The organism is Microcoleus sp. AS-A8, from assembly GCA_039962225.1.
Classification (GTDB): domain Bacteria; phylum Cyanobacteriota; class Cyanobacteriia; order Cyanobacteriales; family Coleofasciculaceae; genus Allocoleopsis.
Genome location: JAMPKV010000002.1, coordinates 57,672 through 288,357 on the forward strand (window position 1 = coordinate 57,672; position 230,686 = coordinate 288,357).

180 protein-coding genes, 1 tRNA gene and 1 pseudogene (2 of these 182 only partly in view) are annotated in these 230,686 nt (G+C 47.5%); 98 read left to right on the forward strand and 84 right to left on the reverse strand.

Annotated features, from left to right (window positions below; genetic code table 11):
* A protein-coding gene (locus NDI48_03465; GenBank protein MEP0830261.1) for an FAD-dependent hydroxylase crosses the window boundary here: on the forward strand, window positions 1-549 show its 3' end. The gene continues 696 nt to the left of window position 1, outside the view; 549 of the gene's 1,245 nt are visible here — the last part of the coding sequence; its start codon lies off the left edge, out of view; it ends in the stop codon at window positions 547-549.
* Between the two features lie 289 nt (window positions 550-838).
* On the opposite strand, the pseudogene NDI48_03470 reads toward NDI48_03465, so the two are convergent.
* The 5 genes and pseudogenes from NDI48_03470 to NDI48_03490 form a co-directional block, all read right to left on the reverse strand.
* Window positions 839-1,219, reverse strand: a pseudogene (locus NDI48_03470) (SPFH domain-containing protein).
* A gap of 255 nt (window positions 1,220-1,474) precedes the next feature.
* Complete coding sequence (mtnA, locus tag NDI48_03475; GenBank protein ID MEP0830262.1) at window positions 1,475-2,533, reverse strand: S-methyl-5-thioribose-1-phosphate isomerase; 1,059 nt, start codon at window positions 2,531-2,533, stop codon at window positions 1,475-1,477.
* 308 nt (window positions 2,534-2,841) lie between these two features.
* Window positions 2,842-4,749, reverse strand: a complete 1,908-nt coding sequence (gene dxs, locus NDI48_03480; protein ID MEP0830263.1) for a 1-deoxy-D-xylulose-5-phosphate synthase — start codon at window positions 4,747-4,749, stop codon at window positions 2,842-2,844.
* Between the two features lie 683 nt (window positions 4,750-5,432).
* The gene (locus NDI48_03485; protein ID MEP0830264.1) at window positions 5,433-5,642 is read right to left on the reverse strand and encodes an acetyltransferase; all 210 of its coding nucleotides are present in this window, start codon (window positions 5,640-5,642) and stop codon (window positions 5,433-5,435) included.
* Between the two features lie 145 nt (window positions 5,643-5,787).
* Window positions 5,788-6,006, reverse strand: a complete 219-nt coding sequence (locus NDI48_03490) for a hypothetical protein (protein ID MEP0830265.1) — start codon at window positions 6,004-6,006, stop codon at window positions 5,788-5,790.
* Between the two features lie 591 nt (window positions 6,007-6,597).
* Here NDI48_03490 and NDI48_03495 point away from each other — a divergent pair.
* Both NDI48_03495 and NDI48_03500 read left to right on the forward strand, forming a co-directional pair.
* Complete coding sequence (locus tag NDI48_03495; protein MEP0830266.1) at window positions 6,598-7,152, forward strand: hypothetical protein; 555 nt, start codon at window positions 6,598-6,600, stop codon at window positions 7,150-7,152.
* Between the two features lie 29 nt (window positions 7,153-7,181).
* A complete protein-coding gene (locus tag NDI48_03500) occupies window positions 7,182-9,476 on the forward strand; it encodes a polysaccharide biosynthesis tyrosine autokinase (GenBank protein ID MEP0830267.1) in 2,295 nt (764 codons plus the stop codon).
* A 103-nt stretch (window positions 9,477-9,579) separates the two neighbouring features.
* Here NDI48_03500 and NDI48_03505 read toward each other — a convergent pair whose 3' ends face one another.
* Complete coding sequence (locus NDI48_03505) at window positions 9,580-10,389, reverse strand: hypothetical protein (GenBank protein MEP0830268.1); 810 nt, start codon at window positions 10,387-10,389, stop codon at window positions 9,580-9,582.
* A gap of 562 nt (window positions 10,390-10,951) precedes the next feature.
* On the opposite strand from NDI48_03505, the gene NDI48_03510 reads away from it, so the two are divergent.
* On the forward strand, window positions 10,952-11,935 hold the full coding sequence (locus tag NDI48_03510; GenBank protein ID MEP0830269.1) for a polysaccharide deacetylase family protein: 984 nt from the start codon (window positions 10,952-10,954) through the stop codon (window positions 11,933-11,935).
* A gap of 60 nt (window positions 11,936-11,995) precedes the next feature.
* Here NDI48_03510 and NDI48_03515 read toward each other — a convergent pair whose 3' ends face one another.
* Window positions 11,996-16,711 (reverse strand): glutamate synthase-related protein, encoded by a 4,716-nt coding sequence (locus tag NDI48_03515; GenBank protein MEP0830270.1) that lies wholly within the window; start codon window positions 16,709-16,711, stop codon window positions 11,996-11,998.
* An 819-nt stretch (window positions 16,712-17,530) separates the two neighbouring features.
* On the opposite strand from NDI48_03515, the gene NDI48_03520 reads away from it, so the two are divergent.
* From NDI48_03520 to NDI48_03560, 9 genes are all read left to right on the forward strand, one after another.
* Window positions 17,531-19,669 (forward strand): phosphodiester glycosidase family protein, encoded by a 2,139-nt coding sequence (locus NDI48_03520; protein ID MEP0830271.1) that lies wholly within the window; start codon window positions 17,531-17,533, stop codon window positions 19,667-19,669.
* Window positions 19,670-19,934: 265 nt separating this feature from the next.
* A complete protein-coding gene (locus tag NDI48_03525) occupies window positions 19,935-20,363 on the forward strand; it encodes a phosphomannose isomerase type II C-terminal cupin domain (GenBank protein ID MEP0830272.1) in 429 nt (142 codons plus the stop codon).
* Between the two features lie 314 nt (window positions 20,364-20,677).
* Window positions 20,678-21,025, forward strand: a complete 348-nt coding sequence (locus tag NDI48_03530) for an iron-sulfur cluster assembly accessory protein (protein ID MEP0830273.1) — start codon at window positions 20,678-20,680, stop codon at window positions 21,023-21,025.
* 166 nt (window positions 21,026-21,191) lie between these two features.
* Complete coding sequence (gene rpsL / locus NDI48_03535) at window positions 21,192-21,569, forward strand: 30S ribosomal protein S12 (GenBank protein ID MEP0830274.1); 378 nt, start codon at window positions 21,192-21,194, stop codon at window positions 21,567-21,569.
* A 291-nt stretch (window positions 21,570-21,860) separates the two neighbouring features.
* A complete protein-coding gene (gene rpsG, locus NDI48_03540; GenBank protein ID MEP0830275.1) occupies window positions 21,861-22,331 on the forward strand; it encodes a 30S ribosomal protein S7 in 471 nt (156 codons plus the stop codon).
* 163 nt (window positions 22,332-22,494) lie between these two features.
* On the forward strand, window positions 22,495-24,570 hold the full coding sequence (gene fusA, locus NDI48_03545; GenBank protein MEP0830276.1) for an elongation factor G: 2,076 nt from the start codon (window positions 22,495-22,497) through the stop codon (window positions 24,568-24,570).
* A 25-nt stretch (window positions 24,571-24,595) separates the two neighbouring features.
* On the forward strand, window positions 24,596-25,825 hold the full coding sequence (gene tuf / locus NDI48_03550) for an elongation factor Tu (GenBank protein ID MEP0830277.1): 1,230 nt from the start codon (window positions 24,596-24,598) through the stop codon (window positions 25,823-25,825).
* 190 nt (window positions 25,826-26,015) lie between these two features.
* Window positions 26,016-26,324 carry a 30S ribosomal protein S10 gene (rpsJ, locus tag NDI48_03555; protein ID MEP0830278.1) on the forward strand — a complete coding sequence of 103 codons (309 nt, stop codon included), beginning with the start codon at window positions 26,016-26,018 and terminating at the stop codon, window positions 26,322-26,324.
* Window positions 26,325-26,483: 159 nt separating this feature from the next.
* Entirely contained in the window at window positions 26,484-27,125 is a 642-nt protein-coding gene (locus NDI48_03560; protein ID MEP0830279.1) for an LON peptidase substrate-binding domain-containing protein, read from the forward strand.
* A 104-nt stretch (window positions 27,126-27,229) separates the two neighbouring features.
* Here the strand turns inward: NDI48_03560 and pheA are convergent, their stop codons facing one another.
* A complete protein-coding gene (gene pheA, locus NDI48_03565) occupies window positions 27,230-28,093 on the reverse strand; it encodes a prephenate dehydratase (protein ID MEP0830280.1) in 864 nt (287 codons plus the stop codon).
* Window positions 28,094-28,389: 296 nt separating this feature from the next.
* Here pheA and NDI48_03570 point away from each other — a divergent pair, with 296 nt between their 5' ends.
* Entirely contained in the window at window positions 28,390-28,971 is a 582-nt protein-coding gene (locus NDI48_03570) for a DUF1997 domain-containing protein (protein MEP0830281.1), read from the forward strand.
* 69 nt (window positions 28,972-29,040) lie between these two features.
* Here NDI48_03570 and NDI48_03575 read toward each other — a convergent pair whose 3' ends face one another.
* From NDI48_03575 to NDI48_03610, 8 genes are all read right to left on the reverse strand, one after another.
* The gene (locus NDI48_03575) at window positions 29,041-29,700 is read right to left on the reverse strand and encodes a ribonuclease HII (protein ID MEP0830282.1); all 660 of its coding nucleotides are present in this window, start codon (window positions 29,698-29,700) and stop codon (window positions 29,041-29,043) included.
* A gap of 57 nt (window positions 29,701-29,757) precedes the next feature.
* The gene (locus NDI48_03580; GenBank protein ID MEP0830283.1) at window positions 29,758-31,809 is read right to left on the reverse strand and encodes an Rne/Rng family ribonuclease; all 2,052 of its coding nucleotides are present in this window, start codon (window positions 31,807-31,809) and stop codon (window positions 29,758-29,760) included.
* Window positions 31,810-32,324: 515 nt separating this feature from the next.
* Window positions 32,325-33,509: an IscS subfamily cysteine desulfurase gene (locus NDI48_03585; protein MEP0830284.1), complete on the reverse strand. Its 1,185-nt coding sequence runs from the start codon at window positions 33,507-33,509 to the stop codon at window positions 32,325-32,327.
* Window positions 33,510-33,650: 141 nt separating this feature from the next.
* The gene (locus NDI48_03590) at window positions 33,651-35,528 is read right to left on the reverse strand and encodes a bifunctional serine/threonine-protein kinase/formylglycine-generating enzyme family protein (GenBank protein MEP0830285.1); all 1,878 of its coding nucleotides are present in this window, start codon (window positions 35,526-35,528) and stop codon (window positions 33,651-33,653) included.
* 24 nt (window positions 35,529-35,552) lie between these two features.
* The gene (locus tag NDI48_03595) at window positions 35,553-37,658 is read right to left on the reverse strand and encodes a serine/threonine protein kinase (protein ID MEP0830286.1); all 2,106 of its coding nucleotides are present in this window, start codon (window positions 37,656-37,658) and stop codon (window positions 35,553-35,555) included.
* Between the two features lie 599 nt (window positions 37,659-38,257).
* Window positions 38,258-40,381, reverse strand: coding sequence for a serine/threonine protein kinase (locus NDI48_03600; protein ID MEP0830287.1), 2,124 nt, complete (start codon window positions 40,379-40,381; stop codon window positions 38,258-38,260).
* Between the two features lie 72 nt (window positions 40,382-40,453).
* Window positions 40,454-42,562 (reverse strand): protein kinase, encoded by a 2,109-nt coding sequence (locus NDI48_03605; GenBank protein MEP0830288.1) that lies wholly within the window; start codon window positions 42,560-42,562, stop codon window positions 40,454-40,456.
* 225 nt (window positions 42,563-42,787) lie between these two features.
* Window positions 42,788-43,699 (reverse strand): WD40 repeat domain-containing protein, encoded by a 912-nt coding sequence (locus NDI48_03610; GenBank protein ID MEP0830289.1) that lies wholly within the window; start codon window positions 43,697-43,699, stop codon window positions 42,788-42,790.
* A 251-nt stretch (window positions 43,700-43,950) separates the two neighbouring features.
* Here NDI48_03610 and NDI48_03615 point away from each other — a divergent pair, with 251 nt between their 5' ends.
* From NDI48_03615 to NDI48_03645, 7 genes are all read left to right on the forward strand, one after another.
* Complete coding sequence (locus NDI48_03615) at window positions 43,951-44,406, forward strand: CAAD domain-containing protein (protein ID MEP0830290.1); 456 nt, start codon at window positions 43,951-43,953, stop codon at window positions 44,404-44,406.
* A gap of 201 nt (window positions 44,407-44,607) precedes the next feature.
* Window positions 44,608-45,141, forward strand: a complete 534-nt coding sequence (gene folK / locus NDI48_03620; protein ID MEP0830291.1) for a 2-amino-4-hydroxy-6-hydroxymethyldihydropteridine diphosphokinase — start codon at window positions 44,608-44,610, stop codon at window positions 45,139-45,141.
* A gap of 66 nt (window positions 45,142-45,207) precedes the next feature.
* Window positions 45,208-45,756: an NUDIX hydrolase gene (locus NDI48_03625; protein ID MEP0830292.1), complete on the forward strand. Its 549-nt coding sequence runs from the start codon at window positions 45,208-45,210 to the stop codon at window positions 45,754-45,756.
* Window positions 45,757-45,835: 79 nt separating this feature from the next.
* Window positions 45,836-46,693 carry an ADP-ribosylglycohydrolase family protein gene (locus NDI48_03630; protein MEP0830293.1) on the forward strand — a complete coding sequence of 286 codons (858 nt, stop codon included), beginning with the start codon at window positions 45,836-45,838 and terminating at the stop codon, window positions 46,691-46,693.
* An 85-nt stretch (window positions 46,694-46,778) separates the two neighbouring features.
* The gene (locus tag NDI48_03635) at window positions 46,779-48,215 is read left to right on the forward strand and encodes a deoxyribodipyrimidine photo-lyase (protein ID MEP0830294.1); all 1,437 of its coding nucleotides are present in this window, start codon (window positions 46,779-46,781) and stop codon (window positions 48,213-48,215) included.
* Between the two features lie 254 nt (window positions 48,216-48,469).
* Window positions 48,470-49,756 carry a phosphoribosylamine--glycine ligase gene (gene purD, locus NDI48_03640; protein ID MEP0830295.1) on the forward strand — a complete coding sequence of 429 codons (1,287 nt, stop codon included), beginning with the start codon at window positions 48,470-48,472 and terminating at the stop codon, window positions 49,754-49,756.
* Window positions 49,757-49,988: 232 nt separating this feature from the next.
* The gene (locus NDI48_03645) at window positions 49,989-51,935 is read left to right on the forward strand and encodes a cell wall metabolism sensor histidine kinase WalK (GenBank protein ID MEP0830296.1); all 1,947 of its coding nucleotides are present in this window, start codon (window positions 49,989-49,991) and stop codon (window positions 51,933-51,935) included.
* Between the two features lie 64 nt (window positions 51,936-51,999).
* Here the strand turns inward: NDI48_03645 and NDI48_03650 are convergent, their stop codons facing one another.
* From NDI48_03650 to NDI48_03660, 3 genes are all read right to left on the reverse strand, one after another.
* A complete protein-coding gene (locus NDI48_03650) occupies window positions 52,000-52,371 on the reverse strand; it encodes a zinc ribbon domain-containing protein (GenBank protein MEP0830297.1) in 372 nt (123 codons plus the stop codon).
* Between the two features lie 66 nt (window positions 52,372-52,437).
* Complete coding sequence (locus tag NDI48_03655; GenBank protein MEP0830298.1) at window positions 52,438-52,752, reverse strand: TIGR03792 family protein; 315 nt, start codon at window positions 52,750-52,752, stop codon at window positions 52,438-52,440.
* Window positions 52,753-52,827: 75 nt separating this feature from the next.
* The gene (locus NDI48_03660; protein MEP0830299.1) at window positions 52,828-54,069 is read right to left on the reverse strand and encodes a transposase; all 1,242 of its coding nucleotides are present in this window, start codon (window positions 54,067-54,069) and stop codon (window positions 52,828-52,830) included.
* Window positions 54,070-54,300: 231 nt separating this feature from the next.
* Here NDI48_03660 and NDI48_03665 point away from each other — a divergent pair, with 231 nt between their 5' ends.
* Both NDI48_03665 and NDI48_03670 read left to right on the forward strand, forming a co-directional pair.
* Entirely contained in the window at window positions 54,301-54,624 is a 324-nt protein-coding gene (locus NDI48_03665) for a phasin family protein (GenBank protein MEP0830300.1), read from the forward strand.
* Window positions 54,625-54,650: 26 nt separating this feature from the next.
* Window positions 54,651-55,211, forward strand: a complete 561-nt coding sequence (locus NDI48_03670) for an FKBP-type peptidyl-prolyl cis-trans isomerase (GenBank protein MEP0830301.1) — start codon at window positions 54,651-54,653, stop codon at window positions 55,209-55,211.
* Between the two features lie 35 nt (window positions 55,212-55,246).
* Here NDI48_03670 and dnaB read toward each other — a convergent pair whose 3' ends face one another.
* The 3 genes from dnaB to gloB all read right to left on the reverse strand — a co-directional run bounded on the left by dnaB (window position 55,247) and on the right by gloB (window position 58,168).
* Window positions 55,247-56,593 carry a replicative DNA helicase gene (gene dnaB, locus NDI48_03675; protein ID MEP0830302.1) on the reverse strand — a complete coding sequence of 449 codons (1,347 nt, stop codon included), beginning with the start codon at window positions 56,591-56,593 and terminating at the stop codon, window positions 55,247-55,249.
* A gap of 188 nt (window positions 56,594-56,781) precedes the next feature.
* On the reverse strand, window positions 56,782-57,240 hold the full coding sequence (gene rplI / locus NDI48_03680; GenBank protein ID MEP0830303.1) for a 50S ribosomal protein L9: 459 nt from the start codon (window positions 57,238-57,240) through the stop codon (window positions 56,782-56,784).
* A gap of 154 nt (window positions 57,241-57,394) precedes the next feature.
* Window positions 57,395-58,168: a hydroxyacylglutathione hydrolase gene (gene gloB / locus NDI48_03685; GenBank protein MEP0830304.1), complete on the reverse strand. Its 774-nt coding sequence runs from the start codon at window positions 58,166-58,168 to the stop codon at window positions 57,395-57,397.
* A 210-nt stretch (window positions 58,169-58,378) separates the two neighbouring features.
* On the opposite strand from gloB, the gene NDI48_03690 reads away from it, so the two are divergent.
* Window positions 58,379-58,585: a hypothetical protein gene (locus tag NDI48_03690; protein ID MEP0830305.1), complete on the forward strand. Its 207-nt coding sequence runs from the start codon at window positions 58,379-58,381 to the stop codon at window positions 58,583-58,585.
* 129 nt (window positions 58,586-58,714) lie between these two features.
* On the forward strand, window positions 58,715-60,748 hold the full coding sequence (locus tag NDI48_03695; protein ID MEP0830306.1) for an ABC transporter ATP-binding protein/permease: 2,034 nt from the start codon (window positions 58,715-58,717) through the stop codon (window positions 60,746-60,748).
* 64 nt (window positions 60,749-60,812) lie between these two features.
* On the opposite strand, the gene NDI48_03700 is transcribed toward NDI48_03695, so the two are convergent.
* From NDI48_03700 to NDI48_03725, 6 genes are all read right to left on the reverse strand, one after another.
* Entirely contained in the window at window positions 60,813-61,556 is a 744-nt protein-coding gene (locus NDI48_03700) for an HAD family hydrolase (GenBank protein MEP0830307.1), read from the reverse strand.
* Between the two features lie 132 nt (window positions 61,557-61,688).
* Window positions 61,689-62,702 carry a 30S ribosomal protein S1 gene (locus tag NDI48_03705; protein MEP0830308.1) on the reverse strand — a complete coding sequence of 338 codons (1,014 nt, stop codon included), beginning with the start codon at window positions 62,700-62,702 and terminating at the stop codon, window positions 61,689-61,691.
* Window positions 62,703-62,905: 203 nt separating this feature from the next.
* Window positions 62,906-63,466: a transcriptional regulator NrdR gene (gene nrdR / locus NDI48_03710; protein ID MEP0830309.1), complete on the reverse strand. Its 561-nt coding sequence runs from the start codon at window positions 63,464-63,466 to the stop codon at window positions 62,906-62,908.
* A 255-nt stretch (window positions 63,467-63,721) separates the two neighbouring features.
* Entirely contained in the window at window positions 63,722-63,817 is a 96-nt protein-coding gene (locus NDI48_03715) for a photosystem II reaction center protein T (protein ID MEP0830310.1), read from the reverse strand.
* Between the two features lie 238 nt (window positions 63,818-64,055).
* Complete coding sequence (gene psbB / locus NDI48_03720; GenBank protein MEP0830311.1) at window positions 64,056-65,585, reverse strand: photosystem II chlorophyll-binding protein CP47; 1,530 nt, start codon at window positions 65,583-65,585, stop codon at window positions 64,056-64,058.
* 401 nt (window positions 65,586-65,986) lie between these two features.
* Window positions 65,987-66,310, reverse strand: coding sequence for a hypothetical protein (locus NDI48_03725; GenBank protein MEP0830312.1), 324 nt, complete (start codon window positions 66,308-66,310; stop codon window positions 65,987-65,989).
* Window positions 66,311-67,008: 698 nt separating this feature from the next.
* Here NDI48_03725 and mnmG point away from each other — a divergent pair.
* The 5 genes from mnmG (at window position 67,009) to NDI48_03750 (ending at window position 77,009) form a co-directional block, all read left to right on the forward strand.
* Entirely contained in the window at window positions 67,009-68,913 is a 1,905-nt protein-coding gene (gene mnmG / locus NDI48_03730; GenBank protein MEP0830313.1) for a tRNA uridine-5-carboxymethylaminomethyl(34) synthesis enzyme MnmG, read from the forward strand.
* A 487-nt stretch (window positions 68,914-69,400) separates the two neighbouring features.
* Window positions 69,401-70,732, forward strand: coding sequence for a hypothetical protein (locus NDI48_03735; GenBank protein ID MEP0830314.1), 1,332 nt, complete (start codon window positions 69,401-69,403; stop codon window positions 70,730-70,732).
* A gap of 402 nt (window positions 70,733-71,134) precedes the next feature.
* Window positions 71,135-73,906: an S-layer family protein gene (locus NDI48_03740; GenBank protein ID MEP0830315.1), complete on the forward strand. Its 2,772-nt coding sequence runs from the start codon at window positions 71,135-71,137 to the stop codon at window positions 73,904-73,906.
* A 403-nt stretch (window positions 73,907-74,309) separates the two neighbouring features.
* Window positions 74,310-74,744, forward strand: coding sequence for a hypothetical protein (locus NDI48_03745; protein ID MEP0830316.1), 435 nt, complete (start codon window positions 74,310-74,312; stop codon window positions 74,742-74,744).
* Window positions 74,745-74,774: 30 nt separating this feature from the next.
* The gene (locus tag NDI48_03750; GenBank protein ID MEP0830317.1) at window positions 74,775-77,009 is read left to right on the forward strand and encodes a pentapeptide repeat-containing protein; all 2,235 of its coding nucleotides are present in this window, start codon (window positions 74,775-74,777) and stop codon (window positions 77,007-77,009) included.
* Window positions 77,010-77,012: 3 nt separating this feature from the next.
* Here NDI48_03750 and NDI48_03755 read toward each other — a convergent pair whose 3' ends face one another.
* Window positions 77,013-79,178 (reverse strand): S8 family serine peptidase, encoded by a 2,166-nt coding sequence (locus NDI48_03755; protein ID MEP0830318.1) that lies wholly within the window; start codon window positions 79,176-79,178, stop codon window positions 77,013-77,015.
* A gap of 202 nt (window positions 79,179-79,380) precedes the next feature.
* Between NDI48_03755 and NDI48_03760 the strand changes: the two genes are divergently transcribed.
* The 4 genes from NDI48_03760 to NDI48_03775 all read left to right on the forward strand — a co-directional run bounded on the left by NDI48_03760 (window position 79,381) and on the right by NDI48_03775 (window position 86,881).
* Window positions 79,381-82,038, forward strand: coding sequence for a CHAT domain-containing protein (locus tag NDI48_03760; protein MEP0830319.1), 2,658 nt, complete (start codon window positions 79,381-79,383; stop codon window positions 82,036-82,038).
* Window positions 82,039-82,301: 263 nt separating this feature from the next.
* Window positions 82,302-83,063 carry a DUF928 domain-containing protein gene (locus tag NDI48_03765; GenBank protein ID MEP0830320.1) on the forward strand — a complete coding sequence of 254 codons (762 nt, stop codon included), beginning with the start codon at window positions 82,302-82,304 and terminating at the stop codon, window positions 83,061-83,063.
* 131 nt (window positions 83,064-83,194) lie between these two features.
* Window positions 83,195-86,206, forward strand: coding sequence for a CHASE2 domain-containing protein (locus NDI48_03770; protein ID MEP0830321.1), 3,012 nt, complete (start codon window positions 83,195-83,197; stop codon window positions 86,204-86,206).
* 96 nt (window positions 86,207-86,302) lie between these two features.
* Window positions 86,303-86,881: a TIGR04376 family protein gene (locus NDI48_03775; protein MEP0830322.1), complete on the forward strand. Its 579-nt coding sequence runs from the start codon at window positions 86,303-86,305 to the stop codon at window positions 86,879-86,881.
* A gap of 165 nt (window positions 86,882-87,046) precedes the next feature.
* On the opposite strand, the gene NDI48_03780 is transcribed toward NDI48_03775, so the two are convergent.
* Together NDI48_03780 and NDI48_03785 are read right to left on the reverse strand one after the other, a co-directional pair.
* A complete protein-coding gene (locus NDI48_03780) occupies window positions 87,047-87,394 on the reverse strand; it encodes a hypothetical protein (protein MEP0830323.1) in 348 nt (115 codons plus the stop codon).
* A gap of 212 nt (window positions 87,395-87,606) precedes the next feature.
* A complete protein-coding gene (locus NDI48_03785) occupies window positions 87,607-88,611 on the reverse strand; it encodes a phosphoribulokinase (protein MEP0830324.1) in 1,005 nt (334 codons plus the stop codon).
* A 543-nt stretch (window positions 88,612-89,154) separates the two neighbouring features.
* On the opposite strand from NDI48_03785, the gene NDI48_03790 reads away from it, so the two are divergent.
* The 4 genes from NDI48_03790 to NDI48_03805 all read left to right on the forward strand — a co-directional run bounded on the left by NDI48_03790 (window position 89,155) and on the right by NDI48_03805 (window position 96,279).
* The gene (locus tag NDI48_03790; protein MEP0830325.1) at window positions 89,155-90,387 is read left to right on the forward strand and encodes a ferredoxin-NADP reductase; all 1,233 of its coding nucleotides are present in this window, start codon (window positions 89,155-89,157) and stop codon (window positions 90,385-90,387) included.
* Window positions 90,388-90,928: 541 nt separating this feature from the next.
* Window positions 90,929-92,815, forward strand: a complete 1,887-nt coding sequence (gene ftsH2, locus NDI48_03795) for an ATP-dependent zinc metalloprotease FtsH2 (GenBank protein ID MEP0830326.1) — start codon at window positions 90,929-90,931, stop codon at window positions 92,813-92,815.
* A 460-nt stretch (window positions 92,816-93,275) separates the two neighbouring features.
* Window positions 93,276-94,469 carry a CapA family protein gene (locus NDI48_03800; GenBank protein ID MEP0830327.1) on the forward strand — a complete coding sequence of 398 codons (1,194 nt, stop codon included), beginning with the start codon at window positions 93,276-93,278 and terminating at the stop codon, window positions 94,467-94,469.
* A gap of 418 nt (window positions 94,470-94,887) precedes the next feature.
* Window positions 94,888-96,279, forward strand: a complete 1,392-nt coding sequence (locus NDI48_03805; protein ID MEP0830328.1) for a hypothetical protein — start codon at window positions 94,888-94,890, stop codon at window positions 96,277-96,279.
* Window positions 96,280-96,309: 30 nt separating this feature from the next.
* Here NDI48_03805 and NDI48_03810 read toward each other — a convergent pair whose 3' ends face one another.
* The gene (locus tag NDI48_03810) at window positions 96,310-97,152 is read right to left on the reverse strand and encodes a pentapeptide repeat-containing protein (protein MEP0830329.1); all 843 of its coding nucleotides are present in this window, start codon (window positions 97,150-97,152) and stop codon (window positions 96,310-96,312) included.
* Between the two features lie 27 nt (window positions 97,153-97,179).
* Between NDI48_03810 and NDI48_03815 the strand changes: the two genes are divergently transcribed.
* The gene (locus tag NDI48_03815; protein ID MEP0830330.1) at window positions 97,180-98,115 is read left to right on the forward strand and encodes a phosphodiester glycosidase family protein; all 936 of its coding nucleotides are present in this window, start codon (window positions 97,180-97,182) and stop codon (window positions 98,113-98,115) included.
* A 149-nt stretch (window positions 98,116-98,264) separates the two neighbouring features.
* Here NDI48_03815 and NDI48_03820 read toward each other — a convergent pair whose 3' ends face one another.
* From NDI48_03820 to NDI48_03830, 3 genes are all read right to left on the reverse strand, one after another.
* Window positions 98,265-98,924: an alpha/beta hydrolase-fold protein gene (locus tag NDI48_03820; GenBank protein ID MEP0830331.1), complete on the reverse strand. Its 660-nt coding sequence runs from the start codon at window positions 98,922-98,924 to the stop codon at window positions 98,265-98,267.
* Window positions 98,925-99,937: 1,013 nt separating this feature from the next.
* Entirely contained in the window at window positions 99,938-100,177 is a 240-nt protein-coding gene (locus NDI48_03825) for a hypothetical protein (GenBank protein MEP0830332.1), read from the reverse strand.
* 15 nt (window positions 100,178-100,192) lie between these two features.
* The gene (locus NDI48_03830; GenBank protein ID MEP0830333.1) at window positions 100,193-100,729 is read right to left on the reverse strand and encodes an HAD-IIIA family hydrolase; all 537 of its coding nucleotides are present in this window, start codon (window positions 100,727-100,729) and stop codon (window positions 100,193-100,195) included.
* Between the two features lie 456 nt (window positions 100,730-101,185).
* On the opposite strand from NDI48_03830, the gene NDI48_03835 reads away from it, so the two are divergent.
* Together NDI48_03835 and NDI48_03840 are read left to right on the forward strand one after the other, a co-directional pair.
* Complete coding sequence (locus tag NDI48_03835) at window positions 101,186-102,217, forward strand: hemerythrin domain-containing protein (GenBank protein MEP0830334.1); 1,032 nt, start codon at window positions 101,186-101,188, stop codon at window positions 102,215-102,217.
* A gap of 120 nt (window positions 102,218-102,337) precedes the next feature.
* The gene (locus NDI48_03840; protein MEP0830335.1) at window positions 102,338-102,733 is read left to right on the forward strand and encodes a hypothetical protein; all 396 of its coding nucleotides are present in this window, start codon (window positions 102,338-102,340) and stop codon (window positions 102,731-102,733) included.
* Between the two features lie 92 nt (window positions 102,734-102,825).
* On the opposite strand, the gene NDI48_03845 is transcribed toward NDI48_03840, so the two are convergent.
* Window positions 102,826-103,542: a Crp/Fnr family transcriptional regulator gene (locus NDI48_03845; protein MEP0830336.1), complete on the reverse strand. Its 717-nt coding sequence runs from the start codon at window positions 103,540-103,542 to the stop codon at window positions 102,826-102,828.
* Between the two features lie 1,048 nt (window positions 103,543-104,590).
* Between NDI48_03845 and NDI48_03850 the strand changes: the two genes are divergently transcribed.
* Together NDI48_03850 and NDI48_03855 are read left to right on the forward strand one after the other, a co-directional pair.
* The gene (locus NDI48_03850) at window positions 104,591-106,123 is read left to right on the forward strand and encodes an MFS transporter (protein ID MEP0830337.1); all 1,533 of its coding nucleotides are present in this window, start codon (window positions 104,591-104,593) and stop codon (window positions 106,121-106,123) included.
* A 163-nt stretch (window positions 106,124-106,286) separates the two neighbouring features.
* Window positions 106,287-107,864 (forward strand): MFS transporter, encoded by a 1,578-nt coding sequence (locus NDI48_03855; protein MEP0830338.1) that lies wholly within the window; start codon window positions 106,287-106,289, stop codon window positions 107,862-107,864.
* Between the two features lie 511 nt (window positions 107,865-108,375).
* Here NDI48_03855 and NDI48_03860 read toward each other — a convergent pair.
* The 11 genes from NDI48_03860 to NDI48_03910 all read right to left on the reverse strand — a co-directional run bounded on the left by NDI48_03860 (window position 108,376) and on the right by NDI48_03910 (window position 116,767).
* A complete protein-coding gene (locus tag NDI48_03860; GenBank protein MEP0830339.1) occupies window positions 108,376-108,639 on the reverse strand; it encodes a hypothetical protein in 264 nt (87 codons plus the stop codon).
* 178 nt (window positions 108,640-108,817) lie between these two features.
* The gene (locus NDI48_03865; protein MEP0830340.1) at window positions 108,818-109,216 is read right to left on the reverse strand and encodes a hypothetical protein; all 399 of its coding nucleotides are present in this window, start codon (window positions 109,214-109,216) and stop codon (window positions 108,818-108,820) included.
* Between the two features lie 9 nt (window positions 109,217-109,225).
* Window positions 109,226-109,621 (reverse strand): hypothetical protein, encoded by a 396-nt coding sequence (locus NDI48_03870; protein ID MEP0830341.1) that lies wholly within the window; start codon window positions 109,619-109,621, stop codon window positions 109,226-109,228.
* Window positions 109,622-109,947: 326 nt separating this feature from the next.
* Complete coding sequence (locus NDI48_03875; GenBank protein ID MEP0830342.1) at window positions 109,948-110,964, reverse strand: SDR family oxidoreductase; 1,017 nt, start codon at window positions 110,962-110,964, stop codon at window positions 109,948-109,950.
* Window positions 110,965-110,969: 5 nt separating this feature from the next.
* Window positions 110,970-111,569 carry a hypothetical protein gene (locus tag NDI48_03880; GenBank protein MEP0830343.1) on the reverse strand — a complete coding sequence of 200 codons (600 nt, stop codon included), beginning with the start codon at window positions 111,567-111,569 and terminating at the stop codon, window positions 110,970-110,972.
* A gap of 322 nt (window positions 111,570-111,891) precedes the next feature.
* Window positions 111,892-114,063 carry a P-loop NTPase fold protein gene (locus NDI48_03885; GenBank protein ID MEP0830344.1) on the reverse strand — a complete coding sequence of 724 codons (2,172 nt, stop codon included), beginning with the start codon at window positions 114,061-114,063 and terminating at the stop codon, window positions 111,892-111,894.
* Between the two features lie 418 nt (window positions 114,064-114,481).
* Window positions 114,482-114,769 carry a hypothetical protein gene (locus NDI48_03890; protein ID MEP0830345.1) on the reverse strand — a complete coding sequence of 96 codons (288 nt, stop codon included), beginning with the start codon at window positions 114,767-114,769 and terminating at the stop codon, window positions 114,482-114,484.
* Window positions 114,770-114,947: 178 nt separating this feature from the next.
* Window positions 114,948-115,166, reverse strand: coding sequence for a hypothetical protein (locus tag NDI48_03895; GenBank protein ID MEP0830346.1), 219 nt, complete (start codon window positions 115,164-115,166; stop codon window positions 114,948-114,950).
* 6 nt (window positions 115,167-115,172) lie between these two features.
* The gene (locus tag NDI48_03900; protein MEP0830347.1) at window positions 115,173-115,889 is read right to left on the reverse strand and encodes a Crp/Fnr family transcriptional regulator; all 717 of its coding nucleotides are present in this window, start codon (window positions 115,887-115,889) and stop codon (window positions 115,173-115,175) included.
* 244 nt (window positions 115,890-116,133) lie between these two features.
* Window positions 116,134-116,319 (reverse strand): helix-turn-helix domain-containing protein, encoded by a 186-nt coding sequence (locus NDI48_03905; GenBank protein ID MEP0830348.1) that lies wholly within the window; start codon window positions 116,317-116,319, stop codon window positions 116,134-116,136.
* Between the two features lie 175 nt (window positions 116,320-116,494).
* On the reverse strand, window positions 116,495-116,767 hold the full coding sequence (locus tag NDI48_03910; protein MEP0830349.1) for a hypothetical protein: 273 nt from the start codon (window positions 116,765-116,767) through the stop codon (window positions 116,495-116,497).
* Between the two features lie 36 nt (window positions 116,768-116,803).
* On the opposite strand from NDI48_03910, the gene NDI48_03915 reads away from it, so the two are divergent.
* Window positions 116,804-117,607, forward strand: coding sequence for an alpha/beta hydrolase (locus NDI48_03915; GenBank protein ID MEP0830350.1), 804 nt, complete (start codon window positions 116,804-116,806; stop codon window positions 117,605-117,607).
* 95 nt (window positions 117,608-117,702) lie between these two features.
* On the opposite strand, the gene NDI48_03920 is transcribed toward NDI48_03915, so the two are convergent.
* Complete coding sequence (locus NDI48_03920) at window positions 117,703-117,951, reverse strand: hypothetical protein (GenBank protein ID MEP0830351.1); 249 nt, start codon at window positions 117,949-117,951, stop codon at window positions 117,703-117,705.
* A 215-nt stretch (window positions 117,952-118,166) separates the two neighbouring features.
* Window positions 118,167-119,030 carry an HPF1 family protein gene (locus NDI48_03925; protein MEP0830352.1) on the reverse strand — a complete coding sequence of 288 codons (864 nt, stop codon included), beginning with the start codon at window positions 119,028-119,030 and terminating at the stop codon, window positions 118,167-118,169.
* Window positions 119,031-119,236: 206 nt separating this feature from the next.
* Between NDI48_03925 and NDI48_03930 the strand changes: the two genes are divergently transcribed.
* From NDI48_03930 to NDI48_03950, 5 genes are all read left to right on the forward strand, one after another.
* The gene (locus NDI48_03930; GenBank protein ID MEP0830353.1) at window positions 119,237-120,445 is read left to right on the forward strand and encodes a Coenzyme F420 hydrogenase/dehydrogenase, beta subunit C-terminal domain; all 1,209 of its coding nucleotides are present in this window, start codon (window positions 119,237-119,239) and stop codon (window positions 120,443-120,445) included.
* 385 nt (window positions 120,446-120,830) lie between these two features.
* Window positions 120,831-121,334, forward strand: a complete 504-nt coding sequence (locus tag NDI48_03935) for a RimK/LysX family protein (GenBank protein MEP0830354.1) — start codon at window positions 120,831-120,833, stop codon at window positions 121,332-121,334.
* Window positions 121,331-122,257, forward strand: a complete 927-nt coding sequence (gene rimK / locus NDI48_03940; GenBank protein ID MEP0830355.1) for a 30S ribosomal protein S6--L-glutamate ligase — start codon at window positions 121,331-121,333, stop codon at window positions 122,255-122,257. The genes NDI48_03935 and rimK overlap by 4 nt, the downstream gene beginning before the upstream one ends.
* A gap of 317 nt (window positions 122,258-122,574) precedes the next feature.
* Complete coding sequence (locus tag NDI48_03945; protein ID MEP0830356.1) at window positions 122,575-124,599, forward strand: protein kinase; 2,025 nt, start codon at window positions 122,575-122,577, stop codon at window positions 124,597-124,599.
* A 299-nt stretch (window positions 124,600-124,898) separates the two neighbouring features.
* On the forward strand, window positions 124,899-125,126 hold the full coding sequence (locus NDI48_03950) for a hypothetical protein (protein ID MEP0830357.1): 228 nt from the start codon (window positions 124,899-124,901) through the stop codon (window positions 125,124-125,126).
* A 184-nt stretch (window positions 125,127-125,310) separates the two neighbouring features.
* Here the strand turns inward: NDI48_03950 and NDI48_03955 are convergent, their stop codons facing one another.
* The 3 genes from NDI48_03955 to mgtE all read right to left on the reverse strand — a co-directional run bounded on the left by NDI48_03955 (window position 125,311) and on the right by mgtE (window position 129,752).
* Complete coding sequence (locus NDI48_03955) at window positions 125,311-127,191, reverse strand: NB-ARC domain-containing protein (protein ID MEP0830358.1); 1,881 nt, start codon at window positions 127,189-127,191, stop codon at window positions 125,311-125,313.
* A 106-nt stretch (window positions 127,192-127,297) separates the two neighbouring features.
* Window positions 127,298-128,293, reverse strand: a complete 996-nt coding sequence (locus tag NDI48_03960; GenBank protein MEP0830359.1) for an aspartate carbamoyltransferase catalytic subunit — start codon at window positions 128,291-128,293, stop codon at window positions 127,298-127,300.
* A 103-nt stretch (window positions 128,294-128,396) separates the two neighbouring features.
* Window positions 128,397-129,752 carry a magnesium transporter gene (gene mgtE, locus NDI48_03965; GenBank protein ID MEP0830360.1) on the reverse strand — a complete coding sequence of 452 codons (1,356 nt, stop codon included), beginning with the start codon at window positions 129,750-129,752 and terminating at the stop codon, window positions 128,397-128,399.
* 1,179 nt (window positions 129,753-130,931) lie between these two features.
* On the opposite strand from mgtE, the gene NDI48_03970 reads away from it, so the two are divergent.
* A complete protein-coding gene (locus tag NDI48_03970) occupies window positions 130,932-131,531 on the forward strand; it encodes a sporulation/spore germination protein (protein MEP0830361.1) in 600 nt (199 codons plus the stop codon).
* Between the two features lie 19 nt (window positions 131,532-131,550).
* Here NDI48_03970 and NDI48_03975 read toward each other — a convergent pair whose 3' ends face one another.
* A complete protein-coding gene (locus tag NDI48_03975) occupies window positions 131,551-132,153 on the reverse strand; it encodes a DNA-3-methyladenine glycosylase (protein MEP0830362.1) in 603 nt (200 codons plus the stop codon).
* Window positions 132,154-133,055: 902 nt separating this feature from the next.
* Here NDI48_03975 and NDI48_03980 point away from each other — a divergent pair.
* On the forward strand, window positions 133,056-134,693 hold the full coding sequence (locus NDI48_03980) for an MBL fold metallo-hydrolase (protein MEP0830363.1): 1,638 nt from the start codon (window positions 133,056-133,058) through the stop codon (window positions 134,691-134,693).
* A gap of 469 nt (window positions 134,694-135,162) precedes the next feature.
* Here the strand turns inward: NDI48_03980 and NDI48_03985 are convergent, their stop codons facing one another.
* Window positions 135,163-135,474 (reverse strand): hypothetical protein, encoded by a 312-nt coding sequence (locus NDI48_03985; protein MEP0830364.1) that lies wholly within the window; start codon window positions 135,472-135,474, stop codon window positions 135,163-135,165.
* Window positions 135,475-136,206: 732 nt separating this feature from the next.
* Entirely contained in the window at window positions 136,207-136,416 is a 210-nt protein-coding gene (locus tag NDI48_03990; protein MEP0830365.1) for a hypothetical protein, read from the reverse strand.
* Window positions 136,417-136,764: 348 nt separating this feature from the next.
* Between NDI48_03990 and NDI48_03995 the strand changes: the two genes are divergently transcribed.
* The 3 genes from NDI48_03995 to fba all read left to right on the forward strand — a co-directional run bounded on the left by NDI48_03995 (window position 136,765) and on the right by fba (window position 139,030).
* Entirely contained in the window at window positions 136,765-137,640 is an 876-nt protein-coding gene (locus tag NDI48_03995) for an aldose epimerase (GenBank protein MEP0830366.1), read from the forward strand.
* A 67-nt stretch (window positions 137,641-137,707) separates the two neighbouring features.
* A tRNA-Lys gene (locus tag NDI48_04000) sits at window positions 137,708-137,779 on the forward strand.
* A gap of 171 nt (window positions 137,780-137,950) precedes the next feature.
* Window positions 137,951-139,030: a fructose-bisphosphate aldolase class II gene (gene fba / locus NDI48_04005; protein MEP0830367.1), complete on the forward strand. Its 1,080-nt coding sequence runs from the start codon at window positions 137,951-137,953 to the stop codon at window positions 139,028-139,030.
* 428 nt (window positions 139,031-139,458) lie between these two features.
* Here fba and aspS read toward each other — a convergent pair whose 3' ends face one another.
* Window positions 139,459-141,246 (reverse strand): aspartate--tRNA ligase, encoded by a 1,788-nt coding sequence (gene aspS / locus NDI48_04010; protein MEP0830368.1) that lies wholly within the window; start codon window positions 141,244-141,246, stop codon window positions 139,459-139,461.
* Window positions 141,247-141,622: 376 nt separating this feature from the next.
* Complete coding sequence (locus tag NDI48_04015; protein MEP0830369.1) at window positions 141,623-141,871, reverse strand: hypothetical protein; 249 nt, start codon at window positions 141,869-141,871, stop codon at window positions 141,623-141,625.
* A 225-nt stretch (window positions 141,872-142,096) separates the two neighbouring features.
* Here NDI48_04015 and NDI48_04020 point away from each other — a divergent pair, with 225 nt between their 5' ends.
* The 5 genes from NDI48_04020 (at window position 142,097) to NDI48_04040 (ending at window position 147,482) form a co-directional block, all read left to right on the forward strand.
* Complete coding sequence (locus NDI48_04020) at window positions 142,097-142,630, forward strand: orange carotenoid protein (protein MEP0830370.1); 534 nt, start codon at window positions 142,097-142,099, stop codon at window positions 142,628-142,630.
* 410 nt (window positions 142,631-143,040) lie between these two features.
* Complete coding sequence (locus NDI48_04025) at window positions 143,041-143,412, forward strand: roadblock/LC7 domain-containing protein (GenBank protein MEP0830371.1); 372 nt, start codon at window positions 143,041-143,043, stop codon at window positions 143,410-143,412.
* Window positions 143,413-144,064: 652 nt separating this feature from the next.
* On the forward strand, window positions 144,065-144,922 hold the full coding sequence (locus NDI48_04030) for a DUF4388 domain-containing protein (GenBank protein MEP0830372.1): 858 nt from the start codon (window positions 144,065-144,067) through the stop codon (window positions 144,920-144,922).
* Between the two features lie 11 nt (window positions 144,923-144,933).
* Window positions 144,934-145,464, forward strand: a complete 531-nt coding sequence (locus NDI48_04035) for an ATP/GTP-binding protein (protein MEP0830373.1) — start codon at window positions 144,934-144,936, stop codon at window positions 145,462-145,464.
* A 1,142-nt stretch (window positions 145,465-146,606) separates the two neighbouring features.
* Entirely contained in the window at window positions 146,607-147,482 is an 876-nt protein-coding gene (locus NDI48_04040) for a DUF4388 domain-containing protein (protein ID MEP0830374.1), read from the forward strand.
* Between the two features lie 166 nt (window positions 147,483-147,648).
* On the opposite strand, the gene NDI48_04045 is transcribed toward NDI48_04040, so the two are convergent.
* The 3 genes from NDI48_04045 to NDI48_04055 all read right to left on the reverse strand — a co-directional run bounded on the left by NDI48_04045 (window position 147,649) and on the right by NDI48_04055 (window position 151,457).
* Window positions 147,649-148,410, reverse strand: coding sequence for an ABC transporter ATP-binding protein (locus NDI48_04045; GenBank protein ID MEP0830375.1), 762 nt, complete (start codon window positions 148,408-148,410; stop codon window positions 147,649-147,651).
* Window positions 148,411-148,535: 125 nt separating this feature from the next.
* Window positions 148,536-149,753 (reverse strand): ABC transporter permease, encoded by a 1,218-nt coding sequence (locus NDI48_04050; protein MEP0830376.1) that lies wholly within the window; start codon window positions 149,751-149,753, stop codon window positions 148,536-148,538.
* 246 nt (window positions 149,754-149,999) lie between these two features.
* Complete coding sequence (locus NDI48_04055) at window positions 150,000-151,457, reverse strand: efflux RND transporter periplasmic adaptor subunit (GenBank protein MEP0830377.1); 1,458 nt, start codon at window positions 151,455-151,457, stop codon at window positions 150,000-150,002.
* A 423-nt stretch (window positions 151,458-151,880) separates the two neighbouring features.
* Here NDI48_04055 and NDI48_04060 point away from each other — a divergent pair, with 423 nt between their 5' ends.
* The gene (locus NDI48_04060; protein MEP0830378.1) at window positions 151,881-152,165 is read left to right on the forward strand and encodes a hypothetical protein; all 285 of its coding nucleotides are present in this window, start codon (window positions 151,881-151,883) and stop codon (window positions 152,163-152,165) included.
* 78 nt (window positions 152,166-152,243) lie between these two features.
* Window positions 152,244-153,128: a tetratricopeptide repeat protein gene (locus tag NDI48_04065; GenBank protein MEP0830379.1), complete on the forward strand. Its 885-nt coding sequence runs from the start codon at window positions 152,244-152,246 to the stop codon at window positions 153,126-153,128.
* A 281-nt stretch (window positions 153,129-153,409) separates the two neighbouring features.
* Here NDI48_04065 and NDI48_04070 read toward each other — a convergent pair whose 3' ends face one another.
* Window positions 153,410-153,811 carry a response regulator gene (locus NDI48_04070; GenBank protein ID MEP0830380.1) on the reverse strand — a complete coding sequence of 134 codons (402 nt, stop codon included), beginning with the start codon at window positions 153,809-153,811 and terminating at the stop codon, window positions 153,410-153,412.
* 135 nt (window positions 153,812-153,946) lie between these two features.
* Between NDI48_04070 and NDI48_04075 the strand changes: the two genes are divergently transcribed.
* From NDI48_04075 to NDI48_04085, 3 genes are all read left to right on the forward strand, one after another.
* Window positions 153,947-156,553: a DNA topoisomerase 4 subunit A gene (locus NDI48_04075; protein MEP0830381.1), complete on the forward strand. Its 2,607-nt coding sequence runs from the start codon at window positions 153,947-153,949 to the stop codon at window positions 156,551-156,553.
* Window positions 156,554-156,578: 25 nt separating this feature from the next.
* Entirely contained in the window at window positions 156,579-156,932 is a 354-nt protein-coding gene (locus NDI48_04080; GenBank protein ID MEP0830382.1) for a hypothetical protein, read from the forward strand.
* 446 nt (window positions 156,933-157,378) lie between these two features.
* Window positions 157,379-158,539: an ATP-binding cassette domain-containing protein gene (locus NDI48_04085; GenBank protein ID MEP0830383.1), complete on the forward strand. Its 1,161-nt coding sequence runs from the start codon at window positions 157,379-157,381 to the stop codon at window positions 158,537-158,539.
* 126 nt (window positions 158,540-158,665) lie between these two features.
* Here NDI48_04085 and NDI48_04090 read toward each other — a convergent pair whose 3' ends face one another.
* Window positions 158,666-160,312 carry an FAD-dependent oxidoreductase gene (locus tag NDI48_04090; protein ID MEP0830384.1) on the reverse strand — a complete coding sequence of 549 codons (1,647 nt, stop codon included), beginning with the start codon at window positions 160,310-160,312 and terminating at the stop codon, window positions 158,666-158,668.
* Window positions 160,313-160,637: 325 nt separating this feature from the next.
* Between NDI48_04090 and NDI48_04095 the strand changes: the two genes are divergently transcribed.
* From NDI48_04095 to NDI48_04120, 6 genes are all read left to right on the forward strand, one after another.
* A complete protein-coding gene (locus NDI48_04095; protein ID MEP0830385.1) occupies window positions 160,638-160,817 on the forward strand; it encodes a chlorophyll a/b-binding protein in 180 nt (59 codons plus the stop codon).
* Window positions 160,818-160,870: 53 nt separating this feature from the next.
* Window positions 160,871-161,050: a chlorophyll a/b-binding protein gene (locus NDI48_04100; protein MEP0830386.1), complete on the forward strand. Its 180-nt coding sequence runs from the start codon at window positions 160,871-160,873 to the stop codon at window positions 161,048-161,050.
* Window positions 161,051-161,189: 139 nt separating this feature from the next.
* A complete protein-coding gene (gatB, locus tag NDI48_04105) occupies window positions 161,190-162,674 on the forward strand; it encodes an Asp-tRNA(Asn)/Glu-tRNA(Gln) amidotransferase subunit GatB (GenBank protein ID MEP0830387.1) in 1,485 nt (494 codons plus the stop codon).
* A gap of 642 nt (window positions 162,675-163,316) precedes the next feature.
* Window positions 163,317-164,558 (forward strand): bifunctional ornithine acetyltransferase/N-acetylglutamate synthase, encoded by a 1,242-nt coding sequence (gene argJ, locus NDI48_04110; protein MEP0830388.1) that lies wholly within the window; start codon window positions 163,317-163,319, stop codon window positions 164,556-164,558.
* Between the two features lie 215 nt (window positions 164,559-164,773).
* The gene (locus tag NDI48_04115) at window positions 164,774-165,316 is read left to right on the forward strand and encodes an adenylate kinase (protein ID MEP0830389.1); all 543 of its coding nucleotides are present in this window, start codon (window positions 164,774-164,776) and stop codon (window positions 165,314-165,316) included.
* Between the two features lie 59 nt (window positions 165,317-165,375).
* Window positions 165,376-165,750, forward strand: a complete 375-nt coding sequence (locus NDI48_04120) for a hypothetical protein (GenBank protein MEP0830390.1) — start codon at window positions 165,376-165,378, stop codon at window positions 165,748-165,750.
* Between the two features lie 6 nt (window positions 165,751-165,756).
* Here the strand turns inward: NDI48_04120 and NDI48_04125 are convergent, their stop codons facing one another.
* A complete protein-coding gene (locus tag NDI48_04125) occupies window positions 165,757-166,380 on the reverse strand; it encodes a methyltransferase domain-containing protein (GenBank protein MEP0830391.1) in 624 nt (207 codons plus the stop codon).
* A gap of 111 nt (window positions 166,381-166,491) precedes the next feature.
* Between NDI48_04125 and hemH the strand changes: the two genes are divergently transcribed.
* Window positions 166,492-167,655 carry a ferrochelatase gene (gene hemH, locus NDI48_04130; protein ID MEP0830392.1) on the forward strand — a complete coding sequence of 388 codons (1,164 nt, stop codon included), beginning with the start codon at window positions 166,492-166,494 and terminating at the stop codon, window positions 167,653-167,655.
* 159 nt (window positions 167,656-167,814) lie between these two features.
* Here hemH and rpsU read toward each other — a convergent pair whose 3' ends face one another.
* From rpsU to dusB, 3 genes are all read right to left on the reverse strand, one after another.
* On the reverse strand, window positions 167,815-167,994 hold the full coding sequence (rpsU, locus tag NDI48_04135; protein MEP0830393.1) for a 30S ribosomal protein S21: 180 nt from the start codon (window positions 167,992-167,994) through the stop codon (window positions 167,815-167,817).
* A 267-nt stretch (window positions 167,995-168,261) separates the two neighbouring features.
* Window positions 168,262-168,543, reverse strand: coding sequence for an RNA-binding protein (locus tag NDI48_04140; GenBank protein ID MEP0830394.1), 282 nt, complete (start codon window positions 168,541-168,543; stop codon window positions 168,262-168,264).
* A 231-nt stretch (window positions 168,544-168,774) separates the two neighbouring features.
* Window positions 168,775-169,821 (reverse strand): tRNA dihydrouridine synthase DusB, encoded by a 1,047-nt coding sequence (gene dusB / locus NDI48_04145; GenBank protein MEP0830395.1) that lies wholly within the window; start codon window positions 169,819-169,821, stop codon window positions 168,775-168,777.
* A 521-nt stretch (window positions 169,822-170,342) separates the two neighbouring features.
* Here dusB and dnaK point away from each other — a divergent pair.
* On the forward strand, window positions 170,343-172,262 hold the full coding sequence (gene dnaK / locus NDI48_04150; protein ID MEP0830396.1) for a molecular chaperone DnaK: 1,920 nt from the start codon (window positions 170,343-170,345) through the stop codon (window positions 172,260-172,262).
* Window positions 172,263-172,540: 278 nt separating this feature from the next.
* Here the strand turns inward: dnaK and NDI48_04155 are convergent, their stop codons facing one another.
* From NDI48_04155 to hemW, 5 genes are all read right to left on the reverse strand, one after another.
* Window positions 172,541-173,743, reverse strand: coding sequence for a trypsin-like peptidase domain-containing protein (locus NDI48_04155; GenBank protein ID MEP0830397.1), 1,203 nt, complete (start codon window positions 173,741-173,743; stop codon window positions 172,541-172,543).
* A gap of 113 nt (window positions 173,744-173,856) precedes the next feature.
* Window positions 173,857-176,136 (reverse strand): CBS domain-containing protein, encoded by a 2,280-nt coding sequence (locus tag NDI48_04160; GenBank protein MEP0830398.1) that lies wholly within the window; start codon window positions 176,134-176,136, stop codon window positions 173,857-173,859.
* Window positions 176,137-176,603: 467 nt separating this feature from the next.
* Complete coding sequence (locus tag NDI48_04165; GenBank protein ID MEP0830399.1) at window positions 176,604-177,554, reverse strand: fused MFS/spermidine synthase; 951 nt, start codon at window positions 177,552-177,554, stop codon at window positions 176,604-176,606.
* Window positions 177,555-177,676: 122 nt separating this feature from the next.
* Window positions 177,677-178,111 (reverse strand): hypothetical protein, encoded by a 435-nt coding sequence (locus NDI48_04170; protein MEP0830400.1) that lies wholly within the window; start codon window positions 178,109-178,111, stop codon window positions 177,677-177,679.
* 330 nt (window positions 178,112-178,441) lie between these two features.
* On the reverse strand, window positions 178,442-179,704 hold the full coding sequence (gene hemW, locus NDI48_04175; GenBank protein MEP0830401.1) for a radical SAM family heme chaperone HemW: 1,263 nt from the start codon (window positions 179,702-179,704) through the stop codon (window positions 178,442-178,444).
* A 361-nt stretch (window positions 179,705-180,065) separates the two neighbouring features.
* Between hemW and NDI48_04180 the strand changes: the two genes are divergently transcribed.
* On the forward strand, window positions 180,066-181,145 hold the full coding sequence (locus tag NDI48_04180) for a PIN/TRAM domain-containing protein (GenBank protein MEP0830402.1): 1,080 nt from the start codon (window positions 180,066-180,068) through the stop codon (window positions 181,143-181,145).
* Between the two features lie 97 nt (window positions 181,146-181,242).
* Here NDI48_04180 and NDI48_04185 read toward each other — a convergent pair whose 3' ends face one another.
* From NDI48_04185 to NDI48_04210, 6 genes are all read right to left on the reverse strand, one after another.
* The gene (locus tag NDI48_04185; GenBank protein MEP0830403.1) at window positions 181,243-184,590 is read right to left on the reverse strand and encodes a hybrid sensor histidine kinase/response regulator; all 3,348 of its coding nucleotides are present in this window, start codon (window positions 184,588-184,590) and stop codon (window positions 181,243-181,245) included.
* Between the two features lie 122 nt (window positions 184,591-184,712).
* Window positions 184,713-187,058 carry a methyl-accepting chemotaxis protein gene (locus NDI48_04190; protein MEP0830404.1) on the reverse strand — a complete coding sequence of 782 codons (2,346 nt, stop codon included), beginning with the start codon at window positions 187,056-187,058 and terminating at the stop codon, window positions 184,713-184,715.
* A gap of 361 nt (window positions 187,059-187,419) precedes the next feature.
* Complete coding sequence (locus NDI48_04195) at window positions 187,420-187,977, reverse strand: chemotaxis protein CheW (protein MEP0830405.1); 558 nt, start codon at window positions 187,975-187,977, stop codon at window positions 187,420-187,422.
* Window positions 187,978-187,993: 16 nt separating this feature from the next.
* Window positions 187,994-188,359, reverse strand: a complete 366-nt coding sequence (locus NDI48_04200) for a response regulator (protein ID MEP0830406.1) — start codon at window positions 188,357-188,359, stop codon at window positions 187,994-187,996.
* Window positions 188,360-188,476: 117 nt separating this feature from the next.
* Window positions 188,477-189,700: a response regulator gene (locus NDI48_04205; GenBank protein MEP0830407.1), complete on the reverse strand. Its 1,224-nt coding sequence runs from the start codon at window positions 189,698-189,700 to the stop codon at window positions 188,477-188,479.
* A gap of 533 nt (window positions 189,701-190,233) precedes the next feature.
* A complete protein-coding gene (locus NDI48_04210) occupies window positions 190,234-191,475 on the reverse strand; it encodes a VWA domain-containing protein (GenBank protein MEP0830408.1) in 1,242 nt (413 codons plus the stop codon).
* A gap of 216 nt (window positions 191,476-191,691) precedes the next feature.
* Here NDI48_04210 and NDI48_04215 point away from each other — a divergent pair, with 216 nt between their 5' ends.
* The 3 genes from NDI48_04215 to NDI48_04225 all read left to right on the forward strand — a co-directional run bounded on the left by NDI48_04215 (window position 191,692) and on the right by NDI48_04225 (window position 194,085).
* On the forward strand, window positions 191,692-192,348 hold the full coding sequence (locus tag NDI48_04215) for an ATP-dependent Clp protease proteolytic subunit (GenBank protein ID MEP0830409.1): 657 nt from the start codon (window positions 191,692-191,694) through the stop codon (window positions 192,346-192,348).
* Window positions 192,349-192,428: 80 nt separating this feature from the next.
* The gene (locus NDI48_04220) at window positions 192,429-193,025 is read left to right on the forward strand and encodes an ATP-dependent Clp protease proteolytic subunit (protein MEP0830410.1); all 597 of its coding nucleotides are present in this window, start codon (window positions 192,429-192,431) and stop codon (window positions 193,023-193,025) included.
* A gap of 424 nt (window positions 193,026-193,449) precedes the next feature.
* Window positions 193,450-194,085, forward strand: a complete 636-nt coding sequence (locus NDI48_04225) for a J domain-containing protein (GenBank protein MEP0830411.1) — start codon at window positions 193,450-193,452, stop codon at window positions 194,083-194,085.
* Window positions 194,086-194,153: 68 nt separating this feature from the next.
* Here NDI48_04225 and NDI48_04230 read toward each other — a convergent pair whose 3' ends face one another.
* Both NDI48_04230 and NDI48_04235 read right to left on the reverse strand, forming a co-directional pair.
* Entirely contained in the window at window positions 194,154-196,559 is a 2,406-nt protein-coding gene (locus tag NDI48_04230; GenBank protein ID MEP0830412.1) for a bifunctional serine/threonine-protein kinase/ABC transporter substrate-binding protein, read from the reverse strand.
* Between the two features lie 165 nt (window positions 196,560-196,724).
* Window positions 196,725-198,371 carry an NB-ARC domain-containing protein gene (locus tag NDI48_04235; protein MEP0830413.1) on the reverse strand — a complete coding sequence of 549 codons (1,647 nt, stop codon included), beginning with the start codon at window positions 198,369-198,371 and terminating at the stop codon, window positions 196,725-196,727.
* A 132-nt stretch (window positions 198,372-198,503) separates the two neighbouring features.
* Here NDI48_04235 and NDI48_04240 point away from each other — a divergent pair, with 132 nt between their 5' ends.
* The 7 genes from NDI48_04240 (at window position 198,504) to NDI48_04270 (ending at window position 207,115) form a co-directional block, all read left to right on the forward strand.
* Complete coding sequence (locus tag NDI48_04240) at window positions 198,504-199,661, forward strand: TPM domain-containing protein (protein ID MEP0830414.1); 1,158 nt, start codon at window positions 198,504-198,506, stop codon at window positions 199,659-199,661.
* Window positions 199,662-199,697: 36 nt separating this feature from the next.
* Complete coding sequence (locus NDI48_04245) at window positions 199,698-200,603, forward strand: prohibitin family protein (protein ID MEP0830415.1); 906 nt, start codon at window positions 199,698-199,700, stop codon at window positions 200,601-200,603.
* Window positions 200,604-200,856: 253 nt separating this feature from the next.
* Complete coding sequence (locus NDI48_04250; protein ID MEP0830416.1) at window positions 200,857-202,179, forward strand: dicarboxylate/amino acid:cation symporter; 1,323 nt, start codon at window positions 200,857-200,859, stop codon at window positions 202,177-202,179.
* A 107-nt stretch (window positions 202,180-202,286) separates the two neighbouring features.
* A complete protein-coding gene (locus tag NDI48_04255; protein MEP0830417.1) occupies window positions 202,287-203,723 on the forward strand; it encodes a TIGR04222 domain-containing membrane protein in 1,437 nt (478 codons plus the stop codon).
* Between the two features lie 272 nt (window positions 203,724-203,995).
* The gene (locus NDI48_04260) at window positions 203,996-204,331 is read left to right on the forward strand and encodes an NfeD-like protein (GenBank protein ID MEP0830418.1); all 336 of its coding nucleotides are present in this window, start codon (window positions 203,996-203,998) and stop codon (window positions 204,329-204,331) included.
* A 27-nt stretch (window positions 204,332-204,358) separates the two neighbouring features.
* The gene (locus NDI48_04265; protein MEP0830419.1) at window positions 204,359-205,762 is read left to right on the forward strand and encodes a flotillin family protein; all 1,404 of its coding nucleotides are present in this window, start codon (window positions 204,359-204,361) and stop codon (window positions 205,760-205,762) included.
* Window positions 205,763-205,852: 90 nt separating this feature from the next.
* Window positions 205,853-207,115: an SPFH domain-containing protein gene (locus tag NDI48_04270; protein MEP0830420.1), complete on the forward strand. Its 1,263-nt coding sequence runs from the start codon at window positions 205,853-205,855 to the stop codon at window positions 207,113-207,115.
* Here the strand turns inward: NDI48_04270 and NDI48_04275 are convergent.
* Complete coding sequence (locus NDI48_04275) at window positions 207,112-208,524, reverse strand: cytochrome P450 (GenBank protein ID MEP0830421.1); 1,413 nt, start codon at window positions 208,522-208,524, stop codon at window positions 207,112-207,114. The genes NDI48_04270 and NDI48_04275 overlap by 4 nt on opposite strands.
* A gap of 103 nt (window positions 208,525-208,627) precedes the next feature.
* Between NDI48_04275 and NDI48_04280 the strand changes: the two genes are divergently transcribed.
* From NDI48_04280 to NDI48_04310, 7 genes are all read left to right on the forward strand, one after another.
* Window positions 208,628-208,888 (forward strand): MoaD/ThiS family protein, encoded by a 261-nt coding sequence (locus NDI48_04280; GenBank protein MEP0830422.1) that lies wholly within the window; start codon window positions 208,628-208,630, stop codon window positions 208,886-208,888.
* A 119-nt stretch (window positions 208,889-209,007) separates the two neighbouring features.
* Window positions 209,008-209,487 (forward strand): antibiotic biosynthesis monooxygenase, encoded by a 480-nt coding sequence (locus NDI48_04285; protein MEP0830423.1) that lies wholly within the window; start codon window positions 209,008-209,010, stop codon window positions 209,485-209,487.
* Window positions 209,488-209,586: 99 nt separating this feature from the next.
* Window positions 209,587-210,891: a threonine synthase gene (thrC, locus tag NDI48_04290; protein MEP0830424.1), complete on the forward strand. Its 1,305-nt coding sequence runs from the start codon at window positions 209,587-209,589 to the stop codon at window positions 210,889-210,891.
* 125 nt (window positions 210,892-211,016) lie between these two features.
* Window positions 211,017-211,292, forward strand: a complete 276-nt coding sequence (locus tag NDI48_04295) for a MoaD/ThiS family protein (GenBank protein MEP0830425.1) — start codon at window positions 211,017-211,019, stop codon at window positions 211,290-211,292.
* 380 nt (window positions 211,293-211,672) lie between these two features.
* Window positions 211,673-212,428 carry a DUF2996 domain-containing protein gene (locus tag NDI48_04300; GenBank protein MEP0830426.1) on the forward strand — a complete coding sequence of 252 codons (756 nt, stop codon included), beginning with the start codon at window positions 211,673-211,675 and terminating at the stop codon, window positions 212,426-212,428.
* Window positions 212,429-212,653: 225 nt separating this feature from the next.
* Window positions 212,654-213,730, forward strand: a complete 1,077-nt coding sequence (acsF, locus tag NDI48_04305; GenBank protein ID MEP0830427.1) for a magnesium-protoporphyrin IX monomethyl ester (oxidative) cyclase — start codon at window positions 212,654-212,656, stop codon at window positions 213,728-213,730.
* Between the two features lie 127 nt (window positions 213,731-213,857).
* Window positions 213,858-214,805: a hypothetical protein gene (locus tag NDI48_04310; GenBank protein MEP0830428.1), complete on the forward strand. Its 948-nt coding sequence runs from the start codon at window positions 213,858-213,860 to the stop codon at window positions 214,803-214,805.
* A gap of 67 nt (window positions 214,806-214,872) precedes the next feature.
* On the opposite strand, the gene NDI48_04315 is transcribed toward NDI48_04310, so the two are convergent.
* Window positions 214,873-215,259, reverse strand: coding sequence for a GNAT family N-acetyltransferase (locus NDI48_04315; GenBank protein MEP0830429.1), 387 nt, complete (start codon window positions 215,257-215,259; stop codon window positions 214,873-214,875).
* A 415-nt stretch (window positions 215,260-215,674) separates the two neighbouring features.
* Between NDI48_04315 and NDI48_04320 the strand changes: the two genes are divergently transcribed.
* From NDI48_04320 to NDI48_04330, 3 genes are read left to right on the forward strand one after another with little or no spacing between them, the layout of a single operon-like run.
* Window positions 215,675-217,012 carry a hypothetical protein gene (locus NDI48_04320; protein ID MEP0830430.1) on the forward strand — a complete coding sequence of 446 codons (1,338 nt, stop codon included), beginning with the start codon at window positions 215,675-215,677 and terminating at the stop codon, window positions 217,010-217,012.
* An 18-nt stretch (window positions 217,013-217,030) separates the two neighbouring features.
* On the forward strand, window positions 217,031-217,468 hold the full coding sequence (locus NDI48_04325) for a hypothetical protein (GenBank protein ID MEP0830431.1): 438 nt from the start codon (window positions 217,031-217,033) through the stop codon (window positions 217,466-217,468).
* 53 nt (window positions 217,469-217,521) lie between these two features.
* A complete protein-coding gene (locus NDI48_04330) occupies window positions 217,522-218,169 on the forward strand; it encodes a hypothetical protein (protein MEP0830432.1) in 648 nt (215 codons plus the stop codon).
* 106 nt (window positions 218,170-218,275) lie between these two features.
* On the opposite strand, the gene NDI48_04335 is transcribed toward NDI48_04330, so the two are convergent.
* On the reverse strand, window positions 218,276-220,237 hold the full coding sequence (locus tag NDI48_04335) for a glycosyltransferase family 39 protein (protein MEP0830433.1): 1,962 nt from the start codon (window positions 220,235-220,237) through the stop codon (window positions 218,276-218,278).
* An 8-nt stretch (window positions 220,238-220,245) separates the two neighbouring features.
* A complete protein-coding gene (locus tag NDI48_04340; protein ID MEP0830434.1) occupies window positions 220,246-221,535 on the reverse strand; it encodes a glycosyltransferase in 1,290 nt (429 codons plus the stop codon).
* Window positions 221,536-222,562: 1,027 nt separating this feature from the next.
* On the opposite strand from NDI48_04340, the gene NDI48_04345 reads away from it, so the two are divergent.
* Window positions 222,563-223,264 carry a TVP38/TMEM64 family protein gene (locus tag NDI48_04345; protein ID MEP0830435.1) on the forward strand — a complete coding sequence of 234 codons (702 nt, stop codon included), beginning with the start codon at window positions 222,563-222,565 and terminating at the stop codon, window positions 223,262-223,264.
* 269 nt (window positions 223,265-223,533) lie between these two features.
* On the opposite strand, the gene NDI48_04350 is transcribed toward NDI48_04345, so the two are convergent.
* Window positions 223,534-223,863, reverse strand: coding sequence for a hypothetical protein (locus tag NDI48_04350; protein MEP0830436.1), 330 nt, complete (start codon window positions 223,861-223,863; stop codon window positions 223,534-223,536).
* Between the two features lie 666 nt (window positions 223,864-224,529).
* Here NDI48_04350 and cofH point away from each other — a divergent pair.
* The 4 genes from cofH to NDI48_04370 form a co-directional block, all read left to right on the forward strand.
* Complete coding sequence (gene cofH, locus NDI48_04355; GenBank protein ID MEP0830437.1) at window positions 224,530-225,696, forward strand: 7,8-didemethyl-8-hydroxy-5-deazariboflavin synthase subunit CofH; 1,167 nt, start codon at window positions 224,530-224,532, stop codon at window positions 225,694-225,696.
* 344 nt (window positions 225,697-226,040) lie between these two features.
* Complete coding sequence (locus NDI48_04360; protein MEP0830438.1) at window positions 226,041-226,187, forward strand: DNA-binding protein; 147 nt, start codon at window positions 226,041-226,043, stop codon at window positions 226,185-226,187.
* Between the two features lie 255 nt (window positions 226,188-226,442).
* Window positions 226,443-230,153, forward strand: a complete 3,711-nt coding sequence (locus NDI48_04365; protein ID MEP0830439.1) for a tetratricopeptide repeat protein — start codon at window positions 226,443-226,445, stop codon at window positions 230,151-230,153.
* Window positions 230,154-230,257: 104 nt separating this feature from the next.
* Window positions 230,258-230,686: the beginning of a DUF3352 domain-containing protein gene (locus NDI48_04370; GenBank protein MEP0830440.1), read on the forward strand. Its footprint extends 1,464 nt past the window's final position; 429 of the gene's 1,893 nt are visible here — the first part of the coding sequence; it begins with the start codon at window positions 230,258-230,260; the stop codon falls past the right edge of the window.

A 230,686-nucleotide genomic window follows, 5' to 3' on the forward strand; every position in this document is an offset into this window, starting at 1 on the left:
AATCGCTGCCAAGTCGTGTGGACGGCACCCCACGCGGAAGCACAAGCTTTAAAAGAGTTGGATGAAAAAGAGTTTCTAGCCTTACTGGAACACCGCACGGGAGGGCTGTTGGGGCATTTGGAATTAGATAGCGATCGCCTCCTGTTTCCGGTACAGTTGATGCAGAGCGATCGCTACACCCAATCCCGACTTGCACTCATTGGTGATGCGGCTCATTGTTGTCATCCCGTCGGCGGACAAGGAATGAACCTCGGTATCCGAGATGCTGCGGCTTTAGCCCAAGTGCTACACGACGCTCATCAGCGGGGTGAAGATATTGGAGACATTCGGATATTAAAGCGCTACGAACGTTGGCGGAAAACAGAAAACCTGGTAATTTTAGGATTTACTGATTTTTTGGATCGCTTATTTTCCAATCGCTGGTTGCCCGTGGTAGCGGTTCGGCGGCTGGGTTTATGGGGGCTGCGAACGGTTCAACCGTTGAAGGTTCTAGCTTTGCGGTTGATGACCGGTCTATTGGGACGCCATCCCCAGGTGGCTCAACACTAACGATGCCATTGGGCTGGAACGGAATCGCGGGTGCGGCTTGATTACTCTGATGAAGCCCACTAGTAATTTGCTGGGTTAAGGACATTAAATCCGACGGCATCATAATCACCGTCGTGGTGTTATTTTCTGCCCCAATTTCGGTGAGCATTTGCAGACGCCGCAATTCTAAGACAGCGGGGTTTTGCACAATCAGCTTAGAGGCTTCGGCTAACTTAATTGAAGCTTCCTGCTCTGCGGCGGCTTTAATAAGACGAGCACGCTTTTCCCGAATAGCTTCGGCTTCCTTCGCCATCGCCCGTTGCATACTGGTAGGAATTTCCACATCTTTCATTTCCACCCGCTCAATTACAACGCCCCAAGGTTCAGTGATTTCATCAACGATTTCTTGAACTTTGGTGTTAATTTTGTCGCGGTTTTGCAGAACATCATCTAGGATATTTTGACCGACGACATTTCGTAAGGTTGTTAAAGCGGCTTGATAAACGGCTAATTGGTAATTCTCAACCTTCGTGATCGCCTTAGAAGGGTCAATAATGCGATAGTAGAGAACAGCATTGACTTTAATGGTGACACTGTCAGCCGTCACCGTTTCTTGGGGTTCAATACTGACTGTTTTGGTGCGGACATCGACTTGAGCTTTTTGGTCAAACACAGGAATAACCCAGTACATTCCCGGTCCCTTAACGCCACTTAAGCGACCCAATCGAAAGATAACACCTCGCTCGTATTCCCGGTCGATTTTGAGTCCGGCAGCGCCCAGAATGATTAAAGCAGCGACGGTACCTACAAGAGCTTCCATATCTTGCTCAACCCAATCTTGGATAACTCTATTCTAGGCATCTAAGAAGATGGGTTGCGATCGCCAAGCGCACTGAAGCGTCTATCCCCGACTTCTTAAAGAAGCCGGGGAGCTAAATCTATTCAATTAAGCGGGCTGCATGACTTGTAAGTTTTGCAACTCACTCGGCGTAACCACACCCTTTTCGGTAATAATTCCCGTGATTAACTTAGCCGGAGTAACATCAAAAGCCGGGTTATAAAACTCGACTCCAGGGGGGCAAACTAACGTCTCGCCAATTTGATAAATCTCCGAAGGATGGCGCTCTTCAATCGGAATTTCCATTCCATTGGATAATTCAAAATCTACGGTAGAGAGGGGAGCTGCTACATAGAAGGGGATATTATGAGCTTTGGCAACGATCGCTAAACTGTAAGTCCCGATTTTGTTAGCCGTATCCCCATTCGCCGCAATCCGATCTGCACCCACAACAACAGCATCAATCATTCCCCGGTTCATGCAATGAGCTGCCATGTTATCGGTAATCACGGTAACGGGTATCCCTTCATGGACACATTCCCAGGAGGTGAGCTTTGCCCCTTGCTGACGAGGACGGGTTTCTGAAGCATAGACTCTTGCTAAGCGTCCTTCCCGCCATGCCGATCGTACCACACCCAATGCTGTACCATATCCAGCCGTAGCTAGCGCTCCAGTATTACAGTAGGTGAGAAGACATAACTGCTGCGGGTTCTTGGGCAACACTTCCAAACCGCGATCGCCAATCATCTGACAAGTTTGTAAGTCTTCCAACTGAATCGCTTGAGCCGTTTTCAGCAACGAAGCTTTTAGGTGTTCCACTGAGCCAATTGTCTCATAGGCCGTTTTGAGCATTCGTGCGATCGCCCAAAACAAATTCACAGCAGTGGGGCGAGTTAAGCGCAACACCTGAGCCACGTCTTCTAGCTGACTTAAGAAAGCTTCGCGCTCTTGTGTCTGAATTTCCCGTGCGCCCAAATACATGCCGTAGGCGGCTGCCACACCAATGGCAGGAGCTCCCCGGACAATCATGGTTTTAATGGCTTCTGCCATATCCTCATAGCGACTGATTTCCACAATCGCGTACTTGGCTGGCAATCGGGTTTGGTCAATCAGTAAAACATGGTCTTCGTGCCAGATTACTGGGTACACGGGGCTTTTAGACATCATCACAAAGTATAAGGTTTTATATGGATGGAACCCACTCTATGAATACTGTATTCTTTATCTTTTAGGTTTGCAGGATTCGTTAACCCCTTTTATTGTTGATTTCCTCTCATTCTCTTCTCGGCGAAGTCTGTGCCTGGAGTGGTTTGTTGCCTCAAATCTAAAAGGGAAGGGGGCTAATCTCAAAGCCTCTCTTCTAGGAGAGATTTTAAAACTGTACCGTACACAACTGAGGACCTCTATAGCTAATAGAGGCGCGATGTATCGCGCCTCTACAAAACTTACCAACAGTTTCTAGACTCAGTGATGAACTACTGACTCATCGCTGCCATCTGGGGAATGAAGGTATTCCGCACACGTTCCGCAATTTGTGATGGTGTCAGCCCCAATTCTGCCTTCGATTCCTCCGGTTTGGCGTGCTCGACTAAGAGATCGGGAACACCCAGCCGCATGACGGGCACTACAACATTATGATCCAGCAACGTTTCGGCTAAACCCGAACCAAAGCCGCCCATGATACAACCTTCTTCTAAAGTCACCACTCGACCAATCCGCTGTGCTAAGGGCAGAATTAATTCGGTATCCAGAGGCTTGGCAAAACGGGCATTAATTACCGTGGCTTCAATCCCATGTTCGCTCAAAATTTCGGCGGTTTGCATCGCGGTATGAACCATCGCCCCATAACCCACGATCAACACATCATCCCCGTTCCGCAAGATTTCTCCCTTGCCAATGGGTAGCGCTTCCCATCCTTCCTCCATCAGGGGAACACCATAGCCATTGCCACGAGGGAAACGCATGGCGATGGGGCCATCTGTGTAGTTGACACCCGTGACGAGCATTCGCTGGAGTTCAGCTTCGTCTTTGGGTGCCATCAACACCATGTTGGGCAAGCAGCGCAGGTAGGCGATGTCGTACATACCTTGATGGGTGGGACCATCCGCACCGACAATTCCTGCCCGATCCAAGCAGAAGAAGACGGGGAGGTTTTGGATACACACGTCGTGAACGATTTGGTCGTAGGCGCGTTGCAGGAAGGTGGAATAGATAGCGACAATGGGGCGTATGCCTTCACAAGCCAAACCTGCCGCCAGTGTAACGGCGTGCTGTTCGGCAATACCTACATCAATGTATTGTTTGGGGAGTTTGGCATGGAGTTTGTCTAAACCCGTGCCTGTTGCCATTGCTGCCGTAATGCCGACAATCTTGGGATTGTTTTCGGCAAGCTTGACGAGGGTGTGGGCAAAAACTTTGGAGTAGCTAGGAGGCTTAGGTGAATTGGCAGGGATGGCTTTGCCGGTGGCGAGGTCGAAGGGACTTTGGGCATGGTAGCCGACTTGGTCTTTTTCTGCGATCGCATATCCTTTGCCTTTTACGGTTGCCACATGCACCAGTACGGGGCCATTGTGGCTGTGTGCGGCCTTGAAGGTAGAAATCAAATCTTCCAGATTGTGACCATCCACGGGTCCCATATAGGTAAAGCCGAGTTCCTCAATTACCGCCCCCACCTTCGGTACCGCCAGACGCTTCATTCCTTCCTTGACGCGTGCCAACTCTGGGGACAATGATTCGCCGACAAAGGGCAGATGCTTAAACTGCTCTTCCAAATTGTCCGTCAGGAACTGTATTTGTGGGCTTAAGCGCACCTTATTCAGGTAGCGGGAAATCGCCCCGACGTTGGGGGAAATCGACATTTCATTGTCGTTGAGAACCACCAAAACATTGGTGTTGGGCATATGTCCAGCATGGTTAATCGCTTCGAGTGCCATACCTCCTGTTAGGGCACCATCACCAATCACAGCTACGACTTTGAAGTTCTCACCCTTGATGTCTCGCGCCATCGCCATTCCCAGCGCCGCAGAAATACTGGTAGAGGCATGGCCCGCACCGAAGTGATCGAATTTATTCTCGCAACGCTTCAAGTAACCGGCTACCCCATCCTTTTGCCGCAGGGTATGGAAGTTGTGGTACCGCCCTGTGAGCATTTTGTGGGGGTAGGCTTGGTGTCCAACATCCCAGAGTACCTTATCGTTCTCTAAGTCCAACGTTTGATACAGAGCAATGGTGAGTTCCACAACCCCTAACCCTGGGCCCAAGTGACCGCCAGTTGCTGCTACTGTTTGCAGATGCTTCTCGCGAATTTGGCGAGCAATTTGCTCTAGTTGACGAATCGACAGGCCGTGCAACTGGTTGGGATGAGTAATTTCACTTATATGCATACTGAGGTACTTTTTGAGTTGCTATTGGAGTTTTTTATCCGTTTTCCACTCTAAAGTATCTAATAGTTTGGCTAACAAGCGTCAAGCTTATTTTCTCGTTGATTTAGGTTTCCTTGCCTCCTTGGCCTTGTCTTTGAGATTCTGGTTACAATGCAAAGAAGTCTCCCTGTCCCCAGAGAGGCTCTGTTCAAGAGTATCAATTAAACCTTCTAACTACATTTTACCTTTTTGCATCACTTCCTGAAGGTGTTGGCGCACTTCTTGAGCTTGCTGCATGTCCTGCTGCTGTAACTTCTTGAATAGAGCAACCCAGGGTTGAGAACCTATGGATTCTGCATCTTCCATATACTTAATCGTATGCCTTAAGTGCTTCCGACTTGCTTTGCAACACGGTGAGCAAATCGTACTCAAGGTTACTGATGGCTTGTGAATTTCCGTTCGTTGCCATTAAAATTCCTCCAATCTAGTTATATAAACCACCTAAGATTGAGTAGTTCTCCCCTGTCTTTCATCTATCTAAAAGAAGAGGAAAACTCAAACGATGGAGGATTTTATCAGCGTCAAAAAATAAATTATTTAACCAAAAATGATCAACTTTATCATTACCGAATGGCGCGGCTACATAGTGGGCATAGCCAACGCCTTGCTTTAGTACAACCGCTTAAACTCTTTCAAGTTTAGCTTTACTCTTTGGGATAGTTGACATCCCTCCAACAGAGCGGTAAATCCTCCCCAGAGGGGAATTTTAATTGTGCTTTATCAAACGTTTCAGGATTCTGCTCTTCTTGTCCAGCTTGAGTTTGTCCAGAAATACTATTTTTATTGGGGTCAATCAAAGCTTGCATGTCAAGAATTTCGACAAGAGTTCCGTCAGTTTTATCTTTGAGAAACATAGGATTTTCCTCCTTGGGTGAGTTGAGATGCCACAAAAGTTAATGGGCTGTTTTTTTAGATTATCGAGATTAGATCATCGAGATTTTAGGAAGTAGCCTGAAATTCCCAAAACCATTACCTTTCCTGACCTGAGAATAAAGAGGATTATTGACCTGATGACTCAACAAGTTTTTTGAGACGCAGGTAAGCTTCCTCTGGCGTATAAGGATCGGTTTTCTTTTCATCAGGAATATAAAATTGCTGGCTATCCGAGAAATAACGCACAACAAAACTCGGAATTAGCCCTAAATCCATTGCTCGTTTACCCAGTTTTACGGCTGTTTCTGATAGAGTAAATTCATCATGAAATGGAGGCTTATCCATTTTTGTTATCTCCCGAAAAGTCAGTAATTATATTCCTAATTAAACATCTCGGTTGAGAATTATGGCTCGACATTGAACGGCAAAAAAGAAAATTTCCGCCGAAGGTGAGGTCTATAGTCTTGCAGGGAGAATCGAACTGAGCAAATAATGCCTCACTGGAGGTTACACACTCTGAGCTATTTACCCAATAAAGCTATGAAAACCTCTTCCCCGTCTCCAGTCCCCAGTTTTAATTAAAATTGGGTCTTTGCCTGATTTTTGAGCCTCAACCGGATTAGGAAAGCGATCGCATTGTAGTCCTGATTGCTTTTCTTAAACCTCTATCTAGAGACATTCGTTTGCCAACCCCTTCCATAAAACGGATGCTCAGGAGCGCAAAAGGCGTAAATTCAAGAGTCTATACAAGCTAGCTCTACTCAAAAAAACTCTTGTACGAAAATCCCCCTTAGCGAACATCTCTCTAAAGTTACGTTCTCCAGTTGGGCGGGACTGTCCAATTGGGAGGAATTTCGAGAGTTTTTGAGAAGATTTTGAGCCAAATCCGTACAATAGATCAATTAAACCAATCACACTTAGGTTGATGTGGGGTGTATGTCTACCAAGTTCTTCAAAGCAATAAGTCCGCCTATGGCGGGTATGACCTTATTGGCTTTGATGGATGCATCTTGGTCTTCCTTGGCTATTACTCAGTTGCCCACCTTAGCTCCAAAGCAACTCCAGCAAGCTCTTGTGAGTAACTCTACCCCATTCCAGACCGCTGACATTTTAGGCGGAGGCGATCGCACTCAAGATTTAAGCTTACGCGATGGAGATACCATCTTTATCCCCAGCGTAACCGCCGTGAATCTTACCCAAACCCTTCAATTATCAACCGTCAGCTTTGCTGCTGCTCCCAATCGAGTACGCCGGACAAATGTCGAACTGATTGGTCTTAACCCGAATGGGGCAATTTCTAGGGAGAACGTATCCGTTGATTTCGCCCAAGGGGCGAATACTGGCAATAATCCCATCCTGTACGATAACGATATAGTTGTGGTAAGCCGCTCTAATACTGCCAGGGTTGCGGATGCTGTGAATTTATATTTAAGTCCTGGTGCTGGGATTATTACCTTGTTTTCGATCCTAGGAATTACAGAATTAGAGTAAGCCTTTGTTGCCAGGGATATGAAAAAAGTATGGACGCCGAAAACGATTATCAAAGGTTTTCACAAAAGCCTGGGGGAAACTTACCGGAGCCTTGGTCTCGCAGCGATGTCCAAGAGCTGGAACCGGAGGATGGCAATACCCTGGATTTAGCTTGGCTGTTCGCTGTGGTGCGTCGCAGAGCTCCAATCATGGCAGCAGCAGCAATCGCCTTGGGGGGAATGGCTGGCGGCTATATCATTTGGCAGGCCAAAAAAACTCCCCCCACCTATAGAGGAGCTTTTAGTGTGCTGGTCGAACCGATCACGGCGGAAGGTAGGCTGGCGAAATTATCCTTATCGGCTCAAACCGGTGCCAATACGGGTGTGGCAGAAGCCTCTCGCGTGGGAATCGAAAACTCTGATTTGATGGATTATGAAACTCAAATCCGGGTGTTGAGAAGTCCCAAATTGATGGAACCCGTCATCAAAGAGTTGCAAGTTCGATATCCCGATATTTCTTACAACTCACTCATGGAGCAACTGGAAATTTCCCGCGTCAGTTATGAAAAAGATGGGAAACAGCAAGGCACCAAAATTTTAAACATTAGTTATCACGATCAAGATGGAAATAAAATTAAATATGTTTTAGAACAACTGGCAAAAACGTATTTAAATTATAGTGTTGATGAGCGTGTAAACAGCTTACGCCAAGGCGTACAGTATATTGATGATCAATTGCCGAGTCTCCAGAAGCGAGTGGATAACCTCCAAGCACAACTGCAAAAACTTCGGCAGCAATACACACTCAATGAGCCAGAATCAACGGGGAAATCCCTGACTGAACAAGCGCAATATCTGAAGTCACAGCGTGTGGATCTGCAAGCCCAACTGGCGCAGGCGAAAGTGACTCTTGCTACTCGACAAAGACAGCTCAGTGAAGGTGATACGACTTCCGTTCTGACCAGTGAAACCAATCAGGTTGGTGCTTACGAGAGACTGATCGGGGAGCTGCAAAAGGTTGAAGCGGACATGGCACTTCAGTCCGCTCGGTTTCGAGAAGATAGTCCATCGATTCGAGATTTACGGGAAAAGCAGCGAAATTTACGAACACTCTTGGCTCAAGAAGCGAAAAAAAGTCTCGATAATGTGGCGAGTCGCATCCGGGAATTAGAGGCTCGCGATCGCTCTCTAGCCGAAGCGGAAAGCCAAATTAATGAAAAAATTAGAGTTTTTCCTGCGGTTATCCGTCAGTACACCGATCTCCAGCGGGAATTACAAGTCGCTACAGATAGCCTCAAGCAATTTTTAGAGAAGCGGGAAACCTTACAGTTAGATGCATCCCAACGGAAAACCCCTTGGCAAATTATTGCTGCACCCGAACTACCCCGTAACAGAAACGGACAATTGATCCCAGCTTCGGCGAGGAAAACCAAGCGGCAATTAGCGATCGCCGGTGTTTTAAGTTTGCTCATGGGAATCGGCATCGGTTTCATTGTCGAAATTCTGCATACGGTATTTCATACCCCTGACGAAATCAAAGCTGCAACCCGACTGCGATTGTTGGGGGTGATTCCCTTTGCCAGAAAGCTCAAAAAACTGGATCGAAATACCCCAAAACTCGCTCCAGCGTTTATGGAGGAAGTCAGTTCCCATGCCTTGCTTCCTTTTGCAGCATCGGCTCACGATGAGCGTTCTGCCGCCTTTCTAGAGGCATTCCGCTCCTTCTATACCAATATCCGTCTCCTCAGCGCCCGTAAACCGATTCACTCCTTAGTGATTGGTTCCGCTGTTCCGGGCGATGGTAAGTCTACCGTAGCAATCCACCTGGCACAAACCGCCGCTTCCATTGGACAGCGCGTTTTGCTCGTCGATGCCGACCTGCGTCGTCCTCAACTCCATCTCCGCTTAGGGTTGCCGAACGAACAGGGACTCAGTGATGTGATCACCACAGACTTGAGTTTGAATGATGCGATTGTGCGCTCCTCTGTGGAGGAAAATTTGTTTGTCCTCACGGCCGGTCATCCTACCTCCGACTCGATCAAACTGCTTTCCTCCGCCAAGATGCAATATCTCATGGAGCAATTTCAAGCCTTTTTCGATTTGGTGATTTATGACACCCCTCCCCTGCTGGGTCTAGCCGACGGCAACATTTTAGCCGCCAATACAGATGGTATTGTTCTGGTGGTTGGACTCCAGAAAACAGACCGTTCTTTACTCACCAAGTCCTTAGATGGCTTAAAGATCTCCGGTGCTTCGGTTCTGGGCGTTGTTGCCAACGGCATCAAGGGGTATATGCCGGACTCCTACATGTCCTATCACCGACAATATCAAACGATCGAGCGGTAGTAGCAGGCGTCTACTCTTGGCTCGATCGCTTCTTCCTGTGGCAGCGCCGCTGTTTTCGCGGTGTCCCACAAGGTCTTTTACCATCCAAACTCTCGACCGCTGATCATCTCACCCCAGTGTTGGGTGAGGCATTCGGTTTTTGACTGGGTGGGGTAAACCTGATCCGAGAGGTTTCCCCAGGCGCAGGAGTGGTGTTGGCGGAGAACTGTTCTATGCGCTGATCTAACTTCCGTGCCAAATCGCCTACCCCGACCAGTGGCTGTTCTCCAGTGGCGTACATAATGCCCGTCAATGCTCCCGTGGCGTTGCGACGGAAGGCTGCTAAATCAAGCCGTAGGGGTTGACCTTGCATCTCTATCCCCAACGTCATCCCTGTTGAAGCATTTGCCAAGTTATTCAGGTCAGGAATCGGACGATATTCTGTAACCTTGATTTCTCCAAAGGATTTTAGCTTCTCCTGCAACACACTCAAGGTTTGTTGTTGAACATCTGGCTGCTTGACCTTGTCGAGACTGGCATCAAAGCTGGTCTGTTCAGATTGATTGGGAAGCTTGCCTGTAAATCCCAAAACAATTTGGAAATTTTTAGGATTAACGAAGGCAAAAAAGTTTTCCGGCTTCATGTTACCTTGTCCCAGCTCTTGTTTGAGCATCTCTAACCGGGAGGCCAGCATTGTGGCTAATTCTGGAGGAAGTTCTGTGAATCCAGGCGGTAAATCTTCAAGAGTCAGAGTGGCTGGTGTGGGTGCCAATTGCTCAGCTGCCATCAGAAGAACCGTTTTTACGGTACCGTGCTTGGCGGTCAGAGGTGGCTGTGATAAAGTCTGTGCTGTAGTGATCGCGGCTTGGGCAGGAACCCCAGCAACGATGACGCCAGCCAACAGGCATAAGCTTACGGAGATTCTCTTTGCCATGTCAGTTAAGAAACAAGCTTTTTGGGTCTTAGGCTATTCGCTCATCCTACTACTGTCTTCTTCGGTGTGACCACGTATAAAATAGGACAAATGTTTTAAAATCTTGCTGGACGATACATTGACCACTCCCAGGTTGGCAAACTAGATGTTCGATGTAGCAAAAGCACACTGCTTTTCATCAGGGAACCATCAGGCTGAGGTTTCACGATCCCAGCGTTTACTCCGTAACAGCTTCAAGCTAAAGTGCATAGGGTTGGAACTCAAGGGTGTTTGTAAAAAACACACACACAGCCCGGACGAGTGGCGATTGCGCCAGTAACTTGCAACAGGATCATCAGCCTTAGAACGAATTCCGATGTCACGTTCAGTCATGGCCTGCTCGTGTACCTTGATATAAAAATGTTTGCCTCCAGCATTTGAGGGGCAGTGGTCGAAACAGAGATTTGCCGTAAAACAGCTTCTCCTCTGTTGGGAGTCATCCTTAACCCCTGCCCATCAAAGCGCCGAGGAATAACAATTGTGACTTGCCGCCTTTGTGTATGAGGAGTGAAGGAGAATTAACGTGGCAGACCGTCACCTATCTATTGGACAGCACAGCCTCTCGCGGGTTGTCTTTGTCGCTGCTCTGACTTTTCTATCGGGCTGTACTTTGCCAGCCGCTCGCTCTGCTAGTCCGAGACATCTTTTGCTGGACATGACACCGAGTCTAAATCGCAAATCCAGCTCACACCCTTCGGAAGAAAAAGTTTTAGTTGCCCAATCTAATCAAGCTTACAAAAAAGTTGTTGCTAAATTAGCCCACCAACAAAAAATAGCACGGCTCAACAAACCGCTCCCAGCTCAGTTCCAAGGGAAAACCTTTAAAAATGTCAAGATAAAGAACCCGATTAAAACCGTTGCTCAAGGAGCATCAGATAAGCGGATTGGGCAAAGTGCAGTGGGAAAACCCATCGCTCTCACCTTTGACGATGGACCCTGGCCTAATACGACAGGACAGGTACTTGATTTCCTTAAGAAAAACAACGTTAAAGCGACTTTTTTTGTAGTAGGAAGACAGGTGCAACACTATCCGCAGATAACTAAGCGGATAGTGACTGAGGGTCACGCGATTGCTAACCATACCTGGAGCCATCAGTATCATCGGTATAACCCAGCGGGTGCGGCTAGTGAAATTGATAAAACAACCGAGTTAGTTTACAAACTCACCGGTGTTAAAACCAATCTTTTCAGGCCGCCGGGTGGCATTTTGAACAATGGGTTAGCTGCCTACGCTCAGCAGAAAAAGTATGGGGTCGTGATGTGGTCGGCGGATTCCCTAGACTGGCGCTATAACAGTCCCCAGATTCTGCGCGACCGCATACTCAGGGAAGCCTCAGCCGGTGGGATCGTCTTGATGCACGACGGGGGCGGCAATCGCGCCAAAACAGTTCAAGCTTTACCGCTAGTGGTTGCTGAATTAAAAAAGCGCGGCTACAAATTTGTAACCGTGCCAGAACTGATGGAAATGCAAGAAAAGAATCAAGAAGTCATGGCGAGCAAGGGTTAGGTTTCAAAGGGTTGAAGGTTCCGAAGACAGCCTGCAACCCCCGAACCACCTTTCAGCGTTCTACTGCACTGAACTCAACACTCTCTCTTCCACAACATCAGGATTGGCTTCTGGAGTATCCGCCTCGGAAGGGGGTACAACTTGCCAGAATTGCGGCAGATACTCAGACCAGTGAGCTAAGATGGTCTTCGCTTTAGGGCTGCCGGTTCGCTCCGCATGAGATTGAATCAGCTCTTTGAGTTGCTGCTCACCGGCTGGCGTCATGACCCGTTGAATCTTGACAATTTCCCGATTGACTTTGTCCTTAAAACTACCTTCTTCATCCAGGAAGTAAGCCAGACCCCCTGTCATACCAGCACCGACATTGCGGCCTACATGACCTAAGACCACAATCACGCCTCCAGTCATGTACTCACAACAGTGGTCGCCGGCTCCTTCAATCACCGCCTGACCTTTAGAATTGCGGACGCCAAACCGCTCACCGGCACCGCCATTAGCAAACAGTACACCGCCCGTCGATCCATAGAGGCAGGTGTTGCCCACAATCACGTTTTGGGCAGGGTCGCAGGCTGCATCTGCGGGTGGCTTAATGATAATTTCACCGCCGTGCATCCCCTTACCCACGTAATCATTGGCTTCACCCTCTAAGACGAGTGTCATGCCCGGAAGGTTGAACGCGCCAAAGCTTTGACCCGCTGCACCTTGGAAGGTTAAGGTAATTTGCCCCTCAAAGCCTGTATCACCATATTGCTTTGCGATCACACCGGCAACGCGTGTTCCTACGCTTCTGTCCGTGTTTACAACACCAACATTTCTGGTTACAGTCCCTTGGTTGCGAATCGCAGCCTGAATCTCAGCATCGGCAAGCAGTTGGTCGTCGAGTACAGGGCCATTACTATGAACAGATTCATGATTGAGCCAGCTACGATTACTCTTGGTATCCGGTAACTGAGTTAGGCAATTCAAGTTCAGGGCATCCGTCTTCGCCAACTTGATCCCCTCCCGTACCTTCAATAAATCAGCCCGACCGATCACTTCTGCCAATGAGCGATAACCCAGGCGTGCTAAGAGCGATCGCACTTCCTCCGCGACAAAGTAGAAGAAGTTGACCACATGCTCTGGGATTCCGGAAAAGCGCTTACGCAGTTGTTCCTGCTGCGTAGCCACACCCACAGGGCAGTTATTGGTATGGCAAATTCGCGCCATGATACACCCTTCAGCAATCATGGCTACAGAGCCAAAACCATATTCTTCAGCGCCCATCAAGGCTGCCATGAGTACATCCCACCCGGATTTCAAGCCACCATCGGCTCTCAGGAGGACGCGATCGCGCAGTTGATTTTCCATCAATACCCGATGCACTTCCGTCACCCCTAATTCCCAAGGAGCGCCCGCATGTTTAATCGAACTTAGGGGAGATGCACCCGTGCCACCGTCATGCCCAGAAATTTGGATGATATCCGCATTCGCCTTAGCTACGCCAGCGGCTACCGTGCCAATCCCAATTTCCGCCACAAGCTTCACTGATACTTGGGCTTGAGGATTAATTTGGTGTAGGTCAAAAATGAGCTGAGCCAAGTCCTCAATCGAATAAATATCGTGGTGAGGCGGCGGCGAAATCAAGGTGACTCCTGGCTTAGAGCGCCGCAGCATGGCAATGTAAGGACTAACCTTCTTACCCGGTAGCTGTCCCCCTTCTCCTGGCTTAGCGCCTTGAGCCATTTTGATCTCGATTTGCTTGCCATTCACCAAATACTCCGGTGTCACCCCAAAGCGACCGGAGGCTACCTGCTTAATCGTTGAACTCGCCGTATCCCCATTCCGTAACCCTTTGAGGTGAGGCAGGGTGGGAGACAGTCCGGCTTGATCAACATCATCCAGAACTTTGTAGCGAATCGGGTCTTCTCCGCCTTCGCCAGAGTTGGATTTCCCGCCGATGCGATTCATGGCGATCGCTAAAACTTCATGGGCTTCCCGTGACAGTGCGCCCAGAGACATCGCCCCTGTACAGAAGCGCTTGACAATTTCCTCGACAGGTTGTACTTCTTCAAGCGGAATTGGAGCGCGATCGCTCGTGAAGTCCAGCAAATCCCGCAGTGCCGTCACTGGACGCCCTGCCAAAGACTGCTTATACATCTCGTAATGGTCGTAGTCCCTGGTGGCTACTGCCTTGTGCAGTGCCTTCGACATTTCGGGACTGTTCATGTGATATTCCCCACCCGGACGGTACTGGACAAAACCAAAGTTTTCCAGTTTCTTCCCTGTCAATTCCGGGAAGGCTCGGCTGTGGAACGAGATGACTTCCTGCGCCAATTCAGCAATGCTTAAGCCACCCAAGCGTGAGGTTGTGCCTCTAAAGCCCAGATTCAATAAATCTGTGCCAATTCCAATCGCCTCAAAAATTTGAGCGCCCTGGTAAGACGACAGCAGCGAAATCCCCATTTTAGAGAGGATTTTCAACAATCCCCCTTCTACAGCCTTACGATAATTTTTCTGGGCTTGTTGTATCGTGAGGCTCTGGATTTTACCCCGTTCCATCAGTTTTTGAGTCTTCGGATCGGCCCACCACTGACGCACAGATTCCAACGCCAGATACGGACAAACGGCTGCCGCGCCATAGCCAATCAAGCAGGCGAAGTGATGGGTACTCCAACACTGTGCCGTATCCACAACTAGGGATGCCTTCATCCGCAGCCCTTGGTGAATCAGATGATGGTGGACGGCACCCACGGCTAGCATCGGGGGAATGTAGCTGTAATTTTCGCCAATTGAACCGCCGACTCTGTCGCTTAAAATCAGAATCTTCTTCCCAGAAGCAACGGCTTGGGCGGCGTGATCGCATAAATTCCGCACAGCCACCTCCAGCCCTTGAGGGCCAGCCGTAATTTCAAATAAGGTTGAGAGTTCAGCCGTTTCAAACCCCGAAGCTTTCACCGCCTCTAAGTCCACCTCGTTGAGCATGGGCGTCTCCAGCTTTAACCTCCGGGCATACTCCGGCTTGGCATCTAAGAGATTCCCTCGTTCACCTAGGTGCATACTCAACGACATCACCAAACTTTCCCGCAGGGGGTCAATCGGTGGGTTAGTCACCTGGGCAAAGCGCTGCTTGAAGTAGTCATAGAGCAATCTGGGCTTATCCGATAGCACGGCTAAGGGAGTATCATCGCCCATGCAGAACGTGGGTTCCTTTGCTTCGATACTCATCGGCTCGATGATCAGATCAACATCCTCTGCCGTGTAGCCAAAGGCGGTTTGCTGGCGCAGTAATACCGATGTCTCTAACCGAGGGCTTTCGACGAAAGGTTGTGGCTGTAAAACAACACGGTGTTGTTGCAACCACTCTCCATAAGGCTTCCGAGTCGCAACCCGTTGCTTAATGTCCCAGTTTTTCAAAATCTCGTGGCTTTCTAAGTCCACAGCAATCATCTGCCCTGGCCCTAGTCTCCCCTTTTCCACAATCTCGGCTTCGGGCAAGTCTACTACCCCGGCTTCTGAGGCGACGACCACATAGCCATCCCGTGTGATGCTGTAACGCGCAGGCCGCAGTCCGTTGCGATCCAGAGTGGCTCCCACAACATTGCCATCACTGAACACTAACAGCGCTGGGCCGTCCCACGCCTCCTGAATTCCTCTGTAGTATTCGTAAAAATCAACAATTTCCGGATATTTCTCCAAATCCGGCTGATTTTGGTACGCTTCTGGTACCATCATCATTAACGCTTCCATCGGGCTGCGCCCGGATTGCACCAATAACTCCAGTACGTTATCTAGCGTCGCGGAGTCACTGTTGTCGGGATTGACAATGGGCTTGAGGTCATCCAATTCGCTGGCTAATTCAGCGGGCGTGCTGAGTGCTGCCTCTTGAGCCTTGATTTCATCCTCCGTCGTTCTCACGCCCCACAGCGGATGAGTTAAGTCAGCCTCACGAGCCATCATCCAGTTGATATTGCCCAACAGCGTATTAATTTCGCCGTTGTGTCCCAACAGCCGCATGGGCTGAGCCAGGGGCCATTTGGGCAGAGTGTTCGTACTAAAGCGTCGATGGTAGACGGCAAAGGGACTTTTGTAAGCTGGATTTTTCAAGTCCGTATAAAACTCGCCCAGTACCTCTGAGCGCACCATCCCTTTGTAGACAATGGTGCGGCTGGAGAACGAACACACATAGAAATTGTCAGACCCTTTCACCGTATCGTCTGACTCTAACGCCTTACTAATGCGACGCATGGCCTTGAACAGAGCACGCTCCAGTTCATCTCCCTGCTTCGTTGGGGATAGAACAATCATCTGTTCAATTCGAGGTTCGTTCTCTTGTGCTTGTAAACCCAGAACCGAGTCTTTCACGGGTACGACTCGCCAGCCCAAAACGGTCAACCCCTCTTGCCCCAACACCTCTTCAACAGTGGCACGGGCTTTGTTGAGCAGAGCCGTATCTTTGGGCAGAAACAACATCCCTACTCCCAACTGTTCCTTGGGCGGCATATCTAGGTTTTGCTCGGCAAACCAAGGCTGCAATACCTCCCAGGGAATAGCGCTCATTAAACCCGCACCATCCCCAGAATCTTGATCGGCGCTACATCCTCCCCGGTGCTCTAAACAACTGAGGGCAGACAAAGCCTGCTCAATCAGTTCGTGGGTGGCACTGCCGCCACAAGAGGCAATGAAGCCAACACCACACGCATCCCGTTCTTCTACCAACCACCGTTGACCTGAATAGGGTTGAGCGCCCTGATTGCCTGAGTAACCTTGTTGATTGACCTTGATGCTCCTGTTATTCATCTGATGATTCACGATTTTTAGGGATACAAATTTACGGATTGAATGCTGTTGAGTTGGTAGTTGATTCTTAGTTCACTTTTACAAAGCCTATTGAAAAATTAGAAACATTGGCCTTAGTGGGTCAATCTACTGACTCTATGGGGAAGCCTACAGGAATACTCTTGGGGTGAGGAGTTGATGAACTCTAGGTTGGCGGCTAACATCAACGCTGAATCCTCAACTTTACAATCGAGGCAATTCAACCTAGAGGCTTGACGAGCAGACCGATCTGAGTGCTTCAATGGTCTAAGGAGTGTAACCCACTTACCGAATGGCGAGAGGGGAGAGCGGAGTTAGCGCTTCGAGAAATACTCTTAAAACCTCATGGAGACACCGACATCTGCCTTTCTTGACAGAGTAGAAATCTTACTAGGAAATCCTCTACTCTAGCAATCCCCGATTTTAGGCCGCGCTATTGTAACTTTAACTACAGAATTTTCCAGGAATTTCTGTAATACGGCTCAACGCGATTGAGCCAGCAGCGATTAAAGGTTTTTGGGCAACGCTGTGTCACTAGCCGTCCCTGTGCCGGAAATATAGTGTCCTCTCCTGTATTGGTAAAGACAACAAGACAACAGGAACGCGAATCTTCCCTGTTGCGTGAGCAATTTCCCACTTGGAGCAGTAAAGTTCAACCCCAGTTGGGGCCTCACTTCTTATTATGAGGCTCAACCTCAGAAGGTGAGCGCCCTAAAGTCATTATTTCTTGATATGCTGCCCAAGACTTCACTTCAATGATTGACTTCTACAGACCCCAATCTTGGTCAAAGAGGCTAGTGGATGAGCAAAAGAGCAAGACCCGAAAAGAGACGTACCGAGTACATCGTTTGGACAACGATTTCTAAGCGCACCCTTGTCCTTTTTATACTATCCCTTGTTGGCTCATCTCTCGCCTTCGCCAGTACCAGCCTCGAAACTCGTGATCCGTCACTCTTACACAGCCATGAAACGAGGCTCAACCCGCCTGCCGTTGTTGCTAAGGCCACACTCCCTCCTCCTCAGGTGGATTTTTTGTCTGAGGGTTCGCCTTTGGTCACCCCGCACAACATCCGCTCTGTTGTGGATAAGCCGCCGTTGAGCGAGCTTTCACCTGTTTCTGAGAAGGCCGTTACGGTTCGTACACCGGAAACGCCGATCGCTGCCCGCTCAGTTTCAATTTTATCACAAGGGGCATCGAAGGGCGCTCGCCAGGGTACTCAGGTGTCTTTAAATGGTCGGGTCTATAAAGTGGCCTGGAGGCAGTGGCAAGTGGGTGCATCGGTTCGCACGGCTATCAGCGATGTAGGTGTGATGCAAAGCTTGGGGCTGGAATTGTTAAGTACTAAGGATTGGACACGACAACCGATACAGTGGTTTTCAGACCCAACCCGAACACCACTGGTTCTGGTCACGCAACGGGATGCGGTTTATCGTTATCTCGATGTGAGCGATTTTGCCAAAATTGCCGGTTTGCGACTAAAAGTAACGGGCGATCAGCTACAGATTACTTCGGTGCCTGCGCGATTAAAAAATATTCAACAAGGAACTCAGGCTTGGGGTTCGCGGATTGTCATCGATCTAGACCGCCCAACGCCCTGGCAAGTCAGCGATGGCGTCACCGAAGGGGTGATTACCCTAGATGCCTCAACTGACCCTTCCCTAATCGAGCGCTTTCAGGCTCCTCCACCTCAGCCACCTCAGCTACCTCAGCCGATGCAAGAGGTTGAGGATATAGCTCCTGTGCCTGTTCAGCCTCCCAGCAATTTGCCTGTTTTTCGCGTGGAAAACGGTCAAAACCAAACCACAATTCGCGTTCAGATTCCAGCCGGTCAGCGAATACAAGTTTTCAGTGTTCCTAAGCCTAATCGCTTAGTGATCGACCTTCGACCCGATGCCCTAATGGAGAAAGAAATCCTTTGGGCACCAGGAATCCGGTGGCGTCAGCAATATGTGAATTTAGGCGACTCCCGATTTCCCGTCGTATGCCTAGAAGTTGACCCAAAAGCTAACCGGATGAGCTTTAGACCGATCTGGAGCAATCGCATGACCCAGGTGGGAACCACTCCACTGATCCAAATGGCTCCTTCGTGGCAAGCTGCTGCGGCAATTAACGCTGGCTTTTTCAATCGCAAAACTCAATTCCCCTTGGGAGGCATTCGTCGCGATGGTCGTTGGTTTTCTGGACCGATTCTCAATCGAGGTGCGATCGCTTGGAACGATCAGGGGCAATTCAAAATTGGGCGTCTCAGCCTGCAAGAAATTTTGGCAACCTCAACGGGGATGAATCTACCCGTCCTTTTCCTCAATAGTGGCTACGTCAAAGCGGGCATTTCCCGTTATACCCCGGAGTGGGGACCGACCTACACGCCGCTTACGGATAATGAAATCCTTGTTTATGTGCAAAACAACCAAGTTACAGGTCAGCTTCCAGGAGGGATGACGGGTCAAACCGCTTTTCCTATCCCCAGCGATGGCTACCTCTTGACTTTAAGGGGCGATGGCACTGCTGCGGCTGGTTTTCTCAACGTGGGAGAACCCGTGAGCCTTGGGCAGGGGACTAGCCCCACTGACTTCGCGACTTACCCCCAAATCTTAGGGGCTGGCCCTGTGCTTTTAGAAAATCGACAAATTGTCTTGGATGCCAAAGCGGAGCAATTTAGTGATGCTTTTAGTCAACAAATGGCGATTCGGAGTGCGATCGGCACCACCGCATCTGGCACTGTGATCATTGCGGCTATCCATAGTCGGGTCGGTGGACGAGGTCCTTCTTTAGCCGAAACAGCTCAGTTGATGCAGCAGATGGGAGCGATCGATGCCCTCAATCTCGACGGTGGCAGCTCTACTGGACTTTATCTAGGAGGTCAACTTCTGGATCGGTCTCCTTCTACAGCCGCCCGTGTTCACAATGCCTTAGGACTTTTTCTTGCGCCCGCACCCTAGTGGTCTTCGCATCAGTGTTGATGGATAGCAATATTCAAAAGCTTTAAACAATTAAAGCTTATTTAAAGTCAACGCTTTATATTGTGAAGACTTGTTATAAATTAACCCCAAAGAGCCGCTTATAGATGACCAGAACCAGAAGGCATTTGCTATGTTGGATTGTGATTGGGTCGCTCTGTTTTTACTAATCTGGCAATAGTGCAATAGTAGTACCCGACAAACAAGTTTTCCCCCGACTTTATAGCCGTTCTCAGGAGAAAAAAGTATGGTTCAGTCTCAAGACGTTTCTCAAGTCCCGGCACTTCCCTTACCCACCTCAATAACGGCTGAACGTGTTGCCGCGACAGAGCTGCGACCTTGGGGTTCATTCACGGTTCTGGAAGAAGGACGAGGCTACAAAATTAAGCGAATTGAAGTCAAGCCCGGTCATCGACTCAGTTTGCAAATGCATTACCATCGGAGTGAACACTGGATTGTCGTTAGCGGTACCGCTAAGGTCATCTGTGGAGATGACGAATTGGTTATTCACCAAAATCAGTCTACCTATGTCCCCCAAGGTAATATGCACCGACTTGAGAATCCAGGGGTTATTCCCTTAGTCTTAATCGAGGTTCAAAATGGAGAATATCTCGGAGAAGACGATATTACGCGATTTGAAGATGACTACGCCCGTAGTAAGGCTCAACAGCAATAGTTAGTGTGCCAGAGTGGACAACCAATAAGTAGGCTAGAACTTGTGGATGTTTGCTGATGTTCACTGACGGCTTAGGGCAGGTTTGTCAACCGACAACTGAATGTAAAATTCAGCTCAACTGAGAATTGATGACTCTTAGATAGGTAGTGTTAAAGAGAGGGGGCTTAATGTCCCCTCTTTTTACGTGATAATATGTCAACCTTACGGCAATAGGACTTACACGGTGTAACGATAGCTCAAGAGTTTGAGAGGCTTCACGCTCACTGTGAATAAGTCCAGGGCTATAGGCTTATCTGCGATGTAGGTGTTACCTGATGATTAATCTGAGTGAAGCGGCTATTGGTGAAATAAAACGTTTACAGTTGAGGCGTCACAAACCAGAAGCACGATTACGCCTGGGTGTTCAAAAAGGAGGGTGTACTGATCTGTACTACACGATTGACTTTGAGGAAGCACCCAAGTCTGGCGATCGCGTCTATGAGTGTGGCGATATTTCTATAGTGGTCGATGAAGTAAGCTTTAACTACATCAGTGAGCTAACACTGGATTACTCAGAAGATCTGATGGGAGGTGGGTTTCGCTTTCATAATCCGAACGCTGTAGAAAGCTGTGGTTGTGGCAACTCCTTTCGAGTCGCGTCAGACGTGTCCACACAACCCTAACCTTCCCAATTTAGGGTTGTCTCCCACATTGAGGAAAAGCAAAGGAAGACTTGCTTCCCAAATTTTGCGGCTTTCGTTGACATTACACTCGAAAGTTAGATATAGTTAGAATTTGTCAATACTTAAACAGTTAAACCGTTTAAGGGAGCTGTACACGCCTTAACTCATGCCCACTATCCAACAGCTCATTCGGAGCGAACGCGCCAAAGCTAAGAAGAAAACTAAGTCGCCTGCACTCAAACAATGCCCGCAGCGTCGTGGTGTTTGCACCAGAGTCTATACGACAACACCGAAGAAACCCAACTCAGCCTTGCGGAAAGTGGCAAGAGTCCGTCTGACTTCGGGTTTTGAAGTGACTGCTTATATTCCAGGGATCGGTCACAACCTACAAGAACACTCGGTTGTGATGATTCGGGGCGGTCGTGTTAAAGATTTGCCTGGAGTGAGATACCACATTATTCGAGGAACCTTAGATACCGCAGGCGTTAAAGATCGGCGTCAAGGACGTTCTAAGTACGGAACTAAACGTCCTAAGGCTAAGTAAGATAAAAGTCTATCTTTCCTGAATAACTCGTGAAAATAGTTTGAACGTTCTCCAACCTCATTAGAGGTTTCAGCTATCCTGAATAAGGAGAGCTTTTTTTCCTGCCGTAGGAGTACTTGATAGAAGTAAAACCTTGGCAAGATGGGGAAAATTCAGCAGGTCAAAGATATTGACGACTTCAAGCTGAAAAAACCCGAAACTTGAGAATTTTGGAGTACCTTGCACCTTCAAGGTATGATTCTGTCCCTGTGTAACTCTTCAACTATCGCTATTATTTCTTAAGGGCTTACTATGTCTCGTCGCACAGTTATCAAAAAGCGTCCTATCCCTCCTGACCCGGTCTACAATAATCGCTTGATCAGTATGATGGTGCGGCGGATCATGCGTCATGGCAAGAAATCTATTGCCAATCGAATTATTTATGACGCCATGAAAATCATTGAGGAACGGACGGGTAACGATCCTCTGGATACATTTGAAAGCGCCGTGAAAAATGTAACACCGTTGGTTGAGGTGAAAGCTCGCCGGGTAGGCGGAGCAACTTATCAAGTGCCGATGGAAGTTCGCTCTGAACGGGGAACAACTTTGGCGTTACGTTGGTTGATCCGATTTTCCAGGGAAAGAGGGGGTCGTTCCATGGCTAGTAAGTTAGCCAATGAATTGATGGATGCCGCTAACGGAACCGGAAATGCGATTCGCAAGCGTGAAGAAACACATAGGATGGCAGAGGCCAATAAAGCTTTCGCCCACTATCGGTACTAATTACTGAACTCTGGCAACAGGCTTGTGATGCCTGTTCGACAGCGTGGGGGGCGGGTTTGTCGGCGACTCAAGTCCGCAAATCACTAAAAATTTAATCAAAGTATAGAATTGTAAAGAGATAGCAACGTGTTAAAGACTGGCGGCAGAGAGGAAGGAGGTAGCTGTGGCACGTACCATCCCGCTTGAGAGAGTACGCAATATCGGGATTGCAGCCCACATTGATGCGGGCAAAACAACAACAACGGAACGAATCCTGTTTTATTCAGGAATGGTTCATAAAATCGGAGAAGTCCACGAAGGAACAGCCGTAACGGACTGGATGGAGCAAGAGCGGGAGCGGGGAATCACCATCACTGCCGCAGCCATCAGCACGAGCTGGAACGACCATCGGATTAATATTATTGATACTCCGGGTCACGTTGACTTCACGATTGAAGTTGAGCGCTCCATGCGGGTATTAGACGGCGTGATTGCCGTGTTCTGCTCCGTGGGAGGTGTTCAACCTCAATCTGAGACAGTATGGCGGCAAGCAGACCGCTATAAAGTGCCCAGAATCGCGTTCATCAACAAGATGGACCGGACGGGGGCGAATTTCTTCAAGGTATACAATCAACTGCGCGATCGCTTACGAGCCAATGCTGTGGCGATCCAAATCCCCATTGGGAGTGAAACCGAACTGAGGGGAATTGTGGATTTGGTTCGGATGCGAGCCAAGATTTATGCCAATGACATCGGAACGGATATTCAAGATACAGAAATTCCCGATGATGTCAAAGAGCAGGCCGAAGAGTACCGCGCCAAGTTAATTGAATCGGTTGCGGAAACTGATGAAGCGCTGATTGAGAAGTATCTGGAAGGCGAAGAACTCACTGAAGAAGAAATTCGGAGTGCCCTTCGCAAAGGAACCGTTACCGGAGCGATCGTTCCTGTACTATGCGGCTCTGCTTTCAAGAACAAAGGTGTTCAACTCCTGCTAGATGCAGTCGTCGATTACTTGCCAGCTCCCGTTGATATTCCTCCCATTCAGGGAACCCTACCCGACGGAACGGTAGCGGAGAGAGCCCCTGATGATTCAGCCCCCTTGTCAGCTCTGGCTTTCAAGATTATGGCAGACCCATTTGGTCGTTTAACCTTCCTGCGGGTTTACTCTGGGATACTCAAAAAAGGTAGCTACATCCTTAATTCCACCAAAGACCAGAAGGAACGCATCTCCCGCTTGATCGTTCTCAAAGCGAACGATCGGATTGAAGTGGACGAGTTGCGAGCAGGCGACTTGGGAGCTGCGATTGGTTTGAAGAATACCTTTACGGGTGACACGATCTGTAATGAAGATTCGCCAGTCATCTTGGAATCTCTCTTCATTCCAGAACCGGTAATCTCCGTAGCTGTCGAACCGAAAACCAAGCAAGATATGGAGAAGCTCTCCAAAGCTCTCCAATCTTTATCGGAAGAAGACCCGACGTTCCGTGTCCACGTAGACCCAGAAACCAACCAAACCGTAATTGCGGGGATGGGTGAGCTGCACCTGGAAATTCTGGTAGACCGGATGCTGCGAGAGTTCAAGGTAGAAGCGAATGTCGGTGCGCCGCAGGTGGCTTACCGGGAAACAATTCGCAGAGCCATTAAGACTGAGGGTAAGTTTATTCGCCAAAGTGGCGGTAAAGGTCAGTACGGTCACGTCGTGATCGAATTGGAGCCAGGAGATCCGGGTACCGGTTTTGAATTTGTCTCCAAGATTGTAGGCGGTTCTATTCCGAGAGAGTACGTTTCACCCGCTGAGCAGGGGATGAAAGAAGCCTGTGAATCCGGAATTTTAGCTGGATATCCGGTCATTGACTTGAAAGCCACTCTAGTCGATGGGTCTTTCCACGAGGTAGACTCTTCGGAAATGGCCTTTAAGATTGCTGGTTCAATGGCGATTAAGGACGGCGTGCTGAAAGCTTCGCCGGTACTGTTAGAGCCTATGATGAAAGTAGAGGTTGAAGTTCCTGAAGACTTCCTTGGAGATGTCATGGGTGACCTCAACTCTCGCCGTGGTCAAATTGAAGGCATGGGTTCTGAGAGCGGTGTGGCTAAAGTCACTGCTAAAGTTCCATTAGCAGAAATGTTTGGCTATGCTACGGATATCCGCTCTAAGACCCAAGGTCGAGGTATCTTCTCGATGGAGTTTAGCCACTATGAGGAGGTGCCTCGCAACGTGGCTGAAGCCATCATCGCGAAGAGCAAAGGGAACGCATAAATAGGAGAAAAGGAACACGTAATTCATGGCACGCGCAAAGTTTGAAAGGAATAAACCCCACGTCAACATCGGTACAATCGGTCACGTAGACCACGGCAAAACGACGCTGACAGCGGCAATCACCATGACCTTGGCAGCGATGGGTCAAGCGCAAGCAAGAAAGTACGATGAGATTGATGCGGCACCGGAGGAAAAGGCGCGGGGGATTACGATCAACACCGCCCACGTAGAGTACGAAACCGAAAATCGGCACTATGCTCACGTCGATTGTCCGGGGCACGCTGACTATGTGAAAAACATGATCACAGGTGCTGCTCAAATGGATGGAGCAATCCTCGTGGTGTCAGCCGCTGATGGTCCGATGCCTCAAACACGGGAGCATATCCTGCTGGCTAAGCAGGTAGGTGTTCCTAGCCTGGTTGTCTTCTTGAACAAGCAAGACATGGTGGATGACGAAGAACTACTGGAACTGGTAGAACTCGAAGTTCGCGAGCTCCTCAGTAGTTATGAATTTGATGGTGATAACATTCCCATCGTTGCGGGTTCGGCTTTGCAGGCTGTAGAAGTCATGACGGGTAACCCGAAAACCCAACGGGGAGAAAATGAGTGGGTTGATAAAATCTATTCGTTGATGGATGAGGTGGATTCTTACATTCCCACACCAGAGCGGGATATTGATAAGCCTTTCCTGATGGCCGTAGAAGATGTCTTCACCATCACAGGTCGTGGAACCGTAGCCACGGGTCGGATTGAGCGGGGCAAGGTCAAAATCGGCGATAAAGTTGTGTTGGTGGGAATTAAAGATACTCGCGAGACAACCGTCACTGGTATTGAGATGTTCAAAAAGAGTCTCGATGAAGGGATGGCTGGTGATAACGCCGGAATTCTGCTCCGAGGGATTGAGAAAAAGGATATTGAACGGGGAATGGTCATCGCCAAGCCAGGTTCAATTACCCCTCATACCCAGTTTGAGTCGGAGGTGTACGTCCTGAAGAAGGAAGAAGGTGGTCGTCACACTCCTTTCTTCCCTGGCTACCGCCCTCAGTTCTACGTCCGCACAACGGATGTGACTGGTACCATTAGTGCCTTTACGGCTGACGACGGCACTACAGCCGAGATGGTGATGCCGGGAGACCGCATCAAGATGACAGTAGAACTGATTAACCCCATCGCGATTGAACAAGGTATGCGCTTTGCTATTCGTGAAGGCGGTCGTACCATTGGTGCAGGTGTCGTTTCCAAAATCCTGAAGTAGCCCATAGTGCTACCTAAGGCTGAGCGGGAGCAGAAAGGCAAAAGCTTTTCTGCTCCTAATTACTCTGTTTTGAGCAATTCGGACGACTGAATTGAAGGTTGAAAGGTTAAAATCTTTCAACTTTTAAATCTTCTTTCCTATCCCTATTCACTAATCTATTCAGAACCTAGACAACTAAAAAATGGCAACGATTCAGCAGCAAAAAATTCGGATTCGTCTTAAAGCCTTTGACCGGCGACTGCTTGACACCTCTTGCGAGAAGATTGTGGATACAGCTAACCGAACAAATGCCACAGCAATTGGGCCAATTCCCTTACCAACACGGCGTCGTATTTACTGTGTTTTGCGCTCTCCTCACGTTGATAAAGATTCACGGGAACACTTTGAAACACGCACTCACCGCCGCATTATTGATATTTATCAGCCTTCCTCAAAAACCATTGATGCTCTGATGAAACTGGATCTACCGGCTGGGGTTGATATTGAAGTCAAACTCTAGTCTGAGTCATTAGTCATTAGTTCTTAGTCTGGGAGGAAGGGGAGTCAGTTCACAGCAGTGAGTTGTTAGTTGACCAACGACTAAGGACTGATGACCAATGACCAATAACATCCGTTAAAGTAGGTAAAGAAGCGCAGTTACCCTTTTCACTAAGGCACAATGGCATCCTCCTCATCAATTGCTGTTAGAGAACTCCCCTTGTTTCCACTGCCAGAAGTGGTTCTTTTTCCTGGGCGTCCTCTTCCTCTACACATCTTTGAATTTCGCTACCGAATCATGATGAACACGATTTTGGATAGCGATCGCCGATTTGGGGTGTTAATGTGGGACCCGGTTCAAGGCCAACCCGCCGCCGTTGGCTGTTGTGCTGAGATTATCCACTTTCAGCGTTTGCCCGATGATCGGATGAAAATATTGACATTAGGGCAGCAGCGATTTCGCGTTTTGGAATACGTTCGTGAAAAGCCCTATCGTGTAGGGCTGGTGGAATGGATTGAGGATAAGCCACCCGAAAAAGACCTAAGAATCATGGCCAGAGATGTCGAGCAACTCTTGCGAGATGTGGTGCGGCTTTCTTCCAAGTTGACTGACCAGAGAATTGAGTTACCCGACGATTTACCCGATCTACCGAGAGAATTATCTTACTGGGTGGCTAGCAATCTTTACGGCGTGGCATCAGAACAGCAAGCACTTTTAGAGATGCAGGATACAGTGAAGCGTTTAGAACGCGAGGCCGAAATTCTGACCTCAACTCGCAATCATTTGGCCGCCCGTACAGCTCTTAAAGATGCCCTGAAATAAGGCATAACATCTAAGTATAATAATCACCCATAACATAAAACTTCAAAAATTATCAAAGAGGCGCGATGCATCACGTCTCTTTGCGCTTTTATCCTGAGTTACTATTAATCCTGACACATGTCTGTAGGCTCAATCACTAAAACCCTATAGCTGCCAAAAATTTTGAGAATTTCTGTATGAGAGGCTAATTCAGAAAGAGCCACTTGCACAGCAGATTTAGAAGCATCGGCTTCGATATCAATAAAGAAAAGGTACTCACCCAGCGATCGCTTAGTCGGTCGAGACTCAATCCGGCTCATGTTAATTCCTCGCATCGCCAGGACTTGAATCGACTCTACAAGCGCTCCAGGTCGATTAGCGGGCAAGCTAAACGCCAACGAAGTATGAGTGCCACCCAGTGAGGGCTGCTTCCCCAGAACCCAGAATCGAGTACAGTTATCGGGATAATCATTAATGGTAGATGCCAGGATCGGCAGATTGTAAAGCTGCGCTGCTCGTTGAGATGTAATCACCCCCGCTGTATAGTCTTCGTCCAAATTTTGTAGCGCCTCTGTTGTCGAGTTCGTCGGAACTAACTGTGCCGAGGGTAGAAATGTTTCCAGCCACTTCTGACACTGAGCCAAAGCTTGTGGATGGGAATAAACAGTTTTGATCGCCTCTAGAGATGAACCTCGTGACAGCAGAGCGTGCCTGATGGGTAACACCAGCGCTTGTTGAATTTGCAGCGTATCCAATTGCCAGAGGGAATCTAGTGTAACCGCCACAGTGCCCTCAATTGAATTTTCCACCGGGACAACGCCTAGATCGGCTTGTCCCTGTGCCACCCCTCGAACAGTTTGGGCGATGCTGGGATAAGGACATAGCAGCGCTTGATGAACGCTATTTTCGGCAAGAGTGTGAACGTAAGCTAGAGCAGCGGCTTCTGCGTAAGTACCAGGGGGTCCGAGATGGGCAATAGAGATTGACATAAACTAAGAGCTTTCAAACTCAGTAAACACTTCTTTTTACTGGTCTGGGCAAGACGCTGTCAACATTCCATGCCAGGGAATCAGCTGGCAGAACCCTACATGCCTCCGACAGCTTTCCTCAGGAAGATGGCGTGTTCTTATATGAATATTTATGATTTAAAAATTCATAAACATCCATTGATGCATCATCGTTGAAACCGCGATACCATTTCAAAAAATAAAAAAATCCTTTCAAAGAGTTAAACTTTGTAAAATAAGATTAATAAAGCCGCCTTAAAGCTGAAGGCTTTTTCCCTATGAACACCCAGTTTGTTGCATCCCAATCCGTTGAAATCACTGTACCGGAAGAACCCGTTCCTATTCAGCATTATTTACGTCAGCCCCAACGCCTAGTTCATGCGATCGCAGACCCAAATTTGATTAAGCCAATCAGTCAAGAGCGATATCAATTGCAACTACGCCCGTTAAATTTTCTGTCCTTAACATTTCAGCCGACTGTCACGCTGAAAGTATGGGCAGACGCTGATGGTACCGTTCATCTAAGCTCTGTAAGCTGCGAAATTCGAGGATTGGATTATATTAATCAACGATTTGCTCTCGAACTTAAGGGAAAACTCTATCCAGTTCAAAACAACGGAGTGACCCAACTTAAAGGCAAAGCGGATTTAAAAGTCAACGTTGATATACCCCTGCCCTTTTCCCTGACTCCTCGGCCCATTTTAGAAACCACTGGCAATAGCTTGCTCAAAAGCGTTTTACTCAGGATTAAACAGAGATTAATGCATCAGTTATTGTTGGATTATCGACAATGGGCGAACCAAGACGCGCCAACCCTGATTCATGCTCAGCCAACAGAAGCTTTCACCGCCAAGGGTTGAAGGTTGGAAGTTAAAACATTGAGAATAGCGATTAACTGACTAAGCTGCCACTGACTCACCTTCAACCTACTATCCAACCCGGCAGGGACGAAAGGACATGCGGTGCAAGGGTGAAGGCCCGTATTGTTGCAATGCTAATCGATGTCGCAGTGTCCCATAACCTTTATTGGTTACCAAATCATAATCTGGATACTTGACGGCTAAACGAATCACCAGTTCATCACGCCAGACCTTAGCCACAATACTAGCCGCGGCGATTTCTAGCGATCGCTGATCGCCCTTCACCATCGGTTGTTGTGGCCAAGGCAAGTTGGGAAGACCCTGATTACCATCAATCAGACAAATATCGGGCTGTACTTTCAGCTTGAGAATCGCCCGTTTCATCGCTAGCAAGGAAGCTTGCAAGATATTAATCTGGTCGATTTCCTGCGACGTGGCATAGCCAATTCTCCAATCCAGGGCTAACCTTTGAACTTCCTTGGCCAGCTTTAAGCGTCGAAGAGGAGACAACTGTTTGCTGTCTTTAACACCAGCCAGAGCAAGCTGCGGCAGGACAGAGATCGGTAAAATCACCGCTGCCGCCACCACCGGGCCAAATAAAGCACCTCGCCCCACCTCATCTACACCAGCAACTAATCTTGGATGACCCGATAAATCAGGTAAGTCACAAAAATTGGATTGCCCCTGAGACTTCGGGGGCAGAACGAGTCCGGTGGTGTCTATCGGCATCCTTTCGGCTCCCTTTCCTCTCAAATCAAGCTTGCCCCTGTGAGGCATGATGTTCGTTTAACTAGCCGTCGAATCCTCACCATCTGTAGCCGAAGAACGACGGCGACGGCGGCGGATCACAGGACGGTTGCTGTCTGATTCACCGATAGCGGTCGAGTCAGATGGCATTTCTAGTTCAGATGTATCAGCCGATGAAGTTACCAGCAATGGTTCTGATGTCTCTGCGTCCTCATCAACGGGAGCCACAGCAGAGGATCTAATCACAGGTGCTGAGTGTTGCGCGGCCTCTGGCGTTAGCGCAAAGCTGGATGGTGCAGAAGACGATTCAGCAACTTCCTCGTTTTCTTCTTCAGTTTGACCTGATTCTCCAGGAAGTACCACTGAAAGAATCACTGATTTAGGATTTCTGATCTCTCGGTTTAACCGCACCAGTGGAGAAATTCCCATCAAAGCATAAACATCTTGCTCCTCTGGAGACATCTCGATGGCTACGACTTCGGGCGGGTCTATCTCTTTAGGGGTCTTGATCAGCTGGGGTTTTACAGTGCGCTCCCCTAGTTCTAACAGCTCACCTTCTGCCACCGGTTCTGACTTTCCGGAGAGGATAGGCGTTGGGCGAGAGATGACTTTCGTCGTCAGTGATTCCTCCTTCGCTACGGGTTCATCGAGACGACGACGGCGGCGACGGCGGTTATTCGGATTATTGGGTAGCCCGCGTTCTTGATAGCTAGGATGATGCACCAAGTCTACGTCCTCAGCGTCATCAACCGGAGAGAGATCGAGAGGCTCAGGAATTTCTGGTGTCCGAGGTTCCCGGAGTATAGCCGGAACAGCCGGCTCAACAAATTCCTTGGCTGGGCGTTCCCGTTCCGCCTCACCGGGAAGCCGGACTGAATGCCCCAAACCCCCGCAGACAGAACAAGTTTGACCAAATAACTCGTAAATATTTTGACCCTGACGCTTGCGGGTGAGTTCGACTAAGCCGAGTTCCGAAAGTTGGGCAATCTGGGGTCTAGCTTTGTCCGATCTCAAGGCTTTGTTGAAGTGTTCTAGTACCTGCAACTGGTCTCGCCTGGAGTCCATGTCAATAAAGTCAACGATAATTACGCCCGCTAGGTTACGCAGGCGCAATTGGCGGGCGATTTCTGTGGCAGCTTCACAGTTTGTCCAGAGTACGGTTTCTCGTGCCGTTGCCGATCGCGTGAAAGAACCAGAGTTAACATCAATCACCGTCAGGGCTTCTGTCGGTTGGATGATAATGTAACCCCCTGAAGGCAAATCTACTCTGGGTTTGAGGGCTTCTCGAATCGCCGCATTCACCCGGAAGTAATCGAGAATCGAAATGCGATCGCGGTGATGGTCAATTAAAACCCCTTCCGGTGATCGACCTCCACTCCAACTGAGCAAGTGCTGCTTGACCCGCTTGACTCCCGTATGGGAATCGACCACAATTCGATTCACATCCGCCGTATACATATCCCGCAGCACGCGCTGAATAAAATCATCATCGCGGTTGAGTAAGGCGGGTGCCCTCGTGGAATTCGCTTCCTGTTGGATGGATTCCCATTGTTTTTGTAGGGCTTCCAAATCCTCAATGATCGCTTCTTCCGCTCTCCCCTCGGCTTCGGTTCGCACCAGCAGCCCCATGCCAGCCGGTTTGATCAGCACGGCAAGCGCTCTCAGGCGGTTGCGTTCGTTATCGTTCTTAATCCGCCGGGACAAATTGACGCCCCGTCCATAAGGCATCAGCACCAAATAACGGCCTGGTAAGCTGATATTGCCAGTCAGCCGAGGGCCTTTATTGCCCGTCGGCTCTTTCATCACTTGAACTAAGACTTTTTGTTGGGGAGTCAGCAGTTCGGTAATCGCCCCCGCACTGCGTTTCAGACGTAAAGGACCTAAATCGGTGACATGAATAAAGCCATTCCGGTCTGGGTCACCAATGTTTACAAAAGCCGCATCTATCCCCGGTAAGACATTTTCTACAACACCGAGGTAAATATCACTCACTTGGTGGTTGCCCGTTGCCACCACAAGTTCTTGAATTTGATCTTCCCAAAAGACAGCAGCAAGACGGTGTTGCTCTGCAATAATAATTTGCTTTGGCATTCAATTTCCTCAAAAATTGGCAGGAAGCTTAGGTACTGAGGCTTTCTATCCCTCTTGCTTCGGCTACCCAAGATAACTGTGTCAATAACTGTGTATGCGAAATCTCTAGCTTCATCTAGAAAAAATAGAGCTTTTGAACCCAAGAGTGACTGAATATAACTCGACACTCCTGTTGGTCAACTTTTCCTAATCGAGTGATTATCCAATAACCTACCCTTCCACAAAGGGTAAACATTGGAATTTTAAAGGCGTGAGCAGAAAAACTGGAAGAGCGAACAAGTTGCGTTCAGAATCTACTGGTAGTTTACAGGGGTGAATCCCTCTGGAACTTTGATCAGCAACTCTTCGTGATCAGCAACTGTTCCTATGATGGTGTATTATACCGCGCTGTTCCTCAGATGCCACTTTATTTGAGTTAGTAGCTGCGCTCTCGATATATTCGCGCCCTTCCTAATATTGCCGCTCTTCGCCCCACGCTGGCTACACTTGGCTTGACCCTTAACCAATACTTTACTTCATTTTACGGCTTTACGAAAAGTGGCAGATTGTGATTGTCGCAGAGACTGAATCGTGGCGATTGTGTGTTGAGCGATACAATCCATTTCATCGGCTGTATTACAGCGCCCAATCCCAAATCGTACCGAGGCATAAGCCAGTTGTTCAGAGTGCCCCAGAGCTAATAGGACATGAGAGGGAGCTGCTTTGACGGAGGAACAAGCCGCACCCGAAGAAACGGCTACGACAGACTGCAATCCCAACAGCAGCGCCGAACCATCAACGTCTTCTATACTAATGTTAAGATTTCCTGATAGTCGCTGAGTCGGATGACCGTTGAGATGAATTCCCTCCAGTTGACTCAAAGGCTGCCACAGGCGATCGCGTAACTGGGTAAGGCGTCTTGACTCCGTTTCTCGTTCTGCCAGCCCTAATTCAACAGCCTTAGCAAACCCCGCAATTTGAGGTGTACATAGCGTACCAGAACGCATTCCCCGCTCATGTCCCCCACCGTGAATTTGGGGGGATAACCGAACTCTAGGGTTACGCCGTCTGACATATAATGCCCCAATTCCCTTCGGGCCATAAACCTTATGGGCGGTTAGGGACATCAAGTCAATTTTCATCCCCTCGACATCTAAAGCTATTTTCCCAATGGCTTGAGCCGCATCGGTATGAAAAAGTACCTGATGCTGTCGGCAAATTGCCCCGATTTCTGCCAACGGCTGCAATACTCCAATTTCGTTATTCGCTGCCATCACCGACACTAAAATCGTATCGGGACGAATTGCCTTTTCTAACTCGGTTAAATCAATTAATCCATCCGGTTGTACCGGGAGAAACGTTACCTCAAACCCTAAAGATTGGAGGTACTGACAGGGGTCAAGAACCGCGTTATGCTCCGTTTGTACGGTAATAATGTGACGCCCTTTGCTGAAATAGGCTTCAGCTACACCCTTAATCGCTAAATTATTCGCCTCTGTCGCACCACTGGTAAAGACAATTTCTTCCGGCGTGGCGTGGATGGCATCTGCCAGGATAGATCTTGCGCGTTGAACGGCGGCTTCAGCCTCCCAGCCATAAATATGACTGTTGCTAGCTGGATTGCCAAAATGTTGTTTGAAGTAGGGCAACATCGCCTCTAATACCCGTTCATCGAGGGGCGTGGTTGCGTGGCAGTCGAGGTAAATGGGGCGATGAGACATGGCGATCGGCGGATGAGATGACCCAGATTCTTTAATATACTCAGAACCTGATATAGTTCATTTTCGCGCTTCCTCAGTGGCTTTACTCAGGATTTCGGCTCGTTGTAATGGTAAATGGGAAGAGGGAAAGGGTTAAGAAGTCTAGGCAGAGGTACACACAACCCGAAAACCGAGACGGCTCATCCGAGCGGTCGATTCACTCCTAAAGCGAGATGCACTACGGCAATACTTCGGCTCGTTAGGCCACGAACCACCGCGCATGATTCGAGCACCTCTATTATTTTCATTAGCCCAAACTCTCCTGTCTGAGGGTGCCCTATTGTAATTATCATGCCAATGGTCAGCACACCATTCCCAGACATTGCCATGCATATCGTATAGGCCAAAGGCATTAGGGTGAAAACAGCTAACTGGGGAGGTTTTCTGTCGATATATTCCTTTTGAGCCAGAACCGTAGACATTATGACCGTTGTAGTTAGCTAAATCAGTGGTAATTGTTTCGCCAAAATGGAATGGTGTTGTAGTTCCAGCGCGACAGGTATATTCCCATTCCGCCTCGCTGGGTAGGCAATAGTTACGTCCAGTTTTCTGTGACAACCTCTCACAGAATTCGACGGCTTCATTCCAGGTGATGCTCTCTACAGGAAGATTTTTCCCCTTGAAGTAGGATGGGTCTGGGTTTAATGCACAATTCACTTGAGGTAAATTAACAACGACTCTCCACTGAGCCTGAGTGACGGTAAACTTGCCCATGTAGAAGGGAGTTACAGTTACTGAGTGGTGTGGGCTTTCATTGCTACTTCGTCCTTCTTCAGAATCCGGTGAACCCATCAGAAAAGTGCCCCCAGGAATCGCTACCATTTCTAGAATTACCCCACTACCCAAGTCTTCAGTAAAAAACTCAGCTTGGCTGCGACGGCGGCTGATTTTCCAAGTGAAGTTGATGCCAAAAATTCCAGATTTTTCCTTTTCAAAGAATGCAACATCAAATTCAAAGCGTTGCAGCCTTAGAGCATTAGTTGGCAACTTACTGGAAACCGTGAGCGGTACTTTTGCCGGATACAACTTTTGTTCAATTTGCTGTAACTCTTGCAAAATCACCTGAGTATTAGCCGGACGTTCTCCTGGTAACCGTGCCATTAAATAATCCAGGAAATCCGCTAGCAGGGATGAGACATTATTCGCAGCAGGATGCCAATTACATTCATCCGTGTAAGGATCATAAAACTGATTAGGGTGTTTCCCCGTTAGTAAATAAACAAACGTGCGTCCTAACGCGAAAAAATCCGATTGTAGAACGGCATGTCCTTTCTGTTGCTCTGGTGCCCCATAATCAGGCGTATAAGCCTGTGTATTTTGACCCCCAGCTATAATCGTTGATGTGATTTCTCTGGCAGTGCCAAAATCAATTAATACTAATGTGCCATCGGGTTGCAGCATAATATTGGATGGCTTGATATCCCGATGAAAAAAGTTATGGCTATGTACCACATCCAGGATAGTTACCAATTCGGCTAGCCATTGTAGGGCTAATTTTTGATTAATTGGGCGATTCTGTCGCTGCTGAAGATACTCCTCTAAATTCATTCCCTCAATGTATTCCATCACCAAGCAGTGAAGAGGTTCAGTGCTATTTCGGGGAAAAACAGTAAAGTACCCGTCTGGCTCAACTTGAGGAATTCCGGGATGATTTAACTTGCTGAGAACTTCTGCTTCGCGCTGAAATAGCTCAACATATTTGGCATCATTATTAGTCAGGAGTTTGAGGACTTTAGGCGTGTTGCGATCGCCGCTTGCAGCAGTGCGCTTTGCGCCATCACTCACTTCATAAGTCTTACCGAATCCCCCCTCACCCAGTTTGCGTGTGGCACGGTAGCGCCCTTCTAGGAGTAATTCTGAACCACAGGTTGGGCAAAATAGCAAGTTATCAGGACTTTCAGGTTTTGGGCAACTGGGGTTGATGCAGAGGCTCATCAGGACAGCAGGTAGCGGCTTGATTGCTAGTTTAGCTTTACCCAATGTTTACTCGAAAGAGAATTGTAGTCAGCGCGATCGCCAAACCTCAATCGTTCCATCCTCACTACCCCCACTCACCAGGGTTTTCCCATCAGGACTGAATGTGAGAGTATGAACTGGGTCAGAAAGTCCGGAAATAGTATCTTGCAGTTTTCCAGTCTGGAGATTCCAAAGCTTGATGCTCTTATCCTTAGTCCCACAGGCGAGAGTCTGACTATCAGGGCTGATGGCGATCGACTCCACAATGCCTAACTTCCCTGAGAACGTCTTCCTCGGACTGCATGACGATGCATCCTTACACCCCGCTAACAAATTCTCCAAGTTCCACAAATTAATTTGGTCATAACTACCACTAACCAGGGTTTTGCCATCCGGACTGAAGGTAACGGAACGAACCATCTGACCTGAAGGGCTAGAAAGAGTGGTAATTAGCTTACCCGTGGGTACATGCCATAACTTGATGGTTTTGTCATCGCTAGCATCGGCAAGAGTTTGTCCATCGGGACTAAATGCCACCGCATAAACCCAGTTGGAATGTCCAGAAAGCGATCGCACCTGTTTCCCCGTGCTTACATCCCAAAGCTTAACCGTCTTGTCCGCACTACTAGTAGCAAGAGTCTGCCCATCAGGACTAAAGACAACCGACAACACGTACTCAGAATGTCCGGAAAGGGGACGCAGAAGTTGTCCTGTTTTCAAATTCCAGAGTTTAATCGATCCGTCTTTACTACCACTGGCGATTATCCCGCCATCGGGACTGATGGCAACCGACATTACCTTATCCTGATGTGCAGACAAGGTTTTCAGGGGTTTCCCATCGGGCATACTCCACAACTTAATTTTTTTGTCAACACTTCCACTCACCAAAATTTGCCCGTCTGGACTGATGGCAACGGAGTAAACTTCCTTGGAATGCCCGATGAGGGTGTTAACGGGTGAACTCTTGTGTCCACTCACTAATAACTGATTAGTGTTCAAAAATTCGGCGTTGGGCAATTTGTAAAATCCCACAGTCAAGGCTGTAGCTGTCACAAGCCCTGCACTAATGCGCTTCAGCCAATAGGATTTCTTATCAAGGGTACTTATAGACGCGTTACTCGCTTGTACCTTGTCTTGAAGAGGTGCTGAAGTGACCAGCGCCTTAGAGGCTGAGGGTTGAGGTGGTAGTGTTGCCGTAACAGCGTTTGCAGTTGAGGCGGGAGGGATGGTTAAGGTGTAGGTGCCAGACGTATCGCCATAGTTTGACGGATTCTTCAGTGATGCAATCGCTTGAAGGGCTTCTGTTGCCGTCTGGAAGCGTTGCCGATAGTCGTAGCGCACCATTTTATCTAACACATCCGCCAACGGCGGACTTACCTCAACCTCAACATCGACTGGCAACGCCTCCCGATTGCGCCATATAATTTCACTGGTTCTGGGGTCTTCGGGTAGCTGATTGGCTGGTATTCCTGTAAGCGCCTGAATCCCCAGCATCCCCACAGCATAAATATCACTACAAAATCGTGGTTTACCGCTGAGTTGTTCGTTCGGCATGAAACCGGGCGAACCAACCGCCACTGTCAACGTTGTCTGTCCTTCAGGATGAACAATCTGAGTGCTGACTTGTTTGACCGCCCCAAAGTCAATCAGGACAATTCTACCGTCCTGTTTGCGCCGGATTAAATTCGAGGGTTTGATATCTCGATGAATGACACCCTTGTCGTGGACAAACTCTAATATTTGTAAAATTTCCTGCAACAGGTCGATAACCTGGGTTTCACTCAACCGCTTGCCAGCAGGGAGTTCCTGCTTGAGTTCACCGCCTTCAATAAATTCCTGAACCAAATAAAACTGTTCATCCTGCTCAAAATCCGCTCTGATTTCAGGGATTCGAGGATGGTTGCCCAACTGGTAAAGAACTTTGGCTTCCCTCTCGAACAAAACTCTTGCTGTCTGCAAGGTATCTGGATTTTTAGACTTGGGCTGAAGTTGCTTAACGACACACGGCGAGTTACTCGGTTGCTGTAAGTCTTCGGCAAGGTAAGTCTGACCAAACCCCCCGCCTCCCAAGTGTTGGATAATTTGGAAGCGATCGCAAAGAATTTTCCCGATGATGGCGTTTGTGCCCTGGCTATTTAGAGTATTACCTTGCATGACCTTGATGCAGTGGCAGATGATAGGGAGCGAACTAAACCTGTATTTATCAAGAATTATTAAAGGGCTTTAACTTTTGCAGTCTAAAGATTGGAGCGACTTGACTGAATTGACTGAAGTAAAATGCACCTTATATTTTTGCAGTTGTAGATTAAAGCGACTTACGGATTCGTAATAAAAACTACTTGCTAGTGTAGCTTGGAGAGTTGGGAAATTTAAAGGCTGGCGCGATCGCCTAAAAAATAGACCTAGCTTGAAAATAAGGCAGAAGGCAGAAGGCAGAAGGCAGAGGGCAGAAGGGATAAGAATTTTCATTTATTCGTTGTGGGCGATCGCCCCTGGGATCTATCTTGAAAGTCTACTTTCATCGCAATGTTCGTGAGCGATCAGCTTTGCTGGTGCACTAGACTTCGTCTCGCTTCGCTAACGCGCAATCGCATCGATGTGGGGTCTCTTGCAAAAGTAGAAATTCACCTGTAATTGATATCTAGTACAGCGCGGCGGAAATAACCCACCAGTTCCAAAAGATTAAAAAGCTTACTGTACACGCAATATCCCTTCTGCCTTCTGCCTCCTGACTTCTGCCTTCTTGCACTAGGCTATGGTACTCGCCAAATTTTAATCGTCTCATCCTTGCTGCTACTCACAAGCGTCTGCCCATCTGGACTAAAGGCAAGGGAATAAACCGGCGCTGAATGCCCTGGCATAGTCCGCAGCACCTTTCCTGTTCTGACATCCCATAGCCGAATTGTTCCATCATTACTGCCACTCACGAGAGTATGTCCATTAACTCTATAGGCGACAGCAATAATCGACGCTGAACCAACTGGCAAGCTTTGGATGAGTTTTCCACTGCCCAGATTCCACAGCCTAACGACTCCATCCTCATTGCCACTGGCAATTGTCTTTCCATTAGGACTGATGGCAACAGCGAAGACGCGGCGAGAATCAGGGGTGGTAAGCGTGTGAATTAACTGCCCCGTCTTGATTTCCCACACCTTGATGGTCTTATCATCACTACCGCTAACGGCAGTTTGCCCATCTGGGCTGATAGCGAGGGAGTTAACTATGGTGGAATGTCCAGCAAAAAAGTTCTGGAGTTCCCTAGTTCTCAAATTTCCAATTGTTATATAGCTGTCCGCATCGCCACACACAAACGTCTGACTATCGGGACTAATCGCTAACGCGCTAATCCAATACGATTTCCCGGAAAGAGTGTGGAGTAATTTTCCCGTGCCGAGGTTCCAAACCTTGATACCGTTGTCCTCACCCCCACTAGCGAGAGTTTTACCATCTGGGCTGAATGCGATCGCTCTAACTGATTTTGAACGCTTATCGGGTGATGGAGGCCCCTTAAGTGTGTTTCTCAGTTTCCCGGTCTGTAAATCCCACAGTTTGATTGTCCCATCCTCACTCCCACTCGCGAGAGTTTTGCCATCTGGGCTGATAGCCACAGGACTAAGAGAGTTTGAATCTCCAGGGAGGGTGTTTGAGAGTGATATCTTTTTTGACCATTGACTTTCTGCCAATGATATGGTTAATCCATGAACGTGGTAGATACCAAAGGCCAGACCTACGGCAGCAACAATACCTCCACCAATCGCGATCAATTTACGATATTTCTTGCGGGACGAAGAAACCAAAGGTGTGATAGTTTCATCAGCAACTTGCCCGTCTGATAAGTTTCCCAAAGCCTTTGAAGTTGGCTGTTGCTGGGAGGGTAGCGCTTGTGTCAGTTCTTTGGATTCAATCGTATCCGTCGGCATATCGGAAACTAGAGGAAGCCGAGGGTAAGTTGTGGTGGGTTCAAAGGGGTCAGCCGATGCGGTGAAGCTAACTTCAGAGATAGAGGCTGTTGTTGAGCCACAGTAAGCCATAGTGAGTTGCTCAAATGCTTGCAGTGTCTCTGTCACCGTTTGGTAGCGCTGGCGGTAGTCGTAGCGTACCATCTTATCTAAAACATCTGCCAGCTCAACGCTGGTTTGTACCTGTTCCGGCGGCATGTTGTGCAGCCAGTTATCGCGCCAGAAAATTTCACTCGTCCTGAGGTCTTGTGGCAACTGAGTAGAAGATAACCCTGTAAGTGCTTGGATACCTAATACCCCAACAGCATAAATATCACTACAGAATTGGGGTTTGCCGCTCAGTTGCTCGTTGGGCATGTAACCCGGTGAGCCAATTGCTACTGTTAAACTGGTGTTTCCTGAAGGGTTAACGGCCTGAGTCGTGACTTCTTTGACGGCTCCAAAATCAATCAGAACAAGCTTTCCATCTTGCCTTCGCCTAATTATATTGGCGGGTTTGATATCGCGGTGAATCACATGTTGCTGATGGACAAACTCTAGTATTTTCAAGATGTCTTGACATAGGACAATGACCTGGGCTTCAGTTAAGCGCTTACCCCGTGGTAATTCTTGCTTGAGATCGTGACCTTCAATGCATTCCTGAACCAGATAAAACTCTTGCTCCTGCTCGAAGTGAGCCAAAAGTCTGGGAATTTGGTCATGGTTGCCCAACTTGTACAGAACTTCAGCTTCTCTATCGAAGAAACGCTTTGCAGTTTGTAAAGTTAATGGGTCAGTAGACCTAGGATTGAGTTGCTTGACGACGCATAAAGGGTTGCTAGGTAGCTGTAAGTCTTCGGCAAGGTAAGTTTGACCAAAACCGCCGCCTCCGAGGTGTTGGACGATTTTGTAGCGACCACTTAGAGTTTTTCCCAACATGGTATTGATGCGCTGTAATTCTCCAATAGCGTATCTTTGTCAAGTCTCCTGTTTGCGATCGCACTTTTACCCTTAAGGCGATCGCCAAATTTTGATCGCCTTATCTTTCCCACTACTCACCAACATCTGCCCATCCGGCGTCATAACCATACGATTAACAGCCTCTGAATGTCCAGAGAGGGTACGTCGCAGTTTATTGGTTTTTAAATCCCACATTCGGATGCTTCCATCTGCACTACCACTGACGAGAGTTTGTCCATTTGCTTTAAAGACAACAGTATCAATTGGAGCTGAATCCGTTTTGAGAATTTGGGTTAATTTACCCGTTTTTAAATCCCAAAGCCGAATTCCTCCATCCCAACTGCCACTGGCAATTTGTTGTCCATTTGGACTAATCGCGACAGAAAAGAAGTGGTGTGAATCAGCCGCAGTAAGCGTGCGAATTAATTGCCCTGTTTTCACGTCCCACAGCTTAATCCTATTGTCCTGACTACTGCTAACTAGAGTTTGTCCATCTGGCGTTACTGCCAGGGACGTAACCAAGATTTCATGACCTGCAAAAGCGTTGATTCTTTCTCCATTTTTCAGGTTCCAAAATTCTATATTGCCAACGCGATCGCCACTAACCAAAGTCTGACTATCCGGCGTCATTACAATCGCACTAATTCCTTTTGAGCGTCCGGAGAGAGTGTGAAGTACTCCCTCCGTATTCAAATTCCAAAGCTTGATACTTTCGTCAGCGCTACCACTCGCCAGAGTTTGACCATTGGGACTGAAAACAATAACATTTACGGCTGATGTATGCCCTTTGAATGTCTTTTTCAGCTCTCCAGTCTGTAAATTCCAAAATTTGATTGTCCCCTCCTCACTCCCAGTAGCAAGAGTTTTGCCATCTGGTGTTATGGCAACGGGATTAGTAGAGTTTGAATCTCCCGTAAGTGTTTTGGATAGCGACATTTTTTGTGACCATTGATTTTCTGTCGCAGATAAAGTTAATCCATGAAAATAATAAATGCCAACTGTCAAAGCCACCGCCGTCGTAATAGCTGCCCCCATTCCGAACAGCTTATAAGATTTGTTTCGGGACGTAGCAACCAAACGAGCCGACGTTTCGTTTCCGACCTTTTCTTGCAATAAATTGACTGAGGCATCAGGAGTTCTCTGCTGCTGAGAGGGCGGCGCTTGTGTCGGTTCTACCATTTCAATTGGACTGTCCGCAGGCGAATCGGAAATTGGAGAAGGTGCAGAGTAAGTGGCAGTTGATTCCGATGGATTTGCTGAGGCCGTAAAAATAACTTGAGAGGCAGAAATAGTTGTTGGGGAGGAATGCGATGGAGTTAATGAGGTCAGTACCTGCAATGCCTCTGCTGCTGTTTGGTAACGCTGGCGGTAGTCATAGCGCACCATTGTATCTAAAACGTCTGCTAGCTTATGACTTGCTTGTACCTGTTCAGGCGGTGTGTTGTGCTGCCACTGATCGCGCCAAATAATTTCACTGGTTTTGGGGTCTTCCGGCAACTGGTTAGGAGGTAACCCCGTCAACGCTTGGATACAGAGCATCCCGACAGCGTAGATATCGCTACAGAATTGAGGTTTTCCCCTGAGTTGTTCACTCGGCATATAACCCGGTGAACCAATTGCTACGGTTAAAGTGGTATGTCCCTCAGAGTTAACTGTTTGCGTCGCGACTTCTTTAACCGCCCCAAAGTCAATCAGAACCAGTTTTCCATCAAGTTTGCGTCTAACGATGTTGGCCGGTTTGATATCCCGGTGGATCACCTCTTGCTGATGGACAAACTCTAAGATTGTTAATAGTTCTTGGCATAGGGCTATCACCTGAGCTTCACTGAACCGTTTGCCTCGTGGTAGTTCTTGTTTCAGGTCATGACCTTCAATGTATTCTTGAACGAGATAAAACTCTTGCTCTTGTTCAAGGTGCGCTAAAAGTCTGGGAATGTGGTTATGATTGCCCAACTTATATAAAACTTGGGCTTCCCGATCAAATAAACGTTTTGCAGTCTGTAACGTTATGGGGTCGGTAGACTGGGGTTTAAGTTGCTTGACGACACACAGAGGGTTGCCCGGTAGCTGTAAGTCTTGGGCAAGGTAAGTTTGACCAAAGCCTCCACCTCCAAGGTGTTGGACGATTTTGTAGCGACCACTCAGTGTTATTCCCAGCATGGCATTAATGTTGTGGTAGTAGGGTGGGCAGTGAATCCCTTACTTACACTAATTTGCCAAGTAGGCTTTCCGATTGCCAAGGTTCAGCTCAATTCTGATTCTTCTCTCGCTCTCTCATCGTTTCTTCTCTGCGTTCTCTGTGCCTCTGTGGTTTATTAAAAAAACCTTGCTCCACACCCCGGTATATAAAAAAAATCCTTTACTCCACATACCCTAAATAATGCCTTATGGCATTTCCCACAACTTCATCACACTATTACGGCTACCACTAACAATGATTCGTCCATCAGGCGTCAGCGCAACCGATAAAGCAGCTTCGACATAATCAGTAAAAGTATGAATTTTTTTGCCCGTCTTTAAATCCCACACCTTGACGGTTTTATCATTCCCACCACTCACTATTTTCTGACCATCGGGTGTCAGAGTTACACAGGTTACACCATCAGCATGAGCCGTGAATGTGTGTCGTTGTTGACCGGTAGCAAAGTCCCATACCTTAATCGTTTCGTCGATACTACCACTAACAATAAATCGGCCATCTGGACTCATTGCAACAGATGTGACACCAGCAGTATGCCCTGTGAGTTTACCGATGTCACCGACCTGAATCGTCGCGTCAGCACAACCACTCACAATCGTCTGCCCATTTGGCGTCAGCACAACCGAAGAAACCCAATCGGAGTGAGGAGTAAGAGTGCGAATTTCTTGTCCACTGCTTAAATCCCACAGCTTGATAGTAGTGTCTCTGCTACCACTGACTAGTGTTTTTCCATCGGGCGTTATAGCAACAGAACATACCGTATCTAAATGTCCCTTAAGGGTGTTAATTTCTTTCCCACTCCTAAGGCTCCAGAGTTTAATCGTCTTGTCCGAACTGCCGCTAACAATAGTTTCACCATCCGGCGTGACGGCAACACAATAAACCCAATCCGAATGTCCTCTCAGAAGGTATTGTTGTTGAGCCGTGTACAAGTCCCAAGATAGAACTGTCTTATCTGCACCCCCACTGACTACGGTTCGACCATCCGGCGTGATCGCGACAGAATATACAGAAGCCCTAGGTACAACCAGCCAAAGCCCTAGGGTATGTTCCACGTCCATAAATAAATTTGCCCTGTGTTTAGCCAATAGTGACATTCTCCACCCCTAAATCTTGCGACTATAGGGGCGGCTTCCCAAATGCCCACGCCATTCCATTCAGGAATATAAGTCTTTAGAGGCATGGCGTTTTTGTCTGACGGATTGAAACTGAGGATGAGAGACTCGGCTGAGAGTGCTTATTATCTCTAAAAGGTAACAAAATGATTTGACAATCGTGTCAATGTTCTGCTGATAGTAAATACAGTACTCAGCAAAGAGTTTTGATTGGTCATTTACGAAAATCGATTATGAATCCTGAAACTGTAAGATCAGACTCGTCAGACTATACAACTGCTGAAGTTGAACAACCCGAAGTCATAGAAATTAATAACGGAGGAACGAAGCTTTTGATGCCCTCAGATTCGTCCACGGAACCCTCTAATGCTCAATGGCAGCAGTATGGGGAACGCGTAGCCACCTTTCTACAAACTTTACCCGGTTACGTTAGCCGCTTTTTTGCCGAAAACAAGGGGCCGTTGGGAACCATTGCTCTGATCATCGGCTCTTTCGTCACGGTCAAACTAATCCTAGCTCTGCTGGATGCGCTCGATGACATCCCCTTAATCGCACCAACCTTGGAGCTGATTGGCATCGGTTATACAGGTTGGTTTATTTACCGCTATTTACTCACGGCTCCCAATCGCCAAGAGCTATCTGAGCAAGTTAAATCCCTTAAAAATCAAGTTTTGGGTACAGATAGCTAACAGCCTGAATCTTCGACTCCTCACTCACAAATGCTTTGAACGCTCAGGAGGTTACGGTGCGTTTTGGCTCCGTCATTGCAACCTTGACCACTTAGCCCCATAGGCGAGGATAATGGCATTGAAACAGCAGGTCTCAGGCAACTTCTGTCTGATTCCGTCTGGGTTGCATTTAACGGCTTGCGCCGTAAGCCTCCAATCCATATGAAATCTGAACAATACGCCTTAGGAGAGTGTTCGCAAAACACGATTGCCCCTGCTAGTGTACAGAGCGCAATTGCTCTGGGTAGCAATCTCGGTGACTCCCGCACCATCCTCGAAAGCGCGCTAAGAATCTTAAATCAGAGCTTAGGAATCTCCTTAAAAGCCCAGTCTAGTTGGTACCAAACAGCCCCGATAGGCCCACCCCAACCGGATTACCTCAACGGCTGTGCCTTGCTAGAAGTGCAACTTACGCCACAGGAACTGTTAGCAACTTTACTGAAAATTGAAGTCCAATTTGGTAGAGTGCGTCAAGAACGCTGGGGGCCAAGAACCCTGGATCTCGATTTATTGCTGTTTGATGACTTAATCCTGAATCTACCCAATCTTCAACTGCCCCACCCTCACCTCACAGAACGGGCTTTTGTCCTTGTGCCTTTAGCGGAAATTTCGCCCGATTGGATTGAGCCAGTTTCCGGACAAGCGATCGCACAACTTGTACAAAGGGTAGACTGTTCAGGAGTCCGCAGACTTTGAATTTCAAGGTTCAGCTAAAAGCAATTCAGGCTTTGAACTTTCCAAACCATAACCTTTTAACTGTTTATGCTAGTAGGTCGCGAACCCCCTCAATTACTGAAACAACGCCTGGTTTATCAGGGTCGTAAATTTAGTTTTGAAGTCAGCAACCTCCGTCTTCCCAACAATTCACAGGGAGATTGGGAATGCATTCGTCACCCGGGTGGTGCCCTGGCTGTACCCGTCACACCTGATGGCAAACTGATCCTATTGCGGCAATATCGTTTTGCGCTCCAAGGACGTCTTTTAGAGTTTCCGGCGGGAACTGTAGAACAGCATGAAGCTCCAGAGGACACCATCAAGCGAGAAATTGAAGAAGAAACCGGCTACCGTGCCCATAAATGGCAAAAATTAGGTAAATTTCCGGTGGCACCCGGTTATTCGGACGAATTCATTTACGCCTTTCTCGCTCAGGATTTGGAAAAGCTGGAAGCGCCACCGAATCGCGATGCGGATGAAGACATGGAAAATGTGTTGATGACACCTCAAGAGTTAGAGGAAGCCATCCTGGCAGGAGAACCGATCGATGCCAAATCCATTTCCAGCTTTTTCCTGGCACGTCCTTTCCTAAAATAAGTAGAGTTCTCCCACCCACCCACCAACGGTCAGCACACTCTGATACAACAGAGGAGAATTCTTTAAACAAGTGAATTAAATGTTGCTGGAGTTGGCAATTGGGGATGCTTACGGCGCAGGCTTTGAATACGCGGATAGCGAATTGGTTCAGCGTTACAACGATTTGAGCCGTTACATACAGCATCCCCGTCATCAAATCAAACCGGGTTGCTACACGGACGACACCCAGATGAGCCTTGCGATCGCAGAAACGTTAGTTGCTGGGGAACCTTGGACACCTGAAGTTTTGGCTCATCGGTTCGTTACTACCTTTAAGCGCGATCCACGAGAAGGCTATGCCGGAAAGTTTTATCGATTTTTGCTCCAAGTCCAGGATGGACAGCAGTTTCTAGAGAATATCATTTGGACAAGTGATAAAAGTGGTGCAGCGATGCGTGCGGCACCGATTGGCATTTTACCCACGATTGAGCAGGTGATTAAAGCCACAACCATTCAAGCCGCAATCACGCACAACACACCCGATGGCATCAACGCCGCGATCGCAGCCGCCTTGATGTCCCATTACTTTATTTACCAGTTGGGCGAAAAAAAGGAACTAGGCAAGTTTCTGGAAACTCATGTCCTCGGTGAATGGTCAAAACCGTGGCAGGGAGAAGTTAGGTCAAAAGGCTGGATGAGTGTCAGGGCGGCGATTACCGCTGTCATCCGGAATGATTCTCTGAGCGAACTGCTCAAGGATTGCATTGCCTTTACCGGAGATGTGGATACAGTCGCTGCGATCGCACTTGCCGCTGCTGCTTGTAGCGAGGAAATCACACAAGACCTTCCTGATCATCTCATCGACGGTTTAGAAAATGGCACCTACGGTAGGGATTATATTATCCAACTCGACAAGCAACTGATGGCTCGACGCGAACCCTATGAGGCAAACGTTTAGAGTCCCATTGTGTCAAGAACTCCTCACAGAGCCTCCATTGCCTCTAAGCTGACAGAAGAAGCCTTCTCTGCTCAGCTTGGATTGAATGTCTGACTTAATTTTGTTCTGGCACCGCCGCGATTTACGCATCTCAGATAATATTGGACTCGCCGCCGCAAGGGCAAACAGCCAAAAAGTGGTAGGAGTCTTCTGCCTCGATCCCAACATCTTGGAACGGGATGATGTGGCTCCGGCAAGAGTAAGTTACATGATTGGCTGTTTGCAGTCCCTTCAACAGCGTTACACCCAGGCGGGTAGCCAATTGCTTATTCTGCACGAAGAGCCGTTTAAGGCGCTCCCAGCCCTCGCAGCCGCGCTCAAGGCGAAAGCCGTTTTCTGGAATTGGGATGTTGAGCCGTATTCTAAACAGCGCGATCGCATCGTTGGTGATGCACTCACCCAAAAGGGGATTGAGGTACATAACCACTGGGATCAACTGCTGCACGCCCCGGAAGAAATTCACTCAAAATCGCAGGAACCTTACACGGTATATACTCCCTTCTGGAAAAATTGGAGTAGCAAAGCCAAAATGGCTCCTGTAGACACCCTCAACCATGCCGAGGGACTCACCCCAGAAGAACAAGAGACAGCGCAACAAGCAGGAGCGATCGCACTCCCAACCGCCAAGGATTTAGGCTTTGTTTGGGACAATGATCTGTTGACGCAACCAGGGGAAGAGGCAGCACAAGAGAAGTTGGCGAAATTTGGCGCTCATGCGATTACTGAGTATGAAGAACAACGCAACTTCCCGGCGATGAAGGGCACATCTGAGCTTAGTGCCGCGCTGAAATTTGGTGCGATCGGTATTCGTACTGTTTGGGCAGCAACGATCACCTGCTTAAAAAATAGCCGTAGTGATGAAACCCAAGCTAACATCCAGGCGTGGCAAAAGGAATTAGCGTGGCGAGAGTTCTATCAACACGCGCTGTATCACTTCCCAGAACTCGCGGATGGGCCTTATCGCCAGACTTTTAAAGATTTTCCTTGGGACAATAAGCCACAGCTATTCCAAGCTTGGTGTGAGGGTAAAACCGGCTATCCCATCGTAGATGCTGCCATGCGTCAACTCAACAGCCTGGGGTGGATGCATAACCGTTGCCGTATGATTGTTGCCAGTTTTCTCACCAAAGACTTACTCATAAACTGGCAATGGGGAGAAAAATACTTTCTGCAAAAGCTATACGACGCCGACCTTTCGGCGAATAACGGCGGCTGGCAGTGGAGTGCTTCGAGTGGCATGGACCCCAAGCCGCTACGGATTTTCAACCCAGCCAGTCAAGCCCAAAAATTTGACCCAGAAGGCGAATACATCCGAGAATGGCTCCCTGAACTGCGGGCTGTTGATACTGAGTACCTGATTAGCGGTGACATCCCCCCTCTTGAGCGCCATGCTCTGAATTATCCTGCCCCGATTGTGGAGCATAAGCAACAACAGCGCTTGTTTAAAGAGCGTTATCAGCGGCAAAAAGTCATGAATGATTAAGTTATGACCAAAACTATGGGATACAAGCCTCTCCTCACTAAAGCTCCGGCTTCTAGGGGGACTTTATTCATAGTATTATTTTGATGTAGGTTTTTCCACGTCAAATGATTGTCTTAGAGTTCAAGGCTAAGGGAAAAACAACTCAATTATCCAACAAGAGGTTTAACATCAACGAGAGTACCCACTAGAGGTAGAGTCGCTGATTGGCAGTGTAAACTCTTGAAAGTTCAATTCTTCTGGAGCATAAAGCTAAGGTGAAGGTTTTGGTGGTTGGCAATGGGGGACGCGAGCATACCCTTGCTTGGAAACTGTTGCAATCTCAGCGCATTCGGCAGGTGATATGCATTCCTGGTAATGGTGGCACAGCGACAACAGAGCGTTGCCAGAATGTTTCCTTACGAGTTGATGATTTTGAGGGCATGGCTCGATTTGCTGTGGTTCAGAATGTGACATTGGTGGTTGTCGGCCCAGAACTCCCCCTATCTTTGGGAATTACAGACTACTTCCAAAAACACAACCCGAACCTCATGGTTTTTGGACCCACCCAGGAAGGCGCACAGATTGAATCGAGTAAATTCTGGGCGAAGTCTTTGATGCAACAAGCGGGAATTCCCACGCCTCGGTGTGAGATTTTCACGAATGCTCAGGCGGCAATGGATTATGTCACAGCTCAAGGCGCGCCCATTGTTGTTAAAGCGGATGGATTGGCTGCCGGCAAGGGGGTGACCGTTGCTGCTACCGTTGAAGAGGCCAAGGCGGCGGTTGAGTCACTCTTCAAAAGTGGGTTGACTCCTGTGGTGATTGAAGAGTGTGTGACGGGTGAAGAAGTTTCGGTTTTAGCGCTGACGGATGGCTTAACAGTACGCCCTTTGCTACCTGCACAAGACCACAAGCGGATTGGAGAGGGCGATACGGGAGAAAATACAGGGGGAATGGGAGTTTATGCCCCAGCACCCATTGTCACACCTGCTTTGATGGAACGCATTGAGCAAGAAATTCTCCAGCCGACAGTGGATGCCTTACGGCAACGTGGCATTGATTACAGGGGGGTTCTCTACGCCGGATTGATGATCACTCCCCAAGGTGACCCGATGGTTCTGGAATTTAATTGTCGTTTCGGCGATCCGGAAACTCAAGCGATCTTACCGTTACTCGAAACTCCCTTGGACGAATTGCTAGTGGCTTGTACCCAACAAAAACTAGCGCAACTTCCACCCATTGCTTGGAAACCCGGTGCAGCAGCTTGTGTTGTTGCTGCCGCTCAAGGGTATCCCGGTGCCTACCCAAAAGGTCAGGTCATTACGGGAATCGAACAAGCTGAACAATTAGGTGCTACTGTATTCCAAGCTGGCACTCAGCTCAAGCACCAACAGCTCTTGACTGATGGGGGTCGCGTACTCGGCGTGACGGCAACTGGGGAAACTTTGGCGGAGGCGATCGCAAACGCTTACAAGGCGATCGATTTAATTCAGTTTGAGGGAATATATTACCGTAAAGATATCGGTCATCGAGCGATCAAATTGGGTTCTTTGCACGATTAAAGGTATATTTGTTGACTCTACTCTCCCTAAATAACGTGAGCTTCCAGCAAATCGTTATATATATATTAAAGGGGAGACGTTTTCTGGGAAACGATTTCTCACAGACCCAAGCATCTCCTGCTACAAGACTGTTCTGTTGATAGTGGTAAACCAACCGAGCTCGGCTTTGTTAAAAACCATACGAGAAGTTATCGCGCATTGGTGGTCGGACTTTACACTCCAAACCCGGCTGATGGCGGCAGCAACACTAGCCGTTTCCTTAATCATGAGTGGCCTGACCTTCTGGGCGGTGAACACGATTCAACAGGATGCGAGGATGAACGATACTCGCTTCGGTCGTGACTTAGGTCTGTTGCTGGCGGCTAATGTGGCACCTCAGATTGCGGAAAACAATCTGACGGAAGTGGCTCGTTTTTCTCAGCGCTTCTATAGCACAACGTCCAGTGTGCGCTACATGATCTATGCAGATGCCAAGGGTCGAATCTTTTTTGGCATTCCGTTCTCTGAATCTGAGGTGCAGAACTCACTCACGATTCAGCGCCGGATTGAGCTGCCGGAAAACTACGCGAGTAACTCTGAGTTGCCCATGGTGCGGCAACATCTGACGCCGGATGGGGAAGTGACGGATGTTTTTGTTCCCCTCAGGCATGATGGCAAGTCCTTGGGCGTTCTAGCGATTGGCATTAACCCGAATAAGAATGTTGTTGCTTCCTCAAATTTGACACGAGATGTGACAATCGCTGTCTTTATCTCGATCTGGGTGATGGTGATTTTAGGTGCTGTGTCAAACGCTTTGATGATTACCAAACCCATCAAAGAACTACTCACTGGGGTCAAAAACATTGCAGCCGGAAATTTCAAGCAACGAATCGACCTGCCTTTAGGGGGAGAACTGGGAGAGCTGATTTTCAGTTTTAATGAAATGGCAGAGCGCCTAGAGCGCTACGAAGAACAAAATATCGAGGAACTCACCGCTGAGAAAGCCAAGTTAGAGACGCTGGTTTCTACGATTGCCGATGGTGCTGTTTTAATTGACACCAATTTACAGGTGATGTTGGTCAACCTGACCGCACGACGCATTTTTGGTTGGGAAGGATGTGACATTGTGGGAGAAAATGTCCTGCATCATCTGCCTAACGTGGTCACGATGGAACTAACGCGGCCTCTTTATCAAATTGCTGGGGGTCAAACCGCTGCCGATCTCGATAGCGATGCCTTGCGGCAAAGCGAAGACCGTGAAGGAGAAGAGTTCCGTATTACTCTTACCCAACCGGCGGCGCGCACGGTTCGTATTCTCTTGACCCGTGTGTTCGATCAGTACCGCGAAACACTCAAGGGAATTGCCATGACGGTGCAAGACATTACCCGTGAGGTGCAGTTGAATGAGGCCAAGAGCAACTTTATCAGTAATGTTTCCCACGAACTGAGGACGCCCCTGTTTAATATCAAATCCTTTATTGAAACACTCCACGAATATGGGGAAGACTTGACAGAAACCGAGCGTCGCGAGTTTCTCGAAACGGCCAATCGCGAAACTGACCGTTTAACTCGTCTAGTCAACGATGTATTGGATTTATCCCGGCTGGAGACATCTTGTCGAATTTATCACTTTGAGCCTGTAGACATTGCTCAACCCGTAGAGCAGACGTTGCGAACCTACCAGCTAAATGTCCGCGACAAAGGCATTGAACTGCTTCACGATATTGAACCCAACTTGCCTCCGGTCTTGGGTCACTATGATTTATTACTTCAAGTATTTGATAACTTGGTGGGTAACGCCCTAAAATTTACGGAATCCGGTGGACGTATAGCGATTCGCGCCTATCTGCTAGAACCAGCACTCAATCATCACAATGAGTCTAAATCTGTGCGAATTGAAGTCTCTGATACAGGTATTGGGATTGATGCAGAAGACCAAGAGGCGATTTTTGAACGGTTCTTCCGTGTAGAAAACCGAGTTCATACCCTGGAAGGAACAGGGTTAGGGCTTTCTATTGTCCGAAACATTATTGAGAAACATCACAGCCAAGTTCACTTATTGAGCGAAGTTGGTGTTGGTACAACCTTCTGGTTTGACTTGGATGTATTTGAGGAAAAAAATACAGGCGTGGAGCAGATGCCACAAGTTGACAGCTCACCAACAAACCAAGCTCCAACAGCGGCTAGCAGTTTGATTTAATGGATTGGCATAGTCCAAGTACACTAAAACATTATTTTGTCAATAAAATTGTTGTATTTTTAATTCATTTAGAGACAATGACCGTCAGCAGAAGACTCACGGCTATCAATCCTACTAGACCGAACAAGGTTGGGTGTTGCTGACAGTACAACCTGAAAGAAGTGATCAAGTCGGACCCGGTATGCTCAGCCGACTCTCTCTCTAACTGACGCTGGTTCCTATTGTCGTAAAGAGTACACTCCTGAGCCAAGGGACGTTGAGGAAAGTTACACGTATCATCCGCATGGTACGTACAGCTATCACACAGGGGTGTATCTCCCACAGCTCGGTGCAACGTAATACCTGGATGACCATAGGCTTTGAGCATCGTTCTACAGTGGGGACAAGTCACCGCGCTGCTACTGACGGATTGGCGGCATTTGGGGCAATTTTGCATGAGTCGTAGCTCTGATCCGCTTACAGATTCCTATAGGCTATCCTACCCAGACAAAGTCCTCTGGCCTTAGCTTGAGGTCAAGGGAAATTTGCGGACTTGATACTCAGCCGCCTCAATAATTTCTTGTTGCTCTCCAAACTCTTGAGTAAATTGCTTTTCAACCTCTTTTAGCCGCTCTGACGGAACCGATTCCCAGGCTTCGCGGCTAGCCCAACGAATGACGATGATCACTTCTGTCGGTGTTTCTGGATTAATCCAGACTTCTTTACCTAAGAATCCTGGATAGGTTGCCAGCATCGATGTCCAGATTTCGGCATCTTTTTGAATAAATTTTTCCCGGAGTTCGGGAGAGACTCTCAGCTTGAGCCACTCAATTACCATGTTGACGAATCTTGCTTGAGGTTAGTTACGACGGCTCGAAAAGAGACATCGCTCTATTGTTTGACACTCCCGGCCCTAGAAGGGCGAGGATTCTTCGTTCATAGACTCAGCTTGCCCTGACAGGATTGCTCCAGCCAAAGTAGAGGTTAAATCTCCCGTTTGCGAAGCATGGTGAGCGAAGCGAGGCAAAGCGTTCGGGTTTAAAACCCAAGTTCCCACATGCCCTGTGGTACTCAAGGCTAACTTCAGAATGTTAATGGCAGCATTCCAGTCTCGGTCTAAGACGAACCCACACTGACAAATATGAGTTCTCATGGATAGAGATTTCTTAACTAGAGTGCCACAGTTAGAGCATTCCTGGGATGTTAATGCCGGATTAACCGCAACAGTTATCTTGCCAAACTTAATCCCGAAATGCTCTAGCCATTTTCTGAACTGATACCAAGAAGCATCATTCATAGACTTGGCTAGAGAGTGATTCTTGACTAAGTTCTGAATCCTCAAGTCTTCATAGGCGACCAAATCGTTAGATTGGATTACGCAACGCGCTACTCTACACGCGTGTTCTTCACGTTGCCTACTTATCTTGAGATGTAATCGCCCTAGTCTATTAATGGCTTTCCTGCGGTTGGCAGAGCCTTTTTTCTTACGAGAAACACGCCGTTGCCGAAACTTCAGCCGTTTCTCACTCTGGCGATAAAACTTAGGGTTAGGTTCCGTGTGACCGTTGCTATCAGTGTAAAACTCAACAAGTCCAACATCTAACCCCAGCATCTTGCCTGTTAGCTCTATGTCTACCTTATTCTCAGCATTCACCAAGAACTGAACGTAGTAGCCATCGGCACGACGCACAATCCTAACCCGTTTTATCTGGTCTTCTTGGTAGAAGTTTAAATCCCATTTTCCTTTGAGTTTAAGCTTGCCAATCCCTTTTTTGTCGATGAAATCAATCTGTTTTCGGTTTTGTGAAAGCTTCCAGCCAGAAGTTTTGTACTCAACACAGCGACAATTTTTCTGAAACTTTGGATAACCTTTTTTGCCCGGAATGGATTTTTTACAATTGCTGTAAAACCGAGTAATTGAGGTATACGCTCTATCTACTGCAACTTGGCAAGCATGAGAGTTCAAGGCTTTCACAAATGGGAACTCCGCTCTCAGCGCTGTGTTGTGACGATACAGCTCTTTTTGCCCTACACCTGGATTCTCCATCCAATATCGGATGATCTTGTTGCGAACAAACTGAGTGGTTCTAATCGCCTCATCGATAGCAGCGTATTGAGTGATTTTTCCCTTAGCCTTGAACTCTAAGACAATCATTTGATGTGGGAAATCCTACATCAAATATCCTAGCATGAAAAAGCCGTCCTGGAAGGACGGCGCAATAATCCCAATTTTTCGGTCATGATTTATCTAAGCGTAGGTTGCCGACAGGTGTTGGGAAGATGTCACAGAATAGAACTGTAGGCTGGAAATCAATCCGGTGTCCGCACCCTTGGGAACAGTCTACGTTAAGCCCCCCAATTAAGCACCGAGTGATAGGAACGACAGATGGATAATAACAATTGGCTCCAGCAGTTATTGATGGTCGGTGTTGGCACGACATCAGTAGTCGCCGACAAACTGCGAACGGTGAGCGATGAATGGGTAAAAGAGGGAAAAATTAACCCCGAACAGGCCAAAGGAATTGTCGATGAGATGGTGCAGCAGATCAAGTCAGAGCATGGTAATCTCGAAGCGCAGATGGAACGGCAGTTGCGTAATATGATGCAAGATTTAGGTGTGCCTCGTCAATCAGAAATGGATGAATTGCGAGGTCGCATCGACCGTCTAGAGCGCCAGGTGCGAGACTTAGAAAACAAGCTCTGGCGTTGAGAAACGTTCAATCGGGAGGATAGATTTTGAAAGAGATTTTAATCAGCTTAGGGCTAGTATTCGCTTTTGGTTTGCTGCTGCTCGTGGCTCAGTTGAGTGGTGGGAAAAGCTCCGCTTACGCTTCCGAACTCACCAACACTCAACCTGCTGTAGTGGCACCCGATACCAGTGCTAAACCGGCTGTTGACAATACAAAACTTATAGCCATGAATAGTGATTCAGAAAGCGCACAGACTACGGGTAGCGATGTCGTGACAACGGACTCAGGTCTGAAGTACAAAGAAATTAAAGCGGGCGACGGAGCCACTCCCCAAAAGGGACAGACGGTTGTGGTTCACTATACAGGAACTTTGGAAGATGGGACGAAGTTCGATAGTTCGCGCGATCGCAACCGTCCTTTTTCCTTCAAAATTGGTGTAGGACAGGTGATCAAAGGCTGGGATGAGGGCGTCGGCTCGATGAAGGTCGGTGGACGGCGTCAACTGATTATCCCAGCTGAGTTGGGTTACGGTTCCCGTGGTGCGGGTGGAGTGATTCCGCCTAACGCCACACTGATTTTTGATGTGGAACTGCTGAAAATTAGCTAGAAAAATATCCTACCTCTCTCAATGGGATTGAATCTTCATCGATTGGGAGAGGCAAGGTTCCGAAAACGAGTAAATTGTGGGTCAAATAACAGCTTCACGACACCCGTCGGGCCATTTCGATGTTTCGTAATAATCACTTCTGCAATCCCCCTGTCCGGTGTATCAGGGGAATAATATTCGTCGCGGTACAACATAATAATTAAATCGGAGTCTTGCTCGATCGCACCCGACTCTCTCAAATCTGACATCATGGGTCGCTTATTGGTGCGGGCTTCCACGCCTCGGCTGAGCTGAGATAGAGCAATTACCGGAACCTGGAGTTCGCGGGCTAATCCTTTCAGACTTCGTGTGATTTTAGATAGTTCTTGGACGCGGTTATCGCTGCCACTCCCTTCCATCAATTGCAAGTAGTCAATCAACACCAATCCCAACTTTTCGCCCTGTTCCGCCTGAAGACGCCGCACTTGCGATCGCATTTGCATCACCGTCTGGTTAGCGGTATCGTCGATATACATCGGCAATTCCGACAGTGTGCCCAGCGCACGACTCAAATCTCCCCACTGATTTTGACTAATCCGCCCAGTCCGCAGATAATTGCTCTCAATACCCGCCTCACTGGCTAAGAGCCGTTGCACTAACTGCTCTTTTGACATTTCCAAGCTAAAAATGGCTACGGGAAATTTTTCAGCAATATTGCGAGCAATCCCAATCGCGAAGCTGGTCTTGCCCATTGACGGGCGACCCGCCACAATAATCAGGTCAGAACGCTGAAAACCGCCCGTCATGACATCTAAGTCATAAAACTCTGAGGAAATACCCGGCAAAGCCGCACCTTCTTGACGAGTTTCAATTTCTTGAAATGTCTGAATTAGGGTTTGAGAAATTGGCACTAAACCTTGTTGAGGACGCTTTTGGGTCAGGCTAAAAATCTTCTGTTCGGCTTGGTCGAAGACGGTTTCTAACTCAATGGATGTCTCATAACCCAGCTCAACAATATCGTTCCCCGCCTGAATCAGTTGGCGACGCAGGTACTTATCCACCACCAAAGCCGCATATCGGTCAACATTGACCGCTGACACGGTGCGCTCCACTAACTCCGCTAACTTGCTCTGACCGCCAACTTTAGCTAATAATTCGTGGTCATACAGCCAGGTGGTCACACTCATTAAATCCACCGGCTTGCTTTGAGTATGCAGCGCTAAAATCGCTTTGTAGATTTCTCTGTGTGTATTGATATAGAAGGCTTCTGGGCGCAGTAAGTCCGCAACCCGACCCATGGCTTCGGGGTCTAATAGAATACCTCCGAGTATTGATTCCTCGGCATCAACGTTTTGAGGGGGTAAAGCGTTACTAAATGCAGAGAAATTCAGGTCGTCAGTCATAGCCAGGGCAATATCGGGAGATAAGATCAGCTTAGCGAACGCGAGGCTTTGGAAATGATCGTGTTTGGGTGAACTAACTTCGTGCGACAAACCTGATCGATCCTACGTTTGCCTACCGTTAAAATTTACAGGCACTAAACCCCGCCCATACTGGGTATGGACGAGGAATGCGCGCCCGAAAGTTCAATTTAGTTAGACGTAACTTGAATCTCTACCGTCGCCGTGACTTCCGGATGTAACTTGATTTCCGCTTTGTAGAAACCGAGTTTGCCGATATCGGGTAAAGTAATGCCCCGACGGTCTACTTCCTGATTCGTGGCGGCTTGAATCACTTCTGCCACTTCCTGAGCTGTAACGGTACCAAAGATGGCCTCGTTTTCACCCACTTGCTTTTGGATAATAAAGCGACCCACCGTTTCCAGCGCCGTTTTGCGGACTTCCGCTTGTTGTTTCTCTTCGAGTAAGCGCTGCCGCTCTTGCTCTCTACGCCGTTCAACTTGCTTGAGAATGCCAGGAGTGGCGATGATTCCTATTTTTTTAGGAATTAGATAATTGCGAGCATAACCAGGAGCAACGTCAACCAGATCCCCGGTTTTTCCTAGCTTGCTAACATCTTGACTTAAAACTAATTGCACGCGTTTCGCCATAGTCGTTATTTCAGGTACTGACTTCCAAGGAACAGTGGTGATATCCTAGAACACTTCATAGTACGAAAATCTGTGTAGCGATCGCAACCCGATGGGAGATAGGCGATGAGAATTTTGACTTTTTGCTGTGCCCATGGGTAATTGTCTGCTGCCGTTAAAACCGATCCTTCATACCCCGCAGCCGTGCAAAAATCTGCACGGGTTCTTGAGACTTGACAGCGGCTTGTAGTTTTGGCTCCTCCCAGCGCAAGAAGGGATTCGTCCGCTTTTCCACGCCCAACAGGGATGGCACGGTTGCCTCCGAACGCTGACGAGCGGATTGAACTTCCGTCAGTCGGCTGTGTAAGTCAGGATTGTCGGTATCTACAGTTAGAGCAAATTGGAGATTTTTCAGCGTGTACTCGTGAGCGCACCAGACTCGTGTGTTATCCGGTAAAGTCCGCAGCTTAGTCAAAGAATCTACCATCTGCGTCGGGGTTCCTTCAAAAAGTCTGCCGCAACCACCCGCAAATAAGGTATCACCGCAAAAGAGTTCTCCCATTTCATCCTCGACGACCGGAGGAAAGTAATACGCGATATGCCCACGGGTATGTCCAGGAACGAACAAGACTTCTCCTATTCTTTTGGCAAATTCGACCTTGTCGCCCTCCTGTAAAAACACCTGTTGTTCTGGGATGCGACCCTGGTCTTGAGCGCCCCCATACACACAGGCATCTGGGAAACGTTGCCTCAACTGCCGATTCCCGCCGACATGATCCATGTGATGGTGGGTATTGAAAATGGCGACCAATTGAGCGCCCAGTTCGTCTAGACGCCGTAGCACCGGAGCCGCCTCTGCTGGGTCAACAACTGCGGCAATGTTTTGTTTGGGGTCATGGAGCAAAAAAATATAGTTGTCAGAAAGGGCTGAAAGCCGATTGACTTGCATGACTTGTCCTGCCTCACTCAAATCAGTTTCTTTTTCGATGGACGAACCGACCCAACCCTCAATATAGAAACGTTTCGACCCACCCTATTCAACCATAGCTCTACGCATCTCTCTGGTGCGAGATGACGTATCCATGCCAAGCAGACTATCTTAGGAGAAAATTAAAGCAATATCCAGCGTGCTAAAACGGGATCGCGTGACCAGCAACTAATGGCAGGAAACAATCAGAATCACTTTAGTCAAACTCTCAAGCCTATCGTGGAGCGCATTCTTAAGACTGGTCAATTGAGCCGTCAGGAACATCTACAACTGGTTACTACATTCCTCTCTGACTACAAAGTTACCGACGATGACCGCAGCCAGATCAATCGCATCTTTGACGACCTGCAAACTGGTCGCTTAAAGATTATTGGTTAATTAACACCGTCCCCCAGGGGCAAGCTTGCTTTGTCTGGGTATTTTCTCTCTTATTGCACTAAAGATGATGCTGGAAAGGTAATCATTAGTGTAAAAATAAGCTTTCTATCTTATCGCATCACCTACTCTATGTCTTCTAATCAGCTTCTCTTGAGATACGCACTACGCTATCCCGGCTGGATTGTTTTAACCATTATTCTCGGTTCATCTAGTGCCCTTTTTAATGGGGTTAGCACAACACTGATTGTGCCATTAGTATTAGGATTTTTGGGGAAAGAGGATATCAACCTGAACGTTGGCCCACCAGCCATCCAAAAAATCCTGGCTTTTTTTGATCGGGGTGATGATCGCACAAGCATTTTGTTCATGGTTGCGGTAGTTGTTTTAGGAATTATTTTAAAGAATGTTGCCGTATATCTGAATGCCATAGTTTCGGCAAATTTATCAAGAAAACTAGTCAGGGATATTAGGGATGAAGGACTTAAACTATTATTAGAAGTTGATATCGTTTATTTTTCTACAACTAAAATTGGCGACATTTTGAATCAGATAGGAAATGAGGTAGGTCGAGCAACCGTTTCTATCCGAATCGCAATTAACATATTTACGACATCCATTAATATTTTAATCTATATTGGCATTCTTGTTTCTATATCTTGGAAACTCACCATAGCTGCCAGCGGCTTATTATTTCTGGTGGCTTTGATTAATCAAGCCTTGATACAACGAGCTAAAAGCTTTGGTCAGGTGCTATCCGAAAAATCCAGCCGATATGCGACAATCCTGGTCGAGATGTTAACAGGAATACGACTCATTAAAGCAGTTGGCAATGAAGAATATGAGTATAAACAACTTGATAAATTTGTTGATGATTTAGAAAAAGTAGATGCCAGATCGCAAGCTAATTATGACGCCATTGGCCCTATTAATGAAATAGTAGGAACCTTGTCAATTTTATCAATTGTCTTTTTGGGGAAAGCTTTCTTTTGGCAGCAGATGGAGTCGCTGTTAACCGTATTACTCATTTATCTATATGTACTCTTCCGGTTACTTCCGGTAGTTAGCCAACTGAATGCCCAAAGAAGCCAATTTGCTAATGCCGCACCGGGTACTCAAATCGTGGCCAATTTTCTGCGGCGAGATGACAAACCTTTCATGACGAATGGTGAAATTTTTTACACAAAAATAAAACAAGGAATTCGTTGGGAAGGTGTGTCTTTTACCTACCCAGGCCATGATGATTTAGTCCTAAAAGGGGTGGATTTATGGATTCCCAAAGGAACAACCCTCGCTTTAGTGGGTGCTTCGGGTGCAGGTAAATCAACGATGGCGGATTTGCTACCGAGATTTTATGACCCGATTGAGGGGCGAATTACGATCGATGGCCAAGATTTAAGAGACTATAACATCCGATCGCTCAGGCAAGGGATGGGAATTGTTAGTCAAGATACGTTTTTATTTAATAATTCGGTTCGTTACAATATCGCCTATGGGCTGAAGAATGTGACGGACGAACAGGTGCTTTTAGCCGCCAAACGAGCGAATGCTTATGAATTTATTATTCAGCTACCCCAAGGGTTTGATACAGAAATTGGCGATCGCGGCGTTCTGTTATCTGGAGGGCAACGACAACGACTGGCGATCGCCCGTGCTCTGCTGCGTAACCCCGATATTCTAATTCTGGATGAGGCAACCAGTGCTCTGGATAGTGTATCTGAGCGCTTGGTGCAACAGGCGATCGATGAACTTTGCCGCGATCGCACTACGATTGTGATTGCTCACCGACTTTCTACGGTGCAAAAAGCCAGTCAGATTGCGGTGCTGGACAAGGGACGAGTTGTAGAGCTGGGTACCCATGAGGAACTACTCAAGAAAGGCGGTTACTATACACGTCTTTACTTAATGCAATTTGACCGTAGCGCGAATGAAGTGATCCATGCATCAGCCAATGAGGCTTTTATCCGAGCCTCTTATGAAATTCGCAATCGTCTAAACCCTATGATTGGTTTCTTGCAGTTGGTGGTTGATGACTTAGTAGAGAGCAGCGGCGAACGGGACGAATTAACGGAAGAAGCGTATAAATCAGCTATTCGACTGCTCAAAAACTTGGAGCTTTTAGAAGAGAATTCTCACCTTGGTGAAGGGTACTGGGTTGAAGGTTGAATGTTGAAGGTTGAAGGTTTTTAACCGACTAACTGTCAACTCTTCTTGGCAATTCTTGTGGGGGTCAAGAATCAACCACTTCGATTTCATCCAGCTGGGAAATCGCAACATCTGCCGCTTCTAAATGTGCAGCTTGCGGTGAACCCCAACAGATGCCAATACAACCTGCCGCACCCGCACGACGTGCCATCTCAATATCTCCCGCAGAATCTCCTACCATGAGAGTAGAAGCGGGTTCAACGCCTAGTGTTTGGCAAGCTTGGAGAAAGAGTGTAGGGTCGGGTTTACTAGGGCCTTCGTCTACTCCTTGCTCTAGCTGAATATAAGGGTCGAGTTGGTGACGTTTAACAAAGGCTTGCACCCGTGATGTTCTCGCCGCTGACAGAATTCCTAGTTTTAATCCAGCTTCTGAGAGGAACTTCAGAACTTCCAGGCTACCGACAAATACGGGTGTAGTATTGGCGGCGTCTTTGAGGTAGCGGTCTGCTTCTGCAAAGGCACTGTGAGCGATCGCTAGAGACTCCAACCACCCTCGACCGGTTTCGGCGACATAGGCAGCCGCAGCAATTTCACTTTCACGACGGCTCCCCACGGCCATCAAACCGGTGGGGTCAAGCTTTTCTCCATTGATGCCAAAGGCCATCAATAACGGCTCTCCAATACCGGGAATTTGGGCGTCAATCAGGCGCGATCGCTTTTGCCCCAGTTCTCTCAAAAAGATTTGCGAATCCTCTAGAGTCCCGTCTTTATCAAAAATGACGGCCTGGATATTTGGGAATCTAACGTCCCGACAGCGAATCGTAACCAAGGGTGAATTCTCCTGTGTACAAACAACAAAAAACATTAGGGCGATTGCCCACCACACCAATAAAAAAAGAGGGAAAATCCCTCTTTATTAAACAGTTGGGTGTTTAAAACCCATCTCCAACACAAAACGTAATTATTCTTCGATCGCAGCGACGACTTCTTCTTCATACTCTGGCTCTAGCTCTGCCTCTGGCTCTAGCTCTAGCTCTGGCTCTAACTCTTCAGTAGCCGTCACTTGCTGCTGTTGAGCCGCACGCATCTTCTCCCGGTACTTTTCTGCCATTTCTTCGGCTTTTTCGTAGACACGATCACGGTTATTGATCATATCCCCCGGTTCTGGCTCTAATTGCTTAGTAGACAGAGAAATCCGACCTCTTTCCGCATCCAAGTCAATGATCATCACCTTCACTTCATCATTGACGTTAAACACGCTGTGAGGGGTATCGATATGGTCGTGGGAAATCTCAGAAATGTGTAGCAAGCCGCTGACACCACCAATATCGATGAATGCTCCGTAAGGTTTGATGCCCCGCACAGAACCGATGACCACTTCACCTACTTCTAGGCGGTTCATCTTACGCTCAACCAGCGCACGACGGTGTGAGAGAACCAGACGGTTGCGGTCTTCATCGACCTCCAGGAATTTCAGTTGGAGTTCTTCTCCTACCAAATCTTCCTTCGGTTTGCGCGTGCTGATATGAGAACCGGGAATAAAGCCACGTAGCCCCTCAATTCGCACTAAAGCTCCACCTCTATTAGTGGCAAATACGAGGGAGCGAACGGTTGCATCTTCAGCTTGCAACTGCCGTACTCGCTCCCAAGCCCGCATATACTCAATGCGACGGATTGAGAGGGTTAGTTGTCCATCTTCATTCTCGTCAGTCAGAATGAAAAATTCCCGCGTTTCGTTTGACTGTAAGACTTCCTCCGGGTTGTCAACCCGGTTGATTGACATCTCCTGAATCGGAATATATGCTGCGGTTTTAGCACCAATGTCAATCAGAGCGCCTCTAGGCTCCAAACTGAATACGGTACCAGCGACGATATCACCAGGACTAAAGTGATAATCATATTTATCAAGAAGGGCGGCGAAATCGTCGTGAGTGAAGCCAATATCTACTGTAGCGGTTCTTTTCTGACTGAGCATGTGCGTTGCGTTTCCTAGTTTTATCTCCGTAATGACTATGCCTCCTGTCGATGTACAAGCACGTCGGCATTGTGCTGCCTACACCTACATCGCGTTGTCCATACCCTATTTTAAAAGATTTAATAAAGTACAGACAGCTAATTATAACTCAGGCTGGATGCCTTAGTAGCGTTTCTTTATCCGTTTCTCGTTGATGAGATAGTTTACACTTTTACTTCTGAATTCTCCGGGAGCCTCATTGATGCCGATGGTTCCTGTTCGTCTATCTCCACATCTGCCGTGCGGGGATTTGGAGTTATCTCAATTAGCTCCCCATTGCTTTTGAGGTGATCTAAAGTTTCAACAAAATCTCGGATGCCTTGAAACTTCCGATAGACAGAGGCAAAGCGGACATAGGCGACTTCACTCTCCTCTCGCAAGTATCGAAGAACTAATTCACCAATTTCATTACTAGTAACTTCTCGTCCGGATTGCTGCTGTAATTCAGCCTCAATTTCATCCACAAATACTTCCAAGCGTCTTTGAGGAATCTCGGTTTTTTCGCAGGCTCGTATAATTCCCCGTAATAATTTGGAGCGGTCAAAAGATTCTCGCTTTCCATCGCGTTTGATCACCGTCAAAGGAATAAATTCGATGCGTTCGTAAGTGGTGAAACGATGTTTACACCGCAAACACTCGCGACGCCTGCGAACACTTTGTCCTGCTTCGGTGGAACGGGACTCAAGAACGCGGCTGTCGGTGTGCTGACAATAAGGGCATCGCATAAAAGTAAAATCCTTTGGGAGCTGGGTGGAGTCAAAGGCAGCTTGCAAGGGAGAGAAAAATCGGAGTCGAATGTAAATATATGCGAAAACCTGAACCGCTCGTCATCTATCTAAATTTCTCAATTAGAGAAGCCGATAGATTCATGAAGGCTCAGGATATCCAAACTCAAGTTTAAAGTTTTGGCACTCACGCGACTACGCTTCGTTTAGGGCGTTAACGCAGAGGCTCCTAAGGAGCCTGCCGTTCGCGTTTAACTACTTTTCAATCCGAGGCGGCTCTCTGAAGGCGATCGCAAAAAACAGCGTAGCGATCGCACAGGTCAAAATCAAGATATAAGCAATGCTTTCCATGTCAATAATTCCTGACTATCTGCTCAACTACCAGTCTAACTCGCCAAGCTAATGAAAAATTCAAAAGGCTCAAAAGGGGTGAAGTGTGAAGGATAAATTTCTCGTGCTTGTCTCCAGAAATAATGAAGCTACCCGATTATTCATCCATGAGCTTGTATAGTTCAGCTTTCCAACTTGACACCTCAAGCTTCACACTTCAGCCTTTAGTCGCCTTTTTACCTTTTACACAATTGCCGTTCTAGACAGCTTCTTTCTTCCGGGTGCTCTTGTCGCCCACTTTCTGGAACAGACCCCACTCGACTTGCTCTTCCATGTCAGCTTCCACCCCAGCAAACACATCCCGGAACAGAGTCCGAGAACCGTGCCAGATGTGCCCAAAGAAGAACAGCAGAGCAAACACCGCATGTCCAAAGGTGAACCAACCGCGAGGGCTGGTACGGAATACACCATCAGAGTTCAGGGTTTCCGTGTCGAACTCGAAGGGTTCACCCAACTGAGCCTTACGAGCATATTTTTTCACGAGGGCCGGGTCTTTAAAGGTTTGACCATTGAGTTCGCCACCGTAGAGGCTAACCGTGACACCCGCCTGCTCAAAACTGTATTGCGATTCTGCGCGACGGAATGGAATATCCGCACGCACAATTCCATTGGCATCCGTCAAGATCACAGGGAAGGTTTCAAAGAAGTTGGGCAGGCGACGAACCGTCAACTCCCGACCTTCAGCATCCTTAAACACCGGGTGACCCAACCAAGTTTGAGCGATACCATCGCCCTTGTCCATCGGACCGGTACGGAACAAACCGCCTTTCGCGGGTGAGTTACCTACATAGTCGTAGAACGCCAGCTTCTCTGGAATTTGATTCCAAGCTTGTGACTGGCTGACTCCAGACGCCAGACTGGCTTGCACGCGGCGGTCAATTTCTTGTTTGAAATAACCTTGATCCCATTGATAACGGGTCGGGCCAAACAATTCGATGGGTGTCGTTGCACTGCCGTACCACATCGTCCCTGCGACCACAAAAGCGGCAAAGAAGACGGCAGCAATACTGCTAGACAGTACGGTTTCAATATTCCCCATCCGCAGCGCTCTAAATAACCGCTCCGGTGGTCTGACGGTCAGGTGGAATAAACCCGCAATCACACCGACAACACCTGCGGCAATGTGGTGAGCGACAATGCCGCCTGGATTGAAGGGGTTAAATCCTTCAGGTCCCCACGCTGGTGCTACGGGTTCAATGTGACCGGTGATTCCATAGGGGTCAGAGACCCACATCCCTGGACCAAAGAGTCCAGTTAGGTGAAACGCTCCAAAGCCAAAGCAGAGAAGACCCGACAAGAACAGGTGAATGCCAAACATTTTTGGCAAATCCAGAGCCGGTTCGCCTGTGCGAGGGTCTCTGAACAGTTCTAAATCCCAGTACACCCAGTGCCATACGGCAGCCAGGAACAGCAGACCGGAGAGGACGATGTGAGCAGCCGCGACGCCTTCCAAAGACCAGAAACCTGGGTCAACTGCGGTTTCGCCCGTGATGCTCCATCCACCCCAAGACTGGGTGACACCCAAACGAGCCATGAAGGGCATGACGAACATCCCTTGACGCCACATTGGGTTCAAAACTGGATCGCTTGGATCAAAAATTGCCAATTCATAAAGGGCCATTGAACCGGCCCAACCTGCCACCAGAGCAGTATGCATCAGGTGTACAGCAATCAGCCGTCCTGGGTCATTCAGGACGACTGTGTGTACTCTGTACCAGGGTAGTCCCATTGACTACGCTCCTCCTCGGATAAAGTTTCTACTTCGACGCTTCTTTTCTGAAGATATTAGAAATTGACGTTTCCTTTGTAGAGTTTTTTTAATGAACTCCAGGTCAGGTAACGTAGTTTGCGGACACGGAGTCCGTGAAACTGAAGATTGTTTAAAGAAGTGTAACTATTGTTAGAACCGATTGCAAGCCAATCTCAGAGTTATGATCCCATGTTTTACCCAATATTGGGTAAACTTTCTTAACAATAATTCACATAGATCACACACAGAGACATCTTTATGCCGCGATGGGGTCGCTGCCAGAGACGTTGACGCTCAGGGTTTTATACATTAGAATGACTCTCTCCGAGCCACGAGAGAGTGGCAAGGGAGAAAGTTCTACTCCTTGAGGTAAGGGAGTGTCATTCTTCCATAGAAAGGGGACTAGACCAAGTCTGTGCCGTTGCCAGCCTCTCTAAGGCTTGCTCGGCAGTAATTAGACGTTTAAGGACAACCTGACCAATATTCTTGGCCGACTCGGACGTGACGTCAGGCGTCGGTTTCACTTCAACCATGAGAACGGCTTCTTCCACCCGATAAAGCCATAGTTTTTCCCCTTGCTCCAGGATACAAAGGTTCATTTGCTGAATTTCGGGTTCCCGTCGCCACGAATGTATGTTCCATAATCCGCCAAACTCCCAAACCCGACCGACCATCCATCCATCGGAGAGAAAAAAGTATTTCACTGACCTTTGTGTCCAACCATATTTTTCGGCATTATGGCTTCTCTTGGCAGAAGTGGGCTAGTATTGTTAATTTTTTTTAAGATATTCGCCTTTAAGGGCCTTTTTTTGTATCTGAGAAAGCCCACCTTGATATTATGAAGTTTCTTTAACAAACGCCTTGCTTATTTTCTTTCGATGGATGAGTAACAAGAAAGGCGATCGCACATACTTAAGGAGATTTTCCTATGTTTGGGCAAAGTAACTCTCCCAACTTCTCTAGTTACTCATGACTGCTGAAAGTCCGCTTTGGAACTCAAATAAGTGATGTTATCCTGAGCCATGGAAATACAGAAATAAAATCAAAAAAATAATTTTTTTTATCTTTCTTAGTTTGATTTTTTGCCTAATTATTTTGCCATTTCAATTTAATTATTTCTGGAAATCTTTCAGGCAAATACGATATTTAATAGGCAAGGTATATTCTCCTAATCGTGATGGATATAAGCTTTGATAGAGTTATTTTTACTAGAATACTGTAGAATTTATTATCCCTTTTTTAGCCAGAAATGCCACAAGAAAAATAAATTGAACCACTTTTTTCCCAACTTGGGTGCAGCACTTGCCAAATAACGCATCAGTGCATCTGTTTCCCGAATTGGAATAGAGGCAATTCAAACAGCTAAAATTAAGCATGAGTCCTCGCTACTCAGACGTTTACCATGACCCTTACTTCCCCTGTAGAATTCCTAGACGCATTTGATGTCATCGTTGTCGGTGCCGGTCATGCCGGTTGTGAAGCCGCCCTGGCGGCGGCACGTCTCGGCTGTCGTACCCTGCTGCTGACACTGACTCTTGACAAAATCGCTTGGCAACCCTGTAACCCAGCCGTCGGTGCACCCGCCAAGTCCCAGTTGGTTCATGAGGTAGATGCCCTCGGCGGGGAAATTGGTAAAATGGCCGATCGCACTTACCTGCAAAAACGAGTCCTCAACTCCTCACGAGGGCCAGCCGTTTGGGCATTAAGGGCGCAGACTGATAAGCGGGAATATGCGGCACTAATGAAAGGAATTGTCGAAAATCAAGAAAATTTGACAATCCGCGAAGGCATGGTTACGGATTTGTTGCTGGGAGCGAATGATCAGGTCATTGGCGTTCAGACTTACTTCGGCGTAGGGTTCCAAGCACCAGCCGTTGTGCTAACAACGGGTACCTTCTTAGGTGGGCGCATTTGGGTGGGGAATAAATCCATGTCAGCAGGACGCGCTGGGGAATTTGCGGCAGTTGGGTTGACGGAAACCTTGAATCAACTCGGTTTTGAAACGGGACGCCTGAAGACGGGTACTCCAGCACGGGTGGATAAGCGGTCAGTAGACTACACTCAGATGGAACCTCAGCCAGGGGATGAGGAGGTGCGCTGGTTCAGTTTTGACCCGGAAGTGTGGGTGGAACGGGAGCAGATGAATTGCTATCTCACCCGCACCACAGCTGAAACTCACCGACTGATTCGGGAAAATCTGCACCTGTCGCCGGTTTATGGTGGTTGGGTGGATGCCAAGGGGCCGCGTTATTGTCCCAGTATTGAAGATAAGATTGTGCGCTTTGCCGATAAGGAAAGCCACCAGATTTTTATTGAACCGGAAGGACGGGATATTCCGGAACTGTATATTCAGGGATTCTCAACGGGGTTACCGGAGGGGTTGCAGTTACAGATGTTGCGAAGTCTCCCTGGATTAGAACACTGTGCCATGCTACGTCCTGCCTATGCCGTTGAGTACGACTATATCCCAGCCACTCAGTGCTACCCGACCCTGATGACTAAAAAGGTAGAGGGGCTATTTTGTGCGGGACAAATTAATGGTACGACGGGTTATGAAGAAGCCGCCGCTCAAGGTCTGCTGGCTGGGATTAATGCCATGCGGTATGTACAGCATCAGGATATGATTGTGCTGCCTCGTGAGGGTAGCTACATGGGTACACTGATTGATGATTTGTGTACGAAAGACCTCAGAGAACCGTACCGGATGCTGACCAGCCGTTCTGAGTATCGCCTGTTGTTGCGATCGGATAACGCGGATCGGCGTTTGACGCCGTTAGGGCGAAATATCGGGCTAATCGATGACCGACGCTGGGAACTTTATACCCAAAAACAAGGGAAAATTGAGGCAGAAAAAGAGCGACTCCAGGAAATCCGGGTGAAGGAACATGAGGAACTGGGGAAAGCGATCGCATCTGATACCCAGCAAAAAATTAAAGGCTCCATTACTTTAGCTGACTTGCTGCGGCGTTCCGGATTCCATTACGTCGATCTGGATCGCTATGGATTGAGTAATCCTGACCTCAACCAGGCGGAACGTGAAGGCGCAGAAATTGACATTAAATACTCTGGTTATCTCCAGCGCCAACAAAATCAAATTGATGCGATTTCTCGCCAAGCCCATCGACCGCTACCCCCCGATTTGGATTACGCAAAAATTGAAACGCTCTCGAAGGAGTCGCGTGAAAAACTCTCCAAGGTAAAACCCCTAACAATTGGTCAGGCATCTCGAATTGGTGGGGTTAACCCCGCGGATGTTAACGCTTTACTGGTTTATCTAGAAATGCGCTCAGTTTCGTTGGTGCCGTAGGCAATAAGGACAAAATCTGGCGGGCGTTAGCAAGTAATAATAAGCTAATCGGCATTTAAGTTGCATTATCGAGGAAGCAAGGCAGAGGACAGAAGGCAGAGGGCAGAAGGGTTAAGAGTTTTGCCCTCATCACGAAGGTGTGCAATTTAAATGCACCTCAGCTTATCTTTGTTAATTGGATCTCGTCTGGCCACCGGGGGCAACGGCGTGGGGGCGTGCCTGTCAATATAGGTATTGCCCGGTACGCCTACAACACAAGCAATTTTGCACTTTTGGGGCAAAATTTAGCCCTGTGAGGGATGTTGGAAGATACAAGGCGAACAAGTTAAAGAGAGCTTTTTAGGAAGCTGATGAGACAGGCCACGTCTGGAATTGAAGATTTTTGGGAAAATTTTCTCTACAATCAGTAGTTTGGCTGCTAATCTAAGCGACAGGAAGTGCCAAGCGAGCCTTTTATTAATTCCGTAGCCACGAGAGTGAGCAATCCATGTCTCAGAACGTCAGTACGAACCCAAAGGAAAGAGAGCCGTCCATCGCTCCCACTCCCATCCAGCCTTGGTCGGCAGAGGCAGAGGCTGATAAGTTGATGGATGAGTTATTTTCAGACCTCGACCAAATTTTGGAGGGCGGCAATCGGTTACCAACAGAACCCGCCCAGCCAGAGTATGTTTCCTTGAAGTCGATTGTAATTCCGCAGATCCCCGCTCCCCCGGCAGTGGTGCCACCTCCGGAGAAGCTCTCGGAAACGCCAAGCCCTGAATCAACGGATTCTAAGTTGAGTGAGAGGGTAGAGACACAGATAGTAGCCACATCGAACTCTCGTCCTAATGGGTTCAGCTTGTCTTTGGAAAGACTCCTATTACTGCTAGGTGTTGTCGTTCTAGGGATGTCGATCATCCTTCTGTTGGTGAAGCAGAAAAGGCTAACTTTGCCGGAGTGGTTCAAGCCGACACCAACACCAACTGTTCATACCAGCCAGGTGTCAGAAGCGGATGCTCAGTTTGCTAACTACATGCTGCGATCGCTAGAGGTGATTGACAACAAAAATAAAGCGAAGCAACAGGCAACAACTCCTCCTGGTGGTACGGCGGCTAACCCACCAGCAGTTCCTTCTGGGAATCCTCCCGTGGCAGCCAGTCCGCCTCAGCGTGTGATCGAAAGGGTCTACATCCCGGTTTACCCACCTCAGAACCCTGGCGCTGCTGTGGCACCCCCAGCAGGTGTCAGACCGCAAGCCCCCACCTTCTCTGCACCAGCGCCATCATCGGGAGCCAAAGCTCCAAGTCCGTCTGCTGCCGTCAGACGTGTGGTACCAAGTCCTTCTCCTGCTGCCAGACGTGCGGCACCCAGTCCTTCTCCTGTTGCCAGACGTGCGGCACCCAGTCCTTCTCCTGTTGCCAGACGTGCAGCACCCAGCCCTTCTCCTGCTGCCAGACGTGCGGCACCCAGCCCTTTTCCTGTTGCCAGACGTGCAGCACCCAGTCCTTCTCCTGTTGCCAAACGGGCGGTACCTGCCTCTCCTCAAGCCGCAGCACCGAGAGCCCTTCCGGCTTTACCACCGTTGCCTCCCTCTGTGATTGTCCCGACGGCACCGGTGACCCAATTACCAACATCTGCTAGCAAACACACCCTTGTCGGAGTGCTGGAACAGGGCGAGCGATCGGCGGCGTTGTTTAACGCCGCCGGTGTTACCCGATATATCTTTGTCGGTGAAGCCATTGGCGATAGTGGCTGGACGTTAGTGTCTATCGCCAACCAGGAAGCCGTGATTCGGCGCAATGGTGAAGTTCGCTCTGTTTATGCGGGGCAATCGTTCTAACCGGGAAGGGCATCAACGTTCTTCGTCGGAAACACGTCTGGATGCTCTGAGAATAGAGAGGCGATCGCCTCTCTAATTCACTGCTGCGATTACCCAGAACCAGACTACCGATTTGGTTACGCTTGAAGTAGCATAGAACACATCACCCTTAAGGACGTAGGGGAAATCTGCAAAAATCAGAATCCACAAGGGTTGTGATTCCCATCGTGGAATTCGGTGGAAGTAAGGGTTTATATCTTTTTCTCAGGTGGATGATAGCGTCTTTCCTAGTGGGACGCTCTGAGTAAACAATAGAACTATGGGCTAATAGCGACTAGCCTAGGTCTTCGTTGTTCAGCCTTTTCAAGACCAGCAGCGTGACATCTACCTTGGCAAAGGTAATAACCAAAAAACTAAAAAATTATGGGCTGTTTTTTAAGGCAATCACGTCATCGTGACTTGTGGCTCACTAGCAGTATTTGCTTGTGTTTGCTCAGTACGAGTAGCCTAGCCCAGTGTCAAGTTATACCCGATATCACCCTGCCGAACAATACAGTGGTCATCCCTAACGGCAACACCAGCCTAATTGAGGGAGGGACTAAAGTCGGTGGGAATTTATTCCACAGCTTTCAGGACTTTTCTATTCCCACAGGTTCAGAGGCTTTTTTTAACAACGCTTCAGATATTCAAAATATCTTCAGTCGGGTTACCGGGGGAAATATCTCCAATATTGATGGCACGCTGCGTTCTCAAGGCACAGCGAACCTGTTTATTTTCAATCCCAACGGCATTATTTTTGGAGCTAATGCCCAGCTCAATCTGGGTGGCTCTTTTATCGCTAGTACAGCTAATAGCGTCAAATTTTCTGATGGCAGTGAGTTCAGTGCCGCCAATCCCCAAGCCCCACCTTTGTTAACGATTAATGTCCCGATTGGCTTGCAATTCGGGTCAAATCTGGGGAAGATTGTCAACCAATCTCAAGGTAGCAGTAATGCCGGTCTTCAGGTGTTGCCCGGTCAAACGCTGGGGCTTGTGGGCGGTGATTTGAGCTTAAACGGAGGAAACCTGACGGCATTCCAAGGACGGATTGAACTGGGTAGCGTCACCAGTCCTGGTTTGGTTAGCCTGACTCCTACCGCAACCGATTTGGTTTTGGGATATGAAGGTATTCAGACGTTTGGGAACATCGAGTTATCGGGTGCGGCAGTCAATGCTAGTGGCTTGGGTGGGGGTACGATTCAATTGCGGGGAGGGCAAGTTACCCTGACTCAAGGTTCCAAGTTGGTCGCGGATACCTTTGGTAATTTTAACGGCGGGGGTATCGACATTCAGGCCAATCAGTTCCGAATGCAAGAGGGAGCCTTTGTCTCTACATCCACCTTTGGTTCGGGTGCGGCAGGCAATCTGACTGTCCGCGCTGATGTCGTAGAACTAACCGGAACGACTCCTTTTCTCACATCGCAGCAGTTACTCACAGGAACATTTAACCCCCTCAGCCTCAGTGATGGCTTGTATAGCTTGAGTGTGGGTAGCGGCAAAGCTGGGGATATCAGCGTTGAGACGAGTCAGTTGAGGGTGCAGAACGGGGCAAACATCATGACTCCAGCCTTGCTCAACGGAAATGGAGGAAATATAACTTTTCAGGTTTCTGAGTTAGCCGAATTCAGCCATGGTTCCCTCGTGTTTACAGGAACCGCGGGCACGGGAAATGCGGGCAATATAGCCCTTACCGCCAAGCAGTTGCGACTTTTAGAGGCCTCCTCCCTCAGTACCACTCCGGGGCCTACCAGTACAGGCACAGGGGGCAGTATTACTGTAACGGCTGATGCAGTAGAACTGAGAGGAACTCCCGCCGGAGTCGCCGTTCCTGGGGGCTTATTTACGACAGCGCTGGGGACTGGGGATGCGGGTGACATCCGTGTTACCACCAGTCAGCTTGTGGTTGCCGACGGCACCCAAATTTCCACCTCGACAGCGGGGGCGGGGCGGGGGGGTGATTTGAGCGTAACGGCTGATACAGTTGAACTCAACGGTATATCAGCTGATGGTCGGTTTGTGGGGGGGTTACTCGCATCTGCATCCCTGGTGACAGTGCCAGGACAGCGTGGGAATGCCTCAGCGGGTGACTTAACTGTTACCACGCGGCGCTTGAGCGTGCAAAACGGTGCTCAAATTTCGGCGGCAACAGGTAGTGGTGGAACCGCAGGAACCTTAAATGTGAATGCGTCTGAGTCTGTTGATGTAAGTGGCTTTGCAACGGGTGTCGATCCCTCTTTAGAAGCTGTCTCCTTCGGCATCATCGGTGATGGCATTGTGCCTAGTGCCATCGAAACAAATACCCGTGGTGCAGGCAAGGCGGGTGACTTGACGATTCAAACCGGGCGGTTAACGGTTCGGAATGGAGCAGAAATCGGTGTCAGAAGTACAGATACGGGGTTACCGGGTGACCTGAAAGTCAGGGCTGACTCTATCTTGCTCGACAATCAAGGACGGATGAGTGCAACCAGTATCTTGGGTCAAGGTGGGGATATTGACCTGCAAGTGAAACAAGACTTAGTGCTGCGTAACGGCAGTCAAATCTCTACTCAGGCTGGTACAGAGGATACAGGAGGTGGCAATGGGGGCAATATTACCATCGAGACAGGCGTTTTAGCGGTGTTTGAGAAAAGCAGTATTAATGCCAATGCCTTCCAAGGCGCTGGCGGGAATATTCGCATCACGACCCAAGGGATTTTTGTGTCCCCGGATAGTTCGATTACAGCGAGTTCAACCCTGGGAGTTAATGGAGTGGTGGAAATTAACCAACTGGGTGCTGACCCCTCTCAGGGATTAGTGGAGTTGCCGGTTGAGGTCGTTGATGTTACAGGATTAGTTGCCACAGGATGCGCGGCTGACACAGGTAGTAGTTTTGTGGTTACCGGACGAGGCGGCTTACCCGAAGACCCGACTCAGACGCTTAGAGGTCAGACCGTTTGGCGGGATTTACGCCCTCAGAGGGTGGCAGGGGGAGAGAATTTCCAGGGGAGACGGCGAGAGTTGCCGATGACTCATCCTCAATCGCCACTCGTTGAGGCGACGGGATGGGTGAGGAATGCCGACGGTCAGGTAGAGTTGGTGGCTCACGCGCCTGATGTTACTCCTCAAAATCCTTGGTCTAGACCCCCAGATTGCCAGACGTTCAACTCTCAACGGTAATTTGGTTGTTAAATAGGATTTTTCAGGAATACGACAAACGGCAGTTGTAGAAAATTCTAAGATAATTTGCATCTAGCATCAATTGCATTACCCGCTTGCGGTTTAATACCAGTTCACTTTTACTGGGCTACACATTGACCTCCTCACTAAAGCTCCGGCTAACCCCCGGAGTTCGGGGGGAACAAGAAAAGCATCTTTAGCAGGCTTTTAGGGAATTGGTATAAACCTCTAACTCACAGTTAAAGTCGTCTAAAGATGGCTGGATAAGAGTTTTAGTCCACTTAAGTGGACTTGAACTATTAGACCGGAGTTTAAACTCCGGGCGGATGATGAGCGTCCGAAGAGAATGGTGCAAGATCTCAGATAACCAAAGCAGAAGAATTAGAGGGAAAGAATAGAGGATATGGATGTTATCGCGCTAACGGCTTTTTTGACTCCTTTTCTACCCTTTCTGATCAAGTTCGGTGAGAAATCCGCCGAAAGTGTTGCGAGTAAAGTTGGTGAAGATTCTTGGAACAAGGCGAAGAAAGTTTGGGATAAGTTACATCCAAAAGTTGAAGCCAAGGAAGATGCCAAAGTTGCGGCTGAACAGGTGGCAGCAAAGCCAGATAGCAAAGCTCGTCAAGCTGTTTTTCAGGAAGAACTGGAAACATTACTCCAAGAAAACCCAGATTTAGTAGATGCGATCGCTCAAATCATGCAAGAGAAACCTGAAGCAACTTCGGGAACATCAATTAATCAAACTATCAACAATACGAAAGGACAGGTAATGGGGCAAATGAGAGGTAAGGCGACTGGTATTAGTATTACTACTGATCAAGGTGATGTAAACCTGTAGTCGCCTGGAGAGATTAAAAGCGATCGCATCATGACAACTCCTCCTGATTCAGAATCACCTTTCCCTCTTGTACCCACTAACCAGATTAAGCAAGATATAGACGAAACTCAGGGACAGGTGATCGCCCAGATGATGGGTGGTTTAGCCATTGGTAAACTCACGGTTTATCTGTCCCATGCCCAAACTGAAGCAAAATCGCCTCAACTAGATACTACGAACTTAGGGGATAATCCCTATCGAGGGTTGCTGGCATTTCGAGAAATCGATGGCGATCGCTTTTTTGGGCGCGAAACGCAAATCGAGCAACTGTGGCAGAAGTTCTGCCATCTCCATGAAGACCAATCGACAGTGCGGGTGCTGCCGATTTATGGGCCATCGGGTTCAGGAAAATCATCCCTGGCACGAGCAGGACTGATTCCAGCCTTGGGTAAAAAAAGCTTGCCAGGTCGAGATCGCGCTCGATTGGCGGTACTTGTACCTGGAACACACCCTCTAGAAGCCTTAGCAACAGTATTGGCGCGGATTGCCACCAACGACCCAACTCCAGTAAAAAAATCCCAGGAATTTGAGGAATCTCTCAAAACCAAGAGTGATAAAGGTAACTATGAAGGCTTAAGGCGCATTGCGGATACATTCCCTGATATCACCTTCTCTCCCTTGATTATTTTGGTGGATCAGTTTGAAGAGGTTTATACCTATACTTTCTCGTTGGAGAAGACTGAGCGAGAGGCGTTTATTGCTGAGCGGGATGCCTTTATTGAGAATTTGCTTTGTGCCGCAGCAGAGCGATCGCAACGGGTATCTGTTATTCTCACGCTACGAAGTGACTTTTTAGGGGACACTCAACAACACCCACGCTTAAACAAACTCTTTTCAACTCAGGGGTTTCTGGTGCCGATTATGCAACCAGAGGAGCTAGAGATTGCCATTGCTAAACCCGCAGAACAGGCCGGACATAAGCTGGATAAAGCGATCGTTACGCTCTTAGTCGAGCAAACACAGGGGCGGGAAGGCACACTCCCTCTACTACAGTTTGCCCTGACTCGGATTTGGGAAGGCTTGCAAAATGGGGTCGATCCGGCAGAAACCTTGCACAACATTGGTGGAGTAGGAGGCGCACTGGCGGGTGAAGCTCAACGTCTGTATCAATCCTTGAGTGCTGAAGACCAAGCGATCGCTCGTTCTATTTTCCTAGCATTGGTGCAATTGAATGAAGATAGCGGAGATACCCGTCGCCGTGCTGCGGTGTCAGAACTAATTGCCAGCGACGGCGACGAAGCCCGTGTTTGGTCAATCATTAATCGGTTCGCAGAACCTAGAGTGCGTTTCTTAGTTCTCTTCTCCGATAAACAATATGGCGAAATGATCGAAATGATCGAAGTCGCCCACGAAGCCCTAATTCGCAATTGGAAACAATTAAAAGATTGGCTCAAGGAATGTCGGGAAGCTCTGCGGAAAAAACGCAAGATTGAAGATGCGGCAGAAGAATGGAAGTACCAGAAAAAGTCTAAGGATTACCTACTTCAGGGGCGATCGCTCCGTGATGCTAGGGAGTTTATGCAAGCCGCTAAGAAGGAGACGGCTTTATCGAGTTTGGCGGCAGAGTTTGTTAAAGCAGGTGTACAACAACAGAGAAGTAATATTTTAAAATTAGCTAGTGGATTTCTTGTCTTTCCCTTAATAGGCACACTAATTACTGTTCATTTGCAAATCATTAGCCGAGCTAACTTAATACTATATCGTGATGATTGCAAACAAGATTCTGAGATTAAAGGTCTGCTGGAATATATGTGGTGGACAAAAAATGCAAATCGACTTAGAGATTTAAAACTGTGCAAAGAAAACATGCGGGGAATTAAACTACCCGAAGTCGTCATAACAACTTCAGATTTTAAAAATGCTAATTTATCCAATATTGATTTTCATAAAGCTACAATACTAAACTCTAACTTTCGTGGAGCTACTATCGCATATACTAATTTTAGTGACGCATTGTTAGCTGAATCAGACTTCCAATGTTCAGATACAGAATGTACTATTTTACTTGGAGCGAACTTTCAAAATGCTAAATTACAAAAAGCAAAACTTCAGAATGCAGTTTTAGTAAATGCCAACTTTAGAGGAGCTGATTTGACGAATGCAAACTTAGATGGGGCAGAAGGGCTAACGACAGAACAATTAGAAACTGCTATACTTTGCCATACGATAATACCAAAATACATTACCATCTCTGGTACTAGGGATTGTTCTGATGAATTGCCCTGATGCTCAATTAGGTTGACAAGGGGTATGTCCGCAAATTTCTTTTTTGTTTTTTGTATCCCATTTACAAAAAACTTTTCTTTGCGGATGACAATATTCATCGCTAAAATCCCTATAATTGAAATCACTTTTACTATTATTATCAAACATAACAATTTCAGAGCTGCACTTCGATAAAGCATCAGAAGCTAGTTTTCTAAGATTCTTAAGCTGTTTTTGTGTTGCTTCAGCTTCTTTTTTGAGTGATAATGTTCTTGATACTAGATTGTCCCTGGTCGTTTCATCAAGTCTTCGTCGTAAAACTTGAGTCAAGACCTCGATGGCTGATCCTTGATACTTACCCAGCTTGAGAAGTCCTTCAGCCGCAGCTATATGTTCCTCGTCAATTTGGTCAGCTTGAATAATTTTTCCTGAGTTATCTAAACAATCATCTAAAATTTCCCGTAAATAATAGGCAGACTTGGTGACTGGTGAACGAGGGATGAAGTTAGCCTCACTGATTCTTAGTTCAACATCCTCTAATCCACATTCATCAATTGTTGCTTGTAATTGCTTTTCAAATTGCCAAAGCAGTTCATCGAGTTTCTTTTGAAGTCTAGGGAATTCAGAAGACATCGGTTTTCTCACTTTTGATGTTAGATAAATGTTTGAAAGATTTTGAGCTGTTCGCTCTGAAGATGCACAATCAACGCAACAATTTTCGTTAGTGAATGCCTTAACAGCCTCTACCGCTTCATACGCATCCGCTAACCCATAACCCGTTGCTAGGTCGAGTCCTTCCCGTGCTCGATGCCCCCCTGTACCTGGATTGCTAAACCCTTCAACCACATCACGAGCCGTTTGCTGCAAAATTTGCTTTACCCTCGCAGGAGACAAGCTCGGATCGACCTGTTTCATCAAAGCACAGATTCCAGCTATCTGAGGTGCGGCGGCTGAAGTACCACTAAATGCAGCCCATCCATCTGAGGGCAGTGTGCCATCACCCACAACAGATAGCACCCGATCGCGCAAACCATCGGGAGGAATCGGCAACATGATATAAGCCCCATCAGGAAGCTGCCCAACCAAACCACACAAATCTGGAACTTGGCGTCGCGGATACACAGGACTGATAAAACTGCTAGCGTAATTGCTGGCTTCCAAACGACCTTTTAACGACCCATCCAAATGCTTGTAAACACCCCCGACTGCGATCGCATCTGGATGTTGGGCTGGAAAACCCCAGCTTCCATTGCCAGCCGCAAAAATAACGACAATCCCCTCACGAACTGCACGAGCAATCACAGCCGCTAAGACTTTGTCTTGAGGAGAAAGTCGAGAGCTTCTCTGATCCGATCCCCAACTGCAAGAAATAATATCAGGTCGTTGCTCAATCGCTCGTTTGAAGGCAGCAACCGAGGTAACGTTCGTGAGTTTACCTTCTAGTGCCACGTCAAACTTAATCATGGTTAGCTCAGCCTCAGGAGCAATCGCAAAAACATTTGCAGATTCTCCTGTTCCATGACCACTATTATCTCGTTCCGGATCAATTGCACCAGGGCTGAGAACAACATTTACTTTGTAGTTATGGTGTCTAAAAAATGGATGGGGATACCACCCAGAGTCAATCATGACGACCCTAACACCCTTACCTGTGATGCCTTGTTGGTGAACCGGGGTTGCATTTAACCCTTGAGCAACATCATCTGGCACATTCAGATATTTCGTCGTTGTTGCTGGTGGAGCTATTGCAGGACTAGGGCGTTGAGAGTAGTAAATCGGTTCGTTAATCGCAATACCATCTAATACCTCATTCCAAATCGTGTCAGAGGTATCAATCTCTCCAAAGGGTTTGTCATCAACTGAATTGATAAATGTTGCCGTACTTGGCTCACCCATTTCTTTGATTACAGGGCGCTCAATTGCCTCCAATCTTGTCTGAAACGATCGCTCATAAACCTCTCGCTCGGCAGCAATGCTGATCAACGCTTTTCCTACATCTAAAATTTCAAATCCTGCTGCCTGTAAGCGTTTAACTGCTAATGTGACTAGGTTCGGTTCTGCCTGAAATTGAACCACGTTCTCGCTAGTGACGAGACTTGAAGAGCGCAACAACGATGCCCCACTCGCTGAACGGACAACAGCCTCAGCGTAAACCTTAGAGGGGAACTCTGGCTGATTCTGCCTACTCATTCAATGGATACATTCATAAAAAACTGTGTGATAAAAAACATTCTACTCTCACAAAACTAGGGAAATTTCAGGACAATCATAGCAAAGGGGCAAGAATAACGCCGTAATGTAATGCGGATTTGGCTGATGAGTTAACAATCATCCGGCTACTTGCTCAAAATAGGGTTAAAGGTTGGAAGGTTGAACGTTGAAGGTTGAAGGCATGACAAGACTTCGCCAATTTTCCCCGATACACAAGAGTTGGTCTATTGTGAGACGGCGTATTTCACACTTTATCCTGGGACTGCTGACCCTATCCCTAATTACAGTCGTCTTACCTGTCGCCGCGCAGCATTCTCCCATTGCCTCAATAGAACAGCACACAACTCATGCTTCAACCCAACTCGAACAAGGCAGAACCCTCTATGAGGCAGGACAGATTGCTGATGCTGTTGCGGTTTGGCAACAGGCAGCTCAGGATTACGAAGCAAAAGGCGATCGCCTCAATCAAGCCCTCAGTCTGAACTATCTCTCGCTAGCTTATCAAGACTTAGGACAATGGCAAAATGCCCAGAAAGCGATTTCCCAAAGCCTAGAACTCATGCCCCCTAAAGAGTCGTTCACTCTTGCCCAAGTCCTCAATACCCAAGGCAGTCTCCAACTCGCCTTAGGAAAAGCCGAAGCCGCTCTCGATACCTGGAAACAAGCCGAACACGCCTACCAATCGGCTGGGGATGAAGTTGGTGTGATTGGCACTCAAATTAACCAAGCCCAAGCTCTACAAACGTTAGGACTGTACAGACGGGCAAAGACTAACTTAGAGCAGGTGAATCAAAAGCTGCAAACTCAACCCGATTCCCTGCTGAAAGCCGCAGGACTGCGAAGTTTAGGTGTTGCCCTGCAAGTGGTGGGAGACTTACAAAAATCTCAAGAAGTCTTAGAACAAAGTTTAGCAATTCAAGAGCGCCTGCATTCTGCCGGGGATACCAGCGCCACGCTCTTTAGTTTAGGGAATACGCATCGAGCTTTACAAGATTATCCAAAAGCCAAGAAACTATATCAAAAAGCGGCTAAAAAAGCAACAAACCCACTCAGCCAACTGGAAGCGCAACTCAACCAACTGAGCCTGCTGGTTCAAACCGAACAGTGGCAAGCGGCGCAAGCTCTGTTACCCACCATTCAGACGAACCTCACTCAACTACCCCCTAGTCGTTCGGCTGTCTACGCTCAAGTGAATCTGGCTGAAAGCTTGATCAAATTGTCGGCGCTCACAGGTAAGGTTGAACGTTCTCCAAACCCTCAGCCATCTTCAACCGCGTTAACGGATATGGCTCAACTTTTAGCCAAAGCTGTCCAACAGGCGAGGATGCTGAAAGACTCAAGAGCCGAATCTTACGCTCTTGGGGAGTTGGCACATCTGTATGAATACACACAGAACTTTCCAGAAGCGCAAAAACTGACTCAAGATGCTCTCAATCTGGCTCAGGCAATTAATGCGTCGGATATTACCTATCGTTGGCAGTGGCAACTCGGTCGAATTCATAAACATCAAGGAGAACTTAAGGGAGGATTAACCCAGCCGCATACGGTTCAAGCGCTTGCTGCGTACACTGAAGCTGTCAAAGCTCTACAATCCCTTCGCAGCGATTTGGTGGCAATTAATCCTGATGTACAGTTTTCTTTCCGGGAGAGTGTTGAACCTATCTATCGCGAACTTGTGGAATTGCTTCTGCAATCCCTGCCTGAGCAAGATCAAGTCTCCAGGCAAGAAAACCTCAAACAAGCCCGCCAAGTGATTGAATCGCTCCAGCTCGCTGAATTAGATAATTTCTTTCGGGAAGCCTGCTTGGATAATAGCAAACCTGAGCAGATTGACCGGGTCGATCCCACGGCGGCGGTCATCTATCCGATTATTTTGTCAGACCACTTCGCGGTTATCCTCTCCCGTCCAGGGCAACCCTTGAGCTACTACCAAACTCAGTTACGCCAAAGTGAAGTTGAAGGCATTCTGGAGCAATTCTTACAATCTTTGAACCGCTCCTTCTCTAACAAACAGCGTTTGCGCTTTGCACAACAAGTTTATGACTGGCTAATTCGACCGGCTGAGGCTCAGTTAGCGGAAAGCGGCGTTAAAACCCTAGTCTTTGTCCTAGATGGTTCTCTGCGGAATCTGCCTATGGCAGCCCTCCACGATGGAAAACAGTATCTTGTGGAGAACTATAGCATTGCTCTTAGCCAAGGGTTGCAGTTGCTAGAACCGCGATCGCTCGCTCGGAATCGCCTCACTGCCTTAACTGGGGGACTGACTGAGGCTCGTCAAGGCTTTGCCGCCTTGCCAGGAGTCAAGTCTGAACTCCAGCAAATTTCCTCTGAGGTGCGTTCTGAGGTGCTGCTTAATCAGGAATTTACTCAGAAACGTCTGGAAAAGAAGATTAGTGAACTGCCGTTTCCCGTGATCCACCTCGCTACTCATGCTCAGTTTAGTTCCAAGGCCGAGGATACCTTTCTCCTCACTTGGGATGGTCGAATTAAGGTCAAGGATTTCGATGAATTATTGCAATCTAGAGAACGGCAAAACCAGAACCCCATTGAATTACTGGTTCTGAGTGCCTGCCAAACGGCAGCGGGTGACAAGCGGGCAACGTTGGGATTAGCCGGATTAGCCGTGAGGTCTGGGGCACGTAGTACCTTAGCCACTCTATGGTCAGTGTCCGACGAATCCACCGCCGAATTCATGGCTGAATTTTATCGAGAGCTATTTCAAACTCAGGTGAGCAAAGCTGAGGCGGTTCGTCAGTCTCAGCTCATATTGTTAAAAAAATCTAAATACGAGCATCCTTATTACTGGGCACCTTTTGTTCTGGTCGGTAATTGGCTTTGATTTTCTCCCGTTACTAAATTGCTTGGTGATGATTTTGCTTTCAAATTAAGCAATTTGATCTCAAGTTAAGCAAGTAGATATCAAATTAAGCCATTTACTATCAAGTTAAAGAATTGGCTTTCAAAGTCAACAATTTTTTTATTTTTTTAAACTAAATCTTACTCAAAGAAAGTTATCTTTATCAGGGTGTACAGATGACGAAAATTGAAAAATACAATACCCTTAAAGATGCCTATATCTATCTTTAGGGAGAGGGCAGAATCATGGCTTGCCAAAATGAACGTCGATCTATAAGTTTTTTTTCAGTGAGTTTATCCTTGAACCTGATGCTGATCGCTGGCTTAGCCATACAAGTAGGGGCGCAGTCAGCTCCAGTGATACCTGGAAAAACTATTGTCAGTGTGACCTTTGAGCCTCTCAGAGATGGCAAACCCGACGATTCAGCGGGAGGGGCATCCCGTAATGGTGGGATATGTCCTCAAGATACACAATTGTTAGGCCCATCCGTTACTCCATTGAGACCGGCGACTCACTCAGAATTGACCGTATCAGAGCATCCCACATTCTTTGTTTATGTGCCTCAAACTTCCGCCGGAAAGGCGCTTTTTGTTCTTAAGGATGACAACGAAGATTATTACTATCAAAAAATAATTCCAATGAATCGCTCTGGGGGTATTGTTAGCTTCAAACTTCCAGAGGATGCTCCAAAAATTGAGGTCGGTAAGACTTATCAATGGTCTTTTGTGATGATGTGTGGAGAGACAATCCGACCGGATAATCCGACTGTAGAAGGTCGAATCCAGCGAATTGCACCGAACCCAGCTTTGAGCAGTCAGCTCAAGAGTTTGTCCGCAGTGGAACGTGCTGCCTTGTATGGCAAAAATGGAATTTGGTACGATACGCTGACCAGCCTCGCCCAACAAAGGCGATCGCAACCGAAGGATTCAACCTTAGCCGCTACCTGGGAAAAGTTGTTAAAATCAGTGGGTCTGGAGGCGATCGCAACAAAGCCGCTATTACAATAGGCATCTATCTGTATTGGGTGCCAGATACTCGATCACAAATGGCTAAAGCTTAATCGTCATTAAGAACGCCAATCAGCATTTAGCAATCAGTCATCGGGGGTTTTCTTGTGTATTCTGGTTACCAATGATACATGTGGCTGAAGCTCAGGCAGCGAATTTGGAAATGGCGTGGGGTATTGATTACCGCCCCTACTGTAGCAGGAGTCATCATTGCTGCGAACTCGACAGGACTATTTCAACTTTTAGAATGGGTAACTCACGATCAATTGGTGCGTCTGCGTCCCAAGGAGCCAATTGACCCGCGCATTACTATTGTTACCATCGATGAATCAGATCTCAATAAAGTTGGCGTCGGGCAAGTGCCTGATGCGGTTCTGGCTCGATTAATTGAGAAACTCAAAGCACAAAAGCCGATCGCCATTGGTTTAGATCTGTATCGAAATTTCCCCGTGGCACCCGGTCATCAGGCATTAGTTGAAGTATTTAAGTCCACTCCCAACCTGATTGGCGTTGAGAAAGTAGTTGGGGAGACGGTTCCACCTCCGCCCACTTTAAGCCAGCTTGGTCAAGTTGGGATTGCAGATTTAGTGTTAGATGCCGATGGCAAGGTGCGTCGAAGCTTATTAACGGTTGAGGATCAGGGTAAAACTCAAGAAAGCTTAGGAACCAAGCTGGCTTTAATCTATCTGGAAAGCAAAGGGGTTCAGCTCCAAGTCGTTGATGCCAGCAAGCGGCATTATCGGTTAGGGCAAGCTGTATTTAAGCCTTTTACGGGAAATGAGGCCGGCTATATCCGTGCGAATTCCGGTGGCTACCAAATTTTGTTGAACTATCGCGGCACCCAAGAAAACTTCCGTACTATTTCGATGACGGATATTCTAGAAAACCGGATACCACGAGACTGGGTGCGCGATGCCTCGGCGGGTGCTTTCGCCGGACAAGTTGTGCTGATTGGGGCCGCAGGACAAAGTTCCAACGACTTTTTTTTGACTCCCTACAGTAGCCGATTGTTCACCTTTTTACCCAGCCCAAAACGCAGCCCGAAACGAATGCCTGGTGTCGTGATTCATGCCAATTTAGCCAGCCAGATCTTGAGTGCCGCTTTAGATGGGCGACCGTTGATTAAGAGTTGGACAGAACCCAGCGAGTGGTTGTGGATTTTAGGCTGGTCGTTCATCGGTGCCACAGTCCGTTGGCTGTTACTTGAGGGAAACCCATTTAGAAATAATGTCTATCATCGCTGGATCATCCTGGGCATTGGCATTCTATCGCCCGTCGGTATTCTGTTGACACTTACCTATGTAACCTTTTTAGGCGGTTGGTGGATACCTGTAATCTCTCCGTTACTGGCTTTGATTGGGTCTACCGTTGCCGTTGCAGGTTACCAGCGCCTGGAATTGCAGCGGGAAAAAGCTGACCTGGAACTGATATTGGAGACGACTACCGAGCACTACGATACCATGACCTGTGAGCTGCAAAACCAGGCAGAGGAAGCTGCCAGAGAAAGTGAGAGAAGGCTAGCTCAATTCCTAGAAGGTGTTTCGGTCGGGGTGGCAGTAATTGATGCCAAAGGCAACCCTTATTTTGCCAATCAGAAGGCACAGGAATTACTGGGCAAAGGTGTAGTTGCGGATACGAGCGTTGAGCAATTGGCAGAGGTTTATCAATACTTTGTTGCGGGTAGTGAGCAAGTTTACCCGGTAGAAAATTTGCCCATTGTGCGGGCGTTGAGAGGCGAACATACTACCGCTGATGATATCGAAATCCACCGGGGAGATAAGAGTATTCCCATCGAAGCTTGGGGAACTCCGATTTATGATGAATCGGGTCATGTAGCTTATGCGATCGTCGCCTTTCAGGACATCACAGAACGCAAACGAGCAGAGGAAGCCCTAAAACAGGCAGAAGAGAAGTATCGCAGTATCTTTGAAAATGCACTGGAAGGCATCTTTCAGATGACACCTGATGGACTTTACCTCAGCGCTAATCCTGCCCTCGCGCAGATTTTTGGCTACGACTCCCCGGAAGAGTTGATATCAACTCTCACTGAGATTGAGCATCAACTTTATGTTGAGCCGCATCGTTGTACCAAATTCATGACCTTAATGCAACAAAACGGTTCGGTGTCTGGGTTCGAGTTTCAAGCTTATCGCAAAGATGGCAGCCTAATCTGGGCGAGACAGAATGCGCGTGCTGTACACAATGCCAATGGGTTACTGCTCTACTATCAGGGCTTTGTTGAAGACATTACCGAACGCAAACGATCAGAAGCAGAGCGGATTAAGTTTATTAATCAGCTCTATCAACTCAACCAAGCGAATGAACGCTTTGTGCCGCGTCAATTTCTCCAGTTATTGAACAAAGACAGCATTATTGATGTCCAATTAGGCGACCAGGTACAGCTAAACATGTCAGTTCTGTTTGCCGATATTCGTAACTTTACGACTCTGTCGGAAAAAATGACTCCGGAAGAAAATTTTCGATTTATCAATGCTTACTTGAGTCAAATGGAGCCTGCCATTCTGGAAAATAATGGCTTTATTGATAAATATATTGGGGATGCGATTATGGCGCTGTTTAGCGGCAGTGCCGATGACGCGGTTAGAGCTGGAATTGACATGTTACATCGGCTGGCTGAGTATAATACAACGAGGAATCGTCCAGAACGTCTACCGATCCAAATTGGTATTGGCATCAATACGGGTTCTTTGATGCTGGGAACTGTAGGCGGCCCTAACCGGATGGATAGCACGGTGATTAGTGATGCGGTTAATTTAGCCTCTCGTATGGAAGGGCTGACGAAAGAGTATGGGGTGTCGATGCTGATTTCTCACCATACGTTTAGGAATTTGCACCACCCTGTGATGTATGCTTTCCGCGTGATTGATCGGGTTCAGGTGAAAGGCAAATCAGAAATGGTGTCCGTCTTTGAAATCTTTGAGGCTGATCCACCTGAACTCCGCGAGAGTAAGCTACTCACAAAATCCACCTTTGAACAGGGTTTATTTCTTTACACGAGACAGGCGTTGTGGGAGGCGGCACAAATGTTTCAAGCTTGTTTGGAACTTGCCCCTGAGGATAAAGTGGCTCAAATCTATCTGAAGCGCTGTCAGCCTAGGGCGATCGCCGCTCTTGCTGAGTAACTCTTAAAAGCGAGCAAGGGAAGCTAAACCTGTACCCTCCCTTGTCTTAGGATTGATAACATAGTTGGACGTACCTGAGCTGATTGAGGGGGAGCAGTGGGTTTATTTGATGATTTCAATCGGTTTCTGGAAGACCGCCTAGAGGAGTTTCTCCGCAATAATCCTCATCTAGAGTTACAGGCACTTGAAGAACAGCTGCGGGAGCAGGAAGAGGACTCACTCAGGCTGATTGCGGACTTAAAGCAGCAGCAAAAAAATTTGCAAGACGAAATTTTAGCGATCGCGCAAGACATCCAGCGCTGGCATGAGCGCGTCGAAAAAGCCCAGTCTCACGGCAGACAAGATTTGGCTCAAGCCGCTCAAGAGCGAGAAGCCACTCTCCTACGTCAGGGGAACCAGCGCTGGGGACAGATGGAAGGCGTCAAACAGCGAATTCAACAATCTCAGGAACTGATTCGTCAGATTCAAACGCGTCGGCAGGAAGTCCGCACCAAAGCCAAAGAGGTAGAGGCGGCGCGTGCTAGTAATCAGGATCAGAGCAAAGTAGAGACTTTTGGTTGGAACCAGAGTAGCAGCCGCCAGAGCTACAATGGCCCAGATCCCTTAGATGACCAGTTTAGACGTTGGGAATTGCAAGAAGAGTTAGACCAGATGAAGCGGAATATGGGTCGCTGAGTTAGGTTTGTAAAATATACGTTCGGGTCTGTGGGGGAGCACAGAAGTAAAGCAGTTCTCAAAGCAGAGGAACTCTGGGAGCATTGATAGATAAACTTTCCTCACCCTTTTTTAGGCGTACACCTTTGAAAGGTTTATACACCCGTCCATTGACACGCTGGAGTGTCAAATTTTGGAAGTCTCCTCGTTCTTGACCGCTTCTGGAGTACGGCGGATGGTGAAGGAAATTTCGCGAGTGGCTTGAGGCAGTGGCTTCGCGGAGGACGGATTAAGACTAGACCCGTTGGATACCTTGGTAAACTTATCCCTCAATGCTGTCTGTAGTGGCTGCATCTGCGATTGAGCAAACGGCGACTGAAAAGACCAGCCTGCGTATTTACCATAATTGGAGGCGATCGCTAACACAGCTCCAGCCAAAATAAATACAGGGAGCGGCAACGTAAAGTTTTTCATCCACTGGTAAAGTTCTACCATCCCAAACACAACCAGAACGCTCGTAATCCACACTCGCATAACGCTAGTCCTCGTCCTATCCAACTGTATTTCTTATTACCAAATCTGCCCTAGAGATGCTATTAAATTTTCCGTCTTTTTTTCTCCCTTGTTGTCTCTGCTTTGAATTAATCGGATTTGGTCTTACTCCTGTCTATCAAAAATAGAGCGCGAGAGGCAACATCAGCCTCTCGCGTACTCAAGAATTTTTATACAAGTCAACGCGGAACGAACTAGACCTTGGCAACCGCTGGGGATTTGCTAGCCGTCAAGCGCTCATAAGTGGCTCGCATTTTTAGCCCAACCAAAACTTGGAACAGTCCAGAGCCATTGTTGGAACCCGGATAATCCGGGTGCTTGAGCATCAGCTCGGTCATCTCACCATAGAACTTGGTCGAGGTATTGCTGAGGTGACTTTCGATGTAGATCATCTCCTCTAGATTGTCAAACTGACCATCCACTTCTAAGACGGAGACATCATGACCGTAGTAAGAATCGGGGCCGTAGAAGAGTTTGATGCCAGGATAAGCACAGGTCAGCTTGCGACCGCAAGGTCTCCAGTCAATGGTTGACCCTTCATCAAACAGATAGACTGGATCGAAGCCTTCCACGTTATCCTTCTGTAGCAGGCGGACGCGCAGGATCTTGCTCTCCTTGTCATCTGGCAGAAGCTGCGTCGGCAAGATTTGAATCACAACGTCAGCGAATTCTTTCTGAGGCTCAATGTAAGCCGAAAAGTCAGGGCGTCTGGCATTAATCGCGGCAATAACATCCTCGTAGCGGTGTCCCCGCTCAGCCATGTCTCGCTGGATTTTCCAGTTGACTTTGACTTCATCACTGATGTCCAGGTATACGCCGAAATCAATTAGCGATCGCACCCGTTCGTCATACAGAGGATGAAGCCCCTCAATCACGATGATTTTATTCGGCTCGACCCGCTCTGGTGGATCAAGTTCGCCCGTTTCATGGTTGTAGATTGGCTTGTCAATGGCTTGACCTTCCTTGAGCGCTTTGATTTGCTCATACATCAGGTCAAAGTTGTTCGCTTTAGGATTTAGGGCGGTCACCCCTTGTTCTTTGCGCTGTTTTCGGTCTAGACAGTGATAATCGTCTAGACAGATAACCGTCATGAACTCTTCGCCAAATAAATCTATCAAGCGGCGCAGAAATGTTGACTTACCGCATCCAGAGTCTCCAGCTACACCAATTAATACCGCGCGATCCGGCTGAGTGGTCATATCTTCCCTCTAACGCAATACATAATTTTCAAAAAAGTTTTCAGCAATCTAAATCCACAGCCTCGGGTCAACCCGTCTGTTTATTGGGTGCCGTTTTCATCCATCATGAAGGCATGATGTACTAAAGTACTATCCCTCAGGGAAGACTCCAGCCCTGCACGGCGTAAGTATTTACTACTAGCTACTAACAGTGGATTTTACCAAAATGAGATTCACGATACAAGGCTTAATGTAAGTCTTCTGATCTCACTCAGTATTTATGCTAAGGTAGCCGGGGTCTTTTGTCTAAAGAAAATATGAAATTGACTCAAGATTGACAGAATTCTCACCAACTGCTGAGTAACCTGAGTCTAGAGGGGTTACGGTTGGTTCGGACAATGACAACCGTGAAACTAGACTGGGCATAGTTTTACAATGTTACGCTAAGAGTGCTGTCTTGGGTTCATTGGGCCTATCCTCCAATCTGGCATTGGAGTCGGCTTGTGGTGACAAGGGCACGTATTAGCAACACGAGTGAAGTCTGGTTTGGAGATTATTGAAGCTATGTACAGTCCTAGCGCGGCTGCGAATTCCGCAAATACTACGGAATTGAGTAATCGCATGTTTGTTTACGAAGTGGTGGGTCTACGTCAGAGCACAGCAACTGACAGCTTGAACTACCCGATTCGACAAAGCGGCAGTGTATTTATCACAGTGCCTTATAGTCGGATGAATCAAGAGATGCAGCGGATTACCCGCCTGGGTGGAAAAATTGTCAGTATCCAGCCTCTCTCGGCTGACAATCAAGCCAACGGAAAGGCCGCCGCAAAAGCTCAACCTAAAGCTGAACCAGGAGCTGAACCACAGCAAGTCCAGTCAGAAGAGAAAGGCAAGCCTATGACTCAAGCAAAATCGAAAGCTGACATTCCTGTCAACATCTACCGCCCCAACGCGCCCTTTATTGGTAAGTGCATCTCCAATAAAGAACTGGTCAAGGAAGGGGGAATCGGTACTTGCCGTCACCTGACCTTCGACATTTCTGCCGGAGATTTACGCTATCTCGAAGGTCAGAGTATCGGCATCATCCCCGACGGAACCGATGACAAGGGCAAACCTCATAAGCTACGGCTGTACTCCATTGCCTCAACTCGTCATGGCGATAATTTAGACGATAAGACCGTTTCTCTTTGTGTTAGACAGCTAGAGTACAAGCATCCCGAAACAGGTGAAACAGTTTTCGGCGTTTGCTCCACGTTCCTATGCAATATTGAGGAAGGCGCAGACGTAAAAATCACCGGCCCGGTGGGTAAAGAGATGTTGTTACCCGACGATCCGGAAGCCACCGTAATTATGATGGCGACAGGAACTGGAATTGCACCATTCCGGGCTTTCCTATGGCGGATGTTCTTTGAGCAACATGAAGATTATAAGTTTAAGGGTCTAGCTTGGTTAATCTTTGGTGTAACCACGACTCCAAACATTCTCTACAAGGAGCAGTTGGAGGAGTTGCAGGAGAAATTCCCAGATAATTTCCGCCTTACCTATGCCATCAGCCGCGAACAAAAAAATTCCGAAGGCGGTAGAATGTACATCCAGCATCGGGTTGGGGAACATGCTGACGATCTCTGGAGCTTGATGCAGAAACCCAATACTCACACCTACATCTGTGGTCTTAAGGGTATGGAAGACGGTATTGATGCCGCACTTACCGTTGCTGCCCAGAAAAATGATGTAACCTGGTCTGACTATCAACGGCAAATGAAGAAAGCCGGTCGCTGGCACGTTGAAACCTACTAGTACAAGAAGGCAGAAGGCAGAAGGCACAAAGGCTTATAGTTTCTACTTTTGGCTTTGTTGTTAACGGGTCACTTATTTCCGCCTGGGCGCACTAGTCATGTAGGTTGGCAAAAGCCTTATACTCGTTTTAGTTTTAGCACCAATGAGGGGAAAAGAGGGAGCTTTTAACGGGTGGGTGATTTCTGCCATGCCCCACTTAGTCGGTTTTGACCGAACCTAATTTGCCACTCACGCTCGTCGAGGATAAAAAGCGCGTCTGTATCTGTTGGCTTAACGCCGAAGATCCAGGCGCGTTCATCATTCTTCCAGAGTCGCTTGCTCGAATCGTGAGAATTACGTTAAATTTAGTTAAGATAACGTTACAAGTACAGGTCTTTGCCGTTATATCGCTCAAGCGCCTAAACTTGTGACCAAAGGACAGATAGCTAGTAACAGTAAAATTTTCTGTTCATGCATTTTTTTAGCTGAGTTTGCTTATCCCTCATGCTCATAGAGGGCTAAAACCAGCATGTATGACCAGTATCTAGAGGTTAATCACAAAATGAAAATTTCCTGGAGAATAATATTACTTTGGACAATACCCGCCCTTGTTATAGGGTTTTTTCTATGGCAGGGAACTTTTTCGACGCCTGCCGCTGATATGGGTAGAAACACGGCGAGCACTCGAATGACCTATGGTCGCTTTTTGGAATATTTAGATGCCGGGAGAGTCACCAGTGTTGACCTTTATGATGGTGGTCGGACGGCAATTGTGGAAGCGGTCGATACAGAACTCGATAACCGCATCCAACGACTGCGGGTGGATCTCCCGTCCAACGCCCCAGAACTCGTTGCCAAACTGAGAGAATCGAATATCAGCCTAGATGCTCATCCCGCGCGGAATGATGGAGCCATTTGGGGACTCTTGGGGAATTTAATTTTCCCGATTCTCTTAATTGCTGGCTTGTTCTTCCTGTTCCGTCGTTCTAGCAACATCACGGGTGGCCCCGGTCAAGCCATGAACTTCGGGAAATCCAAGGCAAGATTTCAAATGGAAGCCAAAACCGGCATTCTGTTCAACGATGTGGCTGGAATTGAAGAAGCCAAAGAAGAACTACAAGAGGTTGTAACCTTCCTCAAACAACCTGAACGGTTTACAGCGGTCGGTGCACGCATTCCCAAAGGGGTGCTGCTGGTTGGCCCTCCAGGTACCGGAAAAACCCTCTTAGCAAAAGCGATCGCAGGTGAAGCCGGAGTCCCCTTCTTCAGCATCTCCGGTAGTGAATTTGTGGAAATGTTCGTCGGGGTGGGTGCCTCCCGCGTCCGTGACTTGTTCAAAAAAGCGAAAGAAAACGCCCCCTGCCTCGTGTTTATCGATGAAATTGACGCGGTTGGCAGACAGCGTGGCGCAGGAATCGGCGGTGGTAACGATGAACGAGAGCAAACCCTCAACCAGTTGCTCACGGAAATGGATGGTTTTGAAGGCAATACCGGGATTATCATCATCGCCGCCACGAACCGCCCAGATGTTCTGGATACCGCTTTGTTACGTCCCGGACGTTTCGATCGCCAAGTAATTGTTGATGCCCCTGACATGAAGGGACGGGTGGGAATCTTGGATGTTCACGCCCGGAACAAGAAACTTGCGCCGGAAGTTTCGATCGAAGCGATCGCACGACGGACTCCTGGATTTACTGGTGCTGACTTAGCCAACCTGCTCAACGAAGCCGCTATTCTCACCGCCCGACGCCGCAAAGAAGCGATCACCATGCTGGAAATCAACGACGCTGTTGACCGCGTTGTCGCGGGCATGGAAGGTACACCCCTGGTGGATAGCAAGAGCAAGCGCTTGATTGCTTACCACGAAATTGGACATGCGATCGTGGGAACCCTGATTAAAGACCACGACCCTGTACAAAAAGTTACCTTAATTCCTCGTGGACAAGCTCAAGGTCTGACTTGGTTTACGCCCAACGAGGAGCAAGGCTTAATCACCAGAGCACAACTCAAAGCTCGGATTTCAGGAGCTTTGGGCGGTAGAGCCGCAGAAGAAGAGATTTTTGGGTATTCCGAAGTGACGACCGGTGCCGGTGGTGACTTACAACAAGTCACTGGCATGGCACGGCAAATGGTCACCCGGTTTGGCATGTCGGATTTAGGCCCGATGTCCCTAGAAAGCCAAGAAGGAGAAGTCTTCCTGGGCGGTGGCTTGACGTCGAGAGCGGAGTATTCTGAAGTCATTGCTTCACGAATTGATGAGCAAGTTCGCGTGATTGTTGAGCATTGCCACGACGATGCACGCCGGATTATTCGGGATAATCGGGTGGTGATTGACCGCTTGGTGGATCTGTTGATTGAAAAGGAAACGATTGACGGTCAAGAGTTCCGTCAAATTGTTGCGGAGTACACAGATGTGCCTGACAAAGAGCAATACGTGCCTCAGCTATAAGCTTGGAACGTTAAGTGAATAAGTCAAAGGAGATGATTGATATCATCTCCTTTTTTTGTTGATTGTGTGATTGGGAGGGATACTCTCGAAGGTTGAAGTGAATTAATCGTAGAGGTCATATTCTGAGGCGCTCGCGGCTCCTTTGCTCAACCCGACATCAGCTTTTGATGAGACATTCATCGTTACAATCTATACCTTCCGCTAAGACCTATTCTAAGAGAGATGATAAGCTGAAAAGCATTTAAGCCATGCTGTTGTCACCCCACAGGGTAACTTTTGGCTCAAGGCTTAAGCTTTGGTGCCCTAGCTCTTAGGCATTTGGCAGGGTCACAGAGACTCCTCCTCTTGCTATCTATTCCTATATATTTCGTGGATGATTAGATCTCGCCTCAGGTATATCAAGAATGTTCTAGCAGGGAGCTGGAACAAAATTTCACTGTCTCGGCAGGAAAGCTATACCTTGTTATCTAAACAAGATGAACCCAAGGGTATTGCCCTGTTTAAGCAAAAAATTCGCAGCAGAACTTCTCTATTAATCGTTCTGGGTATCCTAAGTTTTGTTCTGGGCATAGGCTATAGCTTGATTCACCGCTCCCCAGATGACCTCGAATACGCTGAAGTCGAGGAGTACACTGAAGTTGAGGCGAAATCTAACATCCCTGCCACATCCAAATCTCCTAGCGTTCCATCAAAAGTTAATATCAAAATCAAAGCGGTGGGAGATATTGTCCCAGGCACTAATTATCCAACCAATCGACTTCATCCAGACAAAAAGGTACTCTTTCAATCGGTTAAGCCTCTACTCCAAGGCGCTGATTTTTTATTCGGAAACTTTGAAAGTACATTAACCAACTATCCTCACTCTTCTAAAGGTGTAGGAGGTGGATTAATAGTGCCTTTCCGCACGCCTCCGAGTTATACCCAGATATTGAAAGAAGCTGGGTTTGATATCATGAGCGTTGCCAATAACCATTCCTATGATTTCTATGCTCAGGGATTTAGAGATACCATTCAAAATCTGGAAAAATCTGGAATTAAAGCCGTTGGTAAAAAAAGCCAAATTTTGATAGCTCATTATCAAGGTGTATCGATTGCTTGGATTGGCTTTAGCTACCTTGACTATCACAATTCCATCAATAATTTAGCCAGAGCTAAAGCTCTGGTACAAAAAGCAAGCAAGCGTGCTGATATTGTGGTGATTTCAGTTCATGCCGGTGCAGAGGGAACGGATGCGATGCGTGTCCGAAATAAAACAGAAGTTTTCGCGAGGGAAAATCGGGGCAATCTGGTGAAGTTTTCCCACACCCTGATTGATAACGGTGCCGATCTAATTTTGGGTCATAGTCCTCATGTTCCCAGAGCTATAGAGCTTTACAAAGGCAAATTTATCGCCTATTCTCTGGGAAATTTTCTGGGATACCGCACCCTTTCCACTCAAGCCGAACTAGCCTACTCTCTGGTTTTAGAAGTGGAATTGAATAATAAGGGAGATTTTAAATCTGGCAAAATTATCCCTGTTCACCTGAACCGACAAGGTATACCTTATCCTGATCGTAAAGGTCGGAGTATCAAACTCATTCGCCAACTAACTCAGCTCGATTTTCCCAAGACAGCCCTAACCATCAAAAGCAATGGTCAAATCCTGCGGAAGTAATCTTGAAGAAATGGTTAGTCATCAATCTTGAGGCGTATTCTTAAAAAATAGCTTTTGATTGATAGAGGGTCACACCCCTCATACGAATTGAATATAAATTTGCTATTGAATGTTGGGAAGTCGGTGAAATTAGCCTCAGCCGCTAGATTTTTTTCGGATTACCAGGCAATGAATATATTCGGTAATTCTGTATTAACTTAAGGGACACGTTACTAGAATCTCTCAGCTATAATTTTTCGTATTAACAGTAAATTAAGGCGTCATAGGAATTCTATACCTAACTCAAGGGTTAGGTGTAAGCCTGCCTCGGCCTAAGGCTGATCGTCTTCATACTTTCTTGACAAACGCCTTACAAACTCTTCACACATTCTATCAAAATATCAATCTTTAAATATCCCAAGCTAGTCTGGAGAGCTTTATGAATTTTGACAATAATCATCAACAATGCTTAGACAAGCTAATCTGGGTGACCGAACGTCTAAAGATTAAAGCTCCTTTCCAGCAACTCTCTAAAATTGCTAAGCTTATTGTCCAAACTATGGATAGCCCTTGGCGCTATTTCCATTCAACCGAGCATATTTTTGAAGTGGGTGGAGATGGGGACGCAATTGAAGTCCTAGCAGCTTTATTTCACGATGTTGTATATGTGCAAGTCGATAAAAGTGTAAATTTTAATCTTACCTATTACCTGGCTCCTTTTATCGAGGAGGAGCGGGGCAAGTTGTTCATTCGAGAGCAAAGTGAGTTGCCTGAAGATGCAATCTTTGAGATGGTGACAATGATATTTGGCTTTGTTCCCGGACAAGGACTTTCTCCCTTTGTCGGGCAAAATGAATTCTTGAGTACTCTCGTGGCGGCTAAAACTTTAGAATCCTTTTTAAGTCCGGCGTTAATTGTTCAGGTGGCAGCTTGTATCGAAGCCACAATTCCCTTCCGTTCCAAGACGGAATCGGGTTTCAGCGCTAGCGAACTTTTACACCAACGATTGAAATTAGTTAATCATCAATTCAATCTTCAGCTAACCGATGAAGATGTGATGCAAGCGGTGAAAAGGTCGGTGAGATTAGCCAATCGAGATGTCGGTAATTTTGCTGAACCGAGTTCTGCTGTTTTTTTAACGAACACATGGAGCTTATTGCCAGAAATTAACCATAATCTCCGTAAGTCTGGTTCTTACACCGTTCGCGATTACCGAGAAGCCATGCAAAAAATGTTAGGCTTTTTGAAATTCCTTCAGCCAGAACTTGTTTTTCATCAGTTCCAAGGAGAGCCGGATGACTCTACTTATCAAGACTTGGTTGAGCGAACCCGTAAGAATCTAGAAGTAGCACAGCTTTACTTAGAAAGTAAACTGGTGGCGATCGCCATAATAGAAGCACTGTCGTTACGTTTTGGTTCGGATATTTCTCTATCCACAATGATCGGAGAATTACCGGATTCTGAATTCTCAGTGGGTCGATTGAAAGATTCGTTTCCCCATTTGTCTAACCCCTATCAACCAATGATTCCTGTAGAAAGAGAAGTTTTAAATTTATTAGAGATAGGACGATGGAAGAGTTCGACTTATGATGTGAAAAATTCACCCTTAACGACCTTTGTCGTTAAATTTATCGGCTTTGATGAGATTCGACGCCTGCGGGAGCGCTCACAAGCATTCTTTCAAGAAACTATTTCTTCCGAAGATTTCCTGGCTAGCTGCAATGCTGAGCTAACCAGAATCATCACTAACGGAATCATCAAACTTTTGGAAAATCGCCAAGCCGCATTGATGTCTGGGAATAGTTATCTTCTCGTTCCCTCCAAAGCTTAAATCCCCAGGAGACTCAAGCTCTACCGCCAATTAGCTATAGTCAGAATTGTTAAAACCGACCGCACTTGAAAAATCAGTGTTTTGCAGGATGGCTCTATTAAACTTAGCGTTGGTTAAGTCCGCCCTTCTAAAAGATGTCCCGCACCCATGTCTAATTTCTTGAACCACCAGGGTGAGAGAATTCATCGTTAAACCGATGTAGCCTAGGGATAAAGCACCCCAAAAAACTCCCAAAACGAACTTTTGTACACTCAAATAAGCGATCGCCGTTGCTCCGATGAAGAAGGCAAAGCCATATCCAGCAACGGCTCCGGCAGCAGCAACCGCAACGGCTACAAGCGGGTGGCGAACTCTCAAACAAATGAGCGCCATGAGTAATCCTGCCAATACTGCCCCAGCGATCGCAAATTGGACATTATTGTCCGTGGTACTTCCTCCATAGAAAAAACCCAGTAACGCCCCCGACATCGCACCCGACACAATCGTCGCGATACGCCTCGCCAGCGACTTAGGAGGCATCACCACTCTCAGCCCTGAAAACGTCCCAGAAATCGCCAAACTGACGCCTAAAGCAATCACAAAAGACCAACCTCCCTCTGCGGGTGTTCGACCCAAAAGCCCAAAAATCATTTGACTGAATGAATTTGCTGATATTAAAGCTACGACCACAGCAAGTACCACAGAAGGGATGAACTGCCTAGGGGTTTGACCCGTTTTGACTCGCTCAAAATTAGCTCCCTGCAACAGAGCATGGCTAAAATCACAACCACGAAGATCACAACCGCTAAAGTCTGCTCCATTTAGGTTCTGACCCTTGAACGAGCGGTTTCGCAAGTCCTGATTCGCAAAATTAAGTGGGGATGAGCTTGCCATAATTGAGTCGGTGAAAGCCTTCAAACTATGAATCATCGATACCAGATTGGCATAAAGCAATTGTTGCTGGCAGGGGGAACCGGACTCTTACTATTGCCCCTAATACTCTACGGGTGGCTCCATTTCCAACGCCCACCCCGAACAACTCAAGAGCGATCGCTATTTCAAGGCATTGTCTACAAACGCGAGGTTCGCTCAACACCCCGTCCGTTGATGATTCATATCGTTAGCATTGACTTAACATCACCCGGAGTTAAATTGCTGGTTACGCCAGGAACGTCTGCTCCGGAAAAGACAAAAGTCCCCACCGAAATCAACGCACGAACAACGTCAGAATTTCTCAAAGAGTTCAAGCTGCAATTAGCAATCAATGCCAGCTTCTTCTTTCCCTTTCGTGAAGTAACGCCGTGGGACTACTATCCCCGTAGTGGCGATCGCGCTAATGTAGTCGGACAAGCCATCTCAAATGGCGCGAGTTACTCCTCCCATGAGTCAGACTTGCCCGTATTGTGCTTGATCACGAGCCAAGGACGCAATCGCGTTCAACTCTCCAAGGGTAAAGCCTGCCCTAAAGGTACAGTTCAGGCTGTGACAGGGAATCAGCTCCTAGTTGAGGGTGGCAATCCTGTAGGCTTAAGTGTAAAAGCAAATGACAGAAACAGACCCTACCCGCGTGTTGCCGTGGCGATGGACAAAGCAGGTGAGAAACTTTGGCTGATTGCGATCGATGGCAAGCATCCGCTTTATAGCGAAGGAGCAACGCTAGCAGAGCTGACCAAAATTATTGTGGATTTAGGCGCGGATTCAGCCTTAAATCTAGATGGTGGCGGTTCAACCACCTTAGTCGCAGCCACTTCAGCAGGAGCAACCGTGTTAAATGCTCCCGCTCATACCAAGCTACCCATGCGTGAACGTCCAGTTGCCAATCACATAGGATTTTACGCCTTACCGATACCTGAGTAGAACCTTAACTCTGTGGTTCAATTCCGGCTGCCCTGAGTTGTGCCGCTAATCGTTCGGCTCGTTCTGATTATTGTTCGACTTGTTGCGAACCCCACAGCAAAAGTGATCTCTTGTGTTGTGTCACGGTATATCACCACGACTCATTGCCGCTACGCAGTGAACCAGTCCAGTGCGGAGTCTGCGATCGCAGGGGGAATCGTGTGGGGGCCGTCGAATTCCCGATAAAGCACATCGTAGCCAGCACGCTGCACCTGCGGCACTATCTTACGGCTGCAAACGTCGATCGGTAAAACCGAGTCTCGCGTGCCGTGCGAAATGAACATGCGCGGTGTGCCAACCTGTGAAGCTGGTGCCATAAACCCCGGCGAGAACGCTATGACATGGGTGAACAAGTCGCCGTTGGTGATGCCGACACTTAGAGCATAGGAAGCCCCGTCCGAGAAGCCCTCGATCGCAATGTGATTGGAGTCCACAGCGTAACGGCTGAACGTCTGCGCCAGTGCCTGGTCGAGCAAGGTGATATCGGAACCGTACTCACCATACAGTACATCCCACGTCTGTCGGTGTGAAGCAGGTGCCAGCAAGATGAGTCCAGCCGCATCGGCAAGATTTTGGAACGGAGTCAGACCGCCGCGTGCGTCGCCGCCTGCGCCGTGCAGCATCACCACCAGTGGTGCGGGTCGGGAAGCTTGGTAGTTTTTGGGTACGTAGAGGAGCCCGTCGCGCTTGGTGGAAAGTCCCAAGGGTTGCAAACCGACTGGTGCTGTACCCGTCGGCTGCGTTGGTCGCGCCAGCAGACGTCCGTTCATAGATGTCTGTCTATCCTGATTCTTTCGTTTGTCTGTTTTCATGGATATATTTTTCTCCATAGATTCGGTGGTACAGGCCGCTCCCACCGCCCCAGTAATACTTGCGAAAAAGATTCCTAGTAGGTGCCTTCGCGTTAATCGTGGACGGATGTCGGCCTTCTGCCTCAGCATCAGACCCTCGCTTCTTCTGTTGTAAAAAGCGAATTTTTCTCCGGGCACCAATGAGAGCACATGACATCTTGCACTGGATCAGCAAACTGTTCTCGATGACTCATATTGAGCGTTCCTTGTAAGGTGAAACAGAAAAGTTCTTTCGTGGTGGGGCTATGCCGAAAGGCAAGAAACGGCGAGCGCAAGCCCGACCTGAAAAGATGAAAATAAATAACTGTAGGTTGATCAGCTTTCAGATCATCGGCTATAACCTAGAGGCGTTTTTTTTGATATTCATAAGTCGCTAGATCAGGTATCCAAATTGGCTTCTTCAGGTGGTTAAGAACTTCAAAAAATCTCTTTCGCGTGGCGGTAGCTGTTCACGCAAAGCTTCAGATGAAAAGTGGTGGCTTGTTTGCCTTTTCCCTAAAGCGAGCTGATCTGAACAAAGCGCAATCGAGATATTAAAAGTTATATAACGATGGGTTTTGTATCTATCCAACAAGATTAACAACTAGTGCTTTTTGCAACGCCTTTCTCAGGTAGGAACGGAAAGTAAAAGCGACTGTATTCGTATTTACAAACGGACTTAATAATAGCTTGTCTTGTCACTAAGACGAGGTGACAAGGATAATCGAGATAGCGTTAAGAACCAAAGATTGTCTAGTAAGAGTTTAAGCTTGAATAGGCTTAATAGCGGTTGAAGCCAAAGCCTTGAACCTCTTGCTTGCGGTAAGTATCTCACCGCCGTTGTGGCTTATGGTAACAGGTTGTGAAGCCAGGGAAAGTGGAAGGGGAGAGGTGAATACAGCAGTAATTGTTTAACAGGTTTACAGAGGCATTAGAAATGAGGTGAACTGGTATTACTGCTGTGCTTGAATTTCATTCAACAACATCTCATCAGAGTAGGATTTTTCCCATTCGCCCTGAAGCTTGAGCCGCACCGACTTTGCGCCACCACTGGGGGTACAAACAACCCAGTAGCTATCCTCATTTCCTTTAACTTGAGCCGCCTCCTGGTTTTCTGCGTTGTTGCCAAGCCCAGAATAGGCTTGAACACATGTCCAGGTAATGCCGTTGTTATCTGTAATCTCTCGTTCCATGACTATCCTCTCTGGTTACTGTACTTCTGTAAGATTGGGAGCGATCGCTTCTTGATGTTGCCCGATCCAGTCCCCGGCCCACTGAAAGGATACACCTACTCGTTGGGCAGCTTGTTCATCTTCGGGGCGATCGCCTACAAACAGCGAATTTTGCGGAGTATGTTTGTGTCTGATCATTGCGAGTTGCAACATACCCGATCGCGGTTTACGGTACTGCCCAGACCACTTGGTTTGGCTGTGGTTATGAACATTGTGACGAGTGACGCGGAAACATTTTTTGCCCTCAAAGTCAGGGCAGAAGTAGATTTCTCTCAACTCTGGAAATAACTCAAGGGTGTATTGCTGTTCCTGGATGCACCCTTGCATAGACTTATGACCTGCGGCAACTCCGCCTTGGTTGGTGATGCCAACAATAATCCAATCGTCTTTGTAGGCGCGAAGGGCAATCTCGGCACCTTCAATAATGCGTTGATCTTGGGGATGTTGGAAATATTGCTGTCCGCTGAGTGGTTCGCGGAGCGTGCCATCCATGTCTATTAGTAATAAGCTCATGGTTTCTCGATCGAATTCCCTGTTTTATTCAATATTTTAAACAGCGATTAATTTATTCTTCTCTAGCTAATGACATGTACTTTTGAGTGAAGTTGAGGAGATGAAAACTTTTGGGATTGTTTTAAAAATAGTTTCTTTCGTCGAAACCATTAATTAATTGAATAGTAAAATCTAAGTTGTGCTGATAGTAACAAACTGGCTTAACTCAAAACTATGCCTGCGGGCAGAATAAGGCAGGCTCTAGGGATGAAGCTGTAATTTCAAAACTGTCGTTGAATGTAGAAAAAGCATTAACAGTATCGTCCAGTCCGAGTCGATGCAAACTTTCGACCTTGGAATTATTGTACAGACGCAGCATCCCGTGCGACAGAGATTAGCCGATGCGGCGAATTCCCTCACATCTACGGCAAAGTCTGTCTTGAACATGCACCCTTAGCGGTATAAGGAGGAATGAAAATGGTATCGACTCTTGATGACACCAAGCGTCTTGCAATTGCCACAAAACTGGCAGATATGAAAGCAGTACAAAATTTGCTGATTAACAACGAGGAGAAATTCATTCAGGATTGCACTGATGATAATATTCGCTCTTCGCTACAGGATATGCTCGAATGCGATCGCAAAAACCTGGGTGTTCTCGATAGTGCGATCGTTCAGTACGGTGTCCAGAGTGAGCTTAAGCAAACAACTCAAAAGCTGGTTGAGGAAGTTGAGAAACTAATGGAAGGTTCTGAACTGAGTTTGTTTGAAAAAGTAGCTCAGCATGAATTGCTCAAGCACAAGCAGACGATGACTGGGCTGCTAATCCATAAGGCAGCCCAAGTAATTGGTGCTGATATTGAAGCTGCTATCGCTCCTTTAAATGCAGTTAACTTTGAAAACCGCGCTCATCAAGAGCAACTCAAAGGAGTTCTAGAGATGCTGGGCGTTCGCGAACTGACAGGACAAGAACCAGACCAAGGATTGTGGGGACGGGTTCAAGATGCTGCCGCCGCCTTATCAGGCGTAGCGGGTAGTCTGATAACCCGTACTGATGATGAGATGAGTATCCGCGACCTCCTCCGCATGGATCATACGAAAGCCGATACCTTATTCGCGGAAATTTTAGGTACTAACGATCCTCAAAAAATTTCAGAGTATTTTGGACAGCTCTACAAAGATTTAAAAGTGCATGGTACAGCCGAAGAACAAGTTCTCTACCCGGCAATTCCTCCATATTACGAACACACGCAGGAAATATACCAGCAAACTGACGAAGTAATGGAGATGTTAGATGAAATTAAGCCTCTAGAGCCTGCTTCATCTGAGTTTAAAGCAAAAGTTGAGCAGTTAAGAACGGCGACGCGAAATCACATCAATCAAGAAGAAAAAGATATATTCACCCTAATCAGGGACAACTTCAGCCACGAGCAGCAGCAGCAAATGGCTACCGAGTTCAAAACAGTTAAAAGCCAGCTACAAGACCAGATAGCTGCTGCCAATGCGTAATATCAAGCTAATCCTAATCAAAGATGAAGTGAATATCTAAGTTTTCCTTAGATATAGTTTGACCCTTCTAACCCTCAAGTGAACTTTCCCACAAAAAGCATTCTTGGACTTTGTGCAACTATGGATAATCCGACGACCTGGAAGTACATATTTCAACTCAAAGCTGCGATCAATTGGATCGAATCTCTGGCTTTGCTATTTGCCGACCGATGGATTCGCGAGTTGATTGGTGAGAAACCCCTCACCAATCCTGAGTATTTACAACTGTTTCTCGTGTTGGTATTTGTGATCGGAATTGGCTATTGGTGGGTCAGTCAGGACATTTCCCGCAATCATGAAATTGTAAAACTTGGAATTTACGCACAATGTTCCGTCTTCGTTGTGCTGGCTTATCAAACTTTGGTAGGCAATGTTCACCCACTTTATCTAATTCCAGGTGTCATTGACCTGATTTTTGCGATTCTCTTCAGTGTATTTCTCTACTCCTACGCTCGGATTAAACCAGCTTTGGAGTGACAAAGAAAGGCAGAAGGCACCTACAATACATTCGTTGTTTTCCCATTGGCAGTTGTCCCCAATGCGATCGCATCTCTAGTTGACAAGAGCGTTCAACGGTGTTTAATGCTTAGCAACCGAGCGTACTCGCCCTTGATGATTTCATAACACTCACACGAGGCGGCTTCCAATTCCTTGCGATTCAGGATGGTAATTTTGCCACGTTTGTAGTGAATCAGTCCTGCCTGTTGAAGGCTGTTAGCCGCCTCCGTGACACCCGCACGTCGTACACCCAGCATCTGGGCGATAAATTCATGAGTCAGGGGCAACTCGTTTGACTCGACACGGTCACAGACGAGCAGTAGCCAACGTGCAAGTCTGGCCTCCAGATAATGGAGGCGATTGCAGGCAGCGTTTTGCGTGACTAAGGCGAATAGCGCTTGTATATACCGCAGCAGCAGACTTTGCAGTACACCACTCCGCCCAAACTCGGTTTTTAGCAAGCTTACCTTCATCCTCATGGCAGAACCTGGTACCTGCACCACCGCGGTTGCGGTGGCGATGTTGTCTCCCAAAGCGGCGGGGATACCTACAACTCCGTCATTCCCCACTAAGCCGACTTCGACCTGAGAGCCATCTTCCATAGTGGAGAGCATAGAAACGATTCCCCCATGGGGGAAATAGACGTATTCAATAGGTTCACCAACCTCGTAAAGAACTTGCTTAAAAAGGAGCGAGACGTACTCCAGATCAGGAATAAGACGTTGGTACTCAGCCTCTGGCAGAGCCGCTAGCAGTTCATTGACGGCTTGGGGCGAGGAAAAGGACATGCGGTATTAGGAATCTTCTAGGGTTAAGTCGTTGCAAAAAAACAACTGACGGCATCAGGAGAAGAATTTAGACCCTAGTCCGAATGTCAAAAGGTGTTTGATCACCAGTAAGTTAAAACCTGGCTACTATATTGTAGAGAATTCACAGACTGTGCCGCCTATACCGCTTGCGGTATAGGCGGCACAGAGCTAAGAGGTGGGGGTGTAGAGGATTGCGATAGGTTGTCGAGTCAAAATCACAAATTGCTAGAGCGGCAAGTCTTGCTTGTTGATCGAAGCAACAGCAAATATTAAGACTGATTGTGCTTGGACATACCTTGTGCGCTGATTCCCATTCGATATTATCTCTAAAATTAGTGATAGAGCCAGTCCTGCCTGAGGAGAGAACACCTACAATAAAGTGAATAATATTATTATTGTAGATTCATGGGTTTATGACCTGCGTCAACACCGCATGGGTTGGTGAGGCCGACCATTATCCAATCAACTTTGTCGGCACGAATGGCCATCTGGGCACTGACCTGACAATAAGGCGTTGACCTTGGAGATGTTGGAAGTGTCGCTGTCCCTTGAGTGTTTCACGGAGTGTGCCGTCCAGATCAGAGGAATTAGGTCATCGTTTCTGGATAAAAATCCCTAGTCCTAGGGTTGACCAAAAAAGCCCCCGTGAGAAATGACCTCTCAGGATTCACTCGAAAACAATTCAAGCCAACCTTCGGGGTTAAAACTCCCAATAGATTCATGAAAACAATAATTCTACAGAAGGATGTCGGGGAGATTATAGTAGCTTAACCTAAGCTAGAAGATGAATGACTTGAAGTCTAAAAAAAATCATTAAAGATTGCGGATAAAATCAATTTTTTGGCGGATTTGCTCCACCCGTTGGTTAAGGTAATAAAACTCTATTCTTGAGCAATTAACCGCTAGGAAAAGAGTGACCAGGACAGGATTTCAATTAAGCATTTTTCCGGAGATTTGTCTTGGGAAAGGCGCTGTGATTCAAGTAACGATTAAGTTCCCGTTAACTCTTTAAATATTGCTAGACGCTATGTTAGGGCAACAAGAAGATGAAATTTTACTAAAAACGATTCCTGTGTCCATTCAGGAAATCCCAGAGGATACGGCATTAATACACACGCAACTTCCTGCAACTCCAACTCCGCCTTTTAAAATTTCTAAGCGGGAAATTCGCACAAGCCTGAGGGCATTAACGACCGAAGGTGGCTTCGCTACGGTCTTTTACAGTATCATTGGCGGCGCACTGCTGAGTAATTTCTTGCTGGATCTCGGTGCCAGTACCGTAGAAATTGGTCTGCTCGCCTCTATTCCCCAGTTGACCAATCTGCTGCAACCGGTGGGAGCCTTTTTGGGAGACCACATCAAGAGCCGCCACTGGTATTCCCTGTTGATTTTCGGCTCATCACGGCTGCCGTGGTTGCTGATTGTGCCGGGGATTTGGTTGGTGAGTACATCTCGTATCCAGCCGCGCCAGTTGGTGCTGTTGACATTGGCCATTATCTGCCTGAGTAATGTGATGGAAGCTTTGGGTCGTGCTTCCTTTCTCAGCTGGATAGCTGTGTTAGTACCGGAACGATTGCGGGGACGGTATTTTGGCTTTCGCAATAGTGTGGTGACCTTGACCAATCTCATCGGTGTGCCGCTGATGGGTCTAGCGGTATCGAAGTGGCCCGGTGGCTCGCTGTCTGGATTCGGTGTGGTCTTGGTTGTGGGAGTTGTGTTTGCCACACTCAGTCTGGTCTTTCAGTTCTGGATGAGTGATGTCAACCCAAAGCTAGTACATGCCGCCGATGAGGAGACAGGCCACGCGTCGCCCTGGGGGAGAGTTTTTGGCTTCCTCAAAGATGGCAATTTTTTGAGGTTTCTGCTTTACTCCGCCTTCTGGAGCTTTGCGGTTAACGTCAGCGCTCCCTTCTTTAACCTCTACTTGCTGGGTGACCTGAACTTAGATGTGAGCGTGGTCACGCTCTATAACAGCTTAGGAGCGGGTGCTAACTTGCTGATGCTGATTTTCTGGGGCAAACTGGCTGACCGGATTGGCAATCGCCCACTGATGATAACTGTGGGCATCTTGGTAGGGTTGACGCCTCTACTTTGGTTAGAAGCTGGAACCGCTCCCATTTTCCTTTGGGCCTGGTTCCCCTTGTTGCACATCCTGGGTGGTGCGACGTGGGCGGCAATTGACCTGTGCAGCGGCAATCTGATGATGGCAGTGACACCGCTACGCAATCAGTCGATTTACTTTGCGATCGCGGCGGCGGTTCCTGGTATCACTGGCGCAATGGGAATCGCTGCTGGTGGCTATGTCGCGACTCTGACTAATTTTGGTGGCTTGCCAACGGCGTTTGCTCTCTCAGCCGTCCTGCGGCTGCTTGCCCTGCTGCCCTTAGTTTTTGTACACGAGCGGCGTTCTGTGCGTGTGCGTCAGCTCATGAAAGTCATTATCCCCACACTCAAGCGCCAAGCCGGGGCCATTCAAGCCGGACGCACCAGTTTGAAACCCTTACCCTTAATCGAATCTGAGCACAAATCTCCACCTGCCAGCTCATCCGCTCACTCTTGATATAGGGAATTGACGATCCCTCCCCTGAACGGGGAGGGATTCGTGTTCGTACTTCATTAGACCTCTTGCAGAAATCTATCCTAGTGAGGATGTTGCAAGAAACAAAGAGAAACAAACTCTGCCATTATTGGTATAATGTAGCGTATGTTACAGAAATATACCCATGAATCCCCTATCCATAGGATTACTAAACGGGGCAGGAGTAGTTGAAGATTTTCAACAAACCGAGAAAGATTTACTACTAAAAGTCAAACAAGAGGATAAGGCATTATCCGGGACGGTACTTCCTGCAAAACCGCCTCTCAAAATTTCCAAGCGAGAAATTCGGACAAGCCTCAAGGCATTAACGACCGAAGGTGCCTTCGCTACGGTCTTTTGCAGTATCATTGGCGGTGCCTTGCTCAGTAATTTCTTGCTGGATCTCGGTGCCAGTGCAGTGGAAATTGGCATGTTGGCGTCTATTCCCCAGCTGACAAATCTGCTGCAACCACTGGGAGCCTATCTGGGAGACCGCATCCAGAGCCGCAATTGGTATTCCATATTGATTTTCGGCACGTCGCGGCTGCTATGGTTGCTGATTGTGCCAGGGATTTGGTTGGTCAGCACGTCTCGTATCCAGCCGCACCAGCTGGTGCTGTTGACACTCTTCATTATCTGGGTGACTAATATCCTGGAAGCCTTGGGTCGTGCTTCCTTTTTCAGCTGGATGGCTGTGTTAGTACCCTCCCGATTGCGGGGGCGCTATTTTGGCTTTCGCAATAGTGTGGTGAACTTGACAAATCTCATCGGTGTGCCGCTGCTGGGTCTAGCGGTATCGAAGTGGCCTGGTGGCTCGCTCTCTGGCTTCGGTGCGGTGTTAGTTCTGGGAATTGTGCTGGGGATAATCAGTCTGGGCTTTCACTTCTTGATGAAAGATTTCAACCCAACGCTAGTACACGCCGCCGATTCGGATACAGACCCAGGGACATCCGTGGGGACAGTGTTTAGCTTCCTCAAGGATGCCAATTTTTTGAGGTTTCTGCTTTACTCAGGCTTGTGGAGCTTTGCAGTTAACATCAGCGCTCCCTTCTTTAACCTTTATTTGCTGGGTGACCTGAACTTAGATGTGAGCGTGGTCACGATCTATGGCAGCTTAGGAGCGGGTGCTAACTTGCTGATGCTGATGTTCTGGGGCAGACTGGCTGACCGGATTGGCAATCGCCCACTGATGATAACTGTGGGCATCTTGGTAGGGTTGACGCCTCTACTTTGGTTAGAAACTGGAACCGCTCCCATTTTCCTTTGGGTGTGGTTCCCCTTGTTGCATATCGTGGGCGGTGCGACTTGGGCAGCGATAGACCTGTGCAGTGGCAATCTGATGATGGCAGTGACACCGCTACGCAATCAGTCGATTTATTTTGCGATCGCGGCGGCAGTTCCTGGTATCACTGGCGCAATCGGAATCACCGTGGGTGGCTATGTTGCGACGGTGACTAATTTTGGTGGCTTGCCCACAGTGTTTGCTCTCTCAGCCGTCCTGCGGCTGTTTGCCCTGCTGCCCTTAGTTTTTGTGCACGAGCAGCGCTCTGTGGCTCTGGGTCAGCTCATGCGAGTCCTGTTCCCAACATTCAGGCGGCAAGCCGTAACCCTTCAAGCACCAGCCACTAGTTTGAAACTATTAATAGAAACTGAGAATAGCTGTCCACTTGTAAGCTTATCAGGTCAGTCTTCGGATGGGGAATTAACAATTCGTAGTTCGTAGTACTTGCTCTCGCGTTAGCAAGCTACGTAATTCGTAATTGATATTCAGATGGAGATTAGCGTTCTAGCTAAAAGAGGATTCACGGCTTTGTCTGCTGGCTAAGTATTGGGTTGAGGTGTAGTGGACTGAGCATCGAGTCACGCAGGAACTACTTCTAAAGTGCAGTATTTGAGGTTTTTGTATGCACGACTACAAGCTGGCTTAGTTTGTAGTTGCGAGTACAACTTGGCTTAACACTATATCCTTTTTAGAGGTAGACGATTAGCCTTCATAGGCTATGTTAACTTTTGATAAGCAGAATTAATTGAGACTTCTCATGGAAAAACTACTGAGAAACTTCTAGCTTGGGAGAATTGTTTCATATTTAAAATTTAAAAAGCTCCCCAAAATATGATCTTGGGGGCTTTATTAGTCCTTAGGAAATGTTTGTAAAGTTGATAATTTCCTAATAATTTTGAAACACTCTATAGGTGAACCGATGTAACTCTACGGCTCATTTAGCTGTTTTGATTTACGGCTTCCGTAACATATTGAAATAGCTCTCCCAAAATTGCTTCTGGGCTTCGATTGACAGACGACTCAATAGAGCTTGGAATTCCAAAGAACTCGTCACCATCTGTTCCTGAAATCTCAGAGTGTTATCGACAGAATCGCGGAAGTTGGGCGTGTTGGAACTTTGCAGATTCGGCATCATGGATGTCCAGCTAGTGAAAATCCCTCTCTGTAACTCGCTTAACTGTCTTAAGTACTGCTCAAAGTTACTATTCCAATCCATCGTGTTTCTCCTGTGATTGTCTGATTGGATACTAATTGCTCTGTCAGCAATGTTAACAATAAGTCGATAACTAATTATAATGTGCAATGAATAAAAACTATATTTTTAAGAATTGGTTGCAAATGGTATTTGTGAAAGAAGTGGCTTCTAATCATGCCTAGCAAGCCTTGTACCCTGTCTAAATAAATGAGTTTTTACTAGTCATGTAACCTGTGAAATAGGGTTGAGTAAGTTCCATGAAGACATAACTACTGATGATTTTAGTCGGATAACCCCAGTCGATCAGGTAAACATCCATGCCAAGGTTAAGCAAATTGGCAACAAGCGATCGCCCCTCCTGTAAATCGACAATGTAGGGACGGTTAACCAGGGCATAAACGATGAGGATAGGAATGTTCAGCGAAGGCTCCACCTTTGGCGTGAAGCGGTACAGCACCACCTTGTCCTCCCGGTACACCTCTTCTTTAGGAGTCGCCCCGATCTGAATATCCTCCTCGCGCAGGCGACTTAAGCTCTCGACGCCCTTGACTAGTTTTTGGGTTAGCTCTGAGTTGCTAAATCGGTATGCTGAAGTCATTGCGAATAGTCATTCCAGAGCTGGTTTAGTCTCATTGTAGGAGTAGAGAAACAGACCGAAGAGAATCGAATAGACTTGGTCAATGACGCCCGGAATCAAATAAAGTGGGTGGAGATTGCCGATCGCGGTGTGATAAACCAGCACGGGGAAAACCAAGGATTGGGCGCAAATGCCAAGTTTCACGAGATCGCGATTACTAGAAAGGTCGTTACCAACCCACCAATAGCCAATCCCGAAAATGAATATCAACACAATAAACATGTGTAGATACTCAGGATTGATGAGAGGTTTCAGATTAAGCAACTCGCGAATCCATTGGTCGCCAAACAGTAACCCGACAAATTCAGCCCAATTTATTACAGCCTTGCTCAGAAATAGGTACTTCCACGTCATCGAATTTTTCATAATTCATACTTCAACCGTTCGTCTGAGATTCTGCCAAGGCTTTGCAGCACTACCTGATAAGCTGTCGTGCATTAAAAATGCACAACAAATGGGAGTCGGGAATGGGGAATGGGGAATCGAGGGAGGACGCCGTATTTCTTGCGCGGAGCGTCTCGAAATACATCTTCTTTTTTAGTGGGCTTTATACCCACAACTAAAGTTTTTATTGATACTCCTAACACAAATGCCTTCTGCCCTCGCCCCTCTGCCTTTCTTTGTAACGCGCTTTGAGAATTAGCAACTATTTGGCTCACAGATGTACGGGCGTTGCCCAGTTCAACCTAAATTCATCCCTCGTTGTTGAAGGCTTGAGTTGCCAGGAAGGCTAAGGCTGCCACACCCGTGAGCGCACCCCACTTGAGCGCCGGATTCTTATCCAGCCAGTCGCTAATGCTCGGTATCTCTAGCACATCGCTAAGGCTTCCCTCAATTGTGTGGTGTTCCGGGACCGGCTCGTAAAGATTATTTGGCGCATCTTCAGACTTCGGCACATTGCTGTGCTGTAACGGGAAGCCGACGAGCAACAGCAAGGAATCTACCAGTTCGGGCGAAAGCCGCTGAAGGAAATCTAGCAGCCTAGCGGCATCCCCAACGAAGAAGTCACGAGTTGGGTGTTCGGCAGTATAGAGAATTGCGTCAGCTACCAAGCTAGGTGAGTAATAGGGAGGTATTCCTGACGGCTTCACGCCTAACTTCGTGCGAGCATTGTCCCAAAAGGGTGTGTCGATCACGGCTGGCTTGATACTCGTCACGCTGATGGGGATTTTCTCATGTTGCAGTTCGAGGCGCATCGCTTCGACAAAGCCCTCTATCCCGTGCTTGGCTGCGGAGTATGCGCTCTGGTAGGGGAGACTTCGCACACCCTCCATTGAAGAAAGGTGAATCAGTGCCCCCCGTCCCTCACGCTTGAGATGGGGTAGCGCTGCCATCGCACCGTATACCTGCCCCATCAAGGTGACATCAACGACGCGCTGAAACTCTTGGGGTGTTTTATTATCGAACGTGGCAAAGACGGCGGTAGCAGGAACATGCACCCAGGTATCGAGTCGTCCATACACTTCTACGGTACGGTCTGCGATCGCTTTGACTTGCTCGAATACCGCTACATCATCGATGACTATAGGCGTTACCTCACCGCCAAAGCTACGAATCTCATCCACCAACGAGGCTAACTTTGACTCACTGCGACCAGAGACAACCACCTTTGCCCCTCGTTTTGCGAATTGGAGAGCTGTCTCGCGCCCAATGCCGCTGGAGGCTCCAACGACGGCAACGACCTGCTGATTGATTGGTTTCAGTTGCATTAATGCTAGTCCTTTTTAGTCTGGGATTGTGCTAAAGATTTTTTCAGGCTTTTAATTTCCTTACGCAGCTCGTAAATGCTGCGGTGAATCTCGTCTACTTCGCTCCTGCTCGGTAAGTCATTCATCTTCAGAAAGACTTCCATTAGCTGTTGCTGGTGCAACCTGTAAGTCATGGCTGAGTTCAAGAACTTCCCTTGGATCTCAAGGGCATCTTCGGAACGGAACGTCTGTGCGAAGACTCGATCAAATACGCTACTCCAGACTTGCAGAAACTGCTGCCAGTTCTGAACCGTGTCGTCCTTTTCCTTTGAGGAGGCTAACTCCCGCGTCAGCTCCTCAAAGGCTTTTAACCAAACCTCGACCAGCACAAGCTGATAGTCAACGCTTGCCTTAGAGAAGTTTATCCAGGCATCAAAGCTCTTAAACAATTTGTTGTTGAATTCACGGGTGTACCCCAAGCTTGGGCTTTGCAGAACGCTGCCAAACGTTTTTTCATAAATATCCCAGTAGAGATTGGTCGCCTCGCTCACTGCCGAAGCGTAGCCGACTACCGCTCTACTAGCAATCTCCAGTGACAGCCGTAGTGGTTCTGCCCAAAGTTCCATCCTAAATTCGCCCCTGGTTGTTGAATGCTTGTGCAAGCAGCCATGCTAACGCAGCTATGCGACCGATCACGCCCCACTTAAGTAGTGGGTTCTTATCCAGCCAGTCGGAAGCACTCGGTATCGTCAGGTTCTTAAAGTCTCCCTTAACTCTATCGTTAGCTGGAACAGGCTGATAAAGGCGGCTTCTTGCCCTGCTGCCCTTAGTTTTTTTACACGAGCAGCGTTCTGTAGGCGTGCGTCAGCTCATGCAAGTCCTATTCCCAGTCACGCAGCCAACAGAGCTGATTGAAGCAAAGGAATAAGTTTGCTCCTAAATCCTTGCCTAATCCGGGTCTTGTTCCTGCTGCTGTATTTCATATTCTTGGATAAATTGCGCGATCGCAGCTTTGCGATCTTCTGTTAACTCACTCGTTTCATCGAGGCGGCTAATTCGGTCAGCGATCGAGGAGGGTTCGAGGTAGGGTGCGAGCCACTTAGGGTCAAGCCTGTAGCCTGTTTTTTCAATCTCATCCGACCCATACTCGCTAATATCTTTTTGCAGGAACTTCTCCAATAAATTAACTAACCCCTCGTCGTTTTCAATAATCTTCTCAACCCATTGCTTGACTTCCTCTTCTCCTGCCCAACTTTGCCAATAGTATAATTTTTCAGGTAACTTTGGAACTTGCAGTAGAGAGTTTTGCTGTGCAGCATCTCGTAGCCGCTTCAACGCGACTTCTTCAAGTTTTTTAAGGTGTTGTTCACCGATTAGCCATTCCTCTTCTGGGATAGATTCATCGGCTTCATACTTACCTTGTTCCTGACCCAAGGTTACTACTTCGCGAACAATTATCGATAAGGCGTTACCGTTTGACATCGCCTCTTTCAACATTTCAAACCGTGCTTGTTCGTCCAGCCTACGCAATAGCTGTGAGATGATGCGCCCAATTCTAATGTCATTACTAAAATCAAACATTCCCTGCGGTTCATCTTCGGGACGCAAAAGATGATCGCCCACATCAAACAAGCCTTGCACAATTGAGGGAATATTATTCCCAGGAATCTCTTGTTCAGTATAATCCTCAAGCCGTTCAAGAGATACCCGAGCTTGGGTCGTGCCATCTTTGCGTTTTTGATTGGCAAGTTCTATAAGATTTTCCCCAAATGCCTTTGCATCGTTTGTCAAAGCAAGGAGAGCTTTCGCCTCAGTATCAGAGAATTCATCTTCTGTTAACGTCAGACGAAAATAGTTGGGAAATATATCTAAGCTACAAACACGCAGGTGCTTGCGCCATCTTGACTCGTTTTTTTCATCGCAGTAAGTATCGTGATAAACGGCTTCTAACTTAGGAAAGAGGCGTAATAGTAGACGCTTTATCGGTTCTTTATCCTCATTTTGTAGCTGAGAAATCCACGAATTGTGAAAAGCTTTGAGTTCGTCCACTGTAGGAAATAGAAACCCTTTCGCCTTCGCCGGGCCGGCAAAAAACTTTTGATTTTTGCGGATTAGATCATATACCATTGGGCGAAAAACTCGCAGTGACTCAATAGCAATAAAATCCACTGGATTCACTTCCCCTTTCACGGCAGGGTAGGTGACGGTTAAGATGTTGGCCAGGCGAACAATGTCGCGGGGGTTGGTAATAAAATGGTCTAGCCCTTGAAAGTAAACGTTACCCCAGTGGCTTTGATCGAACAGCGGCTTCGGGGTGTCAGCAAGTACGGCACTGAGTTTTTCAAAAAGCAGCCTACGCAATGAAGATTTATCGGGAAGAGGTACCTCAAAAGAAGCCTGAACAATCTGATCGAGGTAGGTTTCTCCGGGTATACCTTGGGCATCTGCCAGATTTTTGACGACAATTTCCTTATCTAAAGCCAGAAAATAGACGACGTTAGTAAAATTTGGAATTGCTGTGATCAGGTGAAACAATGCCCTGATATCCTCAGCAGGGAGTCGGTCAATATCGTCAATCGTTACCACGATTCGCGTGGAGTGATTTTCCAGCGTATCTTCGAGTTCTTCTTTTAAGGTGGAAGTCTCCTTTTGTTGATCGTCAAATAATCTTACAACTGCCTTACCCGCTTGAGCGTAAGGAAGAGGAATTTCCGTAGCCGCTTTAACAAAATTGGCGACCCTAGCTCTGAAGCCTCTGGGCACAAATTTCAATTGGCTCAAACTGCTTTGTAATTGGTTAACGAAGCGCTTCGTAATGTCTTCGTCTCCAGAAAATAACCAGGGATTAAAAGAGACGATAATGGGTTGCTCGTTCTCTGGCTTTTGCTTGAGATAGTACCTTAAGAAGTTCAACAGTGTCGATTTACCGGAACCCGAAGCACCGTAAACGGCAATAACGAACCCTTCAGGAAAGTTCATTTTGCAAATACTCTCTGCAAGGTGTTGGGCGAAGGGTGCATATCCCAATCGGTCTTGTTTCGGCTCGATTAAGGCTGTGTCTGTCGATAGCTCATTAAAATTCTCAGATTCGACCTTTGAATCGTTCTTTGTTTGAGCCATGTAGTCTATCTCCTTGTTAGTTAAGGTGCCCTTGCCGTTCAACGTTCGTGTAATTAACACCTCGCTGGCGTGTTGAGTGTGGGGTGTTGAACAAGAAAGGTAGAAGGCAAAGGGTAGAAGGCAGAAGGATTTTCCTTCTGCCGATAGCCCAAGGCTTCTGGCGACGGATTCGGAGCAAGGGTTACAATCCCCCTGACACTCCCTCCTTCTGCCTTCCTTCTTCTGCCCTCTGCCTTCTTCAATTACGTCCTAATTATGCGATCGCTCATTCTTTATACCGATGCCCATAAAGTAGCATCAATGAAGCTCTGCTCTTGTCTACTGTTCGATGGACATTAGCGGTGAAGTACTGCCAATGAACTGAGTACAGTTCTTAGGCAGCTTCCAGTTTCAACCGCTCTGCCACGTTGGGGACTTCCTACAAGAAGAAGTTCGGGACTAAACCCGATGATAGCGCAGCGTTAGCGAGGAACGAGCGTCTGGGCTTACAAAGCGTCTGGAGGTTTAGATACTCGACCTCTAACTCCCGTAGCGAGAAATCGCTACCCTGGCAGCAACCCGTCTTCCACAGGTTGTTATTTCTTTCTCGTACAACACAACTTGGCTTATTTTTTATCGCAGAGCGTAATCGTGCGAACCAGCGGTCATGTTCTTTCTCCGGACTCTGATGTTTCTGCGGCAAGAGTTGTAACTCTACAACGGACATCAGCCTGTCTGTTCCATACAGCCGGACGGGTCATCAACCACTATAATTGTAGCATATTCATACGTAATTGCTACCATGCCTCAAATTAGTATTCGTTTACCCGATAGAGAAAAAGAGCATCTATCAAAGTACTGCCAGATTACAGACCGCAATCAAAATGATGTGCTGCGAGAACTCATTAGGAAGTTGTCAATCTCAGGGGTGTTGAACCCCCTCGATTGACCCGCCTGTCATCCCCACTCTTAGCGTAAGGCGGTATTCGCACTCGCTCAATAATCCGCCTTGCCACTAATGGGGATTTCTCGACGGCTTTTGTTAAGGCCGCTTGTGTAGAAGGAACATCGTTGCCAAACTCAACGCTTGCAATGTACTTCTCAATCGCATCTCTATCTAACAACAGCTCTCAACCGTTGTCAGTGTCTAGCAACCTAGCGTACTCGCCTTTGATGATTCCATAACACGAACAGGAAGCGACTTCTAATTTCTGTCGATTCAGGATGGTAATTTTGCCACGGGTGCAGCGAATCAGTCCTGCCTGTTGAAGGCGGTTAGCCGCCTCCGTGACACCCGCACGTCGTACACCCAGCATCTCGGAGATAAATTCATGAGTCAGGGGCAACTCGTTTGACCCTACACGGTCAAAGATGAGCAGTAGCCAACGAACGAGTCTCTCGTCGAGGTGATGGAGGCGGTTGCAAGCCGCGTTTTGTGAGGCTAGAGCGTACAGCGCTTGCGTGTACCGCAGCAGCAGACTTTGCAGTACACCACCCTGCTGAAACTCGGTTTTAAGCAAGCTTGCCTCCATCCTCATGCCAGAGTCTGGTATCTGCACTATCGCAGTTGTGGTCGCGATGTTGTCTCCCAAAGCGGCGGGAATACCCACTATCCCCTCATTACCCACTAAGCCGACTTCGACCTTCGAGCGTTCTTCCGGAGTGGAAATCAAAGAAACTATTGCGCGATGGGGGAAATACAGATATTCGATTGATTCACCCCTCTTGTGAAGGACTTGCTTGAGAGGGAGCGGGACGCGCTCTAGATGGGGAACAAGACGCTGGTACTCTGCATCTGGCAGAGCGGCTAGCAGTCGATTGACTGCCTGGAGGGAGGCTTCGGACATCGGGTATTAAGAATTTCCTAGCATTGAGTCGTTGTTATAAAAAACAATTAACGGCATCAGGAGAAGAATTTAGAGCCTAGTCCCAATGTCAAAAGGTGTTTATTTACCAGCAACTGAAAAACCAGTTCTTATATGATATGTAATTGACAGCCGGGCCGCCTATACCGCAAGCGGTATAGGCGGCCCAGAGCCAAGAGGTGGGGGTGTGGTGGGTTGCGATCGCATCTCTAGTTGACAAGAGCGTTCAACTGTGTTCAGTGTTTAGCAACCTAACGTAGTCGCCGTTGATGATTTCATAACACTCACACAAGGCGGCTTCCAATTCTTCCCGATTCAGAATGGTAACTTTGCCACGGGTGTAGCGAATCAGTCCTGCCTGTTGAAGTGTGTCAGCCGCCTCCGTGACACCCGCACGTCGTACACCCAGCATATCTGGTAGCTTATCTCAGGTGATTTCGTAATTGACGCTACTGGCTAACATGCTATGACTCACGGGTCAAATGGCACTTTCTAGGTACACAGGTGGTCTGACACACAGGGGCTGGGAATCTTGTGTAGCTTTAATGTAGCGTTGGGCGTGGATGATGAGCAGCAATCACTACGAATTATGGACAGGTAAGCGCTAACTGGTTTCTGAGGTAACCTAGTTTTGGCTCAGCGCCAGTATTGCATTCTACAAAGACGATATCTGTTTTAGCCATTTGCAGCTTATGGGAGACGGTTTTTCCTGCTGCGCCAATCCGCGTCACTCTAACAGCCGCCTCTCCCGGAGACTGTAGGAACAATAACACTCCGATCACCAAGACTAGAGCATTAGCCAGCAGGAACAGCCTGAATGCCTGTTTGTAATTTAATTTGAACTTTGGCTGAAATCTCATGTTTTGTACCCGAAAAAGAAACGATCTACAACTGCAATGGCAACGAGTATCATTAAACGCAATCATGTAAACGTACAAGGCCAAGGCAATCAAACGCTGATTTTTGCTCACGGTTTCGGTGCTGATCAGACGGTTTGGCGACATATTGTCGCCGCCTTTGAATCTGACTATCGCATTGTACTCTTCGACCATGTCGGGGCGGGTAAGTCTGATTTTACCGCCTACAGCCGATCGCGCTACAGCAGCCTCTACGGCTATGCAGAGGATTTACTGGATCTGTGTGCTGAATTCAAGCTGACGCACGCTATCTTGGTTGGTCACTCCGTCAGCGCCATGGTTGGTTTACTCGCATCTCTAATCGAACCAGAGCGCTTTAGCCGCCTAATTTTTATTGGTGCATCGCCCCGTTACCTCAACGATGTAGACTACTACGGTGGCTTTGAGCAGTCTGACCTCGATGCTTTATATGCAGCGATGTCTGCTAACTACGAGGCTTGGGCTTGTGGCTTCTTCGCACCTCTGATGATGGGCAACCCAGAGCGTCCCAGCCTGGCTCGTGAGTATGCCAGTACGATGGCAGCCGTTCGCCCGGATATTGCCCTTGCTCTCGCCCGTGCGATTTTTCAGTCAGACTTCCGTGCCCACTTACCACGCCTAACTGTACCGACGCTGATTATACAGTCGAGCGACGACAAGGCTGTACCCCCTGAAGTGGGTCGATATCTAGCTGCCCAGATTCCCCACAGTCAGCTAGTCAACATCAAAGCACAAGGACACATCCCTCACTTGAGTGCTCCTGATGAGGTAATTCGAGCGATTAAAGCTTATCTGGCTGAGTGAAGGATGGTTTGCGATCGCACTTCGTTAACTCACCCTACAATATCTGCATCTGCGATCGCAATTGAGCACGAAGTCTTACCTGGTCATAGAGGGGTTTAGGAATGGGCATTGTCCTGTGCAGCGATGACAGCGTTGATATAGCTGAAGATGTCATCGAGTTCGCCGATCGCCTCTAGTTCGATCTTTTCGTCTGAGCTAAGGGTATCTAATTTGTTCTTATCAAGGAGTTCTTGCATCCGTTCACCCAGCTTATCGGTGAATTTGAAGAGAGTGAGGTTGTTGATGCGTTGGATGCAGATCCCTTCAGGCAGAAATTTGGAGGGTCTAACCGGTGTAGCCGTCATCAGTCGATCCTCTTAAGTTTTCTTGATTTTATCATTGGCAAATCAAGAGGAGCTTGTAACCCCCCAGCGAATTCACCTGGGGGGCTATGACGGAATGGCAATTAGTTAAGAGGTGTGGTTACACACCAGTCAGTAGACAAGTGGAATATTCTCTTCGTGGTGAGAAGAGTGAGTTCTGATTTGATATGCTGTGAATTGAGTAACTGGCTCAACCGTTAGAAAGTATCATTCCCAGAGCTAATACGTGCCAGATGGTTTTCAAGTAAATCTACCCAATCGTTTGAGCGATTTTGATAATGAATATGGAGTATGCGAATGAGTTCGCATCTCTCCAAGGTAAGGTAAGCTTCTCTCAGCAAGTTGTAGGCTTTCGATGAGTGTTCTTCTCCATGCCAGTACCATAGGGATCTTCCCGCAGCGAGAGCTGCTATAGCTTCACCATGAGTATCAGGCTTGAAATCTTCTGGTTTTATGACACTAAGACTTGTATCAGAATGGAAGCCTTCTGGTCTGCCTTCATCAACCAATAATGAGCTTTTTGCTAAAAACTTCTCAAACTCAGAGCGAAACTGAAGAATATTTCCTATTTGTTTTTGATAGTCTGCGATTTCTTCAGAATCATCACTCTCTGAGATCCATTCTTGGCAACCCGAAATTTGTTCATCACATCTCGAAACAATAGCATCCAATAGACTTCCGTATACTGCCATTTCAGCCCCATCATTGTTGTAGTAGGACGCTACACCACGGAACCCCCGTGTTGGTTCATCTAGCAGCATTCCCCAATGTTCACCATCACACTCACCAGTTAGGCAAGTAAAAAACTCAGGAACATCTCGATAGTATCGACAATGTAGTAACGCATTATCAATAAACTTGGCCTCTAATAAATCATCAAATTCTAAAAGAAGCTCAAGTGGTCCAGCTGGGTAAAGCCCAATAACGCTCAATGCCATTGATTTATCATCATTTTCTGTGCGACTAATCATAAAGTCATGTACACCAAAAAGCGCATCGGGGAATTCAACACCGTACAGCTCTTTTAGTTTTTGCTGATTCTGCTCTTTCGACCAATTCATAAGTTTTGAAACTATATTCTTTACAAGTAGTGCCGTCTAACTTAATATTGAGCCGCACAAGTGCTTTTTAATCACATTATGGGCGGTAATGTCCTGCACCAGTGCGGTCTAACTCCAGGAATTTAGGGTCAATGGCTGCATTGAAAGCGGGATAATGCCAATAGTGCCTCAGTTATATTGACCTGAGTTTAAGAGACGACCTTTCAATGACTGCAACAACTCCCGATTCTGCCAAGCATAAAAAAGCCAAAGCCCTCAAATCCTCCAGCCGCCGCCCAGCCAAAGAACTGTGTAGCGAGTGCGGACTGTGCGATACATATTACATTCACTATGTCAAGGAAGCTTGTGCCTTCTTAAACCAACAAATTGCCGAACTCGAACAAGAGGCACACGGACGCAGCCGCAATCTCGATAATCCCGATGATTGGTACTTTGGCGTCAGCCAGAACATGATGGCAGCGCGGAAAACCGAGCCGATTGACGGTGCCCAGTGGACGGGGATTGTCAGTTCCATTGCCATTGAAATGCTCAATAGTGGCAAAGTTGAAGGTGTCGTCTGCGTGCAAAACACCAAAGAAGACCGCTTTCAACCCATGCCCATCATTGCTCGAACTCCCGAAGAAATACTGGCGGCACGGGTGAATAAACCAACCCTTTCGCCCAACCTTTCCGTGTTGGAGCAAATTGAGCAATCGGGTATGAAGCGATTGCTGGTGATTGGCGTCGGTTGCCAAATTCAAGCATTACGCGCTGTTGAAAAACAGCTAGGTTTAGAAAAGCTCTACGTTTTAGGAACACCCTGCGTCGATAACGTCACCCGTGCGGGGTTGCAAAAATTCTTAGATACTACCAGCCGTTCTCCAGAAACAGTGGTGCATTACGAGTTTATGCAAGACTTCCGGGTTCACTTCAAGCATGAGGATGGCTCTGTTGAAACCGTCCCTTTCTTTGGACTGAAGACAAACCAACTCAAAGATGTGTTCGCCCCCTCCTGCATGAGCTGTTTTGACTATGTGAACTCCTTAGCCGATTTAGTTGTGGGTTACATGGGTGCACCCTTTGGTTGGCAGTGGATTGTGGTACGCAATGACACAGGGCAAGAAATGCTGGATTTGGTGCAAAACCAGTTAGAAACGCAGCCTGTGATGTCTAAGGGAGACAGACATAACGCGGTTCAACAAAGTATCCCCGCCTATGACAAAGCTGTGACTCTACCGATGTGGGCGGCAAAACTGATGGGTGTCGTGATTGAAAAAATAGGCCCTCAAGGCTTAGAGTATGCTCGCTTCTCGATAGATTCCCACTTTACTCGCAACTATTTATATGTCAAGCGTCATCATCCAGAGAAGTTAGAGGAGCATGTTCCAGAGTACGCCCAGCGGATTGTTGGACAATATAAATTACCAGAATCTTAAAAAGTCATTTGTGTAAAGCTTCGGCAAGTTAACGCTTGGTGCTGGGAGTCTACGACTCATAGACCTATCTTAAAAATTGACTTTCAAGATAGGTCTGTTCGTCTATTGATGAGTAAACTTCTATTTTTTAGGGAGCGAAACCGTAAACGTGTTTCTGTGAGAATAGTTTTGGATTCCATCGGAGTATTTTTACAGTATTCACCTCCATCAATTTTTTGTGTGTTTATCGCTACTAACTTCGTTCATGTTGTCAAATGTAAAAAAAAGATAAAACTACGCTATTGCCTATACATATTGGATTTACATTCCTTAACATTCAGGGAATCGCTTATGATCTGTCAGAGACTAAGTTGAGCCTAACTGCGATTGCGATCGAGGAATCACAGTGCCAAACAGGGAAAAAATCGTTACTATCTCCCAAGAACCGTTACCAGTCATCGGCTGGCGGGAACAACTGGCGTTGCCTGAACTGGGAATTCCAGAAGTCAAAGCGAAAATTGACACCGGGGCACGCTCGTCTGCCTTACATGTTTTTGATCTCGAAGCATTCCAACAGGATGGGAGAATGAGGGTTCGCTTCAAAGTGCATCCCTATCAACGGGACACTCATCGAACCGTACTCGCCCAAGCTGAACTGATAGACCAGCGAGAGGTTCGCAATTCGGGTGGTTATACCCAGTTACGACCTGTGATCCAAACCCTTGTCGAACTCGGTGAGTTCGCTTTTCCCATTGAACTGACTCTAACCAATCGGGATAAGATGAGTTTTCGGATGTTGCTGGGGCGTCAGGCCGTGCGTCAGCGCTTTCTGGTGGATGCGGGTCAGTCCTTCCTGCAAAGCCGGACTGGGAGGAAAACACGCCAACAGGCTGAAGAAAAATCTTTATGAAGATAGCCATATTATCACAGGATGCTTCGCTTTATTCCACTCGACGCCTCAAGGAAGCTGGGGAAGCACGGGGACACGAGATGCGGGTGATTGATTACCTGCGCTGCTACATGAACATTACTTCCCATAAACCGACTGTGATGTATCAAGGAAAACCGTTGGAAAACTTTGATGCGATTATTCCCCGCATTGGAGCGTCAAAGACATTCTACGGTACGGCGGTGGTGCGGCAGTTTGAAGTGATGGGTGTCTTCACGGCTAACGAATCTCAAGCCATTTCCCGTTCTCGTGATAAGCTGCGCTGTCTCCAGATTCTCTCCCGTGAAGGAATTGGTTTACCTGTCACTGGCTTTGCCCATTCAACCCAAGATATTGATGGCTTAATTGATATTGTGGGTGGAACTCCCCTAGTAATTAAATTGCTAGAGGGAACTCAAGGAATTGGTGTAGTGTTGGCGGAAACTCATCAAGCTGCCAAGTCGGTGATAGAAGCCTTTCGCGACCTCGACGCGAATATTCTGGTGCAGGAGTTTATTAAAGAAGCCGAAGGCATGGATATTCGCTGTTTCGTGATTGACAACAAGGTTGTTGCGTCGATGAAACGGCAGGGGGCACCGGGGGAATTTCGCTCGAACTTGCACCGAGGCGGAACAGCTGAACCCATGAAGTTGACACCGGAGGAGCGCAGCACCGCTGCCCGAGCCGCCAAAGCGATGGGACTGAGAGTTGCAGGGGTAGATTTGCTGCGCTCCAATCATGGCCCAGTGGTGATGGAGGTGAATTCTTCACCGGGACTGGAAGGCATTGAGCAATCGACTGAGGTGGATGTGGCGGGAAAGATTATTGAATATTTAGAAAAAAATGCTGCCAATGGAAAAATCCGCGATAGCGCTTCGCGTAAAGCCGATCGCATCCAATATTAACCAGTAATTCCGGAAATAGTGATAAGGGGCTGAAAAAAGAGATCTAGAACACCAGTTCAGTTATCAAAAGCCTTACCCCAACTTTTTCTTCAAGCTTCACTTCCCACTTTCTCCTGCTCTGTTTTAAGAAGAGGAGGAATCAGGAAGGAATTTGTTAGTTGCAAGGGGAGCAACACGATACCTGTCTTCTTCCTGCCGATATAGGGGAGAAGTAAAGCGAAACGGTTGTTTCACGATAGGAGTTAAGGAAGCGGTGAGCAGAGCGGGGACTGAATCGATGTTCTAAATGTAAGGGTATTCTGGCAGGGAGAAGTCCGTTGAACACTGAGACAAACCAGCCTGTTTTGGGAAAGTTTCTAAACGGGCGTTACAAAATTGTTCAAGTTCTGAGTATGGGAGATTTTGGGCACACCTATGTTGCCGAAGATTCCTGGCTCAGCGGTACGCCTCAATGTGTGGTTAAGTTCTTTCAACCCCAAGGTCACCATCCTAAACGATGGGAAATTTGTAAGCGTCGATTCACTAGCGATGCAGAAGCGATCAGAAAACTGGGTACCCATGACCAGCTTCCGCAATTCTTAGATGCCTTTGAAGACGAACAGGGATTCTACTTGGTGCGAGAACTGATTGTGGGAGAAGCACTGAGTGTAGAACTGCCTCTTGATCTATATGATAACAAACGCTGGAGTGAAGTTCAGTGTATTGAACTCTTAGAGGACGTTTTGGGTCTTTTGGAATTTGTTCATCGCCAGGGAATCATTCACGGCGACATCAAACCCAGCAACCTGATCAGACGTCTGTGTGATGGCAAGCTGGTTTTAATTGACTTTGGCGTTGCTCACTCTATTCCTCAGAGTCCAGTCCAGCCACAAATTGTTGCAGTTCAGCCCGCTCTCGCTCCTGTGGCGATTCCTCCCTTAGGCTACATCCCAGCAGAGCAATTTAGTGGTCAACTGTGCCCTAGCAGCGACCTTTATGCCGTGGGTATGATTGCGATTCAGGCAGTCACAGGGCTAGATCCCCTGCAATTACCCATCAATCCTAGTAGTGGTCAGATCCACTGGCAAAAGCAAGCCGCCATCAGTGACGCTCTAGCGTGCGTGCTCAACAGCATGGTGCGCTATGACTTCAAGTCTCGCTATCAGTCTGCCACAGATGCCCGAGCAATACTCAAGACTCTGGTGATAGAGAGTCCAAAGAGTCAGGAGCAAGAAGCAAAAACTCAGGAGTTATCGGACTCATCAGGTTCTGAGTCGGTTTCCGGTTTAGCAGAAGCGGACGATTTGGCGCTGTGTTTTCATAGTGTTTCCCGGTTACCCCAAAGCCATTTTTCCCCATCTTCTCTGGAGCAACATCAGCCAGCAAGTGAACAGGCAAAAGAAGAGGATGAAGGGAGTAACATTAGCCCAAGATGGGAGTATGCGCGTGAAATAGCGATCGCCTGCTGTCCTAAACTACCGCCCATTATGACCGGAATAGGAGCTGGGCTAGCCACCTCTAATGCTTTAGCCATCTCGTTTGGGCTTTATTCGCTACTGCATACGGCTCCGTCTAATCCCGCACTCGATATTTTAGAAAGAGCGACACAAGAATATCAAGCCGGGAATTTTGACGAAGCCCTGACTTTAGCCAAATCAATTCCGACTGATAGTTCCGTTTATCAAGAGTCGGTGGCTACTGTCCAAGAGTGGCGCTCCCAATGGAACAAGGCAGCGACTCAATTCAAAGTAGTGGAACAAGCCTTGGAGGAGGGACGCTGGCGAGATGTACTCGAAGAAGCTCGCAAAGCTCCCGAAATTGCCTATTGGCAATACAAGTTTGACCTTTTGGTTGAACAAGCCAAACCTGAAGTGGAGGCAGAAGCCCAACATTTATTAAAACAAGCTTACCAACTCGCCGCCCAAAAAGACTTCACAGGGGCGATTACCCTGATCAAACAAATTCCTCCAGAGACTGATACAGGCAGCAAGATTCAACCGAAGCTCAAGGAATATACCCAAAAACAACAGATTAAGGCAGAACGGTTATTACAACAAGCTTATCAACAGGCATCCCGAAGAGACTTCAAAACCGCCTTGAAATATTTATCACAAATCTCAGAAGAAACACCGAGCTATGAGACGGCTCAAGCCAAGATGGTTGAGTATTCTCGCAAGCAGAATTTCCAGGAAGAAGTTGAGCGGCAAGTTCAATTAACCGCTCAGTTTCCCAAATTAGAAATGAAGCTCACAAAGTTACCTCAATCTTCTAAATCCTCGAAGGTGTCTTCTCACCTTAACCCTGGGAATCAGTTTAAAGAGGTGGCTCCTAAACCTGTTCTCACTAAGCCTGTGCGTCGATAGTAGACCTCTTGCATAAATGTTTGAAACCCCTCCCCGCATCGGGGAGGGGCTTTTTGAGTGCCCTAACCTTTGTAGGAAGGGAGAGTCCATATGAGGATCTGGGGAGTGAGGTTTTGCGAGTGAAAAGTTTGGGGATTCCCCTAAGTTTGGGGAGTTCCCCCAACTGCTGATCTTTGATTTTCAGGGAGTTCCAGACTCCGTAATCGGCTGATAGCTTGAGGTGGTTTCCCCCAAATATTCTAATTTCAGTAGCTCAAGCCCCGCTCAAAGCTACGGCTGATACCACACAGGAGTCACTCATGCGCGAGCAGTATTTGGCAGTTTTGACCACCATGATTTTAACCACAGGATTGAACTTGCCTGTAAGCACTACTCATTCCGCCCAATTTAGGCTGACTTCGATGTTCAAAACAGTTGTAGCGCAACAGAATGTATCTAGCTTAAGCCCTCAACTAGAAGCTGAGACATCTCCAGTGGATCGAGGCGCACCAAGCGATCGCAAAGGAGGAGCCACCCATGTGATTTAATGATCTGTGCAGTAACCAGAAGAAGCACAATCTTTGAGTTTGAAGGTTGAATTATAAGTTTTCATGGAATAACAACTATGGTCTATCCGAAAAAAATGAAGCCTTTTCGGGCTTGGGTGAGGAAACAACTCGGAATTTTGAGTTTTAGCGAACAGACTTTAACAACCTCGGTACAAAGTTCAACTTACCGCATCGGAATATCTTGCCAATCGTAGGTGTCCGAATCAATCCCTAAAGCCTCGAACAGTTTTAGCAAATTGCGACCTGTATATCCCACCGTTATTGCTGATTTGCCTCTGAGCAACGGTAAAATTTCACTGAGTTCCTCCGCGATCAGGCTATCATCACATCGAAACATTTGTAGTAGACCATTCCTCAGTCGTGTCAACATCTGGGTAGAAGCGATGGGTCGAGCGCCCCTACCATCTGGATTACTGGGCGCATTAGGCTTAATGAGTGAATGGTTTCTCAAAAGCTTGAATGGCTCAATATCGTGCGTCTCAAGTACAGCCTCAATCTCATTGACGGCTTGTTCAATGAATTCCTCGATCGCATATTTCATCACCAGTGGCTGCAAGGTGAACAATGTCTCACCCCCTTCTGCCATTTTCTCCATGGGCGCAGGTGTAACCTTTTCAATGAGAGAGCGCCGCTCCAAAGATGCTAATGCCTCCAGTAATCGGGATTGAGACGGAGGTAACAGCAAATTTGCTCGTAATCTAGACAATGAAATGGGTTCGCGTTCAATTGCCAACCAATACACTACCTCTTTTTCCAACTCCGAAAGACGGTTGACTTGTTGCTTGAGCAGTGTCCGCAGGCGATCGCTCAACACTAAAGTATTTTGCTGTAAAAAGTAGGAGATATTACCATTGCAAATCTCCTGAATCATGGTGATAATCACTTTCAAAGCTAAAGGATTACCACCATAAAGATGAATTAATTGGATTAGCCCATTCTCTGAGCCAGAAAAACCTTTTTCCCTAAAAATATCGATGGCGTCCTTAGCCTGTAAACCCCACAGTAGGTGGGAATGGACGGGCAGGGTTTCACCCTCCAATGCCGTAATTTCTCCAGGTTTCTCGCGACTGGTTAGCAGGATACAACTTTGATGACGTTCGCCACCAACTCGCCGTAGTAACTCCCCATAACCCTCATATCTCTCCTGATATTGTCCGAACTGAGGACAACTCTGCCCTTCGTGACTCGACAGAATTACCTCTACCTCATCTAAAATCACGAGACAACGGCGCTGTCGCAGGTGATGAAGGAGCTGAGATATCCCTTGGTGAACATCGTCAGAGGACAGGGTTTCTTTGCCCTGGGAGAGGGATTGCAGCAAGCTCTCTAATAGGGTTTGAATCGGTGGTGCTGACTTGAGACTGCGCCAGACGACGCACTCAAACTCCTCCTGAATTTGTTCTACCAACATCACCGCCAGTGTGGTTTTACCAATTCCCCCGATACCCAATAGGGCGATTAGTTTGCAACGCTCATGCACAATCCATCGCTCTAACTGGTGAAGTTCTTCCGTGCGTCCATAGAAACTGGAAACTTCTGGCGCTTCTCCCCAATCAATTTGATTTTGGATTTTAGATTTTAGCTCTTGGATGGGTGGTGTACTCTCGCGAAAGTCTGCTTTTGTGTTGTCGCGTTCTTCACCAATCGGCTTTTGCAGCCGACGACGCTCCCACTCCACATCCAACCGCTTTAAATTGGCTTGTTGATCCTGCCGTCCATACCAAAGCTTCAAGGTGAAATGCCAGTCATCTGCCCCCTGCGTCTTGAGCCGATTGTCCTCCAAAATCCCCAAAAAATCCTCAAGGCGATGCAGCGCTTCCTTGATTTGTTCACTATTTAACTTACCGCCAGGTGGCGCTAGGGCTGTTAACTCTTGCAAAAATCTGATTTTTGTCTTGACAATCAGACGTTTTTCTGAATTCCAGTTGCTCTGGATCTTGAGTCGCTCAGCATCCTCCAATTCGTGATTGGCATAAGCCAGGAGTGCCTCCAAAAGGCGTTTAGTGCGCTGTTTAGCTTGAGGGCCATAATTCGGTCTCGCCATTGATGCTGTTTAAAAAAGTTTGGGGATTCTATAAATACGGATTTGCTATGACTCCTAGAGAAATGAGCTAATTCAATCTAACGTTAAGCGAAGAAACACTCCCTAACTAATTTTTGCCGCTACCCATCAGGTACAGTAATGCCATCCGCACAGCAACACCACTTGTTACCTGCTGGGAAATCAGACTAAACTCTGGGTCGTCCATCAAGTCAGAACTAATTTCTACCCCCCGGTTGACGGGGCCTGGGTGGAGAATTTTAACATCGGGTTTGCAAAGCTTTAATCGCTCGCGCGTAATTCCAAAATGCTGATGGTATTCTCGTAAACTCGGCAACAGATGTGAGGTCATGCGCTCTTTTTGCAGCCGTAAGGTCATGACAAAATCGGCATCTTTTAAGGCGGGTTCGAGTTCCCAATGCAGAAATAACTTGCGATTTTGAAGGGAAGAATCTCCGATTTGGCCTAACAATTTAGGAAGCAGCGTCGGTGGCCCCGCCAGATGCACTTCGGCCTTACTAGAAGTCAAACTCCAGATATTAGAACGGGCAACCCGTGAGTGCAAAATATCCCCGACAATCACAATCTTTTTCCCCGCTAAAAGCCCTAAGCGGGGGTATTCAAAATCAATTAGAGAGGTAATTGTAAACAGGTCAAGCAAACCTTGGGAGGGATGTTCGTGCTGTCCGTCACCTGCGTTGAGGATGCTAACTCGGACACCCAACTGGTTCATTTCATCTGCGATCGCATGGGGTACCCCAGCTTCTCGATGGCGAATCACCATCATATCCGCTCCCATCGCCAGATAGGTCTTCGCCGTATCCAGAATGGTTTCCCCTTTGGTTAGGGAAGAAGTATTGGCTGCAAAGTTTAGCGTATCGGCAGACAGACGCCTTGCCGCCAACTCAAAACTACTGCGAGTTCTCGTTGAGGGTTCAAAGAACAGATTGGCAACCACATGACCCTGCAACGCGGGTACCTTTTTCGTTCGCGTTGAGAGTACCTCCCGAAAGCTGGCAGCCGTTTGCAAGACTGTATCAAATTCTGCGGGCGTGAAATCAGCCAACCCAAGAACGTGGCGGCGTGTCCAAACGGTAGTAGCCATAGAGATGGGTTAAAACTAACTATTAGCCAACATACCGCGATCGAGGGAGTTTGATCGCGGTTCACCTGTGGGATTTCCACAAAGAGTTATAGCCTACTGCCGCTTAGGGGTTTAAATGCAGAACATTTAAGGAAAGCGAAATCAGTGAGAGGAAAATCATAAACCCAACGGCATCTAGCATGGTGGTGAGTAGGGGGCCGCTAATCAGTGCCGGATCGAGTTTGAGTCGTTTCATTGCCATGGGTAACAAGGTTCCTAGGGTCACAGCCACAAAGACATTCATTGCCATGACCGTTCCCGCCACTAAGGACACCCAACGTTCTTGGGGCGCGGCCCAGATTAAAGAGAGGGCAATCATGGTTAGACCTAAGGAGAGGGCGGTACCCAAACCGGCAAGAATTTCCTTGCGTAGAATCTTCAGGGTATCTTTGGGAGTCACCTCGCCCACACCGAGTCCTCGGATCGTTACCGTTAACGCTTGAATGCCCACGGTACCCCCTGTGTTGGAAAAAATAGGCATGATGACGGCTAACACAGGCACCATAGCAATCACTTTTTGAAAGGGTGCGATCACGCTGGCAGCTCCGATGTACAATCCCATCACACCCACAAGCCAGGGTAGGCGCTTGCGAATCGTGATCCAGGGAGGGGACAAGGCCGATTCATCTCCACCACTCACCCCTGCTAGTTTTTGAATATCTTCTGTTGCTTCTTCCTCCAAGATATCCACGACATCATCAATCGTCACAATCCCCACCAAACGGTCTTCGCGGTCAACCACAGGCAATGCCAGCAAATCATAGCGCTTCATGAGTTGGGCGACTTCTTCCTGAGGCATTTCGGTGCGGGCTTTAATCAGGCGATCGCTGGAAATATCATGGATCAGGGCATTAGGAAGCGAAAATAACAGTTGCCGTAGGGATACAACTCGAACGAGTTTGTGGTTGTCATCGGTGACGTAAGCGTAGTAAATCGTTTCCTTATCGTGGTCAGTCAGACGTATCTTATTGAGAGCTTCTCCAACCGTTAAGCCTCCCCGTAACTGCACGAATTCCGTCGTCATCACACGTCCGGCAGTGCCTTCGGCATAGCCTAAAATCATCGCCGTTGCCTGACGTTCAGTGGCACTGAGTCGTTGCAAAAGCCGCTTAACCACCCCAGCCGGTAATTCATCAAACAATTCTGCCCGGTCATCGGGACTCATCGCCTCGACAATCTGAAAAACCTGGGTATCGTGTAGGGCACCAATCAGTTCTTCTTGAATGTCCGGCGGTAAATATTCAAAGACACTGATCGCTTGATCTTTCTGGAGAATGCGAAAGGCGATCGCTCTGCGTTCCGGAGATAAATCGGAAATAAATTCTCCTACATCTACCGCCGGCAAGCGATTCAGTGCAGATTTGAGCTGGTTTAAATCGGCAACATCAAAGAGTGTATTGCGAACATCTTGAGTAAGCATAAAACCTCCTAATTCTCCCTTGTGCAGGAGAGAAGGCTCATCCAGCACTCAGGCGATTACTACTGTTAGAAAATGGACTTCGATCCATAGAATCGATAAAATTTAAGGCTGGCAATTGCCATAATTACCAGTAGGCAGCTCGTCCAGATAAGGTTCGCAATGGAGGAATTAAGCAGTCAATCATTCGGTACATTTTTAGTTACTTTAAGCTATTGATTGAAAATAGATCCGCAGTCATCAACGATGTTAACGTGAACCCGTTAAATAGTACATACCACAAGGTTTCTAACATCATCAGGACGATAGAACCAATTTGTAATCTTTCGTCAATCTGAGTAAGAGTGAGAAGCAATACAGGTAACAAAATTCCTCCTTAATTTGACATAAACAAACGTCATCGAGTGAACCCTTTGTTGTCTGAATTACTTCCGGGGGACAATCATCAAAGTTTTGATTGGTCTAATCTTCGGTGAGCGAATCAAACAGCGCTCGCCCCATTCGTTTACACCACGGATGCTCTCATGTGGAAAGATAGAGGAATCAGGAAATAGCCAGAATAAAACACTGCACCTTTTAATAGAGGCGGTGGCGCACTACTCGCTTCTACAAAGCCGTTACTGGGCACTATTCGCTTCCTCGGCGGTGCGAGGTGTGCGATGCATCCTGAAGAACTCTAGTGCGCTCTTTTGCTAGTACCAGCGCTCATCACCTAACTTCTAGGGTAGTTCCGCAACACTATTTTCCCCACCAAAGCGGGTAAGCCTAGAAATTTCGTAGCCGTTACTGAATTTCGAGGATTTCAGCCACTTTAGCGCCCCAATTCTCCTCCTCAAGGAGGGTTGGGGGGATATTGGCATAAGCCCCGTTCCCACTTGAACTGAAAAGAATCAGCCAAGTGCGACAGTGCAAGACAACTGTCCTGAGTAAACATGCAACCCCCTTTAGCTCCCTCGCGCTGGGAGCCATGGCTCTCTATGCGCTCAGGAGCTTGCTACTACCAATTGATGGACTTCGGTCCATAAAAACCACAGAAATCTTCACTGATATCGCGTCAAGACATCAGTAAGTCAATATTAGCCTCTAACAGTTACATTTCTCAATCCGGGATTGGAGATTTTGACTGTGGTTTTCGCTTCCAGTCCCTGTCTACAAAACCTCTCTTATACAAATTGTTTAGCGATGAACCCTCTCAAAAAATATTTAGCGCCTCTCATGACTGGACTAATCGTTCTTAGTCTCAGTAGTTGTGCTTCTTCTGTCGCCAATCGTCAAAGTGACAAGGCAAACTCACCAACCCAAGAAATGGGTAATATGCCTTCTACAACATTGTCTGCAAGAGCTGCTGCAACACCAGCTCAACCCCAGCCGCAAACGCCTGTCACCCGTCAACCCGCGAACACGAGTGATTCTATTGCTCAAGCGAAGGATACAGTTACCCTCACCATCTATCAAGCCGATAATCAGTGTCAGACTCTGGTTCCTGAAAAAGTAGCTGTTCCAGCCACTCGTGTCGTCGATACTGCCGTGGGACAAGTTTTAAAACAAGCTGACTCCGGCGATTTCGATCTAGCGGGATATCGTGTCCAAGTTAACTCCAAAAGTGGTGTTGCTACCGTCGATTTCCGCTTGTCACCCAATTCACGGCGACAGTTTGTTTCTCTCTCTAGCTGCGAACAGTTTGCCCTTTTTGGCAGTCTTCGTAAAACCCTGACTGATAACTCCCGATTGAAGATTAAGAATGTTCGCTTCACGCAGCAAGGGCAAGAAATTGTGCTTTAACAACAGGTGTGGCGGCTATTCATAGCCTAGAAACAGCTGGACAATCTTTTAAATACCATCGCCAAGGCAAATCCGCTCCTTTTGATAAACCAATTCGAGTCGTCTGCATCAAGTTAGGGACAAATTCTGGTGGACGGTGCTCCAACCAAAGGGGTTGACCAGGCTGTAAGATTTGATTATTCAAGGTCAAGTTAATTTGCAACACCTTGCAGAGCTTACCGGGACCCGCCGCGACGCGATGCTGTTTTGAGCCTTCGTGCGGTTCAACCCAACTGGGTATGGACTGTAACTGCAAAGCGCGAATCAAGACCGCACTGCCAATGTCTTCCTGGTCTGTAACAATATTCAGGCAATAGTAGACCCCGTAAATTAAATAGACATAAGTGCGACCCGCAGGCCCAAACATCGCCTCATTGCGTTGTGTGCGACGTCGATAAGCATGACAGGCCGGGTCGTCAGGGCCATAGGCTTCAGTTTCTACAATCATTCCCCGCAGGAGGGTGCCATCGCTAAACTGGCGCACCAATGTGCAACCCACTAGATCGGGTGCCACTTCAGGAGATAGACGGGCGAGCCAATTCGGTTCTACAATTTGAGCTGATGATAAGTGAAAATTCATCATTAAAAAGCCCTGAAGTCCCTCAATGGGATCAATAGAGAGGAGGTTATTAAATCCATGGATGTCAAACTGATTTTAGTGATACTGACCATTGTTTTTACAGTGTCATCCCTGATTTTCGGTACGAAAAACGGATTTTACGATTCCGACAACTATCACGGTAACGGTTCGGCCCACTAAGATTTCCACGGTAGTTAATACGCTGGAATCTCAACTGCATCCCAACTCTCACCGCGCTGGGATAAATAGTTGCTGAACTTCAGGGACTCAGAACCTCTATTCAGGGTCGATTTTTTGGCGCTAGAGAACGTGAGCGACACTAAATCGTTATCCTATGATTACAAAAAAATCTGATAAAATGGATACTGAATAGCTAGTTGCTGGCTTGCGATGCAGGTGGAAAGCTAACCGGGGTTTAACCCCCCTCGGCAGCCCCTAGAGAGACGCTACGAATAGGAGAAGACGCGGGTTAGAGTTCAGGAAGGGGAATAGGAGAACAAGTCCTCCAGAACAACAACCGATTAGATATAACCGATACCGTTAGCAATAGCGTAGCGGTCGTAAGAGCAGCGGACACTGGCATGTCGCTAGCGTTCATTCATCGTGCGTCGAGGCATGGGGTGGTGGTCAAAATCCCTAGTTGAGATCACCTTGTTGGGTTATCATGCTTTGGGTTATGTGTCAACAAGAATTTAGCTTAGCGGAGCGCTAGCGTGTTTCGGTAACGAAGCTCATGTTCCTAGAACACTCGAAAGCATGTCACCTCATGCGTCAGCCAACAGCTCTGGAGGAGGATAAGTCATCTGTAGTCAGTTGTCCCAACTCACTGGACACGGAGAAAGGGAATGATTAACCCAATAGCAATAGCTAATAGCTGATTATTGAGTGCGACTCTCTGACCGTTCATGAGCCATCAACGCCCAATGGCATCCTATGTTGAAGATGATCAATTAGTTTGTTTCCCCTATGCAGTAGGTCATGGTGCTGAGGGCATTTGTTTATTGGTGCAGATGGGGCCACACCGCATTCTCCTCGATTGTGGATTAGAGAATATATCACCCCTACAATCGAGTTCCCATCCACCTGCCGATTTAGTCTTGTGCAGCCACGCCCACTCGGATCATGCCCAGGGATTGCTCGCACTCCACCAAGCCTTTCCCCAGTTACCCATCTACGCCAGTGAGGTAACCACTCAACTTTTGCCGCTCAATTGGTCGGAGTTGCCGCCCCAGAAAATTCCCCATTTCTGTCAAGCATTGCCTTGGCGATCGCCGGTGGAATTTTGCGAGGGATTGAGTGCAGAATTATTTCCGGCTGGGCACCTCCCTGGAGCCGCGGCTTTTTTACTCACCTACACTACACCCAAAAAAACATACCGCCTGTTTTATACGGGTGACTTTTTCCTATCCAACTCGCGGCTGGTAGAAGGATTATCGATTGAATCCTTACGAGGAATGCAGCCTGATGTGCTTATTGTGGAAGGCAGTTACGGCTCAGCTCGGCATCCTCACCGACGACAACAGGAAAATCAGTTAGTAGAGCGTATTGATCGCGCGATCGCCCAAAAATACTCAGTCTTGCTGCCAGTGCCCACCTTGGGGTTAGGTCAAGAAATTTTAATGCTTCTACGGAGTCATCACCACTTTACGGGTCGTAACCTCGATATTTGGGTTGAGGGAACCGTCGCGGATGGTTGTAATGCCTACTTGGAACTGTTGCCTCATTTCCCCACATCCGTACAAAACTTTGCCCGCCATCAACCCCTGTTTTGGGATGAGCGAGTACGTCCTCGCGTCCGACTGTTGGATGAGCGGCAACTCGCTTCGATTGGTCAGTCCCCTTGTATTGTGATCACCGACGAAACGGCTGACGTCAGCGATTACTGGCACCCAGAATCCAGCCATCCGGTCATCCTGCGACCGGATCATCCGAGATATTCGGCGAGAGACAGCATTGAGCTAGCGGATGTTGAAACTTATCTACTGGCTCAACATGGCGATCGCTTGGGAACCACTCAGTTGATTCATAATCTCCGTCCCCAGCACGTCATTTTTATTCACGGTTCTCCTACCTACCTCGCAGATTTAACTGGCTTAGAGGAGTTGCAAAATCGGTACCATCTCCATTCCCCAGCCGCCGGAACTTTAGTAGAATTACCGATTGGTGAAACATTTATCCAACCGGCAGCACCCGCCGAAGCCAACTATGAAGGTGAGCTAACCGAGTTAGGAACGGTAGTCACGGTCACCCTTCCAGAAGCGATCGCCGCTGACCCTCGCTGGCAAGATTTTGCCGATACGGGTCTAGTAGAAGCCCGCTGGCAGGGAGAAGAATTGGTATTGAGGGGATTGTCCCAACGAGAACTCCTCACTCAAGCGGGCAATACCAGAGTACCGATGAACATCGATTGCTGTGGAAACTGCCGTCACCAACGAGGGCAGCGCTGCTGGAATCCGGCTTCTCCTCTCTACGGTTTTAAGGTGACACCAGAGGGGTATTGTCCAGTTTTTGAAGCGGTAGAACCCCCCCCGCCAGCCTCTTAGTACGGCTTTTGTCCGAGTTACAATCCTTTGAGTGCCATGGGGTGTCTGGCAATACAACTCTCATACCTGGAAAGTTTGCCATAAGGACTTGATACCAAATCCGCCTTGATAACCCTCTTTTTGCCTGAAGTATTTTCTTTCTTCTGTCCTCACTAAAGCTCCGGTTTGCCCTTTGCCTTCTGCCTTGTCTCCACCAAACAAGGGGTAGTTAACCCGGATTGGGTATTGAACCCGACCCTGACTTAAACGCCTAACTCAACATTTAACCCAGTGTAGAAGGTTCCACACTGGGTTCAGGCCAGGATTACATGAGTTTTTATAGCTTATTAAACCTAGAATGGCTCCAACCCTTGCTATTGGGTCAGAAAGTCCACTGCGGATTCAGGCAATCCTGTACGTAGGTTTTTAGAGCCTTCAAAAACGCTTGATTTGAACTTTTGGGCAACCAACAAGCGACTCGTTTTCTAATCTAGTCTAGATTCGAGTCTTGGGAACGCGGGTGAATTTGTTCAGCTTCCGGGCAATCGTCAGAAACCAAGGGTTCAAAGTTTCCTCTTGGCACAGAAGCCAGTTTCTGAGTTACAGAACCAATACTTTCCAGGCGAACCATTTCTTCCCAGGAACTGATTTCATCCTCTTCTTCAGTTTCGTAACGAATGGTAACTAAATCGCCTTCTATATCAACAATTCGAGCGCGTTCAATCCAACGTTGCTGGTCCCGCAAGAAAACACAGATTTCACGACCATCGCAACAAAGTTGATAAATCTTGCGGTGTAGCATATTTGGCTTCTCCTGAGCAAATAACTCTTCCAATATGTATGTGAAGAAGCAAGCCGTTCCTGTAATGGGGGATACAGCTTCCTTGTGAGCTTGACGGACGTCCAACCCAGTGGGTTTCTCGCCGCCAAAGGTAAGATGCCTTAACGCTCTTTCCCCTTGAGTGCTTAAAAGTTTGGCTTGCATTCAACAGCAATCTTGAGAGTGACTTTAGTACCTTCAACGATGGAAAGCAACTAGGGGCATCCTTATTCAAGTGCACGAGCAGTTAGTAAAACTCTTGGCAAGGCAATGATGGAGAGCAATTTGCCCTGTGATCCGATGGGAATTTTTAACAGATGGGTATCGGCAGGGAGCCGAAATTGTTTTAAGGCACAAATGAATTCCGCCATTGCGACAAGCGCACTCTTCCCAGGTGAAAAATCCTGGTCTACTAGGGGTACATGGATATCTGAGGTTTTGATACGATATCGAATCGCACTCAGACATAGCTATTGTGACATACTCCTCATGCTATCTGCTGGGCACGAGGGAAAGGACTTTGATATTTTTCCTAAACGTGAACTCCTACAGGGCAGTCGCCACCTGGTCTTGACGCACAATTATCTTCAGCATACTTTCGTGTAACAGCTCCAGCAGACGGCTCCTTGGCAAATCCTACATGCTAAACACTCTGGTTATGTCTCTGGTCATGAAGCGTTACTCAAGCAAAAGCCATTTTACAGCCTTCTTGCCTTAGCGACGGCTAGGCATCAAGGTCATAGCGCTGTTCCCATGAGCCTCTCGCTGAATTCGACCGGAATCCACGGCCTCATAGAGAGCATTCAGCGCTTCCAAATCTGATGCTTCGTAACCTTTCATTTCCAGTACCTGACGGATTAGACCTTCAGAAGCCACACTGAGACAACCCGTTTGAAAAGCTGATTGGACAAGCGTGCGAATCATGAAACCAGAGCACTACTGTAGGGGATTGTTAACACTATCCTGTTTTTTTTGCATCTGGGCATTGATTCATGTCAGTCCATAACTGTGATTTTCCACACCTTTTTGTTGTGATGCAGGTCACAGATGAGGGAACAGTGAGCTAGGTTAGCAAAAATCTGGTTATTTCGTAGTAATTAAGAATACTACTAGAGCCTAAAATTTAATGGCTGCTCATCAGCTCATCCCCATAACCTAAAAAATATCTCGTAAAAAAGGCGTAAAGCTAACGGTCGTTTTCTGATAAGAGTTTGTTAAAGTTTCTGGTGTAACTAGCCAACCAACAGCCGCTGTTTTGGGAGAAAGACGCCTGTGTGTGCGATCGCCATAGAACAAAAACAATACAAAACCTACATTCTCACGAACCCTCAAGCTCACTCTAGACTCGAAGTTGTACCCGAACGGGGTGCGATTATTACCCACTGGAGCCTCCAACAGCAGGATATCCTCTACCTAGACAGCGATCGCTTTGCTGACCCGAATTTGAGCGTGCGGGGTGGCATCCCCATCCTCTTCCCCATTTGCGGTAATTTACCCAACAATACCTACACACACCAAGGTCAATCGTATCAGCTCAAACAACATGGCTTTGCCCGTGATTTGCCCTGGCAGGTCGCACAATCCTCAGAGGCTAACCATAACTCAGAAAGCCTTACCCTCGTTCTCAACAGTGACGACCAGACTCGTGCTGTTTACCCCTTCGACTTTGAACTTGCCTTTACCTACAAACTCATTGGCAACGCTTTGGAGATTCATCAGCGCTACACGAATCGTTCCGATGAGCCGATGCCTTTTTCCACAGGTTTACATCCCTACTTCGTTACGTCAGATAAGACCCAACTGGAGTTTGAAATTTCAGCCTCCGAGTATCAAGATCAGATAACCAAAGCCGTTCATCCGTTCTTGGGCACTTTCGATTTGAGTCGTGATGAACTGGATTTGGCTTTTGCACAGGTTGCTGAGCCTTGTGCCAGTATTACCGATCAGGGACGTGGCTTCAAGATTTCTCTGAGTTACAGCGACCTCTACTCTACCCTGGTTTTTTGGACGGTTAAAGGCAAAGACTTTTATTGCCTAGAGCCGTGGAGTGCCCCCCGCAATTCTCTTAACACGGGTGAACACCTGACTGAACTCGCTCCAGGAGAGAGTTTGGAGACATCTGTCACCCTTGAGATAACTTTTTTGTGATTTTTTAGTTTCCTTTTGAAAATTGTTGTGCTATTGTTAGAAGTCGTGTGCTTCACACACAGATTGCGGGTCGCTAGCTCAGTGGTAGAGCATTCGGCTTTTAACCGATTGGTCCCGGGTTCGAATCCCGGGCGACCCATTTACAAAGAATAGAAAGCGATTATTACCTACATAAGGAAAGCTGATTTAAAAATCTCTAGAGATAATTGCCTATAAACTGGTAAATTATCTTAAGATTGTCGTAAGAATTAAGCTTGTTATAAGACAACACGACTAGCTGACAACGAACCAAAAGAATAGGAGGACTACTATGGCGCTCGTACCAATGCGACTGCTACTCGATCATGCGGCTGAAAATGGTTACGGCATCCCGGCGTTCAACGTCAACAACATGGAGCAGATCCAATCAATCATGCAAGCTGCCCATGCAACCGATAGCCCTGTGATTCTCCAGGCTTCTCGTGGCGCTCGCAAGTACGCTGGCGAAAACTTCCTCCGTCACCTGATTCTGGCTGCGGTGGAAACTTATCCCCACATTCCCATCGTCATGCACCAAGACCATGGTAACGAGCCTGCCACTTGCTACTCTGCCATCAAGAACGGTTTTACCAGCGTGATGATGGATGGTTCTCTGGAAGCCGATGCGAAGACCCCAGCCAGCTACGAGTACAACGTCGATGTGACTCGTGAAGTGGTGAAAGTGGCTCATGCCATCGGTGCTAGCGTTGAAGGTGAGCTGGGCTGTTTGGGTTCTCTGGAGACCGGTATGGGTGAAGCCGAAGATGGTCACGGTTTCGAGGGCAAGCTTGACCACTCTCAACTGCTAACCGATCCGGATCAAGCGGTTGACTTTGTTGAGCAAACTCAAGTTGATGCCCTAGCTGTTGCGATCGGAACCAGCCACGGTGCTTACAAGTTCACACGTAAGCCGACGGGTGAAATTTTAGCGATCAGCCGGATTGAAGAAATCCACCGCCGCCTGCCAAATACCCACTTGGTTATGCATGGTTCTTCCTCGGTTCCTGAAGACCTACTGGCGCTGATTAACGAGTTCGGTGGTGCCATTCCTGAAACTTATGGTGTGCCTGTCGAAGAAATTCAAAAAGGCATCAAGAGCGGTGTTCGGAAAGTGAACATTGACACCGATAACCGTCTAGCTATCACCGCCGCTGTACGCGAAGCTCTGGCTGGAAACCCCAAGGAGTTTGACCCCCGTCACTTCTTGAAGCCTTCCATCACCTACATGCAAAAAGTTTGTGCTGACCGCTATGAGCAGTTTGGTACTGCTGGCAATGCTAGCAAGATCAAGCAAGTAAGCCTGGAAGCGTATGCAGCTAAGTATGCCAAAGGTGAACTGAACGCAGCTATCAAGAAAGCTGCGATCGCTTAATTGACTTTCGTTAAGAAGGCAAACTGACACGTTTGCCGCAAAAATTCTCCTGGGTGGCTTTGAAGCTACCCAGTTTTTATTTTTATGAGAGGTTTTGTAAGAATTTGTTAACCAGTAGACAGCCCAATGTTTGGGTTTGCGCTGTTTTTGGTTTTTATCCGAATTTTTTGACAAAGATTTGTAACGTTTAGTCACTCTCCGTCGTATTCCTGTATACTAACCTCCCCGCGTCTAAGAATCATGTCTTGGGATAGACGCTCGTCTGTATGTACGGTGATAACGTTTTTTTAGACAAGTCCAAAGTAATGAGGGCAGTGCTAACGATAGGACAACAAGCTCCTAGTTTATGCGCTCTAGGAGCTTTTCATTGCTTTGTGAACGACCCCGCCCTCCACAACCACAGGACGGGAAATCTTGTAGATGTTTTCTTACGTCTTGGGCTTGTAAGTAGAAGCCACCTGTAATTCCTTCAACTGCTTGGCATCCACCTCAGCCGGAGCATCAGTAAGCAGGCAGCTAGCCTGCTGTGTCTTCGGGAAGGCAATCACATCCCGAATCGACTCTTCTTTCGCCATCAGCATCACCAAACGGTCTAAGCCGTAGGCAATTCCGCCATGAGGGGGTGCGCCATATTCAAAGGCCTCCAGCAAAAACCCGAACTTATTGAGAGCTTCCTCTGCTGATAAGCCAATTGCTGCAAACACCTGCTGCTGAATGTCCTGCTGGTAAATCCGCAGACTCCCGCCGCCCACTTCAAAGCCGTTATAAACCAAGTCATAGGCTTGTGCTCTGGCCGTTTTTAAGTCCCCCAAATCATCGGGGTGGGGCGCGGTGAACGGGTGATGTAATGCCTCTAAGCGCTTCTCATCCTCATTCCACTCAAACATGGGGAAGTCTGTCACCCACAACAAGTTAATCTTGTCCGGGTCAATTAACCCCAATTCACGACCAATCGCGCCGCGCAGTCGGTCTAAGGTCTTGTTGACGATGTCAGTTGAGCCTGCTCCAAATAGCAAGAGATGACCCGGTTTAGCTCCTGTGCGTTCCAGTAATTCCTGTTTTTGGGCTTCACTCAGGTTGTCTTTAATCGCCCCAATCGTGTCGATTTCACCGTCATCGCGCACTCGGATGTAGGCAACACCCTTGGCACCGGCTTCGGTTGCTTCTTTGAATAAGTCGCCCCCTGGCTTAATCCGCACATTAGAAATCAGTTCATTACCGCCAGGAATGGGTAATACTTTGACGATACCCCCAGCCGCCACTGCACCCGAAAAGACTTTGAATCCTGAGTCTTTGAGTAAATCAGAAACATCAACGAGTTCTAAACCAAAGCGCGTATCAGGTTTATCGCTGCCATAGCGTCCCATGGCTTCAGCATAAGTGAGGCGAGGGAAAGGTCGGGGTAACTCGATGCCTTGGACGGTTCTGAAGATATGACAGACTAACTCTTCATTAAGCTGGAGCAGCTCTTCTTGAGACATGAAGCTCATTTCCATGTCTAACTGAGTAAATTCTGGCTGTCGGTCAGCTCTGAGGTCTTCATCCCGGAAGCAACGAGCAATTTGATAGTATCGATCAAACCCAGATACCATTAACAACTGCTTGAAGAGTTGAGGGGACTGGGGCAAGGCGTACCACTCTCCTGGGTTGACACGAGAGGGCACTAAATAGTCTCTGGCACCTTCAGGGGTGGAACGGGTGAGGACTGGAGTTTCAACCTCGGTGAAGCCTTGCTCGTCTTCTAGGTAGCGGCGGATGGCTTTGACCACTTGGTGACGCAGTTGGAGATTACGACTCATGCGATCGCGTCTTAAATCCAAATAGCGATACTTGAGCCGCAACTCTTCTCGGATTTCTGAAGTATCGGAAGTGGACACCTGGAAGGGTAGCTGCTTGCTCAGGCTATTGAGCAGTTCGATCTGGTCAGCGTAAACTTCTACCTCACCTGTTGGCAGTTTAGGGTTGAGAGAATCCTCTGGACGCGCTGTAACTCGACCTGTGATTTTAACAACGTATTCATTCCGCAGAGCTTCTGCATCTTGATAGGAATCTGGGGTGCGCTGGGGGTCGCTGACGATTTGGACAATGCCAGAGCGATCGCGCAAATCTAAAAAAATCACACCTCCGTGATCGCGGCGACGGTCTACCCATCCACACAGGGTAACGGTCTCACCAATATGTTCCTTTTTAACTTCGCCGCAATAATAAGTTCGCATAGTTGCTTGTCGGTAACTTTGGCTTGAGGATAGGAAAGTACACAAGGTCAAGCCTGAAGTCTATAATAAGCGCCATCTGGCTCACTCCGCAGTACAGAATTATGCCAAATCCTTAAGCCCAACGCGGCCTTCTCGAATTAGGTGGACGCGGATTGAGACCAACCCGCCCAAAAAATAACGCTCAACCCAAGAGTTGGTTGAGCGTTCGCTTGCCTTATTCTTTGCTAGCGTAGTGCTTCTAGCGAGATTTCACTAATATCCTGAAACTGCGAATTCTCTGGCAAGAACAGCTCTCCAGTAAGCCATTTTCAAAACGCTAACATCTGTCACAAGTCCTATCTTTGAAAAAGACTAAATTTTCTCTTTTAACGAGTCACTAGGCATTCGCTGAGGGATTTACGTCCTTCGCCATCTGCCGAAATTCATTAGGAATATTAGCCCCAGCGGCTTCGGTTCCCGTTTCGTTTCTATCGATGTCGCTGACGCTGTATTCTTTTGAAGCTTCGTAGTCGGCATCAACATCAATGTCTGGTGTTTTCTCTATTCCGTCTGCCATATTCTGGGCGGCTAATTCAGCGTCTTGCCCTACAGCTTGTTTCGGATCTACTTTCAGTTCTTCACTCATGGTAAACTCCTGTCCTTTTGATTTTTTTTAATCCTCTTGGTCATCCTAACAAAGACGATCCCTATAGGTTTAGACTCTTGAGAGATATCTTTTATCTCTATACAAAGGAAGATTTATTCAGGTTTTTTGACTTGAGCCAACTCCTTCTCTTGGAGGGCGATTTGTCAGAGAAAAATTTTGATAATTTTAAGGTTTGAACCCATTCATTTATTTAATCAATAATTTATGTCTCCAGCTCAAGAAACGAGTCGTTCGTCAGCCCGTTCCGAAGACACTCGAAAAGTAGTGCAAGCTTTTGAGGCTTTAGGCACCGATGAGAAACTAGCACTGCTCTACTATGTCTATGAAAAAATGGGGGACTCTATCACGCCAGCAGCTCCCACTGCCGCTAATCCAGAATTGGCTCCTCGACTATTAGGAGAAGAATTTTATAACAGCTCTGATCAGGAGCAGTTAGCGGTGATGCGAGCCATTGTTAATCGTGAAGATACAGAACTATCTCGTGCTTACGGAGGGCTAACGGAGAATAATCAGTTAGTCGTTTGGTATGCTTGGGCTGTGGCAATGGGTGATACTGTAGTCGATATACCCGATGACTATCAATCCACTGATGTAATCAATAATACGTTGTCCCAAATTGAAGGACTTGAATTTGAAGGGCAAATCTCGTTGTTGCGCGAAATAGTTGGCAAAATGGGCTATAGCGAGGTCAAGCCAATTCCTACGCAGGCAGAAACTGGCAAGACGCCTAGCCTGTAGGTTCAGGAAATTTTCCCACCAGGCTTGAAATAGAGGTTGTTGTTTAACAATCTCGCAGAATAATTCTAGATAAGGTGTGATACTGAGTTCTTGTTAGAGCTTGGTTGAACACTCTTTTTTTTCTATGCGGCTACCGATAAACCGTCTCGAATTTTTTATCTCACTTGATTTGCCTATTTATGAACGATACTCGAACCCCCTTGACAGGGTCGCTCTTCCCCCGGCTGAAGCTCTTACAGCAGCTCGTCTCCTTCTAGATGCCTCAAATCTTGTTTCTTGAGAATTGATTTCAAGAAAAGTCACGGCTTTTTGAGAGCCTATACTTTCTTAAAGCTGTGATTATGGACATGAAAAATGTCCTTGATTAGCGGACAACGGCATGTAAACACATAAATGAGGAGCGAGACGAAATGACAATTAATACAGCCAAGCTTGAGAGCATTCTCCAAAATTTTGTCACGGGCGCAAGTGATGTCCAGGGAGCTGCTCTCGTTTCACCTGATGGACTGCCTTTAGCATCCAGCTTACCGGGTGAAATGGATGAAGAACGAGTATCGGCGATGTCGGCTGCCATGCTTTCTTTGGGTGAGCGCATTGGTAGTGAATTAGCCAGAGGCTTTCTAGACCGTATTTTTGTTGAAGGCGATCAAGGCTATGGCATACTCACGAATTGCGGCGAGTATGCCGTCTTACTTGTCTTAGCCAGTAAAGCGGCTAAACAAGGAGTCCTGATGCTGGAAATTAAGCGCGTCATTCCAGAGTTGAAGGCGGCTTTAAACTGAAGCAAACGCCTGATCCTTCAGTCTTCAGCCTGTATTTCGATGGCACTCAAGCTGTCACCCCAGAGTGCAGATGGGCCAGCCGTACATCGGTGTGCTGGCTCCTCAGCTAGGTTAGGCTAAAGTTAAACCCTTACATGTAGCTAAAAGGTAGCAGCAAAACCCAAAGCCAGAAAAAGTCAGCACCTGAATGCTTTACACAACAGAACATCAATAACCCTGTTCATCGCCACAATCTCCCCCAAAGTTGAATTTTTTTAACTTTTATCACTCACAAAAGCAGGTAAATCACTATTTTGGCTCTGTGAGGGCAGCTACCCGTCAGCTCTGGGTGTGCCATCAATGGCATGATAAAAAGATTACTGGGAAGATGGTGAGTTATGTCACCCTTGGGGGAACACTAGTGTTAAGGGCTTTTGGCGATGATTATTGCTGAGATTTAAAGCTAAACCTCACTCAACGCCTCTAGCTTTGTTTAGAACCCAAAAAAATCAGTACTCAGGCTGAATTTAAATTGAAAATCTAGGTAGTTATCATAAGCTTAGATGCTGATCGGGAATAAACGTAACAAAAAGTTGATATTTCTTCACATTAATTTGAGAATAAGAGTAGATAATCCTATTTTTGACCCATCTTTAGAAATAAGCGAAAAGCAATGGCAATTACGAGTAGTTTGTCAGAATTTTCCCTACCGGAACTCTTTCAATTCCTCGATCAAGGAAGTAAAACCGGATTGCTCACTCTTCGATTTCAGCTTGACCCAAATCAAGAGGCAAGAATCCGACATGCCCTGATTCATCAGGGTCGTATCGTCGCTGTTACTAAGCGCCTGGATCAACAGTGCTTACTTGCGATGATTTGTCAACGGGGCTGGATTAGCCCTGAGGTGATACGCGAACAAGTTAATCGCTGTCCTGCTAATATACCTATTGGTCTTTACTTAAAGACACAGGGATTTCTACAGCCAGAGCAGTTGAGGTTACTCTTTCATGCCCAGGTACTTCAGCAAGTTTGTGCGTTATTTCGGCTCAAAGATGCTCGGTTTAAATTTGACTCAAAAGCCACTTTACCAACAACAGAAATGACGGGCTTAAGCCTTAGTGCGACGGAAGCAACACTGATGGGTCTACGAGTGTTGCGAGATTGGAGATCGTTAGCAGACAAGCTACCTGAGCCAACTTCAGCCCTCTCTAGGGTGGTGATTGGCAAGCGCCACTTACGGCTCGATTCGCTAGAAGGACGACTTTGGCAGTTGGCGAATGGGTCGGTTCCGCTGAATACGATCGCTAGCCAGTTTAAACAACCCATTGAAATGATTCAACAGACCGCTTTCCGCTTAATCAGCGTGGGTTTAGTGGCAGAAGTACCGATGATTGCTCCCGCTCGTACCAGATCTTCGGGAGAAGACATGGTAGAAGTTGCAGCGTCGCCAGAGAGTAGCAAGGACAACCAGGGTCAAGTGATCAGCAATTCTTTCATGCAAAACTTGCTAGGTTTCCTGAGGAGCAAGTAAGCGTGGAAATCATGCGCCTCGTTGTGACCGGTACGGTGGGTGCCGGGAAATCCACGTTTATTCGTTCAGTCAGTGAGATCGCCGTAGTCGATACTGATCGTGTAGCCACAGGACCTGCTGCCGAAATTAAGACAAGGACAACGGTAGCGATGGACTTTGGACGCCTACAATTTGCTCCAGGAATGGCACTGCACCTTTATGGCACCCCAGGACAGTCTCGTTTCGATTTCATGTGGGATATCCTGATTCGTAGGGCGCACGCTTATATTCTGTTGGTGGCAGCTCATCGCCCCAGTGATTTTCGCTTAGCCCGTCGTATTCTCGCGTTTATGAATCAACGGGCACAAATCCCTGTACTGATTGGCCTAACTCATATGGATTGTGAGGGAGCTTGGTCTGTGGAAAATGTAGCGATCGCGTTGGGCTTTCTCGATGAAAAAGATCGACCGCCCTTTGTCACCCTAAACGCGAATCAAAAAGAATCAGTGGTGAATGCCTTAATTGTACTAATAGAACATTTTATGCAAAGTTCTGTAATGTAATTTTTATGAAAAAAAAGTTTTTTAAGAGTGTTTAAAAAACATTATTAAACATCTTTAATAATTAACCAATTTAGAGCGAGTTCAGGGATTGAGCAACGCTCTATCTTTCGCCTGCGATTGGACTCTCAGGAAAATAGGCGTCATCATTCATAACGGACATAGGACTGACGGCAAACCTCTATTCGTAGGGTGTCTTAACGTAGCGTCACGCCTTATGACCGCTATAGAGGGTGTAGCGGCCTAAGCTTTGTAACAGTAACAAAAGTATCATTTGACGTTGATACACACAGTACCCCAGGCATGATAACTGCTCGCTGAGGAAACTTAGCTTGAGAGCTGTGAGTTTGTTCCCGGTTCCACATTTCCACACCCGAATTCGACCTGCTTACCCAACTCCTATTAATGAAACTGAATAACCGATTGGATTTTGTATCCTAAATCACTTTAAACAAAGCTAAAAATAAAAGAAAGTATCAGCGCTTAACAAAATTAAACTTCTTAATTATTCCGTAATTATAATTATCTGTAACTCAGGTAAGATAACAAAAACTAAGGTTGAGTGAGTGAGCCGTAGAGTGATAACACTAAAGGCGCGAAATTCCTTAAATTTCCCCAGATTATCGCTCCATCTCAACCAATTCTTCAAATCAAGGCGGGCCATCTAGTGAGGAAGAGGAAAAGTGTTAGCCAGTCTCTCACAGAACATCGTTTCGGGTCTGTCAATCCGAATAAATACTTATGATTCCGGGAGCGCTCAACTCAAGGATAGAGGAATTCCCATGACCGATGAGCGACAATATCACAAGCCCAAACAACCGTTGAGTCAGGCTCTCTCTCCAGCAACGCTGTTTCTATTGAGGTACACAAGAGTTGGTTTAAAAATAGCTTTGCGATTTGAACCCTTCTTGCCCCGAAAGTGGCTAACTTATTTTTGTACAAGCTCCAAGAGGCGAGAAAATGTGTTTTGTTCAATAGATTGATTGCTCAACTGGGACGAATTAACACTCTCTATCGATAGATTGATTCAGGAAATAGCGGATTCTATATTAGTATTGCGTAATATTAAGCAAATTCTTGAGCTACCCATGCCATCGTTGATTTCCAAGTAAAGCCTCTGTCTCTTAACCTTCAATTAAACAGCCATGTCGATTACAGGTCATCTATCAGACTTTTCCTTACCCGAAATTTTTCAGCTGCTCGAAAAAGGGCATAAAACTGGCTTGTTAACGCTTCGGAGTGAACCCGTAGTTCAAGACAAGCCCCAATTTCATTACATCTGGGTGTATCAGGGTCGAATTGTCGCAGCAGCCAATCGACTCGATCATCAGGGTTTAGTTTCGCTGATTGATCAACGCCAGTGGGTTAGCGATCGCGTCTTTGATAAATTAGTTCATTGGTGCTGTCCAATTAATGAACCCTTGGGGTTATACCTCAAAAATCAAGGCGTTTTACAAGCCAAACAACTGAAACGACTATTCCAATTTCAGGTATTGAGCGGCGTGTGCGCTTTGTTTCAATTCAAAGATGCTGAGTTTCGATTTGAGCCAAACGTGCAAATCCCCACGCGAGAAATGACGGGTTTAAGTGTACTGGCTACGGAAGCGGTATTAGTGGGGTTAAGAGTGCTGCGAAACTGGGATGCCTTAGCCGATAAACTACCCGATCCGAATGGAGGTTTGGTCAGTATCCTTGCAGGTCAACCCCAATATCGCTTAGATACTCTAGAGTGGCAAGTTTGGGAATATACCAAAGGCACAATGTCTCTCAGCGCGATCGCACGACAATTGAGACTCCCTGTAGAACAAGTGCAGCAGGTGGCTTTCCGACTCATCACCATCGGTTTAGCAGAAGAAGTGCCATTATTAGTGGGCACCCTACCGACTCAAGAGGAAGAACCTCTACCTGCACAACTCATTGAAGATGACGAAAAACAAAACATCAGTCCTTCCTTTGTGCAAACCTTAGTGGGTTTTTTGCGTAGTAAAGTCACCACGCAACCGAGTCTCAGTAATTGTTAATGGGTAATTGCTAATTGGTAATTGGTAATTTCTAATTGGTAATAGCAAGAACTTTCTCTAAAGACCGAAATATTCAAGAGTATCGCTACCGCTTCTTCCCCAGGAAATTTCTGCTTTTTAAGCAAGTTAATTAGGTCATGGTCAAATTAGCAATAAAAATACCCACTTAAGAAACGGCCACCTGAGTAATTTCCTCAGGACTCAGATGAGAATGTATCACTTCACCGTCACGGAACCAAACGATGCGATTGGTTAAACGCGCCACCTCTGGCTCGTGAGTCACCATCACCACGGTAATACCACTGGTATTGAGTTCGGTGAAGATATCCATAACTTCCTTCGTAGTGCGAGAATCTAAAGCTCCTGTCGGTTCATCCGCTAAGAGTAAGACGGGTTGATTCACAATCGCACGGGCGATCGCTACCCGTTGTTGTTGACCTCCAGAGAGCTGATTCGGTTTATTATTCAGACGGTTTTCTAAGCCTACCCGTGTTAAAGCCGCTGTTGCACGTTCCCGGCGTTCGGCATTAGGTACACCCGCATAAACCATCGGCAGCATGACATTTTCCAGCGCAGTCAATTGAGCCAACAAGTGGAATTGCTGGAAGACAAAACCAATTTTGAGATTCCGAATTTTCGCTAAATCAGAATCAGCGAGTCCAGAGACATCCACCCCATCTAAGTAATAGCGTCCCGAAGTCGGTCGATCAAGACAGCCAATAATATTCATCGCTGTCGATTTACCCGAACCAGAGGCTCCCATAATCGAGCAATACTCTCCTTGCTCCACAATCAGGTTGACGCCGTTGAGAGCACGAACTTCTGTATTGCCGATGCCATAGACTTTGAAGATATCCTCAAGGCGAATAACAACAGGTTTTCTGGGAGAATCGGAAACCTCGGATAGAAAATTAAGTGAGTTTTTCATAATACCTGATACTAATTTTTATGCCTTGAAAGGGCGCTCAGGAAGCTATCCCAATACTGATTGACCGGAGTTGAATGATGAATTCCTTTTGCCTTGTGCCTTCTGCCTTCTGCCTTTTTCTTTTCCTAAGCACTTCTGAGAGCAACAATTGGGTCAAGTTTCGCCGCCCGCCGTGCTGGTACGACGCCAAAGAATAAACCAATGCCACCGGACACACTGACAGACAAAAGAATCGCCACTGGAGAAATTCCCGCTTTCAAGGGACTCACCATCGCCACAATTTGGATGACGCTAATTCCTAGCGCCGTGCCAATGATGCCACCTGCCGCCGAGAGAATCACCGCCTCGATCAGGAATTGAATCAAGATGTCTCGTTCTTGAGCACCAATCGCTTTTCGTAATCCGATTTCCTGGGTACGTTCCGTGACCGAGACTAGCATAATGTTCATCACACCAATACCCCCGACGAGTAGAGAAATTGCCGCGATCGCCGCCAAAAGAACGGTGAGTCCGCCCGTGATTGTGCCAACAATTGTGAGAACATCTTTCTGAGTTCTCACGGTAAAATCATCTTCATCGGTGATTTTGTGCCGCAGCCGCAGCAAATTCTCAATTTGAAACTGAGCCGCCCCGATGCTATCTTGATTTTTGGCAGTGGCGGAGATGAACGTTAGCTCTAATCCGTAGGGAGACGTCCGTCCCACGATTCGATTCGCCATTGTGGTTAGGGGGATAAAGGCGGTGTCATCCTGATTGTCTCCAAGAACAGCCCCTTTCGCCTCCATTACCCCAATCACCAAAAACGAGGCATTTTTAATCCGCATTCTCTGACCAATTGGGTCAGTATTTCCAAATAGTTTCTCCGCCAAGTCAGCGCCCAACGCTACAACTTGGTTATTCCGTTCTAAGTCTAAATTTGTGATAAACCGACCCCTAGCTACATCAAAGCTCCTGACACCGAGGAAGTCAGGTGTAGTACCCGTAATGCTAGTGTTGGTGTTTCTGTTGCGGTAGGTGACTAAGAGTCTAGAGTTAATCTGAGGAGCAACATCTTTAACGGAAGGGACTTGAGCTGCGATCGCCTTGGCATCGGCTAGTACCAGTGTCTTTGGCAGGTTCAGCGTCCTGCCCCGCGTTTCTTGAGAACCGGGCACAATAAACAGAAGATTAGGGCCGAGAGCCTCAAATTGTTCAGAGGCTAACCGCTGGGCACCTTGCCCAATCCCCACCATCGCAATCACTGATGCATTGCCAATAATAATGCCCAACATTGTTAAGCTACTACGCAGTTTGTTAGCTACTAGCGTAGTTCCTGCCATTTTTATACTTTCTATTAAATCCATATTTTAATAAAAGGGAGTGTGAAGTTATTAATCAGTTATCTATTTCACTTACTATTGAGGTTAATTAGTTTTTTTTACGAACCACAGAGGCATAGAGTTCACTGAGAAGAGAATAAGAGTAGAAAAGGGATTATAGATGTGGAGTTGGTATTAGTTCTCGATCATTAGTTCTTAGTCTTAACGAATCCTGAACACTAATAACTAAAAAGAAATGATTAATGACTAATGACGTATTGATTTTTTATTTTATTTATTCTTCTTCTGCCTAAATTCTTCGGGTGGTGCGATAAACACCCGTTCACCTTGTCTTAATCCCTCCAGAATCTGATATTTGTTTTCAATCTCTTGCCCAGTCGTCACAGGTTTAAACTTGGGTTTATTCTCTGCATCAGGCACCAAGACACCCCTTTCGCCCCCCTTTTGAGTGACGATAGCGACGGAAGGAATCACTAGGGCATTGTTGACACGTTCACCCAGAAAGGTGAGTTTAACATTCATACCTGAGCGTAGCTCTTGTTGACCCGTTAAAAGCGCCACCCGCACCTCAAAAGAGGTGACATTTTGATCGATCACCGCTTCCGGTGCTACACGTTGTACGCTACCTTTAAAGACTTTGCCAGGAAAGGCGTCTGCCTCAAACTCCACCTGCTGTCCGGGTTTAACTTGTCCGACATCAACCTCTGGAACATTAGCGCGGATTTCCAGCCCTTTAGCCAGTGCCACAATTGAAGTTGAGGTTGCCGAAGCGGTACTGGACGCTGACGTGGTTGGGGTAACAAACGCTCCTTCGGTTGCGTATTTTTGCGTCACAATTCCCGAAAAGGGCGCACGAATAACCGTATCTTGCAGTTGGACTTGTACAGACATTACCTCCGCTTTCGCCGCATCCACCGTCGCTTTAAGTTGAGAAATTTCCTGGGGACGTTTACCGTTTTGCAACTGCTCTAAATTAAATCGTGATTCGGCTACAGCCGCCTCCAGTTGGTCAATTTCTGGCCTCTTAGTGTTTTGCTGCTGCTCTAAACGTCGTTGTGCTTCTTGTAGGTTGGCTTGGGCATTGCGCTCTTCGGTTAAGGCTTCATCCCGCCTGTCTAGGGACACAGCGCCTTGTGAGGCTAAATTGCGATAGCGATCAGCTCTCAGTTTAGCCAGCGCTAAGCGTGATTGGGCGGCTTCGATTTGTGATCGGACTTGCTCAATTTCTTGGGGATTGCCACCACGCGCCGCCTCTAAACGCGCTTGAGCTTGCAACAGACGGGCTTTGGCTTGGTTAATTTCTTCTGGACGACTCCCCGCCTGTGCCTCGGCTAAAGTGGCTTGTGCTTTATTGAGGTTAGCTTGAGCTTGAGCTAATCGTGCCTGCAATTCGGCATTTTCCATCAGCGCGATTTGTTGCCCTGCTTGGATGCGATCGCCCTGTTCGACCAACAACTTTGCCACACGACCAGACGTTTTGGGGCTAAGGTTTACATTTTGAATCGGTACCACAGTACCGCTGACATCGGTGATACGCAGCGTAATATTTTCGGATTGCACGGGTACTGTCAGTTTATTCAGGTCGATTTTAGGTTTCCTAGCCTCAAGAGCAAAGTGAGTTGCACCGCCCACGCCTAAAATGCCGACGGTTACTAGCCCGATGAGCCAAGGGGGAGGTTGTTTGACTTTACCGATTAGTGGCAGTTCCATGTAATGATGTTTTCCCATCCAGCTGTAAAGAGAAACAGGTTGTTAGAAGGTTGGGCGTCTCATCGGCTTGGCTCTACTCGCTAGAATCCCCTTGAATTAGAAAGACAGCACTCCCTGGTGAGTTAGACGTTCACCCTATGCGACTTGCCACTCAACTTTACCTTTCTTTATACTATCGGTCTGAATTCAACCCTTGGGCTACTCTGATTACTCCCTGGCGGTACGGAATTCCGAAGCAACAAGCTCTGCTTGAGCTAGCGCCTAAAACTTCACAATACTTTTCAATTGAGATCAGGGGTGTATGAAGCCCAAAAAAGGTTAAGATGATAAGTTTTAGTGTCTCTTATGACCATAGCTTGGCGGCTTCAAATGGGTTGGTGCTTCCTCCAGTTGGCTCATCCCATCGGGTGAAGTAGCCTCAGCGAGCCGGACTCTACCGGTATGGAGAATAAAAGGGTTGCGCTGGCACTGGCGTATGGCGGCAAGCCGAGTGATTTCTCTGGACTCATCTGGCACAAAAATTGTGACGGGTTCTCTGTGGGTGTCTCATCGATCAATCTCTGGGCGTCACCCCGTCTGTGTGTCTATCCGCCGCTCAAAATCAGTTGGGTAATTCACATTGTCATTATTCATTTTTCTCTCCCCCTCCCGCACTCCCACTCTTCCCCATCCTCGTATGAACTCCGGCTCCACTCCCACATGGGGTTAGGCCAAATTTTTGGTTAAGATTTCAGCAACAATCCCATCGATTATGCGCTAATTTAGCTCTTAGATTCCTTCCTTGTTGTCTTTAGAGGCTGCACCGTGCCCAAGTATATTCCTTTAATTTCTATTTTTGTTCTCCTGGGTTTCCTGAGTGCACAAGCACCAGTTGCTGGACAGGCACTTGTGCCCTATACCCTTCAGCTGGATTCAAAGCAACTAGAGCAGCAGGGCTTGAACCTAGCTCAGGATGCGGTTCAGTTGGTACGCTTCCAGCAATATGAACTGGCTTTGCCGAGAGCGGAGTTGGCGACTCAACTGGCTCCCAAAGCGTTTCAAACCTGGTTTATTTTGGGGAGTTTGTATGTTCAGACGAAAGAGTTAGAGCAGGGGATTACGGCTTTAGAACGGGCTAAATCCTTAGACCCTAAAGAAGCAGGAATTTACTTTACTCTGGGGTCAGCGCGTTTTCAAAAAGCCGAATATCCCAAAGCGGTGGCTGAGTTGGAAGCTGGGTTGAAAATTAAACCCAATGTTCCAGAAGCCCTGTTTGACTTAGGCAATGCTTACTATATGCTCAAAGCCTATCCCAAGGCGATCGCTCAGTATGAAAAAGCCGTTGCCCAAGAAAAGAAATTCTGGCCTGCTATCAACAACATTGGTCTAGTGAAGTACGAACAGGGTGATATTCGGGGCGCTCTGGAAAAATGGCAAGCGGCGATCGCCATTGACAATGAAGCCGCAGAACCTCAACTAGCCGCTGCTGTTGCGATGTATGCTCAGGGAGAGCAGGAAAAAGCCCTGGCGCTGGGAGAAGCGGCTATTCGCATAGATAGTCGCTATGCTGACTTAGATTTTCTCAAGGAGAATCTTTGGGGTGAGCGTCTGCTCACTGAAACACAGAAGTTTCTGGCAAACCCCAAAATACAAGCCAGTATTGGTCAAAGTCAAGCGTCGCCTGCACAAATGGAAAGTGGCCCTCGGTAGAGTCACCCTTGGTCAGCTCACTCAAGGAGCTTTCTGTATGAATCCGCTCAGAGTTTCTAGCTCTCGCTCCGATGCTCTGGCTGAGGTCTAGACCTTTTGCTCACACAAGGGGTGGCATCCCCAAGCAATGACTGGCCTCATTCGGAACACATCTTGCCGAAATGGTCATTAAATAGTACATATGTACTTAAGCAGTGTCCCACTCAGCCGCAACATAAATGAAAATCGAGAGGAGGAAGACAACTCGAACGGATTAAAGTAAGCGTAAGGAGACAGCAGTATTAGGTCTCTTTGGGGAGCAGAGCCATGATCTGATCCACAAATTGTTGATGGTCAACAACCGGCTTGGAGATGTAGCCATCAGCACCACTCTGCTTGAGGAAGTTTTCGCGATCGCCCTCCATAGCGTGAGCCGTAACCAAAATAATCGGTAGATTGGACGTTTGAGCATCAGCTTTGAGCATCTGCGTAATCTTAATACCGTCTACAGCCTTACCTCGGTAAACACTGTGGGATAGGGAAACATCCATCAGGATAATGTCCGCTGCTCCACTTTGTGCAATTTGCATCACCTCTTCCACATCTTCGGTATGCTTGACATCTAAGCCGCCCCGCTTGCTGAGAATCTTAGAAAAAACACGAGCATTAATGGGATCGTCTTCTACAATCAGAACGGTTTTCATGGGCGTTGCCTTGCTGAAAGTCGTCGTTTTTGAATGTGCGATTTGATAATAAGTCTGACAGGGACTTTGTCATGTTGCCATCCTGGCAGGCACTCCGTCATCACTTAGTGGTCAGAAATTAGGGAACTTTAACTCATGGCAAAACAGCTCAATTTACTTGCGACCGGTCAGGTCATCCCCACAGCTTTACATGCGGAGATGCAACGGTCTTATCTTGAATATGCCATGAGTGTGATTGTGGGACGGGCACTCCCCGACGTTCGGGACGGTCTCAAACCCGTTCATCGGCGGATTTTATATGCGATGCACGAATTAGGTTTAACACCAGATCGACCGTATCGCAAGTGCGCCCGTGTGGTGGGAGACGTTTTAGGCAAATATCACCCCCACGGTGACCAAGCCGTTTACGATGCGCTGGTGCGCCTCGTACAAGACTTTTCTTCTCGCTATCCACTGCTGGCGGGTCATGGCAACTTTGGTTCGGTGGACAATGACCCACCCGCCGCCATGCGTTATACCGAAACACGGTTGTCTTCGCTGGGTAATGAAGCACTCCTTTCCGAGATTGGTGAGGCAACTGTTGATTTTATCCCCAACTTCGATAGCTCTCAGCAAGAGCCAGTGGTGCTACCGGCTCAGTTGCCGGTATTACTGCTCAATGGTTGCTCTGGCATCGCCGTGGGGATGGCAACGAATATCCCTCCTCACAACTTGGGAGAGGTGGTAGATGGTTTGATTGCCTTAATTGACCATCCCAATTTATCTGACGAAAAATTATGGGAATTGATTCCAGGGCCGGATTTTCCCACCGGGGGGGAAATTGTCGAAAGCGGGGGCATTCGGGAGGCTTACAGTATCGGTCGGGGTAGCATTCCCGTGCGCGGGATCGTGCAACTAGAGGAAATTGCTGCGGGGCGAGGACGGCGTCAACAACGGCGAACCGCGATTGTCGTGACTGAACTCCCTTATCAGGTGAATAAGGCCGGTTGGATTGAGAAAGTGGCTGAACTGGTCAACCACGGGCGCATGGAAGGCATTGCGGACTTGCGGGATGAAAGCGATCGCTCCGGGATGCGCGTGGTGATTGAACTCAAACGAGACACCAATGCTCACCATGTCCTCAAGCAGTTGTACCAGCAAACCGCACTGCAAACGACCTTTGGCGCGATTATGCTGGCTTTAGTGGATAGACAACCCCGTCAGCTCAATTTACGCGAGTTATTAGAAGAATTTTTACAATTTAGAGAGCAGACGCTGACCCGGCAATATACCTATGAGCTAGAAGAAAACGAAACACGCCTTCACCTAGTTGATGGGTTAATTATTTGTCTGCAAGCCCTAGACGCCGTCATTGATATCCTCAGAAGCGCCCCAGATGGCACAACGGCAAAAACTTCTCTACAAAATCAGTTAAACATCAGTGAGGCTCAAGCCGATGCGATTTTATCCATGCCCATGCGACGGCTTACGGGTTTAGAACGGCAAAAATTACAGACAGAATTTGCAGAACTCACCGCCCGAATTGAGCAGTTGCGGCGATTACTCAGCGATCGTAACGAGTTGCTTAAAACCTTGAAGAAAGATTTGCGATCGCTCAAACGCAAATACGCCGATCCCCGCCGGACTAAAATTATCACCCAAGACGTGAAAGCCAAGGTGCAAGACGTTACTCCTCAGCTGTCACCCGCCAAGAGTAAAAAGTCAGAAGTTAAGAATCAAACCTCACCCGACAAAAGTCCCGCCTCAGAACCCGGAAATCAGGAGAAGGGAAACCGCAGGAAGCAGAAAAACTCCAACCCACCCACACTTCCCCTTCCTGAGCTTGTCGTTGAAGAAGAAGAAACCGTTTTAGAATTTACCCATCACGGGTGTGTACTGCGACAGCGTCCCTCAACGGCCTCAAAATCCAGCCAGTCCATGAAAAGAGGGAATGACTTTGTGGTTGAGTCTCTAACCACCGTCACACAGGCAGAATTAGTCGTAATCACGAGTGGTGGTAAAGCCTATCCCATCAAAGTGCGGGATATTCCACCCGCCGCAGGACTCCAGGCGGGAACTCCTTTGGTGAAATTGTTACCGGATGCGGTGCAATCTGAAACAGTCGTCGCTCACTATATCCTGCCGGATGATCCGGGTACCCTCTCCTTAATTTTGCTCACTCAGCAGGGGCGAATTAAGCGCTTACCCGCTTCTGAGTTGATGAACCTCACGGCACGGGGTACAACACCGATCAAGCTCAAGGATGACGATCAACTGCAATACGTGAGTCTGGCTCAACCGGGTGAGCAACTCGCCCTGGCAACGAGCAATGGACGGATTTTGCGTTTCGAGGTGAATGATGCTCAGTTACCCTTGATGGGGCGCAGTGCTCAAGGAAATCAAGCCTTGCGCTTGCAACGTCGAGAGCGGTTGGTGGGTTGTGTGACGCTGTCTGCCAAAGAAAACCTTTTACTGGTTTCTGAGCAAGGTTACGGAAAGCGCGTGCCCGTAGGTCTATTCCGGCTGGTCAATCGGGGCGAACTTGGGACTCAGGCTCTACAATTTAAGACGGCGACAGATAGTTTAGTGGCGATGAGCAAAGCTTCGTCTGAGTCTGAAGTCATGCTGGTGACGAGTGGTGAGCGGACGGTATCTTTACAGATGGAGTCCGTCAAAATATTGGGTAAAGATGGAACCGGCGATCGCATTGCTAAACTCAAGGCGGAAGAAAAAATTCTTTCGGTGAGTGTTTTAGCCCCATAACTCTCGTCATGGCGGTTCGCTGATTATGAGCGGACTTAAAGCCAGCCACTGCAACTTTCGCCAAGCCAATCTGGAGGACTTGATGAACCCCACCCCTGAAACCGATTTCCCCAATCGCCTCCTACCTCAGGCTGTGGCTCTTGTGGAAAAGGCGACGGGTGGAACGAGCGAACCCAAGGTGGTTGAGGCGCTAATCGCCGCCTTTATCCTGCTGGAAGAGAGTTCCCAGACTGACTCCCCCATCGTTGCCCTGGAACAGGATGTGCGTACAGACACGGGAACGTATCATTTGTTTATCCGACGCCTCAGTACGAGTGTTCCGGCGGGGAAGTTCCAGATTTTGATTACCCGTGAACTGGCATCCGGCTTAATTTATTAGGTTCCGCCCAGAGTCCCACGCCCCAGACCCCAGACCCCTATTTTCAAGACAGATCTAAAGTATTTCTCAATGTTTCGATGAGATAAAATCCCTTCCCTAATCGCAGTAGGATGAAATCAGGTAAAGCGCTAACCCACTGCTACTCTACGGAAATTAAGAGCGCACTTCATCTATTGAATTCACCTGAAGTAGGTAATTAGACGGCTGTTGCAATCACCTCAGCGACAGGGAAGAATAACTGAATACGGGAATGGGAATCGATCGTGGCGCAGGTTGTTCTAGAAAATATCTATAAAAGTTTTTCAGGTCGTAAGGGAGAGCGAACCGTCACACCAGTAACAGCAGAACCTCTGCTCTCGCCGGTGGATGAAGCCCCTTTGGTTGCGGTTGACAAGTCTTCCCCTAGGGAGAATTCTACTGCACAAAAATCGAGCAATGTCAATGTATTGCGGCGCATCAACCTAACGGTAAACGATGGCGAGTTTATGGTACTTGTTGGCCCTTCGGGTTGCGGCAAAAGTACCTTGCTGCGATTGATTGCGGGGTTGGAGCAAATGACGGGCGGCAATATCTGGGTGAACGATCGCTTAGTCAACGACCTCCCCCCCAAGGAACGAGACATTGCGATGGTGTTTCAGAACTATGCCCTATATCCCCATTTAACAGTCTATGACAACATTGCTTTTGGGCTACGACGCACGAAAAGGCTAAGTCCAGAATCCGACATTGGAAGTGGGGAAGAGCCATCTGAACAGGAGATTCCCCAGTGGGTTGAGGATTTCTTCGTGGCAATGACGCGATCGCTTCCCAAAGGACTCCGCTATTTTTCTGACAAGGAGAAAGCCGTTGATGAACAAGTCCGCCGCGTGGCGCAGTTGTTACAAATCGAGCCATTGCTGCACCGACTGCCCAAGCATTTATCTGGGGGACAACGGCAACGGGTGGCACTAGGACGGGCAATTTCTCGCAATCCTCAAGTGTTTTTGATGGATGAACCCCTCTCCAACTTAGATGCCAAACTCCGGGCGGAAACTCGCAGCCAAATTGTTAAACTTCAGCGGCAATTGGGAACAACCACAATCTATGTTACCCACGATCAAACCGAAGCGATGACAATGGGCGATCGCATCGCTGTGATGAACCAGGGACAAATCCAACAACTTGCTCCCCCACTGGAACTTTATAACCACCCCGCCAATCAGTTCGTGGCTGAATTCATCGGTTCTCCGCCGATGAACTTTCTCTCAGTCCAGATTAAAGCGCCGCTGTTAATTACCCATCCTCAGTTCCGTCTTACTCTCCCAGAAGTCTGGGCACCGGTTCTGAAAAAGTATGACGGACGTTCCCTCACTTTAGGCATTCGTCCAGAACATCTCAGCGTTAGTGTGCCTGCCCCCAAAAACCTACCCGTGAAAGTTGAGTTGGTAGAAGCGCTGGGGAACGACACCTATTTAACCGTGTCGCTAGCGCAGGCATCTCCTTTACAAGTGAGAACGGCACCCGATCAACTCGTTCAAATGGGCGATCAACTTTGGCTATCAATGGTAGTTGATAAGATTCATTTTTTTGACCCCCAAACAGGCTTGGCAGTTCGACCTAATTCATGAGAACCTCCCTTTCTTCCCTCTGTGCCGTCTGTGCCTGTGTGGTTCGTTAAAAAAATCAAAACTCACAAATGATTTACGATTGCTAGAAAAGTCAAAACTCAAAAAAGGGATAATGAGCTTTCACCCTCAACGTTGGTTCCCTTTAACACTACTGAGGATTTGCTTCGCAGCATCAATGCCGGAGATCGCAGCCCCTTCCATGAAACCCTGCCAGTCATAGAATGAGTTAGCATGTTCGCCCGCAAAGTAGAGATTGCCAACGGGCTTGCCTTCATTATTGGCGATCATAGTAAAATAACCAGGTTGGTTACAGGTGTAACTTCCCTTCACCAAAGGGTTGGAAGGCCAATGCTCCAAATGGGCTACCACCTGATTGCCATTACGCCTTGCGGCGGCTGATGCACCGGGAAAGATGCGGTTGAGGTCGTTGAGAAAGTCACTCGTCTCCTGCTGAACCTGGTTAGGATTAAGCCCTGCACCCAAGTTGCCGCTTATGTAATCAGTCAATACAGCTCGATTGCTATTAGCATTGCTGGGGTTAGTTTCCCAAGTGCTTTGCAGGTGTGGCAAGTCGGCGTAGGACGAACCATTACTACCTAGGGCTGCCCACGGACGACTAGTAAAGCCAACCATTAGCTTGGCGTTGGTTCCGTAGACTAGATTGTTGATGGCAAAGCGCTTTTCGGCAGGCAGTTCGAGGCTGGCATGTAGATCAACTTCCCGCAGAGTTGAGAAGGGAATGGCAAAGACAACGGCGTCAAACTTTCCGCTAGAACCATCATTAAACGTCAGCTCAACTTTGCCTGCACTGTCCTTGCGGGCGGCTACCAGCTTTTTCCCCACCTGAATTTGCCCTTGAAGTCGGCTGCGTAAGCCTTCAACAATTTGCTGGTTACCTCCGATAACGTGATAGCGTTCGTCGCTAAACACGCCAAACGGTCTAAATTTCGATCGCTTATCCGCATGGATAAATAGGAGAAAATTGAGGCAGCTTTGACGATCAATTTCTAAGCCGTATTCCCCAAGGTAGGCCGATTTAATTACAGCCTTAATCAGATTTCCCGCCCCACGAGTATCCAGGTATTGTTGGAGAGTGGTCAAGTCGAGTTTGCGGTCAGCTTCAGTATAGTTGTCGGCTGTGGGTTCTACAGAAAGCGATCGCAAGTCATCCCGCATAGCAGCAACAAACTTGCGGAATTCATCAACAACCACTGACTCTGTATAGCGTTGACCATTAAAGTAGTAAAAAACTTCCCCTGGTTGCTTGGACAAATCCTCTACATCCAGTTTGAACTCCCGCACGTATCCCAACAAAGTCTTGTGCAGGTTATCGATAAACTCTCCCCCTCGCTCAACAACCTGGCTGGGAAACGTAACACTTCCTGGGAAGGCACCACCCAGGGAGTAGCAGCGCCCACCCAATCGGTTGCTGGCTTCGTAGAGAGTCGCATTAATTCCCTTCTGCTTGAGTTCGTAACCACAAGCTAGCCCTGCCAATCCCGCCCCCACAATGGCTACATTCATAGCCACAGGTGCTGGTGCAGCCAGAGTGGGATGCACCCGTCCGGAAGCTACGCCCAGTGTCGTACCCACTACCGCTAGCTTACCCATATCCACTAGAAATTCCCGTCTGCTTCGGCGTCGTGCTGACTTTATGGCTTCTAGGGCTGCTATGCGCTCCATCCCCTCGCTGGTGGAGATGTTGTGCTTTTGGCAGTAGCGGGCAATCCACAGGGTATGTGCCAAGTTGCGGAAGGGCAGCGAACGACTCATAACTTTCTGTGTTCCAGTAAGAATTAGTGCTGAGGGCAAAGAATGATTGAGCGCTAAAACCCTGCACCTTAACACTCACCTGAGTTCGACGTAAGAGGCTTCTTAACGAAAGAATAAGGGCTTCAGGCTCTGGTTCGTTACAGAAAATCCAAGCTTCCAGCTTAGATCAAACTCAGGTTAATACTCATTGTCCTTCTAAAGAGTTAGTTGCAAAATCCCAAAGCTTCTGACCTCCGAGGGAGAACGTTCACCTGAGCTTTTGTTAACTTTATTAAAGTAAGCTTGACTAAAGCAACAAAGTATTTAAGTACACCGATTAACAATCATGCAACAATCAAACACTCCTCCAATCACCAATCCTGAAGAGCGCAATGCTTGGAAGTCTGGTTTTACACCTCAAGCGGAAATCTGGAATGGTCGCCTCGCGATGATTGGCTTTGTCGCTGCGTTGTTGACTGAGCTATTAGCGAACCAAGGTGTACTGCACTTCTGGGGCTTAATGTAAGTCCTTAACACTAACAATTTTCACTCAAAAAGTTAACAAAAGGAAAATCAACCATGACTAAAACACCAAACGCACCAATTACAAACCCCGAAGACCGTAACGCTGTCAAGTTCGGCTTCACTCCTCAAGCAGAAATTTGGAATGGACGCTTGGCAATGCTTGGTTTTGTCATTGCCATAGCAATTGAATTGTTCTCAAATCAAGGTGTTCTACACTTTTGGGGACTCCAATAGGTAAATGTATTGCCCCATTAATCTAATAGGAGAAACCTAGGAGCTTTTTTAAGACCTCCTAGGTTTTTTCGGTGTTGTGTGTTGCGTCTCCTACACTAGAGTAGAAAACTGTTGCGATAAGACAGCAAACAAAACGCCTATGACCACTGCTGCACCGGTTAAAACTCAGTATGAAGCAATTATTGGTCTAGAAACCCATTGTCAACTGAGTACCCAAACCAAAATTTTCTCTTCTTCCTCTACAGAATTCGGTGGGACTCCGAATACAAACATCGATCCAATTTGTTTGGGACTGCCTGGAGTATTGCCCGTCCTGAATCAAAAGGTACTGGAGTACGCTGTAAAAGCAGGTTTAGCCCTGAATAGCCAGATTGCCCCCTACAGTAAGTTTGACCGGAAACAGTATTTTTATCCTGATCTGCCCAAAAATTACCAGATTTCTCAATTCGACTTACCGATTGCCGAACGCGGCTGGCTGGAAATTGAACTCCCTGATGAGGCGGGTAACCCCATTCGCAAAAGGATTGGTATCACTCGTCTTCACATGGAGGAAGATGCGGGAAAATTGGTTCACGCGGGGAGTGACAGGCTTTCCGGTTCCACTTACTCCCTCGTCGATTACAACCGTGCAGGTATAGCCCTGATCGAAATTGTCTCAGAACCCGATATGCGTTCTGGGCAAGAAGCGGCAGAATATGCTCAGGAACTGCGCCGGATTATGCGCTACATCGGTGTCAGCGACGGGAATATGCAAGAAGGTTCGCTGCGCTGCGATGTGAATATTTCCGTGCGCCCCGTGGGACAGGAGGAGTTTGGCACCAAAGTCGAAATCAAAAATATGAACTCCTTCAACGCCATCCAAAAGGCGATCGAGTACGAAATTGAGCGGCAAATCGCGGCGGTTGAAGCGGGAGAGCGCATTATTCAAGAAACTCGCCTGTGGGAAGAAGGCAGCCAGCGCACGATTAGTATGCGGGTAAAGGAAGGCTCCAGCGATTATCGCTACTTCCCCGAACCCGATTTACCTCCAATTGAGGTATCTAAAGAGCAACTAGAGCAATGGGGTAGTGAACTCCCCGAACTTCCTGCTCAGAAACGGCATCGTTATGAAAGCGAACTGGGGCTTTCTGCCTATGATGCTCGCGTGCTAACGGACGATCGCCAAGTGGCAGAGTATTTTGAAGCGGCTGTTGCTACGGGCGCTAATGCTAAACAAACGGCTAACTGGGTGATGGGAGACATTGCGGCTTATCTCAATACAGAGAAAGTGGCGATCGCAGAAATTGCCCTCAAGCCAACGACCCTTGCAGAACTGATCAACTTGATTGAAGACGGCACCATTAGCGGTAAGATTGCCAAAGACATTTTACCTGAACTGCTCTCTCAAGGGGGTTCGGCTAAAGAATTGGTGGAGCGTAAGGGTCTGATCCAAATCTCTGACTCTAGTCAACTCGAAGCCATTATCGATGAAGTGATTGCGGCTAATCCCAAGGAGCTAGAACAATATCGCAATGGCAAAACCAAGCTCCAAGGCTTCTTTGTCGGGCAAGTTATGAAGCAAACCAGTGGGCGGGCTGATCCTAAGCTGACTAACCAAATCTTGAGTAAGAAGCTCAATGGCTAAGCAGTGGCGATTCCTCTACGTTCATCAAATTCAGATGTAAACTTCACAAAATTCACACAATCAGGGGTATCACCCCTCAAGCCCATCTTGTTATAGTGTGCTTAGTAGATGCACCCTGATAGTCAGGAGAGTCGCCTCAAGTGGCTCTCCTTTTTTTTGTGCCTATAAACGCCTGTTAGAAAAAAACCGGAATAGGGGGTGACACCCTCCACCCCGAACCTTTATACTTGTGAGAAGTAGATGCACCCTGATGATCGGGAGAGTCGCCTCAAGTGGCTCTCTTTTTTTTGTGCCTATAAACGCCTGTGAGAAAAAAAACTTAAATAGGGGGTGACACCCCCCACCCCGAACCTTTATACTTGTGAGAAGTAGATGCACCCTGATGATCGGGAGAGTCGCCTCAAGTGGCTCTCTTTTTTTTGTGCCTATAAACGCCTGTGAGAAAAAAAACTTAAATAGGGGGTGACACCCCCCACCCCGAACCTTTATACTTGTGAGAAGTAGATGCACCCTGATGATCGGGAGAGTCGCCTCAAGTGGCTCTCTTTTTTTTTGTATCAATACCAGCCGCTTCGCTATCTAACTTCCTGAGACTTGATATAATCGCCTCTCAAACAGGAGTCAAGGTTTTCAGGAGGCGTCATGTCAGACTGGCAAGAAATTACAGGTGGTGTCACAGCTCCCAGAGGATATCGAGCGGCAGGAATTACTGCTGGACTGAAACCTTCAGGGCTTCCTGATTTAGCATTGATTTTGTCAGATGTAGATGCGATCGCAGCGGGTGTGTTCACAACCAATCAAGTTTGCGCCGCCCCTGTAGAGTATTGCCGTCAACGATTGCAAGCTAAAGCCAGTGCTCGTGCCGTCTTGGTTAATGCGGGACAAGCGAATGCAGCAACAGGTGAGCAAGGCAGGCAAGATAGCCTGGAAAGTGCCAAAGCTTTGGGGCAAGCGCTGAATATTCCACCCGAATCAATTTTGATCGCTTCGACGGGTGTGATTGGGCAACGCATTCGCATGGATGCCCTATTGTCAGGAATTCCTCAACTTGTCGCCGCCGCCTCAGAAACGGGTTCAGATTCAGCAGCACGCTCAATTATGACTACAGATTTAGTCCCCAAATCGATCGCCCTGGAAACTACTATTGGCGATCGCACCGTGCGAGTGGGTGGCATTTGTAAAGGTTCCGGCATGATTCATCCGAACATGGCAACCCTGCTGGCATTTGTTACTTGCGATGCTACTGTCTCTACTACCTTGTGGCAGCAGATGTTGAGTCGAGCAGCGGATAAAAGTTTCAACCAAATTACGGTTGATGGAGATACCAGTACCAACGATACGTTAATTGCTCTGGCAAATGGTCAATCCCGGACAGCCGCCATTACCGAGATGGGGCCAGAAGCGGAAAAATTGGAGGCGATGCTAACAGCGGTTTGTCAACACTTGGCAAAAGCGATCGCACGGGATGGAGAAGGCGCAACTTGTTTAATTGAAGTACAAGTTTCGGGTGCAGGCGATGACAAAGCAGCGCGTCAAATTGCCAGAAGTATTGCTGGCTCATCTTTAGTTAAATCGGCGATATTTGGTCGCGATCCAAATTGGGGTAGAATTGCCGCCGCCGCAGGTTATGCGGGAGTGCCGTTTGAGCAAGAAAATCTCAGAATTCAGTTGGGGGATTTCTTGATGATGGAAAATGGTCAACCCCTTCCTTTTGACCGTGCAGCAGCTAGTAATTATCTGAAACAAGCAGCAGCAGGTGCGTATTTGAAAGAGGATACGGTTTTAATTTCCGTTAGTGTTGGCAATGGACATGGTACGGGTAATGCTTGGGGTTGTGACTTGAGTTATGACTACGTGAAAATTAACGCGGAATATACGACTTAAATTTGTCAGCCGTCAGTTCTGTGTCTTCTAATGCAACTGACAACGAACAGGTGGGACGGGTGTCATACTAACTGATACCGCGTTCCCAATGAATTGCAACAGTTGTAATCTTTCTCCCCCCTTTTTAACTGGAGCTTTGGTCAGGAGGGCGGGGGGATCTGCAATGTGTAGCGTCTGAAGCAGAATAGATAGACCTGTTTACCCATAATGAATTGATGCTGTCCTCCAGTTACAATCAGCGAATTTCTGTAGTTGGCACATCTGGCTCAGGTAAAACAACCTTGGCGCGTCAAATTTCCCAATATCTTGCTATTCCCCATATAGAACTCGATGCACTCCACTGGGAACCGAATTGGACAGAAGCACCAATTAATATTTTCCAAAAACGTGTAGAACAGTCGCTAAGTACTAATAGCTGGGTTGTTGATGGCAATTACAGCAAAATACGCCCGCTCATCTGGAGTCGGGCTAATACAGTTGTCTGGCTCGACTATTCTCTACCCATTATTATGGGGCGACTGTTACAGCGAACGTGGCGACGAGTTGTGATGCAAGAGGAACTTTGGAGTGGAAACCGGGAGACATGGCAACAAACATTCAGCCGTGATTCCATCTTGCTGTGGGCGCTAAAGACTTATCGCAGCAATCGAAACAAGTATCCCCTTCTTTTGGCTCAGCCTGAGTATATCCATCTCAAGGTAGTGCATTTACATTCACCTAAAGCTACAGGTACTTGGCTGGCAAATTTGACAGTATAAAAAGTGTGATTTGCCCTCAATCGCGAACGCAATACTGCTTTTTGCTCGGATAAAACATCATGATCAACAAGTACGGGATAATTTGCCTTGTCTTAATTTTGGGATTCGTTTTTCTACCGCGTTTAACACTTGCTCAATCACCAGGGTTACTGGAATCTCGGATTGCTCGAATAGAAGCTGAAAATTTCCAGCTGCGATCGCAAGTCAGCCGCATTGAGTCTCAGTTAGCTACACTGAGTGGACGTCCCTTTTCATCCCCCCAAAAACCTAGCCCAAATTCGCCCGCTCCCCAAATTTCCTCTAGAAACAATCGGCGGCAAGTGTCTTCCTCCGATCCAATGTTTGAGCGCCTTGCCACCTTAGTCATTGAACTGAAAGAGCGGGTACAATCCCTAGAATCACAAGTAGCTGAACTCAAAAAGCCACGAACATAAAGTACTTCACTTCTTGGCCTGAATCACCTGAAGGCTGCCACCCGCTTGCAAACGATGATCAAATACTTCAAACCCTGTTTCTTTGAGCAAACTCACTAAATCCGTTTCCAATAACTGCCAAGCGGTTTTTGTCTCAAATAACCACAGAAACATTGATAATCCAGGCCAAAATAGAACATTGGTCGGCTTATGAAAATCCACCAGCGCAAACACACCTCCTGGCTTCAGCACTCGGTAAACTTCCTGAATAATTTGTCGCAGTATAGAGGGTGCCATTTCATGCATAGCCACACTGGTATGCACTAAATCGAATTGTGCATCAGGAAACGGCATCTCTTCAGCTAAGGCTTCCACATACTTGGCTTGAGGAACATTCCGCTTTGCTCGTTGCAGGGATACAGGCGAGACATCCAATCCCGTAACATCCTGTGAGTATTGCACTAAAAACTGGGTAGCTTGACCACTACCACAACACAGATCTAAAACCTGAGAATCTAAAGAAATCGTTAAGCCCTGCAAGGGGAGCTGGTGAAATCGCACTTCTCCACCTACGCTAATAGCGGCTAGGCGAGAGATGCCATCATATAGCCACTGGTATTTATAACTCCAAGTCCTTAAAATAGTTGCCACTGCTCACGTCCTGGTAAAGATGTGTATTTATTACTGCGAATTCAAACCATTAAGAGAATATATTGTTAAAATCAGTAACAAATATGAAAGTTTTTGGAAGCTGTAACTACTATGGGCCGTGTTGGGGTTTTATTACTAAATTTGGGAGGACCCGATGAGTTAAGGGATGTCCGTCCCTTTCTATACAACTTATTTTCTGACCCCGAAATTATTCGTTTACCCTTTTCCTGGCTGCAAAGTCCCCTTGCTTGGTTAATTTCCACACTACGTGCGAAAAAATCTCAAGAAAACTACCGACAAATCGGTGGGGGTTCACCGTTGCGGCGCATTACAGAGGCTCAGGCTCAAGCTCTTCAAGAACATTTACAACAAAAAGGGAAAGACGCCAGAGTTTATATCGGAATGCGTTATTGGCATCCCTTCACAGAAGAAGCGATCGCCCGGATTAAGCGCGACGGAATTACAGATTTAGTCATTCTACCTCTGTATCCTCAATTTTCCATCAGTACCAGTGGTTCCAGCTTCCGTCTGCTCGAAAAAATTTGGCAAGAAGACCCAGCCCTTAACCGAATTAACTATACGGTCATTCCTTCCTGGTACCAGCAGCCCGGTTACCTGCAAGCGATGGCGCAGTTAATTGCCCAAGAACTCGATCAGTTGCCTAACCCTGACTCTGTTCATATTTTCTTCAGTGCTCATGGCGTCCCTGTCAGTTACGTCACAGAGGCAGGTGACCCCTACCAACAAGAAATTGAGGATTGCACAGCCCTAATTATGCAAACCCTCAACCGTCCCAACCCCCATACTCTGGCTTATCAAAGTCGAGTTGGCCCGGTAGAGTGGCTCAAACCCTATACAGAAGACGCCCTTCAAGAATTAGGGACTCAAGGCATCGAAAATTTGCTAGTGGTACCCATTAGCTTTGTCTCCGAACACATCGAAACGCTGCAAGAAGTTGACATCGAGTATCGACACTTAGCAGAAGAAGCGGGTATTGGCAGCTTCCATCGTGTACCCGCCCTCAATACCCATCCTGTGTTTATTGAGTCCCTGGCGACTTTGGTGGTTGACTCGCTTGAGGTCCCTAGTTGCCAGTTTGCTGAAGTCATCCATCCGACGAAGAAAGTTAAGATGTATCCCCAAGAACGTTGGGAGTGGGGAATGACCACAGCCGCAGAAGTGTGGAATGGTCGCCTAGCAATGATTGGTTTTCTGGCTTTGGTGTTGGAGTTAATTAGTGGTCAGGGACCTTTGCATTTTGTCGGGTTATTGTAATTGCAAATAGTGATCCTGAATCCGGATAAGGGTGCGTTCCGACGCACCTCACCTGACTGTTTATATAGCTTTTTAATCTTGATAAAAATAAAGCTGTAAAGGCGTCCATCACGCCTCTACAGGGTTGCCGCATGGGGGAAAACGCACATAGTGCGGAAATTAGTTCATCCGCCGCTTGCGCCTTCTGGCAACAGCTTTCCGCTTTTTCTTTTCGATGGGGGTTTCAAAGTGACGCAAACGCTTCATATCTGCAAATATTCCAGCCTTTGACACTTGACGCTTGAAGCGTCGCAGTGCAGACTCAATGCCTTCATTTTCACCGACAACCACTTGGGTCATGCTATTTTCTCCTGAGCGTGAACAAATAATTTAGTATGAATGATGTCAATCATCCATGTAAATTTCTAACAAAATGGGTGATAACAAGCAGTTGGATGCACTGCTTCATTTGTGAATTAGCGTCAAAGCAGCGCTATCGAATATATGCTCACCGCACGTTGATCACCTCACACTACTGGAGTAAAGGGAGAGCAACTTCTGGCTGTTGAGTTGCATCGGGTTGGCTAAATGTTGATTAACTAAATGTTGATGTCTGGAGAACCAAGCTTAGTAGCGGGGTGAGTAACTACCACTGCGCTTTTTATCTTCGCGAGGCTTTGCCTTGTTGACGCTTAGACTACGACCCATCCATTCGGCACCATTAAGCTCTTGAATCGCTGCATCTTCTTCAGCTTCTGTTTCCATTTCCACAAAACCAAACCCGCGAGAGCGACCTGTTTCACGGTCTGTTGGAATTTGAACACGTTTTACAGTTCCGTATTCCGCAAAAACGCTACTCAGATCCTCTGGTGTAACCTGGTAGGAAAGGTTACCTACATAGATTGACATAAAAAGTCTCCAGAATCAAATAACGCAGAGATTTAGATCCGGAGAGAAGCCTGTAAATACCCAACAGAAACACTGCCACCGAAACATAATTCTCGCTAACTACCCTAGCACAACAACTTGTTAACCAGCCAGTTGAGCTAAGGACTCGGATGCCTCTAGACGTATCCTACACTTAACCGTTAATCGCGTCGGTCGTTCAGGCTTTCGTCGATTGACAACCGAGACTTCTGATTAGCCTAAGATAGGTTTTGAGTTGTGCAATGAGCAAGCTTCTTTTAAGGCGGCTATAGCCTGCTCAATTAATTCGACACCCTGCTCAACGGTTTCAATGACAGCCAACTGCCCCCGCAATTCAGCGGCTCCAGGGAAACCTCTAGTATACCAAGTCATGTGCTTTCTGGACTGACGAATACCGCGATCGCCTTTATACTCCCACAAGGCTTGCAGATGTTCTCGCGCACATTCCAGGCGTTCTTCGGGCGTCGGTGGCGTCAATATTTGTCCAGTTTTCAGGAAGTAGTCAATTTCTCCGACTAAGAACGGATAGCCTAGTGTCCCTCGCGAACACATCACCCCATCCGCACCCGTTTGTTCTAAACAATTTACGGCGGCCTCGACGGAGAAGATATCTCCATTGGCAATCACGGGGATAGAGAGAATCTCCTTTACTCGTCCAATCCATTCCCACTGGGCATTGCCATTGTATCCTTGGGCGCGGGTACGTCCATGAACCGTAATCATCTGCGCCCCGGCCTCCTCCATGCGTTTGGCAAATTCTAGGATATTAATCTCCTGATCGGTCCAGCCAATGCGGGTTTTTACGGTAACGGGGACAGTAACGGCTTGGACTACAGCCCGCACAATCGCCTCAGCGGTTTCCGGTTCCCGCAATAGAGAGGAACCGCCACCGTTTTTCGTGATTTTGTTAACCGGGCAACCCATATTAATATCCACCGTATCCGCTCCTTCCTCAACCGCCATCTGCGCGGCTTCGGCTAAGAAATCAGGGCGGCAGTCAAACAGTTGAATACTGATGGGTCGTTCGTTGGGGTCTACCTCCATCATTTTCGGCAGAGCTTTAGCGTAGCGCAGCCCGGATGCATGAACCATCTCTGTATACATCATCGACTCTGGGGCATAGCGTCGCACCAGACGGCGAAACACCAAATCCGTAACACCAGAGAGGGGTGACTGTAAAACTCGGCTGTTCACTTCCAAAGAGCCTATCTTCAGCGGCGTGGAGAGTTGGGCTTTCAAGCTGGGAGATAAGGAAACCATAGAAGTGATATTGCAGCAATTTAGCTTTTTTATTCTACTCAGTCGGAGCCAGCCATCCTTTAGGTTTTAAGTGTTGGCGATCGCATCCCTTGCCACCATAATTCAGTACAAATGTTCTTGAGCAAGGAATGACTTGCTTGTTGATGAAAACAGAGTGAATTGAAGGCAAAACTCGCTCAAGGCGGCAAACACAACTGATTCATTACGGTTCACCCCAATCCCTGATGCCCCTAATTTTCATACATTAGACACAGTGAAAGTGATCGGTCGTAAAAAGTTACCGATAGCCATTCATTCCTTAAAGGAGTGGCAAAAGCCATCACCCTTTTAAGAACCGTCCTATCTCAGGTTCGGGAACCCCCCCTTCATGAGACAGGTGGAAATTGCTCAGTATAGAGAATGGTAGCAGAGCCAATGGTATTGAAATGGGAAACAACTGCGGGTTGAATTCTTAAAGGGTTCAATTTTGATGCTCCCCTGCCCAATCCTTATTTGTAGTTAAACGAAGCTGGAACACTCTTATGGCAAAAGTTGTTGGAATTGACTTAGGTACAACGAACTCCTGCGTCGCCGTAATGGAAGGTGGTAAACCGACCGTTATTGCTAACGCAGAGGGGTTCCGGACGACACCGTCGGTTGTAGCCTATGCCAAAAATGGCGATCGCCTAGTCGGTCAAATCGCCAAGCGTCAGGCGGTGATGAACCCCGAAAATACTTTTTACTCTGTCAAACGCTTCATCGGGCGCAAACATAGCGAAGTCACCCATGAGGCAACCGAAGTTTCTTACAAAACCCTCAACATAAACGGTAACGTCAAAATCGATTGTCCCGCTCAAGGCAAGCAATTTGCGCCCGAAGAGATTTCGGCTCAAGTGCTGCGTAAGCTAGTCGAGGACGCCAGCAAATACCTGGGTGAAACCGTTACCCAAGCGGTTGTTACCGTTCCGGCTTACTTCAACGACTCTCAGCGTCAAGCCACCAAAGATGCCGGTAAAATCGCTGGTGTTGAAGTGTTGCGGATTATCAACGAACCGACCGCCGCTTCTCTCGCCTACGGTTTAGACAAAAAGACCCAAGAAACTATTCTGGTATTTGACTTGGGTGGTGGTACCTTCGACGTATCTATCCTGGAAGTTGGCGACGGTGTGTTTGAAGTATTAGCGACCTCTGGTGACACTCACCTAGGTGGTGACGACTTCGACAAGAAAATCGTAGATTACCTCGCTTCCACCTTCCAGAAAGACGAAGGCATTGACCTACGCAAAGACAAGCAAGCGCTGCAACGCTTAACCGAAGCCGCTGAAAAAGCCAAGATTGAGCTTTCCAGCGTCACCCAGGCCGAAATCAACCTCCCCTTCATCACAGCAACCCAAGATGGGCCGAAGCACCTGGATTTGGTGTTAACTCGTGCCAAGTTTGAAGAACTCTGTGCAGACTTGATCGACCGTTGCCGCATCCCTGTCGAGAACGCGGTGCGTGACGCCAAAATCGACAAGAGTGCCATTAACGAGGTCGTCTTAGTCGGTGGTTCCACCCGGATTCCGGCGGTACACGAGTTGGTCAAGCGGGTTCTGGGTAAGGAACCCAACCAAAGCGTTAACCCGGATGAAGTCGTTGCCGTAGGTGCTGCGATTCAAGCGGGTGTGCTGGCTGGTGAAGTTAAAGATATCCTGCTCCTCGATGTCACGCCACTGTCTCTTGGTGTAGAAACCTTGGGTGGTGTCATGACCAAAATTATTCCTCGCAACACAACCATCCCCACCAAGAAGTCGGAAACCTTCTCCACGGCTGTGGATGGTCAAACCAACGTAGAAATCCACGTTCTCCAAGGTGAGCGTGAGATGTCAAACGACAACAAGAGTCTGGGTACATTCCGCTTAGATGGTATCCCACCGGCTCCTCGTGGCGTTCCCCAAATTGAAGTAATTTTCGACATCGACGCCAACGGTATCCTCAACGTTACCGCTAAGGACAAAGGAACTGGTAAAGAGCAATCGATCAGTATTACAGGTGCTTCCACCCTACCTAAGGACGAAGTGGAGCGCATGGTGAATGAAGCTGAGAAGAATGCCTCTACTGACAAAGAGCGTCGTGAGAAGATTGACCGTAAGAACCAAGCCGACTCCCTCACTTATCAAGCTGAAAAACAGATGAGTGAACTGGGTGACAAAGTTCCTGCGGCTGACAAGACGAAGGTAGAAGGGTTAATCAAAGACCTGCGTGAGGCGGTTCAGCAAGAAGACGATGAGCGGATTAAAACGCTTACTCCAGAGTTACAGCAGGCCCTCTACAGCATCAGCACCAACCTGTATCAACAAGCGGGTGGTGATTCAGATGGTGGTCCCACACCTCCGGGTGCAGGAGGTTCCGACACAGGCGCAGGCACTGGGAGTTCCGGTGGCGATGATGTGATTGATGCTGAGTTCTCAGAAAGCAAATAAGCTATTGGGATTAGAGGTTGGGGCTGAATTTCTTGAGTCTCTAGCCGCTACAACCTCTAATTAAGTCAAGGGTTGATAGGTAGCGTTCACAGAGTTTGTGAATGCGCCTGTTAACCCTTTTGCTTTGACATAAAAGCTGGGATGGGTAAACCGCAAATATCAACAACTGTGGCGAATGCTGGCAGCATTGTAGAAAAAGCACACATTTTTCCCAGGCAACTCGTTTGGAGTCAGGACTTTAGCCTTGACTTAATGCAACTTGAATGCACATGAGCTGACTATTCTGATGGCTCCGTCGGGAAAGCCCCAGGCCGGACTTGGAGCTTTTGTCTCTTACCCTGACGAGACACTTCAACGTCCAAATTAGCTCCAACCCTACTTGCTTCAACCTGCTGTTGTACCTCAGCCGCACTCTTAATAGGTTTACCGCCCACTTTTTCGATCACATCTCCTGGTTGGAAACCCGCCTGAGCCGCTGGTGAGTTTTTCGCCACATTAATAATGACGACACCGGTGTCTTGCGTTACTTTGACCCCAAGACTCTTGTCTTCATTCAGTTCTTTCCTTAAATCTGGTGTTAGCGTCACCATCTTAATGCCCAAGTAGGGATGCTCAACCCGACCTTTGGTGAATAGCTGATCGGCAATACGTTGAGCGGTTTCAATCGGGATGGCAAAGCCTAATCCCTGAGCACCAGCACGAATGGCTGTGTTAATCCCAATCACTTCACCTTTGGCATTTAACAAAGGCCCCCCTGAATTACCAGGGTTAATGGCGGCATCTGTCTGGATAAAGCTCACCCGTTTTTCGGGAACGCCGACTTGAGAACTAGAGCGATCCAAAGCGCTGATGATGCCCACCGTCACGGTGTTATCCAAACCCAGAGGATTGCCGATCGCGATCGCCCACTCCCCTGGAATTAACTTCTCCGCTGTTCCTAAACGAACGGTGGGTAAATTCTTCGCCTCAATTTTGACCACAGCCACATCGGTGACTGAATCTACGCCTACCACTCGTCCTGAAAACGTCCGACCATCCTTAAGCGTTACTTTCACGTTATCTGCACCTGCAATAACATGAGCATTGGTAATCAGACGTCCATCTGTGCTGATAATAAATCCTGAGCCAGTTCCTCGTTCCACCCGTTGTTCAGGAGGGGGCATCTCATTCCCAAAGAAGCGTCGGAAGAAGGGATTTTTGAACGGTTCTGGAACATCTTGGGATGAAAGTTTACGCGCTGAATCAATCCTCACAACCGCTGGCCCCACCAGCTCTACAGCCTGAGCAATAAAGTTGACGTTGGCTTCAGGAGCAGGGATGGATGACTTACGCGGCAAGGGCTGCAACACAGCCGGAACTGCCTCTGGGGAGCTTGCCACCTGCTGCTCTGCCATGAGATAACGACTACCCAACACCCCCGCACCCCCGCCTATGCCGAGCAAAGTCAGATAAAGGGTTAGCTGCTTTAGGGATAAACTCATGGTTTTGGAAACTCTACGCTAGCTTTTGCTTTCTTCTTACTTCCACTCTACTCAAAAAAGCTTGGATTAAGCGAATACGGTGTAGAGTTTCTCGCTGGGGGAGCTTACAAATGTTATACCTTAGAGTCTTCAATAAAAGACGACTTCAAGCTATCTACGGCCAATCCTGTGGCAGGGTTTCGCTGTGTAATTGGAATTTCGATCACAAACTCAGTGCCTTGCCCTAGGGCAGAGATACATTTGATCTGTCCACCATGTTTTTTTACCACAATCTGATAGCTAATCGACAAACCTAAACCCGTTCCTTTCCCCACCGCTTTTGTTGTAAAAAAAGGGTCAAATAAACGCTGACACACAGACTCTGTCATACCCGAACCGTTATCTGAAATTTGGATAACCGCATGAAGGGTGGACACCGATGGTGTTTGCATCCGATAGCCTGGCAAGTCAGCCATTGGCTCTCTACCGCTGACTTCTTTAATCCTCGTGCGAATGGTAATGGTCGGTGCATGGAGGGGATGTTGAGAAGTGCAATGGGCACAATGTGAATTTAGGGTTCTCAATTCTTCTAGGGCATCAATCGCATTGCTCAAAAGATTCATAAACACTTGGTTTAGTTGCCCTGGATAACACTCCACCAGAGGCAGATCTCCATACTCTTTAATGACTTTAATTTCCGAACGCCCAGTTATCCCTTTGAATTGATTCTGTAAAATTAACAGAGTGCTATCCACTCCTTCATGCAGATTCACGAATTTCATCTCGGCTTCATCCAAGCGAGAAAAATTCCGTAAAGAGAGAACCAAATCTCGGATGCGATCGGCTCCTAACTTCATGGAACTGAGCAGTTTAGGTAAATCGGCTTTCACAAAATCTAGGTCAATTTTTTCGGCTTTTTCCTGAATTTCTTGTATGGACTGGGGATATTGCTGCTCATAAAGTTGCAGCAAATTCATGATGTCTTCTATGTATTGACTTGCGTAAGCAATATTGCCGTAAATAAAATTAATTGGATTATTAATTTCGTGCGCCACACCTGCAACCAACAAACCCAGCGCTGACATCTTTTCAGTCTGAATTAGCTGAGTTTGGTAGGAGTGCAGTTCTTCTAGAGTCAGTTTTAGCTTGGTGGCCTGTTGTCTCAATTTGGCTTCACTTTGTCGCAGTGCCGCCTCTACCCGTTGGCGTTCCAAAATGTCCTGCTGCAACTGGACATTCGCTTGGGTGAGCTGAGCGGTCCTCTCCTCCACCTGTATTTTTAATTGATCGTGCGCCTCTAACAGGGCTAACTCCGCACGTTCGCGTTCAACAATCTCATGGCGCAGTCGTTCATTGGTTTTCTTTAACTCAGCCGTTCGTTCTTCCACCACCTGTTGTAAAACTTCAATCACTCCATACATATCTGCTGGGTTCAGCACTTGTAGCAGACTGGTTTGGGAAACAATGCCGATCAATTCCCCCTCGTTACCAATGACAATTAAGCGTCGTACATGGTGGCGATGCATCTGTTCATGGGCGTGCCACAAAGAATCTGAGGGGCGAAGGCAAAATAGTGGCGTACTCATCACATCTTGAGCCATCATTCGCGACAAATCCAGTTCTAATGCCTGAAACTGCACAATGTCTCGTTCTGTGACAATGCCAACGGGGATGAGAGATTGAGAGCTGGGAATTGGGAAGGGAGCATTGAAAGGTTGACGGTTGGCATCTTGCGGTCTTCTCTGTTCGGTAATCACCACACAGCTAACCTGATGTTCTGTCATCAATTTGGCTAAATGAAGCACCGAAAAACTGACACAAGCATGAATGATCTGGGTTGTCATTACATCTTTGACATACCGCAGTCGTGTCAGAAGATTGACAGGTTGCAGAGCTCGGCGAATACTGTCGTGGGTGACAATTCCCACAGGTTGCCCCTGCTCATCCACGATGGGGAGGTGGCGAATCCGATGTTGCCGAAATAGCCCAAGAGCTGTAAAAACATCATGCTGCTGTGATTGTCTCAGCGTCACCGGAGGCTGTGTCATCACCTCAGCCATGTTGAGGTTTTTTAAGGAAATACCGTCAGCCGTTAGCCTGACAATATCTCGTTCTGTGAAAATCCCAACCATCTGCGACTTGTCAATCACCAAAACGCAGCCATCTGCGGTATCGTTGACTTCAAAAATTGCTTTTTCTGCCTGACCCATGCAGTCAATCTCAGTTCTGCCCCGATTAACTGGATAAGGGTTTTTGTTGAAATCGTGATCGCCATCAGGCAACATGCAGCTACGAAATTGACTCATCAGCGCTAAGACATCGACCAGTGGGGTATCGGGTGCCACGGTCATAAAATGAGAGTCAATCGCATGAGTTAAAGCTAATGACTGAATGGACAGGCCATTAGGCTGCATGAGTAATTTCCAGGGTATTAGCGTTGATGTCGCATGGCTATATTCGCGTAGGGGTCCTTGTGCCCCTTCAATGTTGTCGTACTGTAAAGCACAAGCCGTTTTTTTGACTTTTTTAAGCTGGGATAGCTACGCTAGGAGTAGGAGTATTTGCACCCTGAGAGAATCGGATTTTAAACAGTACAGGTAATGTAGGTAATTGTACGCTGTGATACACTAACAGGTAGGCTAATTTTTTAGCTATTGCAATAAATCCTTACATTCTGGTAACCCCTTTTTACAATTTTTATATCGTCAAAGAATGGGTAATCGGTTGTTGAGTACCCATTACCCATTCCTGAAATAAAGCCCCAACGAGGGTAGATGTTTGCGTTAGGGAGCCAAACGTCGGGATTTTGTCCTGATTCATGGCTGGGCTAACCCTGACCAAGGCTAGCTAGGACGAAGCGCTTCGAGTGCCAGAGGTAGCCTCAAGCCTCTGAGCCACGCGATCCTTTCCCGAAAAACTTCGGGGGTTCTTTGAGAGTATAGACCTGGGTTTCTTGTGCGATCGCATGGCGGATATGAGCCGGGGTTTGCAGAAGTCCCAACAAGCTCATCCCATCAATCAAGCGAAAGCCACCGGTTGTTTTTTCGCTCAGCAACTGGTCAATGGTTGCAGGATCAGGTTGCGTGGCAATAGCTTCGGCTGAAGCAATCGCAAAACCCCAAGGTGCACCGTAGCTGGGGGTATGAGAGCTATAAGAATGAACGTGAGGAAACACTGTACTCAGGGTTTTGACCAAACGAGCATGAAGCGTCAGTTCCACTGGGGAAACAGAGCCAGCTTGCAGCACGAAATATCCGCCCGGTGCTAGCACCCGCTGCACTCTTTCAAAATACTCTTTGGTAAATAGTTGAAACGACGGCCCCTCTTCAATCGGGTCAGAGAGGTCTGAAATCACAATATCCCACTTCTGGTCAGTCGTATCTAAAACTTCCAGAGCATCACCAATGACCAACTTGGTACGCGCATCCTCAAAAGCATTTTGGTGCATCTCTGGCATATGTTCGCGGCAAGCCTCTACCACTTCACCATCAATGTCCACCATCATCGCCTGCTCAACCGTCTTCCAACGCAGAATTTCCCGTACTGTAGCGCCTTCACCGCCTCCCAAAACGAGAACATTCCGAGGATTCCCATGGCAAATCATCGCTGGGTGTACAAGGGGTTCATGGTAAAGGAACTCGTCGCCTGTACAAGATTGCCATTTCCCATCCAAAACTAGCCCTTTGCCATAAGCACCCGTTTCAACGATGTACATTTCCTGGTACTCCGTTTTCTTGTAAGCCAGGACTTTCGTTACGCCATGAACATAAATATCCCAAGGCGTGATGTACTCGCTCACCCACAAATCTGCACCAACTTTACTGCCAGCCATAAAACACCCTCCTTTCCCGTAATTGGCACAGATAGCCATTATTACAGAACAAGGTTAAATTTCTATCTGGCTGACGGAAAGATTAAGTTTGGGGCTTTAACTCAATCTGAATGATGAGTGTTCTATGGGTGATCAAACAAGCTTAACAGCTGGTCAAAAATTTCTTCCCCCGCACGGGTTTGCAGAATTGAGCGAGCTAATGTGATTAATTGAGCATCTGGCTGCTTATCGCTCTGAATCAATTTACTCGCGGGATAGAAGGTAAGGTCATCTGTCCGCATTTCATTTGTCCTGCCAGTTTGCCAGCCAGAAGTCCGGGGATTCCACGAAAGTGATTTACCGCGCAACGTAAACTGAAACCACTCTATGTTTCCCTGACGCAGTTCCACAAACATATCAAAATAAGGCTCCCCCCCCTGGTACCAGATTCGACGTGTGCCCTCCTCCTTGGCTGGGGTTAATAGCCTTTGATCGATAAGTCTTAGGGAAGCGCCCAGTGCCGTAATCTCATCTTGATCCATCAGCGTAATGATTTTGTGTCCAGCAGCCTGGTTCATCCAGTAATACTTAACCATGTTGGAGGCGGCATCATAGCATAGAAATATCTATAACTTGATACACTCTTGCTACCCGTTGCTCCGGATGTGGGATTTCAAGCCAGGGTTTTGTCATCTTTGGCGACACAGCTGTTTTGACCAACTCCGCTAAACATGTCATTCATTATGAATATAGAACTTACTTTAAAAATGAATGCTTGGGCACACAGCCACTTCTGTTAGTGGATTGGCGTTCTAGGGAACTGAGCGGGGTAAGCAGATGGGCCTTTAAGTTGCATCGTCAGGGACGCTCCAGATGCCCTGGGGATAATGATGAGTTTAGTTAAGACTTTAGTCCAAATTCTTAAATAAATCAGCGAGAACTGTATTGGAAAATAAGAATCCTTCTGGGTCGCTTAGCCTTAGCCGTCCAATCGAGGGAAGTTTTTGGGCGTTTGGCTGATCAATAACTGATCCATCTTCCTGAACCACTTCTATCCATCCATTATGGTAGTAGGGGTGTAAAGCCGTCCAAATGGCTTCCAAAGTCTTGTCTCCAAACTGCTCAATGAGGATAGATAAACTGACTCCTTCTGCTAGACGTAGTCCTAGCATCAAAGTTTCTAGCAGAACATCGGTTTGTGATAGCTCCGGAGCATCTAGGACACCACCCGTTTCCATCAATTGTTGTACCCAAGCATAATAGTCCCACCGAGTCCGAGGTCGGGTGAACCGACGCCCTTGCACATAACTAGCGGCTCCCATACCAAAACCATAGTAGGGCCGATTTTCCCAATAGACTCGATTGTGACGGCACTGATGACCGGGCACAGCATAGTTGGAAATTTCATAATGTTCGTAACCCGCACGGGTGAGAATTTGCCGCGCGAGTCGGTACATCTGGGCGGCGGTATCATCTGTTGGCAGGGGGTTGGCACCAGGTGCGTACTGCCGTCCAAAAGCAGTGACGGGTTCAATAATTAGGTCATAGCAGGAAATATGACTGGGGACTAGCTGAACAGCCGTTTCCAGCGATTCCTGCCATTGTTCTACAGTTTGATGGGGTAACCCAGAAATCAAATCAAGGCTGAAGTCGGGAACCTCTACTTGGCGCAGTAGAGCCACAGATGCAAAGATATCTGTAACGTTGTGCGATCGCCCACAAACCCTCAACAATTCATCCTGAAACGCCTGAACCCCCAAGCTGATTCGATTCACCCCGGCAGTCTGGTATCCTTTGAGCTGTTCCAGGCTGAATGTTCCTGGGTCTATTTCCATGGAAATCTCGGCTTGACGCGCAATCCCTAAGTGTTGGTCAATAGTCTCTAAAATGCGTCCTAGCTGTTCTACCGATAGCAGCGACGGCGTCCCACCGCCAAAGAAAACGGTGTCTAAAGAGTGCCCATGCGCTGCTGTTGTTTCAATCTCTTGGCACAACACCCCGACATATTGCTCGATCGTGCCTGAGGTACTCCCCGTGGCTTTATCACCTACTACAGAAACAGGGAAATCACAGTAGTAGCAGCGGCGTCGGCAGAAGGGAATATGGATATAAGCAGAACGAGGAGCTAGATGATTGATAACTTTCTCAGCGTTTTGTAAGGAATAAACCACTTTTTTTTCGCCCCAAGGCTTCAATTATGATGCTAATTCTGAAGACTTGATTAACACTTATGAATAAAATGAGTTTCTCGCTCGGATTTATAGCTATACAAGTCCAACTCGAAACGTTTCAGTTCAGGGCTGCCCTTATAGATGCACCAGTAAAGCGGAAGTGAGAAATACAGTTTAAAGTAGACAATCTAAAGGTTAAATATTGTTGCTCGTCATGCGAGTAAATTGGAAGTTTATTTAAGCCGATCGGCACAAGGAGACAAAATGAGGTGAAAGATATAATGAATCTGATTGTCGAATATCATTCTTTTGTCTATTCAATTCCTTATGGAATATCACCCAAATTACTTGGATTGGAACGATGCTTGATTTTGTCATCATTCTTTTATTCATCCTAGCAGCAGCAGGGATAGGCTTTGATGCCGTTGAATTGCTGCCTCCCTCCGTCCAGGCTCAGGTTTCCAATGTGGAGGCGTTACGCTGGATCACGGCGGGCTTTGGTGCCATTATTGGATTTGCAGTGGGCTTGATGGCGCAGGTTACCTACCGCCGCTTCCAGGCGCAAGTTCGCAAAATGCCTATCGAGGTGCTTTTGACTCGCTCGGTTGGCTTGGTACTGGGACTACTCATCGCCAACTTGATGCTGGCACCGATTTTCTTGATACCCCTCCCCTTGGATTTTGGTTTTATTAAGCCTCTCGCTGGGATTTTGGGCAGTGTCATGTTCGCCTTTTTAGGGGTCAGCTTAGCCGATACTCACGGTCGTGCACTGCTGCGGCTGATTAACCCCAACAGCATAGAGTCCATTCTGGTGGCAGAAGGCACCCTAAAACCCTCCTCTAGCAAAGTTTTGGACACGAGCTGCATTATTGATGGTCGCATCGAAGAACTGCTGAATACAGGTTTTGTCGAAGGACAAATTCTCGTGTCACAGTTCGTCTTGCAGGAGTTGCAGCAACTGGCTGATGCCGCCAATGATCAGAAAAGAGTTCGGGGACGCCGGGGCTTGGAAATCCTAAATCGGATGCAACAAGCTTATCCTGACCGTTTGGTGATTCACCCGGCTGATTATGAAGACGTTAACACCGTAGATGCTAAATTGGTACGTTTCGCTCAGGACATCAATGGCACTCTCGTAACCAACGACTACAACTTGAGTAAAGTTGCCAATTTACAGAAAGTGTCTGTACTCAATGTGAACGACCTCGCTCAAGCGGTGCGTCCGATTTATCTCCCCGGTGACAGTATTGAGTTGAAAATCCTCAAAGAGGGCAAAGAACCGTCTCAGGGCGTGGGCTATCTCGACGATGGCACCATGGTGGTTGTTGAAGAGGGACTGAATCACCTTGGTGGCGAACTGCGGGTTGTGGTCACATCAGCATTGCAAACTTCAGCAGGACGCATGATTTTTGCTCGACCCCAAGCTTCGGTTGCAGCTTGAAGCGATGAGTCCTTTAGTTCGGGTTGAACGATTGAGCCGGTGCCTGTAAGGGGCATCGGTTCTGGCTTGAGGGCGGAAATTCTCTCTTCTAGACGCCTTAGTAGAGGATGTCTTTGATCGCTTTTAAAAAGCTTTGTTCAATGTAGGGCTTGGTAAAGTAAGCAGTAGCGCCTAAATGCATGGCTAAACGTCGGTGCTTGTCGTTGCTGCGGGAGGTGAGCATCACGAGCGGAACTTGCTGAAGTTGAGGGTCTTGGCGACGATGGTTCAAAAGGTCAAACCCGTTCAAATTCGGCATTTCAATGTCACTAATGACTAGATTCACTTCGGCATTGGACTGCAACTGTTTGAGAGCTTCCCAACCATCCCCAGCTTGCAAGACTCGGTACCCCGCTCTTTCCAAGCTCATGGCCAAGGTTTTCCGTAAAGAAGCCGCATCATCGACAACCAAAACCGTAGGAGTTGTTGCCCTATTGAGCGAGGCTAAGGTATGGCTAACTGATGAATGGGTATGAGCGGCGGCGGTGCTATCACGATCGAATTTGATGCTTTGCTCTAACTCGGATACAGCAGCGATCGCGCTTTGGACGGTTTCAGAAGCGATCGCAGAGGTCTGAGACTCTTGACGGAGCGCTTGCTCCACTAAGGTCACACCATCAATCACAGGAATCAAGCTGCCATCCCCCAAGATCGTACAACCGTAGGTATAGCTAGGGGCAGCCACCACCCCACCAAAGGGTTTGATCACCAGTTTTTGTTCCGTCACCAGATGATCGACTTCCAGGGCAACAGGTGTTTGCCCTCGATTGAAGACTAGCAACGGTGGGATTAAATCCGCTGAAGACGATTCTACGACCAATGCCCGACCCAGAGGCGTTTCTGGCACTGGATAGGCATACTCCAAAAGGTCAGCCACTCGATAAATGGGCGCGGTTTGTTCTCGCCACTGCAAAAATCGCTGAGTCCCGTGGCGTTGAATCTGGTTGGCTTTGGGCAGGACGATTTCTTCAATGCTGTCAGACGGCAAGGCAATGGCTTGAGAACCCACCAAGCCTACAATTAATTTGGCACTCGTCAACGTGAGCGGCAAGCCGATGGTGAAGGTGGTACCCACTCCTGGAGTGGAGTTCACGGTGAGTGTGCCCTTGAGGATTTGCAGTTGCGATCGCACCACATCCAACCCCACTCCCCGCCCTGACAGTTCACTGACCTGCTTAGCGGTAGAAAATCCTGGCACAAAAATAAAATCCTGGAGCTGATTTTCCGACACATTCAACAGTTGTTCGGGTGAAATCAATCCCCGTTCCAAAGCCCGACGACCAATCGCTTCCAAATCCAAACCTTGACCATCATCTCTGATTTCAATAATGGTTTGCCCCCCTTGGTGGTAGGCTTTGATTTCAATCTCACCTTGCTCGGATTTCCCTTGTTGACGCCTCAGTTCGGGGAGTTCGATCCCGTGGTCAAAGGCATTTCGCAGCAAGTGTAACAAGGGATCGTAGATTTTTTCCAGGACGGCTTTGTCAACCAGTACCTGTGTCCCGCTTAATTTCAGCGTCACGGGTTTGTGATAGGTGGTGGATAAATCACGCAACATGCGCGGAAAACGGTTGAGGACTTCACCCAGGGGTAACATGCGCGCCCAAACGAACTCATCCTGTAGGTTCGTGAGCATTTTACGCAGTTGGTCTAGGGTGCGGTCAGATTGTCTGGCAAATAGGCCAATATCCGCCACGGATTCTTTCAACTGAACCATGTCTTCTAGAAACCTTTGCAGTAAGGAGTGCAAGGTTCCGTAACTGTCCATTTCCAACGCGTCAAAATCAGCTTGAGTTGTGGCGAATTCTCTGAGTTGACTGACTGAATCGGGGACAGTTTGGGGGTTATAGTTTCGCTCAGGCACCAACGTTTGGTCGGATACCTTCCGCAACTGTTCGACAATTTGCTCGATCGCATCGGCTCGATTCAGCAGTTCTTGCACCGAACTCTGAAGTTGACGATTCTCTAGGGAAAGACCACTCCGGCGGATAGCAGACTCACTGACTAAATTATTCATCCGTTCCAGGCGATCGGCATCAACCCGCACTGTAACTGTTGGTGTGACAGGTATGTTGTCCTGATGAATCGGGGTTGAGCTGGGCTTGAGTGGCGTTGTCTCTGGTGATAACTGGAATGTCAGGTTGGGGCTGTTCTCAATGGATGGGGTTTCAATCGCTTGAGCCGTTACATCGATAGTTTCTGGTGTATTTGTCCCTGTTGCTTTGTCTCCCTGTTGGTGTTGCAGTGCTTTGAGCGTTGAGGTCAGCCGCATCAGTGAGTTGGAGGCAGATGCTTCTTCGGCACTGGCTACCGCGTCGAGCAACAGTTCCTCCCAAGTCGCCAGTGGTTCTACTTCGCTGCCATTGGCTCCTCTCTCCTCCTGAGTCACTTCTTGATCGAGGAGGAGCGAGAAGAAGGGTTGATTTGGATCGGCGGAGTGAGTTGTTGATGGGTTGCCATCCCTCTGGTTAGGAGAAAACGCGAAACCCTCCAACTCGGCAATTGCCTCGTTAAGTGAATCAAACTCTGCCAGTGGGTGATTAACCCCGAACTCGTTGTCCTGATTAACACTCCAGTTGGGCACGAGTGGCTCCTGCTCAACAACCAACCCTACGGATGCCTGAGCCAGTTCCAACAGAGCAAGTGAGAGGTTTCCGTCTGGAGTCGCATTCCCAGCTAGCACGGCTTCTCGGTAGGCTTGAAAATCCGCCAAAGCCAGTTTTGTAATTGTGAGTGCCTGCTCCGGATGAACGTTGAGTGCAGATAGAGCGGCTTCAGCAATCACCCCTAATCCTGGCTTGTTGAGGATTTCAGCGAGCTCGACAAATACCTCCGCTTGTTGACGTAATTCTGCGGCCACTTGGTAGTCTTGGGGGTGACTGACAACAGTGGCAAGCTGCTCCAACCCCTGCCCAACATCCACTTCAAAGATCGATATTGTCATATCGACCCCTAATTGAGCCGAAGTGGGGATGTCGAAATGTTCCACCTGGGCGAAGGCGTCCCCTAATCGCTCTTCCAACTGGGCGAAGATGGGTTCGGCTGTTGCTAAGGCTTGCGCGGCGTCAAATTGGCCGGATGTCATCTGCTGCATTAAGGGTAATCGCAGGCAGTCGTAAGCCGAGAGCAGTTGGCTTTCTAGTTCAGTATCGATTTCTACGGTTTCGCTGTAGAGCGCCTTGAAGAGATTTTCCAGGCGGTGAGCCAAGGTGGCGATCGCATCTAATTCTACGCCCGCCGCTCCTCCTTTAATCGAGTGAGCGGTTCGCATTAAACTGTGGATGTGACTATTGCTACGCTCTTGCTTGAGTGTCAGTAACCCAGCTTCAAGTACCTGCAAAAACTCAGGAACCTCTTCGATGAAAAATTTATAAGCGTGGTCGCGGATATCAGGGTTGACTGCCATGTCCAGTGTTGAAGGTTTGAAGGTTGAACCGTTGAAGGTTTGAAGGTTGAAAGTTTGAAGATATAACCTGTTAACCTGCAACCTGTTAACCTGTTAACCTGCAACCTGCAACCTGCAACTCATTAGCTGACTTTGAATTGAGCCACATCTTCTTGCAGAGCCTTGGCAACCCGTTGGAGTTCCTCAAAGGAGGACGATACAACAGTGGCTTCTTGGGAGGTTTTGTCGGAAATTTGAGCCACATTCGTCATGGTTTGGGTTACCGTTTCCGAAACACCGGATTGCTCGCTTGCCGCTTGAGCGATTTCTTCAACCAGTTGGCTGACTTCAGCAGACGCAACGGTAATCTTACTCAAGGTATGCCGTGTTTCATCCACCAATTTGGTTCCCATCACAACCTGCTCAGTACCCGCTTCCATGGCGGCGATTACCTCATTGGTTTCTCCCTGGATGGCGGCAATTAACTTCTCGATTTCTCGACTTGCTTCTGCCGATTGCTGCGCTAGTGTTCGCACTTCATCTGCTACGATCGCAAACCCTCGCCCTTGTTCCCCAGCACGCGTCGCCTCAATCGAGGCATTAAACGCCAACATCTTGGTTTGTGAGGCAAATTCACTAATCAGGTTGACGACAGTGGAAATCTTTTGGGAAGATTCTCCAAGATACTTGACTTTTTGTCGTGTTTGTGAAACAGTTTCTCGAATCGCCACAATCCCTTCTACCGTTCGGTTCATTGCAGCGTCACCTTCTTCCACGGTTTGACTGGCTCTGCGTACCACTTGGGCTGCTTTTTCCGCACTGAGTGCCACCTGTCGCGCCGATTGAGCCATCTCTTGCACCTGCTTGAGCGCTACGGTAATTTCCTCGGCTTGACGTACTGCTTCTTGGGAGAGCGCTTGGATGGACTGTTCATTATTACTCGTCGTTGTGGCAACGTTGGTAGCAGCAAATTGCACCTTTGTGACAATTTCGCGCAAGTTTGCGACCATGAAATTGTAGGAGTCGGCGATTGTCCCAATATCATCGGCGGTCACGGTTGCGCGAATAGTGAGGTCTCCATCATTAATCGGTTCGACTTCTTCCAGGAGTTCCAACACCCGATTTTGCAAGAGTTCCGTGAGCTGGCGTTGCTCATCGGCGACTCGTTCTTTTTCGTGCAAGAGTATGCCCAACTGACCCGCCATATCGTTGATTTTATTGACTAACAAGGCCAGTTCATCGTCACCTTGTACCGTCAAGCGAGTATTCAGTTCTCCCTGACCAATTTTGACCACAGCATCCGTCGCCTCTAAAATTGGACGAGTGGCTCGGTTGGCGATTGCGATCGCGATTACGGCTACTAACGCTGTGAAAAAAACCGTCCCCAAAAGCAGGGTGATGAGTAGCTGTCTTTGGGGAGCAAAGGCAACCACTGTAGGGCGCGCAACCACCAGACTCCAGTTCAATCCATAGGCTCGACGCAGTTCCTCGTTGGGAACATAGGTGAAAATTTGCTCCTGCCCTTTCTCAGACATGATCGTGGTGAGCTTTTGCTTACCCGCTTTCTGGATCTGGGAAGATAACTTGGGGAATATGTCTGCTAGCTTTTTCTGGAGCAGCTTGGGGTTACTGGATGCGGTAATATTTCCTTGAGAATCCGTCAGATAAAAGTCTCGACCCAGGTTGGCTTCGCTTCCATACAAAAAGTCGTTCACTACAGTCATTGAGGCACGGGTACGGACAAGGGCGACTGTTTTGTTGGTTGATTTATCCTTAACAGGAGCCGCCGCAAAAAAACTAAAACCCACACCCTGAGTTCGGCTTTGTCGCGGATCGACGATTACGGGGCGATCCGTTGCCAATACAGCTTGAGTATAGTCCACCTTCAACACCTGCTCTAGGTCAAATATCTCGCCTGCTGAGGCAATCGTTTCCCGTCGAGGAGGGTTATACACAAGTATGCTGTTGTAGATTTTGCCAGAGTCTATCCAGTCCTTGAGGATGGCATTTTTTTCCTCAGCCGTGAGGGAATTCCGAACCTGAGGGTTGGTGAAGGCATCTAGCTTAGACAGCCTGAGCAGGTCCTCATAGCGCTGTTTGATAAAGAAATTTAACCTGTCTTCCAAGTCTTGAGTATTATGTTCTTCATTTTGAAGAATTTCTGTCTTAATTCCTGTACTAGCCGTAAAATAGGCGGTTGTTCCAACTAGCGCCACGGGAATTGTGCCGATAGCGAGAGCCAGTAATGTTGCCTTGGTTCGCAAACTAGTAAAAGCCTGATGGGAGAAGCGCCACCAAGGAGGTTGCCGCTTTTGCACAGAAAGGTCTAAATTCTGTAAATAAGATTCAGCTTTTTGGGAAGACAGCACAATAGGGGAAGAAGAATCTTCCATCACAGGTGTTTTACCCCCAACAGGTAAATGGTTAGGGACTAACGGGTGACCATTGGACGTTTTGGTAAAGGAATTGTGAGGGGGAATCTGAGTCATAGAAGCAATGCTGTATGGGTACTAAGTAGCTGATGGTTGCTTTTTTTGCCCAACCACCAGGGAAACAAAGAAGAGTGTTGAGGTCGTTGAAGGAAGCACTAGAAAAGATAGGAAACGGAGCTATCTTTTCAGCAACGAGCCATTTTGATTGCCACTTCGGGCTGAGGGATAGATGGAAAAATGGAAGAGGGATAGATTACTTGTCCCTCAACTTAAAATGTTTTCCCAGGAGATGCACGGTAAGCTAACACCGTTATCTGTAATGTTGGCTGAATGGGTCACAAAAATCGAATGAAAGTCTACTTTTGTAACCCAACTTGAACCTTGGTTTGGAGCGTTCAAGGCTCAAGAGAGTTTTTATTCAAACATTCTGCTTCGGCATCGCAGCCATAATCGCTTCACCATCGAAAACAGCTAACATTTCATCATCTGATTTCCACCAATAGCCCTGCAAAAATGGCAGTAAACCTTGATGAACGATGGATGATGGTGGGGGCTGGATTTGCTCTAAATCGCACCACTCAATATCTTCCAGGCGATTGACAATGACACCGAGTAGCTGCGGCTTAACGGTGGTAGAGGTTACGGGGTGGGAGAGAGAGTGTAATACAACGGTTGTATACATTAAAGTACTGCGATGCTGTTGGTAACTGGGAGTCAGTCCAACTAAGTGCCCCAAATCTGCTATCCAGAGAATTTCGCCACGCCAGTTGTAGACTCCTCTGATCCAAGATGGCATGTGAGCAATGGGCACAATTTGACTGATGTGAATGTTGAATACTTCAGTCAATTGAGGCAGTGGTAAGAGTGCTGTTGTATCCGGCTCTAGATTAAACCGCAAAAACGGTTCTCTTTCACTGGAAGACGCTGAATTCGGGAGTGGTAATAAGGAGTTGGGAACTGACGAAGAATTGGACATGGATTCTCGTTAAGGCTTAGCTTTTGAGCAGATTTTTAACAGTATCCACGAGTTCTTCTTGGTCAATGGGTTTGACTAAGTAGGCATCTGCTCCATGCTTCATGCCCCACCGTTGATTTAGCTTGCCTCCTTTGGTCGAGCAGATAACAATTGGAATTTGGCTCGTTTCTGCTTTGCCTTTCAGTTCGCGGCACAATTCAAATCCACTGCGATCGGGTAGGACGACGTCTAAGATAATCACATCCGGTTTCTGATGACTGATTCTTGCAATGGCTTCTTCTGCATTGTTGGCTTTTAATACATTAAGACCTCCTTGCAGCAGACAACCAGATATAATTTCTTGTTCACTCAAGGAATCTTCAACGATTAGGGCGGTGTTCATAAAGTTAATGGGAGTGCAAAACAACAGAATGTAGTGATGAAAAAACCGATATTGGTTAGATTCAAGGTTAAAATTATCCGCTACTTGGGGATAAATCGGTGGAGCATTTACAATCTTCTAACCTTCAAATTGCACCCCTTTGTAAGTCAACTCATTTGGCGATAAATGCTTAGAGATCGTGTTGAGGACTTTTCCCGCATCGACGGGTTTACTCAAAAAATCTGATGCACCGAAAAGTTTAGCTCGAACTTGATCAACAATGCCATCATTTCCCGTCAAAATTACAATGGGAGTATTACGAAACGATGGAGCCTTGCGTAATTGGCTACAAATTTCATAACCATTGGTATTGGGCATCATCAAATCTAAAAATATCAAATCCGGCTTAGAGGCTAAAAGACTTGTGAGCGCTCGCAAGCCATCATTAATGCTAATAAATCGATAACCGGCTGCGGTTAAAAGCTTTTCTAGAGTTTGACAAACGGCCACACTATCATCGACACAGGCAATGAGCGGTTTGGTAGGATTGATCGGCTGAGATGGTAGATTCAGAACTGTTCGACCCACCGGATCAGGTAGATCGGAGATGCTAATAAGTTCTACTAATCCTGATTTAAGGTAAGGTAGAAGTAAACGAATGACTTGTACGACATCCCGCTTCATTTTGACCGCTAAATCGCGCAGAGTATTTTCTCCATTTAGCAGTTGGGTTAGAGCTTGATAAACCCTTTCTGATGTACAGTCTTGTAATGGCTGATGCTGCTTGATAATAGGTGCTTTGTTGAGAGAATAACCAACAATTTGAGCATTCCAGAACGCTTGCCAAAGCTGCTGAACATCTGCAATCACTTGTTTCTCATCAATCACGGCAAGTGGCTGAGATGTACATGGATATTCATTGATTTGATGAGTCAAACCATCCTCTTGCGACAAATCAAAAATTACCTCTTCTAAGACTGATTGAATGACTTGTTCAACTTGAGCTTCGGTAATTTTTTTCTGTTTTAGCCACAAGCCAAATAGTTGGTATTCCCAGCTACTGATGAAACTATCAAGATTAAGCTTTAAAAGCTCGTGTTGCAGTTCTGTAAAATCAACCTGAATCTGAGGGCAATAAGCGGCTATGTTTCTTGCCCAGCGTCTGACTGGATGAGTTCCACCTGTGGCATACATAATGCGACCCTGGCAGAAATAAAGAGTCCATCTTTTTTCATTATTTGGAGATACCCATATCATTTGTCCACTAAACTGAACTTTCTGAAACGTTTCAATAACTTGAGCTTTTTTCGATTGTTTAAATCTGTATTTCTCTAGAAAATTAAAACTTATTTGAGTTTTCATGGTAATATTTCCTAGGGAATTACAGTTGATAACTAATAAAAATGTCAATAATGAACTTTATTGCAGTTCCTCTGCTGTTAGCCAAAAAATAATTGTTGGCTTGTAATTCAGGTGTAATACAGGCGGCATAACTCAACTTAACAAATTGTTCCAAAAATGACAACTATCTTAAGTTAGTTTACACCACCTAAAAATGACAAGAATTTTAGACGAATTTACACAATCAATAAACTCTAATTGGATAAAATTGTTGAAATTAAAAAATATTAGTTCAGCTAAAAATCTCTGATCAATAAAAAATTGATCAATCAGTGTGGCTTATTGCAATACTCCAAATTGATCGAATATATAAATAGGTACAAAATATCTCCGTTGCTATACAGTTGCCGTCAAACGTATTACTGTATTCTTCCCCCCATCACCCCATGCAACTGATCTACCATCTTTGAACGCAACTCGGTATGAGGACTGTCCCACACGAAGTTAGAGACATTCCATCGGAACGTCCCTAACGATTGACACTCAGGTAATCTCTACTCCTGCAAAATGGTTTTGGAAACAATGCGGGTTTTCTTGCGATCGGCTTCTGAAAGTTCTTCCCCAGCTTGCAAGCGAGTGGCGCTAGTTTGTAATACAGTCGCCGCACTTTGATCGCCCATTTGCAGGGCAGTTTTTGCCGCCGTTTGCAGCATCGTTGCCGCACCGGAGCGATCGCCCTCCTGCAATTTGGCCTCTGCAATTTGAGTTTGCCGATACTTCGCCAAAGCCAGAATAGACTTTTGCACCTGAGGATTGAGAGCGGGTTGATAAACACCCTGAACATCTGCCTCGATCGATACCACTTCCGAGAGTAGACCTTCTGCCCCGACGCCTGGGTCATCGTAACGCACTTGCAGTTTAGCGATCGCTTGACGCCCCTGTGGTAGTTGACCGAGATAAAGGTTCGCTAAAATCACCCGTTCCGCATCCGTCATCAAATCTCCCAAGCGCACCATAAACTTGTCGCCCTCTCGTTGCACGGGCAATTCAATCGTCTCTGGAGCGACCTGAGCAATGGGTTTAAGTTCCGCCAACCGCACCTTAGGCATTAAAGAGAAGAGAAGGTAGGCATTGGTAAGCTGCACCGATTGAGCACGCTCAAACAGTCTGCCAAATTCATCAGCCGCTTGTTCTGGGCGTTCAATATAGGAGAGAGTGCCACCTCCAGCATCCGCAATGTTTTCCAAGACATCTTGGTTCCAATTGGCTCCAAAGCCTAAGGTGTTCAACGTGATGGTGTAGCTGGTTGCCAGTTCCGCTAATTTGAGGCAGCGTTTGTTGTCGCCATGTTCATTCTCCCCATCGGTGAGTAGAAAGACCTGAGACACAGTCTCTGCCTTGCCTTTGGCGACTTCTTCAATTCCCAGCTTGAGACCTTCATCAATCGCTGTACCACCATCCGCCGACAGCCGTTTGATCTGTTTGATTACACCATCGATGTCATCGATCACTTGGTTCTTGACCAAGATTTTGGCTCTGTGATCAAAGGCGACGATCGAAATGCGATCGCCTGGATTCAACCGCTCGATTAATTGAATCGCGGCCTTTTTCACAGTTTCCAGAGGGCGTCCGTTCATCGAACCACTGTGGTCGAGAACCAGGCACAAATTCAAGGGGACATTGCGAACTTGCCCAGATGCGATCGCACCGATCGCAATCGACAGCTGACGCTGACTACTCGGTTGATTGGCATCAACATGGGCATCATTCAGAGCAGAGTGCAAACCAACTTTCATGTCATAAGTCTCCTGAGCAAGCAACACGTACTAATAGCAACTTCCTGCCAATACGCTAGTACTACGCAATAGTGATGGTCAATAAGCACACTTCACAATGACGGAACCTCGTGAGTGCCACAACAACGTAGAAGTATCTCAAAGGACTGCCTCAGGCAGGCTCACTGGCACGTTACTATGTTTAAAGATAGCTTCATTATTGCAGCCCAAAACACCATGAACTTACCCATTCAGGCTGTTCAGTCACCCTACTACGGTAATACCAGTTACCGGACACCGCCGCCAGACTTACCTTCATTGTTGCTGAACGAGCGGATTGTTTATCTGGGTATGCCCTTGGTGCCAGCAGTAACCCAATTAATCATAGCTGAACTCCTGTTTTTGCAGTACCAAGACCCTGACAAGCCGATTAAAATCTACGTCAATTCCACCGGCACCTCTCGTTACGATGGCGAACCCATTGGCTTTGAAACAGAAGCCTTTGCCATTTGTGACACGATGAGCTACATCAAGCCACCCATCCATACCATTTGCCTGGGTTCAGCCATGGGCATGGCGGCGATGCTGTTGTCAGCCGGGACAAAAGGCTGTCGAGCCAGTTTGCCGAATGCCTCAATCGTTCTGCACCAGCCCAAGAGTTACACTCGCGGTCAAGCCACGGATATTCAAATTCGGGCGAAGGAAGTGTTGGCGAATAAGGCCACGATGATCGATATCCTATCTCGCAACACCGGTCAGCCATCGGAAAAGATTGTCAAAGATATGGATCGACTGTTTTACATGACGCCCCAACAGGCGAAAGAGTATGGTCTGATTGACCGCGTGCTGGAAACCACTGAGGTTCCCCCTGCCATAGCGGCTGGTGTTTCTTAAGACCCTTTTCTCCTTTCTCGCCGCGGCTTTCAAGGGCGTTTAACTTTTTAATTAATCTTTTCTCTAATTCGGAGCAAATTATGCCTATTGGCATCCCCAAAGTCCCCTATCAGCTGCCTGGATCTCAGTACACAGAGTGGGTTGATATTTACAACCGTCTCTACCGGGAACGGATCATTTTTCTAGGGCAAGAGGTTGATGATGAAATTGCCAATCAGATCATTGCTGTGATGCTTTATCTGGACTCGGAAGACAACACCAAAGATATTTATCTCTATATCAACTCCCCTGGTGGCATGGTTACAGCCGGCATGGCCATTTATGACACCATGCAGCACATTAAGTCCGATGTCGTAACCATTTGTGTCGGACTGGCGGCGTCGATGGGTTCTTTCTTACTCGCGGCTGGGAAGAAGGGCAAACGCTTAGCGTTGCCCCACTCCCGGATTATGATCCACCAACCGTCTGGGGGTACGCGTGGACAAGCCACCGATATTGAGATTGAAGCCAGAGAAATCATCCGCATCCGGCATCAATTGAACCAAATTTACGCAAACAATACGGGTCAAACCCTTCAGAAGATTGAGAAAGACATGGATCGTGACTTTTTCCTGTCTGCTCAAGAGGCTAAGGAATATGGGCTGATTGACCGCGTGATTGAAGAGAGACCAAATTAGGATGAGACGGAGCGATCAGGTAGTTTCCTGAGTCGTTGGTGAGGGAACGCTAGCTCACAATCCGATTGAATTAATCCTGTGCTTAATTAGGGTAGAGACGCCTCTTGGGGCGTCTTGCCTGTTAAATGACGATATTCGTAGGGGAAATCTGCTGCATTGGCTGTCCCTAAACGCCAGAACCTTGAGAAGAAAAATTAGCGTATTCCCGACAAAAATTGCTGTTTGGGTCAAGCCTTCTGCGTATAAGGATAGAACGGACATTTTATACTGTTGTCTTTGCCGTAGGAAGGTGTAGGCTTAGCTCTGGGTCAAGTCATGGGGCTGCCCAAGTCGCCAAAATGCCACTGTTGATAGCGGTGGAAGGCTCAAACGTGCTAAAGTTCCCTTTTTAAGGCGTCAAGTTCATCATTGCTTTTCCTTATCGATGGATCTGGCGAATTGCTACCGCTTGTTGGGTTTAACGTATGGAGCTTCTCTGACTGAAGTTAAGGCGTCTTATCGACGTCTAGCGCGTCGGTATCATCCTGATGTCAACGCGGGAGATAAGCTCACTCAAGAAAAATTTATTAAGTTGACGGAAGCTTATAAGCTTCTGTTGAGTGTGATTAAGGAGCCGGTAGGGAGTGCGGCGGTATCTAGCGTCTCCCAAACGGTGGCGACGAAAAGTGCGCCTCAGGAGGCTGGGGGAATGCCACGATCACCATCAACCGTGAAGGTGACGCGTAAGCCCCCCGTGGTGCATTACACTCCACCCCTGTCGGACATGGACAAACAGCTAAAGTGGAATGCTTATGAGCAGCTTCAACAACTGCTGAAATGCCGACGTTTTGCGCGGGCAACCGCACTGGTTGAAGGTTTAGCGCAACGCATTCCCCTCGATCCAGAAGTGCGCCAGTGGCAGGCGATCGCTTACATTAGTTGGGGACGACATCTGACCCACGAAGGGCAACTGGACAAGGCTAGAATTTATCTCAAAAAAGCCCTCAAGACAGACCCCCATAACCGTTCCCTTTGGGCCGAAATCGAAAAAGATTTCCAACGGATTGAGCAGATGCTGTGACGGACTTTCGTTGTGAAACGACTACAGGGCGATGAGGGGCGATTTTACCTTTCGCGTTCCCCCTCCTGTTAACGAGTTGTTTCTAATGAGATGAATACAGGTTTTCCCTGCTTATCGAGTTGGACTTGCACCAATTGGATTTGGGGTTCTTTGCGATCGCCATTTGCTTGGAAACTAATCGTGCCTGTAGCTCCCATCGCTTTAAAATTAGAGTTTGATAAGGTTTGCTGCAACAACAGACGACTGGGATTTGAGGATTTTGCTACAGCCGTGAGCAAAACACGAGTGGCATCATAAGCCAAAGCCGTGCGCCAACTCACTTGTCCTCCCCATAACTTTTCAGCGACTTGGGGAAATTTGCGGTCAGGACTATTCATCTGATGCCAGGGGACGGCGACAACTAAGCAGTTTTTTACTTCTTTTCCGACGACATCCAGAATTTCAGGTGTATAAATAGTATCGCCTCCTACCATAAAATAGCGACATTGATTGGCAATAATCAGTTTTATCGTTTTATTTAAAATTAAACTTTGACTATTGGGAAATAGAGCAATAACATTGGCTCCTTGTTTTCCCACTTCATCTATCGCCTTTCCCGAATTCAGGATGGGGGTCGATAAATCTAACTTGTTTACAACCTTGCCTCCATGCTTGCTCAAGCTTTCCTGAAATTGGTGTTGTAGAGACTTGCTATATTTACTACCGGGATTATAAAACACTACCGCCGTTTGTAGATTGACTTGTTGGTTCAAGTAACTAGCCAATGCCTGAGCTGTGACGCGATCGCTCGGCACCGTGCGAAAAAAGAAATTGGGGGAATGAGACTTTTCTTGGACTGATAAATCTTCAGAAGTGCTAGTGGGAGAAATAAAAACTAACTGATTTTGTTGATAGATTTCCGACGCAGCTAGTGTTGAATCACTGGTGAAATGACCAACAACAGCGAGCACCTCTTTTTTGTTGACTAAATCCTTCGCAATTTGTTTAGCATGAGCAGATTTATTGTCATCATCTGCGATTAATACTTTAACCCCCACTCCTTTCCGTTCTTGGTTAAATTCATTTTGGGCTTGGGCAACGCCCCGTAAAATTTCTAACCCAGAATTCAAACCCTCTGAACTGGTATCCAAAGGAACAGCCACCGCAATCGTATAAAATTGAGATTTTTGGGCATTAATTCGGGCATTATTCAGATAAATTAAAGTCTCTGGGTCACTTTTTTCCTGGTTTTGTGCTTGTTGTAACCACTCAACCGCCGTGCTATATTGCCCCTCTCGAAATGCGAGCACACCTTTTTGCTTTTCCTGGGTTGCAGAACCAGGGATTAATAGTTGTTCTCCAGAACTTAACTTGTCGCCCAAAGTAGCTAGACACGGTTTAAAATTTCCCAATCCTTCACAGGGAAGTACCTGATAAACTAAAGTTCCTGCTAATCCCAACAGCAGAATGGCACCCCCCGCCCACGAAATTTTGACTGGAAATCTTCGGGGCTGATTTGTAATATCACTCGGAAGTTGAGTGACATCCGATGGATTAGAGTTGGGGAAAAAAGTGATTGTATAAGTACTATTATTAATTTCACTATGACTCTTGTTATCAATTAACTGAATACGCTGCCTAATTTCTTGAGTATTATGAGGCCGATTGATTGGCGCAGGAGCCATTAAATCATCAATTAATTGAGCGAGAGCGTTTGAGATTGGAGACGCTAGGTTTCGCCACACCAATTCCTCTGTTTCAGCATTTTTAGGTAAATCATAGGGATGCTTACCAGTGAGTAAATAGACAAAGGTGCGCCCTAGGGCAAAAAAATCAGACTGTGGAACAGTTTTTCCCTCAATTTGCTCTTGGGGAGTGTAGTAAGTAGAAATAATTCTGGTTTCCCCAACTCCGACAGTACCGAAGTCAATCAATACAAGTTGTCCATCGGGTTTTAGCATGATATTCGAGGGTTTGATGTCTCGATGCCAAAGCCCCTGCCGATGGAGTTTATCCAAAATTTCTACAATTTGTTGTAGCCAGTTGAGGGCTTGTGCTTGAGAGATAGGCTGATTTTCTTCTATCCATTCCTCTAAGTTCTGTCCCTCAATTTTCTCCATTACCAAGCATTGCAATTTCTGGAAACCCTTACCAATTGCACAGGGAAAGTATCCATCTGGCTTGACTTGGGGAATTCCAGGATGCTTCTGCCAAGCTGAACTTAACCAAATTAAAATCTGAGCTTCTTTTTCAAATAATTCAGCAAATTTGCTATTTTTATGTTTAATCGCTAAGGATTTTAAAACTTTTGAGGTTCCCCCTTCATTTAAATCCTTAACCTCAAAAATTTCGCTGTTGTAACCTTGCCCCGTGCGTAGTGCTCTAATGATTTGATAGCGGTTATTAAGGAGTAATTGAGTACCGCACGTTTGACAATACTCCCAGTCGTCCAAATTTTGCCGATTCGAGCAGTTTGGGTTAATGCAGTAGTTCATACGACTCAAGACGTATTAACGCGGAGGTATCAATCTCTGGTACGTGCCGGACTTTTTCGCGCTAGGCTACCCCCTTGTTATAAATAACGCTTCTGGTGAGCGTAATCGTTTCTCTTAATATTTTCATCCCCTGCCCCCAAGAAGTGACTTAATATTTTTCATCATTCATTCTTTATGTGGCTCTAGTTCCGCCAGTAATTTAAGGAGGTTATCTTTGGCATATCCCACCTCTAGGATAGGCTTACCTTCTAGTATAGATAAAAGATGCTCCATATGTTCTCTAAGACGTTGTTGACTTCTAAAGGCTGATATTAGCTGTTCTTTCACCGATATTAAGATAGGTTTAAATATAAACTCTTGAATATTGTCCCCTTGGGGGTTAACCAGGGCATGACTTCTAAGCAGTTCAATCTCTCCCTCACAAAGTTGCTCACAAACTTGCTCAACAAAATGGTTATTGACATACTTCATGACGACAGGAGGAAGGCTGAAAAAAACTTCACTCTGTTCTGTACTTGGCTCAATGAGTGTAGGCGCTGCCTTGTCGATGAGACATCGCCATCCCAAAGATTGCAGCACTTCCATTAAGTCAGATTTTTTGACAGGAAATAAAATATCAGTCTGTAATTGGGATAATAAGACAGGATGACGGTGAATCGCCATCCAGTAAATAATTTGCTTTTCTAAATCTGATGAACGCTTAAAGGGCTGTTCTAATATGTCAGCAAAACCAGTAATGACTAAGGTGTTTTGTCGCAAAAATTCAGAAACATTATTATTGAATAAGTCTTGAATAGTGGTTGAAACAATATTTAAGGCTAAGGGATTGCCTCCATAAAGTTTAATCAAGCTATCCCACCCTTCCTCTCCAGCTAAATCTTTAGCTTTTAAGATTTCCCGTGCTTCTAACTCCGGCAAACCTTTTAGCTGTAAAGAACGAATAGGCGAGGATTTACCTTCAAGAGTAGTGATTTCTCTGGGTTTCTCTCGACTGATTACTATAATTGCGCTTTGATGTTGCGATTCTCCTACCCGCTTGAGGAATTCCCCATACCCCTCATAACCGGCCAAATAAGTTCCAGTTCGGTGTCGAAGCGTTTCAGGATGAGACTCGCCATCCCATAACACGGCTTCAAAATTATCAAGTACCAGTAAACAACGGTGCTTTCGTAAACAGTCAATCAGTAGGGATAATCTAGCACTGAAACCATCGGGTATCTGTCCTTCGCCCTGCTTGGGTAAGGGGGGATTGCGATCGCCAAAAAATTGGATTAACTGTGCCAAAATATCTTCAACAGGTGGGGCATAACGCAGACTTCGCCAGATAAAATACGGAAATTGCCCTTGAATCAACTCCACCCATTTGACAGCTAAAGCTGTTTTGCCAATTCCTCCCATCCCCAAGAGAGTCACTAGGCGACATCTGTCGTTTACAATCCACTGTGTTAGCGTCGCCAGTTCTTCGCTGCGCCCATAAAAAACACTCGCTGCCGGTGCTTCTCCCCAGTCTTGAACTGAACCGCTATCCGCCTTAGCCTCGGCTTCTCGATCAATCAGTTCTTCCCATTTAAGCCCAAGCACCTGGGTATAAGCCTTGAAAGCCTCCGCCTTGATGGGGTTTTTTCCTGCTAAAAATCGCTTCCAAGTTCCTTCGGAAATCCCCTCAGCAAAATAGCCACTTTCTTGCCAATGACTTCCCAAAATGATACTGGCTTCCTCAAGCCATTTCAGGCTATCCACACTCCAGCCTTTTTCTTTTCGGGCTTGCTTGATTTTGGCTAATCCAGGTGCAGACGCTTTGAGGGTTTCCATTTATGCATAACTAAGAATACTTGTCAAGATCAATTTTAAATGAGCAACCTACTGATCGGACGCTGATCTACTTATTCCTTTGCCGATTGAGGATGGTAGAGACATGGGCAATAAAAAGGAATGATGTAGGCGATGACAGCTAGAAGATTTCAACTCAAACGATGGCCCAAAGCTAGCCCATTTGTTCTGGCATTTGTGTTATTTCCCGGTGTGGGACTAGCTCTTGAGGTGAAGGATGTACCCAATCCCCGACAGATTAATGGTACTTGGGTGACGGACATGGCAGGGATGCTGGATGAGCCGACAGAAGCTCAACTCAATTCCCTGATTTCTCAATTAGAGCGTAAAAATGGCACAGAACTCGCTGTGGTGACTGTCCCAGAAACAACCCCATCGGCCTCACCTAGAAAGTTTACAACAAAGCTATTTAATTACTGGAAAATTGGCAAAAAAGGGAGAGACAATGGGGCGCTGTTGTTGATTTCCAAAAGCGATCGCCGCGTGGCAATCGAAACCGGTTACGGCATGGAAGCAATTTTGCCGGATGCCAAAGTCGCCAATATTATCAATACCCAAATCACACCGCGATTTAAACAAGGCGACTTTGATGGTGGCACCCTAGCGGGGACAAAAGCGCTGGTTGTCGCTATGGAAAAGCCTCAAGCCACAATCAGTACCTCACAGACATTCTTGCCGACTCAATCCTCCACTGTCTCACAGGAGGTGACTCAGGACGATGATTTTCCTTGGGTGCCGCTAGTTGGGGGAGGAGTGTTACTTGGGGGTGGGTTGGTGTTAGCTATAGCGAAGCGCAGATCGCAGCAGCGCTTCGCAGCAACCCATGATGCGAAGCGTCGTCAGCGTCGGGGGGTTGTAAAACCATCCGGGTATACCTCTCAAGTTAGTAGTAGCCATTGTTATTCTCAACCGCATAACCATGTCCACAGTGGTAGTACACATGTGGATGTGGATGTCGATTTTGATGTTGATATTGATGTTGATGTCGATAGCGATGATGGTGACAATAGCGATCGCACTGACTGGAGTAACCAGTTAGATAGCTGTGAGAGTAGTAACGATGACAGCGATAGTAGCTGGAATTCCGATAGCCATGATAGTAGCTGGAGTTCAGACAGCAGTGACAGTTGCAGTAGCTGGAATTCCGATAGCCATGATAGTAGCTGGAGTTCAGACAGCAGTAGCAGTGGTAGTAGCTATGACAGCAGTAGTAGTAGTAGTGACTATGGTGGTGGGAGCAGTGGTGGCGGCGGTGCCGATGGCAGTTGGTAATCCTTCCTACTGAGGATAGAACATCAAGGGATTGAGGTGAGTAGTTTGGTCAAACCCTTGCTGGGCAATCGCGTAAAACTTACCCTACAAATTTTACAGACTATGACCCTTGTTAATCCCTCGACCAAAAGTATCTACATTGCACTCGGTGGCATTACTTTAACCCTATTTGTAGGCATAACTCTACTCAAATCTTCTTTTGTAACTGTGAATCCAGGCGAACGCGGTGTGGTCATAAGACTTGGTAAAATCCAAGATGGTATTTTAGATGAGGGTACACATCCAGTTTTACCCTTTATCACCTCTGTCAAAAAGCTCAACGTTCGCCTTCAAAAAACTGATATCGAAGCTTCTGCGGGCACTAAAGATTTACAAAGCGTTAACACAAATCTGGCTCTCAACTGGTATATTGAGCCATCCAAGGTCAATAAAGTTTATCAAGAGATTGGCGATGAGCAGGAGGTTGTCGCGAGAATTATCACACCGGCTCTGAATGAAGTTCTTAAGGCAGCAACTCCCAAAAGAACAGCGGAGGAAATTCTCATTAAACGAGCCGACTTAAAACAAGAGATTGACCAAGAAATTAAAAAACGGCTTGCGGTTTATGGCATTCATGTGAGTGAGGTTGCCTTAGTCAATGTCGCTTTTTCGCCAGAGTTTGCCAAGGCGATCGAGGCGAAGCAAATTGCCGAACAACAAGCGAAACAAGCGGAATATGATGCACTCAAAGCGTCTAAGGAGGCACAAGCCGAAATTAACCGCGCTAAGGGACAAGCCGAGGCACAGCGATTAATGCGGCAAACTTTAACGCCAGAACTGCTCCAAAAACAAGCGATCGAAAAATGGAACGGGCAATTTCCTCAGGTGATGAGTGGGAATGGAACAATGCCGTTTATTAATGTTAGTCCCCAAAACTTATCGTCACAGCAAGGGAGTCAATAGCACTAGTGCAAGAAGGCAGAAGGCAGGGGGGAGAAGGCAGAAGGCAGAAGGCAGAAGGCAGAAGGTCAAAAGGCTTGTACATTTTACTTTTGGCTCTGTTGTTAACGGGTCACTTATTTCCGCCTGGCTGCACTAGGTCGTTGTGGTGATTTCCACGGCAATAGAACGCCTAGATTCAAAAGTAATGACACGCTGAGCGCTCAAACTTAAATAAATCTCAAATAATGGCGATACTCCATTTTTAGCCACACCCATGAGTCACTCTAAACACAAAGATCGCCCCTTTTGGCAGCGTATCCCGCTCTACCTACAAATTTTCATTGCCCTCATTTTTGCCATCGGGTTAGGGGTTTTGCTCGGTGCCGGTCAACCTGAGCCAAACAATATCTCCCTAATCAAACACCTGGCAATCCCCTGTGATTTGGTACTCAAAGCGTTACGTGCCCTCGCCACACCCCTAATTCTCCTAGCGGTACTCCACTCGTTCCTCACCGCTCAAATCCCTGGTAGAGCCGGTCGTCGCTTGACAGTTCTACTTCTCACCAACACCCTGGCAGCTATTCTCATCGGTCTTTTGGTCGCCAACATCCTGCAACCGGGCAAATGGGGTCGTATCGATACTTCGGTGGAAAGCACCTCTGAAGTCGTCAAAACCCTTGACCCTTGGGCACTACTTCAGGATATTGTGCCTGAAGCTATCCTCAAGCCTCTGGTTGATAACAATGTCCTGCAACTCATCTTCATTGCCCTCGCGTTTGGCATTGTCCTGCGTGCCTTGAAATCCGAGCAAACCGCCCAGGGAAAGAGGGATTACCTGCCAATTGAGCAAGTCATCACCCTGTTATTTGAGGCAGTGATTCGCGTACTGCATTGGGTTATTGCCCTCGTACCCCTCGCCGTTTTCGGCATTGTCGCCAGAACTGTTGCCCTTCAGGGTTTTGCTCCATTTAAAACCCTAGGTGCGTTCATTTTGGCAGTCCTGATTGCCCTGTTGTTGCAAGCTGGCTATTACCTAATCAGGGTTTACTTTGGTTCCTGGGTGAATCCGAAACAGTTCCTGCTGGGAGGGTCGGATGCTCTGTTTACCGCCTTGTCAACGGCTTCTTCAACGGCAACCATGCCGATTACCTTTGAGGCTTTAATCGAAAAAATCGGCTTGCGGGAATCCTCAGCTTCGTTGGGGGCGTTAGTTGGCAGTAACTTCAATAATGATGGCACGGCTCTGTATGAGGCAATGTCGGCTTTGTTTATTGCTCAAGTACTGAATCTAGAGTTGAGTCTCCCCCAGCAGTTGATTGTCGTAATTACGTCTATCTTTGCCTCGGTGGGTGCAGCAGGGATTCCAGAGGCGGGATTGGTAACGATGACGCTGGTATTTACAGCAGTTGGCTTGCCCACCCGGTACATCGCTTTACTGATAACTGTAGACTGGTTCCTCGATCGCTGCCGTACTGCCATTAACGTGATGGGGGATATGACGGTTAGCGCCTTACTCGATGGCAAGAAGCGCAAACTTGAGCCTGAATTGAGTGTTGTCCAACAGGGGGATGATTTGCCCGCAAACATCAGCGAGTGAAAATAGACTTCTTTACATAAAAGGCAAACAAGAGGGTGATAAGTACTATAGCCATCTAGCTTCAATGGACTTTTACAACAAGTCTATTGTTTCAAAGAGGAAAATTTATGAACGTGCAGCAAGCGGAACTTTACCAGCGTATTCAAGCATTTTCCCTAGATAACCCTGATTCTGACCTTTCCTTCAGCAAGCGACTGGCTAGAGATAATGGTTGGAGTGCCAAGTACACCCAGCGTGTCATCGACGAATATAAGAAGTTTGCGTTTTTAGCTGTGGTTGCAGGACATCCAGTAACGCCGTCTGATCAGGTCGATCAAGCTTGGCATTTGCACCTGATCTACACCCACTCTTATTGGGGCGACTTTTGCCCGAATGTCTTGCAAACACCACTCCATCATGGCCCTACTCGCGGGGGTCGTAAGGAACATCACAAATTCAATGATTGGTATACTAAAACGCTGGAAAGTTACGAACGTTTCTTTAGGCAAGCGCCACCCGCAGATATCTGGCCCTCTCCCCAGCTTCGTTTCGATCGCGACCTTCATTTCAGGCGGGTGAATACTCAGCAAAACTGGGTCTTGCCTAAACCCCAAATAGAATTATCTCAACTTTATCGAGAGCGATCGCATATCGCAGTCGTGTTGTTCGTATTGACCCTAACTGTGACGGGTTGTATGCCGTTAGGATTGGCGGCGATCGGCAATCCGCTTGATTTCAACGGTTTTCAATTTCTCTCGTTTTACCTGTTGGTAGCAAGTGCTGCTATTGTTTTGGCCTACATCCTGCGCTGGCATCTACGGCAACCTGCTCATAATTTGCCTGATGTATCTAGCTCGTTAGATGCCTATGAGATAGCCTATTTGTCTGGTGGTAACAATCGCGCTGTAGATGCGGCTATTGTTAGTCTCGTGCAACGAGGGCATTTGCAACCACTCACGAACATTTTGGAATTGGGTGATGCATTGCCAAGCAACAGCCATCCCTTAGAATCTGCGATCGCGCAAGAGGTGAAGTACAGGGGCAAACCCTCCGAAATTCGGGAAAGTGTTATATCTGCTACTAGCTTAATCGGAGAGCGGCTGCAAAACCTGGGTCTATTAGTGAACGCCAACCAAGCCAAGGTTGTTCAGTTCATACCTGCACTGCCGATCTTCGCTGTATTGCTACTAGGGATTGCCAAGATTGGGGTGGGAATCTCTCGACACAAGCCTGTTGGTTTCCTGGTTATTTTGTGCATCATCACAGCAATAGTAGGACTCTTTATGCTAAGGGAACCCCACCGTAGTCGTTATGGCGATCGCACGTTGATTAGACTGCAAGTCAAACATCAGAATCTCCAAAAACCAAGCGAGTCTGAATTAGATCAAATCGAGTTAGCATTTGCCTTATTTGGTAGCGTCGTTTTAGCAAACAGTTCATTGGCTAGCTTAAAGCCCTTGTTAATACCACCTCCGAGTCCAGATAGCAGTAGCGGCGGTGATAGTGGCGGTGATAGTGGCTGCGGTGGTGGAGGTTGCGGTGGCTGTGGCGGCTGTGGTGGCTAATTCATCAGCCATCCTCTCTCAATAGCCATAGAGCCAATTGCTGGAATTGATGAGATTCCTGCATAAGTGACAAGCCTTAGGAGATAAGTACAACTGCGGGACAAGCGTTCCTGCCTGCCATCACCAAAATTGACCTTTGCCAGTCATTAAAAGACGGTTAGGAATTTAGACGGACGCTGATGTAGTAAAAAGACATATCTCACACAGAACCTCGATGAATCAGGCAAGTAATGCTTACATGAGTTTGTCTCAAGCCATTGATGGGGGTGGTGGTGAATAATTCAATTGTGATTATCGCTGGCATTTCAATCGTCGTTGGTATTGTTGTCGGTGTTGTAGTGGTGTGGTTGATTTATATTCAACGGCGACGCCAAGTTGTAGATAGCCTAGTGCGTACTAACTATGTAGTGGGGCGCTCCGGTACGGTTGAAATTCCTTTTGATTCCCACACTCAAGGAAAAGTTCGCCTTAATGTGAAAGGGTCTTTAGTTGATTTTATGGCCTTCACGGACGAACCTAAAGAATTTAATCAAGGCGATCGCGTATTCGTTGTCGCGATGAAGGGCAATAAGGTGTGGGTAGTATCTGAAGATTTTACTCGCCCATAAACCAACAATATCTAATAGAAATCAGTTATGAATGCTCAACCAAAATTTAGCTCATTTTTCGAGCAAGATGTTGCCGTTGTACAAGTCGGACAAGTTCCATCAAACAGCCCCGTCAGTAATCAAAAAAATGGCTTTGAAGGACTACTATGGGGCAGTCTCCCCATTGCGCTTTCCATCTTTGGCGTTATTGTATTTGTTTGGTTTATTAAATCCTTTTTGTGCATCTGTAAACCCAATGAAGTATTAATTCTTTCAGGACGCAAACGACGTACCAAAGATGGGCAAGAAATTGGCTACCGCGTACTAACTGGGGGACGAGCCATTCGCATCCCCATTGTCGAAACCATCAAACGCATGGACGTAACGACAATGCCAGTACGGGTAGAGGTGAAGAATGCCTATGCCAAGGGAGGAACGCCACTGAATATCCAGGCGATCGCCAATGTGAAAATCTCCACCGATCCGGCAGTAGTGGGGAATGCGATCGAACGATTTCTCGATCGCGATCGCTCAGAACTTACCCGTGTTTCACGAGAAACTTTAGAAGGTTATCTTCGGGGTGTTGTCGCAACTCTAACCCCGGAAGAACTCAACGAAGATCGTCTGAGTTTCGCCGAACGAATTGCCTCCGATGTTAGCCGCGATCTAACTAAGTTGGGGTTACAATTGGATATCTTAAAAATTCAAAGTGTTTCCGATGACGTAGACTATCTAAAATCCTTGGGACGCAGGCAAATTGCTCTAATTATCCGAGATGCTGAGATTGCAGAATCCAATGCAATTGCCGAAGCCGAACAGATAGAAGCTGAATGCGAAGAACATGCCGAAGTTGCCAAAACTCAAAATCGGATTATTGTTCAAGAAAAAGAGAACGAACTCCGTAAAATTAAGGCAAAACTAGAACAAAAATCTCGCTCAGAAGAAGAAATCACCACAGCAGCCGCTAAAGAAAAGAAAGCCAAAGCAGAACAAGTACTACAAGCATTTAGAGCCGAGTTAGAACGCTTACGTTTAGAGGTGGATGAAGTTTTGCCAGCAGAAGCCCAACGACAAGCAAAAGAACTCCGCGCCAGAGGAGATGCCGCCTTCTTGGAAGAAAATGCCAAAGCCGCCGCCTTAGTCAACGAGATCCTCTCCCAAGTTTGGCAAGAAACAGGAACGGAGGCTTCCGAGTTGTTCTTGATTCAGCAAATCGAAATGGTACTCCAGGAAGCCGTACAAATTCCCAAGCGAATTCAACTTGATAAAGTGAATGTTATTGACAACGGCGATGGTAAATCTTTAGCCAGTTTAGTCAACGTTTATCCAGAAATTGTTTCTCAGTTCCTCAAGAATGTTGATAAAACTCTTGGCATTGATGTACTAGGCACCCTCAACAATCAAAGCCATCTCCAGAAATCCCTTTTACCGGGGATTAACAGAGATATTTAGACTTTTGTTTCCACTCATCTATGGGACTAATAACCTCCCTTTGCGTAAACCTCTGCGTCTCTCTGGATTAAAAAATTTAAGGATAAACTCATGGAATTCATCGCTTTACTACTAGGGATTTTTGGTGCTGGTGCTGGTGCGAGTTTCGTCGTCATTCGCAACTTTTACTACATTTGCCAGCCCAGTGAAGTGCTAATTTTTGCCGGAAATCGTACCCAAATCGCCGATGGCAAGGAAGTCGGATACCGCTTAGTCAAAGGGGGTAGCAGTATTCAAGTCCCCTTGTTAGAGCGTGCCTTCCGCATGGATTTGACCAACATGATTATCGAACTACGGGTATCCAATGCCTACTCGAAAGGCGGGATTCCCCTAACCGTAGAAGGGGTGGCAAACATCAAAATTGCTGGTGAAGAACCCACGATTCATAATGCGATCGAGCGTCTGCTAGGCAAAAGTCGTAAGGACATCGAACAGTTGGCAAAGGAAACCCTAGAGGGAAATCTACGAGGAGTCTTAGCCAGCCTGACACCTGAACAGGTGAACGAAGACAAAATAGCTTTTGCCAAAATCTTGCTAGAAGAAGCTGAAGATGACTTAGAAAAGCTGGGCTTAGTATTGGATAATCTCCAAATCAAGAATATTTCCGACGAGGTTCGCTATCTGGATTCGATTGGACGCAAGCAGCAGGCAGAATTGTTGCGGGATGCACGAATCGCGGAAGCGAAAGCTAGGGCAGAGTCAATTATCCAGGCATCGGAAAACGATCGCATTACCGCACTTAGACGCATTGAGCGGGATTTACAAGTGGCGAAAGCGGAGGCGGAACGAAGAGTTAGAGATGCGCTCACCAAGCGGACGGCGGTAGTAGCTGAGGTAGAGTCTGTCGTGGGAGCAGAAGTGGCGCGGGTTCAAGCTGAAGTGGCAGTGCAGACGGAGCGCATCAAGCAGGTAGAAAATCAGTTACAGGCGGATGTAGTGGCACCCGCAGAGGCAGAATGTAAAACAGCGATCGCAAAAGCCAGAGGGGATGCGGCGCGTATCGTGGAAGATGGTAAGGCGCAAGCCGCCGGAACCAAGCACTTGGCGGAATCTTGGAAGACAGCAGGTGCATCTGCTCGCGAAATCTTCCTCTTGCAGAAGCTCGAACCCCTACTCAAAACAATGGCGGCTGGAGTGCCGGAGGTGGAGGTACAAAACTTAACCGTAATTGATGCTCAAAATGGCAGCAATGTGACGAAGATGGCATCTTTCTTAGAGCAGCTACGTCAAACTACAGGTGTGGATATTGCTAAAGTTGCTGGTCATCTGGCAGGGGGTGAACCGACTAGCAATGGGAGCCAGCATCAAGGTTAATTACCCCGCAGTTTGATGTCAATTTGATAATTATCCTTAATCTTCTTGAGGGGAAACTGCACAAACTTAGCCTCACCCGTCAGTGTCCAGTCAAAGCGACGTAGTACATGAGAGGCGAACACCTTAGTCATCAACATCGCCATCTGTGCCCCTAGACACGCATGGACGCCGCCGCCAAACGGAATAAACTCATACATCTTGCCTTCACCGCGTTCTGGCAGGAAGCGCTCCGGAGCAAATACCTCTGGTTCGTGAAAGTGTTCGGGCCTGATGTGGGCAAGGCGCGGCTCTGCAATGAGGACACAACCCTTTTCATACAGTACGCCATCGAGTACCACAGATTTGGTGAGTCGGCGGTTAGCGGTAGAACTGGGAGGTAAGGTGCGTAGTGTCTCCTTGATTGCCACCTCCAGAAATTCCATCTGCTTCAAATGAGCAGAGGAGAATGTGCTGAAGTTGCTCTGTCCATCTACCACCCGTGTCTGCTCCTCCCGCAGCTTCTGTACTATCTGTGGGTGGCTTCCGAGTTGGTACATGAGCGAACACACCAGTCCGGAGATATTGTAATGTGATGCCCACAACTCCAAAAGGCATTGGTTTTCAATCAGGGCATCACTAAATACTCCATCCGGATTTTCCTGCTGGCTGGCTAACATCATCGCGAGGAAGTCCGCTGTGGAGTCGATCGCCTTACCCTCTGTCCGCCGCTTTTTCACAACTGCACCCATAAAATCGATCAGTGCAGCGCGTGCCTTCAATCCTCGACCGTAAGCTGTGAAGGAAGACTTCCACTTGGATAAGCCATAGAAGCCATCAAAGAAGGTTTTATACAACGCCTTCAGTTCGGCTTTGGAGGATACAGGCAATCCCTCAAACGTTTCTGGCTTTGCGTCATCCAAGCGAACTCCCAGCAGTAAGGGAACGAGTACGTCAAAGCAGATTGGTTCTACGGCTGGGTATATCGCCATCTTACTAGGGGTAGGCCAGTTGTGAATGCCCTGCGCGATCGCATCATTAATATAAGGCAGATATCCATCCAGCGCTTGACCCGTCAGTCCAGGACGCAGCGCACTTTTACGCTGGCGATGTAAATCAGGGCGCTGAAACAGACTGTACTCGCCGAACATATCCATCGTGGTGCTTGGCAAGGCAATCTCTGTATATTTCAAGTCGCCATTAAACGCCATTTGAATCGCCCTAGCGTCGCCCAAAAAGATGGTGGTGCCACCAAAAACGCCTGTGTTGAAGATGGGGCCATACTGTTCCAGATTTTGGCGGCAGAAGCGATCGGGATTCGCTATGTAACTAAACGTGTCATACCAATTGGGCTTTCGGGGTGGAGTCGTAGTCCCTGGAGGCAGCGCTTGTCCGTCCTCCAGTACAAGTACCTCACTAATCTGTTGCACCATGACAATTTAGCTGTGTCCGTTTGTTGTGGATTTCAACTCAAATCGAGACGTACCCTAAGTGTATCCCGCTAATGTGGGGCAATCCCTCCCTTATCAAGGTTATATGTCTGAATCTTCTGTTAGTGTCACTGTCAAACTATTCGCCGCCTACCAAGAAGCCTACGGTGTTCCAGAGCTAGTGCTGAAATTTCCTCCACAAACATCTGTATCTGCTGTACTAGACACCCTGATCACCGAACACCCAGAACTCTCTCAGTGGCGCAACCTCACCCGCTTTGGTGTCAATCTCCAGTTCGTTGAGTCAGACACTATTCTCCAAGATGGCGATGAAGTAGTACTAATTCCACCCGTTAGCGGTGGCTGAACAGCTTCTGGTCGTAGCGACTGATTAGGAAATTGCCATTTTATTCAATTAATTGAATATTATACTACATATTAGTAAATTAATTGAATATTAAACTATATTTCCAGGAGAAGTCTTCCATGACGTTTATTTCAGTGACACGTCTACGTGTGCGATCGCCTCTATTCCTGCCACTGTTCTTATGGAATGTTTGGCTGACGGCAAGGCAGAGTACCAACACTCCTGGATTTGTGGGAGGGCAGCTTTTGAGAGACGCGAACCAAACGTTTTGGACAATAACCGCTTGGGAGGAACAGGCGGCAATGAAGATGTATCGCAATTCAGGCGCACACCGCAGCGTGATGCCGCGTATTCAGGATTGGTGTGATGAAGCGTCTGTGGTTCACTGGCTACAAGAAAACCGTACCCTCCCGAATTGGGACGAGGTTCACCGCCGCATGGTGGCAGAAGGTTTTCCGACTAGATTAGCTCACGCCTCTCCAGCTCATCTTCAGCGAGATATCCCCAAACCCTCGTCATCTAAAGGATTAGTGTTACGTCCCAAAACAACACCAATAGAGACGAGGAACTCGCATCAGGGGAAACTCTACGAAAAATAAACCCGACAAAAAAAGTCGGGTATGTTTGACGCGGTTTGTAACCCGTGTTACTATCAGACGATTGTTGACGGCTCTAACGGACTACAGAGGATTGCAGCCATGACCCAGGCGACCCAGCACCAGACACAACAGACATCTGCCACATTTAAAGCCCTCAAATGTAAAGAATGTGGGACAGAGTACGAACCCCAAGCCATACACGTTTGTGAAGAGTGTTTTGGTCCCCTGGAAGTAAGCTATGACTACGACGCCCTCCGCCGTCATGTAACCCGCGAAACGATTCAGGCTGGCCCGAATTCAATTTGGCGCTATCGTCCTTTCCTACCCGTCATGACCGATAACCCCATTGATGTGGGTACAGGTATGACGCCCTTAGTGAAATCGAACCGCTTGGCACGACGCCTGGGTCTGAAAAACCTCTATATCAAGAATGATGCCGTTAACATGCCCACCCTCAGCTTCAAAGATAGGGTGGTGTCCGTTGCTCTGACTAGAGCGAAAGAACTTGGTTTCTCGACGGTATCCTGTGCTAGCACGGGTAACTTAGCTAATTCTACAGCTGCGATCGCAGCTCACGCCGGTCTGGATTGTTGCGTCTTCATCCCCGCCGATTTAGAAGCGGGTAAAGTTCTCGGTACCCTAATCTACAGCCCCACCGTTATGGCTGTGGAAGGCAACTATGACCAAGTCAACCGCCTCTGTTGTGAAGTTGCCAATACACATGGTTGGGGATTTGTCAATATCAACCTGCGTCCTTACTACTCCGAAGGCTCTAAAACCCTGGGCTATGAAGTGGCTGAACAATTAGGCTGGAAGCTACCGGATCACATCGTTGCCCCTCTAGCTTCGGGTTCCCTATTCACCAAAATCTACAAGGGCTTCCAAGAATTCATTCAAGTGGGTTTGGTTGACGATAAAAAAGTCCGCTTCAGTGGCGCACAGGCAGACGGCTGTTCCCCCATCGCTCAAGCGTTCCGGGAAGGACGGGACTTTGTCACCCCGGTTAAGCCCAACACCATTGCTAAGTCGATTGCCATTGGCAACCCGGCGGATGGCGTGTACGCGGTGGACATTGCCCAAAAAACCGGTGGCAATATTGAATCCGTCAGCGATGCAGAAATTGTGGAAGGGATGAAGCTGTTGGCGGAAACTGAAGGCATCTTCACCGAAACCGCAGGTGGCACGACAATCGCTGTGTTGAAGAAATTGGTAGAAGCTGGGAAAATTGATCCCGATGAAACGACAGTGGTTTACATCACGGGCAACGGTTTGAAAACTCAAGAAGCCATTCAAGGCTACATTGGGGAACCCTTGACGATTGAGCCGAAGTTGGATAGTTTTGAGCGGGCATTAGAGCGTTCGCATACCCTCGACCGCCTAGAATGGCAACAAGTTCTGATTTAAGTTTTAACTGGGGTAGGGGCGGTGCCTCTTGACTAAAACTTAGGGTGCCTCAGGCGAGAGTTGTCACCCAAAATTCTGACAGCTCTCATGATTAACCACAACTACCAACAAACAATAACGAGTCTATGGCTATAACAGTTCTGATTCCTACTGCTCTGCAAAAATTTACCAACAACCAGTCTTCTCTCGACTGCACTGGCAACAGTGTGGCTGAGTTGATTGAGTCCATGGAAAGTAATTGTCCTGGGATTAAATCCCGCCTGTGTGATGAGAACGGTAAGCCGCGTCGCTTTTTGAACTTCTATGTGAACAGCGAAGACATCCGATTCTTAGAAGGTACCGATACACCTCTCAAAGATGGCGATGAAGTGAGCATTGTGCCGGCTGTGGCAGGTGGTTGAACTCAACAAAAGGTTCACTAACGGTTCATATATCCGTTCAGCTAGACTCCAATCAATCGGTAGGATTCTTTTCGGAATTGGGAGTTATGACTCCCTTCCGTCCCAAAGATAAGCGATACCTTTCTTCGGGTAGTTTTAATTGAGAAGGGGCACGGCAATGTCGTGCCCCTTTATTGATTTTGTAAGGGGAAAGAGTTAAGAAGGAAAATTAGACAACTTACACTTACATCAAGGAAGGAATTAGTTTAATCTAATCTCAGTGAACACAGAGTTCATACTTCAGCTTTTAGTTGAACATCCTGTGTCAATATTAAAGAGAAATATATAAAGACCCAAAACGAAGCGATCGCCCAGATCTAGAGATAAGGAACACTTGAGCTATGGCAGAAGAAAAAAGTCCTCAGCCAGAGGCAGAGGTAGCAGAAGTTACATCTCCTTCTCCCAATCCGAACGCTGGAGAATCGGGAACTCCAGCCGAATCGATCGAACATGCTCCAAGTTCGGATGAACCCCAGGCAACGGATTTTCCCTCCGCTAACGCCCCCGATCCTACAGCCGCAAATCCAGATGTCAACCCCAACGCGACTGGGGATAAACCGACGGCTGTAGGTGAAAACAGCCAAACCACCAGTCAAACCTCTGTTGAAGAGTCGGCTAAGACTGCTGAAGACGAAACTGGTAAAAAGCCGGCGGCGAAAAAGCCAGCAGCGGCAGGAGACAAGCCAGCAGCAGGCGCAAAAGCCAAGAAAGAGAAGCCGCCAGCACCTGAAGATAAGCCCTTCAATGAATTTATCGAGCAAGAATATTTACCAGCCTTGAAGAGTGCCTTGGCTGAACAAGGCGTTAAAGATTTAGAGGTGACATTTGTCAAGGACAAAATCCAGATGTCTGGCTTAAGTCAAAATGGTGGCTGCTGGCAGGTAAGGGGAAACTGGCAAAGCGGACAACGTCAATTCAGTGTTTATTTCCCGGATGAGGATATCAACAAACAGAAAGCGTTCTCCTGTGCCACAAATGGCGCTAAGGCCAGTATTTTAGAGTCTTTCATGATTGATGAACGTAAAGTGACGCTAGACTTGCTGGTGTTTTACACGATCCAACGACTGAACGCTCAGAAGTGGCTAGCGTGGAATTAGGGGTTTCTACAGTAAGGCGTATGCCTAGTGGTCTGGACAGAAAAAATCCGAAAATGTCACAAAAGTTGAAAAAGTGTTGTAACTCTTAACCTAATCGGCGTTTTTCACTAACCCAGACCTTGGTAGACTCTAAAAGCAGCTCAGTATAGGCGTGCATCAAAACACGTACATATCGCCACCCCACTCAATACAGAATCATAAGCAAACAAAACAACAGCTTTTGAAATGGTAGATTCTCTTAAAAAACCAGGCTTTGAAGAAATACGACCAGGGGTGAAAGTCCCGGCGAAGGAAACCCTACTGACGCCCCGGTTCTACACAACCGACTTTGAAGAAATGGCGCGGATGGATCTCTCGCCCAATGAGGACGAGCTTTTAGCCATCCTCGAAGAGTTCCGCACGGATTACAATCGTCACCATTTTGTTCGGGATGCCGAGTTTGAGCAGTCCTGGGATCACATTGATGGGGAAACCCGCCAATTGTTCGTTGAGTTTTTAGAACGCTCCTGTACGGCAGAGTTTTCCGGTTTCTTACTCTACAAAGAACTGGGACGCCGTTTAAAAGACAAAAATCCCCTTTTGGCTGAGTGCTTTACCCTGATGTCTCGCGATGAGGCACGTCATGCAGGGTTCCTTAACAAGGCGATGTCAGATTTCAACCTGTCGCTGGATTTGGGATTCCTCACTAAGAATCACAAGTACACCTTCTTTAAGCCCAAGTTTATTTTCTACGCCACTTACCTCTCGGAGAAGATTGGTTACTGGCGCTACATCACTATTTACCGTCACCTGGAGAAGCACCCCGAAGATCGGATTTATCCCATTTTCCGATTCTTTGAAAACTGGTGTCAGGATGAGAACCGTCATGGTGATTTCTTTGATGCCATTATGAAGGCTCAGCCTCAGTTTCTCAATGATTGGAAGGCGAAGCTGTGGAGTCGGTTCTTCTTGTTGTCGGTGTTTGCGACGATGTATCTCAACGACATCCAAAGGGCTGACTTCTACGCCAGTTTAGGCTTAGATGCCCGTGAGTATGATAAGTATGTGATTGAGAAGACGAACGAAACAGCAGCACGGGTGTTTCCGGTGATTCTGGATGTGGATAAGGCGGAGTTTTACGATCGCCTGGAAATTTGCATCAAGAATAATGAGAAACTAGGTGCGATCGCATCTTCCAACACGCCTAAATTCTTACAATTCTTCCAAAAACTGCCTCTCTACGTCTCAAATGGTTGGCAGTTCCTGCGGTTATACCTAATGAAGCCCATTGAGACGGCTTCTCTACAAGGGGTTGCCCGCTAATAAAGTTTGCTCCGCTAACTTGTGATTTCGGCGGTTCTGCATGTGGTAGAACCGCTTTTTTTTATGAACATACGTTGATGCGAAAGGAGACGGGATGAGATTGAGATGGATATGGTGCTTGTTAGGTATGGGTTTGTTTTTGACAGATGCACCGGTTTGGGCAGAAACAACCTCCTCAATTGTTGTTGATTCCCCTGCGTCTCCTCTTACCCTCCCCACCCCCCTTGCTAAGGGGGAAGTGCCAGAAGGAAGTTTTGTTTTTGACTCCTCTGTTTCCCTCCTTACCCCCCCTACCCCCCTTACTAAGGGGGGAGTGCAAGAAGAAACTTTTATGTATAGGGAAAGCCAATTTCCACCTCTTATTTCCCCCTTACCCAGCCGGAGCTTTAGTGAGAATGAGGAGGCTAGGGGGGCAGTCCAAAAACTGAGTCAAACACAGACAACCCCTCAGCCAGAAACAACGCCTCAACCAAGCGCACAGGAATTGGATTTAAAACCAGAAATTAGGGAAAATAGCCCCGTTTTACAACGCTGGTTGCGTCAGGTGCCAAATGTTTTGCAAGAGATTCGCCATGAACCCAGTTTTCGCACTCGCGTGCGGTTAGGTTACTCCCAATTTCCCTCGACTGGACAGGCGGCGGGGTTTAACGTGGGTGTGGAAGATGTGTTTATTGGTCGCACTGGCTTAACAATGAGTGGAGATTATCAACGTTCATTTAATGGGAAACGTGAATCCTTCGGCACCGATTTACGTTACTATGTATTCCCGTTGGGGAGTTATGTGAATGTCGCGCCACAGGTAGGTTATCGGAATCTGACAACGGGTAACTTCTCAACCGAGGGCGTCAATGTTGGGGCGCGGTTAATGTTAGCGTTATCTCGCACAGGGGCGGCAGATGTGTCATTAACTCAGAGTTTTGTCTCACCAGGGAGTCGGGATGAAGTGGGCATGACAACACTTTCTTTTGGTTATGCTGTGACCCAAAATTTGCGCTTGTCTACCGATATTCAGAAGCAAAATTCACGGGAAGACAAAGATAGTCGGGTAGGGATTGTTTTGGAGTGGATGCCGTAACAATTCCTAATGCTACCGTCTTTGTTTATATCATTATCGTAGGGGCACGACAATGTCGTGCCCTTTCTCAATGAGACCATAGTGGCTTGAAGTGTTTGCAAAGGGGAGATGCATCTCGCACCATATTCTCACCACCCAGATAAACAAACCCATGCTTTTCGTACCACGCTCTCAACTTATCGACTCCTAAGGGACTAGAGGCATCAAGTTCTAAGTGGATGGGTTTATCATTAAATCTGTCGCAGATGGTTTGCAGCATGAGCGAACCATATCCCTTTCCTCGATCATCTGGCATCACAGTAATAAAGTGGAGAAAGTAAGATTCTGGCGTTGTCGAAATTGAGGCAATACCAATCAGAATGTCTCCTTGGGACAACTCATACCGAACTTCTCCGGGAATACCGCTAGTTCGTTCAAAAGCTTTAATCGATACTTTCATGGTGGAACTATTCATGAACCTAATCCATTCAAAGTAGAATTTCGATGGCTTCGATAGATAATCAGTAATGAGAGACAAAAGAAGACGTTAGCCGCATCGAGTGGTGTATTTCCTCTGTGCCTCTATATCAAGTTTCCACTAGGTCGCCCATGAGGTGCAAGAGTAAGGTAGGTGAAAGACGTTCCTCTAGTTACCCTTCGTACCGACACGCCTCAAATCGCAACGGTGATCGCACACCGGAAAGATAGATGGATTTGATTTACACAAACCACTCAATTATGAGGCTTCTGTGAAGCTGAGAAGCCTCAGGAACTATTCAATCCGGATCTGCGCCTGTAAGATTGTATCAGTGACTAAGGCGAAAGCCAAAACCTGATTTGGAAAAAGCTACTTCGCGCACGAAGTGGTGTGAGTTCTGCGAGAGGAATTTATGCGCTTTCCTACCGTTGCTTTCTGTACTTTAACTGTTCTCTTAGCTGGTGGACTAACAGCCCAAGCAAGTGACAGTATAACATCCGAAGAGTCTGCCCAGAAATCCGTAGTTTCTGAGGCAACCAGTGAAACTTCTAGTGTTACTTCCAAGGAAACGGAAGTCACTGCCAAACTCGATCAAGGGCAAGCCGTCCCTATTACTATACAGTCAGAGGCGATCGACTCTAAAAGAGAAGTTTCTTTGGAGCCTTCTGCACCTGCTCAGACTACCAAAGCAGCAGTTGTGGGGCAAGTAGAAACCTTAGCCCAAAAACCACAGGCTCAAGCCCTTAAAGCGGATACCAACGTCACCAAGTTATCGACTCCCAATGTCTACCCGTCTGGAGTTGATAGCACCCTAAACGACCAGTCTTCCCTCATATCCCAGAGGGAGAACGGGACAGTTATCTCCAATGCTGAGGTACTTCGTCCAGATGCAAAGGTTGCCCAGCCATCCACCACGAACACCCGCCAGTTGGTTGCCGATGCTAAACCCGAAGCGGGGGCTAATTGCATCGCGATGGCTAATTCTAGCGGCACTCAGATTGCCCAAGGAGCAGCCCGTCGCTGTCCTCGTCCCACCGCTGTTCCTAAACTGACGGTGCCAGAACTGCCGGAAGAATATGGCGCGTCGCCAGCCCTGAGTATCTATATCCCTGTGGGATATGGTGCTGATAAAAACACCGTATTTCTCGGCGGTACGTATCAACCCACCGTGCGAGACACAACAGAAGATGATGAAGGTTCTGTTGGTACTGGCGGTATTGGCGTTGGCTTAGGCGATGCGGATAAAGCCGTTGGTGTCGAGCTATCCTATACCTTTGAAACCACCAATGACTCCTTCGGTGAAGGTGGCTTTAATGCCAAACTGCACCGTCGGTTAGGGCAAGACCTATCGGCGGCGATCGGTGGAAATGGCTTGGTAAATATCGGTCGCAACGACTTTGAACAGTCGAAATATGGGGTAATTACCAAGGTTTTCCGCACCCAAGATTCCTTGAATAAACCCTTCAGCCGCGTTGCGTTCACCGTGGGTGTGGGAGATGGACAGTTCCGCTCCAACGGTGCGGTAAAAGCCGGTGACAATAACGTTAACGTGTTCGGGAATATGGCCGTCCGGGTTGCCCGACCAGTTAGTTTTATTGCTGAGTGGACAGGGACAGACCTAGGATTAGGTGTTTCCATCGCCCCCTTCAGGAACATTCCCTTTGTCATTACCCCAGCCGTGCGCGACCTTGTGGGTGCGGGTGACGCACCACGATTTGTCTTAGGCGCTGGAACCGCATTTCGGTTTTAAGGAAGAGGAGTACATCACATGAACGCCATGAAATCGCTCGCTTGGGTTGTCAGTCTATCCGTTGTCGCGGGAGGGCTAATGGCTCCTTCTGCACAAGCCCAAAAAGTTCCTAGTAGCTTTGGTAGCTTTTCCGACATATCGGGAACCAACATTTGGAACAACATACCACCCATGCTGGGTACAGATGGTCAGTTCGATCCAAATTTACTGGAGAACATTTCACGGGTGAATCGGGAATCGGAAGCCGCCTTTGAGGCTTGCAATGTCGCCCTCACACAAATCGAGCAAAGCGCCCCGACGACTCGCCGCTTTTCCCGACGCCCTTCTGGTGAAACTGCCGAAGTTCCCGTTGCTTGTCGGCAGCTAGAACAATTACGAGCCGAAGCGGAAAGCTTGAGAGCCACAGTCGAACAAGCTCAACGCACCGTCTCCCGATCAGACTTCGCCAGTTGGTAATTTCTTGATCGATTAAACAACAATTCTGTAAGTTGAGGAGAAGTAACAAGACAATGAGACAGATCAAGCGTAAGCGCACGGCTGGGCTTGGGTTATTAATTGGAGCCATGGCATCAGGAGTGTTTGGTTCCTTTGCAGCACCCGTCCAAGCTCAGGACTCCTTTGGGAATCAGGTGATCCAGTTCCCTGTCGATACCACCGTTGAATTTGAATTCAAAGAGTCCCACGGAGCCTATCAATCAAGCCTAGGTATCCTCGATCTCGAAACCGGTCAACCGGTTCAAGTCCTGTTTAGTGAGAGCAAACCCTACGATCAGTTTGGCACAGGACAGTCTCAGACGCGCTCTCCGGGTCAAAACAACATTGGCACGTCTCTAGATTTTGTGGGGACAGTTCAGGGCGGAACCGTACAAAATCAGTTGACTGAGTTCACGTTTCAAGCCAATAAACGTTATGCTTTCTACCTAGAATCTGTGAGTCCCACAGGTCAAACCAGACGTACAGTGTTGTCTTCTAGTAGCCTAGCCGCCGTATTTGATGGCAGCTTAAGCTCTGGCGATCGCGGCGGAGCTGTCGGTAGCCGTATTGCCTGGGATGATGATGGATTACCCCAAGCCCCCGGCAAAGATGATGACTTTGATGACTTTGTGATTGAAGCGGGCGGTTATCTAATCGAGGTGGGATGTCCACCCGTTAGCTAAGACTTGAACGAAGTCGCGAAAACTAACCCTTAACAGACGGTTTGTGGCTGGCACAAACCGTCTTTTTCTATGGAAAATTAATCATACTTGTTTTTCTCCCCCTCGGTTAAAGGTTCTGGGCAGATTGAGAATCTTCAGCCAGACAGTGATACAGTCGAGTCGTGTAGCCATTGACGGAACTCTGGTATTGGGTGATATCCTCTGCAAAACAGTTGGGGGGTTCTGGGACGAGTGGAGCTTTGAAATTTACGAGCCATAAATCTAAAGGACGCGGGAGTTGGGCGAGCGCTTTTCCCAACGTTGTAGAGGCACGACAGGCTATCTCTTCTCCCGGTTCTGTGTCTTGGGCGTTGGCGCTTTCCTCGACCATCACACATTGTTCTTGTGCTTGATGTGCCAAAAGAAACTGTGGCTTAAGGCGTGACTTTTGGACATCCGTAGCACGTTTGAACTCCCAAGCCAGCCCCATCATTTCACCCGTTTGGACGAGGGTATTGTGGGTTGTAGCCATAAGTATTGGTGCTGAAGATGCTTTTTGAATCACAGGCACCAAAAGGTCAGGACGGTAGTATTTTTGATAACCTAAATTGCTGATGACGGTGATGCCGCTGAAAAAACCCATCAACCAGATCAGTGCAACTGCGACTTTACCCGTGCTTCTCCAAGGGACTGGAGAGTGGGGGGATGAGGAGAATTTCTCTGACTCTGTGAGCGTGAAACTTTTCCACTCCTGTTTTGTTGCTAGTTCCTGATCTTTCCATTCCCCTTCTAGGAGGTGTGAGGTGGGATTGTCCTTTTTAAATGCAGAGGATTTCCCTCTTTTAGGCGTATTCCAAGTGATGGCGAGTGCGGCTCCCAACAGGACGATGACGCCAGGGAAGTAAACAAAGTTATATCGTGCCCCTCGTGTCAGATCCGTACCTAGGCCATAGGTAATCCCGAAAAATAGCGCGATCGCACCTAAAACAAAGCCCGCTAAAATCCCAGTTGTCCAGCGAGTCTGCGGCAGTTCTAATTGAGCTTTAAATCCCCGATAAACAATAGGCACAGCCCAGACGAAAAATATCAGCATCACCAGTCCAGAGGTAATGACCACTAGGAGTCTTGGCGACTCTACAGGCAGTAACGCTAGCATCGTAATCCAAGCCGCCAGCGACTGAAAGATGGGGTTGAGCAAGGCTAACAGGCTGCGCTCGTCGCTCATAATCCATTGAGTCATCTGAGAGTCGTAACTCATCCGCCATACGGGTACCCAAACTAAACAGCCCACCCCTGTACCAGCCGCGACAGCGTAAATTCGCAACCAAAGGCAATTGGGAATGGGAAATCCTTTTCCTACTCTTGGAGCCAAGGGACTGCCCAGAAACCAAAATCCGACGAGAGCGATCGCTTCGGCACAGAGCGTGAGGCAAAAAAAGTAGTGGGTGGCCATGCCTAAGGCATTAACCACCACCCAGCAGAAAGCTACCCCTATGGGTAGAGGCGTCCGACGTTGGAGATGTTGTACGGCAATCACCAGGCAACATAACGAGGCAATCACCCAGAGAATCCCTAAACCATAATGACGAGCTTCTTGGGTGAGAAAGACGCCATAGGGTGAAACCGCCATCATGGCGGCTGCTAGTTGAGCCACCAAGCATGAGCGAAAGGCTAACCAGCCCAAGCCATAAACCGCTGGAATGGATACCACACCCAAAAGGGCAGGAAGCGATCGCGCCGCCCACAGGGAAACATACCCGCCTGAGTTGGGGAACAACTGCATCCACCAGTGAGCCAGCACAAAATAGAGGGGAGGATGGTGGTCTTCTGTAACTAAGCGATGAATTACCTGCGACGCCCCCACCGATGGGTTGGGTTGTAGGGGCTGCAAGAGAGTCGCCAGAGGCATGGCCTGGTCGAGGGGTACCGGTTGAAAACTATTGCCCAAGCTAAACACGAGAGTGGCAAACTCATCAGTCCAAGGTGGCTTTCCCGTGAGCGCAAGAAAGCGTAAGCCTGCACCAATGACCATCCACACCAACAACAGCAGTGGGTGGAACCAGCGCGACGAAAGGAAAGTTTTCAACAAAAGTTACCTCAATTGACATCGGTGACACGCCAACTGAGCTTCAGATTGAGCCAAAAGTTCCAAAGCGTAACAGCGGCGATCGCAATTAGATTGGCTACATATCGATTGATCCCAAAAACATTAAACAGGAAATTTAACAGCAAAACATTAATAATCAATCCGGAAAGGCAAATCACATTAAACTTCAATAGCCGTTCCAATCGTTGACGAAATCCGGGCTGACGACGGGAAATATCAGCAAACGTCCAAAAATCATTCCACAAAAAATTGTTGATAATTGCAAATTCTGAGGCGATGATTTTACTACGGGTCAGTGGCAAACCTAGGGTAGTGGGGTCACTGAGCAGGTAAAGGATTGCCATATCCACAAACACTCCACTCAAACCAACGATACCGAACCGGAAAAATCGGGCGATAGGTCCTAGAGAAAGTCGCAAGCGGAGTAGGTGGCGCAGATAATCTACATATTGTTTTGCTGTTACTTTACTCTCACCCGCTTGACGTTCTTGGAAGACATAGCCCACTTCCCCAATCCAGGGCACCTTTCCTCTGGCAATCACCTCAATGAGAATTTTGTAGCCCAGTGGACTTAGGGTGCGATCGGCAATACAACTGCGGCGTACCATAAAGTAGCCACTCATGGGATCAGAGACACGACCGATCACCTCCGGGAGAATAATTAACCCCAAAGTTTGCGCCCCACGAGATAAAAACCGCCGGATCGGGCTCCAATCGCTGACACCTCCACCGTCCACATTGCGACTGGCAACCGCTAAATCGCCTCCCCGCGCAATTTCTCCCCATAGCTTCAATAACAACTCCGGAGGATGCTGGAGGTCGGCATCAATCACGCCCAAAACCTCTCCTCGTGCCGCCTGCCAACCGCGAATGACGGCGGTAGACAGCCCTCGCTCCTCAATCCGGCGCATGACTCGGAGTTGTGGATACTCTGGCATCAGCGCTGTCGCGATTTCCCAGGTGAGATCAGGGCTATTGTCATCCACGACAATGAGTTCGTAAGCTCCTGGAATGACGTTATCTAACAACTGGCTAAGGCGCTGAACGAGAAGCTGAATATTGTTACTCTCGTTGTAGGTTGGAATCACCATCGACAAAAGAATCGGGCTATTCCCTAGCCCGATAGGAATGATCGGCCTAGTGTCTATGCCATAACTCCGCTTCACCCTCAGGGGTGACTCCAGAGAATCATCGCCTTCTGATGGGGTAAATGCAGAAGCGGGAATTTGCAACGAGCCTGAGGGAACGGGTAGCAGGGAGTGAAGTTGGTTGGTACTCATTCAGCACATCTCAAGGGTTACGCACAGGGATTTGAGGTCTTCTGGAAATCACAAGTAAAGCACGATTGCCGATGGTACTGCCCCCGGCGGGGCGATCGCAGCAATCGAGAAAGTCTTTCTTTGTTCAGAGTAAAGGCTGAGCGGGGTTTATGGTGCCATGAACCTAAGATTTTTTTCTAACCCATGGAGTCCCATGTTCTGACGCTCAACAAAACCGAGTCTATTTTGGGTAAGGTTACTTTTGCCATTGATGCATCCATTCATCAGCCGGATCAGGGGATCAAAACACAACATTGAACCTGTCTAAAATCTCTTTTCTGTTTGAATTAACCCTTCAGTCAAAGGTTTTATGTTACAGGCTGCGATGGCTATTCCCTTCTCTCTTTTGTCGTAAACCCTAGTAGTAAGCCGTCAAATGAGACCGTCTCCTGTGACAGAATTTCTACTACCTCTTGAGCAAAATACCCTCTGCTGACACTCAAGACCCAAAACCCTTGACCGCGAGTTTCCTAGACACACCCAATGTTTTACTGAAGTGACTCTCTTAGTTGAGCATGGCAGAAATCACTGACCCACAAAAATCTCTCCCATCCTCACTTTCATCGCCGCTCCCATCCTCGTCTGATTTCCAGCCCCACTCCCCCTCTTGATAGTGGGGGTCAAAAACTTCTGCCACAATACACTAACTGTTTCGGCTCTTATGATTAACATTAGGAGTCATTGACATCCTCTAATACCCAATCCGTTTCGATCACCCCCTTATTTCCCAAAGGAGTGGGGGAGAGATTGTTTAGACGCTGAAAAAAGGGGTCTACAAGTCGGATTTGGTATACGAGCCAATCGGAGATTATGGACGCCGTACTATCGCCCCTCAACGTCCCCGATTAAGATAGGTTATGCTCTCTTTGAGAGTGGCTGAGCAACTGATGTAATTCCAAGCCCTAATACCCCAGCAGGCTAACCAAAGCAAAATCGTGACTAACAAAACTCTGATTTTTGAAGATGTTGAGAGTGTAGGAGTGTTGTTTTGAACGTCAAAAGCGGTATTTTCCTGCTCATCGTCTTCTGCATTGTGGTAACAGGATTAGCAGTATATTTTCTGGGGGGTATTGACCCCCAACAACTTCAGGTATGGCTTAATCAGGCAGGGATTTGGGCACCCATTATCTATATTGCTCTCTATATAGTGGCAACCCTATTGATATTGCCTTCAACGCCACTCAATCTCACAGGCGGGGCAATTTTTGGTCTTTGGCTAGGTACACTTTGGACCACTATTGCGGCAATCATTGCGGCGGTGGTGTCGTTTGCCTTTACCCGCACGGTGGGACGAGAAACAATTGTTCGATCTCGAAGGTTAGCCGGACCCTGGCAAGCGATGGATGCTGAAATGCGTCAGGGTGGTTTGTTTTATATGTTTGCGATCCGGCTACTGCCGATGATTCCCTATGGTTTGGTGAATTTTGCGGCGGGTTTGACCTCGATTCGTTTCCGAGACTACTTTCTCGGCACAGTGATGGGCACAGTTCCAGGCGTCTTACCTTTCGTGATGATAGGAAGTTCCGGCTTACAAGCAAGGAGAACTGGCGATTATTTGCCGTTAATGGGAGCATTGGCGTTAACAGGGCTTCTGGTGGGCGGAGCTAATTGGTATCGACGTCGCCGCCAGTCGCCTCAACAGGCTCTCCGAGAAATGGAGGAACAAACAGAGCAAGAAGATATTCAGTAAGATAACTCTGAAATGAAGGGAATATATCTTAAAAAATAGACCGTTATAAATAAGTCAATTTTTGGCGAATTTACCTTTCAGACTCTAATATTCTCCTAGGGTAAGGATAGCCTAATCTACCAATCAGTATTTACGTAAGTACTCTATTGAAGAGCTTCTAGCACTTTGTACTTTTCAGTAGCTAGAAGCTTGTACTATTCCTTTATTCAAGCTGGTGAAAAGCTTCCTTGCATCCATAAGGAATTCATCTTTGTATCCCCGGGAGCTACCTAATCAAGGCTGAATTGCTGGTCTTGAATGCCTAAGTGGTTGAGTAACTCACTGAGTTCACGGTTGCTGAGCTGGTATAAATGTTCGCGGGTCAATTTATAGGTAGTGCCGCGAATCAGACATTGAATCGCCATTGGTTCAACTCCTTGGCGCAGGATCATTCCTTCGCTAGCTTCATAAACTTTGAAGGTCAAAAAGCTATTCGGGCCGTACTGAAGAGAGATGGTTGTGCTGGAAAGGCTCCCTAATTGTTGGTAAAAATTTCCTGACATCTCAAAAGCATACTGAGATTTGGGCTGGTTTAAGGGGGCGACTGTTCTTTGCATCATTCTGTTTTCTGTAGCACTCATTACATCTAGTATGGTTTCTTTCGGGTTGAAACTGCCTACGCCAAGCTGCGTAAGTTTTCTGCGTAAATATGCGTATTTCCGTAAATATACGTAGTTTTTTTACCCTGACTAGGATAAATTCAACTATTTAAATCACTCTTATTCATCGATGATATCACTGCTGTTTTGTGACTTTCGTCGGAGAATATTCATAAGTGTTGAATTGTGTGGAAAAAGTCTTACCGTACAAAAAGACTCTCAAACTCTAAAAACTATATATAGTAAGATTTTTGCTATTATTATTTCTCCAAAATATAAAGATATCCGCATTTTGTAGGTAAATTCTCAACTTAGGTGAATCTACGGAATTCATACTTTCGAGTTAAGGGTTAAAAAATAAACTCTTTTGCATTTAACTTGTAGGGCTGAGGTGGGAAATATGCCCATACCCCAAGATTCTCAGCAAATTGTTCATGCCAAAAATGCCTGTATGTTAGCTTGTGAGGTTTTCTGTCGGAGTCAGAATGACTATTCTTTGTAAAAATTAAAATGAGTGATACCATTTGGGTTGAGAGCTGTCATATTTCAAGTTCTGAAACTACCTACTGACGAAGCTTTGAAAATCCCAAATCTCAAATGATATGACCTGGTTTTTTCGGATGCGCCGTGATTACTAAAACCGTTGATCCTATTCTGAACCGTGCCTTAGCGGGTGAAGACTTATCCCCAGAAGATGGGGTTTTGCTCCTCAAACAAACCGAATCGCAAGCGATCGCAGCCATTCGCCAGACAGCCGATCAGCTACGTCAACGGCAAGTGGGCGATACTGTCACTTATGTGATCAATCGCAATATCAACTTCACCAATATTTGTGAACAGCACTGTAGCTTCTGTGCCTTCCGTCGTGATGCCAATGAAGACGGTGCGTATTGGCTCAACTGGGGGCAAATCCAGGAAAAGACAAGGGACGCTGTGCAGCGAGGGGCTACGGAAATATGTATGCAGGGAGGATTGAACCCAGAGGCAAAAATCAATGGTGCCTTTTTGCCTTATTACCAGCAGTTGGTTAAAGCTATTAAGGAGGTAGCTCCTCACCTGCACTTACACGCCTTTTCACCCCAAGAAGTACAGTTTATTGCCGATCATGATGGACACAGCTACGCCGAAGTGATTGCGGCGCTACAAGAAGCGGGTGTGGGTTCCATGCCAGGAACGGCAGCGGAAATTTTAGATGATCGGGTGCGGCGGATTTTGTGCCCACAGAAGACGAACACAGCCACCTGGTTAGAGATTGTGGGAACGGCGCATCGCTTAGGAATGCCAACCACGAGTACGATGCTTTCAGGACACATTGAAACGCCTGAACAGCAGATGGAGCATTTAGAGAAATTGCGATCGCTCCAACAAATCGCTCGCGATCGGGGCTATCTCAGTAATATTACCGAATTTATCCTTCTGCCTTTCGTGGGCCAAGAAGCCCCCAAACCCCTACGCCGCCGCGTTGGACGAGATCAACCCGTTTTAGAAGATGCCCTCTTGCTCACAGCCGTTGCTCGGATTTTCTTGGGTAACTGGATTGGCAATCATCAACCCAGTTGGGTGAAATTGGGTTTGGATGGGGCGACAGAAGCCCTCAAATGGGGCTGTAATGATATTGGTGGAACCTTGATGGAAGAGCATATCACCTCAATGGCAGGGGCTAAGGGGGGCACTTGTATGGAGGTGGAAACGTTGCAGCAGGCAATTAGTTCTTTAGGGCGTCCTTACCAGCAGCGAGATACACTCTATCGATATCTGGCGATGCATCAAGTTGCAGTTGAAGGGGTAGGTTAATTTTTGACACTCTCCCGACTCCGCTTGCGCTAAAGTCAGGAGATTCTCAGTTCATTGAGTGCGCTTACCAAACATAGTTTCCGCTGCCTGCCAGAGGCGCTTCTCTCCCTGAGCGTTCGACCCATTTCAGAGTCCTGTTTCCTGGTGCCCCCAGGTACAGTTCAAACCTGAAAAAAATTGGTTCTCTGGTACTTGGTGCTTAAAGGTTTTATCCGCACAAGCTTTTCTGCACGGAACCCAATACCCTTCAGTTGTCAAGGTGCGTTGTCTCTCGACTACTGGGTTTTTAGACAGGTTATTTACCTTTCCCTGTATACTCTAATATATACTCCAAAATTAGAGTTATGGCAAGGGAAAGGAAAATTCAATTTAATGTGAACGAACAAGAATACGAATGGTTAAGAGTTTATGCTCAAAACAGAGATATTTCAATGGCAGAGGTGCTACGGGAATACATCAAAACTTTGAAAGAAAAAGCTGTAGGCGACTAAAGTCGGGTTGTTGCTTTCATCCACTGACTAAAGTACGGTGGCTTTCAGCTTCTAGATGTCATGTAAGACTGAATCTTCTGGAACGGTGAGATGGTCGGATTGAGATTGCCAGGTCTTTTTAAGCGTGGTATGTAAGGCGTTTCTATAATTTTATTGATCTGGCAGAGAACAGGCTAGATAACTGATTCGCGTCCTGCATAAGCTCTGAAATATGAGAGATATAGATGACGAAGTATCCCAGCGCCTTTATCTCCGATGCATCTCCAGAAAATTGGTCTCACCTTCCTTTTCGTACTCACCGCCACTGTCTCGATACCTATCACTCCTAGTTTTCCAGTACCATTTTCGACAAAGCGAGTCTTGGCGCAGACAACAGACGCCCGAAAAGCAGAAGCAGACCGACTGTTACAGCAAGGCACTGAGCAGGTGTTAAAAACCAATCAGTTCCAGGCAGCATTACAGTCTTGCCAACAGGTACTACCTGTCTACCGAGAAATCAAAGACCATTTAGGTGAGGCAAAGGCTTTAGCGTGCTTGGGTGGTGCTTACATTGGACTCAAAGACATCTCACGCGCTACCCCGTTTCTACAACAAAGTTTAGCGATAGCGAAGCGCTGCTGCGAAGCGCAGATCGCACAGGAAATAAAAAACCCCCAACTGGAGGCGGTAGTTCAGAAACTCTTATCCTTGGCTCCCCGGATAGTAGAAGCAGAGCGACTGGCTGAACTCGGTACACAGCAGCTAAACACGAATCAATTTGAGGCAGCATTACAGTCTTTCCAACAGGCACTGCCTATCTACCGAGAAATCAAAAGCCGTCTGGGTGAGGCAAAGGCTTTGGTGGGTTTGGGTGCGGCTTACATGGGACTAAAGGACATCTCACGTGCTACCTCATTTTTGCAACAGGCTTTAGCGATCGCACAGGAAACCAAAAACCGCCAATTAGAGGAGGCAGTTCAGAAACTTCTATCCGTGGCTCCTCAGGCAGTAGAAGCAGAGCGACTGACTGATCTGGGTACCCAGCAGCTAAACAGCAATCAGTTCGAGGCGGCATTGCAGTCTTTCCAAAAGGCACTGCTTATCTGCCGAGAAATTAAAAGCCGTCTGGGTGAAGGAAAGGCTCTGGTGGGCTTGGCTACTGCTTACCTTGGACTCAAAGACATTTCACGCGCTACCCCGCTCTTACAACAAAGTTTAGCGATCGCACAGGAAACCAAGAACCCTCAATTGGAGGAGGCAGCTCAGAAACTTTTATCCTTGGCTCAACTTCAAAATACTCCCCGGAAAGCAGAAGCTTACCGACTGCTAGGACAAGGTACACAACAGTTAAACACGAATCAATTTGAGGCAGCATTACAATCTTGGCAACAGGCGCTAACTATCTATCGAGAAACCAGCGATCGCCAAGGAGAGATGAATGTTCTGGGCAATCTGGGAAGTACTTACCATGCCAGAGGAGATTATCTCAAAGCGATTGATTACTATCAGCAGACTTTGGCAATCTCACAAGGTATCAAAGACCCAAGCGGGGAGGCAACATCCCTGAACAATCTGGGGCTGTCTTACCTTCGGCTGGGAGACTACGGCAAAGCAATTGATTACCTCCAGCAGAGTTTAGTAATCGCACGCGAACTCAAGAACCGCCAACAAGAGAGAAATGCCCTAAGCAATTTAGGACTGGCTTACATTAACCTGGAAGACTACGGTAAAGGAATTGATTACTACCAGCAGAGTTTAATCATCACACGCTCCCTCAAAGACCGCCAACCAGAGAGGAATGCCCTCAACGATCTGGGAGTCGCTTACAGATCCATGGGAGACTACACCAAAGCAATTGATTACCTCCAGCAGAGTTTGGCGCTCATGCGGGAAATCAAAGACCGAAAAGGGGAGGGGAGTGCCCTAAGCAATCTGGGAAATACTTACCTTAACCTAGGAGACTACGCCAAAGCGATTGACTACTACCAGCAGAGTTTAGCGATCGCACGCTCCCTGAAAGACCGCCAAGGAGAGATGAGTGTCCTGAACAATCAGGGACTGGCTTACCGTAACCTGGGAGACAATATCAAAGCAATTTTTCACTACCAGGCGACTTTGGAGATAGCGCGGGAAATCAAAGACCGAAAAGGGGAGGGGGCTGCCCTGCTCAATCTGGGAGACACTTCCCTTCAACTGGGAAACCATGCCAACGCGATTAATTACTTCCAGCAGAGCTTGGCGATCGCAAAGGGTCTCAAAGACAGAGGAGGGGAGGGAAATACCCTGATCAACCTGGGAAGGGCTTACCTTGTCCTGGGAGACTACGCCAAAGCGATTGATTACTACCAGCAGAGTTTAGTAATCGCACGCGAAATCAAAGCCCGCCTAGAGGAGGGGAGTGCCCTGGGCGAATTGGGACTGGCTTACAGTAGCCTGGGAAACTATGCTAAAGCGATTGATTACCACCAGCAGAGTTTGGCAATTTTGCGTGAAATTGGCAGCAAGGGTGGGGAATGGAGGACTCTAAACTATCTAGGATATAGTCTCCTTAAATCTGGCAATCTCAGGGAAGCCGAAAACATCCTCCTTACTGGAATCAAGGTAGGGGAAACTCTACGGGAGAGATTGGGCAAGAATGATGCCTTCAAGGTGTCAATCTTTGAGGGACAAGCTTACACCTACAGCTTGCTGCAACAAGCCCTCATCGCTCAGAACAAAACCAACGAAGCTTTGGAAATAGCCGAGCGGGGTAGAGCGAGAGCCTTTGTGGAGTTATTGGCAAATCGCTATACCCCATCAACTACTGAATCTACTATCGCTGCACCATCTCTCCCACAAATTCAACAAATTGCTAAGGAGCAAAACGCTACCCTTGTTGAATATTCGATTATTAGTGATGAATTCAAAGTTGGAGGTAAAGTACAAACCAAGGAATCAGAACTCTATATTTGGGTAATCAAACCCACAGGTGAAGTTACATTCCGTAAAACTGACCTCAAACCTCTATGGCAGCAACAAAATACAACTATTAGAGGTCTTGTTTTCGACAGTCGTGAATCTATCGGTGTTAGAGGACGGGGTTTGGGAGCTGTTGCCAGAGTTGATGAAGAAAGCCAAACCAATCGCTTACAGCAACTTCATCAACTCCTGATTGACCCCATTGCCGACCTCCTGCCCACTGATCCAAATGCTCGTGTCGTCTTCATTCCACAAAATACGCTGTTTCTCGTTCCCTTCCCAGCTTTGCTAGATGCCTCTAGTAAATACCTAATTGAAAAACACACCATTCTTACCGCTCCTGCCATTCAAGTGCTAGAGTTTACCCGTCAGCGACGGCAATACGTTCCAGGCGAAGCTAAGGATGTGTTAGTGGTAGGTAATCCGACTATGCCTCGTGTTTCACCTGCGATTGGCAAACCGCCTGAACAACTGCCTAGCTTACCAGGGTCTCAACAGGAAGCGACTGAAATTGCAACTCTATTCAATACCCAAGCGATTATAGGAAACGGAGCAACGAAAGCCGCAGTTGTACAAAAGATGTCCCAGGCACGGGTGATTCATCTGGCAACTCACGGATTATTGGATTACTTAAAAATATTTCTGGGCTTACCCGGTGCGGGTGCTGTCGCCCTCGCGCCTTCGGGACAAGATAACGGTCTACTGACAACTGAAGAAATCCTCAATCTGAAACTGAATGCGGAATTAGTCGTTTTGAGTGCTTGCGATACTGGTAACGGCAAAATTACTGGCGATGGCATCATCGGATTGTCTCGCTCATTGATTACAGCCGGTGTACCTAGTGTGATTGTTTCCCTCTGGTCAGTACCGGATGCGCCCACTGCCTTCTTGATGACCGAGTTTTATAAGAATCTTCAGCAGAACCCCGATAAAGCCCAAGCACTGCGAAGCGCTATGCTGACAACCCTGAAAAAACACCCCAACCCCAAAGACTGGGCTGCATTCACACTCATTGGTGAAGCTGAGTGAGCATCTTTCACCAGAAACTGAACTAGAGGTTCAAGAATTCAGCAATCATTGAGAGCGATCCACTGGTAAATTGGCAATGGCACTGCCTACTAAAGCTCTCATTCATGCTGAAGAAACATAAACCGTTGCTGCTGCTAGGATTGGGTGCGGCAGTCTTACTCATCGGCGGTGGTGTAACCGCTTACTTGCTGCTCGTGCAGCGAAAACCTGTTCTGGGAGATGCCCCACTCGGTTCCCAGTTGGTTCCACAAGATGCCCTGCTCACGGCGTCAATTTCTACGGATGCAGCGCCATGGCAGCAGTTGCAGCTATATGGCACACCTGAAACGAAAGCGGCTCTGAATCAAAAGCTCACCCAACTGCACGATAATCTTGTCACAGCCAATGGCTATAACTATGAGCGAGATATCCAACCTGGGTTGAGTAAAACGGTAATGATTGCTTATCTGGAGTCTAGGGCACCGATGCCGGGAGCCTCTCCAGGGCAAGCGCCTCTGTTCGGCAGGTCATTGCTTCCTGACCTGATTGTATTG

Excerpts from the sequence above, each read along its gene's own strand:
- mtnA (MEP0830262.1), bottom strand. The coding sequence starts at position 2,533 with ATGATGTCTAAAAGCCCCGTGTACCCAGTAATCTGGCACGAAGACCAT.
- dxs (MEP0830263.1), bottom strand. The coding sequence starts at position 4,749 with ATGCATATAAGTGAAATTACTCATCCCAACCAGTTGCACGGCCTGTCG.
- NDI48_03485 (MEP0830264.1), bottom strand. The coding sequence starts at position 5,642 with ATGTTTCTCAAAGATAAAACTGACGGAACTCTTGTCGAAATTCTTGAC.
- NDI48_03490 (MEP0830265.1), bottom strand. The coding sequence starts at position 6,006 with ATGGATAAGCCTCCATTTCATGATGAATTTACTCTATCAGAAACAGCC.
- NDI48_03495 (MEP0830266.1), top strand. The coding sequence starts at position 6,598 with ATGTCTACCAAGTTCTTCAAAGCAATAAGTCCGCCTATGGCGGGTATG.
- NDI48_03500 (MEP0830267.1), top strand. The coding sequence starts at position 7,182 with ATGGACGCCGAAAACGATTATCAAAGGTTTTCACAAAAGCCTGGGGGA.
- NDI48_03505 (MEP0830268.1), bottom strand. The coding sequence starts at position 10,389 with ATGGCAAAGAGAATCTCCGTAAGCTTATGCCTGTTGGCTGGCGTCATC.
- NDI48_03515 (MEP0830270.1), bottom strand. The coding sequence starts at position 16,711 with ATGAATAACAGGAGCATCAAGGTCAATCAACAAGGTTACTCAGGCAAT.
- NDI48_03520 (MEP0830271.1), top strand. The coding sequence starts at position 17,531 with ATGAGCAAAAGAGCAAGACCCGAAAAGAGACGTACCGAGTACATCGTT.
- NDI48_03525 (MEP0830272.1), top strand. The coding sequence starts at position 19,935 with ATGGTTCAGTCTCAAGACGTTTCTCAAGTCCCGGCACTTCCCTTACCC.
- NDI48_03530 (MEP0830273.1), top strand. The coding sequence starts at position 20,678 with ATGATTAATCTGAGTGAAGCGGCTATTGGTGAAATAAAACGTTTACAG.
- rpsL (MEP0830274.1), top strand. The coding sequence starts at position 21,192 with ATGCCCACTATCCAACAGCTCATTCGGAGCGAACGCGCCAAAGCTAAG.
- rpsG (MEP0830275.1), top strand. The coding sequence starts at position 21,861 with ATGTCTCGTCGCACAGTTATCAAAAAGCGTCCTATCCCTCCTGACCCG.
- tuf (MEP0830277.1), top strand. The coding sequence starts at position 24,596 with ATGGCACGCGCAAAGTTTGAAAGGAATAAACCCCACGTCAACATCGGT.
- NDI48_03560 (MEP0830279.1), top strand. The coding sequence starts at position 26,484 with ATGGCATCCTCCTCATCAATTGCTGTTAGAGAACTCCCCTTGTTTCCA.
- pheA (MEP0830280.1), bottom strand. The coding sequence starts at position 28,093 with ATGTCAATCTCTATTGCCCATCTCGGACCCCCTGGTACTTACGCAGAA.
- NDI48_03570 (MEP0830281.1), top strand. The coding sequence starts at position 28,390 with ATGAACACCCAGTTTGTTGCATCCCAATCCGTTGAAATCACTGTACCG.
- NDI48_03575 (MEP0830282.1), bottom strand. The coding sequence starts at position 29,700 with ATGCCGATAGACACCACCGGACTCGTTCTGCCCCCGAAGTCTCAGGGG.
- NDI48_03580 (MEP0830283.1), bottom strand. The coding sequence starts at position 31,809 with ATGCCAAAGCAAATTATTATTGCAGAGCAACACCGTCTTGCTGCTGTC.
- NDI48_03585 (MEP0830284.1), bottom strand. The coding sequence starts at position 33,509 with ATGTCTCATCGCCCCATTTACCTCGACTGCCACGCAACCACGCCCCTC.
- NDI48_03595 (MEP0830286.1), bottom strand. The coding sequence starts at position 37,658 with ATGCAAGGTAATACTCTAAATAGCCAGGGCACAAACGCCATCATCGGG.
- NDI48_03600 (MEP0830287.1), bottom strand. The coding sequence starts at position 40,381 with ATGTTGGGAAAAACTCTAAGTGGTCGCTACAAAATCGTCCAACACCTC.
- NDI48_03605 (MEP0830288.1), bottom strand. The coding sequence starts at position 42,562 with ATGCTGGGAATAACACTGAGTGGTCGCTACAAAATCGTCCAACACCTT.
- NDI48_03610 (MEP0830289.1), bottom strand. The coding sequence starts at position 43,699 with ATGTCACTATTGGCTAAACACAGGGCAAATTTATTTATGGACGTGGAA.
- NDI48_03615 (MEP0830290.1), top strand. The coding sequence starts at position 43,951 with ATGAATCCTGAAACTGTAAGATCAGACTCGTCAGACTATACAACTGCT.
- folK (MEP0830291.1), top strand. The coding sequence starts at position 44,608 with ATGAAATCTGAACAATACGCCTTAGGAGAGTGTTCGCAAAACACGATT.
- NDI48_03625 (MEP0830292.1), top strand. The coding sequence starts at position 45,208 with ATGCTAGTAGGTCGCGAACCCCCTCAATTACTGAAACAACGCCTGGTT.
- NDI48_03630 (MEP0830293.1), top strand. The coding sequence starts at position 45,836 with ATGTTGCTGGAGTTGGCAATTGGGGATGCTTACGGCGCAGGCTTTGAA.
- NDI48_03635 (MEP0830294.1), top strand. The coding sequence starts at position 46,779 with ATGTCTGACTTAATTTTGTTCTGGCACCGCCGCGATTTACGCATCTCA.
- NDI48_03645 (MEP0830296.1), top strand. The coding sequence starts at position 49,989 with ATGGCGGCAGCAACACTAGCCGTTTCCTTAATCATGAGTGGCCTGACC.
- NDI48_03650 (MEP0830297.1), bottom strand. The coding sequence starts at position 52,371 with ATGCAAAATTGCCCCAAATGCCGCCAATCCGTCAGTAGCAGCGCGGTG.
- NDI48_03655 (MEP0830298.1), bottom strand. The coding sequence starts at position 52,752 with ATGGTAATTGAGTGGCTCAAGCTGAGAGTCTCTCCCGAACTCCGGGAA.
- NDI48_03660 (MEP0830299.1), bottom strand. The coding sequence starts at position 54,069 with ATGATTGTCTTAGAGTTCAAGGCTAAGGGAAAAATCACTCAATACGCT.
- NDI48_03665 (MEP0830300.1), top strand. The coding sequence starts at position 54,301 with ATGGATAATAACAATTGGCTCCAGCAGTTATTGATGGTCGGTGTTGGC.
- dnaB (MEP0830302.1), bottom strand. The coding sequence starts at position 56,593 with ATGACTGACGACCTGAATTTCTCTGCATTTAGTAACGCTTTACCCCCT.
- rplI (MEP0830303.1), bottom strand. The coding sequence starts at position 57,240 with ATGGCGAAACGCGTGCAATTAGTTTTAAGTCAAGATGTTAGCAAGCTA.
- gloB (MEP0830304.1), bottom strand. The coding sequence starts at position 58,168 with ATGCAAGTCAATCGGCTTTCAGCCCTTTCTGACAACTATATTTTTTTG.
- NDI48_03690 (MEP0830305.1), top strand. The coding sequence starts at position 58,379 with ATGGCAGGAAACAATCAGAATCACTTTAGTCAAACTCTCAAGCCTATC.
- NDI48_03695 (MEP0830306.1), top strand. The coding sequence starts at position 58,715 with ATGTCTTCTAATCAGCTTCTCTTGAGATACGCACTACGCTATCCCGGC.
- NDI48_03705 (MEP0830308.1), bottom strand. The coding sequence starts at position 62,702 with ATGCTCAGTCAGAAAAGAACCGCTACAGTAGATATTGGCTTCACTCAC.
- nrdR (MEP0830309.1), bottom strand. The coding sequence starts at position 63,466 with ATGCGATGCCCTTATTGTCAGCACACCGACAGCCGCGTTCTTGAGTCC.
- NDI48_03715 (MEP0830310.1), bottom strand. The coding sequence starts at position 63,817 with ATGGAAAGCATTGCTTATATCTTGATTTTGACCTGTGCGATCGCTACG.
- psbB (MEP0830311.1), bottom strand. The coding sequence starts at position 65,585 with ATGGGACTACCCTGGTACAGAGTACACACAGTCGTCCTGAATGACCCA.
- mnmG (MEP0830313.1), top strand. The coding sequence starts at position 67,009 with ATGACCCTTACTTCCCCTGTAGAATTCCTAGACGCATTTGATGTCATC.
- NDI48_03735 (MEP0830314.1), top strand. The coding sequence starts at position 69,401 with ATGTCTCAGAACGTCAGTACGAACCCAAAGGAAAGAGAGCCGTCCATC.
- NDI48_03740 (MEP0830315.1), top strand. The coding sequence starts at position 71,135 with ATGGGCTGTTTTTTAAGGCAATCACGTCATCGTGACTTGTGGCTCACT.
- NDI48_03745 (MEP0830316.1), top strand. The coding sequence starts at position 74,310 with ATGGATGTTATCGCGCTAACGGCTTTTTTGACTCCTTTTCTACCCTTT.
- NDI48_03750 (MEP0830317.1), top strand. The coding sequence starts at position 74,775 with ATGACAACTCCTCCTGATTCAGAATCACCTTTCCCTCTTGTACCCACT.
- NDI48_03755 (MEP0830318.1), bottom strand. The coding sequence starts at position 79,178 with ATGAGTAGGCAGAATCAGCCAGAGTTCCCCTCTAAGGTTTACGCTGAG.
- NDI48_03760 (MEP0830319.1), top strand. The coding sequence starts at position 79,381 with ATGACAAGACTTCGCCAATTTTCCCCGATACACAAGAGTTGGTCTATT.
- NDI48_03765 (MEP0830320.1), top strand. The coding sequence starts at position 82,302 with ATGGCTTGCCAAAATGAACGTCGATCTATAAGTTTTTTTTCAGTGAGT.
- NDI48_03770 (MEP0830321.1), top strand. The coding sequence starts at position 83,195 with ATGTGGCTGAAGCTCAGGCAGCGAATTTGGAAATGGCGTGGGGTATTG.
- NDI48_03780 (MEP0830323.1), bottom strand. The coding sequence starts at position 87,394 with ATGCGAGTGTGGATTACGAGCGTTCTGGTTGTGTTTGGGATGGTAGAA.
- NDI48_03785 (MEP0830324.1), bottom strand. The coding sequence starts at position 88,611 with ATGACCACTCAGCCGGATCGCGCGGTATTAATTGGTGTAGCTGGAGAC.
- NDI48_03790 (MEP0830325.1), top strand. The coding sequence starts at position 89,155 with ATGTACAGTCCTAGCGCGGCTGCGAATTCCGCAAATACTACGGAATTG.
- ftsH2 (MEP0830326.1), top strand. The coding sequence starts at position 90,929 with ATGAAAATTTCCTGGAGAATAATATTACTTTGGACAATACCCGCCCTT.
- NDI48_03805 (MEP0830328.1), top strand. The coding sequence starts at position 94,888 with ATGAATTTTGACAATAATCATCAACAATGCTTAGACAAGCTAATCTGG.
- NDI48_03810 (MEP0830329.1), bottom strand. The coding sequence starts at position 97,152 with ATGGCAAGCTCATCCCCACTTAATTTTGCGAATCAGGACTTGCGAAAC.
- NDI48_03815 (MEP0830330.1), top strand. The coding sequence starts at position 97,180 with ATGAATCATCGATACCAGATTGGCATAAAGCAATTGTTGCTGGCAGGG.
- NDI48_03820 (MEP0830331.1), bottom strand. The coding sequence starts at position 98,924 with ATGAACGGACGTCTGCTGGCGCGACCAACGCAGCCGACGGGTACAGCA.
- NDI48_03825 (MEP0830332.1), bottom strand. The coding sequence starts at position 100,177 with ATGGAACGAGAGATTACAGATAACAACGGCATTACCTGGACATGTGTT.
- NDI48_03830 (MEP0830333.1), bottom strand. The coding sequence starts at position 100,729 with ATGAGCTTATTACTAATAGACATGGATGGCACGCTCCGCGAACCACTC.
- NDI48_03835 (MEP0830334.1), top strand. The coding sequence starts at position 101,186 with ATGGTATCGACTCTTGATGACACCAAGCGTCTTGCAATTGCCACAAAA.
- NDI48_03840 (MEP0830335.1), top strand. The coding sequence starts at position 102,338 with ATGGATAATCCGACGACCTGGAAGTACATATTTCAACTCAAAGCTGCG.
- NDI48_03845 (MEP0830336.1), bottom strand. The coding sequence starts at position 103,542 with ATGTCCTTTTCCTCGCCCCAAGCCGTCAATGAACTGCTAGCGGCTCTG.
- NDI48_03850 (MEP0830337.1), top strand. The coding sequence starts at position 104,591 with ATGTTAGGGCAACAAGAAGATGAAATTTTACTAAAAACGATTCCTGTG.
- NDI48_03855 (MEP0830338.1), top strand. The coding sequence starts at position 106,287 with ATGAATCCCCTATCCATAGGATTACTAAACGGGGCAGGAGTAGTTGAA.
- NDI48_03860 (MEP0830339.1), bottom strand. The coding sequence starts at position 108,639 with ATGGATTGGAATAGTAACTTTGAGCAGTACTTAAGACAGTTAAGCGAG.
- NDI48_03865 (MEP0830340.1), bottom strand. The coding sequence starts at position 109,216 with ATGACTTCAGCATACCGATTTAGCAACTCAGAGCTAACCCAAAAACTA.
- NDI48_03870 (MEP0830341.1), bottom strand. The coding sequence starts at position 109,621 with ATGAAAAATTCGATGACGTGGAAGTACCTATTTCTGAGCAAGGCTGTA.
- NDI48_03875 (MEP0830342.1), bottom strand. The coding sequence starts at position 110,964 with ATGCAACTGAAACCAATCAATCAGCAGGTCGTTGCCGTCGTTGGAGCC.
- NDI48_03880 (MEP0830343.1), bottom strand. The coding sequence starts at position 111,569 with ATGGAACTTTGGGCAGAACCACTACGGCTGTCACTGGAGATTGCTAGT.
- NDI48_03885 (MEP0830344.1), bottom strand. The coding sequence starts at position 114,063 with ATGGCTCAAACAAAGAACGATTCAAAGGTCGAATCTGAGAATTTTAAT.
- NDI48_03890 (MEP0830345.1), bottom strand. The coding sequence starts at position 114,769 with ATGTCCGTTGTAGAGTTACAACTCTTGCCGCAGAAACATCAGAGTCCG.
- NDI48_03900 (MEP0830347.1), bottom strand. The coding sequence starts at position 115,889 with ATGTCCGAAGCCTCCCTCCAGGCAGTCAATCGACTGCTAGCCGCTCTG.
- NDI48_03905 (MEP0830348.1), bottom strand. The coding sequence starts at position 116,319 with ATGCTGGGTGTACGACGTGCGGGTGTCACGGAGGCGGCTGACACACTT.
- NDI48_03910 (MEP0830349.1), bottom strand. The coding sequence starts at position 116,767 with ATGAGATTTCAGCCAAAGTTCAAATTAAATTACAAACAGGCATTCAGG.
- NDI48_03915 (MEP0830350.1), top strand. The coding sequence starts at position 116,804 with ATGGCAACGAGTATCATTAAACGCAATCATGTAAACGTACAAGGCCAA.
- NDI48_03920 (MEP0830351.1), bottom strand. The coding sequence starts at position 117,951 with ATGACGGCTACACCGGTTAGACCCTCCAAATTTCTGCCTGAAGGGATC.
- NDI48_03925 (MEP0830352.1), bottom strand. The coding sequence starts at position 119,030 with ATGAATTGGTCGAAAGAGCAGAATCAGCAAAAACTAAAAGAGCTGTAC.
- NDI48_03930 (MEP0830353.1), top strand. The coding sequence starts at position 119,237 with ATGACTGCAACAACTCCCGATTCTGCCAAGCATAAAAAAGCCAAAGCC.
- rimK (MEP0830355.1), top strand. The coding sequence starts at position 121,331 with ATGAAGATAGCCATATTATCACAGGATGCTTCGCTTTATTCCACTCGA.
- NDI48_03950 (MEP0830357.1), top strand. The coding sequence starts at position 124,899 with ATGCGCGAGCAGTATTTGGCAGTTTTGACCACCATGATTTTAACCACA.
- NDI48_03955 (MEP0830358.1), bottom strand. The coding sequence starts at position 127,191 with ATGGCGAGACCGAATTATGGCCCTCAAGCTAAACAGCGCACTAAACGC.
- NDI48_03960 (MEP0830359.1), bottom strand. The coding sequence starts at position 128,293 with ATGGCTACTACCGTTTGGACACGCCGCCACGTTCTTGGGTTGGCTGAT.
- mgtE (MEP0830360.1), bottom strand. The coding sequence starts at position 129,752 with ATGCTTACTCAAGATGTTCGCAATACACTCTTTGATGTTGCCGATTTA.
- NDI48_03970 (MEP0830361.1), top strand. The coding sequence starts at position 130,932 with ATGAACCCTCTCAAAAAATATTTAGCGCCTCTCATGACTGGACTAATC.
- NDI48_03975 (MEP0830362.1), bottom strand. The coding sequence starts at position 132,153 with ATGATGAATTTTCACTTATCATCAGCTCAAATTGTAGAACCGAATTGG.
- NDI48_03980 (MEP0830363.1), top strand. The coding sequence starts at position 133,056 with ATGAGCCATCAACGCCCAATGGCATCCTATGTTGAAGATGATCAATTA.
- NDI48_03985 (MEP0830364.1), bottom strand. The coding sequence starts at position 135,474 with ATGCTACACCGCAAGATTTATCAACTTTGTTGCGATGGTCGTGAAATC.
- NDI48_03990 (MEP0830365.1), bottom strand. The coding sequence starts at position 136,416 with ATGATTCGCACGCTTGTCCAATCAGCTTTTCAAACGGGTTGTCTCAGT.
- fba (MEP0830367.1), top strand. The coding sequence starts at position 137,951 with ATGGCGCTCGTACCAATGCGACTGCTACTCGATCATGCGGCTGAAAAT.
- aspS (MEP0830368.1), bottom strand. The coding sequence starts at position 141,246 with ATGCGAACTTATTATTGCGGCGAAGTTAAAAAGGAACATATTGGTGAG.
- NDI48_04015 (MEP0830369.1), bottom strand. The coding sequence starts at position 141,871 with ATGAGTGAAGAACTGAAAGTAGATCCGAAACAAGCTGTAGGGCAAGAC.
- NDI48_04020 (MEP0830370.1), top strand. The coding sequence starts at position 142,097 with ATGTCTCCAGCTCAAGAAACGAGTCGTTCGTCAGCCCGTTCCGAAGAC.
- NDI48_04025 (MEP0830371.1), top strand. The coding sequence starts at position 143,041 with ATGACAATTAATACAGCCAAGCTTGAGAGCATTCTCCAAAATTTTGTC.
- NDI48_04030 (MEP0830372.1), top strand. The coding sequence starts at position 144,065 with ATGGCAATTACGAGTAGTTTGTCAGAATTTTCCCTACCGGAACTCTTT.
- NDI48_04035 (MEP0830373.1), top strand. The coding sequence starts at position 144,934 with ATGCGCCTCGTTGTGACCGGTACGGTGGGTGCCGGGAAATCCACGTTT.
- NDI48_04040 (MEP0830374.1), top strand. The coding sequence starts at position 146,607 with ATGTCGATTACAGGTCATCTATCAGACTTTTCCTTACCCGAAATTTTT.
- NDI48_04045 (MEP0830375.1), bottom strand. The coding sequence starts at position 148,410 with ATGAAAAACTCACTTAATTTTCTATCCGAGGTTTCCGATTCTCCCAGA.
- NDI48_04050 (MEP0830376.1), bottom strand. The coding sequence starts at position 149,753 with ATGGATTTAATAGAAAGTATAAAAATGGCAGGAACTACGCTAGTAGCT.
- NDI48_04055 (MEP0830377.1), bottom strand. The coding sequence starts at position 151,457 with ATGGGAAAACATCATTACATGGAACTGCCACTAATCGGTAAAGTCAAA.
- NDI48_04060 (MEP0830378.1), top strand. The coding sequence starts at position 151,881 with ATGGAGAATAAAAGGGTTGCGCTGGCACTGGCGTATGGCGGCAAGCCG.
- NDI48_04070 (MEP0830380.1), bottom strand. The coding sequence starts at position 153,811 with ATGAAAACCGTTCTGATTGTAGAAGACGATCCCATTAATGCTCGTGTT.
- NDI48_04075 (MEP0830381.1), top strand. The coding sequence starts at position 153,947 with ATGGCAAAACAGCTCAATTTACTTGCGACCGGTCAGGTCATCCCCACA.
- NDI48_04080 (MEP0830382.1), top strand. The coding sequence starts at position 156,579 with ATGAGCGGACTTAAAGCCAGCCACTGCAACTTTCGCCAAGCCAATCTG.
- NDI48_04090 (MEP0830384.1), bottom strand. The coding sequence starts at position 160,312 with ATGAGTCGTTCGCTGCCCTTCCGCAACTTGGCACATACCCTGTGGATT.
- NDI48_04095 (MEP0830385.1), top strand. The coding sequence starts at position 160,638 with ATGCAACAATCAAACACTCCTCCAATCACCAATCCTGAAGAGCGCAAT.
- NDI48_04100 (MEP0830386.1), top strand. The coding sequence starts at position 160,871 with ATGACTAAAACACCAAACGCACCAATTACAAACCCCGAAGACCGTAAC.
- gatB (MEP0830387.1), top strand. The coding sequence starts at position 161,190 with ATGACCACTGCTGCACCGGTTAAAACTCAGTATGAAGCAATTATTGGT.
- argJ (MEP0830388.1), top strand. The coding sequence starts at position 163,317 with ATGTCAGACTGGCAAGAAATTACAGGTGGTGTCACAGCTCCCAGAGGA.
- NDI48_04115 (MEP0830389.1), top strand. The coding sequence starts at position 164,774 with ATGCTGTCCTCCAGTTACAATCAGCGAATTTCTGTAGTTGGCACATCT.
- NDI48_04120 (MEP0830390.1), top strand. The coding sequence starts at position 165,376 with ATGATCAACAAGTACGGGATAATTTGCCTTGTCTTAATTTTGGGATTC.
- hemH (MEP0830392.1), top strand. The coding sequence starts at position 166,492 with ATGGGCCGTGTTGGGGTTTTATTACTAAATTTGGGAGGACCCGATGAG.
- rpsU (MEP0830393.1), bottom strand. The coding sequence starts at position 167,994 with ATGACCCAAGTGGTTGTCGGTGAAAATGAAGGCATTGAGTCTGCACTG.
- NDI48_04140 (MEP0830394.1), bottom strand. The coding sequence starts at position 168,543 with ATGTCAATCTATGTAGGTAACCTTTCCTACCAGGTTACACCAGAGGAT.
- dusB (MEP0830395.1), bottom strand. The coding sequence starts at position 169,821 with ATGGTTTCCTTATCTCCCAGCTTGAAAGCCCAACTCTCCACGCCGCTG.
- dnaK (MEP0830396.1), top strand. The coding sequence starts at position 170,343 with ATGGCAAAAGTTGTTGGAATTGACTTAGGTACAACGAACTCCTGCGTC.
- NDI48_04155 (MEP0830397.1), bottom strand. The coding sequence starts at position 173,743 with ATGAGTTTATCCCTAAAGCAGCTAACCCTTTATCTGACTTTGCTCGGC.
- NDI48_04160 (MEP0830398.1), bottom strand. The coding sequence starts at position 176,136 with ATGCAGCCTAATGGCCTGTCCATTCAGTCATTAGCTTTAACTCATGCG.
- NDI48_04165 (MEP0830399.1), bottom strand. The coding sequence starts at position 177,554 with ATGGCTGGCAGTAAAGTTGGTGCAGATTTGTGGGTGAGCGAGTACATC.
- NDI48_04170 (MEP0830400.1), bottom strand. The coding sequence starts at position 178,111 with ATGAACCAGGCTGCTGGACACAAAATCATTACGCTGATGGATCAAGAT.
- NDI48_04180 (MEP0830402.1), top strand. The coding sequence starts at position 180,066 with ATGCTTGATTTTGTCATCATTCTTTTATTCATCCTAGCAGCAGCAGGG.
- NDI48_04185 (MEP0830403.1), bottom strand. The coding sequence starts at position 184,590 with ATGGCAGTCAACCCTGATATCCGCGACCACGCTTATAAATTTTTCATC.
- NDI48_04190 (MEP0830404.1), bottom strand. The coding sequence starts at position 187,058 with ATGACTCAGATTCCCCCTCACAATTCCTTTACCAAAACGTCCAATGGT.
- NDI48_04195 (MEP0830405.1), bottom strand. The coding sequence starts at position 187,977 with ATGTCCAATTCTTCGTCAGTTCCCAACTCCTTATTACCACTCCCGAAT.
- NDI48_04200 (MEP0830406.1), bottom strand. The coding sequence starts at position 188,359 with ATGAACACCGCCCTAATCGTTGAAGATTCCTTGAGTGAACAAGAAATT.
- NDI48_04205 (MEP0830407.1), bottom strand. The coding sequence starts at position 189,700 with ATGAAAACTCAAATAAGTTTTAATTTTCTAGAGAAATACAGATTTAAA.
- NDI48_04210 (MEP0830408.1), bottom strand. The coding sequence starts at position 191,475 with ATGAAAGTTGGTTTGCACTCTGCTCTGAATGATGCCCATGTTGATGCC.
- NDI48_04215 (MEP0830409.1), top strand. The coding sequence starts at position 191,692 with ATGAACTTACCCATTCAGGCTGTTCAGTCACCCTACTACGGTAATACC.
- NDI48_04220 (MEP0830410.1), top strand. The coding sequence starts at position 192,429 with ATGCCTATTGGCATCCCCAAAGTCCCCTATCAGCTGCCTGGATCTCAG.
- NDI48_04225 (MEP0830411.1), top strand. The coding sequence starts at position 193,450 with ATGGATCTGGCGAATTGCTACCGCTTGTTGGGTTTAACGTATGGAGCT.
- NDI48_04230 (MEP0830412.1), bottom strand. The coding sequence starts at position 196,559 with ATGAACTACTGCATTAACCCAAACTGCTCGAATCGGCAAAATTTGGAC.
- NDI48_04235 (MEP0830413.1), bottom strand. The coding sequence starts at position 198,371 with ATGGAAACCCTCAAAGCGTCTGCACCTGGATTAGCCAAAATCAAGCAA.
- NDI48_04240 (MEP0830414.1), top strand. The coding sequence starts at position 198,504 with ATGACAGCTAGAAGATTTCAACTCAAACGATGGCCCAAAGCTAGCCCA.
- NDI48_04250 (MEP0830416.1), top strand. The coding sequence starts at position 200,857 with ATGAGTCACTCTAAACACAAAGATCGCCCCTTTTGGCAGCGTATCCCG.
- NDI48_04255 (MEP0830417.1), top strand. The coding sequence starts at position 202,287 with ATGAACGTGCAGCAAGCGGAACTTTACCAGCGTATTCAAGCATTTTCC.
- NDI48_04265 (MEP0830419.1), top strand. The coding sequence starts at position 204,359 with ATGAATGCTCAACCAAAATTTAGCTCATTTTTCGAGCAAGATGTTGCC.
- NDI48_04270 (MEP0830420.1), top strand. The coding sequence starts at position 205,853 with ATGGAATTCATCGCTTTACTACTAGGGATTTTTGGTGCTGGTGCTGGT.
- NDI48_04275 (MEP0830421.1), bottom strand. The coding sequence starts at position 208,524 with ATGGTGCAACAGATTAGTGAGGTACTTGTACTGGAGGACGGACAAGCG.
- NDI48_04280 (MEP0830422.1), top strand. The coding sequence starts at position 208,628 with ATGTCTGAATCTTCTGTTAGTGTCACTGTCAAACTATTCGCCGCCTAC.
- NDI48_04285 (MEP0830423.1), top strand. The coding sequence starts at position 209,008 with ATGACGTTTATTTCAGTGACACGTCTACGTGTGCGATCGCCTCTATTC.
- thrC (MEP0830424.1), top strand. The coding sequence starts at position 209,587 with ATGACCCAGGCGACCCAGCACCAGACACAACAGACATCTGCCACATTT.
- NDI48_04295 (MEP0830425.1), top strand. The coding sequence starts at position 211,017 with ATGGCTATAACAGTTCTGATTCCTACTGCTCTGCAAAAATTTACCAAC.
- NDI48_04300 (MEP0830426.1), top strand. The coding sequence starts at position 211,673 with ATGGCAGAAGAAAAAAGTCCTCAGCCAGAGGCAGAGGTAGCAGAAGTT.
- acsF (MEP0830427.1), top strand. The coding sequence starts at position 212,654 with ATGGTAGATTCTCTTAAAAAACCAGGCTTTGAAGAAATACGACCAGGG.
- NDI48_04310 (MEP0830428.1), top strand. The coding sequence starts at position 213,858 with ATGGGTTTGTTTTTGACAGATGCACCGGTTTGGGCAGAAACAACCTCC.
- NDI48_04315 (MEP0830429.1), bottom strand. The coding sequence starts at position 215,259 with ATGAATAGTTCCACCATGAAAGTATCGATTAAAGCTTTTGAACGAACT.
- NDI48_04320 (MEP0830430.1), top strand. The coding sequence starts at position 215,675 with ATGCGCTTTCCTACCGTTGCTTTCTGTACTTTAACTGTTCTCTTAGCT.
- NDI48_04325 (MEP0830431.1), top strand. The coding sequence starts at position 217,031 with ATGAACGCCATGAAATCGCTCGCTTGGGTTGTCAGTCTATCCGTTGTC.
- NDI48_04330 (MEP0830432.1), top strand. The coding sequence starts at position 217,522 with ATGAGACAGATCAAGCGTAAGCGCACGGCTGGGCTTGGGTTATTAATT.
- NDI48_04340 (MEP0830434.1), bottom strand. The coding sequence starts at position 221,535 with ATGAGTACCAACCAACTTCACTCCCTGCTACCCGTTCCCTCAGGCTCG.
- NDI48_04350 (MEP0830436.1), bottom strand. The coding sequence starts at position 223,863 with ATGATGCAAAGAACAGTCGCCCCCTTAAACCAGCCCAAATCTCAGTAT.
- NDI48_04360 (MEP0830438.1), top strand. The coding sequence starts at position 226,041 with ATGGCAAGGGAAAGGAAAATTCAATTTAATGTGAACGAACAAGAATAC.
- NDI48_04365 (MEP0830439.1), top strand. The coding sequence starts at position 226,443 with ATGCATCTCCAGAAAATTGGTCTCACCTTCCTTTTCGTACTCACCGCC.